This is a genomic window from Agrobacterium sp. H141 (assembly GCF_057158725.1).
In genome coordinates this window covers 730001-960686 of sequence record NZ_CM169893.1, presented here as the reverse complement: position 1 = coordinate 960686, position 230686 = coordinate 730001, and the positions used below count along the sequence as shown (strand labels likewise).

At 57.2% G+C, this 230686-nt stretch carries 204 protein-coding genes, 3 tRNA genes, 2 rRNA genes and 1 pseudogene (1 of these 210 only partly in view); 95 read left to right on the top strand and 115 right to left on the bottom strand.

The window, feature by feature from the left end; all coding sequences use genetic code 11:
- On the top strand, positions 1–891 hold the 3' portion of the coding sequence (locus tag ACWPM9_RS04295; RefSeq protein ID WP_484756873.1) for a mannitol dehydrogenase family protein. It extends 540 nt beyond the left edge of the window; the window shows 891 of its 1431 coding nt (coding positions 541–1431); the start codon falls outside the window, past its left edge; its stop codon occupies positions 889–891.
- On the top strand, positions 884–2077 hold the full coding sequence (gene uxuA, locus ACWPM9_RS04290) for a mannonate dehydratase (protein WP_484756872.1): 1194 nt from the start codon (positions 884–886) through the stop codon (positions 2075–2077). The genes ACWPM9_RS04295 and uxuA overlap by 8 nt, the downstream gene beginning before the upstream one ends.
- A gap of 90 nt (positions 2078–2167) precedes the next feature.
- Here the strand turns inward: uxuA and pntB are convergent, their stop codons facing one another.
- The 8 genes from pntB to ACWPM9_RS04250 form a co-directional block, all read right to left on the bottom strand.
- Positions 2168–3541 (bottom strand): Re/Si-specific NAD(P)(+) transhydrogenase subunit beta, encoded by a 1374-nt coding sequence (gene pntB, locus ACWPM9_RS04285; protein WP_428187708.1) that lies wholly within the window; start codon positions 3539–3541, stop codon positions 2168–2170.
- A gap of 12 nt (positions 3542–3553) precedes the next feature.
- Positions 3554–5128, bottom strand: a complete 1575-nt coding sequence (locus ACWPM9_RS04280; protein ID WP_428187707.1) for a Re/Si-specific NAD(P)(+) transhydrogenase subunit alpha — start codon at positions 5126–5128, stop codon at positions 3554–3556.
- Positions 5129–5351: 223 nt separating this feature from the next.
- Positions 5352–5966 carry an ABC transporter ATP-binding protein gene (locus tag ACWPM9_RS04275; protein ID WP_428187706.1) on the bottom strand — a complete coding sequence of 205 codons (615 nt, stop codon included), beginning with the start codon at positions 5964–5966 and terminating at the stop codon, positions 5352–5354.
- Complete coding sequence (locus ACWPM9_RS04270; RefSeq protein ID WP_484756871.1) at positions 5963–6724, bottom strand: ABC transporter permease; 762 nt, start codon at positions 6722–6724, stop codon at positions 5963–5965. The genes ACWPM9_RS04275 and ACWPM9_RS04270 overlap by 4 nt, the downstream gene beginning before the upstream one ends.
- A complete protein-coding gene (locus ACWPM9_RS04265; RefSeq protein WP_484756870.1) occupies positions 6717–7691 on the bottom strand; it encodes an ABC transporter substrate-binding protein in 975 nt (324 codons plus the stop codon). The genes ACWPM9_RS04270 and ACWPM9_RS04265 overlap by 8 nt, the downstream gene beginning before the upstream one ends.
- A gap of 120 nt (positions 7692–7811) precedes the next feature.
- On the bottom strand, positions 7812–8216 hold the full coding sequence (locus tag ACWPM9_RS04260; RefSeq protein ID WP_428187704.1) for a DUF2177 family protein: 405 nt from the start codon (positions 8214–8216) through the stop codon (positions 7812–7814).
- Between the two features lie 102 nt (positions 8217–8318).
- Complete coding sequence (locus tag ACWPM9_RS04255) at positions 8319–8999, bottom strand: ChrR family anti-sigma-E factor (protein ID WP_484756869.1); 681 nt, start codon at positions 8997–8999, stop codon at positions 8319–8321.
- Positions 8996–9565, bottom strand: a complete 570-nt coding sequence (locus tag ACWPM9_RS04250; protein WP_484756868.1) for a sigma-70 family RNA polymerase sigma factor — start codon at positions 9563–9565, stop codon at positions 8996–8998. The genes ACWPM9_RS04255 and ACWPM9_RS04250 overlap by 4 nt, the downstream gene beginning before the upstream one ends.
- Before the next feature lie 228 nt (positions 9566–9793).
- On the opposite strand from ACWPM9_RS04250, the gene ACWPM9_RS04245 reads away from it, so the two are divergent.
- The 3 genes from ACWPM9_RS04245 to ACWPM9_RS04235 are packed head-to-tail and all read left to right on the top strand — an operon-like array spanning position 9794 to position 13160.
- Positions 9794–11146, top strand: a complete 1353-nt coding sequence (locus tag ACWPM9_RS04245) for an NAD(P)/FAD-dependent oxidoreductase (RefSeq protein WP_484756867.1) — start codon at positions 9794–9796, stop codon at positions 11144–11146.
- Positions 11143–11946 carry a DUF1365 domain-containing protein gene (locus tag ACWPM9_RS04240; RefSeq protein WP_484756866.1) on the top strand — a complete coding sequence of 268 codons (804 nt, stop codon included), beginning with the start codon at positions 11143–11145 and terminating at the stop codon, positions 11944–11946. The genes ACWPM9_RS04245 and ACWPM9_RS04240 overlap by 4 nt, the downstream gene beginning before the upstream one ends.
- Positions 11943–13160 (top strand): class I SAM-dependent methyltransferase, encoded by a 1218-nt coding sequence (locus ACWPM9_RS04235; RefSeq protein ID WP_484756865.1) that lies wholly within the window; start codon positions 11943–11945, stop codon positions 13158–13160. The genes ACWPM9_RS04240 and ACWPM9_RS04235 overlap by 4 nt, the downstream gene beginning before the upstream one ends.
- 11 nt (positions 13161–13171) lie before the next feature.
- On the opposite strand, the gene ACWPM9_RS04230 is transcribed toward ACWPM9_RS04235, so the two are convergent.
- From ACWPM9_RS04230 to ACWPM9_RS04145, 18 genes are all read right to left on the bottom strand, one after another.
- Positions 13172–13945: an SDR family NAD(P)-dependent oxidoreductase gene (locus tag ACWPM9_RS04230; RefSeq protein ID WP_484756864.1), complete on the bottom strand. Its 774-nt coding sequence runs from the start codon at positions 13943–13945 to the stop codon at positions 13172–13174.
- Positions 13946–14020: 75 nt separating this feature from the next.
- Positions 14021–14380 carry a YbaN family protein gene (locus ACWPM9_RS04225; protein WP_484756863.1) on the bottom strand — a complete coding sequence of 120 codons (360 nt, stop codon included), beginning with the start codon at positions 14378–14380 and terminating at the stop codon, positions 14021–14023.
- Between the two features lie 102 nt (positions 14381–14482).
- On the bottom strand, positions 14483–15976 hold the full coding sequence (gene glpK, locus ACWPM9_RS04220) for a glycerol kinase GlpK (RefSeq protein WP_484756862.1): 1494 nt from the start codon (positions 15974–15976) through the stop codon (positions 14483–14485).
- Positions 15977–16193: 217 nt separating this feature from the next.
- Entirely contained in the window at positions 16194–17084 is an 891-nt protein-coding gene (gene mmsB, locus ACWPM9_RS04215; protein WP_484756861.1) for a 3-hydroxyisobutyrate dehydrogenase, read from the bottom strand.
- Between the two features lie 43 nt (positions 17085–17127).
- Complete coding sequence (locus tag ACWPM9_RS04210; RefSeq protein ID WP_484756860.1) at positions 17128–18729, bottom strand: GMC family oxidoreductase; 1602 nt, start codon at positions 18727–18729, stop codon at positions 17128–17130.
- Positions 18730–18754: 25 nt separating this feature from the next.
- On the bottom strand, positions 18755–19825 hold the full coding sequence (locus ACWPM9_RS04205) for an enoyl-CoA hydratase/isomerase family protein (protein ID WP_484756859.1): 1071 nt from the start codon (positions 19823–19825) through the stop codon (positions 18755–18757).
- A gap of 1 nt (position 19826) precedes the next feature.
- Entirely contained in the window at positions 19827–20978 is a 1152-nt protein-coding gene (locus ACWPM9_RS04200) for an acyl-CoA dehydrogenase family protein (RefSeq protein WP_484756858.1), read from the bottom strand.
- Positions 20979–21188: 210 nt separating this feature from the next.
- Positions 21189–21264 (bottom strand) — tRNA-Phe (locus ACWPM9_RS04195).
- A gap of 237 nt (positions 21265–21501) precedes the next feature.
- Positions 21502–23292, bottom strand: a complete 1791-nt coding sequence (locus ACWPM9_RS04190) for a sugar phosphorylase (protein WP_484756857.1) — start codon at positions 23290–23292, stop codon at positions 21502–21504.
- A gap of 40 nt (positions 23293–23332) precedes the next feature.
- Complete coding sequence (gene yacG, locus ACWPM9_RS04185) at positions 23333–23539, bottom strand: DNA gyrase inhibitor YacG (RefSeq protein ID WP_428187690.1); 207 nt, start codon at positions 23537–23539, stop codon at positions 23333–23335.
- A gap of 2 nt (positions 23540–23541) precedes the next feature.
- Positions 23542–24162 (bottom strand): Maf-like protein, encoded by a 621-nt coding sequence (locus ACWPM9_RS04180; RefSeq protein WP_428187689.1) that lies wholly within the window; start codon positions 24160–24162, stop codon positions 23542–23544.
- 36 nt (positions 24163–24198) lie between these two features.
- Positions 24199–24417, bottom strand: a complete 219-nt coding sequence (gene infA, locus ACWPM9_RS04175) for a translation initiation factor IF-1 (RefSeq protein ID WP_018067566.1) — start codon at positions 24415–24417, stop codon at positions 24199–24201.
- Positions 24418–24521: 104 nt separating this feature from the next.
- Entirely contained in the window at positions 24522–25013 is a 492-nt protein-coding gene (locus tag ACWPM9_RS04170) for an arsenate-mycothiol transferase ArsC (RefSeq protein WP_428187688.1), read from the bottom strand.
- 4 nt (positions 25014–25017) lie between these two features.
- A complete protein-coding gene (locus ACWPM9_RS04165) occupies positions 25018–25491 on the bottom strand; it encodes a UPF0262 family protein (RefSeq protein ID WP_428187687.1) in 474 nt (157 codons plus the stop codon).
- Between the two features lie 2 nt (positions 25492–25493).
- Entirely contained in the window at positions 25494–26792 is a 1299-nt protein-coding gene (gene hisD / locus ACWPM9_RS04160; protein WP_484756856.1) for a histidinol dehydrogenase, read from the bottom strand.
- Between the two features lie 70 nt (positions 26793–26862).
- Positions 26863–27300: a DUF2948 family protein gene (locus tag ACWPM9_RS04155; RefSeq protein WP_428187685.1), complete on the bottom strand. Its 438-nt coding sequence runs from the start codon at positions 27298–27300 to the stop codon at positions 26863–26865.
- A gap of 148 nt (positions 27301–27448) precedes the next feature.
- Positions 27449–28741 (bottom strand): UDP-N-acetylglucosamine 1-carboxyvinyltransferase, encoded by a 1293-nt coding sequence (gene murA / locus ACWPM9_RS04150; protein ID WP_484756855.1) that lies wholly within the window; start codon positions 28739–28741, stop codon positions 27449–27451.
- A 116-nt stretch (positions 28742–28857) separates the two neighbouring features.
- The gene (locus ACWPM9_RS04145; protein ID WP_428187683.1) at positions 28858–29067 is read right to left on the bottom strand and encodes a hypothetical protein; all 210 of its coding nucleotides are present in this window, start codon (positions 29065–29067) and stop codon (positions 28858–28860) included.
- A gap of 157 nt (positions 29068–29224) precedes the next feature.
- Between ACWPM9_RS04145 and ACWPM9_RS04140 the strand changes: the two genes are divergently transcribed.
- Positions 29225–29299 (top strand) — tRNA-Thr (locus ACWPM9_RS04140).
- 460 nt (positions 29300–29759) lie between these two features.
- Entirely contained in the window at positions 29760–31682 is a 1923-nt protein-coding gene (locus ACWPM9_RS04135) for a methyl-accepting chemotaxis protein (RefSeq protein WP_484756854.1), read from the top strand.
- Between the two features lie 135 nt (positions 31683–31817).
- Here the strand turns inward: ACWPM9_RS04135 and ACWPM9_RS04130 are convergent, their stop codons facing one another.
- A complete protein-coding gene (locus tag ACWPM9_RS04130) occupies positions 31818–32654 on the bottom strand; it encodes a PRC-barrel domain-containing protein (RefSeq protein WP_484756853.1) in 837 nt (278 codons plus the stop codon).
- Positions 32655–32926: 272 nt separating this feature from the next.
- Positions 32927–33118, bottom strand: coding sequence for a CsbD family protein (locus ACWPM9_RS04125; RefSeq protein WP_484756852.1), 192 nt, complete (start codon positions 33116–33118; stop codon positions 32927–32929).
- A gap of 156 nt (positions 33119–33274) precedes the next feature.
- On the opposite strand from ACWPM9_RS04125, the gene ACWPM9_RS04120 reads away from it, so the two are divergent.
- Positions 33275–33769: a DUF421 domain-containing protein gene (locus ACWPM9_RS04120; protein WP_484756851.1), complete on the top strand. Its 495-nt coding sequence runs from the start codon at positions 33275–33277 to the stop codon at positions 33767–33769.
- 7 nt (positions 33770–33776) lie between these two features.
- Here the strand turns inward: ACWPM9_RS04120 and nagA are convergent, their stop codons facing one another.
- Genes nagA through ACWPM9_RS04105 form a run of 3 tightly spaced genes read right to left on the bottom strand, consistent with a single transcriptional unit; the run spans position 33777 to position 36720 of the window.
- A complete protein-coding gene (gene nagA / locus ACWPM9_RS04115; RefSeq protein ID WP_484756850.1) occupies positions 33777–34907 on the bottom strand; it encodes an N-acetylglucosamine-6-phosphate deacetylase in 1131 nt (376 codons plus the stop codon).
- Positions 34907–35920 carry an SIS domain-containing protein gene (locus ACWPM9_RS04110; protein WP_484757592.1) on the bottom strand — a complete coding sequence of 338 codons (1014 nt, stop codon included), beginning with the start codon at positions 35918–35920 and terminating at the stop codon, positions 34907–34909. The genes nagA and ACWPM9_RS04110 overlap by 1 nt, the downstream gene beginning before the upstream one ends.
- A gap of 17 nt (positions 35921–35937) precedes the next feature.
- Positions 35938–36720: a GntR family transcriptional regulator gene (locus ACWPM9_RS04105; RefSeq protein ID WP_428187677.1), complete on the bottom strand. Its 783-nt coding sequence runs from the start codon at positions 36718–36720 to the stop codon at positions 35938–35940.
- A 121-nt stretch (positions 36721–36841) separates the two neighbouring features.
- Between ACWPM9_RS04105 and ACWPM9_RS04100 the strand changes: the two genes are divergently transcribed.
- The 6 genes from ACWPM9_RS04100 (at position 36842) to ACWPM9_RS04075 (ending at position 43202) form a co-directional block, all read left to right on the top strand.
- Positions 36842–37990, top strand: coding sequence for an N-acetylmuramic acid 6-phosphate etherase (locus ACWPM9_RS04100; protein WP_484756849.1), 1149 nt, complete (start codon positions 36842–36844; stop codon positions 37988–37990).
- Positions 37987–39246 carry an ABC transporter substrate-binding protein gene (locus ACWPM9_RS04095; RefSeq protein WP_484756848.1) on the top strand — a complete coding sequence of 420 codons (1260 nt, stop codon included), beginning with the start codon at positions 37987–37989 and terminating at the stop codon, positions 39244–39246. The genes ACWPM9_RS04100 and ACWPM9_RS04095 overlap by 4 nt, the downstream gene beginning before the upstream one ends.
- A 95-nt stretch (positions 39247–39341) precedes the next feature.
- Positions 39342–40271 carry a carbohydrate ABC transporter permease gene (locus tag ACWPM9_RS04090; protein WP_428187674.1) on the top strand — a complete coding sequence of 310 codons (930 nt, stop codon included), beginning with the start codon at positions 39342–39344 and terminating at the stop codon, positions 40269–40271.
- 10 nt (positions 40272–40281) lie between these two features.
- Entirely contained in the window at positions 40282–41121 is an 840-nt protein-coding gene (locus ACWPM9_RS04085; RefSeq protein WP_428187673.1) for a carbohydrate ABC transporter permease, read from the top strand.
- A complete protein-coding gene (locus ACWPM9_RS04080; RefSeq protein ID WP_484756847.1) occupies positions 41118–42185 on the top strand; it encodes a Gfo/Idh/MocA family oxidoreductase in 1068 nt (355 codons plus the stop codon). The genes ACWPM9_RS04085 and ACWPM9_RS04080 overlap by 4 nt, the downstream gene beginning before the upstream one ends.
- 12 nt (positions 42186–42197) lie before the next feature.
- Positions 42198–43202: an ABC transporter ATP-binding protein gene (locus tag ACWPM9_RS04075; RefSeq protein ID WP_484756846.1), complete on the top strand. Its 1005-nt coding sequence runs from the start codon at positions 42198–42200 to the stop codon at positions 43200–43202.
- Positions 43203–43245: 43 nt separating this feature from the next.
- Here ACWPM9_RS04075 and ACWPM9_RS04070 read toward each other — a convergent pair whose 3' ends face one another.
- The 3 genes from ACWPM9_RS04070 to exbB are packed head-to-tail and all read right to left on the bottom strand — an operon-like array spanning position 43246 to position 45695.
- Entirely contained in the window at positions 43246–44196 is a 951-nt protein-coding gene (locus ACWPM9_RS04070) for an energy transducer TonB family protein (protein ID WP_484756845.1), read from the bottom strand.
- A complete protein-coding gene (gene exbD, locus ACWPM9_RS04065) occupies positions 44193–44663 on the bottom strand; it encodes a TonB system transport protein ExbD (RefSeq protein WP_484756844.1) in 471 nt (156 codons plus the stop codon). Before exbD ends, ACWPM9_RS04070 begins: the two co-directional genes overlap by 4 nt.
- Before the next feature lie 12 nt (positions 44664–44675).
- Positions 44676–45695: a tonB-system energizer ExbB gene (gene exbB / locus ACWPM9_RS04060; protein ID WP_484756843.1), complete on the bottom strand. Its 1020-nt coding sequence runs from the start codon at positions 45693–45695 to the stop codon at positions 44676–44678.
- Between the two features lie 309 nt (positions 45696–46004).
- Here exbB and ACWPM9_RS04055 point away from each other — a divergent pair, with 309 nt between their 5' ends.
- Positions 46005–46277, top strand: a complete 273-nt coding sequence (locus ACWPM9_RS04055) for a hypothetical protein (protein ID WP_484756842.1) — start codon at positions 46005–46007, stop codon at positions 46275–46277.
- A gap of 95 nt (positions 46278–46372) precedes the next feature.
- On the opposite strand, the gene ACWPM9_RS04050 is transcribed toward ACWPM9_RS04055, so the two are convergent.
- A complete protein-coding gene (locus tag ACWPM9_RS04050) occupies positions 46373–46705 on the bottom strand; it encodes a hypothetical protein (protein WP_484756841.1) in 333 nt (110 codons plus the stop codon).
- 184 nt (positions 46706–46889) lie between these two features.
- On the opposite strand from ACWPM9_RS04050, the gene ACWPM9_RS04045 reads away from it, so the two are divergent.
- Positions 46890–47477 carry an exopolysaccharide biosynthesis protein gene (locus tag ACWPM9_RS04045; protein ID WP_484756840.1) on the top strand — a complete coding sequence of 196 codons (588 nt, stop codon included), beginning with the start codon at positions 46890–46892 and terminating at the stop codon, positions 47475–47477.
- 105 nt (positions 47478–47582) lie between these two features.
- Positions 47583–47756 carry a DUF1328 domain-containing protein gene (locus tag ACWPM9_RS04040; protein ID WP_428187664.1) on the top strand — a complete coding sequence of 58 codons (174 nt, stop codon included), beginning with the start codon at positions 47583–47585 and terminating at the stop codon, positions 47754–47756.
- 267 nt (positions 47757–48023) lie between these two features.
- On the opposite strand, the gene ACWPM9_RS04035 is transcribed toward ACWPM9_RS04040, so the two are convergent.
- Positions 48024–49541, bottom strand: a complete 1518-nt coding sequence (locus ACWPM9_RS04035) for an aldehyde dehydrogenase (NADP(+)) (RefSeq protein WP_428187663.1) — start codon at positions 49539–49541, stop codon at positions 48024–48026.
- 288 nt (positions 49542–49829) lie between these two features.
- Here ACWPM9_RS04035 and ACWPM9_RS04030 point away from each other — a divergent pair, with 288 nt between their 5' ends.
- The 8 genes from ACWPM9_RS04030 to ACWPM9_RS03995 all read left to right on the top strand — a co-directional run bounded on the left by ACWPM9_RS04030 (position 49830) and on the right by ACWPM9_RS03995 (position 58938).
- A complete protein-coding gene (locus ACWPM9_RS04030) occupies positions 49830–50744 on the top strand; it encodes an ABC transporter substrate-binding protein (protein WP_428187662.1) in 915 nt (304 codons plus the stop codon).
- A 112-nt stretch (positions 50745–50856) separates the two neighbouring features.
- Positions 50857–52383, top strand: a complete 1527-nt coding sequence (locus tag ACWPM9_RS04025; protein WP_484756839.1) for a sugar ABC transporter ATP-binding protein — start codon at positions 50857–50859, stop codon at positions 52381–52383.
- Complete coding sequence (locus ACWPM9_RS04020) at positions 52376–53401, top strand: ABC transporter permease (protein ID WP_428187660.1); 1026 nt, start codon at positions 52376–52378, stop codon at positions 53399–53401. The genes ACWPM9_RS04025 and ACWPM9_RS04020 overlap by 8 nt, the downstream gene beginning before the upstream one ends.
- Entirely contained in the window at positions 53398–54360 is a 963-nt protein-coding gene (gene yjfF, locus ACWPM9_RS04015; protein WP_484756838.1) for a galactofuranose ABC transporter, permease protein YjfF, read from the top strand. Before ACWPM9_RS04020 ends, yjfF begins: the two co-directional genes overlap by 4 nt.
- A 52-nt stretch (positions 54361–54412) precedes the next feature.
- Positions 54413–55159, top strand: a complete 747-nt coding sequence (locus ACWPM9_RS04010; RefSeq protein ID WP_484756837.1) for a FadR/GntR family transcriptional regulator — start codon at positions 54413–54415, stop codon at positions 55157–55159.
- An 87-nt stretch (positions 55160–55246) separates the two neighbouring features.
- The gene (gene araD, locus ACWPM9_RS04005; protein ID WP_484756836.1) at positions 55247–56989 is read left to right on the top strand and encodes an L-arabinonate dehydratase; all 1743 of its coding nucleotides are present in this window, start codon (positions 55247–55249) and stop codon (positions 56987–56989) included.
- On the top strand, positions 56989–57927 hold the full coding sequence (locus tag ACWPM9_RS04000) for a Gfo/Idh/MocA family protein (RefSeq protein WP_484756835.1): 939 nt from the start codon (positions 56989–56991) through the stop codon (positions 57925–57927). Before araD ends, ACWPM9_RS04000 begins: the two co-directional genes overlap by 1 nt.
- A 93-nt stretch (positions 57928–58020) precedes the next feature.
- Positions 58021–58938, top strand: coding sequence for a dihydrodipicolinate synthase family protein (locus ACWPM9_RS03995; protein WP_428187655.1), 918 nt, complete (start codon positions 58021–58023; stop codon positions 58936–58938).
- Positions 58939–58952: 14 nt separating this feature from the next.
- Here ACWPM9_RS03995 and ACWPM9_RS03990 read toward each other — a convergent pair whose 3' ends face one another.
- The gene (locus ACWPM9_RS03990; RefSeq protein WP_484756834.1) at positions 58953–59900 is read right to left on the bottom strand and encodes a LysR family transcriptional regulator; all 948 of its coding nucleotides are present in this window, start codon (positions 59898–59900) and stop codon (positions 58953–58955) included.
- Positions 59901–60072: 172 nt separating this feature from the next.
- Between ACWPM9_RS03990 and chvE the strand changes: the two genes are divergently transcribed.
- The 4 genes from chvE (at position 60073) to ACWPM9_RS03970 (ending at position 65089) form a co-directional block, all read left to right on the top strand.
- Complete coding sequence (gene chvE, locus ACWPM9_RS03985; RefSeq protein WP_428187653.1) at positions 60073–61140, top strand: multiple monosaccharide ABC transporter substrate-binding protein; 1068 nt, start codon at positions 60073–60075, stop codon at positions 61138–61140.
- A gap of 110 nt (positions 61141–61250) precedes the next feature.
- Positions 61251–62768 (top strand): multiple monosaccharide ABC transporter ATP-binding protein, encoded by a 1518-nt coding sequence (mmsA, locus tag ACWPM9_RS03980; RefSeq protein ID WP_484756833.1) that lies wholly within the window; start codon positions 61251–61253, stop codon positions 62766–62768.
- A 12-nt stretch (positions 62769–62780) separates the two neighbouring features.
- Positions 62781–64022: a multiple monosaccharide ABC transporter permease gene (gene mmsB, locus ACWPM9_RS03975; RefSeq protein WP_428187651.1), complete on the top strand. Its 1242-nt coding sequence runs from the start codon at positions 62781–62783 to the stop codon at positions 64020–64022.
- A 158-nt stretch (positions 64023–64180) separates the two neighbouring features.
- Positions 64181–65089: an SMP-30/gluconolactonase/LRE family protein gene (locus ACWPM9_RS03970; RefSeq protein WP_484756832.1), complete on the top strand. Its 909-nt coding sequence runs from the start codon at positions 64181–64183 to the stop codon at positions 65087–65089.
- 37 nt (positions 65090–65126) lie between these two features.
- On the opposite strand, the gene ACWPM9_RS03965 is transcribed toward ACWPM9_RS03970, so the two are convergent.
- Together ACWPM9_RS03965 and ACWPM9_RS03960 are read right to left on the bottom strand one after the other, a co-directional pair.
- Positions 65127–65984 (bottom strand): amidohydrolase family protein, encoded by an 858-nt coding sequence (locus ACWPM9_RS03965; RefSeq protein ID WP_484756831.1) that lies wholly within the window; start codon positions 65982–65984, stop codon positions 65127–65129.
- Positions 65985–66057: 73 nt separating this feature from the next.
- Positions 66058–66846, bottom strand: coding sequence for an IclR family transcriptional regulator (locus tag ACWPM9_RS03960; protein WP_484756830.1), 789 nt, complete (start codon positions 66844–66846; stop codon positions 66058–66060).
- Between the two features lie 323 nt (positions 66847–67169).
- Between ACWPM9_RS03960 and ACWPM9_RS03955 the strand changes: the two genes are divergently transcribed.
- From ACWPM9_RS03955 to ACWPM9_RS03890, 14 genes are all read left to right on the top strand, one after another.
- Positions 67170–68279: a mandelate racemase/muconate lactonizing enzyme family protein gene (locus tag ACWPM9_RS03955; RefSeq protein ID WP_484756829.1), complete on the top strand. Its 1110-nt coding sequence runs from the start codon at positions 67170–67172 to the stop codon at positions 68277–68279.
- A gap of 11 nt (positions 68280–68290) precedes the next feature.
- Positions 68291–68620 (top strand): L-rhamnose mutarotase, encoded by a 330-nt coding sequence (locus ACWPM9_RS03950; RefSeq protein ID WP_428187646.1) that lies wholly within the window; start codon positions 68291–68293, stop codon positions 68618–68620.
- Positions 68621–68677: 57 nt separating this feature from the next.
- The gene (locus ACWPM9_RS03945; RefSeq protein ID WP_484756828.1) at positions 68678–69748 is read left to right on the top strand and encodes a Gfo/Idh/MocA family protein; all 1071 of its coding nucleotides are present in this window, start codon (positions 68678–68680) and stop codon (positions 69746–69748) included.
- A 143-nt stretch (positions 69749–69891) separates the two neighbouring features.
- Positions 69892–70632: an SDR family oxidoreductase gene (locus ACWPM9_RS03940; protein WP_484756827.1), complete on the top strand. Its 741-nt coding sequence runs from the start codon at positions 69892–69894 to the stop codon at positions 70630–70632.
- A 21-nt stretch (positions 70633–70653) separates the two neighbouring features.
- Positions 70654–71496 carry a fumarylacetoacetate hydrolase family protein gene (locus ACWPM9_RS03935; RefSeq protein ID WP_428187643.1) on the top strand — a complete coding sequence of 281 codons (843 nt, stop codon included), beginning with the start codon at positions 70654–70656 and terminating at the stop codon, positions 71494–71496.
- Between the two features lie 22 nt (positions 71497–71518).
- Positions 71519–72802, top strand: coding sequence for an L-fuconate dehydratase (locus ACWPM9_RS03930; RefSeq protein WP_484756826.1), 1284 nt, complete (start codon positions 71519–71521; stop codon positions 72800–72802).
- 182 nt (positions 72803–72984) lie between these two features.
- On the top strand, positions 72985–74277 hold the full coding sequence (locus ACWPM9_RS03925) for a CynX/NimT family MFS transporter (RefSeq protein ID WP_484756825.1): 1293 nt from the start codon (positions 72985–72987) through the stop codon (positions 74275–74277).
- 129 nt (positions 74278–74406) lie between these two features.
- Positions 74407–75309: a LysR family transcriptional regulator gene (locus tag ACWPM9_RS03920; protein WP_428187640.1), complete on the top strand. Its 903-nt coding sequence runs from the start codon at positions 74407–74409 to the stop codon at positions 75307–75309.
- A 178-nt stretch (positions 75310–75487) separates the two neighbouring features.
- The gene (locus ACWPM9_RS03915; RefSeq protein WP_484757591.1) at positions 75488–76966 is read left to right on the top strand and encodes an ABC transporter substrate-binding protein; all 1479 of its coding nucleotides are present in this window, start codon (positions 75488–75490) and stop codon (positions 76964–76966) included.
- Between the two features lie 100 nt (positions 76967–77066).
- Positions 77067–78017 carry an ABC transporter permease gene (locus ACWPM9_RS03910; RefSeq protein WP_484756824.1) on the top strand — a complete coding sequence of 317 codons (951 nt, stop codon included), beginning with the start codon at positions 77067–77069 and terminating at the stop codon, positions 78015–78017.
- On the top strand, positions 78014–78865 hold the full coding sequence (locus tag ACWPM9_RS03905; protein WP_428187638.1) for an ABC transporter permease: 852 nt from the start codon (positions 78014–78016) through the stop codon (positions 78863–78865). The genes ACWPM9_RS03910 and ACWPM9_RS03905 overlap by 4 nt, the downstream gene beginning before the upstream one ends.
- Positions 78862–79848: an ABC transporter ATP-binding protein gene (locus tag ACWPM9_RS03900; protein ID WP_484756823.1), complete on the top strand. Its 987-nt coding sequence runs from the start codon at positions 78862–78864 to the stop codon at positions 79846–79848. The genes ACWPM9_RS03905 and ACWPM9_RS03900 overlap by 4 nt, the downstream gene beginning before the upstream one ends.
- Positions 79845–80828, top strand: coding sequence for an ABC transporter ATP-binding protein (locus ACWPM9_RS03895; protein WP_484756822.1), 984 nt, complete (start codon positions 79845–79847; stop codon positions 80826–80828). The genes ACWPM9_RS03900 and ACWPM9_RS03895 overlap by 4 nt, the downstream gene beginning before the upstream one ends.
- Positions 80829–80885: 57 nt before the next feature.
- The gene (locus tag ACWPM9_RS03890; protein WP_484756821.1) at positions 80886–82280 is read left to right on the top strand and encodes an amidase; all 1395 of its coding nucleotides are present in this window, start codon (positions 80886–80888) and stop codon (positions 82278–82280) included.
- Here the strand turns inward: ACWPM9_RS03890 and ACWPM9_RS03885 are convergent.
- The 6 genes from ACWPM9_RS03885 to ACWPM9_RS03860 all read right to left on the bottom strand — a co-directional run bounded on the left by ACWPM9_RS03885 (position 82277) and on the right by ACWPM9_RS03860 (position 87383).
- Positions 82277–83107: a heme ABC transporter ATP-binding protein gene (locus ACWPM9_RS03885; protein ID WP_484756820.1), complete on the bottom strand. Its 831-nt coding sequence runs from the start codon at positions 83105–83107 to the stop codon at positions 82277–82279. The genes ACWPM9_RS03890 and ACWPM9_RS03885 overlap by 4 nt on opposite strands.
- A gap of 4 nt (positions 83108–83111) precedes the next feature.
- Positions 83112–84212 (bottom strand): FecCD family ABC transporter permease, encoded by a 1101-nt coding sequence (locus ACWPM9_RS03880; RefSeq protein WP_484756819.1) that lies wholly within the window; start codon positions 84210–84212, stop codon positions 83112–83114.
- Positions 84213–84214: 2 nt separating this feature from the next.
- Complete coding sequence (locus ACWPM9_RS03875; RefSeq protein ID WP_484756818.1) at positions 84215–85102, bottom strand: heme/hemin ABC transporter substrate-binding protein; 888 nt, start codon at positions 85100–85102, stop codon at positions 84215–84217.
- Between the two features lie 11 nt (positions 85103–85113).
- On the bottom strand, positions 85114–86163 hold the full coding sequence (locus tag ACWPM9_RS03870) for a hemin-degrading factor (RefSeq protein WP_484756817.1): 1050 nt from the start codon (positions 86161–86163) through the stop codon (positions 85114–85116).
- 12 nt (positions 86164–86175) lie between these two features.
- Positions 86176–86385, bottom strand: coding sequence for a hemin uptake protein HemP (hemP, locus tag ACWPM9_RS03865; protein ID WP_428187630.1), 210 nt, complete (start codon positions 86383–86385; stop codon positions 86176–86178).
- Between the two features lie 173 nt (positions 86386–86558).
- The gene (locus ACWPM9_RS03860) at positions 86559–87383 is read right to left on the bottom strand and encodes an alpha/beta hydrolase (protein ID WP_428187629.1); all 825 of its coding nucleotides are present in this window, start codon (positions 87381–87383) and stop codon (positions 86559–86561) included.
- A gap of 285 nt (positions 87384–87668) precedes the next feature.
- On the opposite strand from ACWPM9_RS03860, the gene ACWPM9_RS03855 reads away from it, so the two are divergent.
- Genes ACWPM9_RS03855 through ACWPM9_RS03835 form a run of 5 tightly spaced genes read left to right on the top strand, consistent with a single transcriptional unit; the run spans position 87669 to position 92151 of the window.
- Entirely contained in the window at positions 87669–88805 is a 1137-nt protein-coding gene (locus tag ACWPM9_RS03855; protein ID WP_484756816.1) for an ABC transporter substrate-binding protein, read from the top strand.
- A gap of 13 nt (positions 88806–88818) precedes the next feature.
- Positions 88819–89733, top strand: coding sequence for a branched-chain amino acid ABC transporter permease (locus ACWPM9_RS03850; protein WP_484756815.1), 915 nt, complete (start codon positions 88819–88821; stop codon positions 89731–89733).
- An 18-nt stretch (positions 89734–89751) separates the two neighbouring features.
- A complete protein-coding gene (locus tag ACWPM9_RS03845; protein ID WP_484757590.1) occupies positions 89752–90726 on the top strand; it encodes a branched-chain amino acid ABC transporter permease in 975 nt (324 codons plus the stop codon).
- Positions 90719–91468 (top strand): ABC transporter ATP-binding protein, encoded by a 750-nt coding sequence (locus ACWPM9_RS03840; protein WP_484756814.1) that lies wholly within the window; start codon positions 90719–90721, stop codon positions 91466–91468. Before ACWPM9_RS03845 ends, ACWPM9_RS03840 begins: the two co-directional genes overlap by 8 nt.
- The gene (locus ACWPM9_RS03835) at positions 91468–92151 is read left to right on the top strand and encodes an ABC transporter ATP-binding protein (protein WP_484756813.1); all 684 of its coding nucleotides are present in this window, start codon (positions 91468–91470) and stop codon (positions 92149–92151) included. The genes ACWPM9_RS03840 and ACWPM9_RS03835 overlap by 1 nt, the downstream gene beginning before the upstream one ends.
- Positions 92152–92154: 3 nt before the next feature.
- Here ACWPM9_RS03835 and ACWPM9_RS03830 read toward each other — a convergent pair whose 3' ends face one another.
- The gene (locus tag ACWPM9_RS03830) at positions 92155–92643 is read right to left on the bottom strand and encodes a MarR family winged helix-turn-helix transcriptional regulator (protein ID WP_484757589.1); all 489 of its coding nucleotides are present in this window, start codon (positions 92641–92643) and stop codon (positions 92155–92157) included.
- A 221-nt stretch (positions 92644–92864) separates the two neighbouring features.
- Here ACWPM9_RS03830 and ACWPM9_RS03825 point away from each other — a divergent pair, with 221 nt between their 5' ends.
- On the top strand, positions 92865–93908 hold the full coding sequence (locus ACWPM9_RS03825; RefSeq protein WP_484756812.1) for a PAS domain-containing sensor histidine kinase: 1044 nt from the start codon (positions 92865–92867) through the stop codon (positions 93906–93908).
- A 44-nt stretch (positions 93909–93952) separates the two neighbouring features.
- Here ACWPM9_RS03825 and ACWPM9_RS03820 read toward each other — a convergent pair whose 3' ends face one another.
- The 5 genes from ACWPM9_RS03820 to ACWPM9_RS03800 all read right to left on the bottom strand — a co-directional run bounded on the left by ACWPM9_RS03820 (position 93953) and on the right by ACWPM9_RS03800 (position 107818).
- Positions 93953–94432, bottom strand: coding sequence for a response regulator (locus ACWPM9_RS03820; RefSeq protein WP_484756811.1), 480 nt, complete (start codon positions 94430–94432; stop codon positions 93953–93955).
- A 38-nt stretch (positions 94433–94470) separates the two neighbouring features.
- Positions 94471–95319 (bottom strand): LuxR C-terminal-related transcriptional regulator, encoded by an 849-nt coding sequence (locus ACWPM9_RS03815; RefSeq protein ID WP_428187622.1) that lies wholly within the window; start codon positions 95317–95319, stop codon positions 94471–94473.
- A gap of 753 nt (positions 95320–96072) precedes the next feature.
- Positions 96073–104442 (bottom strand): beta strand repeat-containing protein, encoded by an 8370-nt coding sequence (locus ACWPM9_RS03810; protein ID WP_484756810.1) that lies wholly within the window; start codon positions 104440–104442, stop codon positions 96073–96075.
- A 167-nt stretch (positions 104443–104609) separates the two neighbouring features.
- Positions 104610–105767, bottom strand: a complete 1158-nt coding sequence (locus tag ACWPM9_RS03805) for a UDP-galactopyranose/dTDP-fucopyranose mutase family protein (protein WP_484756809.1) — start codon at positions 105765–105767, stop codon at positions 104610–104612.
- Positions 105764–107818: an O-linked N-acetylglucosamine transferase, SPINDLY family protein gene (locus ACWPM9_RS03800; protein ID WP_484756808.1), complete on the bottom strand. Its 2055-nt coding sequence runs from the start codon at positions 107816–107818 to the stop codon at positions 105764–105766. Before ACWPM9_RS03800 ends, ACWPM9_RS03805 begins: the two co-directional genes overlap by 4 nt.
- A 327-nt stretch (positions 107819–108145) precedes the next feature.
- On the opposite strand from ACWPM9_RS03800, the gene ACWPM9_RS03795 reads away from it, so the two are divergent.
- The 7 genes from ACWPM9_RS03795 (at position 108146) to yghU (ending at position 117029) form a co-directional block, all read left to right on the top strand.
- Complete coding sequence (locus ACWPM9_RS03795) at positions 108146–111868, top strand: chemotaxis protein CheB (protein WP_484756807.1); 3723 nt, start codon at positions 108146–108148, stop codon at positions 111866–111868.
- A complete protein-coding gene (locus ACWPM9_RS03790) occupies positions 111843–112295 on the top strand; it encodes a response regulator (protein WP_428187617.1) in 453 nt (150 codons plus the stop codon). Before ACWPM9_RS03795 ends, ACWPM9_RS03790 begins: the two co-directional genes overlap by 26 nt.
- 24 nt (positions 112296–112319) lie before the next feature.
- Positions 112320–112736, top strand: a complete 417-nt coding sequence (locus ACWPM9_RS03785) for a response regulator (RefSeq protein ID WP_428187616.1) — start codon at positions 112320–112322, stop codon at positions 112734–112736.
- A gap of 76 nt (positions 112737–112812) precedes the next feature.
- On the top strand, positions 112813–114432 hold the full coding sequence (locus tag ACWPM9_RS03780) for a sensor histidine kinase (protein ID WP_484756806.1): 1620 nt from the start codon (positions 112813–112815) through the stop codon (positions 114430–114432).
- Positions 114416–114847 carry a response regulator gene (locus ACWPM9_RS03775; RefSeq protein WP_428187614.1) on the top strand — a complete coding sequence of 144 codons (432 nt, stop codon included), beginning with the start codon at positions 114416–114418 and terminating at the stop codon, positions 114845–114847. Before ACWPM9_RS03780 ends, ACWPM9_RS03775 begins: the two co-directional genes overlap by 17 nt.
- Entirely contained in the window at positions 114844–115932 is a 1089-nt protein-coding gene (locus ACWPM9_RS03770; RefSeq protein ID WP_428187613.1) for a sensor histidine kinase, read from the top strand. Before ACWPM9_RS03775 ends, ACWPM9_RS03770 begins: the two co-directional genes overlap by 4 nt.
- 224 nt (positions 115933–116156) lie before the next feature.
- Entirely contained in the window at positions 116157–117029 is an 873-nt protein-coding gene (gene yghU / locus ACWPM9_RS03765; protein WP_484756805.1) for a glutathione-dependent disulfide-bond oxidoreductase, read from the top strand.
- Between the two features lie 78 nt (positions 117030–117107).
- Here the strand turns inward: yghU and ACWPM9_RS03760 are convergent, their stop codons facing one another.
- The 5 genes from ACWPM9_RS03760 to ACWPM9_RS03740 all read right to left on the bottom strand — a co-directional run bounded on the left by ACWPM9_RS03760 (position 117108) and on the right by ACWPM9_RS03740 (position 119933).
- The gene (locus tag ACWPM9_RS03760; protein WP_484756804.1) at positions 117108–117752 is read right to left on the bottom strand and encodes an NrsF family protein; all 645 of its coding nucleotides are present in this window, start codon (positions 117750–117752) and stop codon (positions 117108–117110) included.
- A 50-nt stretch (positions 117753–117802) separates the two neighbouring features.
- Positions 117803–118438 carry an NrsF family protein gene (locus ACWPM9_RS03755; protein ID WP_484756803.1) on the bottom strand — a complete coding sequence of 212 codons (636 nt, stop codon included), beginning with the start codon at positions 118436–118438 and terminating at the stop codon, positions 117803–117805.
- Position 118439: 1 nt separating this feature from the next.
- Positions 118440–118991 carry a sigma-70 family RNA polymerase sigma factor gene (locus ACWPM9_RS03750; protein ID WP_428187979.1) on the bottom strand — a complete coding sequence of 184 codons (552 nt, stop codon included), beginning with the start codon at positions 118989–118991 and terminating at the stop codon, positions 118440–118442.
- A gap of 99 nt (positions 118992–119090) precedes the next feature.
- On the bottom strand, positions 119091–119507 hold the full coding sequence (locus ACWPM9_RS03745) for a CopD family protein (protein WP_484756802.1): 417 nt from the start codon (positions 119505–119507) through the stop codon (positions 119091–119093).
- A gap of 9 nt (positions 119508–119516) precedes the next feature.
- The gene (locus ACWPM9_RS03740) at positions 119517–119933 is read right to left on the bottom strand and encodes a hypothetical protein (protein ID WP_484756801.1); all 417 of its coding nucleotides are present in this window, start codon (positions 119931–119933) and stop codon (positions 119517–119519) included.
- Positions 119934–120179: 246 nt separating this feature from the next.
- Between ACWPM9_RS03740 and ACWPM9_RS03735 the strand changes: the two genes are divergently transcribed.
- From ACWPM9_RS03735 to ACWPM9_RS03710, 6 genes are read left to right on the top strand one after another with little or no spacing between them, the layout of a single operon-like run.
- Positions 120180–121508: a tetratricopeptide repeat protein gene (locus tag ACWPM9_RS03735; RefSeq protein WP_484756800.1), complete on the top strand. Its 1329-nt coding sequence runs from the start codon at positions 120180–120182 to the stop codon at positions 121506–121508.
- Between the two features lie 28 nt (positions 121509–121536).
- Positions 121537–122019: a hypothetical protein gene (locus ACWPM9_RS03730; RefSeq protein WP_428187606.1), complete on the top strand. Its 483-nt coding sequence runs from the start codon at positions 121537–121539 to the stop codon at positions 122017–122019.
- Positions 122020–122068: 49 nt separating this feature from the next.
- A complete protein-coding gene (locus ACWPM9_RS03725) occupies positions 122069–122872 on the top strand; it encodes a CE1 family esterase (RefSeq protein WP_484756799.1) in 804 nt (267 codons plus the stop codon).
- Positions 122873–122894: 22 nt separating this feature from the next.
- Complete coding sequence (locus ACWPM9_RS03720) at positions 122895–124523, top strand: thiamine pyrophosphate-binding protein (protein WP_484756798.1); 1629 nt, start codon at positions 122895–122897, stop codon at positions 124521–124523.
- A complete protein-coding gene (locus ACWPM9_RS03715; RefSeq protein WP_484756797.1) occupies positions 124507–125658 on the top strand; it encodes an OpgC family protein in 1152 nt (383 codons plus the stop codon). Before ACWPM9_RS03720 ends, ACWPM9_RS03715 begins: the two co-directional genes overlap by 17 nt.
- 2 nt (positions 125659–125660) lie before the next feature.
- Positions 125661–126878, top strand: a complete 1218-nt coding sequence (locus ACWPM9_RS03710; RefSeq protein WP_484756796.1) for a CaiB/BaiF CoA transferase family protein — start codon at positions 125661–125663, stop codon at positions 126876–126878.
- A gap of 60 nt (positions 126879–126938) precedes the next feature.
- Here the strand turns inward: ACWPM9_RS03710 and ACWPM9_RS03705 are convergent, their stop codons facing one another.
- Complete coding sequence (locus ACWPM9_RS03705) at positions 126939–127163, bottom strand: DUF1127 domain-containing protein (protein WP_484756795.1); 225 nt, start codon at positions 127161–127163, stop codon at positions 126939–126941.
- 605 nt (positions 127164–127768) lie between these two features.
- Here ACWPM9_RS03705 and ACWPM9_RS03700 point away from each other — a divergent pair.
- The 3 genes from ACWPM9_RS03700 to ACWPM9_RS03690 all read left to right on the top strand — a co-directional run bounded on the left by ACWPM9_RS03700 (position 127769) and on the right by ACWPM9_RS03690 (position 130928).
- Entirely contained in the window at positions 127769–129340 is a 1572-nt protein-coding gene (locus ACWPM9_RS03700; protein ID WP_484756794.1) for a bifunctional AfsR/SARP family transcriptional regulator/alpha/beta hydrolase, read from the top strand.
- Positions 129341–129537: 197 nt separating this feature from the next.
- Positions 129538–130113: a cytochrome b gene (locus ACWPM9_RS03695; protein WP_484756793.1), complete on the top strand. Its 576-nt coding sequence runs from the start codon at positions 129538–129540 to the stop codon at positions 130111–130113.
- 8 nt (positions 130114–130121) lie between these two features.
- Positions 130122–130928: a RibD family protein gene (locus ACWPM9_RS03690; protein ID WP_484756792.1), complete on the top strand. Its 807-nt coding sequence runs from the start codon at positions 130122–130124 to the stop codon at positions 130926–130928.
- Here the strand turns inward: ACWPM9_RS03690 and ACWPM9_RS03685 are convergent.
- Genes ACWPM9_RS03685 through ACWPM9_RS03670 form a run of 4 tightly spaced genes read right to left on the bottom strand, consistent with a single transcriptional unit; the run spans position 130884 to position 134129 of the window.
- Positions 130884–131678, bottom strand: coding sequence for a class I SAM-dependent methyltransferase (locus ACWPM9_RS03685; RefSeq protein WP_484756791.1), 795 nt, complete (start codon positions 131676–131678; stop codon positions 130884–130886). The genes ACWPM9_RS03690 and ACWPM9_RS03685 overlap by 45 nt on opposite strands.
- A complete protein-coding gene (locus ACWPM9_RS03680; RefSeq protein ID WP_484756790.1) occupies positions 131675–132718 on the bottom strand; it encodes a glycosyltransferase family 4 protein in 1044 nt (347 codons plus the stop codon). The genes ACWPM9_RS03685 and ACWPM9_RS03680 overlap by 4 nt, the downstream gene beginning before the upstream one ends.
- Positions 132715–133113 (bottom strand): 6-pyruvoyl trahydropterin synthase family protein, encoded by a 399-nt coding sequence (locus ACWPM9_RS03675; RefSeq protein ID WP_484756789.1) that lies wholly within the window; start codon positions 133111–133113, stop codon positions 132715–132717. The genes ACWPM9_RS03680 and ACWPM9_RS03675 overlap by 4 nt, the downstream gene beginning before the upstream one ends.
- 14 nt (positions 133114–133127) lie before the next feature.
- Entirely contained in the window at positions 133128–134129 is a 1002-nt protein-coding gene (locus tag ACWPM9_RS03670) for a zinc-dependent alcohol dehydrogenase (RefSeq protein ID WP_484756788.1), read from the bottom strand.
- A gap of 489 nt (positions 134130–134618) precedes the next feature.
- Here ACWPM9_RS03670 and ribA point away from each other — a divergent pair, with 489 nt between their 5' ends.
- Genes ribA through ACWPM9_RS03655 form a run of 3 tightly spaced genes read left to right on the top strand, consistent with a single transcriptional unit; the run spans position 134619 to position 137275 of the window.
- Positions 134619–135725, top strand: a complete 1107-nt coding sequence (ribA, locus tag ACWPM9_RS03665; protein WP_484756787.1) for a GTP cyclohydrolase II RibA — start codon at positions 134619–134621, stop codon at positions 135723–135725.
- A 6-nt stretch (positions 135726–135731) separates the two neighbouring features.
- Positions 135732–136517 (top strand): CDP-alcohol phosphatidyltransferase family protein, encoded by a 786-nt coding sequence (locus tag ACWPM9_RS03660; protein WP_484756786.1) that lies wholly within the window; start codon positions 135732–135734, stop codon positions 136515–136517.
- Entirely contained in the window at positions 136514–137275 is a 762-nt protein-coding gene (locus ACWPM9_RS03655) for an FkbM family methyltransferase (RefSeq protein ID WP_484756785.1), read from the top strand. Before ACWPM9_RS03660 ends, ACWPM9_RS03655 begins: the two co-directional genes overlap by 4 nt.
- Positions 137276–137283: 8 nt before the next feature.
- Here ACWPM9_RS03655 and ACWPM9_RS03650 read toward each other — a convergent pair whose 3' ends face one another.
- Complete coding sequence (locus tag ACWPM9_RS03650) at positions 137284–138213, bottom strand: lysylphosphatidylglycerol synthase transmembrane domain-containing protein (protein ID WP_484756784.1); 930 nt, start codon at positions 138211–138213, stop codon at positions 137284–137286.
- A gap of 67 nt (positions 138214–138280) precedes the next feature.
- Here ACWPM9_RS03650 and ACWPM9_RS03645 point away from each other — a divergent pair, with 67 nt between their 5' ends.
- Positions 138281–139930 (top strand): sulfatase-like hydrolase/transferase, encoded by a 1650-nt coding sequence (locus tag ACWPM9_RS03645; RefSeq protein WP_484756783.1) that lies wholly within the window; start codon positions 138281–138283, stop codon positions 139928–139930.
- A gap of 33 nt (positions 139931–139963) precedes the next feature.
- Here the strand turns inward: ACWPM9_RS03645 and ACWPM9_RS03640 are convergent, their stop codons facing one another.
- Positions 139964–141304, bottom strand: a complete 1341-nt coding sequence (locus ACWPM9_RS03640; protein WP_484756782.1) for a lipase/acyltransferase domain-containing protein — start codon at positions 141302–141304, stop codon at positions 139964–139966.
- Between the two features lie 810 nt (positions 141305–142114).
- Here ACWPM9_RS03640 and ACWPM9_RS03635 point away from each other — a divergent pair.
- The 4 genes from ACWPM9_RS03635 to ACWPM9_RS03620 all read left to right on the top strand — a co-directional run bounded on the left by ACWPM9_RS03635 (position 142115) and on the right by ACWPM9_RS03620 (position 146188).
- Positions 142115–143158 (top strand): helix-turn-helix domain-containing protein, encoded by a 1044-nt coding sequence (locus ACWPM9_RS03635; RefSeq protein WP_484756781.1) that lies wholly within the window; start codon positions 142115–142117, stop codon positions 143156–143158.
- A gap of 149 nt (positions 143159–143307) precedes the next feature.
- The gene (locus tag ACWPM9_RS03630; protein WP_484756780.1) at positions 143308–144009 is read left to right on the top strand and encodes a FadR/GntR family transcriptional regulator; all 702 of its coding nucleotides are present in this window, start codon (positions 143308–143310) and stop codon (positions 144007–144009) included.
- 19 nt (positions 144010–144028) lie between these two features.
- The gene (locus tag ACWPM9_RS03625) at positions 144029–145231 is read left to right on the top strand and encodes a mandelate racemase/muconate lactonizing enzyme family protein (protein ID WP_428187585.1); all 1203 of its coding nucleotides are present in this window, start codon (positions 144029–144031) and stop codon (positions 145229–145231) included.
- A 33-nt stretch (positions 145232–145264) separates the two neighbouring features.
- Entirely contained in the window at positions 145265–146188 is a 924-nt protein-coding gene (locus tag ACWPM9_RS03620; RefSeq protein ID WP_484756779.1) for a DMT family transporter, read from the top strand.
- 105 nt (positions 146189–146293) lie between these two features.
- Here ACWPM9_RS03620 and ACWPM9_RS03615 read toward each other — a convergent pair whose 3' ends face one another.
- The 6 genes from ACWPM9_RS03615 to ACWPM9_RS03590 all read right to left on the bottom strand — a co-directional run bounded on the left by ACWPM9_RS03615 (position 146294) and on the right by ACWPM9_RS03590 (position 152728).
- On the bottom strand, positions 146294–147298 hold the full coding sequence (locus ACWPM9_RS03615; protein ID WP_428187583.1) for a TRAP transporter substrate-binding protein: 1005 nt from the start codon (positions 147296–147298) through the stop codon (positions 146294–146296).
- A 50-nt stretch (positions 147299–147348) separates the two neighbouring features.
- Complete coding sequence (locus tag ACWPM9_RS03610) at positions 147349–148626, bottom strand: TRAP transporter large permease (protein ID WP_428187582.1); 1278 nt, start codon at positions 148624–148626, stop codon at positions 147349–147351.
- A gap of 1 nt (position 148627) precedes the next feature.
- Positions 148628–149161 carry a TRAP transporter small permease gene (locus tag ACWPM9_RS03605; RefSeq protein ID WP_428187581.1) on the bottom strand — a complete coding sequence of 178 codons (534 nt, stop codon included), beginning with the start codon at positions 149159–149161 and terminating at the stop codon, positions 148628–148630.
- Positions 149162–149181: 20 nt separating this feature from the next.
- Positions 149182–150342, bottom strand: a complete 1161-nt coding sequence (locus tag ACWPM9_RS03600; protein ID WP_428187580.1) for a fumarylacetoacetate hydrolase family protein — start codon at positions 150340–150342, stop codon at positions 149182–149184.
- Positions 150343–150531: 189 nt separating this feature from the next.
- A complete protein-coding gene (locus ACWPM9_RS03595) occupies positions 150532–151242 on the bottom strand; it encodes a FadR/GntR family transcriptional regulator (protein WP_428187579.1) in 711 nt (236 codons plus the stop codon).
- A gap of 40 nt (positions 151243–151282) precedes the next feature.
- Positions 151283–152728, bottom strand: coding sequence for an FAD-binding oxidoreductase (locus ACWPM9_RS03590; protein WP_484757588.1), 1446 nt, complete (start codon positions 152726–152728; stop codon positions 151283–151285).
- A 188-nt stretch (positions 152729–152916) separates the two neighbouring features.
- Between ACWPM9_RS03590 and denD the strand changes: the two genes are divergently transcribed.
- The 4 genes from denD to msrA all read left to right on the top strand — a co-directional run bounded on the left by denD (position 152917) and on the right by msrA (position 157208).
- Positions 152917–153900, top strand: a complete 984-nt coding sequence (gene denD, locus ACWPM9_RS03585) for a D-erythronate dehydrogenase (RefSeq protein ID WP_484756778.1) — start codon at positions 152917–152919, stop codon at positions 153898–153900.
- Positions 153900–154793 carry an NAD(P)-dependent oxidoreductase gene (locus ACWPM9_RS03580; RefSeq protein ID WP_484756777.1) on the top strand — a complete coding sequence of 298 codons (894 nt, stop codon included), beginning with the start codon at positions 153900–153902 and terminating at the stop codon, positions 154791–154793. The genes denD and ACWPM9_RS03580 overlap by 1 nt, the downstream gene beginning before the upstream one ends.
- On the top strand, positions 154793–156577 hold the full coding sequence (locus tag ACWPM9_RS03575; RefSeq protein ID WP_428187575.1) for an IlvD/Edd family dehydratase: 1785 nt from the start codon (positions 154793–154795) through the stop codon (positions 156575–156577). The genes ACWPM9_RS03580 and ACWPM9_RS03575 overlap by 1 nt, the downstream gene beginning before the upstream one ends.
- Positions 156578–156698: 121 nt before the next feature.
- Entirely contained in the window at positions 156699–157208 is a 510-nt protein-coding gene (gene msrA / locus ACWPM9_RS03570) for a peptide-methionine (S)-S-oxide reductase MsrA (protein ID WP_428187574.1), read from the top strand.
- Between the two features lie 58 nt (positions 157209–157266).
- On the opposite strand, the gene ACWPM9_RS03565 is transcribed toward msrA, so the two are convergent.
- The 10 genes from ACWPM9_RS03565 to ACWPM9_RS03520 form a co-directional block, all read right to left on the bottom strand.
- Positions 157267–158034, bottom strand: coding sequence for an SDR family oxidoreductase (locus ACWPM9_RS03565; protein WP_484756776.1), 768 nt, complete (start codon positions 158032–158034; stop codon positions 157267–157269).
- Between the two features lie 161 nt (positions 158035–158195).
- Complete coding sequence (locus tag ACWPM9_RS03560; protein ID WP_484756775.1) at positions 158196–160592, bottom strand: Wzz/FepE/Etk N-terminal domain-containing protein; 2397 nt, start codon at positions 160590–160592, stop codon at positions 158196–158198.
- A 68-nt stretch (positions 160593–160660) separates the two neighbouring features.
- Positions 160661–161566: a UTP--glucose-1-phosphate uridylyltransferase gene (locus tag ACWPM9_RS03555; protein ID WP_428187571.1), complete on the bottom strand. Its 906-nt coding sequence runs from the start codon at positions 161564–161566 to the stop codon at positions 160661–160663.
- A complete protein-coding gene (locus tag ACWPM9_RS03550; RefSeq protein ID WP_484756774.1) occupies positions 161563–162561 on the bottom strand; it encodes a glycosyltransferase family 2 protein in 999 nt (332 codons plus the stop codon). Before ACWPM9_RS03550 ends, ACWPM9_RS03555 begins: the two co-directional genes overlap by 4 nt.
- Positions 162558–163490 (bottom strand): glycosyltransferase family 2 protein, encoded by a 933-nt coding sequence (locus tag ACWPM9_RS03545; RefSeq protein WP_484756773.1) that lies wholly within the window; start codon positions 163488–163490, stop codon positions 162558–162560. The genes ACWPM9_RS03550 and ACWPM9_RS03545 overlap by 4 nt, the downstream gene beginning before the upstream one ends.
- Positions 163487–164470: a glycosyltransferase family 2 protein gene (locus ACWPM9_RS03540; RefSeq protein ID WP_484756772.1), complete on the bottom strand. Its 984-nt coding sequence runs from the start codon at positions 164468–164470 to the stop codon at positions 163487–163489. Before ACWPM9_RS03540 ends, ACWPM9_RS03545 begins: the two co-directional genes overlap by 4 nt.
- 23 nt (positions 164471–164493) lie before the next feature.
- The gene (locus ACWPM9_RS03535; RefSeq protein ID WP_484756771.1) at positions 164494–165690 is read right to left on the bottom strand and encodes a glycosyltransferase; all 1197 of its coding nucleotides are present in this window, start codon (positions 165688–165690) and stop codon (positions 164494–164496) included.
- A 50-nt stretch (positions 165691–165740) separates the two neighbouring features.
- Positions 165741–166538, bottom strand: a complete 798-nt coding sequence (gene exoK / locus ACWPM9_RS03530) for an endo-1,3-1,4-beta-glycanase ExoK (RefSeq protein ID WP_484756770.1) — start codon at positions 166536–166538, stop codon at positions 165741–165743.
- A 27-nt stretch (positions 166539–166565) separates the two neighbouring features.
- Entirely contained in the window at positions 166566–167696 is a 1131-nt protein-coding gene (locus tag ACWPM9_RS03525; protein WP_484756769.1) for an acyltransferase family protein, read from the bottom strand.
- A gap of 350 nt (positions 167697–168046) precedes the next feature.
- Positions 168047–169516: a lipopolysaccharide biosynthesis protein gene (locus ACWPM9_RS03520; protein ID WP_484756768.1), complete on the bottom strand. Its 1470-nt coding sequence runs from the start codon at positions 169514–169516 to the stop codon at positions 168047–168049.
- Between the two features lie 114 nt (positions 169517–169630).
- Here ACWPM9_RS03520 and ACWPM9_RS03515 point away from each other — a divergent pair, with 114 nt between their 5' ends.
- Positions 169631–170596, top strand: coding sequence for a glycosyltransferase family 2 protein (locus ACWPM9_RS03515; RefSeq protein ID WP_484756767.1), 966 nt, complete (start codon positions 169631–169633; stop codon positions 170594–170596).
- Between the two features lie 39 nt (positions 170597–170635).
- Positions 170636–171580: a polysaccharide pyruvyl transferase family protein gene (locus tag ACWPM9_RS03510; RefSeq protein WP_484756766.1), complete on the top strand. Its 945-nt coding sequence runs from the start codon at positions 170636–170638 to the stop codon at positions 171578–171580.
- Here the strand turns inward: ACWPM9_RS03510 and ACWPM9_RS03505 are convergent.
- Entirely contained in the window at positions 171571–172569 is a 999-nt protein-coding gene (locus ACWPM9_RS03505) for a glycosyltransferase family 2 protein (protein WP_484756765.1), read from the bottom strand. The two genes, ACWPM9_RS03510 and ACWPM9_RS03505, sit on opposite strands and share 10 nt — an antisense overlap.
- Positions 172570–172656: 87 nt before the next feature.
- Positions 172657–172908 (bottom strand): exopolysaccharide production repressor protein, encoded by a 252-nt coding sequence (locus ACWPM9_RS03500; RefSeq protein ID WP_484756764.1) that lies wholly within the window; start codon positions 172906–172908, stop codon positions 172657–172659.
- Positions 172909–173605: 697 nt separating this feature from the next.
- Between ACWPM9_RS03500 and ACWPM9_RS03495 the strand changes: the two genes are divergently transcribed.
- The 3 genes from ACWPM9_RS03495 to ACWPM9_RS03485 all read left to right on the top strand — a co-directional run bounded on the left by ACWPM9_RS03495 (position 173606) and on the right by ACWPM9_RS03485 (position 176911).
- Positions 173606–174286 (top strand): sugar transferase, encoded by a 681-nt coding sequence (locus ACWPM9_RS03495; RefSeq protein WP_428187559.1) that lies wholly within the window; start codon positions 173606–173608, stop codon positions 174284–174286.
- An 89-nt stretch (positions 174287–174375) separates the two neighbouring features.
- The gene (locus tag ACWPM9_RS03490; protein WP_484756763.1) at positions 174376–175629 is read left to right on the top strand and encodes a polysaccharide biosynthesis/export family protein; all 1254 of its coding nucleotides are present in this window, start codon (positions 174376–174378) and stop codon (positions 175627–175629) included.
- 7 nt (positions 175630–175636) lie between these two features.
- Positions 175637–176911, top strand: a complete 1275-nt coding sequence (locus ACWPM9_RS03485; RefSeq protein WP_484756762.1) for an O-antigen ligase family protein — start codon at positions 175637–175639, stop codon at positions 176909–176911.
- A gap of 114 nt (positions 176912–177025) precedes the next feature.
- Here ACWPM9_RS03485 and ACWPM9_RS03480 read toward each other — a convergent pair.
- The 3 genes and pseudogenes from ACWPM9_RS03480 to ACWPM9_RS03470 form a co-directional block, all read right to left on the bottom strand.
- Positions 177026–177151 (bottom strand): annotated as a pseudogene (locus ACWPM9_RS03480) (BA14K family protein); the annotation flags it as partial.
- 297 nt (positions 177152–177448) lie between these two features.
- On the bottom strand, positions 177449–178150 hold the full coding sequence (locus ACWPM9_RS03475; protein ID WP_428187556.1) for a Crp/Fnr family transcriptional regulator: 702 nt from the start codon (positions 178148–178150) through the stop codon (positions 177449–177451).
- A 194-nt stretch (positions 178151–178344) separates the two neighbouring features.
- Positions 178345–178617: a hypothetical protein gene (locus ACWPM9_RS03470; RefSeq protein ID WP_484757698.1), complete on the bottom strand. Its 273-nt coding sequence runs from the start codon at positions 178615–178617 to the stop codon at positions 178345–178347.
- On the opposite strand from ACWPM9_RS03470, the gene ACWPM9_RS03465 reads away from it, so the two are divergent.
- On the top strand, positions 178498–178797 hold the full coding sequence (locus tag ACWPM9_RS03465) for a FecR domain-containing protein (protein WP_484757587.1): 300 nt from the start codon (positions 178498–178500) through the stop codon (positions 178795–178797). The genes ACWPM9_RS03470 and ACWPM9_RS03465 overlap by 120 nt on opposite strands.
- The gene (locus ACWPM9_RS03460; RefSeq protein ID WP_484756761.1) at positions 178794–180644 is read left to right on the top strand and encodes a CHASE2 domain-containing protein; all 1851 of its coding nucleotides are present in this window, start codon (positions 178794–178796) and stop codon (positions 180642–180644) included. Before ACWPM9_RS03465 ends, ACWPM9_RS03460 begins: the two co-directional genes overlap by 4 nt.
- A gap of 95 nt (positions 180645–180739) precedes the next feature.
- Here the strand turns inward: ACWPM9_RS03460 and ACWPM9_RS03455 are convergent, their stop codons facing one another.
- From ACWPM9_RS03455 to ACWPM9_RS03430, 6 genes are all read right to left on the bottom strand, one after another.
- A complete protein-coding gene (locus tag ACWPM9_RS03455; RefSeq protein WP_484756760.1) occupies positions 180740–181036 on the bottom strand; it encodes a hypothetical protein in 297 nt (98 codons plus the stop codon).
- Between the two features lie 180 nt (positions 181037–181216).
- Complete coding sequence (locus tag ACWPM9_RS03450) at positions 181217–181711, bottom strand: GNAT family N-acetyltransferase (protein ID WP_484756759.1); 495 nt, start codon at positions 181709–181711, stop codon at positions 181217–181219.
- Positions 181712–181935: 224 nt separating this feature from the next.
- The gene (locus ACWPM9_RS03445) at positions 181936–183135 is read right to left on the bottom strand and encodes an ABC transporter permease (RefSeq protein ID WP_484756758.1); all 1200 of its coding nucleotides are present in this window, start codon (positions 183133–183135) and stop codon (positions 181936–181938) included.
- On the bottom strand, positions 183132–184064 hold the full coding sequence (locus ACWPM9_RS03440; RefSeq protein WP_484756757.1) for an ABC transporter permease: 933 nt from the start codon (positions 184062–184064) through the stop codon (positions 183132–183134). Before ACWPM9_RS03440 ends, ACWPM9_RS03445 begins: the two co-directional genes overlap by 4 nt.
- A 10-nt stretch (positions 184065–184074) precedes the next feature.
- Positions 184075–185166: an ABC transporter ATP-binding protein gene (locus ACWPM9_RS03435; protein WP_484756756.1), complete on the bottom strand. Its 1092-nt coding sequence runs from the start codon at positions 185164–185166 to the stop codon at positions 184075–184077.
- Positions 185167–185280: 114 nt separating this feature from the next.
- Complete coding sequence (locus tag ACWPM9_RS03430) at positions 185281–186423, bottom strand: extracellular solute-binding protein (protein WP_484756755.1); 1143 nt, start codon at positions 186421–186423, stop codon at positions 185281–185283.
- Positions 186424–186719: 296 nt separating this feature from the next.
- On the opposite strand from ACWPM9_RS03430, the gene ACWPM9_RS03425 reads away from it, so the two are divergent.
- Complete coding sequence (locus ACWPM9_RS03425) at positions 186720–187460, top strand: sulfite exporter TauE/SafE family protein (RefSeq protein ID WP_484756754.1); 741 nt, start codon at positions 186720–186722, stop codon at positions 187458–187460.
- A 19-nt stretch (positions 187461–187479) separates the two neighbouring features.
- Positions 187480–188232, top strand: a complete 753-nt coding sequence (locus ACWPM9_RS03420; RefSeq protein WP_484756753.1) for an SDR family NAD(P)-dependent oxidoreductase — start codon at positions 187480–187482, stop codon at positions 188230–188232.
- A 36-nt stretch (positions 188233–188268) separates the two neighbouring features.
- Here the strand turns inward: ACWPM9_RS03420 and ACWPM9_RS03415 are convergent, their stop codons facing one another.
- Positions 188269–189651, bottom strand: a complete 1383-nt coding sequence (locus ACWPM9_RS03415) for an aminotransferase family protein (protein ID WP_484756752.1) — start codon at positions 189649–189651, stop codon at positions 188269–188271.
- 121 nt (positions 189652–189772) lie between these two features.
- On the bottom strand, positions 189773–191269 hold the full coding sequence (gene pdxR / locus ACWPM9_RS03410) for a MocR-like pyridoxine biosynthesis transcription factor PdxR (protein ID WP_484756751.1): 1497 nt from the start codon (positions 191267–191269) through the stop codon (positions 189773–189775).
- 165 nt (positions 191270–191434) lie between these two features.
- On the opposite strand from pdxR, the gene ACWPM9_RS03405 reads away from it, so the two are divergent.
- The gene (locus ACWPM9_RS03405) at positions 191435–192715 is read left to right on the top strand and encodes a glycerate kinase type-2 family protein (protein ID WP_484756750.1); all 1281 of its coding nucleotides are present in this window, start codon (positions 191435–191437) and stop codon (positions 192713–192715) included.
- An 83-nt stretch (positions 192716–192798) separates the two neighbouring features.
- Here ACWPM9_RS03405 and ACWPM9_RS03400 read toward each other — a convergent pair whose 3' ends face one another.
- The 17 genes from ACWPM9_RS03400 to ACWPM9_RS03320 form a co-directional block, all read right to left on the bottom strand.
- Positions 192799–194226, bottom strand: coding sequence for an aldehyde dehydrogenase family protein (locus ACWPM9_RS03400; RefSeq protein WP_484756749.1), 1428 nt, complete (start codon positions 194224–194226; stop codon positions 192799–192801).
- A gap of 173 nt (positions 194227–194399) precedes the next feature.
- Positions 194400–195614, bottom strand: a complete 1215-nt coding sequence (locus ACWPM9_RS03395) for a hypothetical protein (protein WP_484757586.1) — start codon at positions 195612–195614, stop codon at positions 194400–194402.
- Positions 195615–195710: 96 nt separating this feature from the next.
- On the bottom strand, positions 195711–196721 hold the full coding sequence (locus ACWPM9_RS03390) for a zinc-dependent alcohol dehydrogenase (RefSeq protein ID WP_484757585.1): 1011 nt from the start codon (positions 196719–196721) through the stop codon (positions 195711–195713).
- Positions 196722–196725: 4 nt separating this feature from the next.
- Positions 196726–198054 (bottom strand): histidinol dehydrogenase, encoded by a 1329-nt coding sequence (hisD, locus tag ACWPM9_RS03385; RefSeq protein WP_484756748.1) that lies wholly within the window; start codon positions 198052–198054, stop codon positions 196726–196728.
- A gap of 83 nt (positions 198055–198137) precedes the next feature.
- Entirely contained in the window at positions 198138–198905 is a 768-nt protein-coding gene (locus ACWPM9_RS03380; RefSeq protein ID WP_484756747.1) for an SDR family NAD(P)-dependent oxidoreductase, read from the bottom strand.
- A gap of 108 nt (positions 198906–199013) precedes the next feature.
- On the bottom strand, positions 199014–200636 hold the full coding sequence (locus tag ACWPM9_RS03375; RefSeq protein WP_484757584.1) for a GMC family oxidoreductase: 1623 nt from the start codon (positions 200634–200636) through the stop codon (positions 199014–199016).
- 131 nt (positions 200637–200767) lie between these two features.
- On the bottom strand, positions 200768–201577 hold the full coding sequence (locus tag ACWPM9_RS03370) for an ABC transporter ATP-binding protein (RefSeq protein ID WP_484757583.1): 810 nt from the start codon (positions 201575–201577) through the stop codon (positions 200768–200770).
- A 68-nt stretch (positions 201578–201645) separates the two neighbouring features.
- Positions 201646–202452 (bottom strand): ABC transporter permease, encoded by an 807-nt coding sequence (locus ACWPM9_RS03365; RefSeq protein ID WP_484756746.1) that lies wholly within the window; start codon positions 202450–202452, stop codon positions 201646–201648.
- 109 nt (positions 202453–202561) lie between these two features.
- The gene (locus ACWPM9_RS03360; protein ID WP_428187536.1) at positions 202562–203542 is read right to left on the bottom strand and encodes an ABC transporter substrate-binding protein; all 981 of its coding nucleotides are present in this window, start codon (positions 203540–203542) and stop codon (positions 202562–202564) included.
- A gap of 283 nt (positions 203543–203825) precedes the next feature.
- Complete coding sequence (locus ACWPM9_RS03355) at positions 203826–204770, bottom strand: LysR substrate-binding domain-containing protein (RefSeq protein ID WP_428187535.1); 945 nt, start codon at positions 204768–204770, stop codon at positions 203826–203828.
- A 25-nt stretch (positions 204771–204795) separates the two neighbouring features.
- Entirely contained in the window at positions 204796–204900 is a 105-nt protein-coding gene (locus ACWPM9_RS03350; RefSeq protein WP_484757582.1) for a hypothetical protein, read from the bottom strand.
- A 141-nt stretch (positions 204901–205041) separates the two neighbouring features.
- Positions 205042–205716: a DUF1028 domain-containing protein gene (locus ACWPM9_RS03345; RefSeq protein ID WP_484756745.1), complete on the bottom strand. Its 675-nt coding sequence runs from the start codon at positions 205714–205716 to the stop codon at positions 205042–205044.
- 21 nt (positions 205717–205737) lie between these two features.
- Positions 205738–206151, bottom strand: a complete 414-nt coding sequence (locus tag ACWPM9_RS03340; RefSeq protein WP_484756744.1) for a RidA family protein — start codon at positions 206149–206151, stop codon at positions 205738–205740.
- 61 nt (positions 206152–206212) lie between these two features.
- Positions 206213–207484 carry a flavin-containing monooxygenase gene (locus ACWPM9_RS03335; protein ID WP_484756743.1) on the bottom strand — a complete coding sequence of 424 codons (1272 nt, stop codon included), beginning with the start codon at positions 207482–207484 and terminating at the stop codon, positions 206213–206215.
- 247 nt (positions 207485–207731) lie between these two features.
- On the bottom strand, positions 207732–208883 hold the full coding sequence (gene argE / locus ACWPM9_RS03330) for an acetylornithine deacetylase (protein ID WP_484756742.1): 1152 nt from the start codon (positions 208881–208883) through the stop codon (positions 207732–207734).
- Between the two features lie 54 nt (positions 208884–208937).
- A complete protein-coding gene (locus tag ACWPM9_RS03325) occupies positions 208938–211049 on the bottom strand; it encodes an oxidoreductase (protein WP_484756741.1) in 2112 nt (703 codons plus the stop codon).
- 152 nt (positions 211050–211201) lie between these two features.
- Positions 211202–212437: an ROK family transcriptional regulator gene (locus ACWPM9_RS03320; protein ID WP_484756740.1), complete on the bottom strand. Its 1236-nt coding sequence runs from the start codon at positions 212435–212437 to the stop codon at positions 211202–211204.
- Positions 212438–212677: 240 nt separating this feature from the next.
- Here ACWPM9_RS03320 and ACWPM9_RS03315 point away from each other — a divergent pair, with 240 nt between their 5' ends.
- The 6 genes from ACWPM9_RS03315 (at position 212678) to ACWPM9_RS03290 (ending at position 218789) form a co-directional block, all read left to right on the top strand.
- Complete coding sequence (locus tag ACWPM9_RS03315) at positions 212678–213916, top strand: extracellular solute-binding protein (RefSeq protein ID WP_484756739.1); 1239 nt, start codon at positions 212678–212680, stop codon at positions 213914–213916.
- 111 nt (positions 213917–214027) lie between these two features.
- Positions 214028–214909: a carbohydrate ABC transporter permease gene (locus ACWPM9_RS03310; protein ID WP_428187526.1), complete on the top strand. Its 882-nt coding sequence runs from the start codon at positions 214028–214030 to the stop codon at positions 214907–214909.
- 1 nt (position 214910) lies between these two features.
- Complete coding sequence (locus ACWPM9_RS03305) at positions 214911–215756, top strand: carbohydrate ABC transporter permease (protein WP_484756738.1); 846 nt, start codon at positions 214911–214913, stop codon at positions 215754–215756.
- Entirely contained in the window at positions 215753–216775 is a 1023-nt protein-coding gene (locus tag ACWPM9_RS03300; RefSeq protein WP_484756737.1) for an SIS domain-containing protein, read from the top strand. Before ACWPM9_RS03305 ends, ACWPM9_RS03300 begins: the two co-directional genes overlap by 4 nt.
- 5 nt (positions 216776–216780) lie before the next feature.
- Complete coding sequence (locus tag ACWPM9_RS03295; protein WP_484756736.1) at positions 216781–217713, top strand: PfkB family carbohydrate kinase; 933 nt, start codon at positions 216781–216783, stop codon at positions 217711–217713.
- Positions 217713–218789, top strand: coding sequence for an ABC transporter ATP-binding protein (locus tag ACWPM9_RS03290; RefSeq protein WP_484756735.1), 1077 nt, complete (start codon positions 217713–217715; stop codon positions 218787–218789). Before ACWPM9_RS03295 ends, ACWPM9_RS03290 begins: the two co-directional genes overlap by 1 nt.
- A gap of 104 nt (positions 218790–218893) precedes the next feature.
- Here the strand turns inward: ACWPM9_RS03290 and ACWPM9_RS03285 are convergent, their stop codons facing one another.
- From ACWPM9_RS03285 to ACWPM9_RS03275, 3 genes are read right to left on the bottom strand one after another with little or no spacing between them, the layout of a single operon-like run.
- Positions 218894–221968: an efflux RND transporter permease subunit gene (locus tag ACWPM9_RS03285; RefSeq protein WP_484756734.1), complete on the bottom strand. Its 3075-nt coding sequence runs from the start codon at positions 221966–221968 to the stop codon at positions 218894–218896.
- Positions 221965–223098 carry an efflux RND transporter periplasmic adaptor subunit gene (locus tag ACWPM9_RS03280; RefSeq protein WP_484756733.1) on the bottom strand — a complete coding sequence of 378 codons (1134 nt, stop codon included), beginning with the start codon at positions 223096–223098 and terminating at the stop codon, positions 221965–221967. The genes ACWPM9_RS03285 and ACWPM9_RS03280 overlap by 4 nt, the downstream gene beginning before the upstream one ends.
- A gap of 16 nt (positions 223099–223114) precedes the next feature.
- Complete coding sequence (locus ACWPM9_RS03275; protein ID WP_484756732.1) at positions 223115–224518, bottom strand: efflux transporter outer membrane subunit; 1404 nt, start codon at positions 224516–224518, stop codon at positions 223115–223117.
- A 145-nt stretch (positions 224519–224663) separates the two neighbouring features.
- Between ACWPM9_RS03275 and ACWPM9_RS03270 the strand changes: the two genes are divergently transcribed.
- Positions 224664–225350: a response regulator gene (locus ACWPM9_RS03270; protein ID WP_484756731.1), complete on the top strand. Its 687-nt coding sequence runs from the start codon at positions 224664–224666 to the stop codon at positions 225348–225350.
- Between the two features lies 1 nt (position 225351).
- Positions 225352–226635 (top strand): HAMP domain-containing sensor histidine kinase, encoded by a 1284-nt coding sequence (locus ACWPM9_RS03265; RefSeq protein WP_484756730.1) that lies wholly within the window; start codon positions 225352–225354, stop codon positions 226633–226635.
- A gap of 134 nt (positions 226636–226769) precedes the next feature.
- Here the strand turns inward: ACWPM9_RS03265 and ACWPM9_RS03260 are convergent.
- The 3 genes from ACWPM9_RS03260 to ACWPM9_RS03250 form a co-directional block, all read right to left on the bottom strand.
- A tRNA-Met gene (locus ACWPM9_RS03260) sits at positions 226770–226846 on the bottom strand.
- A gap of 106 nt (positions 226847–226952) precedes the next feature.
- Positions 226953–227067: ribosomal RNA gene (gene rrf / locus ACWPM9_RS03255) — 5S ribosomal RNA — on the bottom strand.
- Positions 227068–227407: 340 nt separating this feature from the next.
- Positions 227408–230212 (bottom strand): 23S ribosomal RNA (locus ACWPM9_RS03250).
- Positions 230213–230686 lie beyond the last annotated feature (474 nt).

The following is a 230686-nucleotide window of genomic DNA, read 5'->3' as shown; positions in this document are numbered from 1 at the left end:
CGCGGTCTCGTGCTGGAACTGTCCGGCCTGATCGACAACGAACTGAAAAGCTGGATCGGAACACACGCAACATTTCCCTCGACCATGGTCGACCGCATTGTGCCCGCCACCAAACCAGAAGATATCGACAGGCTGGCGGAGCAAACTGGCGTCATGGATCTGTCGCCTGTCATGCACGAACCTTTCAGCCAATGGGTGATCGAGGATGATTTCGTCGATGGTGAGCGCCCGGATTTCGCAGCCGTCGGTGTGGAACTCGTCGAAGACGTGACACCCTTCGAACATATGAAGTTGCGTTGCCTCAATGGCACTCACTCATCGCTCGCTTATCTCGGTTATCTCTCAGGCCATGAAACCATCTCGGAGACGGTGGCAGATCCGGTTCTGGCGGCCTTTTGCAAGTCTCTCTGGGCAAAGGAAATCCTACCGATACTGAAGGCACCGCCGGGTGTCGATCTCCAGGCCTATACCGGGGAACTGTTCGAGCGTTACGCCAACCCGGCGATCCGGCATCGAACCTGGCAGATTGCCATGGACGGATCGCAGAAACTGCCGCAACGCATTCTGGGAACAATCGCGGAAAATCTCGACGCCGGCCGCACGCCCAAAGGCCTTTGCCTCGCGGTGGCTGCCTGGATGCGCTATGTCGGCGGCACCGACGAAAATGGCGACGCAATTGACGTGCGCGACCCGCTGTCGGCAGACCTGAAGACGCTCAGCGATGGCGCGTCGTCCGCTGAGGGCAAGGTCGAGGCAATCCTCGCGGTGCGCAAGATCTTCCCTGAGACGCTCGCATCGAACCCGATCTTTCGCGACGCACTTGTTCAGTCTTACAAGGGCCTTGTCGAAAAGGGTGCCCGTGTGATGGCGAAAGAACGCACCGATGATTGAAAGCTGGCGCTGGTACGGCCCCTTCGACAAGATCCGGCTTAGCGAGATTGCCCAGACCGGTGCAAGCGGCATTGTCACTGCCCTGCACGAAATCCCCTATGGCGAGATCTGGCCGCTTGAGACCATCCGCAACAGACAGGCGGAAATCGACAATGCTGGCCTCGGCCTGCACTGGAATGTGGTCGAAAGCCTGCCCATCCACGAAAACATCAAGCGCGGCACAGGCGATCTGGAACGGCTGTTTTCCAACTACCGCCAGTCGATGGCGAACCTTGCCGAAGCTGGCATCCATACCATCTGCTATAACTTCATGCCGCTGATTGACTGGACCCGCACACGGCTGGACGCTCCCGTCAAACGCGGTGGATCCTCCCTGCGTTTCGACGCCCCGCAGATGGCAGCCTTCGAGCTCTTCATGCTCAGACGGCAGGAGGCCGAAGCGGATTATCCCGAAGAAGTGCGAAGGGCGGCCGCGAACTGGTTTCAGTCGTCTGACGAAACAGCGCGCACAACGCTCCTCAAAAGCATCATGTCCGGCCTTCCGGGTGCCTTTGACCGTTATGACATCGACGGTCTGCGCTCTGCCTTGAAGAACTATGAGGGCATCGACCAGGACGAGTTGCGTGGCAATTATGCCCGCTTCCTGTCCGAAATCATTCCAGCGGCCGATGATCTCGGCATGCGCTTTTGCGTCCATCCGGACGATCCGCCACGGGACATTCTCGGGCTTCCCCGCATCGTTTCCGATGCAGATGATATCGGCTGGATCATGGACCAGCAGAAGAGCCTCGCCAACGGGCTGACGCTCTGCTCCGGCTCGCTCGGTGCCAATCCGGCAAATGATGTGCCGGCGATTGCACGCCGTTTTGCCGACCGCATTCATTTTGCCCATCTTCGCAATGTCGCCAAGGAGCCGGACGGTTCTTTCGAGGAGGCGCCCCATCTCGAGGGCGATACAGACATGGTGTCGCTGGCCGCCGCCCTTGTTGCCGAAGAGAGGCGACGCGAAGCCGAAGGCCGGGCCGACTGGCGGATCCCCTGGCGCCCCGACCATGGCCATGAATTGCTGAACGATGCCGAGCGCGCCAATCATCCCGGCTATCCGTTGATCGGGCGCATGCGCGGCCTGGCCGAACTGCGCGGCGTGATGGCTGCACTCGGCCATGAGAAGGTCAGCTACGTCTGAATTTCCATATCCAATAACGGCGGACCAAACGAAAACCGGCGGGAGATTGCTCTCCCGCCGGTTTTCACATTTTCGAAATTTCAGTTCAGTTTACCGGATCAAAGGCAGCAGGTTGTCGATCGACTTCTTGGCGTCGCCATAGAACATGCGCGTATTGTCCTTGTAGAACAGCGGGTTCTCGATACCCGAGTAACCTGTACCCTGCCCGCGCTTGGACACGAACACCTGCTTGGCCTTCCACACTTCCAGGACCGGCATGCCGGCGATCGGTGAGTTCGGATCTTCCTGTGCTGCCGGATTGACGATGTCGTTGGAACCGATGACGATCACGACATCCGTATTGGGGAAGTCGTCATTGATCTCATCCATTTCCATGACGATGTCGTAAGGCACCTTGGCTTCTGCCAAAAGCACATTCATATGGCCTGGCAGACGTCCGGCCACCGGATGGATGGCAAAACGGACTTCCTTGCCACTCGCACGCAGCTTGCGGGTAAGCTCCGATACCGACTGCTGCGCCTGCGCAACCGCCATGCCGTAGCCTGGAACGATGATGACCGAGTCCGCCTCGTTCAGCGCAGCCGCAACACCATCCGCGTCGATGGCAATCTGCTCACCCTCGACCTCCATCTGCGGACCCGAGGCATTCCCGAAGCCGCCCAGGATAACCGACAGGAAGTGACGGTTCATGGCCTTGCACATGATGTAGGACAAGATTGCACCCGACGAGCCGACCAACGCACCGGTAACGATCAGCAGGTCATTGCCGAGCAGGAAGCCGGTGGCAGCCGCCGCCCAACCCGAATAGGAGTTGAGCATGGAGACCACGACGGGCATGTCCGCACCGCCAATCGCCATCACCAGATGCGCACCCAGCACACAGGCAATCAGCGTCATCAGGTAAAGCGTCCACGATCCTGCACCGCCGATATAGAGGATCAACAGCAGCAGCGACACGATGGCACCCGCTGCATTCCACATATGCCGACCAGGCAGAATGAGCGCCTTGCCGCCGATTTTTCCAGCAAGCTTGCCATAGGCGATAATCGAACCGGTAAAGGTTACCGCACCGATGAAGACGCCGAGGAACACCTCGACCTCATGGATAACCTGCTCCGCATGGGTCAAGAACTCATGCACGGTCAGATCGGAGTTGATGCCGATGAACACGGCCGCAAGACCGACGAAGCTGTGAAGCGCCGCCACCAGTTGTGGCATTCCGGTCATTTCGACCCGCTTGGCCAGGAACACGCCGACAACAGCGCCGACGATCAGTGCCAGGATCAAAATGAACGAGATCTGCACCTGAGGGCCGAGAATGGTGGCAATGACTGCGATCGCCATGCCCGAAATTCCGTACCACACGGCACGCTTGGCGCTTTCCTGACCGGAAAGCCCACCGAGTGAAAGGATGAAAAGAACCGAAGCCGCGATATAGGCGGCGGTCTGGATACCGAAAGACATGAAACCGCCCCCTTAAGACTTCTGGAACATCATCAGCATGCGACGGGTGACCATGAAGCCCCCGACGATGTTGATCATGGCAATGAGCACCGAGATGGCCGCAAGAACGGTGACAATCCATCCACCTGCTGCGACCTGCAGCAAGGCACCGATGATGATGATCCCCGAAATGGCGTTGGTCACGGCCATCAGCGGCGTGTGCAGCGAATGCGAAACGCCCCAGATCACCTGGAAGCCGACAAAGCATGCCAGCGCAAACACGATGAAATGCTGCATGAAGCTTGCCGGTGCAAAGGCTCCGATGATTGCCATCAGCAGACCACCGATGACCAGCAGACCAACCTGCTGCTTGGTCGCTTTCTGGAAGGCGGCCACTTCCTGCGCGCGCTTTTCCTCGGGCGTCAGTTCCTTGGCTTTTTCCTTCGGCTTCTGCGCCGCGATCGCCTTGATTTTCGGCGGCGGCGGCGGGAAGGTGATGTCGCCCTGATAGGCAACCGTCGCCCCACGGATGACATCGTCTTCCATGTTGTGAACGACCTTGCCATCCTTGCCGGGCGTCAGGTCCGTCATCATGTGACGGATGTTTGTCGAGTAAAGCGTGGACGCCTGCGAAGCCATGCGGCTTGGGAAGTCGGTATAGCCAACGACCGTGACGCCATTGGAGGACACGACCTTTTCGTCGGCAACCGTGAGATCGCAGTTACCGCCCCGTTCGGCCGCAAGGTCGATAACGACCGACCCGGGCTTCATGGCTTCCACCATATCCTTCAGCCACAACTTGGGCGCATCGCGACCGGGAATCAGCGCAGTGGTGATCACGATGTCGATTTCAGGTGCCAGTTCCCGGAACTTGGCGAGCTGTTTCTCGCGGAATTCCGGCGACGACGGAGCGGCGTAACCGCCGGTCGCGGCCCCATCCTGCAGCTGATCGGCGAAATCGAGATATACGAATTGAGCACCCATGGACTCGATCTGCTCGGCCACTTCAGGACGCACGTCGAAAGCATAGGTAACAGCACCCAGCGACGTTGCGGTCCCAATGGCGGCCAGACCAGCAACGCCTGCACCGATGACCAGCACCTTGGCCGGTGGAACCTTGCCGGCGGCGGTCACCTGACCGGTAAAGAAGCGACCGAAATTGTTGCCCGCCTCGATCACCGCACGGTAGCCGGCGATATTGGCCATCGACGACAGGGCATCCATTTTCTGGGCGCGACTGATGCGTGGCACCATGTCCATGGCAATGACGTTTGCGCCCTTGGATTTGCACAATTCAAGCATTTCAGGGCTTTGAGCCGGGTAAAAGAAGGAAATAAGCGTCTTGTCCTTGGTCAGACGCTTGGCCTCGGCATCAACAGGCGGACGCACCTTGGCGATGATATCGGCGGCCTTGAAAAGCGCGGCTGCCGTTTTTACCACTTCGACGCCTGCCGCTTTATAGGCTTCATCCGAGAACCCGGCAGCTTTACCAGCGCCAGTCTCAATGATGCAGTCATAACCAAGTTTCTGCAATTGTGCAGCGCTCTCGGGGGTCATGGCGACCCGCGCCTCCCCCTCGAACACCTCTTTTGGTGATCCGATCTTCAAACCCGTCTCCCATCAAGTTAGTTGTAAACAAACCGTAAATTGGCTCCAGATCCCTAACAAGACCTCAGCCGCGCACAAGGCCCGTTTTTATCATATGAGTACGCTTGGAACATGCAATCGGTCCGTCACTGTGCTTTTTACAGCTATCCCCCGTTTGCACAGTCATCGACCGACGTCAGGGTCAATTGTATTTTGCCCCCTGGCTCAGAACCGTTGGCCGACCCTATAGAGTGTTGGCCACATCCACCAGAGTGAGGGATGCAGGCAATCCCTCAAGCACCAAACAGCGGTTCGAAAGCCGCTCGGCATCAACCTTGGAATGCGTGACCAGCATCACCGCCGGACGGATATCGCTCATCAGAGCCTCCGTTAGTTCGAGCATATCATTGGCGGTCACCGGATCCAGTGAAACATAGGGCTCGTCCATGATCAACAGTTCCGGCTTGCCAACGAAGGCACGCGCCAAAGCCAGTCGCCTCTGCTGACCAAGCGACAACTGCCCGGGATAATCCCTGGCCTTTGCCACGATGCCAACGCGTTCCAGCATCGCAAACGCTGGCGCCTCATCCAGACCTCCATGAACCAGCAAGAGATTGTCGAGCACTGAGCGCCAGGGCAGAAGTACGGGTTCCTGAAACACCATGGCAACGTTCTGCGGCCGTGTAATCGCTCCATCGAAATCAGTGTCGATACCGGCCACAATGCGCAACAGCGTCGATTTGCCGATCCCGGACGCCCCGAGGATGGCGACAGTTTCGCCGTGCCCCATCGTGAAGTGGATCTCCTTGAGGATCTCGCGAGCTCCGAAAGCCTTCCTTTGGATATCGACGCTGATCATGCGGTTCTCCAGCGGCGCACGCGCCGCTCTAAAGGTTGCAGCAAGGCAGCCTCCACCACCAGCATGACAGCGATGAAACTCAGCGAATAGACAAGCACCATCGCCACATCGAAAAGCTGGAAGTAGAAATGGATCTGAAAGCCAATGCCGCTGGAACGGCCCAGAAATTCAACCACCAGCACAACCTTCCAGATGACGGAAAGCCCGGACCGGGATGCTGCCGTGATATAGGGGGCAAGCTGCGGCACGATCACATGACGCAGACGTGCCACGCTTCCCATGCGGTAGACCTTCGCCATCGCATCAAGGCTCGGATCGAGCGCTCGGGCACCTTCGCGAATGATCGTGGTGACACCGGGGATCTTGTTGAGCACCACTGCGGCAATGGCTGCCGTCTCGTTGAGGCCTATCCAAAGATAGCAAAGAACGATCAGGACCAGCGCCGGCAGGTTGAGAAAGACCACGAGCCACGGATCGAGCCATTTATCCACCGTTGGCATCCGGCCCATCAAGTAACCCAGCACCAGACCGATCACGAGGGCTGGAATAAAGGCAAGCACCACACGCATCAGCGTCATGGCCAAATGATAGGGCAAGGTACCCGAAGCAACGGCTTTTGCGAAGGGCTCAATCAGAGAAAGAGGTCCCGGCAGTACCTGTCGGTCCGCCGTCAGCCAAGCCGCGACACCCCAGAGCGCCAAGAGCAACAGCAATGACAGCACGCGCACCAGCGCCCTGTTGTGGAAAGCCCTATTCAAGATGAAGGAACACTCCTTGCGGCAGCGTCGTGGCCTTGCCCACCAGATCCTCGCCGCCGAGATCGGCCATCATCCGCAAGAAGCGATCCGCCGCCGCTTCGTCAATGGGCTTGCCGCTCGGAATACCCGCACGATATCCGGCAATCAGGGCACTGAACTCTGCGTCATCGGCAGCATTCATAGTCTCGCGAATGGCATCCCAAGCCTCATTATCCACGCGCAACAAATCCTTGGCCTCGCGCGACGCCATGTACAGACCTCGGGCGATATCCGGATGGTTCGCCACATAATCACCTTTCAGCACATAGCCCAGCAGTGGTGTATCCGGATCGAGCTTCAGGGCCTTTGCGGCGTCGGCAACAGACACAAGCTCGCGCATGCCCTTGGCCTTCATCTTGGCCATGAAGTGCCAGAAATTGATCGTTCCCGCGGTCTCACCTGAAAGTGCTGCCTTAAATATCAAGGGCGGCGCACCGAAGACCTGCTCCGTCTCGGCTGCGAGATCCATATCGAAAACCTGTTTCGCGTAGGCTCTGAGGATCAGCCAGCTCTTGTCGACTGGCCCACCGGCGATGCCAATCTTCAGACCCTTGAGATCCGGGAGCGTTTCAATGCCACTATCGGCCTTCACCATCAAACCGCCGACGGCCAGAGAATAGGGCAGAAAAACATAGTCCTTGCCGGCTGCGCGTTGGCGCGCCACCCAGATCCAGTCTGCCACCATGACGTCCGCTTCGCCGCCCTCGAAAGCAACGCGCGTCGCGCCATTGTCGGCGTAGGCCAGAACCGAAAGCTGAAACCCGTTTCGACCGTCGAGCTCGTGATGCTGGATGGTACTGATTTCCCAGTTGACGGTGCCGGTCGCCAGCATGGCCGCGCGCAATTTCGGCAGATCTTGATCTGCCAGAGCCGGCATCGTCATCAGCGCAAGGGCGCAAACCGTCACGAAGTGACGAAGAAAATTCATGGTGATACTCCGCAATGCCACCAGCCTTATCGCTGGCGCAGCCGCGAACTCATAACGCAGCGGACCGCACGACAGAAGGTGCCTAAGTCCGCTATTTCACTTTATCGACGGAGATCTTGATCAGGCAGCAAAGCGTGATGCCACCAGATAGGCAACAGTCGCCGTCACACCGGTCAACACTGTCCCCCAGGCCATATCGATCAGGCTCACCGAAAGAGACCACCCCTTGAGAGTAGACAGATTGGTCATATCATAGGTGCCATAGGCGATGAAGCCCAGAAGAGCGCCGGCAACGGCAGCCGTGACCCAGGTACCGCTATTGAGTGCAGGCACGACTGCGAAATAGACGATACCGACGATATAGGCGAGATAGAACGCGCCGGCAGCAGCAAAATTGGGCTGTGCCATCAAGAGATCGCCAACGCGCGATCGATAGAACCCGATGGCAATCTTTGAAAGCCACAGATAGTCGGCGCCCAGAAAAACGATCACAGCACTCACATAGGCAATGATATAGGTCGTCATCTTCATCGCATCCTTCTCAACGGCGCTGGGCGTATAAAATCTGAAACAAACTCAATTTTTTCAGGTGGAATTGACGGTTCACATAGACAGCAGGCACCGCCATCAGATCTTCAAAGCAGGCTGTAGAAGTTGGAAAAACCAATTCTTGAACCGGATTGGCGCATCGGTCACAACCACGCAGATACAATCTTCACCATCGTCCGCAATCGGCTGGTGCATCACCTCTTCGTCGGCTTCCTCAAGGTCACCACGCCCGAAGCGTTGATCGCCGTCCATGTAGCTGCCGGCAAGCACGAGGGTCAGCTCGCGCCCACCATGCGAGTGTTCCGGAACGGGCTTTCCGCCCGGGATACGCAACAGGCGGACACGTGTGGAGGGATCGCCGGTCGTCACCATAACGTGGCTGGCGCTACGGCCAAGCGCCTTCCATTTCAACGCATCCACATCGCCCCCGACATAGGAGCGCAATGGTTCAGGCAACACGGATTTGCCACGGGCTTGCTCAGTTGCAGAAGGCACCTCGGTCGCCGGTGTTTCAGTCCGTGCACCGCCCTCATCCGCGAGCCGGGCTCTCATGCTGTCCCATGCCTGGTCTGTTCCGGCATCGGCACATTCAATCTGCTTGATCATGATACCCCCCGCCTGTTCAAGCACGGCGAGCCTGCGACGGCAGGACGGACACAAGGCCATATGGCTGGCGACCGCCAGGCTCCAGCCCTCGCTCAATGCGCCAGAGGCGTATTCCAACAGGATCTCATCGCCCAAATGGTGCTGGATGGTCATTCGCGGTCCTCCAGTGCAACACGCAATTTTGCAAAAGCCATCCGGATGCGGGACTTGATCGTCCCCAGCGGCAGATCGAGCTTCTGGGCGAGCGCACGGTGGGAAATTTCGTCGAAGAAGGAATAGCGGAGCAAGTCCGCCTGTTCGGGAGGCAAAGCTTTCATGGCCTCACGCAGTCTGTCTGCCTCAGTGGCCTGTTCATACGCAATATCCGGTGCCACTTCACCATCCGGCACAAATGCCGGATCAGAAGGGTCGAATGCGGGGTGACTGGTCTTGCGAAAGGCGGAAATTCTCAGATTACGCGCGATCGTGAAAATCCAAGCTTCTGCATTTCCGCGTGCGGGATCGAAAAGCGATGCTTTTCGCCATACGGTCATCAAGGTCTCTTGCATCAATTCTTCGGCCAGTTGAACGTCGCGGCACTGCCGCGCCATATAAGCCCGCACGCGCGGAGCATATAGACGGAAAAGTGCTTCGAAGGCATCGACATCCCTCGCATTCGCGACAGCGGCCAGCAAAGCGGCCACATTGGTCTCATTGTTTTTATCGGACGCCCCACTCATGCAGACACGCACTCTCCCACCCTTGCCAGCGCGGCGGACCAGGGGCCTCATCGCGATGCGAGATACATAGTGGCACGTCAATGCCGTTGTGGGAAACAGGACCGTCATGCTGACCTATACGTCCGCCACAGAAAACTGGATCACCAAGAAATTTTTACCCCTCATAAATCCGCAGTGCCTCGCACCGCGTATTAGATTGCAATACGATAAAAAGCAGGGGTCAAACCGTTGGACACATTGAAGTTCTCAGGCGCGCGCAGACGCAAGGTAGCAGTCATCGGTAGCGGCATTTCCGGTCTGTCGGCGGCATGGCTTCTGTCCAAAACCACGGATGTTGTGCTTTACGAAAGCGAGAACCGACCGGGCGGCCATGCCAACACGGTCGACGCCGGCTCCACGCGTGACACGATTGCAGTCGACACCGGCTTCATTGTCTATAACGACCGCAACTACCCAAACCTCGTTGCTCTCTTCGACCACCTCAATGTTCCGACAGAAGCATCCAACATGTCGTTCGCGGCCTCCCTGGATGGAGGCGGGTTCGAATATTCCGGATCCGGCATAGGTGGGCTGCTGGGGCAACGCTCAAACATCGTCAATCCGCGCTTCTGGAAGATGCTCTCCGGCATCCGCAGGTTCTATGCTGAAGCGCCTGAGCTTGCCACGCGTGGCGACCTCGGCGGTATGACACTTGGCGAATATTGCGATCAGGCGGAATATGGCCGCTCATTCATCGAGGATCATCTTCTGCCGATGGGCGCTGCCATCTGGTCGACAACCATGACCGACATGCGCGACTATCCGATGGAAGCCTTCATCCGCTTTTTCGTCAACCACGGCCTCGTGGTGGTTAAAGGGCGCCCGCAATGGCGCACGGTAAAGGGCGGCAGCCGCGAATATGTGAGCCGCCTTCTGGCCGATTTCGCCGGCGAAGTGCGCCTCGGCTGCTCCGTGATCGAAGTCAGGCGCGAAGCCGATCATGTCATGGTCACCGATACAAAGGCCGGCGTCGATATCTTCGACGATGTCGTGATCGCAACCCACGCCGATCAAGCCTTGGCCATGCTGGCCGATGCGGATTTGACAGAAAGCAAGATTCTGGGTGCGTTCCGCTATACGGCCAACACGGCAGTCCTGCATGCCGACGCGACCTTGATGCCGCAACGCAAGCAGGTCTGGGCCAGCTGGAATTTCATCGGCGATTCCGGGATGAACAGCGAACAGCCCTTGTGCGTTACCTACTGGATGAACAAGCTGCAAAACCTGGAAAATGCTCCACCGATGTTCCTGACGCTCAATCCCAACAGGGAGATCGCGAGCGAAAAGATATTGGCGCGCTTTGAGTACACCCACCCGCTGTTCGATCAACCGGCCATTCGTGCACAGAAGGATCTGTGGCAATTGCAAAAACGCCGCAACACCTGGTTCTGCGGCGCGCATTTCGGCTGCGGTTTTCACGAGGATGGCCTTCAGTCCGGTCTTGCCGTCGCGGAGCAACTCGGCGGAATGAAGCGGCCCTGGAACGTGGAAAATGAGTCTGGTCGTATCGTCGTGCCGGATCATTTAGTGGCCGCCGAATGACGGGGACATCAGCACTTTATGTCGGCGACGTGGTTCATGTACGGCACCGCCCGCGCCAGCATCGCTTGCGCTATGGCGTCTTTACCCTTCTGCTGGACCTCGATGAACTGCCAGTGCTCGATCGCACACTTTCGCTCTTCAGCTACAACCGCTTCGGCGCATTTTCCTTCAACGATGCCGATCATGGTTCGGGCACACCCGGCACATTGAAAGCCTGGATCGGAGAGCGTCTGGATGACGCCGGGATTCAGGCGGAGAAATTGTCTGTCGCAGTGCTCTGCTATCCCCGCGTTCTGGGCTATGGCTTCAACCCGCTGACGGTCTATTTCTGCAGAGACGATGATGGCACCTTGCTCGCGATGCTCTACGAGGTCTGCAACACCTTTCGCGAGCGTCACACCTATGTGATTCCGGTCGCAAACCCTGAGCACCGCACCATCCGCCATGAATGCGACAAGGCCATGTATGTCTCGCCCTTCATGCCAATGGAATGCCGCTACCGTTTCCGCATCGCACCGCCGCAGGATGATGTGCTGATTGCCATAGATGAGCACGACGCGAAAGGTTCGCTTCTTTTCGCAAGTTTCAACGGCAAGAGGAAACCTCTCACCTCGGCAGCGCTCTGGAAAATGCTCGCGCTTTATCCGCTGATGACTTTGAAAATCATGGGCGGAATTCATCTGGAAGCATTTCGCCTCTGGAAAAAGGGCCTTCCGGTTTACCGCCACAAGAAGGCAGCAGACCCCATCGCCATATCCCTGGTTCCCACTGACAGTATCATCAAGAGCGAAACGCCATGACCCATGTCGACCAACAGACCGCACCCATCATGCCGCCTGTGACACTGCCGTGGCAGCGGATGCTCTTTCGCTGGGCTGGAAAGCTGCGGCACGGCCACCTTACCCTGACTTTTCCAGACGGAAGAGAGCAGATTTTCGTTGGCATGGAGCCAGGCCCCTCGGCGTCGTTGAGACTGAATAATGGTCGCGCAGTCTGGCGCATCCTGACGGGCGGCAGCCTGGGCTTTGCCCGTTCCTTCATGGATCGCGACTGGGACACGAGCAATATTGCCGATCTGCTTGAACTGGCAATTGCCAATGAGGAAAGCCTCGGGAGCATTGTTCATCCCGGCATTCTGACAAGACTTCTGGCTCGCCTGCGCCATCGCCTGAACCGCAACTCGAAATCCGGTTCCAAGCGCAATATCGCGTTCCACTATGATCTCGGAAACGAGTTTTACGCGACCTGGCTCGACCAAACGATGACCTATTCCTCGGCGCTTTTCGAGCATCCGGATCAGGATCTGGCTGACGCGCAGAACGCCAAATATGAACGCATCCTTCAGAAATTGGAGATAGGCCCCACCGATCATGTTCTGGAGATTGGCTGTGGATGGGGCGGCTTTGCAGAATACGCAATAAGACGCACCGGCTGCCATGTGACCGGTTTGACGCTGTCGAAAGAACAGGCTGCCTTTGCCCGCGAAAGGCTCGACGAAGCGGGCATGAGCGACAGGTCTGATATCCGAATTCAGGACTATCGCGATTGCCGCGAACGCTTCACAAAGATCGTATCCATCGAGATGTTCGAGGCTGTGGGCGAGGAGAACTGGCACCTCTACTTCAACCGGGTTCGGGATCTGTTGGTGAAGGGTGGTCATGCGCTGGTACAGGTCATCACCATCGACGAAAGCAGGTTCGAGGATTACAGGCGCAGCGCCGACTTCATTCAGACCTACATCTTCCCGGGCGGCATGCTGCCGTCCGTTACGGTGTTCGAGAACACGGCAAGGCAGTCGGGATTGGACGTTCTGGACACGTTCAGATTTGGGCGCGACTACGAGAAGACGCTGCTGATGTGGGACGAAACCTTCGAGGCCAACTGGCACCGGATCAAGCCGCTCGGCTTCGACGAACGTTTCAGGCGCATGTGGCAGTATTATCTCCACTATTGCGCCGTGGGTTTCCGCATCGGTCGGCTCGATGTGGTGCAATTCGAGTTGAAGGCGCCCTGACCCGGAAAGGATCAGGTTTCCTTGCGCAACATCTTTTTCGTAAGCGCGAACTGGATGGGATACGGCAGGAAGCGCAACAGTTTCAGGCCGTATTTCATTTGCCAGGGAAAGGCGATCTCAAAGCGCTTTGACTTCAAGCCGCGCAAAATGATGCCTGCCGCCTTTTCAGCTGACACGATGAACGGCATGGGGAAGTCATTCTTCGATGTCAAAGACGTTTCGACAAAACCCGGGCAGATCAGCTTGATATCGATGCCCTTTGATTTGAGCTGCGGATACATCGCCTCACACATGATCGCCAGACCAGCCTTGGTCGCGCCATAGAATGCGGCGCCCGGCAGGCCTGCGTAACCGGAAACGGAAGACACGACTGCGACCTGACCTTTCCCCTTGGCGATCATGGGCGGCAGAACACGCTCGAGGCAGTTTGCCGTTCCCATCAGGTTCAGATCGACCATGCGCTGCAAGGCGGCACTGTCAAAATGGCTCGGATTGTCGCGCTCATAGTTTCCAGCGCAAAGAACAACGAGCGAAAGCGGCCCCATGACCTCGTTAACCGAACAGGTCACCGTGTCCAGAGCTTTTTTATCCGTGATATCGACAGGAAACGGCTCGATACAAGTGCGCGCTTCTTCGAAAAGGCTTTCCAGCCCTTCCGCACCTCGTGCGCTGACCGCAACTCTCCAACCGTCCTTGACCAAGGCGAGACTGAGAGCCCGCCCGATACCCGAACTTGCACCGATGACCCAGGCCGAAGGAGGTGTCGGTTTATCGCCAATCTGCATCAATAATCGCCCTCAAGTTTTACCTTAAAGACGTATACGGAAAGCCAGCCGAACTGGATCAATTCACGGCAAAATTCAACTCGGTTCGGGTCTGGTGACAATGAAGATGGCACTGCTGAGCAGGATGACGGCAGTCACTATCCGCACCCACGGCATCGTCGAGCCGGTGAACCAGATGATGCCGTAGCTGACACTCATCAGGCTTAAAGATGCAATCTTGGCCGGACGCGAAATAGCACCCTGTTTTCGCCAGTCGGTCAGGGGTTTTCCAAACTTTGGATGATCGAGCAGCCACTTCTCAAAACGCGGTGAAGAGCGGGCGAAAAGCGCGGCTGCAAGGATCATGAAGGGCGTGGTCGGCAGGATCGGCAGGAAGGCGCCGATCACGCCCAGCGCCACAGCAAGCCAACCGAGACAAAGAAGAACAATTCTCATGAAAATCCGCTTTTCCGCACGCGGGACAAAATCACCGCTCAAGGCTATTATGCCACCGGCCATGTGATCTTGCCACGCGGAATCTGGCGAATTTCAGTCAACTTATTTGGTGAGGCACCGAGAAACAGCATCTCTCCAGCCAGCTATACCAGCCACACGCCGGGTCTCATCCATTGAAGGCTCGAACCGGCGCTCACGTTTCCAGTTGGCAGCAAAGTCCGCCTGATCCGGCCATATCCCGGCTTTGGAGCCGGCAAGCCAGGCAGCACCAAAGGCCGTCGTTTCCATGTTCACAGGACGGTCCACAGGGGCGGCCAGAATGTCGGCCAGCTTCTGCATGGTCCAGTCCGAGGCAACCATACCGCCATCGACCCGCAGCACAGTCTGCGATCTCGCGTCTCCGGCCCAATCCTTTTGCATGGCGTCGAGAAGATCGAGCGTCTGATAGGCCACACTTTCCAATACCGCCCTTGCGAATTCGGCAGGACCCGTATTCCGCGTCATCCCAAACATCGCGCCGCGTGCATCTGAATCCCAGTAGGGAGCACCAAGCCCGGTGAAGGCTGGCACCAGGTAGACATTTTGATTTGGATCCGCTTTCGCAGCCAGTTCATTCACTTCCGATGCAGCAGATATCATGCCCAAACCATCACGCAGCCACTGAACCGCAGCGCCTGCGATAAAGATAGATCCTTCAAGCGCATAGGTTGTCTTGCCGTTCAGGCGATAGGCAATGGTCGTCAGCAACCGATTGGATGACGGCACCCTGTCGGCACCGGTGTTCAGCAGAGCGAAGCAACCGGTGCCGTAGGTGGACTTCAACATGCCGGGCTCGAAACAGGCATTACCGATGGTGGCCGCATGCTGATCGCCTGCGACTCCCAGGATGGGTATCGCTGCACCCAATATCCCGGCATCCGTCATGCCGAAATCATCGGCGCAGTCTTTCACCTCAGGCAAAATGCCGACCGGAATCTTGAGGATCTCCAGCAAGTCCTCATCCCAGCCATTGTCGGCGATATTGTAGATCAATGTTCGCGACGCATTGGTGGCGTCGGTGGCATGCACTTTTCCGCTCGTCAGTTTGTAGATAAGGAAACTGTCGACCGTGCCAAAGCAGATTTCACCCCGTTCGGCGCGCCCGCGTAGACCCTCGACATTGTCGAGCAGCCACGAAATCTTGGTGCCCGAAAAATAGGGATCGAGCAGCAGTCCGGTCTTTTCGGTAAAGAGCGGTTCCAGATCCCGGTCCTTCAGCCGCTCGCAGAACCGCGCGGTCCGTCGATCCTGCCAAACGATTGCCCGGTGCACGGGCTCGCCTGTTTTTCGGTCCCAAAGCACGACCGTCTCGCGCTGGTTGGTAATACCGATCGCCGCGATATCAAAGGCCTGAAGACCAGCGTTCTTGATCGCGGCCCTGGATGTCGCGACGACACTTTGCCAGATTTCATCGGCGTCATGTTCCACCCAACCGGAATCGGGAAAATGCTGGGAAAATTCCTGCTGGCCAACACCGACAGGCTGCATCTGCGCGTCATAGACGATTGCACGGCTCGACGTGGTTCCCTGGTCTATCGCCAGAATGTAACCGCTCATAAACTTATCTCCTCCCGCGACCGCCCAACGGCAAGCCGGTATGTCTGATCAAGCGAGGCCAATGTCATGGAAGATGCCTTGGTGCGAGCATCGCCGCACAGCTTCCAGCTCGGTCGCTCCCAATGCAGGCTGCAACATCCCGGACAACGAAACCTCCCGCTTTCACTTGCCTTTCATTTTACGCAGATGTGAAAATGGAGCAAGAGGAAACGAAGGTTCATTCCACGGCAGTTTTGCCTCTCAACATCTCGATAATGGCGGAAAAGTCCCGGCCACCCTGCCCTTGGCGATCGAGCATCCCATAGAGTTGTGCTGCAGCGGCTCCAAGTGGTGTAGCCGCACCGCTCGCCATGGCCGCCTCCTGCGAAAGCTTCAGATCCTTCAGCATCAAGGCGGCGGCAAAACCCGGCTGGTAATCCTTGTTGGCAGGCGAAGCGGGAACGGGACCCGGCACCGGGCAATAGCTGGTGAGCGACCAGCACTGGCCCGACGATGTCGACGCAACGTCAAACAGGGCCTGATGCGAGAGCCCCAGTGATTCGGCCAATACGAACGCTTCGCAGACACCGATCATGGAAATGCCGAGTATCATGTTATTGCAGATCTTCGCTGCCTGACCCGCGCCATCATCGCCGCAATGGACAATCTTTCTGCCCATGGCTTCCAGGACAGGTCGCGAGCGCTCAAACGCTTCGACACTGCCACCGGCCATGAATGTGAGCGTGCCGGCCTCCGCGCCACTGGTGCCGCCCGAAACGGGCGCATCGAGAGAGAGGCATTGCGCAGCGGCGGCCATCTGGTGCGCCTTGCGGGCACTGTCCACATCGATGGTGGAGCAATCGATCAGAAGTTGTCCGGGCCTCGAAAGTGTCACAAGTGTTGCCCACACACGCAGCACGTGCTGGCCTTTGGGCAGCATGGTGATCACCACCTCGGCATCCACAACCGCCTGCTCAAGTGTCGGCGCGGAACTGACACCGCGTTCCGCAGCCGCCTTCAGCATGTCCGCAGAGAGGTCAAAACCTGTGACCGCGTGACCCGCAGCCACCAGATTGGCAGCCATTGGCCCGCCCATATTGCCCAGACCGATAAATGTGATCCTCGTCATTCGCTCTCCTCCCAGAGTATGCAATGTCCGGTGCGCAACCGGCTTAGTGATGGTCCGCCAGGATCATCTCCGCAGCCTTTTCGGCAATCATGACCGTTGGCGAATTGGTGTTGCCCGATGTGATCGTCGGCATGATCGAGGCATCGGCAATGCGTAGCCCCTTCAATGCCCTGAAACGCAGGCGCGGATCGACAACGCTCTCCACATCCGAACCCATGCGACAGGTACCGACCGGATGAAAAATGGTCGTGCCGATATCGCCAGCCGCACGCCTTAGATCCTCATCCGTCTCAAAGGCCGAACCCGGTTTGAACTCCTCCGGCTTGAACCGCGCAAAGGACGGCTGGGCAGCAATACGGCGTGTCAGTCGAATGGAGCGCGCCGCCACCTCCAGATCGCCTTCGGTCGCCAGATAGTTGGGCCGGATCGACGGGTGATGCCGAAAGTCCGGTGATGCCGCATGGACAGAGCCCCGGCTTTCGGGCCTCAGATTGCACACGCTTGCCGTGATGGCCGGAAATCTGTGAACAGGCCCACCGAACTTGTCCAGAGACACGGGCTGCACGTGATATTCCAGATCAGGTGTATCTTTTTCCGGTCCAGACCGGGTGAAGATGCCAAGCTGGCTTGGTGCCATGGACATCGGCCCTGACCGACGCACGAGATATTCAAGCCCAATGCCCGCTTTGCCAAACAGGCTCGATGCCTTTTCGTTCAGCGTCGGTGCGCCCGTCACCTTGAACACCATGCGAAGTTGCAGGTGATCCTGCAGGTTTTCACCAATCCCGGGAACCTCCGCTACCACAGGAATGCCCGCGTGTTGCAGGACAGTTCCCTTGCCGATGCCGGACAATTCCAGGAGATGCGGCGAACCGATAGCACCAGCCGAAAGCACGGTTTCCTTTCGGGAATGATATTGCTTCACCATGCCATCGTGATGGACCTCAACCCCAGCCACCGCCCCGTCGGCGACCAGCAGACGTTGTGCATGCGCGTTGGTAAGCACGGTCAGATTTGCCCGCTTCATGGCGGGTCGCAGGAAAGCCTTGGAGGTATTCCAGCGAATGCCACTTCGCTGGTTCACGTCGAAATAGCTCGACCCATCATTATCGCCGCGATTGAAATCATCGGTTTGCGGAATTCCGGCTTCGCTGGCAGCGGCTCTGAAAGCATCGAGAATGGCCCAGTGGACGCGCATCTTCTCGACACGCCATTCACCGCCCGCTCCATGCATCTCATCTTCACCGCCGTGGTGGTCTTCCGATTTGCGGAAAAAGGGCAACACATCGTCCCAACCCCAGCCGTCGCAGCCAAGTTGCCGCCATTGATCGTAATCCCGCGCCTGGCCACGCATATAGATCATGCCATTGATCGAGGAACAGCCGCCCAGAACCTTGCCACGCGGATAGCCGAGCACACGGCCGTTCAGGCCTGCCTCCGCTTCGGTCTTGAAACACCAGTCGGTGCGTGGATTGTTGATGCAATAGAGATAGCCGACCGGGATATGAACCCAGTGATAATTGTCGCGACCCCCGGCTTCGAGCAACAGCACCCGGTTTGCCGGATCAGCAGAAAGCCGATTGGCCAAAACACATCCGGCGCTGCCGGCACCGACGATGATATAGTCGAATGTCTCTGCCCCCACAGCCAGTACTCCTCCCGCTGCAATTCTAGAACAAGGGCCGCACATGCGGCGTCAGATAGGCCTCAACGATGTCCTCTCCCACATCGTCGAGCCTCCGCGGCTGCCATTTCGGATTGCGATCCTTGTCGATCACCGCCGCCCGCACGCCCTCATGAAAATCATGGCTTATGACGGTCGATGCCGTTCCGCCAAATTCCCGCTCCAGACAGGTTTCGAGATCGCGACTTTGACGACCGGCCCGCAACATGGCAAGCGTCACCTTGAGACTGGTCGGTGAACGGGTTTCGAGCGTGGCAAGCGTCTCTGCGGCAAACGCACTCTCGTCCGCTTTCAATCCAGCGATGATTGCCTCCATCGAACTCTCGCCAAAGAACCGGTCAATCAGTGGCTTATGGCCGGAAAGATCACCTTCCGGAGCGATATCTTCAAAGCTTTCGATCACATCGCCAACCTGCTCGAAACTCGCGTCAGCGGGCAGTGCCTCAAGGGCCGCCAATAAATCTTCAAGTCTCGTGGTCGCAACATAGTGATCGGCCAGTCCGGCGAGCATGGTATCGGCAGCGCCGATCATCTGCCCGGTCAGACCGAGATAGGTTCCAACTTCTCCCGGCGCATGAGACAGCAGCCAGGACGCCCCCACATCGGGAAAGAAGCCAATCCCTGTTTCCGGCATGGCAAGCCGGGTTTTCTCCGTGACGACGCGATGGCTTGCATGAGCAGAAAGCCCGACACCACCGCCCATGGTCACACCATCCATGATCGCCACATAAGGCTTTGAATATCCGTTGATGACGGCGTTCAAACGATATTCCTCACGCCAAAAGGTCTCCGCCCAACCGTCGTCCTTGCTGGCCGATGCCTGGATTGCCTTGATATCGCCGCCGGCGCAAAGCCCACGCTCGCCCTCCCCCGTCAGCAAGACGGCAGCAATGCCCGGATCCCCGGCAAATTCATCCAGCGCACTGGCGATCGATCTCACCATCTCAAGCGTCAAACTGTTGATAGCCTTTGGCCGGTTAAGCGCGATGTGACCAAGAGTGCCACGGCGACGGATGATGACCTCCTCGCCTGCGACAATATCCAGCGCTGCATTCATTCTATCGGCCTCCCGCACGACCGGTGATCGATCGCCCGATGATCAGCCGCATGATTTCATTCGTACCCTCGAGAATCTGGTGCACACGCAAATCGCGCACAATCTTCTCGATCCCGTATTCGGCAAGATAACCATAGCCGCCATGCAATTGAAGCGCCTGGTTGGCAACCTCGAAGCAGCGATCCGTCACATGCAGCTTTGCCATGGCGCAAAGCCTTGCCGCATCGGCATCGCCGTGATCGAGCGCCGATGCCGCGCGCCATAAAAAGCTGCGTGCGACTTCCAGATCGGTCGCCATCTCTGCCAGTCGGAACTGCAGAGCCTGGAATGCGTGCAGCGGTTTCCCAAAAGCCTTGCGCTCATCCATATAATCGACCGTGCTGTCGAAAGCAGATTGCGCCCCGCCAAGCGAGGCCGCAGCGATATTGATGCGACCACCGTCGAGCCCCGCCATGGCAATCCGGAACCCCTCGCCTTCTGCCGCCAGCAGGTTCTCCACCGGAACGCGTGCGCCATCCAGAATGACCGCCCGTGTCGGCTGTGCATGCCAGCCCATTTTGCGCTCAATGGCCCCGAAGCTCAGACCGGGCGTATCCTTGGACAGCAGAAAGGCAGAGATGCCCTTTGCCCCCTCACCTCCCGTGCGCGCCATGACGAGATAGACGGCGCTTGCACCGGCACCGGATATGAATTGCTTCTGTCCGCTCAAGACATAATGATCGCCATCCCGGATGGCCTTGGTCGTGAGGGCCGCCGCATCGGAGCCGGCGCCGGGCTCTGTCAGGCAGTAGCTGCCGAGAGCCTCCATGCTGGCAAGCCCGGGCAAGAAGCGTTCGCGCTGATCATCCGATCCGAACCGGTCGATCATCGAGGCAACCATGTTGTGAATGGAAATATAGGCAGCAATCGTCGGGCAACCGGTGGCCAATGCCTCGATCACCAGAGCAGCCTCAAGCCGCCCCAACCCCGACCCGCCAGACTGTTCGCGCACATACATGGCCCCCATGCCGAGAGCACCGGCATCACGCAAGGTATCGAGCGGAAAATGCTTGTCCTCGTCCCATTTGAGCGCAAATGGCCGCAAGGCCTCATCTGCGAACTGGCGCGCCATATCGACAATGGCCCGCTGCTCGTCATCGAGCGCAAACTCCATAAATTCCTCCTCCTCCCGAACCGCAGCAAATTGCATAGCTGCGATCGCCAGACGCGCGCTCTTGAGTGAGGAGCGCGATCAGCCAGCAAGGACTAGCATGCGACGAACGCGCAATCACCCCGGGCTAAAGTGGAATATGTCGTGAGGAGAAAGCAAGCGCGGCGGCAAGGACGACGACCAAACACAAACACCGATTTTCGTTTAGAAAAATGGTGCCCGGAGGCGGATTTGAACCACCGACACGCGGATTTTCAATCCGCTGCTCTACCAACTGAGCTATCCGGGCAACCGACGCCGTTTTGCGGGCGAAAGACCGGTTTCCCGGTTCTTTGGGGGATAGTTTCCCCCGGAAGCGAGCGCGTTATAACATCTTGTTCGGCCATGTCCAGCGGCAAATGGCACTTTTTTGACGGAGATCTATAAGAAGTCGAAAAAAGCATAAAAATCATGTGCTTCGACTGTACGCGCTACCGCTGAACAGCGGCATTTTTCCGCTGCCGCAGGAGCGCTGTTGAGACAGCGATCAAGCCTTGTTCGAGATCCAGCGGCACTGATAGGGCGCAAACGCGATATCGCCGCCTCGGGCACTGATGACCTCGTCGGATAGAAGGTCTTTCCAGTTCATGCCGCCAATGAGATTGAGCGACATCGCCGAAATGCTGATGGTTTCGTCACAGACATTGTGGATGGCAAATATGCTCTGTGTGCGGTCATCGCTCTGGCGCCAGAAGCCAAACAGCTTCTCCCCCAGTTGCAGCGTGAACTGCGTGGCATTGGGATGAAAGGCCGGCTGGCGGATACGGATGCCGATCAGCCGCTTCATTTCCGAAAACACCCGAGCTTGTATCGTCGACGGGTCTGCGAGCTTTTCCTGAAGCTCGGGATAGTGCCAGCGATGCCGGTTGATGGCGCGGTTATAGCCCGCCTTTTCAACCCCTTCGAGATCATTGGGCGTCCCCAGCAGAGAATGGATGTAGAAGGCCGGAATTCCTTCCAGCGACATGGCTATGGCCTGACTGCACAGGAAGCGCTCGACATTCCAGTCGTCAACGCCGTTCACAGTGCCCTTCATGGCGTCGAACAAGGCGACATTGAGCTCGTAAGGGCGGAAACCCCCATCGGGAAGACGCCGCATGCTCACAAGCCCGCCAAAGCCCTGCACGGTCTCGATCATGTCGGCGATCTCGGTGTCTTCAAGAAGGCTCTCGGCCGGTCGAAGGCCGATCCCGTCATGGGAGGCGGTGAAATTGAGATAGGCGCAACCGAGCTGTGCCGGCGGCATTGCCATCTGCCAGGAATTGAGATGCTTGGACGTGCCGTTCAAAAGCGCATGCAGGATCAGAGGCGGCAGCGAGAAATTGTAGATCGCATGCGCCTCGTTGCGATTGCCGAAATAAGAGAGGTTTTCGACATTGGGCACATTGGTCTCGGTGATCAACACCACCGGCTCTTCTGCATAATCGGCAAGCACCCTGAAGAGGCGCACGATCTCATGGGTTTGCGGCAGGTGAATGCAATTGGTGCCGACTTCCTTCCAGACAAAGGCAACAGCATCGAGCCGGACCGTGCGCACCCCGCGATCGATATGAAAGCGCAGGATACGGATAAATTCCAGCAAGACTTCCGGATTGGAAAAATCGAAATCGATCTGGTCGTGGCTGAAGGTCGCCCAGACATGGCGCGTACCATTGGCCGTTTCCACTTCACGCAACAAGGGATGGGCGCGCGGCCGAACCACATTGGTCAGATCGTCGCTCGGCGATGCCTCGAAATAAAAGCGGTCATAGGGCGAATGGCCCTGCAGATATTCGGCAAACCACGTGCTTTGGCTGGAGCCGTGATTGAGCACAAGGTCAGACATCAGCCGGAAGTCTGATGCGATACGCTCCACGTCATGCCAATCGCCAAGCACGCTGTTGACGGCCCGGTAATCGGTGACGGCGAAACCATCATCGGAGGTATAAGGGAAATAGGGAAGGATATGGACGCCGCTGACCGTCCCCTTGAGATGCGCGCTCAGGAAGTCCTTCAACAGATCGAGCGGCTTGTGCTCGCCATCGATCAGGCTGTTGCCATAGGCAATCACATAGGTGTCGCGCTCCGTCCAGATCGGGTGCATGGGCGTGCGTCCACGGCGGCGAGGCACATGGCCCTCAGTCCAGAATGCAGCAGCAATCTTTCGGGCCAGATCACTCTCGTCGAGATCCGGATAGATATTGGCCAGATGCAGCTCCAGACTCTCGCGCAATCGCCGCGGTATCTGGTCACTATCGTCCGAGGTTGAAACTTTGGGCGGATCGATTTTCTGCTGCATCGCGAAAGACTAGCATGCGCGACGGTGTTTTCAAGCCGTATCAGTCGTCATCGCCGTCAGCCCTGCTTTCATCATCTGCAACCGGAATGGCATAGGCGCCATTCAGCCAGCGCGAAAGGTCGAGCGATCGGCAGCGATCCGAGCAAAACGGATAGTTTTCACGGGTGGACGGACGACGGCATTCCGGACACGGCATTGCCTTGCGAAGGGGTTCGACTTTCGCCCCGATGGATGGTTTCTCCGACATGTTTATCCCTCTGCCCAGGATGCGAGAGTATCAAAGCCCTCGCCAGCCAGCAGTTGCGTGGTTTCAAACAGCGGCAGTCCGACCACATTGGTATAGGAGCCGACAAGCTTCTGCACGAAGCTGCCGGCCAGTCCCTGCACACCATAAGCCCCGGCCTTGCCGCGCCATTCGCCCGAAGCAAGATAGGCTTCGATTTCCGCACGCGACAGCCGTTTGAAGCGGACCTTGGTTTCCACTACCTTCTGGCGCACCGTACGGTCGGGCGTAATCAGGCACACACCGGTAAACACCCAGTGACTGCGCCCGGACAAGAGATGGAGCGCAGACGAGGCTTCTTCAAGATACTCCGCCTTCGGCTGGATACGGCGACCGACAGCCACCACGGTATCGGCAGCGAGGATATAGCTGTCCTTCCAGCCGAGATCGCTTTTCACCGCAGCTTGAGCCGCACGCGCTTTTTCGATCGAAAGCCGCCTTGCCAGCGAACGGGGATGTTCGGATTTCTTCGGTGCCTCATCGATATCCATCGGCATCAGCCGATCTGGCTCGATGCCGACCTGTTTCAACAGATCGACGCGGCGCGGCGAGCCGGAGGCCAATATCAGCTTTTGTCTCAGTTCCATGGACCCCGGGTTTCTCGTTCGGCGTTTTGCGTGATCTTACTTGAAACGATAGGTAATGCGGCCCTTGGTCAGGTCGTATGGAGTCATCTCCACCAGCACCTTGTCGCCGGCGAGAACACGAATACGGTTCTTGCGCATGCGGCCAGCAGTGTGGGCGATGATCTCGTGCTCGTTCTCCAGTTTAACCCGGAACGTCGCATTGGGGAGCAGTTCGACGACCACACCCGGAAATTCGAGAACTTCTTCTTTTGCCATTGAGCATTTTTCTTTCTGTTTTATCCAGCGGAAATGACTCCGCGAAAATGTGGGCGGAAACTACACAATCATCGCGGTTTTGTGAACCTTGTTACGCAAGCTTTTCAACCGGGCGGAAAACCCGTGTCGGAAGCCGCCGTTCGACCGCTCAAAAGGCGGCCTTCTATCATCGTTTTCAGCCGATCGCGCACATCGCGATAGGCATCCAGTATCTGTTGGCGCGTCCCGGTCGCAACCGTCGGATCGGGCGTCGGCCAGTAGAGCACCTCGACCGCCATCGACCGGGTCAGTTCCAATGCCGCGTGATGCGCCTCCGGTGCAAGCGTGACCACCAGGTCGAAATAGTCGTCCTCCAGATCGTCCAGCCGTTGCGGCTGACGCCGCCCCAGTTCCAGACCGATCTCGTCCAGAACGGCATCCACGAACGGATCCCGCTCCCCTGCCCGCACACCGGCAGAGGCGATATAGGTTCCTGACGGCAGCAAGTGCCGCGCCAGAACCTCCGCCATGGGCGAGCGTATCGCATTCATTCCGCATACAAACAGAATAGCGCCCGGCAGCTTGTCCGCGGCGCCCGCATGCGCGTCGCTCTCCATCGGCCTATCCACGCCAGTAGAGAACACAGACCAGCGTGAACAGGCGCCGTGCCGTGTCGAAATCAATGCCGATCTTGCCGGACAGCCGATCCATCAGGATCTGCGAGCCGTCGTTATGAATGCCCCGCCTCCCCATGTCTATGGCTTCGATCTGGCTTGGTGTCGAGGACCGGATCGCTTCGTAATAGCTTTCGCAGATCATGAAGTAGTCCTTGATGATCCGCCGAAAGGGTGTGAGCGACAGGATATGGGTCGCCACACCCTCTTCTGCCTCGGTCTTGATCGAAAAGACCAGCTTGCTGTCCACCAGCGAGAGATAGAGCTTGTAGGGCCCATGCTCGTGACCGGCAGGCTCAAACCGGTTTTCCTCGATCAGATCGAAAATGGCGACCGCCCGCTCATGCTCGACATCGGGCGTCGAACGCCCGATCGTTTCATCGAGAATAACATCGCAGAGACGGAAGTCGCCCGAAGCCATCGCTACTCCTCAAGATTGAGGCGTATGGCAACGGAACGTGCGTGCGCATCGAGCCCCTCGCTCTTTGCAAGGATAATCGCAGCCGGAGCAAGCTCGCGCAACTGTTCCGGGCCAAGCCTCAAGATCGAAGTACGCTTGACGAAATCCAGAACGGACAGACCGGACGAGAAACGTGCCGAGCGCGCCGTCGGCAACACATGGTTCGACCCACCGACATAATCGCCGATCACTTCCGGTGTGTGACGGCCGACAAAGATCGCACCGGCATTGCGGATCTTGGGCAGCAATGTGTCAGGATCATCCATGGCCAGTTCCAGATGCTCGGCAGCAATGCGGTCAGCCAAGGGCACAGCCGCGTCCAGATCCGGAACGATAATCACCGCCCCGAAATCGCGCCAGCTCGCCGCGGCGGTGGCCGCGCGACCAAGGGTCTCCAATTGCCGCTCCACCGATTCGATCACCGCATGGCCGAGATCGGAATTATCGGTGACCAGGATCGACTGCGCGCCCGTATCGTGTTCGGCCTGTGCCAGCAGATCGGCAGCCAGCCAGTCGGGATTATTGTTCTTGTCGGCAATGATCAGCACTTCGGACGGGCCGGCTATCATGTCGATCCCGACAGTCCCGAAGACGTGCTTCTTGGCGGCTGCCACATAGGCATTGCCCGGTCCGACGATCTTGACCACCGGCGCGATGGTTTCCGTGCCATAGGCAAGCGCTGCCACCGCCTGCGCGCCGCCGACCCGATAGATCTCATCGACACCGGCAATATGGGCTGCCGCCAGCACAGTCGGATTGATCAGCCCGGAAGACGCCGGCACAACCATCACCACTCGCGGCACACCGGCAACCTTGGCTGGCACCGCGTTCATCAATACAGAGCTTGGATAGCTGGCTGTCCCGCCCGGCACATAAAGACCGACGGACTCGATCGCTGTCCAGCGCGATCCAAGGCCAACGCCCAGCGCATCCTCATAGATATCGTCCTTCGGCATCTGCCGGGCGTGATGCTTTTCAATCCGTTCGGCAGCCAGCTTCAAGGCACCCAGAACCTCCGGCTCGACGAGCGATACAGCTGCCTCGATCTCCTCCAGACCGACACGCATCGGCGTTTGAGCAAAGTCCAGACCGTCGAAGCGCTTGGAGTATTCGGCAAGCGCTGCATCGCCGCGGGCCCGTACATCCGAAATGATAGCGGTCACCACGGCATTCACGTCGTCGGAGACTTCGCGCTTCGTCATCAGAAATTCCGCAAAGCGCTGCTCAAAATCACTCGACGTCTGTTCAAGCCAGATTGCCACTCTAAAAGACCCTTTTTCCTTGGCAGATGACACTGCCATATATTCTATGATCCGGACTGCGTTACAGCGCTCAGTTGCCCGGATGGCTCGGCATGAAGCCGGTTTCCCATGCTCCGCCGGTATCGGCAAGCTGGACTTCGATCACCTCGACATCCATCGAGATCGTCCCGCCACCTGACAGCAAGACTTCGATGCGCCCTTCAGGCCCGTCACCGTCCTGAACGAAGCGGATGGCAAGCAATGACAGCACCTCTTCGCGTTTGGAACGATCGAATCCGATGGAGCGAACGGCATTGACGCGCTTGAAGGTGATGGCTGCACGTCGACGCTCGAAACTCTTCTGCTTGCGCTGCGCCTTTTCCCAGACAAAACGATTGAGAACGATACTCAACTGACCGGCCCGGGCCGAAAAGGAAATATCGCCAACCTTGAACACCCCATCCTGCACATGGGCAGAGATGATCGCGAGGTCGTCCTGATCAAGAGCCAGAAGTTTCAATGCATCCATGATATCTTAATCCCGCCGGCTCTCGCCTGTTTCCGAAGTATTCAACTTGCCTTGGAAATAAGTCGCGATGCCAAGGGACGCAACGCCGTTGCGCCCCAAAGCTGGATAAAAATGAAACGGAATGACGATTTTCGCCCGAAATGGGAGGTTAGTCGCTGATCCGCTCAACAATAGCGCCGCAACGCGTGAGCTTTTCTTCCAGCCGTTCAAACCCGCGATCGAGATGGTAGACGCGGTTGACCAGAGTTTCACCTTCAGCGGCAAGGCCGGCAATGACCAGCGACACCGAGGCGCGAAGATCGGTCGCCATGACCGGAGCCCCCCGCAGGCCCTTCACGCCCTCGATCCGTGCCGTCTGGCCCGACAGCGTGATATGCGCACCCAGACGCGCCAGTTCCTGCACATGCATGAAGCGGTTTTCGAAGATCGTCTCGGTCACATGCGAGACCCCGTTGGCACGCGTCATGAGCCCCATGAACTGCGCCTGAAGGTCCGTTGGAAAACCGGGAAACGGCTCGGTCACGATGTCCACGGGACGAATGTCATCACCATGGCCAACAACACGAATACCGCCTTCGACCGGCGTGATTTCCGCACCGGCACGGCGAAGGGCCTCGAGCGCCGTATCGAGCAGTGAGGGATCCGTGCCCTGAAGAACAACATCGCCACCGGCCATGGCCACCGCCATCGCATAGGTACCGGTCTCGATGCGGTCCGGCAGAACCCGATGGCGCGCGCCCGACAGGCTGGTAACCCCTTCAATGGTGATTGTCGAAGTGCCGGCACCGGTGATCTTCGCGCCCATGGCATTGAGGCAATTGGCGAGATCGACAACTTCCGGCTCGCGGGCAGCATTGCCGATGACAGTGGTACCATTGGCAAGCGATGCCGCCATCATCATCACATGGGTCGCACCGACAGAAACCTTGGGGAACGTGTAGCGCGCGCCCACAAGGCCGCCTTTCGGCGCTGTCGCTTCGATGTAGCCGCTATCGATTTCCATCGTCGCGCCCAGCGCAACAAGACTATCGATGAACAGATCGACCGGTCGCGTACCGATGGCGCAACCGCCCGGCAGCGAAACGCGGGCACGGCCCTCGCGCGCCAGCAGCGGACCGATCACCCAGAAGCTGGCACGCATCTTCGACACCAGCTCGTAAGGCGCTGTGGTGTCGGCAATCGTGCGGCAGGTGAAATGAACCGTGCGCGAATAAGAACCGTCCTGGTGCTCGCGACGACCGTTCACGGCAATATCGACCCCGTGATTGCCGAGAATGCGCAGAAGCAGTTCGACATCGGCCAGATGCGGCACATTTTCCAGTGTCAGGGTATCGCTGGTCAGAAGCGACGCGATCATCAGGGGAAGCGCGGCATTCTTTGCGCCGGAGATGGGAATGATGCCGTTGAGCTGATTTCCGCCGACAATCCGAATACGATCCATACTGTGCTTACGGGCCGGGCCCGCCTTTCTTGTTATTTCGTCAGGGTACTTGCCGCCGAGGAAAGGCGTCTTAGAGGAAAAGAGAAGCGCATTCAATTCGCCCCGTGCAGAAGGGCTTAATCATCGGCTTGCGACGATTTTGCGGCAGGCAGGCCTTCTGCCTCATCGGCATCGCCAGCCCGACGCGCCCGCATCTGCTGCTTGCGCCGCAAAAGGTTTTCCTTGAGCTTGCTGGCGACGCGCGCGCGCTTGGCATCCTGCTCGATCTTGAGCGAAGCGCGCCGCCTTTCAGCGGTTGTGGAATTTTCATCATTCGACTGGGACATGCGCTTTCCTTAACCGAAAACCTGCCGCGCCAAAAGCACCAAGCGCGGAACGCACCATTTCTTTCCCCGAAGTTTGAATTGCGGCTTGCGCTCACCGCCAAGCTATGGCAATAGGCCACTCGCTCCGGGCGGACACCAACCGCTTCGCCCGTCGGATGCTGCTATAGCTCAGGGGTAGAGCACTCCCTTGGTAAGGGAGAGGCCGAGAGTTCAAATCTCTCTAGCAGCACCATTTTTCTTCCAAAATTCATGGAATTGCGCGTTTGCCTCTTTCGCTAACGCGGGTCATCAGGCGCCGCTGTTTGAGCGCCTGTCGACAAGTGAGTTTTAGATAAAACGTCCAGACCGAATGAATGAGAGATCGCATTGCCCGCGATGTGAGTCTCCGGCTTGATGTCCAGGGACAGGACAGGTGCATCGGTCTGCGCCACCGCTTCAGTAAAAGCGCACTGAGTTATACGCGACGTCCACTTCCGCACAGTACACTAATTAACTGAACATAAATATATGAAATTTATATTTTAGAATATCACGATTCCATTGCGAACCATTTTCTAAAATATTTGCCCGCAATCAACCGTCGTCGTGCCCCGGACCTCATGATGAGCTCCGTTACCTACGCCTGCCCGCCAAAGTTTCAAACGACTTATTGCAGCCGGCTCAGACCCGCGCTTCACCTACCGGAGACCATAATGCTGTCCAACCTGACTATAGGGCTGAAACTGACGATTGCCTTTGCGGTCGTGATCGTGATCTCGATTGCCGCTTCGATTTCCTCCTTGCTCGCCACCGCGTCGGTCAAGGAGGCAAACCAATGGAATGACCACACCTATGTCGTGTTGAGCGTAGCTCAGAAGGTGGGGGCCGCCATGGTGGACCAGGAAACGGGAATGCGCGGTTTCCTCGTGTCCGGTGACGAAGGGTTTCTTGACCCTTACAAGTCGGGACAAGTCGAATTCAATACGCAACTGGCAAAACTGAAAGAGCTCACGAGTGACAATGCCGAACAGCAGGTCCGTATCGATCAGATTGCGGCATTTGCACGGGAATGGCATGAAACCGTTGCCAATGTCGAGCTGAAGCTCGGCTCCGATCCAGCAACGCTGGACGAGGCAAGGCAGTTGGAGGCATCAGGTGCCGGCAAGACGACAATGGACGCCATCCGCAACAAGCTTTCGGACCTTAGTGCAGCCGAAGAGGTACTGCTCGAAAGGCGTTCAGGGCAGTTACAAAACGACCTTTCGCGGTCCACACTCTCACTGATCATAGGGGCAATTGGAGCTGTTTTCAGCGCTGTCTTCATGTGCTGGCTCCTCATCCGCGCGATCAGCAAGCCGGTGGTCTCTATCACGAACACCATGCGCGACCTGTCGGGTGGCAACCTCGATATCCAAATCCAGGGTCTCGGCCGACGTGACGAAATCGGAGCCATGGCAAGCGCTGTTGAGGTCTTCCACAAGACGGCCCTGTCGAAGATCGAGGCTGATCAGCTCATTGAAGCCAACAGGTCTCAATCCGAGAAAGACCGTATTGCGCAGGCAAAGGCAGACAAGGAACGGGCAGATGCTATGTCCAAGGCAACCACCGACTTGGGTTCTGGATTGAAGCGCCTCTCGGCCGGTGATCTCTCCATCCAGTTGACTGACGCCTTTGCCCCTGATTTTGAAGGCTTGCGCCAGGACTTCAACACCTCCGTCACACAGCTTGCCAGCACACTGTCTTCTGTCGCCAGTAGCATTTCCAGCATCACCAGCGGATCGCAAGAAATCTCCTCTGGTTCCGACGATCTGTCCAAACGCACAGAACAGCAGGCCGCTGCTTTGGAGGAAACAGCTGCAGCGCTCGATCAGATCACCGTCAACGTGACGTCTGCCTCGAAACGGGCCGAAGAAGCACGGCAGGTGGCAGCACAGGCCAATTCATCGGCCACGCATTCTGGCGAGATCGTCGCTCAGGCCGTGAACGCCATGAGCCAGATCGAGAACTCTTCGAGCCAGATTTCCAATATCATCGGCGTAATCGATGAAATTGCCTTCCAAACCAACTTGCTTGCCCTCAATGCCGGCGTCGAAGCGGCAAGAGCTGGCGAAGCCGGCAAGGGGTTCGCAGTCGTCGCGCAGGAAGTGCGCGAACTGGCCCAGCGTTCAGCCAACGCTGCCAAGGAGATCAAGGGCCTTATCCAGACATCGACGCAGGAAGTGGCTACAGGCGTAAAGCTTGTGTCGGATACAGGTGAAGCGCTGAAATCGATCGGCAGCTTCATTGTCAGTATCAACGGGCACATGGACGCAATTGCAACATCCAGTCGTGAACAGTCGACCGGCCTCGTCGAAGTCAATACGGCCGTCAACCAGATGGACCAGACCACCCAGCAAAATGCGGCAATGGTCGAAGAATCCTCAGCAGCGGCTGCAACACTGGCCAAAGAGGCTAACAACCTGCGCCAGCTCATTGACCAATTTAATTTGGGCAATTCCGGTGGCCAGGTGAAAGCACTTCAACAGACAGCACAACGCATGGCATCTGGAGAGGCAACTTACACGAGTTCAAACAAGGCACCGCGTCGTGCAGCGCTGGGCAATGCAGCCGCGGCGCAGGAATGGACCGAGTTCTGAGATGGGACGGCGTCGAGACAAGTTTGATTTGCTCTAAAGCCAATTCCAAAAGGCGCCTCTCAGACACAAGCCTCCCCACCGGCAATACCGATGGGGAGGCAATCACTTTATAGCGCTCGATCAATACGCTCTTGATCAGCCGCCGGTATATTCCGGCTGTGCCTTCAAAGCTTCTTCGGTCGAGTCGACATAGACGCGAACATCGTCGCCATCGGCGTTGCGCATGATATTGACCTCATCGAGGTTCACAGCGATGCGGTGTTCACCCATGCCCAGGAAGCCGCCGATATCCAGAACCAGCTGCTTGACGGTTCCGTCGTCATTGAGCAGGACTTCAGCAACATCACCGACATCCTCATCCTTGGCACCATACACCGACGCGCCCTTGAGAGCGTCAGCTGTCAGGTCGGTCTTTTCAGACGTATAACCTTCCTTCGTCACATCCGGGCGAACCAGCGCCGTGCGGCCGTCCGTGGCAGTGGCGTCCGTCTTCATGTCGGTTGCTGTCGCGTCCGTCTTCATGGAGGCAGACGCATCGGCGTGTTCGTCAGCCATATAGGCTGGCGCGTCAGTCAGGACCTGCTTGTTGGCGTTCACGACCAGGAAGTAATCGTCATGCTCGTCGCCGTTCTTGACGAAAGTGACGTCCTTCATCGGGATAGCAACATCCTTTTCGCCGATTCCGAGGAAACCGCCGACGCCGAGAACAACGGCTTCAACTTCGCCCTGACGGCTCAAGATGACCTCGTTGATTTCGCCGATATCGTCCCAATTCGCTTCATCACCAGCCTTAACCGCGGTTTCAGCTGAAACATTGTCTTCCGTGGCGTAAATGCGCGAACCGATGAACTCGGAGGCACGGATGTCTGTTGGCTGCGACTGATACATCATTGTCGGATCGAGAGTGGCAGCACCTGCTGCCGAACTCATCAGAATTGCGCTCAGTGCGGTGGTCGCGAGAAACTGTTTCATAAGGTATCTCCCCTTGAATTTTCGGTTTATGCGTTCGATCGCCCCGCGTGCAACGGAGATTTTGTGCACAGCGACATTCGTTGCCATCAGGCAATTCGAACTTGATTAACTCCGTATAATAACAACACCTTAGACGATAAAAGGTTCCAACTTTCAGTTGATATTTTTTGGATGGGACGGATCCCGTCTTTGCCGTCGCGATGCAAATAGAGGCGAAAAAAAATCCGCGGCCGGAAGGCTGCGGATCTCTTCTGAATTGCCTTGAAAAGAATTCAGGCCTTGTCGACGACGTTCTTGACAGCTTCCTTGGCTTCGCCCTTGGCCTGCTGGGCCTTGCCCTTGGCTTCCTGAACTTCGCCCTTGGCTTCCATCTCCTTGTTGTCGACGGCATCGCCTACACCCTGACGAACCTTGCCAGCAATCTCGTTGGACTTTCCGGCGACCTTATCGGCTGTGCTACCCATGATAATCTCCTCGGAGACGACATTGTCTCAGGCCCCACAACGGACAGTCTCGTCTTTTCGTTCCCTGCGCTGTTAGAAACTTATCGTCTCTGGTCGGCAGATGGTGCCATTCTCCCACCCCAAGCGTTGCCTCTTTTTGAGAGGAGAACTTGATCGATGTTATTTGAATCCTGGCTTGGCATCGCCCGCGTCATTCTGGTGGGCGTCATTGCCTATATCGCCCTCATTGCAATGCTGCGCATCTCAGGGCCGCGGACGCTTGCAAAGCTGAACGCCTTCGATCTGGTGGTCACCGTCGCGCTCGGCTCTGTGCTGGCGACGGTCATGCTGAGCAAATCCGTGCCTCTGGCAGACGGGTTAGTTGCCCTTGCATTGCTGATCCTTCTTCAGTTCACCATTACGTGGATGTCGGTTCGGTTCGAAAAAGTGAGCGACCTGATCAAAAGCGAGCCTGCATTGGTCTTCAGCAATGGTGAGTTCCTCGCAGCGGCGCTCAAGGCAAAACGGCTGACGAAAGACGAAGTTCTTTCGGCTATCCGGGCCTCCGGAGAGGCAGACCCTACGGAGGTCGCGGCCGTCATCCTGGAGACGGACGGCTCCCTCAGTGTCGTGAAAGGCACGGCCGGGCCGGCATTGTCTGCAGTCCCATGAACATCACTCAAGCGACCGGCAAAACACGAACGCCAAACTGTTGATCGATGGCAACAATATCGGCACGACTTCCCTGTGTGAGGCGGCCGACATCATCCACGCCAAGGGCAAGTGCCGGAATGGAGGTCGCCATCGCAAGTGCATCCTCGAGCGGCAACCCAACCAGTTCATGCAGGTTCTTCACGCAGGCCGCCATATCGATGTCGGCACCGGCAAGCGTGCCGTCTGCAAGCGTCAACCGACCGTTCTCGCGCAGGATCTTGCGCCCGTTGAGGTCGAAACTCGTCATGTCGGTGCCAATGGTCGCCATGGCATCGGTAACGGCAAACATGCGCGGCCCGCCCATGGCTCTCAGCGCAATCCGCATCATGTCTGGATGAACATGAATGCCGTCCGGTATGATACCTGTCATCAGGCGCGCGTCGAGAAGGGCCGCAGCTGCAAGCCCCGGCGTGCGGTGATCGAGCGGGCTCATGGCATTGAACAAATGGGTGACCATACAGGCACCGGCCTCGGTGTATCGTTTGGCCGTTTCCGCATCGCAGGCACTGTGGCCCAGACTGATGCGGACACCTGCGCCACTCAGTGCCCTGACCTGCGCCTCCGTCACCGACTCAGGCGCCAGCGTCATCATCAGATGGTTCAGTTTGCTTTTCGCCTCAATCAGAAAATCCAGATCGGCGACCATCATCGGGCGAACGAGATCGGCACTATGGGCGCCCTTTTTCGCAAGCGACAGATGCGGACCTTCCAGATGCAGCCCGAGAAAGCCCGGCACATTTGCCGCCTGCGCTGCAATGGCAGCCTCCACCGCACGCCTGGAGCAATCTGCCGTATCGGTAATCAGGGTCACCATCACCGATGTCGTTCCATATCGGGCATGGCCAGCGCAGATCGTTGCAATCCCATCAACGTTCACCTGATCATTGAATTGCGCTCCACCGCCGCCATTGACCTGGAGATCGACAAACCCGGGAGATAGACACCAGGCGGCCACTGCCTCTACCGAAACCCCTGCAGGAACGGCATCCTGTTGCACGACACCGAGGCAGACCCCGTCTTCGACAAGAATGGCCGCGTTACCATGCATGGCATGACCATCGAAAATTTGGTCGCAGGTAAAGGCAGTCTTTGCCATCAGATAGTCTCCGTGACTTTCTTCAACTGTTTGGGCTCATCGGGATTGCGTCCCAAGCGGCGGGCATGGGCCTCTGCAAACACGTAGAAGCTGACAATCTGGACCAGCGCATCCGTCAGCGCATGTCCGGTTGACGCAACGGAAAGCTCCGAAAGCCCGGCACCGACAGAACCGCCCGCCATGAACACAGAAGCGCCACGTCCCGCAATCTCGCGCGCAACGCCGGCAGTTGCCTGCCCGCTGCGATCGCCGGGATTGAACACCAGCACCGGAAAGCCATCATCCAGGATTTCGACAGGGCCGTGCAGCACCTCGGCAGACGAATAGGCCTCACCATGCACCGCGCATGTTTCCTTCATCTTCAACGCCGCCTCATGGGCAATCGCAAGGGCTGGACCACGCCCAAGCACGAACATGGATTTGCGTTGGATCAGATGATCAGACAGCGCCTGCCAGTTCTGGTTCAAGGCAGCATCCAGCGACTTGGGCAGCGTCTTCAATGCCGAAGAAAGTCCGGCGTCCTTGCTGATTGCGGCCAGCAACATCAGGCCGGCGACGATGGAATTGACGAAGGACTTGGTCGCAGCGACCGATTTTTCCGGTCCGGCACCGATGTCCAGCACATGGCTGCATGCATCAGACAAGGGCGACGGCACACTGTTGACGAGCGCAATCGACAAGGAGCCGGACTGGGTGACCGACTGCGCAAGCGAAACGATATCAGGACTTTTGCCCGACTGGGAAATCGCAATGGCAGCGGTATTTTTCAGATGCATCGATGCGCCGTAGAGCGATGCGAGCGATGGACCGAGCGACGCCACGGGAATACCCAATGTAATCTCGAATGCATATTTGAGAAAATAAGCAGCGTGATCGGACGATCCGCGTCCGATGGTGGCAATCATCGAAGGTTGGGCTTTCAGAAACTCCGTCGCGAAATTCTCCGCCTGAGCAGCACCGAGTTCGAGCAACCGCGCTACGGCTTCGGGAATTTCCAGCACTTCGCGCTGCATATGGGTCTGTGACACGTCTAAACTTCCACCAGTTGATTGTTATTGTCTGAGACTCTGAGTTCGGCGACAAAATCATAGGTGTCGCCGCGATAGACCGATCGGGTGAATTCGATCACCCGCCCGGTTGAAAGATATGTAACCCGCTCCATCTGCAGCACCGCCGAGCCCACCTCGATACCGAGCAGTTCGGCCTCGCGCTCGTCGCTATTGCGCGCCGAAATGCGCTGTGTCGCGCGAACGGGATTGTGCCCGCGCGACTTCAGCGCCTGATAAAGCGACGTGGTGACCAGATCCGGGTCCGGCAGGAACTCCGTTGAAATTGCCGCAAGCTCGATCGCAAGCGGCATACCGCCACCGGTGCGCAAGCGTTCCAGCCTGACGACATCGATATCGTGTGACAGACCAAGCACCATGGTTTCATTGGGCGAGGGAGAAAAAACGCCCTTGTTCAACCAGACCGATTTGGTCTCAAGGCCACGCCGCGCCATGTCTTCACTGAACGATGTGAGTTTAGACAGCGGCTGTTCGACCTTCGCCGCAAGATGTGCAACGAAGGTCCCAGACCCCTGCCGGCGCACCAGATGACCGCGCTGAACCAGTTCATCAACCGCCTTGCGCACCGTCACCCGGCTGAGACCGGACATTTCAGCGAGATCGCGCTCGGTCGGCAAAGCCGTACCCGGTTCGATCCGTCGCTCGGATATCAGTTCGTCCAAAATCTTCTGAAGATTGACATAGAGCGGACCCGGCCCTCGTGCCACGATCTGGTCCTTGGACAGGATGGCCTGAAAATCCGTCACACCGGTATCCTCAACCGACGCGGAAAATGCCTTATCGTATCTTGCCCCGCACCGTCCGGATCGCTCACCGCAATGGTTGAGCCCACTGCGTTGCAACTCTTACCGCTGCCGTCAAAACTGAATGCGAGATCCATGGACGTCTCCTCAAAAAGAAGGATACCAAAAACATACCATTCGACAAGTCCAATTCTCTCCTGCCTCTCCCAACTCAGAAAATGCGACACATATCGCCCAAAATTCCGCGTTTCCCGGCCTGTGGAAAAATGACTCTGGACAAATGGTATTGATTTGGCATGATACCTTTCGGAGGGACCGGATGGCCTTGAACGCGATACCCAAGACCGAGCAAGCAAATATCGACCTTGGCGCCATCGATCAGATGGACGAGGCCGATGCGGTTGCCGCCATGGTCAACTCTCACCTTGCTGCAGCAGAGATCGTCTCTTCCAAAGCGGCGTTGATTTCAGCAGCGGCAAACAAGGTCACGAACACGATCAATTGTGGCGGACGGGTCTTTTATTGCGGCGCCGGAAGCTCCGGACTGATGGCGCTTGCCGATGCGCTGGAAATTCCCGGCACCTTTGGCATCGACAAATCGCAGATCCGCATTCTTCTGGCGGAAGGCCTGAACACGATTGAAAGCTTTGAGGCATCGGCGGAAGATTCTGCGGAAGAAGCAGACGCTGTTTTTGCCAAACAGGCCATTCGTTCCGATGATTGCTTTTTGCTGCTCTCGGCCAGCGGCTCCACACCGTTCGTGATGGAAATGGCCCATGCGGCCAAAACGGCCGGCGCCGAGACCATTGCCATCACCAACAATTCCGAAAGCGAACTCGGGCGCATCTGTGCAATCGCAATCGACCTGGATACGCCGCCCGAAGTGGTGGCTGGCTCTACGCGCCTTGGCGCTGCGACCGCGCAGAAGATCGTCCTGAATTCGATCTCGACCTTGGTCGGAGCCCGCCTGGGTCACGTCTATAAAGGCCATATGGTCAATCTGAATGCCGCCAACAGCAAGTTGCGCAAGCGTGCAATCCGGATCGTCAGCGCAATTGCCGAGACCTCCGACGAACATGCTGGCGAATTACTGGACAAAACCGGCGGCGACGTAAAAACAGCGATACTCATCGGCTTTGGAGCCGACGACAAGCAACAGGCCGAACGGCTGCTGTTTGATGCCCAAGGACGCCTCGATAGGGCGCTGGAAGGCATCAAGGGGAACGAGACTTCAACCGCCTCAGGGCAAAGAAAACTGGGAGTAAAAAAATGACCATGACCGCCATCAAGTCCATGCTCATCGGGGCGACAGTGCTCGCTTCGGCAGGGAGCGCCTTCGCAGAAGATGCAACCCTCACCATTGAAAGCTGGCGCAATGACGACCTGCCAATCTGGCAGGAAAAGCTCATTCCGGCGTTCGAAGCCTCGCATCCGGGCATCAAGCTGAATTTCCAGCCCATGGCCCCAACCGAATACAACGCAGCACTCAACTCCAAGCTGGAAGCAGGCTCTGCAGGCGACCTCATCACCTGCCGTCCGTTTGATGCCTCCCTTGCCCTCTACGACAAAGGCTATCTCGCATCGCTTTCCGATCTGGAAGGCATGAAGAACTTCTCCGACGTCGCAAAATCCGCCTGGATCACCGACGATGGCTCCACACCATTCTGCGTACCGATGGCCTCTGTTATCCACGGCTTCATTTATAACAAGGACGCCTTCGAGACACTCGGCATCTCCGTGCCGAAGACCGAAGCGGAGTTCTTCGCCGCCCTCGACAAGATCAAGGAAGACGGCACTTATATCCCGATGGCCATGGGCACCAACGACCAGTGGGAAGCTGCGACCATGGGCTACCAGAACATTGGCCCAACCTACTGGAAGGGCGAAGAAGGCCGTAACAAACTGATCAAGGGCGAAGAAAAGCTGACCGACGAGCCTTGGGTCGAACCTTATCGCGTTCTGGCCAAGTGGAAGGATTATCTCGGCGACGGTTTCGAAGCCCAGACCTACCCCGACAGCCAGAACCTGTTCACCCTTGGCCGCGCCGCCATCTATCCGGCCGGTTCCTGGGAAATTGCAGGCTTTGAAGCCAATGCAGACTTCAAGATGGGCGCCTTCCCGCCACCTGTCAAAAACGAAGGCGACACCTGCTACATTTCCGACCACACCGATATCGGCATCGGCATGAACGCCAAGACCGAACATCCGGAAGCCGCCAAGGCCTTCCTCAACTGGGTTGCCTCGCCGGAATTCGCAACGCTCTACGCCAATGCCCTGCCCGGCTTCTTCCCGCTCTCCAAGGAAGCCGTGAAGCTGGACGATCCGCTTGCTCAGGAATTCGTGTCCTGGCGTGAGAAGTGCCAGTCGACTATCCGCTCGACCTACCAGATCCTGTCGCGTGGAACACCCAACCTCGAAAACGAGACCTGGGCCGTTTCAGCAAACGTGATCAAGGGCACACAGACGCCGGAAGAAGCCGCAAAGCAGCTTCAGGACGGCCTGGCCAGCTGGTACGATCCGCAGAAGTAAGTCGTCAATCTCATTGCGGGCCATCCTTGTGATGGCCCGCAAGCCCGTTTAACGGCACATGTGTCCATTACTCTTGATGACGACGGCAGGGATCGATGACCAACGCCCGCAATAATCGTGGCCATTCGAGGCTCCACATCGCCGTGTTTCTGGCGCCGGCAGTGCTCGTCTATACCGCGATCATGATCCTGCCGCTGTTTGCGACGATGCAGCTTTCGCTCTACCGGTCAGTCGACAACCAGATGGTCTTTGCTGGCCTTGCAAACTTCCGCACCCTGTTCTTCGAGCCGCATTTCTCGGAACGCTTCTGGAATGCGCTGGGCAACAACACTTGGTTCTTCGTCATCCATATGCTGGTGCAGAACCCGATTGGCATCCTTTTGGCAGCCTTGCTGTCCAATCCCAGGCTGCGGTTCCGCGGCTTTTACCGCACAGCAATCTTCGTGCCCACCATCCTCTCCTTCGTGATCGTCGGCTTCGTCTGGAAACTCATTCTCTCGCCGCTCTGGGGCGTCGCACCGGATCTCATGGCCCTGGTAGGGTTGAAATCGCTCTTCCTGCCTTGGCTCGGCAAAGAGGCTTACGCCCTGACAACACTCGGACTCATCTCGGTCTGGCAGTTCATCGGCATTCCTATGATGCTGATCTACGCCGCACTCCTGTCGATCCCGGACGAAATCCTGGAAGCTGCGGAATGCGACGGCATTACCGGCATGGGGCAATTCTGGAAGATAAAGCTGCCGCTCATCCTGCCATCGATCGGCATCATCTCGGTCCTCACCTTCGTCGGCAACTTCAACGCCTTCGACCTGATCTATGTGGCGCAAGGGGCGCTCGCCGGTCCAAATTTCGGCACCGATATTCTCGGCACTTTCCTGTATCGGGTGTTCTTCGGATTCCAGCTCCAGATCGGCGACCCCAATATGGGCGCCACTATCGCCTCCATCATGTTCCTGATCATCCTTGCGGGCGTCTGCGCCTATCTTTTCCTGATCCAGACGCGCATGCGTCGATACCAGTTCTGAGGAGAGTAAGATGAGCCAGGCCAGACAATCCTTTTCCCGTTCCCTCGCCTCCCATGCGATCCTCGCGACTTATACGGTGATAGCGCTGTTTCCGGTCGTCCTGATCGTCATGAACTCGCTGAAGACAAGGAAGGCCATTTTCCGCTCGCCGCTCAGCCTGCCTGATGCCGAGAGCTTTTCGACTGTCGGTTACCAGACGGTGATGAAGCAGGGCGACTTTGTGCTCTATTTTCAAAACAGCCTGACCGTCACAGTCGCCTCGCTGTTCTTCGTGCTCCTGTTCGGGGCGATGGCGGCATTCGCGCTGTCGGAATACCGTTTTCGAGGCAATCGCCTGATGGGGCTCTATCTGGCGCTCGGCATCATGATCCCCATCCGCCTGGGCACGGTTGCGATCCTGCAATTGATGGTGGCCTCCGGCCTCGTCAACACGCTGACCGCCCTTGTTCTCGTCTACACCGCTCAAGGTCTGCCGCTTGCGATTTTCATCCTCTCTGAATTCATGCAGCAGGTCTCCAAGGACCTGAAAGATGCCGGGCGAGTCGATGGATTGTCGGAATACCGGATTTTCTTCCAGCTCGTACTGCCATTGGTGCGCCCGGCCATGGCAACAGTTGCCGTCTTCACCATGATCCCGATCTGGAACGATCTCTGGTTTCCGCTGATCCTGGCACCATCCGAAGAGACCAAGACCGTCACGCTCGGTGCCCAGGTCTTCATCGGGCAGTTCGTCACCGACTGGAACGCGGTCCTGTCGTCTCTGTCACTGGCGATCATTCCAGTGTTGATCCTTTATGCAATCTTCTCCCGTCAGCTCATTCGCGGGATCACTGCGGGAGCTGTCAAATGACCGACACATCCACCACACCTATTCGCGTTATCGTGGCCGGCCTCGGAAATATGGGCCTAAGCCATGCCCAGGCACTGGAAGCTCTGCCGGGCTGCGAGATCGTCGCACTCGTCAACCGCTCGAAGGTCAAGCTTCCCGATAGTCTCTCCCACCACACCATCCTGCCCGATTTCAAGGCCGCAATCGCCGAGCTGAAACCCGACCTCTGCGTGATCGCCACCTATTCCGACAGCCATGCCGACTTCGCCATTCATGCGATGGAAAACGGTGCCCATGTTTTCGTTGAAAAGCCACTGGCAACGACTGCCGAGGACGCACGCCGCGTGGTCGAATGCGCAACCCGACTGAACCGCAAGCTGGTCGTCGGCTATATCCTGCGCCACCACCCTTCCTGGATCAAACTGATCGAGGAAGCCCGCAACCTGGGCGGCCCCTTCGTCTTCCGCATGAACCTCAATCAGCAATCCAGCGGCCAAACCTGGTCCACACACAAGCAGCTGATGAACACGACACCACCGATTGTCGATTGCGGCGTGCACTATGTCGATGTGATGTGCCAGATTACCGATGCCAGGGCCGTGGAGGTACGCGGCATGGGACTGCGCATGTCCAACGAGATTGCCGAGGACATGTATAACTACGGCCATTTCCAGGTGTTGTTCGACGACGGATCGGTTGGCTGGTACGAGGCCGGCTGGGGGCCGATGATGTCGGAGACCGCCTTCTTCGTGAAGGACGTGATTTCGCCTGCCGGCTGTGTCTCGATCGTCGTACCGGAAGGTATCAAGTCCGACGATATCGACACCCACACCAAGACCTCCCTGATCCGCATCCACAAATCGACGATGGACGCCAATGGTGCCTTTACGAAGGAGGATCAGAACCTCTCGATGGAAGATGAGCCCGGCCACGACGAGCTTTGCTACCGTGAGCAGCAATTCGTGCTGAATGCGATTACCCAGGACGTCGATCTCGAACGCCACATGCGCGACGCCGTCGCATCGCTTGAAATCTGCCTCGCTGCCGATCACAGCGTGCGCAGCGGCCAACCAGTCAAACTTTAAGGGACGACATCAATGGGTTCTCTGAAAATCAAGGGTGTCACCAAGTCCTATGGCCATGTCGAGGTATTGAAGGGCATCGATCTCGACATCCCCGACGGCGAGTTTGTGGTATTTGTCGGACCTTCTGGTTGCGGCAAGTCGACTCTCCTACGCACCATCGCCGGTCTTGAGGACACGACGACCGGCACCATCGAAATCAGCGGCAAGGATGTGACGACAGCGCCACCCGCCAAACGGGGCATTGCCATGGTGTTCCAATCCTATGCGCTCTATCCGCATCTGAACGTGAAGAACAACATGGCGCTCGGCCTCAAACAGGCTGGCGAAGACAAGGCCGTGATCGAGCAGCGCGTCGACAAGGCCAGCACCATGCTGTCGCTCGATCAACTGCTGGAGCGTCGCCCTGCAGAACTGTCCGGTGGCCAGCGGCAGCGCGTGGCCATCGGTCGCGCCATTGTGCGCGAGCCGGAGCTTTTCCTGTTCGATGAACCGCTCTCCAACCTCGATGCGGCGCTGCGGGTCCAGACGCGCCTGGAGATTGCCAACCTGCACCACACACTCGGTGCCACCATGGTCTATGTCACTCATGATCAGGTCGAGGCCATGACTCTCGCCGACAGGATCGTGGTGCTGCATAACGGCATCGTCCAGCAGGTCGGCAAGCCGATGGAGCTATACAACGATCCCGCCAACCTCTTCGTCGCCGGTTTCATCGGCTCACCGAAGATGAATCTGATGCCGGGCAAGGCAATTGGCGACACCGATGCAAAAACCGTGGGCATTCGCCCGGAACACCTGACCTTCGTCGAAGGCGCTGGCGATATTTCCGGCAAGGTCTCCCATGTCGAGCACCTTGGCTCGGAGACCAATGTCTACGTGAATTGCGGTGAGGCCGGCCTGATTGTCGTGCGGCTGTTCGGCGAATATTCGGTCGACATCAACACCGAGCGGACGCTGAAGCTCGATCGAACCCGCATCTATCGATTCGGCGACGATGGTTTGCGTATCCGCAGCTAACGCCCAACGCGTACGCTCTGGAGAAACTATCCAGAGCATACTCTCAGCGGATATCGAAGCGGACCGGAACGACCAAAGTGAGATTCACGCCGGCTGGCGGTGCCGGAACTGGCGACGCGCGGCGAACCATGTCGATAGCAGCCTGATCGAGCGCGCTGAAACCGGACGACCGTGAGACCGAGACGGACTGGACGCGACCACTCTGATCGATACGAAACCGCACCGTGACCGTGCCCTGCTCGCGATCGCTTTTCGAAGCACTCGGATAGCGTTTGTAGCGTTTCAGATGCGACAGCAGCTTGGACTGCCAGCGGGCCGGAGAGACGGACGAACTGGCACCGCCTGTGCTGTTCTTGGAGGCGGCATTACGATCGGACTGGGTCGTGTCCGCCTTTGCCTTGCTCCTGGCCTTCGAAGCCGGCGGCGGAGGCGCCTTCTTCTTGACGACTTTCTTTTCCGGAGGTGCCGGAGGCTTCGGCCGAGCCATAGGCAAAGGCACGGCAATCTCATCCGGAAGCACCGGCAACACCTCCTGGATCTCGTCAGGCTCCTCCAAGACGGGTTCCTCGATCGGAACTTCTTCGGGCTCTATTTCCTCCTCGGGCGGCTCGACCGGAGGTGGTTCCTCGACGGGCGGAGGCTCGACCACAGGTTCTTGGACCGGTTCCGGGGGAGTAAGATCCGGCGGGGGTTCGGCCAGTGCCTCGAGATCCGGCATAGGCGGTGGTGTTACGGTTGGCGAGTCCATGGCCATCGAATCTTCAGTGTCGGTCGACACCTCCGTTTGGTCGGTCTCCACAGCCTCCGGCTCGGGCGCAAGGTCGATCATGATCGCTGCCTGCCCCGGATCCGCAGCAGGTGGCTCAGGTGTGTTGCTCAGGATTACGGCCATCGCCGCTCCGTGCGCGCCTAACACGATGATCGCCGCAGAGCACCACAGAAGGAAATCCCCACCACTGAACCGATAGGCCTTGGCTCTTGCCTCGGGCGTCATTGGGTTTTCTCGTCGTCGGGAGCCGCATCGCTCGGTTGAGCGGCAGGCGTTGCTTCCAGACCGACAAGCGCGATCTTCAGATATCCGGCATCTCGCAGCAGATTCATCACATCCATGAATGCGCCATAGTCGACAGCCTTGTCGGCACGCAAAAAGATCCGCGTCTCGTGATCCCCACCTGTCTGCTGGTCCAGCGCCGCAACGAACTGATCTCGTGGCAAGGTACTGTCGCCCAGGCTTAAGCCGAGATCCTCGGTCAGCGTGACATAGACAGGCTCGTCCGGACGGTCCGCCGGCGTCGCGGTGGATGCCGGAAGGTCAACGGCCACGTCAACAGTCGCCAAAGGCGCAGCCACCATGAAGATGATGAGCAATACCAGCATCACGTCGATAAACGGCGTCACGTTGATTTCGTGGTTTTCCGAAAGCTCGTCGCCATTGCCACTGTCGCGGATTCCGCCAGCCATAATACGAACTCCTTATCGGGACTTGACCAGGGACGCAGCCGGTGAGGCCGGCACCCGGCGAAAATCGAGATCGCGGCTGACAAGGCGCTCGATGCTGGCACCGGCATCCGCCAGTAGTTGGCGATATCCGGTCACCGAGCGGGCAAAGACGTTGTAGATGATCACAGCCGGAATCGCCGCGATCAGGCCTACCGCTGTCGCCAGCAGCGCCTCGGCAATGCCCGGTGCCACGACCGCAAGATTGGTCGTCTGGGATTCCGAAATGCCAATAAAGGCGTTCATAATGCCCCAGACCGTACCGAACAGTCCCACGAAGGGCGCAGTCGAGCCGATCGTTGCAAGAACGCCTGTCCCCTTGGACATATGGCGCCCGGCGCGCGCCTCGATTCTGGACAACACAAGTGCCACCCGCTCTTTCACCCCATGATCCCCGGCGTGATCGATTGCTCCATCTGAAAAACGAAGCTCTTCTCCAGCCGTTGCCAACATCGCTGCCACCACGCCCCGGCGTTTTCCCATCGCATCGGCGGCAGCAGAAAGGGTGCGCGCATCGCTCAATACCCGCAAGCCACGATTGGCCCGAGCACGCGCGCCCATGATCTGCAGCGACTTGGCCAACCAGATGGTCCAGGTCGCAAGGGAGGCAACTGCCAGCATCGTCATCACGGCCTTCACCACGATATCCGCGGCCAGGAACATGCCGACAACGGACAGTTCATGAGGGAGCGTCGAATTCGGCACCGAAGCTGGTGTCGACACTGCCTCGACCTCAGCCGCCTCATCCGCAACGATTCCGTTCTGCGGATCTGCGCTCGTGTCATCCACCGCGGACACGCCGGAGGGGGTGATCTCGGCGGTCGGCTCAAGACTTACAGCCGGAACCTCGGTTGCTGGTGTCGACGGCTGCTCGGTCTGTTCAGCCGCTGGCAGTTGCTGCTGTGCGAATGAGGATGGTGCGGCAAGCGGAAGGACCGAGAAAGCAGCGGCAATACCGACAGCACAAAGAGATCTTGAAATCGAATAAAGCATCATAACGCACCTGGAAAATAGCGGACGATGGCAACTCTTGGGAAAACTCCCCTTTGCGCCAAAACCTGGAAGCCGTTTCGACGCTTGATATAAAACATGATTATAGTTTTCAAGTATTCTCTATGCCGATCGCCAACTTTCGTGTCTGCGCGCACAAAGACCGTCCGTCTTGCGTGCGAAATCGGGCTCGTGCGCTAGCAGGAAGGCAAAGGGGCAGTGGATCAACGTTGAAAATCTAAAAATCCATGGAACTTTCACGGCATGCGCCGGTTGGCTAATTGTGTAAGCACACAACCGTAGAGGAGAATGACGATGACGATGGCCCGACAAACAACCGATCACGTCGAAATCCGCAACTGGATCGAAGCCCGCAATGGCTTGCCAGCCAAGGTCAACGGCTCAAGAGACGAAGGGGTCCTTGGTGTCGAATTCGACAAGCTCGATGATGACGATAGAGAACTCAAAAAGATCGAATGGACAGAGTTTTTTCAGATCTTCGAGGGAGCAAATCTCGCCTTTCTCTGTCAGGACCATGCGGGCAGCGGAAATCGGAGTCACTTCAACAAATTCGTGGAACGGGAATAGTCCCAAGCCACCGACAACTCCAGGCCAGTGGGCAATTAAAGATGAGCGGCGGGAACGCCGCTTCGAACCATCTCACAAATCTGATGGATGCTGCCCTACTCGCTTTGAGGCTGAGCAGGGACTTCTTTCGGTTTCAACACCGGCGTCTGCCCAACCTCCGGCGCTGGCTGCACCATTTGCGGATCACCAACCACAGGCGGCTTTAGAACACCGTTGCAGTCTGTAATCGAGTTGGGTTCAGTCGGATCCACAACCGTCTTGTCGTCTGGCACCGCGCTTGGGGCATTCTCTTCCGGCACGACACGGCAATCATCTGTCGCCTCTTGCGCTATAGCCACCGGCGTAACGAGCAATGCGCCACCTAACGCTACAATGCTTACCAAGAACGACGCCGAACTGAATGTTGCCCTGGTCAAAGAATAAGCCATTTTCTCCTCCATTTGTTTCGTAGGCATGGAAAAGAAATGCGCAACTTCGGCAATTGTTCGGTTAGGGATGAGAAGGTTCCAGGGGAACTAATTTGCCGCTGATGCATTGCGAATGCGTATTCTGGCGCATAATGGGCGCCACACCGATTTTTATCAATGAGAACTGAGGAGGGGAAAGACCACGATGTCGGATACCGGCCACTCCTCCGTCAACCTGCTCCTCGACCAGATCGACGACCTTAAGGGCGCGCATGGCAGGGTTACGCTTGCGACTATTCAAGAAGTGGCCGGTCGGCGCATGAGCGGCCCCATGCTGTTACTGCCCGGCCTGATCCTGGTCTCTCCACTCAGCGGAATACCGACACTGCCAACCATTCTGGCAATCATCATCTTTCTTGTCAGCATTCAGCTGATGTTCGGTCGTCAGTCCATCTGGATTCCCGAACGCTTGCGCAGAGCCGGACTGTCGTCGGATCGATCGGACAAGGCAATCGGCTATATGCGGCCCGTTGCAGGGTTTATCGACAGATTTAGCAGGCAGAGACTGCCCTGGCTGACCGGAGCGGTCCCTGTCCGCGTGGCGAGCCTCTTATGTGTTCTGATCGCGTTGGTAATGCCCCTGATGGAATTCATACCGTTTTCCAGCTCCATCGCCGGGCTGGTGATCACGGTCTTCGGACTGGCGCTGATGACCGGTGATGGTCTGTTGATTGGCGCTGTATTTCTGCTGGTGTTGATCGGCGGCTCACTGGCAAGCCAGCTGTTCATCTAGAGAAAAACAACCGCTTGCGGCAGCCAAATATGGCAATTTCGTGCATTTTTGGGGAACTTTCTAGCCTGGTGAGGAGTTTCCAGACAAACAAACCAGGAGTTTATCATGCTGAAATGGGCGCTCATCTTTTTCGTAATTTCCGTCATCGCGGGTATCTTCGGTTTCACCGGAATTTCCGCAGCAACCGCATCTATCGCTAAAGTGCTGTTCTTCATTGCGCTGATCATCTTCGTGATCTTCCTGGCGCTTGCACTCTTTGCTGGTGCAGCGGTCGTCTAAAGAAAACGACAATCTTTAATCGAACACCGGCGTGATTCATGATCGCGCCGGTGTTTTGCGTTTGAGGCATGGTCGAAAGTCGACGCCCGCCTGAGCGAAAAAAAAGTCCCGCCGAAGCGGGACTTGAATGAAGACTGGAGGGAATAACACTGTGGGAGTAACCCAACAAACCGAGGCAAGCGCCGCCGGTTTGATTATATAACGCGCCATCCCCGCTCAGGTTCCCTGAGGCTCGGGGCAAACTTTATCGCCCCGAGACTTCAGTTGTTATGAACGCAGTTCAGACGGCAGCAGACTTTCCGACAGGTTCTGATAGCTGACCGGACGCAGGAAGCGACGGATGGCCATGGTGCCGACAGAGGTTGCACCGAAATTGGTCGAAGCCGGGTAAGGTCCACCATGAACCATGGCTTCGCTCACTTCCACGCCAGTCGGGAAACCGTTGGCGAGAATACGGCCAGCCTTGCGTTCCAGGATCGGCATCAGCTTCGATGCCTTTTCAGTGTCGGCTTCATCCATATGCAATGTCGTTGTCAGCTGGCCATGCAGCGAATGGGCAACGGCAACCATCTCGTCGAAATCGGCGACCTTGACGATCAGACCAAGCGGGCCGAATACTTCTTCGCCCAGCTGCTCATTGGCGAGCCATTCCTTGCCAGTCGTCGCAAACACATAGGGTGTTGCATTACGCAGGTCGCAGCTGGACGTCAGCACTTCCTGAACGCCAGCGGTTGCGGCAACGCGGTCACGCCCTGAACGGAAAGCCGAAGCAATCCCATCGGTCAGCATCGTTTGCGGAGAAACTTCGGCCAAAGCCTTGGTCGCAGCTTCAATGAATGCGTCCGTGTCGGGTCCATCGATGGCGACCACGACACCCGGATTGGTGCAGAACTGGCCAGCGCCCATGGTGAGCGATCCGGCCCAGCCCTGACCGAGTTGCGCGCTGCGCTTCGACATGGCTTCCGGCATCATGAACATCGGATTGACCGAACCCAGTTCGCCGAAGAACGGAATAGGCTCAGGACGACGTGCGCAAAGATCAAACAGCGCCCGACCACCACCGAGAGACCCTGTGAAACCGACCGCCTTGATCAACGGATGCTGGACAATTGCCTCGCCAGCTTCGCGCGAATTGGACTGGATCAGAGAGAAGACGCCGGGATGAACACCGCATGTCTTGATCGCGGCATGGATAGCTTCGGCAATGATCTCGCCCGTGCCGGGATGCGCCGGGTGTCCCTTGACCACAACCGGGCAACCGGCAGCCAGAGCAGAGGCTGTGTCGCCGCCGGCCGTCGAGAAGGCAAGCGGGAAGTTGGAAGCACCGAATACGCCAACCGGGCCGATCGGACGCTGAACCAGACGAATGTCCGGGCGGGGCAGTGGCTTACGATCAGGCAGGGCTTCATCATGGCGGCGATCAAGATAGTCACCCTTGAGAATGTGGCTTGCAAACAGGCGAAGCTGCCCGGTCGTGCGACCGCGTTCGCCCTGAAGACGGGCTTCGGGCAGACCGGTTTCGCTGGTGCCGATTGCTGTGATCGCGTCGGCGCGAGCTTCAATTTCGTCGGCAATCGCATTCAGAAATGCTGCGCGCTCTTCACGGCTGGAATAGCCGTAGGTCCAGAATGCGTCTTCAGCAGCTTTCACTGCCTTGTCGACATCAGCTGCGGATCCCAGAGAAAATTCATAGGCTTCGCCCGTTGCCGGAGCCGATGTGAATTTCTGGTCGCTGCTGGTCCATTCGCCTGCGATGAGATGTTTGCCATGCGGAGTGAAGGTCATATTTTCCTCGCCTATTGTCTCGAGTGTTTGTTTGTCGCTGCTGCGGAGCGATGGTGAATTGCCTTAAGATATCTTGCGCGGTTTCCCCCGCAAGCGAATCTGAAATCCGCACCATACATAAGGACGTTGTCTGACAAGTCAAAGGCGTGTCCGCAGTCACAACCCAGAGCGTGTGGACGCTAACAAATATCGCTTGCCAGCTCAAATAATAATACTATAGGATTTTATTGCTCTGCTGGACTACCGATTGGAGGAGGTCGCCAGCATTCTTTTGAGGGAGGATAAAAGATGAGCTTCAAGACACTTTTGACTGGTACCGCCATCGCTGCATCGTTCGCGTTTGCCGGCATGGCAAACGCCACCACGATCGGCTTCTCGCAGGTCGGATCCGAGGGAGACTGGCGCCCGGCATTTTCTGCCAACATGCAGGAAAGCGCCAAGGAATACGATATTGACCTGAAGTTCGCCGATGCACAGGGCAAGCAGGAAGAGCAGCTTCGCGCCGTTCGCGCCTTCATCGCCCAGGGCGTCGACGCCATCATCGTCGCACCGGTTGTTGTCACCGGCTGGGACCAGGTATTGCAGGAAGCCAAGGACGCTGAAATCCCTGTCTTCCTCGTAGACCGCGATGTCGACGTTCAGGACAAGTCGCTTTACGTCACCCGCATTTCCGCCGACTTCAATCTCGAAGGCAAGCTTGCCGGCGCATGGTTGGCTGCGGAAAGCAAGGGCACCTGCAAGATCGTCGAACTTCAGGGAACGACCGGCTCTGCGCCGGCGATCGAACGCAAAAAGGGCTTTGAAGCAGTCATCGACCAGTTTCCAGCAATGGAAATTGTGAACACCCAGTCGGGTGACTTCACCACCGATGGCGGCAAGAAGGTTATGGAAGCCTTCATCAAGTCCACCAACAATCTGGATGGCATCTGCGCGTCGTTTGCGCATAACGACAACATGCAGCTCGGCGCGATCCAGGCCATGAAAGAAGCCGGCCTGAAGCCCGGTAAGGATGTTCTGATGATCTCGGTCGACTACGTCCCCGCGATCAAGGATGCACTGGCAAACGGTGAAGCCAATGCCTCTGTCGAGCTGCGCTCGGCCGTCGGCAAGTACATCTACCCGGTCATTCTCGACTATCTCAAGAACCCGAGTGAACTGGACAAATGGATCGTGATTCCATCCGATCTTCACACTGCCAAGTAACGACGCTCATCGAGCATCGCAGTGACATGCAAGGCGCCCCGGGAACGGGGCGTCGGGCATCGCTGTATGGCAGTAAAAATTGTGACCTTTGTCCCACACGATGGTTCCGGCAATGTTGAATTCTGTAGAAGGCGCCTCACGCGTCGAAATGCGCTCGATTGTGAAGTCGTTTCCCGGCGTGCGCGCACTGGATGGCGTCGATCTGACGCTCTATCCCGGTGAAGTCCATGCTCTGCTCGGCGAAAACGGCGCCGGCAAATCCACACTAATCAAGATCCTGACAGGCGCCTCGACCCGCGACGCAGGAGAGATAACCCTTGATGGCCAGCCGGTCGATTTCAAAACCACCGGCGAAGCTCAGGCAAGCGGTATCTCGACGGTCTATCAGGAGGTCAACCTGATTCCGTCCATGTCGGTGACAAAAAACCTGGCGCTGGAACGCACATCCGGCAGATTCGGCTACATCTCCTGGAAGAAGGCCCGCGAGCAGGCCCGCGAACAATTGAAGCGCCTGCATCTGGATATTGACGTCGAGCAACCAGTCGGCAGCTATTCTGTCGCCGTCCAGCAACTGGTGGCAATTGCACGGGCACTGGAGGACGACACGCGGGTTCTGGTTCTCGACGAGCCAACCGCAAGTCTCGATGCCCAGGAAACCAAGACACTGTTCGGCATCATCCGGGAGCTTAAGGCGCAAGATATCGCCGTCGTCTTCATTTCGCACTTCCTCGACCAGGTCTATGAAATATCCGACCGCGTGACAGTGCTGAGAAACGGCACCCATGTCGGCACCGACCTGACGGCCAACATTTCCCGCGAACAACTGATAGCGATGATGATCGGTCGCGAACTCGGCGATGTGGAAGCAGCCTTTGCGCGCAAATCGGCGGTTGCAGCTGGAGCCGAAAAGGTGGTGGCCCGAGGTCTGGGCAAGAAAAGAACACTGGAGCCCTTCGACCTGACATTGCGTGCCGGCGAAGTCGTCGGCCTTGCCGGCCTTCTCGGATCAGGGCGAACCGAAACCGCCAAACTGATTTTCGGCGCCATGCGCTCGGACACTGGTACGCTGGAAATTAACGGACAGGCAGTGAACGGCAACTCGCCGCGCTCGTCCCTTGCGGCCGGCATCGCCTTTTGCCCCGAAGACCGCAAAGCCGAAGGTCTGGTCGGCGAGCTCAGCATTCGTGAAAATATCATGCTGTCGATGCAGGCCAAGAATGGCTGGTTGAACCGCATTTCGAGACAGGAACAGGAACGGGTCGCCGCCGAAATGATCAAGGCGCTGGCGATCGCCACCCCCGATGCTGAAAAGCCGGTCAAGCAACTGTCCGGCGGCAATCAACAAAAGGTGGTCCTTGCCCGCGCCCTTGCCTCAAAGCCCAGCGTCATGCTGCTGGATGAACCGACCCGCGGCATCGACGTGGGAGCGCATGCAGAAATCGTGCTGCTGATCCGCAAACTTTGCGAACAAGGAATGGCCCTTCTGGTCGCGTCTTCGGAACTCGATGAAGTTGTCGCCGCATCCGACCGTGTCGCCGTGTTGCGAGACCGTTGCAAGATCGGAGAGATCGAAGGCGACGACATCACCAGAGACAACATTGTGCGTATGATTGCAGGGAGCGATGAGCAGCATGACTGATTCCGTTCTTGTTCAGCGCGTCATGGCACTGAGATCTCACCGGGCGATCTGGCCGCTTCTGGCGCTGGCATTAATCCTCATCGTTGACTGGATCATATCGCCCAACTTCTTCGAAATCCGCGTTGTGGAAGGCCGCCTCTTCGGCAATGTGGTCGACATTCTCTATCGCGCAGTACCGACGGCGCTCGTCGCCATAGGCATGGCCATTGTCATCGGCACCAGGGGTATCGACCTCTCTGTCGGATCGACCATCGCCATTTGCGGCGCGGTGATCGCCTGGCGCATCCAGATGGGCGACCCCCATATTGTCATTCTGTTCATGGCCCTTGGTGCCGGCATTATCTGTGGCATGTGGAATGGCCTGCTGGTGGCTGTGCTGGGCATTCAGCCGATCATTGCGACACTGATCCTGATGGTCTCCGGTCGCGGCATCGGAATGTTGATCAATCTTCTCTATGGTGGCACCGATCCGAGCTTCACCAGCCCACTTTTGCAGGGCATGAGCACAGGAAGCTTCGGTTTCATTCCCATGCGCCTGTTTGTCGCCGCAGCCGTCTTTCTCGGCCTCTGGCTCTTGATCCGGCGCACTGCACTCGGCCTGTTTGTGGAGTCCGTGGGCGGCAATGCAGCAGCAGCCGATCTGGCCGGTGTGAGAGCAAAGCTGATCATCTTCGTCGCCTATGTGATCTGCGGCTTCACCGCCGCCTGGGCCGGCATCATCCTGACAGCAGACACTCACACGTCTGATCCCGTATCCGTGGGGCTCTATATCGAACTCGATGCGATCCTGGCCGTGGTCATTGGCGGCGCCTCTCTTTCAGGAGGACGCATCTATCTTGGGATGACGGTCATCGGCGCTCTCGTCATCCAGGCGCTGACGACCTCCATCCTGATCTCCGGCCTACCGCCGGAATACAACCTGATCATCAAGGCGCTCGTGGTTCTGCTGGTCCTGTTTCTGCAATCGGACAATGCACGCCAGACAATTCAACGGATGGTTTCGCGGGGGGCGAAATGAACAAGAAATATCTGCCGCTCGCGGCAACAATCCTGGTCTTTGTCGCGCTGTTTGTCGTTGGCGGCACCATGTACCGCAATTTTCTTTCCACAGCGGTGCTCGGCAATATTCTGGCTGACAACGCCTTCATCATCATCGCCGCACTCGGTGCGACCTTCGTGATCCTGTCTGGTGGCATTGATCTGTCGATCGGTTCCATGATCGGCTTCGTCGGCGTCAGCATGGCCGTGCTCGACACCATGGGCTGGCATCCGCTGGCAACAGCCGCGCTGATGATATGCTTCGGCATAGCCTTCGGTGCCATGCAGGGCTATATCATCGACTTCTGCCAAATCCAGCCATTCATCGTCACGCTGGCCGGCCTCTTCCTGCTGAGAGGCGCCTGCTTCATGGTGACGCTCGAGTCCGTGCCGATTCGCAATGACTTCGTGGATTTCTACGCTTCCTTGCGCATCCCGCTTCCGGGTCGCGGTGTGCTTCGAAGTTCGGCCATCGTCATGCTCATCAGTCTAGCGGTTGCTATGTTCATCGCACACTTCACCCGCTTCGGCACCAATGTCTATGCCATCGGCGGCGACAAGGAATCGGCTCGACTTATGGGTGTGAACATCCGTAAGACAACGGTTATGGTCTACGCGCTCGGCGGTTTCTATAGCGCCCTTGCTGGCGTCGTTTACGCGCTCTACACGTCCTCGGGCTACCCACTCGCCGGCAACACGCTCGAACTGTCAGCCATTGCCGCTGTCGTTCTCGGTGGTACACTTTTGACCGGCGGCGTCGGAATGGTGGCAGGCACACTCTTCGGAGGCATGATACTGGGCTTGATCTCGACACTAATCATATTTAACGGCTCTTTGAACAGCGCGTGGATTATGATCAGCAGCGGTATCTTGCTATTCCTCTTCATCGTACTTCATCGTTTCCTCGTGAGCACTTTCGGCCTGAGAGGCACATCGTGACAATGTTGGACCACGGATGACAGACCCAGTTGCGAACCCCGACCGATCCGATGTGACGGTTCTCGGTGCCGCCGAGCGCGCCTCGCTGATTGCCGACGGCGGGAGTTCGTACAATATTGTCCACCAGATCGGGCGGGAGATCGTCAGCGGCGGCTTCCAGCCCGATATGCGTTTGCCCGACGAGCCTTCTATGCTGAAGCGCTATTCGGTATCTCGAACGGCCTTGCGTGAAGCCTATAGCAAGCTCGCCGCCAAGGGCATGATCCAGGCCCGCCCGAAAGTCGGCACCACGGTGCGACCGTCCGCTTTCTGGAATATGCTCGACCCTGAGGTTCTGGCCTGGCATCTTCAGACCAAACCATCGCTGGAGATCGCGCGGGATCTGTTTGCGTTACGCCGCATGGTCGAGCCGGCAGTTGCTGCAACGGCTGCCGAAAAGCGAAGCGAAGCGGAGCTGCGCCGGATTGCCGAAGCTTATAAAGACATGCAAGCGACCGCTCTGGTGGAAACTGAACTGGTAGAGGCCGACCTCCGCTTTCACCTCGAAATTCTCTTCGCAACGCAAAACCATTTTATTGGCGCCTTCAGCGCGCTTATTCATGCAGCCATGCTCAGCACGTTCAAACTGAGCTGGCGCGGCGCGGAAAACGCCGTCATCAAGGACGAGCGCCTCAAGCAACATGGAGAAGTTCTAGCGGCGATCAGGAAGCAGGATGCGACCTTGGCTCGCCAGCAGATGGAGAAACTTCTCGACGATTCGATCAAGGACGTCGACGAAGCTCTCTCAAAACAAGGATGAGAGGTCGCCCGCCCAAGGGGTTACCTCTCGCAACATATGGCATATTGGCTGTCCGGAGCGGTTGGCCAGATCAAGTGAGGAACGACAATGAGTTTCAAGCCCGCCGAGTGGCCGCGGAAATTGAGATCGCAGGAATGGTATGGCGGCACGTCGCGTGACACCATCTACCACCGTGGCTGGTTGAAGAACCAGGGTTACCCGAACGATCTCTTCGACGGTCGCCCCGTCATTGGCATCATGAACACCTGGTCCGACCTGACCCCGTGTAACGGCCATTTGCGCGAACTGGCCGAAAAGGTAAAGGCCGGCATCTGGGAAGCCGGTGGTTTTCCGGTTGAAGTACCTGTGTTCTCCGCGTCGGAAAACACCTTCCGCCCGACCGCGATGATGTATCGCAACCTGGCGGCCATGGCTGTTGAAGAAGCCATGCGCGGGCAGCCGATCGACGGCGCCGTTCTGCTGGTCGGTTGCGACAAGACCACCCCTTCCCTTCTCATGGGAGCAGCGTCGACAGATATTCCCTCCATCGTCGTCACCGGCGGTCCTATGCTGAACGGATATTTCCGTGGCGAACGTGTTGGTTCCGGCACCCATTTGTGGAAATTCTCCGAAGCCGTAAAGGCAGGCGAGATGTCTCAGGAAGAATTCCTCGAGGCAGAGCAGTCGATGTCGCGTAGTTCCGGCACTTGCAACACGATGGGCACAGCCTCCACCATGGCCTCCATGGCTGAAGCGCTCGGCATGGCATTGTCCGGCAACGCCGCTATTCCCGCCGTCGACAGCCGTCGTCGCGTGATCGCACAACTGTCCGGTCGCCGCATCGTGCAGATGGTCAAGGATGACCTCAAGCCGTCCGATATCATGACGAAACAGGCTTTCGAAAACGCCATCCGCACCAACGGTGCCATCGGCGGCTCGACCAACGCTGTTGTTCATCTCCTGGCAATCGCAGGCCGTCTCAAGATCGACCTCAGCCTTGACGACTGGGACCGTTGCGGTCGCGACGTTGCCACCATCGTCAACCTGATGCCATCGGGCAAATATCTGATGGAAGAATTCTTCTACGCAGGCGGTCTGCCAGTCGTCCTCAAGCGCCTTGGCGAAGCAGGTCAGCTACACAAAGACAGCATTACGGTTTCGGGCGACAGCATCTGGGAAGAAGTAAAGAACGTCACCAACCACAACGAAGACGTCATTCTGCCGCTTGAAAAGGCGTTGACGCAGCAGGGCGGCATTGCCGTGGTCAAGGGTAACCTTGCCCCCAACGGCGCGGTGCTGAAGCCATCGGCGGCCAGCCCTCATCTGTTGCAGCATCGTGGCCGCGCCGTCGTCTTCGAAGACATCGACGACTACAAGGCCAAGATCAACGACGACAATCTCGACATCGACGAGACCTGCATCATGGTCTTGAAGAACTGTGGTCCCAAGGGGTATCCGGGCATGGCCGAAGTCGGCAATATGGGCCTTCCGCCCAAGGTGCTGAAAAAGGGCATAACCGATATGGTGAGGATTTCCGATGCCCGCATGTCCGGCACGGCCTACGGCACCGTCGTTCTGCACACCTCGCCGGAAGCCGCTGTTGGCGGACCGCTGGCGGTAGTGCGCAATGGCGACATGATCGAGCTCGATGTCGCTGGACGCCGTTTGCATCTCGACATCTCCGAAGAAGAGCTGGCAGCTCGTCTTGCCGCCTGGAAGCCCAACCACGATCAGGCTCCCTCCGGTTATGAATGGCTGCATCAGCAATTCGTTGGCGGTGCCGATACCGGTGCCGACCTCGACTTCCTCAAGGGAGGCCGCGGTAGCGCCGTAGGTAAGGATTCGCACTGATGACGGAACGCAAGATCGCGCTGGTCGGCATTGGCAAGATTGCCGTCGACCAGCACATTCCTTCGATTGCCGCGTCCTCTGATTGGCAATTGGCTGCAACAGTATCGCGCAATGGCGATGTCGATGGGGTGGAAGCCTTCACCGACATCGACACCATGCTGGCCGCCCGTCCCGAGGTCGATTGCGTCTCTTTATGCCTGCCGCCGGTGCCGCGTTACGAATATGCCGTCAAGGCATTGAAAGCCGGGCGCCATGTCATGCTGGAAAAGCCACCGGGCGCGACAATTGCGGAATGCAATGCACTGACAGACATCGCCCGTGCAGCCGGTCTTTCGCTGTTTGCCACCTGGCATTCGCGCGAAGCTGACCGGGTAGCGGCCGCAAAGGCGTGGCTCGCCAAACGGAAGATCAGCCGTGTTACGACCATCTGGAAAGAGGATGTGCGCAGATGGCACCCGGGACAGGAATGGATATTCGAGCCCGGCGGGCTTGGTGTCTTCGATCCCGGCATCAATGCGCTGTCGATCCTGACCGAGATCCTTCCCGGTCCGATGCATGTGTCAGAGGCTGTTCTGGAAGTTCCGGAAAACCGCCAGACGCCGATCGCAGCATCGCTTCGCTTCTTCTATGAAGGGGCTGAGAGCGTGACTGCGGAATTCGATTGGCGTCAGGAAGGCGAGCAAACCTGGACCATTGAGGTCGAGACCGCCGATAGCACGCTGAAGCTGCTGGACGGCGGCGCCCGTATGACAATTGATGGCAAGGAACAGGGCACCACAGAGGATGCGCCGTTAAGCGGCGAATATCCACGTCTCTACAAGCAGTTCGCCGATCTGGTGAATGCTGGTGGCATAGACATGGATCTGCGCCCGCTCTTCCATGTCTCAGACGCCTTTTCTCGCGGCGAACGCAGGCTGGTCGCTGCTTTCGACTGGTGATTCCAGACACTGTCCTGGTCGTCTAAACGACCAGGAACCTCATTCGCCGGATAATACCGGCATAGCATCACGATGATTACAGGAGATATCCTTATGAAAACGCCGCTGACAGGCATCCTTCCCGTTGCCCCGACGCCATTTCTTGATGACGGTCGCGTCGACGAAGACGGCATGCGCCGCGTCCTCGATTGCATGATCGACCAGGGCGTGGATGCCATCTGCATCCTCGCCAACTATTCCGAACAGTTCGTGTTGTCCGACGAAGAGCGCGCAACGATGATGCGCGTCAGCTTGGAGCATGTCGCAGGCCGAGTTCCGGTCATTGTCACCATCAGTCACTTCGCCACGAACATTGTCGTTGAGCGCGCAAAGGCTGCCCAAAGCCTCGGCGCCTCCATGGTCATGATGATGCCACCCTATCATGGCGTTGGCATTGCACCGGCAGAAGCAGGCGTCTTCGAACATTTTCAGATGGTCAGCAATGCCATCTCCATCCCGATCATGGTACAGGATGCGCCTCTCTCCGGCGTTCAGCTCCCGGTACCACTCCTTACCCGCATGGCCAAGGAAATCGAGAACGTCAGCTACTTCAAGCTGGAAATGCCATTCGCCGCCGACAAGCTGGCGGCTCTCATCGAAGCCGGCGGCCCCGATATCATCGGCCCGTTCGACGGCGAGGAAGCGGTGACCCTTCTTGCCGATCTCGATGCCGGCGCGACCGGCACCATGACCTCCGGCCTGCAATGCGAAAAGATCCGCCCAATCGTCACGAAATACCGCTCAGGCGATGTGGCTGGTGCTCTCGAACAGTGGAAGCTCTGCCTGCCGCTGATCAACCACGAAAACCGTCAGTGCGGCCTACGGGCCTGCAAGACGGTGTTCAAGGAAGGTGGCGTCATCAAGAGCGATTATGTTCGCCATCCGCTGAAGCCAATGTCCGAGCGTACCAAGACACGCCTGCTGGACCTGTCGCGCGAACTCGATCTCATCGCGTTGAAGTGGGGCAAGTAAGACCCGACGCGACGTTATAGCCCGGGTTCACTCACCTCCCCGGCCAGACGCTGAAACACCAGGTCGCGAAGCTGAACAGCGAGCGGCCCCAGCGCCTGGTTCCGGCGGGTGATCAAGTGATACGGATTGACGATGATCTGATCATCGACATCCAGAGAAACAAGACCGCAATCGATCTTGCCAGAGCGCAAAAGGTCGGCCACTTCACGAGTGATCGGCGCGATCGCATCCGTCGATGTCAGATAAGATATCATCACCAGGAGCGAGGTCGTGTTGACGATCTCCTGGGGCAACGGGATCTGCCGCGCCATAAAGGCTTCGTCGACGGCCTGGCGCATTGGCGACTGACGAGGTTGGATAAGCCACTCATGCACCGTCAGCGCAGCGAGCGGCACCTTCTGCTGGCTGGCGAGCGGATGGTCTTTGCGAACCAGAAACTCCAAAATCTCAACCCGGCCCCTCCGAACCGTGAAAAGGCGTGCGTCAATACCTGAGGGTATGCGTGACAACACGAAGTCATATTGGCCGCGCAGCAAACCGTCGATCAACACGTCACTCGGCGCCACATCGATATGAATATCGGACAGGGCTGCGGTCTTTTTGAGTTGCTGGATTGCCGGCACCACGAATGCGACCGCACCGCCGGTAACCGCGCCGACGCGGGCAGTGCCCGCGCGTCCAAGTTCCACCGCATGCGCCTCACGCAGAGATTCTTCTAGTGTATTCAGAAGGTTATCCGCTCCGCGGGAGAGTACCTCACCCATCGCGGTGGCGATCATGCCTTTCGGATGGCGCACAAAAAGTGGGGAACCCACCGTGCGTTCAATCGAAGCCAAAAGCCGCGATGCGGCCGGTTGGGTCATGGCCAACTGTTCCGCCGCCATTGCCAACTGCCCACTGTCATGGATCGCCTGGATGAGGCGTAAATCACGAATTTGTAGTCTACTAGATAGATTTTGCATATAAGAGCTTACCAATTTTGGTATGCATATTGTCAATCAAAACAATTGAAATGCAAGTCCAACCCTATTTAACGTTGCGGCAGGATCATTAACGGATCCACAGTTGTTAGCACCTGGGTTGTCCGGAGGGAGACCGGCAGGTGCAATTTGCTAACTCGGGAGGAGTTACTCAATGAGGAATTTGATTTCCGTACTGGCCTCGCTTGCGCTCGGCGCGGGGCTTCTGTCTGCGCCGGCCTACGCGCAGGACAAGGGATCCGTCGGCATTGCAATGCCGACCAAATCATCGGCTCGCTGGATTTCAGACGGCAATTCGATGGTCGAACAGTTCAAGGCTGCCGGCTATACGACCGACCTTCAGTATGCCGAAGACGATATCCCTAACCAGCTCGCCCAGATCGAAAACATGATCACCAAGGGTGCAGACGTGCTGGTTATCGCCGCAATCGACGGCACGACACTGTCCAACGCTCTGGAAAACGCTGCCGCCGCCGGCATCAAGGTCATTGCCTATGACCGCCTGATCCGCGACAGCGGCAACGTTGACTACTACGCCACATTCGACAACTTCAAGGTTGGCGTACAGCAGGCATCCTCGCTGGTCTCTGGTCTGAAAGAACGTTTCCCCGACCAGAAGCCATGGAATGTTGAACTCTTCGGCGGTTCGCCGGACGACAACAATGCCTTCTTCTTCTACAACGGCGCCATGAGCGTTCTCCAGCCGATGATCGACTCCGGCGACATCGTCATCCAGTCCGGTCAGGTTGGCATGGACAAGGTCGGTACGCTTCGCTGGGACGGCGCAGTCGCCCAGGCCCGCATGGATAACCTGCTTTCGGCCAACTATACCAACAAGCAGGTCCACGGAGTGCTGTCCCCTTATGACGGCCTGTCCATCGGCATCCTGTCTTCGCTCAAGGGCGTAGGTTATGGTTCCGGCGACATGAAAATGCCGATCGTCACCGGTCAGGACGCAGAAGTACCTTCGGTCAAGTCGATCCTGGCTGGCGAACAGTATTCCACGGTCTTCAAGGACACGCGCGAACTTGCTCGCGTCACCGTCGGCATGGTCAATGCTCTGCTGGAAGGCACCGAGCCTGAGATCAACGACACCAAGACCTACGACAACGGCGTCAAGGTTGTCCCATCCTACCTGCTCGAGCCGGTTTCGGTCGACAAGAGCAACTGGGAAAAGATCCTGATCGACAGCGGTTACTACACCAAGGATCAGGTCCAATAAGTCTGGACATCTGACACAAGCCTCTCGCCGGCACGCCCGGCGAGAGCGCCATGCCCGGTCACGACCCGGCCACGCCATTTTCACAAAACAGAATATGTCAGAGCAACAAGATGGCCACTCTTCTCGAAATGCGGCAGATCACCAAGGAATTTCCGGGTGTCAAAGCCCTGAATCAGGTGAACCTCAAAGTCGAAGAAGGCGAAATCCATGCGATTTGCGGCGAAAACGGCGCAGGCAAATCGACATTGATGAAGGTCCTGTCCGGCGTTTATCCCGCCGGAAGTTATGACGGCGAGATCTTCTACGACGGTGCACTAGCGCAGTTCCGCAACATTCGCGACAGCGAAGATCGCGGCATCATCATCATTCACCAGGAACTGGCCCTTGTGCCGCAGCTTTCCATCGCCGAGAACATATTTCTCGGCAATGAACGGGCCGGCAAGGGTGTAATTGACTGGCACGAGACCAACCAGCGCGCGGAAGACCTGCTGGCCAAGGTTGGTCTGAGAGAGCCACCGACCACCGTCGTCGAAAAGATCGGCGTCGGCAAACAGCAGCTCGTCGAAATTGCCAAGGCGCTTTCCAAAGACGTGAAGCTTCTCATCCTGGATGAGCCGACAGCCTCGCTGCAGGAAAACGACAGCCGCAAGCTGCTGGACCTGATGCTCGAGCTGAAGGCGCAGGGCGTTACCTCCATCATCATTTCCCACAAGCTCAATGAAGTGCGCTACGTCGCCGATACCGTGACCATCATTCGTGACGGTTCGAGTGTCTCCACACTGGATGCGAAGGCAGGGCTCAGCGAAGACAAGATTGTCCACGACATGGTCGGTCGCGACATGACCAACCGTTTTCCCGAGCACAACCGAGTGCCGGCCGAAGTGCTTCTCGAAGTCAACAACTGGAATGCCTGGCATCCGGAGCACAGCGACCGGCAAGTCATCAAGAATGCCTCCTTCAATGTCCGCGCCGGCGAAGTCGTGGGCATCGCAGGCTTGATGGGTTCCGGCCGCACCGAGCTGGCCATGTCGATTTTCGGCAAGTCCTACGGCCGCAACATCTCCGGCGACGTGAAGCTCAAGGGACAACCGATCGATGTCTCCACTGTCGACCGCGCCATCAAGGCCGGCATTTCCTACGTCACGGAGGATCGCAAGTCTCTGGGCCTCGTGCTGGACGAAGACATTCGCTTCAACACCACGCTCGCCAATCTGGAAGACGTATCGTCCAACGGCGTGCTGAACCGCAACGAGGAAACCCGGATCGCCGAACAGTATCGCGAGGCACTGGCCACCCGCACGCCGTCGGTCTTCCAGAAGGTCGTCAATCTGTCTGGCGGCAATCAGCAGAAGGTTGTGCTGGCAAAGTGGCTTTTCACATCGCCGGAGGTACTGATCCTTGACGAACCGACGCGCGGCATCGATGTCGGCGCGAAATATGAAATCTACACCATCATCAATGATCTGGCCGCGCAGGGCAAAGGCGTGGTCGTGATCTCATCGGAGATGCCCGAACTGCTGGGCATGTGCGATCGAATTTACGTCATGAGCGAGGGTGCGCTAGTTGGAGAACTGACAGCCAAAGAGGCCAGTCAGGAGCGCATCATGTCTCTCATCGTCAACGAATAAGGAATAGCGGCGATGGAACTCGGTACGAGTAAGAACTCAGCAGCAGAAACACCGCGCGAAGGGATTGGCGCCTATCTCGCCTCTCACTTGCGTGAATACGGGCTTCTGCTGGCACTGATTGTCATTATGGTGTTCTTCCAGATAGTCACAGATGGCACGCTGTTGCGTGCCGTCAACGTGACCAATCTGCTGCTGCAGAACAGCTACATCATCATCATGGCGCTCGGCATGTTGATTGTCATCGTGTCGGGCAATATCGACCTTTCGGTCGGTTCTGTGATGGGTTTTGTCGGCGCGCTCGCAGCGGTCATGATCGTCAATTACCACTTGCCGGTTCTGCTCACCATCGTGGTCTGCCTTGTTGTCGGCGGTGTTATTGGCGCCGCGCAGGGCTATTGGGTGGCCTATTGGCGCATCCCCTCTTTCATCGTCACGCTTGCCGGCATGCTTGTCTTCCGCGGTTTGTCGCTATGGCTGCTGGCGGGCCAGTCCGTCGGCCCCTTCCCGAGCGAATTCCAGCTTCTGGCGAACGGCTTCGTTCCCGACATCTTTCCTGCTGGCATTGGCGCGGCACTGGCCGAGGTGTTCGACGCCCGCAAAGTCAATGTGCTGGCGCTCGCAGCCGGTGTCGTCACCGCCGCCACCATTTTGTGGATGGGCATGCGCCAGCGTTCCCGCAACAAGGCATATGGCATCGAGGATGAACCCGGCGTTTTCTTCGTCGCCCGCAACCTGATCGTCGCAGCGGCCCTGATCTTCATCACCTATAAGCTGTCGACATTCCGCGGTTTGCCGAACGTTCTGATCACCATGGGCGTGCTGACGGTCATTTATGCCTTCATCACCTCCAGCACCGTGATCGGTCGCCGCGTCTACGCGCTTGGCGGCAACGAAAAGGCAGCCAAGCTGTCCGGCATCAAGACCGAACGGCTGACATTCCTTGCCTTCGCCAATATGGGCGTGCTGGCCGCAGCGGCAGGCCTGGTCTTCGCAGCGCGCTTGAACACGGCAACACCGAAAGCGGGCTTTGCGCTCGAACTCGACGTAATCGCGGCCGTCTTCATCGGCGGCGCTTCGATGTCCGGTGGCGTCGGCACAATCATCGGCGCCGTCGTCGGTGCATTCCTCATGGGCGTGCTGAACAACGGCATGTCGATCATGGGCATCGGTATCGACTACCAGCAGATGATCAAGGGCCTGGTTCTGCTCGCAGCCGTCATTTTCGACGTCTACAACAAGAACAAGCAAAGATAACGCGCCTATCCCATACGAAGGAGCGAACAAAAGACGGCTCCCGTTGACGCGCAGCATACATACTAATAAGCAGGCTGCGCTAAGACGGGAATGCCGGAGACGAAGCACGAAGTGTTTGCAGTCTGGGCGCCAACTCAGCCTGCGGGAGGAGAGACATCGTGACCATCATCACCGCCAATACACACAAGCTGCCGGCCCCGTCCTGCCACCTTGGCGAAGGGCCGTCCTATGACGTCTCGACAGACACGGCTTTCTGGTTCGACATTACCGGCAAGACGCTGTGGGAGCACCGTTTCGAAACCGGAGAGATAATTTCCCACGATCTGCCGGTCATGGCGTCTGTCCTTGCGCGCGTCGATGACGACCGTCAGTTGATGGCTGCGGAAGACGGCATCTATCTTCGTATGCGTTCAACCGGCGCCTTGTCCTTGCTGACGCCCATGGAAGCAGACAATCCCGGCAATCGCTCCAATGACGGGCGCGTCCACCCGTCCGGCAAGTTGTGGATCGGGACCATGGGAAAGAATGCCGAATGGCAGGCTGGCACCATCTATATCTTCGATGGGCAGGATCTGAAGCCGATCGTGCGCAAGGTCACCATTCCCAATTCCATCTGCTTCTCCCCCGATGGCCGAACAGGCTATTATTCAGACACCGCGATCAACACCGTCTGGCGCATTCCGCTCGATCCGCAGACCGGCATGCCGATCGGAGAGCCGGAGATATTCCTGCAGGAACCCAGCCTGCCGCTCGGTGGGCATTACGATGGCTCGGTCGTCGACGCAAATGGAGTGCTGTGGAATGCTGCCTGGGGTGGTGGCTCGGTATCCGGATTTGCACCGGACGGAACTCTTGTCGGCACTTACGAATTGCAGGCAGCCCAGACAAGCTGCCCCTGCTTCGTCGGCAAGAAACTGGACAAGATGCTGGTGACGAGCGCATGGCAGGGCTACAGCGATGCGCAACGCGCAGCAGATCCAGGTGCCGGCTTCACTTATATGATCGACGGCGGCTTCAAGGGACTTGCCGATTCCAGCTTCAAGCTTTTGCAGGAAGCCCGAGCCTAATTGCGAAGGCACATTCTGAAAACGCCAAAGGCCGCGATCAAGACGCGGCCTTGATCTCTTTTGGCAATTTCCAGATGCGCATGGCGTTGCCGGAGAGCACGCAAGCCTTGTCCTCAAGACTGACACCAGAGAGAAGCGCGTGGGTGGCGCCGATCCATGTGGAAAGCCCGCCGCCGAGTGTGCACACCGGCCAGTCGCTGCCCCAGACCATACGGTCAAAGCCGAAGCTTTCTGTGACGTGGGAGAAGTAAGGTTTGAGATCCTCCAGCGTCCAGTCATCCGCGCCATAGGCTGCAATGCCCGAGAGCTTTACCGTCACGTTCTTACGCTGTGCAATTTCCGCGAGGGGTTTCTTCCAGACGTAGAAAGCGCCACTCTTTATATCCGGTACGCCGCAATGATCGAGGATGAAGGACACATCCGGCGCCAGATCGACAAGAGCAATTGCCTTGTCCAGCTGATGTGGTTTGACGCAAAGGTCGAAGGTTAATCCGGTACCGGCGAGACGTTTGATGTTCTCACGAAAAAGCGCGCCTTCCGACAGGTCGTCGGGCATCACATGCAGAACGCGGCGGAACCCTTTGATGAAAGGGTTGGCCTGCTGTCGAAGCAGGTAGTCGGCAAATCCATCCTCTTCAGGACGACACGCAGCAATGGTACCGCGCAACAGGCATCCATCTTCACCGGCAATCCCGCCGATCACCACAGTCTCGGCCTCGATCTGTTCGGGTGCGACATCCACCTCCATGTGCAGCGCTGCGGCGACACCCAGCCGCCGCGCCTCCCGATGATAGATGTCATAGGTGAAATCGGCATCAAGTGGCGGCACATCCGCGAGCCAGGGGTAGGACAGACGGTCGCGGTAGATGAGGTGAAGATGGGTATCGATAATCATGCGGCTTCCTCCAGGCGCGGCGAAACTGCCACAGAAAAATCAGCTATTCAAATACGAACTGACATCGTCTTCGTCATGCATTCGTGCCGAAATTCGATCCGGTCATTTCCGAGAGCTTGCGTGTGGTCTGGGAAACCAGCTGGATCGCTGTGGTGATGTCCGGTGCGCCAGGTGAATTGATCAGGGTGATATAGGGCACGGTCACAGCGGCAACCGCCTTGCCATCGGCTCCCAGAACAGGCGCAGACAGATTGATCACACCCGCCGTCTGCGCACTCGGCATCATCTCGTATCCGCGTTCGCGGATCTGATCGAGGCGGGCAATAAATTCGGGCGTGATATGGTGCTGATCGCCGCTGTCTCCCAGGTTTTCGGCAATCATCATCTCCCGCTCTTCCCTGGAACGGAATGCAAGCAGAACATGTCCTGACCCGGTATCGAAAAGGCTGATGCGTGAACCGACACGGATGGAAATGCCCCAGTATCCGGGCGCCTCCTGCTGGGCAATGACAACCGGATAACCGCGATCAAAGACACAAAGCTGATTGGCCTGGCGAGAGGCTTCAGCCAGATCCCGCATCAACGGCACAGCAAAGGACACCAGTCTGCGCACCGGCGCATGGAGTTGTGCAAGGCCGAAGAGCTTTAGCGTCAAAGTAAAACGGTCCCCATCGATACGGGTGACATAGCCGCGGCGAACAAGCCGGTCGAGCATGCGGTAAAATTCGTTCGGACTGCGATCAAGCCGCTTGGCGATCTCCGCCTGCGTCAGCCCGCCGTCGACAGCCGCCAGAAGCTCCAGAATATCCAGCCCCTTGTCCAGTGCTGGGGCGCGGTAGCGGTCGTTGTCATCATCCGTCAAGGGAGATGTCCTTCAGTGAATAATCTGCTTCATATACGCAGAACTCGGGTCTCTCATCAACCTGAGCTTGACGACCAATGAATAAAGAGTTTGTATATGAATATACGCCTCCTTCATGAGGCCAGTGCATAGTGATTTGGGAGGAAATCATGAACCGCTTGATGACCGGCGTCACAGCCGGCCTATTGTCGTGAGCTCGCTCAGCCAGCACCCCCGCTGCAATGTCAGTGGATTTCATACCGACCCCATCGCGCTAATGCGCGAAGGCCCACGGCATCTCGTTGTCTGTGAGAATGCAGACGTGACGTCATTCGGGAGGTGAGATGGCCAAGATCGAGCGCATTGAAATCCGCATGGTAGACCTGAAACCGAAGGTCGTCCGCACCGACGCGATCCAGAGTTTCGTCAGCCAGGAAACGCCGCTTGTGACGATTACCGACAGCGACGGCGCAACCGGCACCGGCTACAGCTATACCATCGGCACCGGTGGTTCATCGGTGATGCGGCTTCTCGCCGATCACCTCGTGCCGCGCCTGATCGGCAAGGATGCAGACCAGATCGAGGCCATCTGGCACGAGCTTGAATTTGCCACCCATGCAACCACCATTGGCGCCATCACCTCCATTGCGCTGGCGGCCATCGATACCGCACTGTGGGACCTGCGCGCCCGCAAGCAAGATATCCCGCTGTGGAAACTGGCCGGTGGTGCCAGGGATCGCTGCGCGCTCTACACCACCGAGGGCGGCTGGCTTCATATCCCCACCGAAGCACTGGTCGAGGATGCCCTGGAAGCAAAGGCCAAGGGCTTCAAAGGCTCCAAGGTCAAGATCGGCAAACCGCATGGCGCTGATGACGTTGCCCGTCTTTCGGCCGTGCGCAAGGCTGTCGGAGACGGCTACGAGATCATGACCGATGCCAATCAGGGCTTTACGATAGACGAGGCCATCCGACGTGCAGACCGCCTGCGCGACCTTGATCTGGCTTGGCTGGAGGAGCCGATTGCCGCCGATGATATCGACGGACACGTGCGTCTGAACCGTTCGACCTCGACACCGGTCGCCGTCGGCGAATCACTCTATTCCATCCGCCACTTCCGCGAATACATGCAGAAGGGTGCCTGTTCGATCGTGCAGGTGGATGCAGGTCGCATCGGCGGCATTACACCCTGGTTGAAGGTCGCGCATACAGCAGAGGCCTTCGATATGCCGATCTGCCCGCACTTCCTCATGGAGCTGCATGTCAGCCTTACCTGCGCCGTACCGAACGGCAAATATGTCGAATATATTCCGCAACTCGACGACATCACGACATCCAGGCTGGTGATCGAAAACGGAATGGCACTCGCCCCTTCCACACCCGGCCTCGGCATCGAGTGGGACTGGGATGCGATTGCAAAACGCTCGATCCCGGAATTCAACCGGGACATTCATTAAGGGAGAAAGTGATGCAGCGCATCGGGATGGTGATCGGCGTAAGGCCGGAAAAAATCGAAGAGTATAAGAGACTGCATGCGGATGTGTGGCCCGAGGTACTGGCGATGATCTCGGCCTGCAACATCAAGAACTATTCGATCTTCCTGAAAGAGCCGGAAAACCTGCTCTTCTCGTTCTTCGAATATCACGGCACCGACTACGACGCCGATATGGCAAAGATGGCTGCCGACCCGAAAACCCAGGAATGGTGGTCAGTCTGTATCCCCTGTCAGGAAGCACTATCGACGCGCCAGAATGGCGAGTGGTGGGCTCGGATGCCGGAGGTATTTTTCCATGAGTGACTCCATCCGACGTCTGGAAAGCCAGACGGTCCCATGCTCCCATGATCGAGATGCCAAATGACCTTTGACCCGACCACCCTCACCCAAGCCTGGTCGCTGCCCACGAGCCCGCGCCCAATCGTCACCTTCGGCGCTGGCTCGATCGTCAGCGATGCCCATTTTCCGGCGTACCGAAAAGGCGGATTTCCAATTGCTGGACTCTATGATCCGGATTTCGATAAGGCCAAAGCACTGGCAGACACGTGGGATGTGACTGCCTACAAAACAGTGGAAGAAGCCGTATCCGTCAAAGACGCTGTTTTTGACCTCGCAATTCCCCCCGCGGCTCATGCCAGAGTGTTATCTGCCCTACCCGACGGCGCACCTGTTCTGGTCCAGAAGCCAATGGGAGCGGATATTGCTGCTGCCACCGAAATCCTGACGACCTGCCGCAACAAGAAGCTCAAGGCAGCCGTCAATTTCCAGCTACGCTTCGCCCCGATGATGCTGGCGCTGAAGGACGCGATTGCCAAGGGCATGCTCGGAGAAGTCGTCGATTTCGACGTTTATCTGGCCCTCGACACACCCTGGTCGCTCTGGGCATTTCTCGAAGGCTTGCCGCGTATCGAAATCGCCATGCATTCGATCCATTATCTCGACGTGATCCGCCAGGTGCTGGGAGATCCGGCGGGTGTGCATGCGAAATCGATTGGTCATCCCAACCACGAGATGGCGCAGACGCGCACGACAGCGATCCTGGATTATGGTGAGCGCGTACGCTGCGCAGTGTCGATCAATCACGATCACAAGTTTGGCCGGCGCCATCAAGCCTGCGAATTCCGCGTGTCCGGCACGCAAGGTGCAGCCTATGTGCAACTCGGCGTCAACCTGGACTATCCCCGCGGCGAGCCGGACATTCTCGAGATTTACCCCAAAGACGGATCCGAGTGGGTCACTGTGCCACTTAATGGCACTTGGTTCCCGGATGCCTTTGTCGGTCGCATGGCAAACCTGCAGCGCTTTGCCAACGGAGAAGACAGCGAGCTTGTCTCTTCTGTCGAGGACGCCTGGATGACCATGGCGCTGGTCGAGGCGCTTTACGAATCGAGCGCTGCACCGGCCACCCCCCTTGCGGCACGGCCGTCATGAAGACGGTCGCAGAGAGTATTATTCGCGGAAAACAGGTCACAAATTGGCGGAAATGCGCTTGTGCGGATGGCCGATCACATTCAAATTATCGTCCGTCACCCCTAGTGGTCTGACAACATGACAACCCAGGAGGAAATACCATTATGGCTTCTCTCGTGAAGAAGAAAGTCGTGGTGACTGCCGCCGGTCAGGGCATTGGCAAGGCGAGCGCCTTGGCATTTGCCGCAGCCGGCGCAACTGTGTTGGCAACCGATATCAACGAGGCAGCGCTGGAAAGTCTTGCCGAGGACGCCGGTTCAGCATCGATCCAAACCGCAAAGCTCAATGTGCTGGACGGCGACGAAGTCCAGAGCGTCATACAGGCCTTCGGCGACGTCGACGTGCTGTTCAATTGCGCGGGCGTCGTCCACGGCGGCACCGTGCTCGATATGGACGACAAGGATCTCGACTTCGCCTTTGAGCTCAATGTTCGCGCCATGATGCGCACCATTCGCGCGGTGCTGCCCGGCATGATCGCCCGTGGTGACGGATCGATCATCAACATGGCATCCGTGGCATCCAGCACCAAGGGCGTACCGAACCGTTGCGCCTATACCGTCACCAAGGCTGCCGTCATCGGCCTCACCAAATCCGTTGCCGCCGACTATGTGACACAGGGCATCCGATGCAACGCAATCTGCCCCGGCACGGTAGAAAGCCCGTCGCTGCAGGAACGCATGCGCGCCCAGGGTGACTATGACACCGCCCGCGCAGCCTTCATTGCACGCCAGCCCATGGGCCGTCTTGGCACACCGGAAGAGATCGCAGATCTCGCGGTCTATCTCGCCGGCGCCACCTATACGTCCGGCCAAGCCTATGCCATCGACGGCGGCTGGACCATCTGACACTTCGAAAGGAATACTCTTATGAAACTCATGCGCGTAGGCCCGCTCGGCCAGGAAAAGCCTGCACTCCTCGATGCCGACGGCAAGATCCGCGATCTTTCCGCTCACGTTGACGATATTGGCGGCACCGCGATTTCGCCGGAAGGTCTGGCAAAGATTGCAGCACTCGATCCCAAGTCGCTGCCAGAACTGACCGAAGACCGCATCGGCGCCTGCGTCGCCGGCACCGGTAAGTTCATTTGCATCGGCCTCAACTATTCCGACCACGCTGCCGAAACGGGCGCGACCGTTCCGCCAGAACCGGTGATCTTCATGAAGGCCACCTCCGCCATTTGCGGACCGAATGATGACGTGCTGATCCCGCGCGGCTCGGAAAAGACCGACTGGGAAGTCGAGCTTGGCGTCGTGATCGGCAAGACAGCCAAATATGTATCTGAAGCTGACGCTCTGGATTATGTCGCCGGTTACTGCGTCTCGCATGACGTCTCGGAGCGCGGCTTCCAGACCGAGCGCGCCGGACAGTGGACCAAGGGCAAGTCCTGCGACACGTTCGGCCCCATCGGCCCATGGCTGGTGACCAAGGACGAGATTGCCGATCCGCTGAACCTGGGCATGTGGCTGACGGTCAATGGCGAAAAGATGCAGGACGGATCGTCGAAGACCATGGTCTATGGCATTGCCCACGTCGTCTCCTATCTATCGCAGTTCATGTCCCTGCAGCCGGGCGACGTCATCTCCACCGGCACACCTCCGGGCGTCGGCATGGGCATGAAACCACAGCGCTACCTCAAGGCCGGCGACGTCGTCGAACTCGGTATCGAAGGCTTGGGCACCCAGAAGCAGACCTTCCGGGCCGACAGCTAACCCACGCGCCAGAGCGAGCAACATGACGAAGATCACAAGTCTGCAGGCACTAGACCTGCGCTTTCCGACCTCCCAGAGCCTTGATGGCTCCGATGCGATGAACCCGGATCCGGACTATTCGGCTGCCTATGTTATTCTGGGCTCGGACAAGGACGGTATCGAAGGCCACGGCCTGACATTCACCATCGGACGCGGCAACGAAATCTGCTGCGCGGCCATCCGGGCTTTGGAGCATCTCGTCGTGGGGCTCGATCTGGCATGGGTCAAGGAAAATCCAGGCCGCTTCTGGCGCCACATCACCGGTGACAGCCAGTTGCGCTGGATCGGTCCGGACAAGGGTGCCATGCATCTGGCAATAGGTGCCGTCGTCAACGCCGTCTGGGACATGCTGGCCAAGGAAGCCGGTAAACCGGTCTGGCGTCTCGTCGCCGACATGACCCCGGAAGAAATCGTCTCCATTGTCGACTTCCGCTACCTGACCGATGCCCTGACCCCGGACGAGGCGCTAGCGATCCTGAAGAAAGCCGAGCCCGGAAAGGCGGAGCGCATAGCCATCCTCGAAAGGGAAGGCTATGCCTGCTACACGACCTCGGCTGGCTGGCTTGGCTATGACGACGAAAAGCTGCGCCGTCTTTGCCAGGAAGCGGTCGACCAGGGTTTTACCCACATCAAGATGAAAGTAGGCCGCGACCTCGAAGACGACAAACGCCGTCTGCGCATCGCCCGCGAAGTGATTGGCGACGACCGCTATATGATGATCGATGCCAATCAGGTCTGGGATGTCGGTGTGGCCATCGACTGGATCAGGGAGCTTTCGGCCTACAAACCCTTCTTCATCGAAGAGCCGACCAGCCCCGATGACATTGCCGGCCACAAGGCAATTCGCGACGCGGTCGCGCCGGTCAAGGTGGCAACCGGCGAGATGTGCCAGAACCGCATCGTCTTCAAGCAGATGATCGCAGGCGGCGCCATCGACATCGTGCAGATAGACAGCTGCCGCATGGGCGGGCTGAACGAGGTACTGGCCGTTCTGCTGATGGCCGCCAAATACGGCCTTCCCGTCTGGCCCCATGCCGGCGGCGTCGGCCTATGCGAATATGTGCAGCATCTGTCGATGATCGACTATGTCGCGGTATCGGGCACCAAGGACGGTCGCGTGATCGAATTCGTCGACCACCTGCATGAACACTTCATCGATCCCTGTGTAATCCGGAATGCGGCCTATATGCCGCCGTCGCTTCCGGGCTTCTCGATCCAGATGAAGGAGGAGTCCATCAAGACATACGAGTTCAAAGGCCAAGCCTGACCACTAGCCATCAACCTTCCAACCGCTTTCCCCGCAGACTGGGCCCGCTTGATTGCGGGCTCTTTTTTGGGTGCTTGGTTTACCAGCGACTCCGGCTTGGCTATTCATTTATGCATCCGATGCGTTGGCGAATGCGAAATGGACGCTCCGAGCCCGACAAATATCAACGACCTGAAATCGTCATGAAAGAGCAGGAGAGTCCGACAAGTGGCATTTTTGAAGAAGCTTCCAGACAGTGGATCGACGATGAAGCCAAGTCGCCGACCGGAATAGTGGTGAGACAGAGTCCAATCGCCCGTTTCATCCTTGGCCTCAGCCTCGTCCTGATCGCCTTCAATCTGCGCCCGCTGTTTTCCAGCGCTTCGGCGCTGCTTCCCGAGATTATAACCGCTTTCGATCTGACGCCGTTCAGCGCAGGTATCCTGACCACACTGCCGGTCCTTTGCCTCGGCCTGTTCTCGCCGCTGGCACCCCGGTTCGCCCAGCGCTTTGGCACCGAGAGAACATTGCTCGGCGTCATGCTCTTGATTTGTCTTGGCACTGCCTTTCGCGGAATGAACTCGCTTTCGCTTCTTTATGTGGGAACGGCACTGGCAGGCGCCTGTATTGCCGTTGGCAATGTCTTGCTGCCTGGTCTGGTCAAACGCGACTTCCCCCATCATGCCGCGCTGATGACGGGTTTCTACACGATGGCGCTGTGTGCGGGTGCTGCGGCTGCAGCCGGCATTACGCTTCCGCTCGAACACGCCCTCGACGGGTCGCTGTCTGGAGCGCTGGCAATCTGGGGTCTTCCGGCGCTGATCGTCGCCGCCATCTGGCTGCCGCAGGTTTTGCGCGTGGGCGATCAGGCGCGTCGTAACAATGTCCGGGTCGAAGGGCTTTGGCGCGATCGTACCGCCTGGCATGTGACCCTGTTCATGGGTCTGCAATCGGCTTTGGCCTATTGCGTATTTGGTTGGCTGGTCCCGATCTTGCGCGCACGCGGCATCGATGGCGTGACTGCCGGTGCTGTGGTGTCAATCTCGGTTATGGTGCAGGCAGGCGCCTGTCTTATTGCTCCGCACCTTGCTGTCCGCGGCAAGGATCAGCGCCTCATCAACACCACGCTTTGCATCATTTCCGTGACGGCGCTCATCGGCATGCTGTTTGCGCCGCTATGGTCGATATGGCTCTGGGCCATCATGCAGGGCATAGGCCAGGGCGGCCTGATTGCGGTTGCCATGACCATGATCGTCTTGCGCTCGCGTGATTCCCATGTGGCAGCGCATCTGTCCGGCATGGTCCAATGCATTGGCTATATACTCGCAGCCATCGGGCCCTTGATTGTCGGACTGATCCGCGACTGGACCGGCGGGTTTGAATGGTGCGCCTTACTCTTCCTGTTTCTCGGCTCGGGCGTGGCATTCAACGGCTGGTTTGCAGGCAAATCGGTCTTCGTCAATGCCAGGTCAATAGAGGCCGAAAGAAAGCCTTAGCCACGAGATCCATTGAAAGCCGATCTTCCCGTTTGCAGTTCGAAGCAACTGCAACTACCGTCCCCACCCGGGAGGTGGGCCAACGGCACCCATACTGAATTCGCCTTAACAGACGGATACCGACGCGACATGCATATTCGAGCACTTCTCTATTTCGACGAACTGGTCCGCACTCGCTCGATCCGCGCTGCCGCCGAACGGTTGAACATACAGCCAACAGCATTGTCGCGCCGCATAGATCAACTGGAACATCACTTCGGCACCCCATTGTTGGAGCGGTCCAGTCGCGGCGTACGCCTGACCGCCGCCGGAGAACTGCTGGCGGATCGAGCGGGCAAGACGTTGCGCGAACTCGATCACGTGCGCCAGCTGATCGACGATCTCGAAGGCATGAAGCGCGGCAATGTGAGCATCTATGCCAGCGGAGCAACCGTCGCCAATCTGCTGGCACCGGCCCTCGCCGAATTCAGCCTTAAATTCCCGGCCATCCGTTTTACAGTGACGATTGCAAGCGCCCGCGAAACCGTCGACGCCTTGGCAAGCGCATCCGCCGATATCGCAGTCACTCTCTTTTCCAAACAGTCTTCCGACACCAAGGTGAGGCTGCGCGCAGAAGTGGTTTATGACGTCATCGCGGCAACCCACCATCCGGCGGCGCGTTTCAAGGAACTGACTGTCGCCGAACTGTCGTCCTTCCCCCTTGCCGTACCCGATCAGTCCTTCGGCGCACGACAAGCCTTCGATACTCTGTTCCGTTCCGCCGGACAAACTCTCGACCCGGTCTTCGTCACGTCCTCCCTGGAAATGCAAAAGGAACTGGTCCTGCGCGGCGCAGCCGTCACACTTTTGCCGGCGCTGACTGTATTGCGCGAGTGCCGCTCCGGCCAATTGGCTGCTATCCCTCTGGCAGACGGCAAGTCGGTACGCTCGTATGTCGACCTGTGCGTGGCCGCGGATCGACAGCTATCTTTCGCGGCAGCAAAGCTGCTGGATGCAATTGACCGCTTCATGCGCGAGGAGCTGGGTCGATGAGTGCATGTATTTTCGCATCACAGAGAACACAAAATTCGCAATTGTGTGGTCAGCAGAAAACTGCCAGTCTTTTCGCAAATGCGTTATCCGGTGTTACACCGTCACAATGAAAACGCTGAACAAGGGGAATATCGAGATGACCTTTCTGCCTCCCATGGGCAAATTCCGTTTCAAGGGAATGGCCTTCGCGCTGACTGCAAGCGTTGCCACCCTGATTGGCATGCCGGCTTTCGCCGCCAATACCACGTTGACAGTCGGCATGAGTGTCGAGCCAACCGGTCTCGATCCCACAATTGCGGCCCCTGTCGCGATCGGCCAGGTGACTTGGCAGAACATCTTTGAAGGTCTGGTCACGATCAGCGAAGATGGCGCAATTCTTCCCCAGCTCGCAGAAAGTTGGGATATTTCCGAAGATGGCTTGACCTATACATTTCTGCTGCAGGATGGCGTGACCTTCCACGATGGCGAAGTCTTCGATGCCAATGTGGCCAAGGCATCCATCGACCGCGCGCGCGGCGAGAATTCCGTCAATCCGCAGAAGCGTTTCTTTTCGACCATAGAAAGTGTCGAAGCCGTCGATCCATCGACACTGGTGATCAAGCTTACCAAGCCCACCGGCAGCCTTCTCTACTGGCTCGGTTGGCCGTCATCGATCATCGTCGGCACCAAGAGCGCCGAAAATGACAAGACCAACCCGATTGGAACCGGCCCGTTCAAATTCGTCAACTGGGCCCAGGGCGACAAGGTCGAGCTGGAAGCCAACCCCGACTATTGGGACAAGGACAATCTTCCCAAGCTCGAGAAAGTAACGTTCCGCTTTATCAACGATGCCCAGGCACAAGCCGCAGCGCTGAAGTCCGGCGATGTAGACGCCTTTCCGGAGTTTGCCGCTCCCGAGCTGATGGACAGCTTCGAAGGCGATGAAAACCTCACGACAGTGATCGGCAATACCGAGTTGAAAGTCGTTGCCGGTATGAACAATACCCGCAAGCCGTTCGAAGACAAGCGCGTTCGCCAGGCACTGATGATGGCCGTGGATCGTGCAACGGTCGTGGAGGGCGCATGGTCCGGCTATGGCACGCCGATCGGCAGCCATTACACGCCAAACGATCCGGGTTATGTCGATACCACCGGCGTTTTGCCCTACGACGCGGAAAAGGCCAAGGAACTGCTGGCGGAAGCCGGCTATCCCGACGGCTTCACATTCACCATCAAGACCCCGCAAATGGCCTATGCGCCACGCTCGGCACAGGTGATGCAGGCCATGTTCGCCGAAATCGGCGTCACCATGAATATCGAGCCGACCGAGTTTCCAGCCAAATGGGTGGCCGACGTTTTCAAGGGCACGGACTACGACATGACAATCGTTGCCCATGCCGAGCCCATGGATCTCGATATCTATGCGCGTGACCCATACTACTTCAATTACAAGAACCCCGAGTTCAACGATATCCTCGACAAGATCCAGGCGACCACCGATACCGAGGAGCAGAACAAGCTCTACGGCAAGGCACAGCAGATCCTCGCCGAAGATGTGCCGGCCCTCTATCTGTTCGTGATGCCCAAACTCGGTGTCTGGAACAAGAAGATCCAGGGGCTTTGGGAAAATGAACCGATCCCGTCCAACGTTTTGAAGAACGTCTACTGGGAAGATTGATGATGCCGGTCGGCTGCCTGCATTGCGCCCGGCGGCCGACCAGCATTCGATAAGGTGAGTTCCATGTCTTCTCGACGGAAGGCATCGTAGGAAGCCAGCAATGCCCGCTCTCATTCTCCGTCGTTGCGGCAGTCTTCTGCTGACATTAGCGGCGGTCTCGGCCCTTATATTTCTGGTGATGAACGTGCTGCCGGGCGATCCCGCAGCCATCATGCTGGGTACATCCGCAAGCCCGGAAACACTGGACGCCCTTCGTCGCGAACTGGGGCTCGATCAACCCGTCGTGCTACGCTATCTGCAATGGTTGCTCGGTGTTGCGAGCGGTGACCTGGGAAAGTCCTACACCTATGGCGTTCCGGTCGCTGGCCTCATCGCCGACCGGCTGGTGGTCACGCTACCGCTTGCCGTCATGGCCGTGCTTCTGTCCATCGTCATCGCCATCCCGCTGGGCGTCATCTCCGCCAGCCGTCGCAACGGCGCCTTCGACTTCACGGCAGGTGTGTTCTCGCAACTCTTTATAGCCCTTCCCGGTTTCTGGGTTGCTCTCATCCTGATCCTGGTCTTCTCCATCTCGCTGGACTGGTTTCCCGCCGGTGGCTTCCCCGGTTGGGATCGAGGCATTTTAAATGGGCTGCGGGCGCTTTTACTTCCGGCAATTGCCCTCGCCCTTCCCCAAGCCGGCGTGCTGACGCGCGTAACGCGATCGTCTGTGCTAGAGGTCATCAACGAGGACTTCGTGCGCACCGCACGCGCCAAGGGCGTGAGCCGACGCGTGGCGCTCTGGCGACATGCCGTGCGCAACGCGCTCGTCCCGATTGTCACCATTCTCGGCCTGCAGTTTACCTTCCTGATCGCTGGCGCGATCCTGATTGAGAACGTCTTCAACCTTCCGGGTCTGGGTCGCCTTGCCTATCAGGCGCTGAACCAGCGCGACATCATCGTCATGCAGGACGTGGTGCTGTTTTTCGCAGGTCTCGTGATCATTATGAATTTCCTCGTCGACATGACCTACCTGTTGCTTGACCCGAGAATGCGGGGCCGTGGCCAATGACCGGATCAGTTCTTGCCCGCCTGCCACGCGCATTTTTGCGCAATCCGAACCTCGCCATCGGCACAACACTGATCACGCTTTTAGTGGGAGCAGCCCTGCTGTCGCTGGTGTGGACGCCTCTGTCGCCGTCGAAGATGCAGATCGTCCAGAAACTGAAGCCACCATTGGCCTTTGGCCTTCTTGGCACCGATCAGTTCGGCCGCGATCTCCTGTCCCGACTGATGGTCGGCGCATGGAATTCGCTCTCCACCTCGGCCGCGGCTGTCTTCCTGGGTGGCACAGTCGGATCCATTCTCGGCATGGCGGCTGCCGCACGACGCGGCTGGTTGGAAGCCGTCATCATGCGCATCAACGATGTTGTCTTCGCAATCCCGCCTATCCTGTCGGCCATGATGCTCGGCGCGTTGATGGGTGGTGGGCGCCTGACGGCGATCATCGCAATTGCGGTGTTCATGATCCCCGTATTTGCCCGCGTTACGGCCAGTGCGTCATCACAGATCTGGTCACGGGACTACATTCTCGCAGCGCGCGGCGCGGGCAAGGGCAAGGTGCTGATCACGGTTGAGCATGTGCTGCCGAATATCTCCAACCAGATCATCGTGCAGGCCACGATCCAGCTCGGCCTTGCCATACTCACCGAAGCAGGTCTCAGCTTCCTGGGCCTCGGCATGGCACCCCCGGCCCCCACCTGGGGGCGCATGCTGGCCGAAGCCCAAACTTATCTTGGTCCGGCCCCCTGGCTTGCCATATTGCCGGGGCTTGCCATCGCGCTGACCGTCTTCGGTTTCAACATGTTGGGCGACGGCTTGCGCGATCTGCTCGACCCCAAGGGAAAGGGCCGCGCATGACGACCCACCCCCTGCTCAGCGTCGAAGACCTCTCGGTCGGTATTCGTCTTCCGCAAGGTGGCGAACGGCGCATCCTCAACGAGGTGAGCTTCGACCTGAGATCCGGCGAAACGCTGGGCATTGTCGGCGAGAGCGGATCTGGAAAATCACTGCTGTCTCTCTCGCTCATGGGACTTCTACCGCCCGTCGGACGGACGAGCGGACGCATCATCTTTGAGGGCGAAAACCTCGCCGATGCCGATGAAGACCGTCTCTGTGAAATTCGCGGCAACCGCATCGCCATGATCTTCCAGGAACCGCTGACAGCCCTCAACCCGGCGATGACCATTGGCGACCAGATCGCCGAGGGGCTGGTTTGTCACCGCGGCGTAAGCTGGCGGGATGCCCGAATGGAGGCGATAGACCTCCTGGAGCAGGTGCGCATTCCAGACGCCAAGCAGCGTATCGAAACTTATCCGCACGAAATGTCGGGTGGCCAAAGGCAGCGTGTCGGCATCGCAATTGCTCTCGCGCTGAAGCCGTCCGTCATGATCGCTGATGAGCCGACGACTGCGCTGGACGTGACCGTTCAGGCCGAAATACTCGATATTCTTGACGATCTGGTGCGCGAATATGGCATGTCTCTCATTCTGGTGAGCCACGATCTCGGCGTCATAGCCCGTATGTGCAGCCGGACCATCGTGATGTATGCCGGCCGCATCATGGAGGAAGGTCAGACCGCAGATGTCCTGACCCGACCGCTTAATCCCTATACACGCGGCCTGATAAGCTCCGTGCCGCACCGCGCAGCCGAAGGCTGCAGGTTGCCGACCATTGCAGGCACGGTGCCAGGTTTTGCCAATCTGCCGCAAGGCTGCGTTTTTTCAGACAGATGTCCCGATGTCATCGACGCCTGCCATACGACTGAACCGGCCTGGACGCGGTTTGACGATGGCAGAGGCGTACGCTGCATACGGGCGGCAGAGGAGGCAGCAAAAACGTGACCAAGCCTCTTCTCGATATGCGCCGCCTCACCCGCGACTATACCAGTTCCACCCTGTTCGGAACGCCGCATGTCACCCGTGCGCTGGACGACTTCACGCTGACCATCAACAAGGGCGAGATCTTCGGTATCGTCGGCGAGAGCGGCTGCGGAAAATCGACACTGGCCCGTATCGTCATGGCGCTGGATCGACCAACCGCTGGCAATGTGATCTTTGACGATCAGGACCTGTTTTCGCTTCCGGAAAAAGACCTGACCGCCAAGCGTGAAGATTTTCAGATGGTATTCCAGGACCCGTTCGGCTCACTCGATCCACGCTTCCGTGTTGGTCGTACCATCGCCGAACCCATGCATGTCCTTGCTCGCCGCCCGGAAAAATCGGAAATCCGGGAACGGGTTGCCGACATGCTCGAAAGCGTCGGACTAGAAGCGGCCCATGCCGATCGCCATCCCCACGAATTTTCCGGAGGTCAGCGACAGCGCATCGCCATTGCCCGTGCTCTGATCACCGAGCCCAAGCTTGTTGTCGCGGACGAAGCCGTCTCCGCACTCGATCTGTCGGTGCAGGCACAGGTTCTCAACCTTTTGATGGATCTGCGCGAAAAGCGCGGCGTCACCTTCCTGTTCATCACGCATAACCTGGCGGTCGTCGACTGCATCGCCGATAGAGTTGGCGTGATGTATCGCGGGCGATTGGTCGAGACGGGACCGGCACAAGAGGTCTTCGAGCAGCCCCATCATCCCTATACAAAGGTACTTGCAGATGCCGAGCCAAGCATCACCCGTTTCGGTCGCCCACCGGCGAAAGCTCCGGCGACCGGAATTGCACTCAATGGACAAGGCGGCTGCGTTTTCCGGGACCGCTGTCCGCTGGCAATCGAGCGCTGCGTCGCGGAACGACCAGAGCTTCGAACCATGGACAAGGGCCGGCAGGTCGCCTGTCACAGGGCTGAAGAGATGGCACAGCGCCTATCGCCTTGATGATATTCGTTCAAACGACCTAACCCGGTTTGATCCCGCAAGACCAAGGATGCCGCAATGAGTGAATTGCTCGATTTGACGATCCCGCAGATTGTCGACCACTACCGCGCAAGGACGCTGTCTCCACTCGAATACTGGGCAGCCGTGGAAGCGCGCATCGACGCTTTCGAGCCCAAGATTGCGGCGCTGTATGCCTATGATCCGGACAGTGCCCGCGCCCAGGCTCGCGCATCGACGGAACGCTGGATAAAGGGCGAGACAAAGGGTGCGCTTGACGGTATTCCGGTCACGCTCAAGGAGCTGATTGCCACGAAAGGTCAGCCCGTACCGCTGGGCACCGCTGCAGTCGAACTGGTGCCGGCAGCCGCCGATGCGCCGATTGCCGCCAGAATGAAGGAAGATGGCGCCGTCATTTTCGCCAAGACCACGTGCCCGGATTACGGCATGTTGTCGTCCGGCCTTTCCAGCTTTCACAAGCTGAGCCGCAATCCTTGGGATACGACCCAGAATCCTGGCGGCTCCAGCGCCGGTGCTGGTGCCGCAGGCGCTGGCGGATATGGACCTTTGCATATCGGCACAGACATAGGCGGGTCCGTGCGGCTGCCCGCCGGCTGGACCGGCCTTTTCGGCTTCAAACCCAGCCACGGTCGCATTCCCGTCGATCCTTATTATGTCGGTCGTTGCGCCGGCCCCATGACCCGCACGGTAGATGACGCTGCATATGCGATGGCAACCCTGTCACGACCCGACTGGCGCGATGGAACCAGTCTTCCCGCAAATGATTTCGACTGGATGGATCACGCAATCGATATGCGTGGCAAGAAGATCGGCGTCATGCTGGATGCTGGTTGCGGACTGGCAGTCGATCCCGAAATCAGAGACGCGGTCCTCAAAGCGGCCAAGCGCTTCGAGGATGCCGGGGCGCTCGTTTTTGAAGTCGCGCCGGTCCTGACACGAGAAATGCTCGATGGTCTCGATAATTTCTGGCGTGCCAAATTCTGGGGCGACATCGCCCCCTTGAGCGAGAAACGTCGCGCCAGGATCCTGCCCTACATCTACGAATGGGCAAAGGGCGGCGCTTCGGTGTCCGGTGTCGATGCAGTCAAGGGTTTCGGCCAGACGATAGAAATGCGCAAAACCTGCGCCGAGCTCTTCGCCACGGTCGATGCGGTCTTGTCCCCCACCAATCCGATCATTTCCTATCCCGCGGACTGGGCATCACCCACGAATGATCCTCACCTGCCATTCGAACACATAGCATTCACTGTACCGTGGAACATGTCGGAACAGCCGGCGTCGTCGATCAATTGCGGCTTCTCCAAAAGCGGCATGCCGATCGGACTTCAGATCATCGGCCCGCGCTTTGGCGACATGGTTGTCCTGCAACTGTCGAAGCAGTTCGAAACCTGGACGGGCGGCATCAAGAACTGGCCGAGGCCGGCCGCTGTTTAAACGGGCATGGCAGGCATGCGACGCGCCGCCACCGCGCAAGGCAGAATAACCAGCCCGCCTGCGTTTTCGTGGCCCTGAGTGACCGCGAGCGGGCATCCGAACGCGCGTGGTGCGGCATCATCGAGAAACACATCGCGCGGATGGCCAAATGCTGCAAGCGCGCCGTGCGACATCAGGGCCACGCGGTCGCCAAAGGCTGCGGCAAGATTGAGATCATGCATCACGGCAACCACTCCCCCGCCGCGATTGGCATAGTCACGCGCGAGTTCCATCACGGCGACCTGATGGCGAATATCGAGACTGGAAATGGGCTCATCCAGATAGAGCCAGCTTGGACCAGTGGCGTTGACCGGCTCCCAGACCTGGCAAAGCACGCGGGCAAGCTGCACGCGTTGGCGCTCGCCACCTGAAAGCTCCTGATAAAAGCGCCCCCCGAAGCCGGCAAGATCGACTGCCGATAAGGCCTCGTAGATACGCTGTTCCCGTCCGCCAATGCTGGTCGGAGGATCACCGCTTGCCTGGAGACCGATGTGCACGATCTCGGAGACCGTGAAGGGGAAAGAGAGCTGCGTTTCCTGTGCCAAAACCCCGCGCCGCACTGCCATCTCGCGCGGCTTGAGTGCAGAGATATCATCTCCATTAATCCGGATGGATCCATCAAATGGCAAGTCGCCGGATAGCGCCTTCATCAAGGTCGACTTGCCCGAGCCGTTGGGACCGATAATCATCGTCACCTCGCCGGCCCGCGCCTCGAAATTCAGGCCTTTCAGGATTTCGCGCGATCCATAGCGCACAGTCAGATTGCTGGCTGTCAGTGTCACAGGCATTACCTCACATATCCAGAAGGCCGCGCCGGCGCAGCAATATCCAGAGGAAAAACGGTGCACCGATCGCGGCGGTCACGATCCCGATCGGCAGTTCTGCTGGGGTAACGATGGTGCGACTGATATTGTCGGCAAGGAGCAGAAAGCTTGCGCCGAGAAGACCGGAAGCGGGAATGAGATAGCGGTGATCCGGTCCGATCCAGAGCCTCAGCAGATGCGGAACGACGATACCGACAAAGCCGATACCGCCCGAGACAGCCACGGAAGCGCCAGTGGCAGCAGCAACGACAACGATGGCGATGTTCTTTACCATCTGAACGGAAATGCCCATATGCCGGGCTGCCGCCTCGCCGAATGCCAGAGCATTGAGACCACGAGCGAGACACAGGCTGGCGGCGAGCGCCGGGACGATGATCAATGCGGCCGCCCGCAGCTTGCCCCAGGTGGCGCCCGCAAGCGAACCGAGCCCCCAGAAAGAAAGCTCCCGCAGTTGAGTATCGTTGGCGATGTAAATCAGCACGCCGGTGATGGCCATTGCGAACGCCCCAAGCGCGATGCCGGCCAGCAGCATGGTCGCGACCGAGGTGAGCCGGTTACGGGTAGCGATGCGGTAAAGCAGAAAAGTCGACACAAGCCCGCCGCAAAACGCAGCAAGCGAGACCGCATACATGCCGGCAAAGGCGAGATATGGTGCAAGGGCGGTATTGCCGAGCACGATCACGGTAACGGCGCCCAGGCTGGCGCCGGACGATACCCCGACAATACCGGGATCCGCGAGCGGATTGCGAAACAGCCCCTGCATTACGGCACCGGATATGGCAAGCGAAGCGCCGATCATCACCCCCATGATCACCCGCGGAAAACGGATACTTTCGAGCACGAGAAAATCGGCGGCGCGGATCCCCTGGCCATCATCAAGCCCGGCATAGAAAAGCACAATGCGCCATACCGGCGCATCGAAAGCGCCGAAGAACAGAGAGAAAAACGCCGCGCTGAGGAGCCCGAGTACGAGGCAGCCGAGCACGACACGCGCTCGGCCGGCACGATCGCCCTCGCCAGCGGTTACGACGTCGCCCTTCAGCCTGGAGGCGGACACGATCTGCAACATGGTCAGTTGCCCTGGTTGTCGTCGCCGCCATAAAGCATGGCCGCGAGATCGGCCGCGGCATCTGCGGTGCGCGGACCGAAGCCCAGGAGATAGAGACCATCCATGCCTCGGATCGCGCCAGCCTTTCCGGCAGGGGTCAGCGCGATCGCCGGGTGATGGAGCACCTCTTCATCCTTGGAGTGATCGCCGCCGCCGCGCATACGCAGAATGAGATCCGGCGCCGCATCGATGACCGCCTCGTTGGAAAGCGGTTTGTAACCCTCGAAATCGCTGATGGCATTGACGCCACCGGCCAGCGTAATGATACCGTCCGCATGGGTTCCGCGCCCGGCTGCCATGATACGCCCACCGGCAGCAGACAGCACGAACAGCACCTTCTTCTTGTCTTTGACAGAGGCTGCCGCAGCCTCCGTCGCTTCCAGCTTGGCCTCAACAGTCTGCGCCAGACGCTCGCCGGCCTCCACCCGACCGAGAGCCTTTGCCGTGGCGCGGATTTTCTCGACGATTGCCGGTCGATCGATCCCGTCCGGAATTTCGACAAGCGGAATACCCGACTGCTGGATGACCGAAACCGCTTCCGGCGGGCCGTATCCCTCAAGTGCGATGATCATATCCGGATTGACCGACAGCACCCCCTCAGGCGAAAGCTGGCGAATATATCCGATATCGGGCAGTTCAGCTGCCTCGGCCGGATAGAGACTGGTACTATCACGCGCAACCAACCGATCCTGCGCGCCGAGCGCATAGGCAATTTCCGTCACCGACCCGCCAATGACAACAATACGCTGTGCCTCGTCCGATTGAGCGGAGGCCGCATGCACACTCGAAAGAGCCGACACAAGCAGCGCGGCGACAAGGGCTACCGGACGCAAAGCAGGCAAAGAAAACATCGCCATCTCCCTCAAGCAGCCTTGCGATCGCTCGCACGCGGCAGGTTCTCCATGACCTGACGCCAGCCCTGAAGCTCATCCTGGCCTTCCTTGCGCTTGCCGAAGAACTGCACGATCAACTCGCCATTGGCGTCATAGGCCTCAAGCGACGTCACGTGTCCGGTATCGGTCGGCTTGCGCACGGCCCAGACCTCACGAACCTGATCCTGACGCAGATGCAGATTGAAGCCGGGATCAAGCACGTTGAGCCAGGGCCCCATTTCGCTGATGGTCGTCACCGTTCCGGAATGGATCTGGATGCAGCCCGGATTGTTAACGAAGCACATGATGGCGAGCTGTTGTTCCGCCGATGCTGTCAACATCTCGTGGATTGAGGCCGTATCGATCTGCCAGGAAAAATCCTCGCCGACGTCTCTGAGGGCCTGCAAGCGATCGAGACGAAGCGAACGCAAGATGCCGAAGAACTGATGAGTATCCGTCATCTTGCTCCAGCGCTCGCGCAGTTCATCGACGGGAGTTTCTGAAACAAGATCCTTGACCTCCGGCTGGCGAACCTCAAGTTCGATATGCTCGGATTGATCCTCATGGGCGAAGGAGGCAACGAGCGCGCTCCACGCCCCAAGGTCCGTCGCAGGCCGGGCATGGATCTTGTGGATCGCTTCGCCGTGGCGGTCAAAGAACTGCAGGCTGCGGCGCACTGTCTCGCCGTCACGCGTCTCAACCGCAAAACCATGGACCCAGTGTCCGGGAAACATGCGCATGTCGATGGCTTCGCCCAGCATCATGGCGGCCATCTTGCCCGGCACAAAATTGTCGTAGACACCGACTTTCTCGTGAACCGCGCTCTCATTGCGCGTCAGAGCCATGACTTCACCAAGGCTCGCAAAGGCAGAGAACAGGCCGTCGAATTCCATCCGAAGACGCACGGTTCCAATGCCACACCAGGCCGCCACATATTGTGCCTCGGAGATTCCAAGCTGACTGGCGAGATCGCGCGAACGCATGCGCGGATTATCGGCCTGCGCCTGGCGAATATCAGATGGATGAATTGTCTTGTTCATGGTCCCAGCTCTTCACTTGTTCAAAATAAGCTTGCCCTGACGGGTAATTTTCAAACGGTAGAGGGCACCTTCATGAATGATGCCGACCTCCTGCTTGCCATTAAACAAGTCACGGCTATCGACGACGGGCACACTCGCAACCGACCGCGCGGTCACCGGCGAATGTCGCTCCCTCGAATGCTCGGTCGAACCCGCAATTTCAGGATTTGGTCTTCCAGTCATGTATTCGGCTATCCCTCGTCTCGCTGGGCTGGCTCTGGGCTGGCTGGGCGAGGGTCAATGTCACATCTAAATTCTTGATATGAATTATCATGTTTTAAAACGAGCGCAATACTAGACTGAAAATATCACCTTTATTTTATGAGTCCACAACCGGCGGGGCGGCAGACAAACCGTCAGGACATCAATGCAAGCGTCAGGGGATGGTCGGCATCAGTCAGGCCATCGGGAACGTTGAAGTGGTGTCGGTCAGGCTCTTCCACACAGTCCGTCATCGCTCCAAGCCCTTTCCAGATATTGGCCAGCAAAGCATTCTGCCGCAGAAATTCCGAGCGCTCTGCGCCGCCGACCCAGCAGATGATGCGCGTATTTGGCGCAGGCTCCAGGAGTGCCGGGCTTTCGCGCAACGCCTCTTGGCTGTCCAACCTGATACCCTCATTCAGATTGGTCGACAGCAATGACCGTAAATCATGGAGACCAGACAATGAGACCACCATCGAGATGCGGCTTGCAACTTCGCGAGACAGCGGCGAAGTGGAAGACACCATGCGACTGACCAGATGACCGCCTGCGGAATGCCCGATCAGACGGATCGGTCCCTCAACCATACCAGCCACCATCTCGATCGCCTTGCCAACTTCAAGCGTAATACCGCTTACGCTATTTTCAGGGCAAAGCGTGTAGGAGGGGATGGCCACAGCATATCCATGCGCCAGAGGACCCGCAGCCAGATGCGACCAGAAACTCCGGTCGAGCCGGACCCAGAAGCCGCCATGGACGAACACAACAAGTCCTTTTGGCTTTCCCGCAGGCATGAAAAGGTCCAGCCTGTTTCGCTCTCTATCCCCATAGACAATATCCAGTTTTGCCCGCCCAGCCGCATTCATTTCCTCGCGAAAGGCCTTGGCTGGCTCAACCCAAAGTCCCGGCCACCTGTCTCCGCCCGGAATATTCGGTCCATTGGCATAAGCATCCGACCAGTCGTCAATACGGTGAAGCATGGTTCCTCCAGACTGAGATATTACCGAGTGGCGACGACACGAAAGCCGGCCATTGTTGGAGCCAAATTCGTGCTGCAGTTCATCCCTGTCAACGTCTCTGCGTGCCCGGCAACCCTCTAGCGCCTACATTTGAAGAAAATCCGGCAAATCAAAGGAACCTGTTTACCCTCCTCGGCTTGACGCGGATCGTTTTGGCGTTGGAGATTGGATTGAACGTATTGGTAAGAACCGTCGCTGCCGCTAGTGTGCGCGGCAACCGGACCAGAAAAAAGAGAAGAGGGAACCATGAAAACATTCGTTTCTGCCGCCGCCCTGGCCTTGAGCCTCGGCATTGCCGGCACAGCCGCGGCTGAGCCCGTCAAGATCGGCATGATCACCACGCTGTCGGGCGGAGGCGCCGGTCTTGGCGTCGACACCCGCGACGGCTTCATGCTGGCCATCAAGAATGCCGGCAACAAGGACGTTTCGGTCGTCATCGAGGATGACGGTCAAAAGCCGGAAATGGCCGTTCAACTCGCCGACAAGATGATCCAACAGGACAATGTCGATATCCTCACGGGCATCGTCTGGTCAAACCTGTTGATGGCCGTCCAGCCGGGCGTCGTCGCGCAGGGCAAATTCTATATCTCCACAAACGCGGCACCCGCTCCGCTCGCGGGTGCCGGTTGCAGCCCGCTCTATTTCAACGCGGCCTACCAGAATGACAATCTTCACGAGGCCATGGGGCAATATGCCAACCAGGACCACAAGAAGATGTTCATCCTGGCGCCGAACTATCCGGCCGGCAAGGATTCGCTGACTGGCTTCAAACGCTACTTCAAGGGTGAAATCGCCTCTGAAATCTACACGAAGCTGGGCCAGACCGATTATGCCGCCGAGATTGCGCAGATCCGTGCGTCGGGTGCCGATGGTGTGTTCATGTTCCTGCCGGGCGGCATGGGCATCGCCTTCATGAAGCAGTATTCCCAGTCGGGCATCGACATCCCGGTCATGGGCCCGGGCTTCTCGTTCAGCCAGGACGTTCTGGGCGCCATGGGCGACGCAGCGCTCGGCACGAAAAATTCCGGCCAGTGGTCTCATGACCTCGACAACGAAGCCAACAAGAAATTCGTCGAAGGCTTCCAGGCCGAATATGATCGCCTGCCGTCGATCTATGCCTTGCAGGGTTACGACGCAGCGCAGTTGATCCTGTCGGCAGCGGCCAAGGCCGATGTTAAAGACACAGATGCCTTCCGCGCCGAACTGTTGAAGGCAGACTTTGCCTCTCCGCGTGGCAAGTTCAAGTTCAACACCAACCAGCACCCGATCCAGGACATCTATGTCCGCGAGGTGGTCAAGGAAGGTGACGTCATCACCAACAAGATCATTGGCACCGCCTTTACCGACCATGGCGATGCCTATGCTCAAGACTGCAAGATGTAAGTAAGGACTGCTTGTGACCGCTGCACTTGCGATCGAGCAACTGCTCAACGGCCTTCAGCTGGGTGTCATGCTCTTCCTGATGGCCGCTGGCCTGACCCTTATCTTCGGCGTCATGGGCCTGATCAATCTGGCCCATGGCTCCCTCTATATGGTGGGCGCTTTCGCCTGTGCTGCGGTCGCAGCCGCCACCGGCTCCTTCTGGCTGGGGCTAGCGGCAAGCCTGATCGCAGCCGCTGCAGCCGGCGCGATCGTCGAAGTGCTGGTGATCCGGCGCCTCTATGACCGCGACCATCTCGATCAGGTGTTGGCCACCTTCGCCCTGATCCTGATCTTTTCGGAAGGTACCCGCTGGATCTTCGGCTCTTTCCCGCTCTACCTGAACATACCCGCAGCACTTCAAGGGGCGGTTTCTCTTCCAGGCGACGTGCATTATCCGCTCTATCGGCTGGCCGTCATCGTCGTCGGCGCTCTCGTGGCACTTGGTCTTGCGCTGCTGATTGGGCGAACCCGACTCGGCATCCGCATACGCGCCGGAGAAAATGACCGTGAAATGATTGGTGCTCTGGGGGTCGACATACAGACGCTCTATACGGTCGTGTTTGCGCTGGGGGCCGCCCTTGCTGGCCTTGCCGGCGCCATGGTCGGAGCCTTGCAGTCGGTGCAGGTCGGCATGGGCGAACCGGTGCTGATCCTCGCCTTCGTCGTCGTCGTCATCGGTGGCATCGGATCGATCAAGGGTGCCTTTTTCGCAGCGCTGCTGGTGGGCGTGGTCGATACCATGGGGCGTGTGCTGCTGCCGCAGATGTTATCTCTGTTTCTCGTGCCATCCGCTGCCGGCACCGTCGGTGGCTCCATCTCCTCCATGCTCATCTACATCATGATGGCATTCATTCTCGCATTCAGGCCCCGTGGCCTGTTCACTGCATAGGCCGCCATCAACATGACCATGCTGACCCGCGAGAACATCGTCAACGCAGCCATTGCCCTTGGGCTTCTGGCTGCCGCCTTTGCCGCACAGGCTGCCGGGCAGATTTTCTACATCACGCTTGCAACCCGGATCGTGATCCTGGCATTGGCTGCCGTCGGCCTCAATCTGGCGCTCGGCCTCGGTGGACTGGTCTCCTTCGGCCACGCCCTGTTCTTCGGAATTGGCGGATATGCCGCTGGCATTCTGGCAGCGCACGGCTTTTCCGCCGAGCCGCTGCTGCTTGGAATTCCAGGCACCACGCAGATGCCGATCATCTGGATGACTGCGGCAATCGCCTGCGGGGTAATTGGTGTGGCAGTCGGTGCCATCAGCCTGCGCACCAGCGGCGTCTACTTCATCATGATCACGCTGGCCTTCGCACAGATGGTCTACTATTTCGCCGTCTCCTGGCCGGCCTATGGCGGCGAGGACGGATTGTCCATCGTGCTGCGCAACAAGTTCCCCGGCACCAACACCATGGTACCGATGAACTTCTTCCTCATTGCCTATTGCACCATGCTTGTGGGTATCCTGATCGTCGCAGTTATTCGCCGCTCCCGCTTTGGCACCGCACTCGAGGTTACGCGGCAGAACGAAACACGCGCGGCAGCCGTCGGCATTGCGCCCTTCCCGATCAAGCTGGTCGCCTTCGCCATCTCCGGCATGATCACCGGCATTGCCGGCGCGCTTTATGCCGATCTCAACCGCTTTGTCAGTCCCTCCATGATGTCATGGCACATGTCGGGTGAACTGATCGTGCTGATCATTCTGGGCGGCACCGGTCGCCTGTTCGGTCCGGTAGCAGGTGCCGCACTTTACGTTCTGATCGAGCACAATCTCGGTGAAGTGACCGAACGTTGGCAATTCTTCCTTGGGCTTATCCTGCTCGGCACCGTTCTCTTTGCCCGTGGCGGCGTGATGGGCCTTCTGGCCGGAAAGGCGCGTCATGGCTGATCCCGTGCTCGAAATCTCAGGCCTGGTGAAGAACTTTGGCGCGCTGCGCGCCACCGACCATGTCAGCATAGACCTGAAACCCGGCGAGATCCACGCGCTGATTGGCCCAAATGGCGCCGGCAAATCGACGCTCATTCATCAGATCTGCGGCACAATTCACCCAGACCAGGGTTCAATCCGGCTTGAGGGATACGATATCACGTCCCTTGGTGTTGCCGCGCGTGCGCGCAGGGGCCTCGGTCGCACATTCCAGATCTCCTCGATTGCACCTGAATTTTCCGCACTACGCAATGTCATGCTGGCCGTACAGTCACGTCAGGGTTCAAGTTTCCGCTTCATAAAACCGGTCATCAGCGACAAATCGCTGACTGAACCGGCCATGGCAATTCTGGAACGAGTGGGCTTGGCGTCGCGCGCAACCCTTCCCTCGTCCGAACTTTCGCATGGAGAAAGACGAAAGCTTGAGATGGCTATTGCACTCGCATTGGGCTCCAAAGTCTTCCTGCTGGATGAGCCGATGGCGGGCATGGGACCGGAAGGCTCCAGGGCATTGACCGTCTTCCTTGATGAACTGCGCCACGAGACTCCGATTCTTCTGGTCGAGCATGACATGGATGCGGTCTTTGCACTCGCCGACCGCATATCCGTGCTTGTCTACGGCAAAATTATTGCAACCGGCACTGTTGATGAGATACGCAGCGACCCAGCAGTGCGTGCCGCCTACCTGGGAGAACATGCCTGATGCTCTTGCAGGTGGAAGACATCAAGACTTTCTATGGTAGCAGCCAGGCGCTTTTCGGCGTTGATCTTTCCATTGCCGAAGGTGACGTCGTGGCGCTGATGGGCCGCAATGGCATGGGCAAGACCACCACCATCAGATCGATTTGCAATCTGACACCACCCAAAAGCGGCTCCATTATGTTTGGCGGACAGCCCACAGCGCGCCAGCCCGCCTTCAAGGTCGCGCAACGTGGCCTTGGACTTGTACCGGAAGGCAGGCGGTGTTTCGGATCTTTGACCGTTTACGAAAACCTGACAGCCGCTGCTCGTCCCGGACACTGGACGATTGAGAGGGTCAACGACCTCTTTCCAAGGCTCGCCGAGCGTCGAAATCAGCAAGCACGGACCCTGTCGGGCGGCGAGCAGCAGATGCTGGCAGTCGGTCGCGCACTGATGACCAATCCGAGACTTCTGATCCTGGATGAAGCAACGGAAGGCTTGGCTCCGGTGATCCGCGACGATATATGGCGGGCGATCCGTGCATTGAAGACGGACGGACTCTCGATCCTGCTCGTCGACAAGACGTTATCGGAATTGCTACCGGTCGCCGATCGCTGTGTGATCCTGGAAAACGGTCGTTCCGTCTGGGCCGGCAAGCCAGTCGAAATCGACACCGACATCAAGGATCGCTATCTGGGTGTGTGATGTCTAGCCTTCTTCCGGACCGGAGAGATGCGTACGGGCAGACTGCTTCAGCGTGTCGGCATCTTCCAGCAGCGTGCGGATCGTGGAGGGATCGACGTCACCCATCAGATCCCGGATCCAGCCTTCATGGGCATCCGCCATGCGGCCAAAAAACGCGCGACCCTCATCTGTCAGGCGCACGACTGTGACACGTCGATCCGTACCCGATGTCACTCGCCTGATCAGTCCGTCTGTTTCAAGACGTTCCACAAGGCCGGTGACATTGCCGTTGGTAACCATCGTTCGCTTCGACAATTCACCGAGTCTCAAACCATCAGGTTCTCGATAGAGCTGTGCCAGTAGATCGAACTGGGGCAGCGTTGCGCCGAATTCCGAGCGAAGACGGCGGCGGAGCTCCTGCGAAATCAGCTTGGTCGTAGCCAGAAGCTTCAGCCAGAGCCTGAGCTCCTGTTTGCCTTCCTGCACCTCGCCCCCAATGAATTCCAAATCCATGGTCATGATTCACATTACCTGCACATTGGCGACGCTAGCTATGAACAAATTATTTCAAACATAAACCAATGACCAAGCCACTGGCATTCAGGGCTCGGATCTATCTAGACAACCATTAGAGACTTGAAATGTGACCTGCCGCCTGATCATCTGCGAGAGACAGTAGCCCAAAGCAGTACGCGTAAAGGGCAAGCTTTACAGGGGGACTGGGGGGTAATGCGATGAAACAGTCATTCGGTGAATTCGGTCAATGGCATGCCGACCTCAGCGCCGGGCATTTTGTTTTCATGTCGGTGTATGGTCGCCACGCGGATGCGGAACAGCGCACCCAGGACGCCCTGATGGAGAGTATGCCCCCGGAAGACAGGCTGGCATTTTCGGAATTTTGCCAGCAACTGACTGCGGCTCCTGAAAAACGTCAGGCCATCGAATTTCGCGTTCGCGATGACAACGGCCAGTGGCGCTGGTTTGAGATGCAGGGCACCAGCGCGGCAGACGCGAGTGGCACACCCATGGCCGGAGGCATCTTTTCCGACTGTTCTGAACGAAAGCAGGTGGTCGAACGGCAGGCCGATGCAGTCCGCCGCATGCAACAATTCATGTCCGCGACATCCCATGACATACAGGGGCCGCTCCGTCTGATGTCAATGTTTGCGTCCATTCTGGCATCAGATCTCGGTGCCACCGCAACCCCGCAGCAAAAGGAAATGCTGGACGCGATAGAGAAGAAAGGAGCAGAGCTGAAAACGCGCGTGCAGACAGTGATGGGGTTTTCGGCGAAGACCAAAACACCCAAACGCGATACCGTAAGCCTCGACGCCGTGGTCGAGCGCGCAATACGTGAAATGTCGGCAGATATCGAAATAGCTCAAGGCGCCGTAGAAGCACATTCGCTACCGAAGGCAATAGGTGACGAGGAATTACTCATCTTCGTTTTTGTCAACCTGATCGAAAACGCTCTGCTGCATCGAGGTGATGCACCGCCCAAGATCATTGTGAAAGGTGAACGGAGCCAGGGCGGCATCAAGGTACATGTCAAGGATGATGGACCGGGCATTGCGCCGGACGACACGCAACGTGTCTTCGATCCCTACTGGAGCCGCCCGTCAGGTGGGCGGCCACGCCGCCCTGGACTGGGTCTCACCCTTTGCAAGACAATCCTGCTGGCACTTGATGGAGATATCGAGGTCGCCAAGACCGATGATGCCGGAACCGTCATGACAGTGTCCCTGCCCGGCACGAACATGGTTTCGCCCGGCGAGTGATCACCGCCCGCCTTGCAGCCGCTAAAAACGGCCAAGCCGAGCGTTCAGGACGAAAGACCATTTTCCGTCACCGACACACCGCTTTCCTGGTACCAATCATCCGGAAGTTTCTTGTTCACATACTCACCTATGATATGGCGAATGGCGTGGTAATCGAGCTCATCCTTGCCGATGCGAAAATCGACACCGTATTGCGGAAACTGCTGAAAATACGCGTCCGAGATGTCTGCAGAGATCACGCCGATCGGACCGGTATAGCCCGCGCGCCGCAATTGCGGCACCGTTTCGCGAAAATCATTGTTGGGAAAGAGACGGTTGTCGACCAGAATCATCTGATAATCGCCAGCCCTGACCTTGAGGACTGCTTCAGCGATAGTGGCCGCATAATCGACGCCGAGCTTGAATTCGGGCGTCGATGCCAGCTTCAATTCCAGTACCTTGAATTCCAGCAGCTCGTCATCGACAAGAAGAATGGTGATTGGCGACGCGGATGAGACTGCCTTGCTCGATAATTCCAACTTCAACTCTATTCTCCCTTTTCCATTGAAGCGTCCTGTCCTCTTTAAGAAACGATACCCTTCTTGATCGCGATGGCGATCATGTGGGTGCGATTGACGGCATTCAATTTTCTGGCTGATGCCGTTATATGCGAGATGACCGTATGCTCGGAAAGCCCGAGGATGATGGCGATTTCCGCCGACGTCTTGCCTTCGCTCGTCCACCGAACGACTTCGGTTTCACGCGCGGTGAGGGTCGGCGATGTCTCTGAAGTGATGATCTTGTCGTAGTACTTGTTGAAAACGCGGAGGCTGTCGAGCAGGATTTCTGCAGTCTCACGCTTCAACGGCAATGCGCGCTCTCCACCGAGCAGCAGGCAATACCTCTTTCCATCCGGTGCATAGAGCGGAACAAACATGAAGTCCCGGCTCTCTTTTCCCCAACCCGCCGGCCCACGTCGATCGAAGAAATTGGCTTGCAGCTTATGGAAAAATGGAGTGCTCAATCGATGAATGAGTTGCAGCAAATCTCCTGGAGCGCTCGTCATCGCCAGCGCAGCGGCAGCATGTTGGCTTTCGGGCAAGTTTGTGAGCAGGAAGTCGCTATGTGCCCTCAGACCCTGATGATGTTGTGTGTGCCTGAATACCAGGAAGAGATCGAATCCATAAGCGCGGGTCACTGACTTGAACAAGCGGAAGAAGTCGGTGCGATTGATCGCACGCTCCATCTCCGGTCCTTCATGCAGACTAACGTCAAGCAGTTGTTGCATACCATTCTGTCCTGTTTCGTCTTTCAACGCACCACCGTCAAGAATTTCTAACTCTATTCGAATAGCACCGCGGTTCGATGCTATGTCCGTATCCCTAGAACTTGGGATTTCGATCATGTGCACAGTCAGGTAGAACTGGATCATCGAATTCAAGAAGCGCATGCAAGAACAGACAAATTCAGAACATTACGGTTAGAATCTGAGTTTCGAAGTCCGGCACGAGAAACGAGCGCAATCACGAAAACGACGAACAAAGGCTTGCTCACCTGCGGGTGATCAAAAGCTGATTACGTTAACAAAATTGGGAATGAGAGAGCTGGAAAAGCGCATAACGAGGATTAGCGCAAACAGGTTGGCGGACCTTGAAACCAGCTCTCTCACCCAAGCCCTTGCGGGCTACTGAAGAATTCCGGCGACTTTCCCTCCCGAGTTTTGCCGGCAAGGGTCTGGAAACTCCCCAGTGTCCAGGCATATCGAGGGCCGGCTGGCGACGTGACCTTCAGGTTTCACGTGCGTCCAGAACGCCTTAACCGGCTCATTCTTACGATATGCCCCATACACCAGCGCCTCCTTACCGTAGCCATGTGGACCGAAGTTGCATGATTGCTCCTTCACCACACTACACGTTTTGAGCGCATTGATGATTTCTGTCAATTTTTATATTCGAACAATCTAAATGACAGCGCAAACATTTTCTGGGGCGCACCTAAGTGACTGTTAATAATGATAATAATCGAAATATATAAAAGTTTGGAAAGACTGAAAAAACACTGCGCGACCTGAAGCGCAGGTTTTTTCAGTCTGCAATTCGAACAAACGAATCACATTCCACTAGCTTTCGAGCCCGCTATTCAACCGGCGCGAAAGCGGCTGCTAGCCTCGTCGGACCTCATCGGATCAAACATACGCTGCGATAACCGCCGCGATCTGTTCCGGTGTTAGCTTGCCCATCTGCGTATCCATGATCGCGCCGAGTTGCTCGCTTGAAAGCTGAGAGATGTCTTCTGTGGACAGCCCAGCGAGACCAGCACTACTGAACGCCGCAATGTCTTCGGTCGAGAAGGTGAGCAACTCATCCATGGACATGGCATCGACCTGAGCAGACGTCAGAGCCGCAACCTGCGCCGGCGTCAACGCTTCAGCTTGCGCTGTCGTCATAGACGCGATCGTCGCCGTGCTTAGTCCTGAAATTGCATTGGTCCCGAGCGCCATGATTTCATCAGTCGAGAATGTGGCCATATCGTCCACCCCGATCGCCGCCGCCTGGATGGCGGTCAATGCGCCAAGCTGGTCGGTCGACAAGGCAGCAACCTGCCCCGTGCTCATGGCCAGGACCTGATTATAGCTCATCTTCGAAACCTGGCCGGTTGTAAGAGCTGCAATCTCATCGGTGGAGAGCGACGCGATGACGGAAGTGGAAATGCCCTTGAAAGCGGCCGCGTCGATAAGCTGGAGTTCCTCGATCGAGAACATATCCATATCTTCGACGGCCAGACCTGCAAGGCCAGCTGTGCTCAACGCAGCGATCTGGTCCGTCGACAGGGCATCGATCTGCCCCGCGCTCATCGCGCTCACCTGCGCACTTGTCAGTCCCGAAACACCGCTGGTGCTCAGTGCTTCAATCTGCGCGGCTGAAAGTGCCGCGATAAAGGCGGCAGGCAATCCTGGAATACCATCGTGGCTGATCGCTGCGAGTTCTGCAGTCGACAGCGATCCCAACTTGTCGGAACTCAGCCCAGAGATCGCGTCGGAACTCAAAGCAGCAATTTGACCGGTCGAAAGCGCATCAATTTGCTCTGCGCTCATGGCAGAGATCTGTGTTCCGGTTAGCCCCTTGGCGGCCGTTGCGCTGAAGGCCGCGACCTGATCGGCCGAGAGTGCCGCAATATCGTCAGTTCCGAGTGAACCAACTTGACGAGAGCTGAGAGCGGCGATCTGCGCCGTCGTCAGCGCTTCCAGTTGTTCAATGCCCAATGCAGCGATCTGCGCCGTGGAAAGGCCCGATATGCCAGCCGTGCCGATGACTGATATCTGATCGGGCGTAAGGGCCGCCAGGGTCGCGGTCGACAATCCGAGAATACCTTCTGCACTAATCGCAGCGATATCGGCAGTGGAGAACACTTCGAGATCGTCGGCGCCGAGCGCAGCAATCTGACTCGATGTCAGGGCCGCAACCTGCGTGGAAGTCAGTGCCTCAACCTGATCCGTGCTCATGGCGTTGATCTGGCTCGTCGTCAGGCCGGGCAAGCCCGAAGCGCTCAAGGCAGCGATCTGCGCAGTGGAAAGTCCGGCTATTGTGGCGGTCGAAAGTCCTTTGATCGCACTGGAACTGATCGCGCCCATATCGGCCGTCGAAAACATTTCGAGGTCTTCGAGGCTAAGGGCGGCGATCTGCTCGGAGGTCAGTACACCCACCTGCGATGCCGTCAGCGCGTCCACCTGGTTTGGATCGAGTGCCGCGATATCTGCGGTGGTCAATCCTCTGATCGCGGACGTACTGATCGCGGCGACCTGCGCGGTGGTCAGCGAGGCAATGTCATCGGATCCGAGGGCCGCTATCTGCTTGGAACTGAGTGCTGCGACCTGTGCAGTGGTCAAGGCTTCGATCTGCTCGCCAGTCAAAGCGGCGATCTGGTCGGTCGAAAGACCGGAGATGCCAGCCGTGCTCAACGCCTCGATCTGGTCCGGCCACAGAGCCGCTATCACGGCCGGCGAAAGACCGGCGACGGCGCTTGAGCCAATTGCCGCAAGCTCGGAGGTCGAGAACATTTCCAGATCCGAAATGTCGAGGACAGCGATCTGCGCGGATGTCAAAGCGCCAATCTGGTCAGCGGTCAGCGCTTCCATCTGACTGTCGGTCAGACTGGAAATGTCGGTTGGCGCAAGTCCCTTGATGCCGGCTGTACTCAGCGCCGCGATCTGCCCGGTTGTCATCGCCGCGATATCGTCGATGTCGAGTGCCGCGACCTGTCGTGAGGTCATGGCGTTGATCTGCTGTGTCGACATCGCAGCAATCTGCGCCGTGCTTAAAGCAATGACCTGTTCGGTGGACAGACCAGCGACTCCCGCCGTACTCAAAGCCTGCATTTGCTCGGAGGAAAGCGAGGCCATGACGCTTGTCGACAGACCCGAAATGATATCGCCACTGATCGCTGCAATATCGGCGGTCGAGAAGACTGCGATATCGTCGCTTGTGAGAACAGAGACCTGCCGTGAGCTCAACGCCGCGACCTGCGTGGAAGACAAGGCTTCCAGCTGTGCCGTGCTCAGCGCATTCATCTGATCTGTCGTTAGGCCAGGAATACCCGCAGTTCCCAGAGCCGCGATTTGGGCCGTCGTCAGTGAAGCGACATCATCCGTCCCGAGTGAAGCAACTTGCCGTGAGCCCAGCACATGGACCTGCTCTGTCGTCAAAGCCTGGATCTGACTTGCGCTAAGCGCGGCGACCTGTTTCGTCGTCAGGCCTGCGACACTTTCTGTGGGCAGGGTTTCGATCTGGGCCGTAGAGAGACCCGCAATCACCGCAGTTGATAGGCCGGCAATGGCTTCGCCCTGGATCGCTGCGACCTGATCGATCGACAAAGCGGCTATGTCGTCGCTACCGAGTGCTGCGACCTGGCGCGAGTTCAGTGCCGTTATCTGCTCCGTGGTCAGCGCTGCGACCTGTGCGGTGCCAAGCGCTGCGACCTGTGTCGTGGAGAGACCAGAGATTCCAAGCGTGCTCAAGGCAGATATCTGTGAGGCCGACAGTCCAGCAATAATTGTCGGAGAAAGCCCGGCAATAGCATTGGAGCCAATGGCGGCAAGATCGGCATTGGAGAAGGTGTTCAAGTCCGCCAGATCAAGCGCTGCAATCTGACTTGAACTCAACGAGCCCACCTGTGTCGCCGTCAGCGCTTCCACCTGCTCCGAAGAAAGGCTGGCAATATCCGACGTGGTGAACCCATCCAGTCCGGCGGTGCTTAGAGACGCAATCTGCGCTGTTGTCAGCGCCGCAATATCGTCCGTGCCAAAGGCGCCAACCTGCCGCGAGCTCAGCATGCTGACCTGGAGCGTGGACAGATTGGAAATCTGCGTTGTGCTGAACGCATTCACCTGCTCTGTCGAAAGGCCGGAAATGCCGGAATTGCTCAGCGCCGCGATCTGCGTCGGGGTCAGTGCAGCAATGACGGCTGTGGATAGGCTGGAAATGACGCCAGAGCCGATCGCCGCAATGTCCGCCGTTGAAAAGACAGCGATATCGTCAGTGCCAAGTGTGGCAAGCTGCCTGGAACTCAGGGCGGCAACCTGAGTGGCGGAAAGTGCCTCAACCTGCGCGGTGTTCAGGGCGTTGACCTGGCTTGTCGACAAGCCGGCAATGCCAGCCGTTCCCAAAGCCGCAATCTGGCTGGTGGAGAGGCCGACAATGTCGTCTGTTCCAAAGGCCCCAATCTGCTGGGAGCTGAGAGTGGTGATCTGGCGTGTCGTCAATGCTGCGATCTGATCGGTGCTCAACGCAGCGATCTGCCGTGTCGTCAGGCCCGAGATGCCCGCTGTGGACAGAGCGGCGATCTGAAGCGTGGTGAGCGCTGCAACGGCCTCTGTGGTGAGACCCTTGATCGTGTCAGAACCGAGCGCTGCAACATCCTTCGTCGAGAACGTGACAATATCCTCGGGCTCAAGAACGCTGACCTGCTCCGAATCGAGCGCACCCACCTGCTTTTCTGTCAGCGCCTCGATCTGGGCGGTACTCAGCGCATTGATCTGCAGCGTGCTCAACTGCGTTATATCGGTAATGCTCAAGGCCACGATTTGGTCGGTGGTCAGCGCGGAGATGAGGCCGGTGGTCAACCCCGCCATCGCGCTTGAACTGATGGCGGCAATATCCTTGGTTGAGAAGGTAGCAATGTCGTCGGTGCCGAGCGCGGCAATCTGGGCTGACGAAAGTGCGGCAACCTGGGCAGGATTCAATGCTTCGAGCTGTGCCGTGGTCAGGCTGGCGATATCCGATGTGCTGAACCCTGCAATACCCTCAGCGCTCAAGGCGGCAATCTGTTTGGTCGTCAAGGCTGCGAGATCACTGCTTTCCAATGCGCTGACCTGCTGCGAGGTCAAGGCCGCCATCTGTTTCGTCGACAAGGCAGAAACCTGATCGGTGCTGAGCGCAATGATCTGCTCGCTGGTCAGGCCGGAAACTGCGGCGGTACCAAGCGCTTCCAGCTGCGCAGTGGAAAGCGATGCGATGACCTCAGTCGACAGACCGGTCACGGCAGCGCCGGTAAGAGCAGCGATATCCTTCGTTGAAAAGGTTGCGATGTCATCCGTGCCAAATGCCGCCACCTGCTGGGAATTCAGCGCTGCGACCTGGCTCGACGTCAGAGCTTCCGCCTGCGCCGTGCTGAGGATTTCGATCTGCTCCTGTGTCAGCCCTTTGATCGCGCCACCATTGATGGCGGAAATCTGGTCTGCAGACATGGCAGCAATATTGTCTTCGCTCAGGGCGGCTATCTGGTTTGATCGAAGGGCAGCCACCTGTTTGGTGGAAAGCGCGGCGACTTGGGCGGTCGTGAGAGCCTCTATAGCGACATCGGTCAATCCGCCGATGCTGGCTGCGCTGAGCGCTGCAATCTGGGCTGAAGACAGTCCAGCAACGTCATCCCCGCTCAACGCTGCTGCCTGGGCCGCGCTGAGCGCAGAAAGCTGCCAAGTTGAAAATGCCTTGATCTGGTCCGCGTTCAGCGTCTCGATCTGCGCTGCCGTCAGCCGCCCGACAGAAGCGCTGCTGAGCGCAGAAAGCTGTGTTGACGTCAACGCCAGCAAAACGTCATCAGACAGTCCCGAAACGGAAGCCGCCGTCAAAGCGGCCATATCGGCAGTGGAGAATGTCGCGATATCCTCGACGTCAAGCGCCGACAATTGCGTCGATGTCATCACCGAAATTTGCTTGGTGGTGAAGGCATCGACCTGAGCCGTACTTAGCGCTTCAATCTGGGTGGCGGTTAATCTGTTGACCGAACTCGTCGTCAGCGCAGCGATCTGTGCGGAACTCAGCGCCTCGATCGCCTCCTCGGACAAACCGGGAATAGACAACCAGCTAAGTGCCGCAATATCCGCGGTGGAGAATGTTGCAATGTCATCGGCGCCGAGCGCTGCAAGTTGCGTTGTTATCAGCGCACCGATCTGAGCCGATGTCAAAGCATCAATCTGTCCCGTGCTGAAAGCTTCGATCTGGTCTGCAGTCAGTCGTGACAACGCGTATGTTCCCAGACTTGAAACCTGTGCTGTCGACAATGCCTCCAGAAACTCGACAGGCAGACCGGAGACGATCTTGCCATTGATCGCAGCGATATCGCCGGACGAAAAAGTCGCGATATCATCTGCACCGAACGCGGCCAACTGCGAAGAGGCCAGTGCGCTCACCTGCAATGTGGTCAGCGCCTCTGCCTGGGTCGTGCTTAAGGTTTCGATTTGCTCGGACGTCAGCCCGGTGATTCCGGATGCACTGATGGCTGCCATCTGTGCAGGCGACAGAGCAGCAACGGCGTCGGTGCTGAGGGAGGCAATCTGCTGCCACTTCAAGGAGGCAATTTGAGCGGTCGTAAACGACGTGACTTGTGATGTGGAGAGCGCCCCGAGTTGGTCGCTGGACAAGCGATTGACTGAGGTCGTTGCAAGAGCTGCTAGCTGGACAGTAGACAGCGCCGCCATCAGATCGGTGGTCAGCCCGCTAACACCTGACCCGCTGATCGCCGCAATGTCGGAGGTGGAGAAAGTGGCGATGTCATCCACACCGAATGCCGAAACCTGCAGCGAACTGAAAACCGCAACCTGTTTTGATGTCAACGCCTCGGCTTGAGCTGTGCTGAAAGCGACGATCTGGTCGCTCGAAAGACGGGAAACGGCGCTCGTGCTCAACGCAGCCACCTGGCCCGTTGTCAGGGCTGCGATTTGATCCGTCGTAAGAACGGCCGCCTGGGTTCCACCGATCGCGGCGATTTGCGCAGTCGTCAATGCGGCCGTCTGCTCGGGGCTTAAAGTGGCGAGCAACCCGCCACTCAAGCGGGCGATAGCTGCAGGGCTCAAGGCGGAAACCTGTTCCGTCGACAGAGCCGCGATATGCTCGGTGGACAGGCCTGTTGCTGCGGCCGATGTCAAAGCGGCCATATCCGCTGCCGAGAAAGTGGCCAAATCGTCCGCTCCCAGGTACCAGACCTGGGTCTTCACGATATTTCCGATCTGGACAGACGTCAGCGCTTCGACCTGACTGGTGCTCAAGGCAATGATCTGATCTGACGTGAGGCTGCGAATGGCAGTGGAATTCAGCGCTGCGACTTGAGCGGTCGTGAGAGCCGCAATCGCGTCTGTCGTCAAACCGGACAGACCGCTCTGCCCGATCGCAGATATATCGGCCAGCGAAAGCGATGCAATATCATCCGCGCCGAAGGCAGACATTTGGGTCGCATTCAGCACCTTGATCTGGGCTGTGCTGAGAGCTGCGATCTGCCCGGTGCTCAAAGCCGTAATCTGCTCCGTGCTCAGATAGCGCAGCGATGTGGCACTGAGCGCGGTGATCTGGTCTGAAGAAAGCACAGACACGGCTGCGGTGCTAAGACCGCCAACCTGGGACGGTGTAAGTGCGGCCATCTGACTGCCAGAGAGCGCAGCAAGCTGCGCACTTCCAAGCGAATTGAGCTGCTCAACACTCAGGCGCGCGACTGCCTCACGGCTGATTGCGGCAATTTGCTCGGTAGACAATGACGACAGAACATCAGTCGACAGCCCGCCGACAGAGCGCGCCGATATTGCCGAAATGTCCTCAACAGAAAAGACCGAAAGATCATCGGAACCAAGAGCAGCCAGCTGGGATGTCGAAAGCGCTGAAACCTGACGCGACGTAAGCGCCTCGGTTTGCGCCGTATTCAAGGCTTCGATCTGATCGACAGTCAGCCGACTGATGGACGTTGTCGCCACCGCCGCGATCTGATCGGTGGACATGACAGCGATATTGACCGCGCCCAGCGCTTCAATCTGCGTGGCATTGAGAGCGGAAATCTGCTGCGTCGACAGCGCTGCCACCTGATCCGTGCTCAAAACTGCTATCTGAGCTGCTGTCAGACGTGCAGTTGCCGCCGAATTCAACGATGTCAACTGGCTGGTGCGCAACGCAGCAACGCTTTCGGTCGTAAGCCCGATAATGGCGCTGGAATTGATGGAGCCAAATTCGGCATCGGTAAAGGTCGCTATGTCATCCGAACCGAAGGCCGACAACTGGGCCGCACTGAGGACTGCAATCTGCGCCGCCGTCAGCGCTTCCACCTGCGCGGTGCTCAACGCAATGAGCTGCTCGCTCGACAATCCCTTGACGACGTTGACGCTCAGCGCAGCGATCTGATCGGTCGTCATATCGGCGATATTGTCAGCCGAAATGCCGGCGATGGACGACTGGTTGATTGCAGCGACATCCGCAGTCGAGAAGGTAAGGAGATCATCAGCGCCGAAAGCACTCAGTTGCTGAGATGTCAGCGTGGCGATCTGGCTGGATGTCAACGCCTCAACCTGACCCGTACTCAGCGCCGTGATCTGCGCTGTGGACAAATAGCGGATTGTGGTTGGGCTGATGGCCGAAACCTGTGAAGCGGACAAAGCCGCGATATCATCCGTGCCCAGAACCGAAATCTGCGACGCCGTCAAGGCAGCAATCTGCGAGGTATTCAGGCCAGCGATCTGAGCCGAGGTCAAGGCAGAGACCTGCGCCGTCGACAATCGTGCGACAGCACCGGTGCTCAAGGCGGAAACCTGCGCTGTAGAGAGTGCAGCCATGACCTCAGTGGATAAGCCCGCGACGGCATAGGCGTTGATCGCGGCCATATCAGCGGTTGAGAAGGTCATCAAATCATCAGGACCCAACGCAGCCAGTTGAGCGCTGTTGAGACTTGAAACCTGAGATGACGTCAGGGCTTCAGCCTGAACCGTCGTGAAATTGCCGATCTGCGTCGTCGAGAACGAGGCGATCTGCGAGGAGCTGAAACTTTCGATATCCTGGCGATCAAGAACAGCCAATTGAGACAGCGTCAAACCGACAACGGCGCTCGGAGAAACCGCCCCCAGCTGCTTGGACGTCAGCACATCGACATCTTCAGTATCCAGCGCCGAAATCTGCGCGGACGACAAGACATTGATCTGCTGCGTTGAAAGCGAACTCACATCCTCTGTTGACCACGCTGCCACCGCCGCCGTTGACAGTGATCTGATCTGACTCGTGGTCATGGAAGAAATGGTCGAAGTCATGGAGAAAAGCCTTCAATGCTACCATTAAAAATCACAATATCCGTGAGCGACAACGGCTTATGCGCGAACAAATGGGCATGAAAACGCACCCAGCCGCACAGGCCATCGCCCAGCGAACTGATTTTTATGAGAACTGGCTTGCCTGAAGCTGTAGGAGCGCGATCGAACTATATCGGAGCGTGCACAAAAACCGGCATGGGCGCCACTGAAGAAAGATACACACGCGCAGTATCCAGGGCCTCGCGGATCGTCACATCCATGTCGAGATAGCGATAGGTACCAAGTCGACCGACAAAGGTCACACCGGTTTGCTTTTCAGCCAGATCAACATATCGGCGAAGCTGTTCTTTTTCCTTCACCAGCCGGATCGGATAATAGGGCGTATCGTCAGGGCCACAAGCGCGCGAGAACTCTCTGTAGCAAACAGAGGCCTCATGCTGCTCCCAGGTGGAGAAATGCTTGTGCTCTGTCACGCGCGTGTAAGGCACCGATAGGTCGCCATAGTTCATGACCGCGCAGCCCTGATAATCGCCTTGATAGACAAAGCGCTCGAAATCGAGAGTACGATACCCGAGACGCCCCTCTTCATAATCGAAATAGCCATCGAGCGGCCCGGAATAGAAGACATGCGCGTAGTCCTGGGCAAGGTTTCGCTCGAACCGCGTCTCAAGATGGACTGTGATATTGGCATGATCCAGAATGCGTTCGACCATGTCTGTATAGCCATGTTCGGGCATGCCCTGATATTTATGGAAAAAGTAGTTGTCATCATAATTGAAGCGCACGGGCAATCGCTTGAGGATTGATGCCGGCAACTCGCTGGGCGCACAGCCCCATTGTTTCTGGGTGTAACCCTCGAAAAACGCCCCATACAGCTCGCGCCCGACGAAACGAAGAGCCTGCTGCTCCAAAGTCTCAGGCACTTCGATGGTTTTATCCGCAAGCGTTTCGATGAAGTCACGCGCTTCGTCGGGTCGCAACGTCTTCCCAAAGAACTGGTTGATTGTATGCAGGTTGACCGGCAGCGAGTAGACTTGGCCCTTGGCTGTTGTCTTCACGCGGCTCTTGAAGGCCATGAACTTCTGGTAGCGATTGACATAGTCCCAGACGTCGCTGTCATCTGTATGAAAGATGTGTGGGCCAAAGACATGAACCAACACGCCGGTTTCGGCATCGCGCTCCGTGTGACAATTTCCAGCGACATGCGTGCGGCTTTCAAAGATCTCCACCCTATGACCAGCCTCTGCAAGCTCTCGCCCGATGACCGCGCCCGAAAGCCCGGCCCCAACGATTGCAACAGGTTGATTGTCGCGTTCAATGATCACAGCGATAAAGCCTCCGCTTCCGTCCAGAAGCGGTTGTCAGGCACGATCGGCGCATAGTCGTTCCAGGCCTTCAGCTTTTCACGATAACGGGCGCGGTAACGGTCCTCATCCACAAACGCAGCATTTCCGTCCGCCAGTTCTGCACCGATTTCATAATAGAGCTCGAGATTACGCAGATCCGGAACCGGCGTCTCACCGCGTTCGCATTCGCCCTGCATCTGCCAGTAGAGTTCCTCCAGACGACGCGCCAGACCCGGAATATCGCGAAGGGCGCTTGTCGCGCGACGAGCCTTCAGCGCTTCTCTGACGGCTTCAAGTGACTGACGGTCCTTCGCAAAACCGATCGCACGTTCGACATAGTGTTCAGGCCCCGTACAAATCAGTTCCGGAACACCGGCTGCAGCAACGATGCTGTGGCAGAAACGGGATGCAAAGCTCTTGCCCGGGAAAGTGAGGACGGGAAGTCCGACGGTAAGCGCGTCTCCGGCTGTGGAATGAGCGCCGTAGGGAAATGTATCCAGAAAAAGATCAGCAACAGCAATACGTGCGAGATGTTTGGCATTCGGTGCCTTAGCGGCGAAGATCAGGCGACCTTCCGCAACGCCTGCCTGGGCGGCAATCTCCCGCAAGCGCTTGTCCACGGTCTCTCCGCCGGTCAGTATCCACAACACACTGCCAGGCGTGGCATTCAAAATGGTCATCCATTGCGAGAAGGTGCTTTCGGTTATCTTCTGCATGCCGTTGAAACAGGCGAACACAAATGCATCTTCCGGCAGCCCTGCCTCCTTCCGCGAAGGCGCATCCGCAATCTCACGCTTACGATCAATGGGCTGATTGCATGCGATCCGCAACACCTTCTCCGAATAGTAGATCTCGTGCTCCGCAGGAATGATGTGCTCGTCTGCAATCATATACTGATGAAACGGACTGCCCATGGAACCGGGATAGCCGCAGAAATTGACGATCACCGGCGCCGGACGATAAGCGAATATCTTGGTGCGGGCATGCTTGGTATAACCGTTCACGTCCACAAGAACGTCGATATCATCCTCCGCAATCTGGTGGGCTGCGGCCTCGTCAGAGAGCGAACCAATGTCACGCCAGCAGTCCACGACCGCCTTCATCCGCGTTTGCGTCACGTCGTTGGCAACGGGATCGCCGCAATAATAGGCGTAAACCTCCACGCTCTCCTTGTCGTGCAATTCAAGCACTTCACGAAGCGCAAAACCGACTGCGTGATCGCGCAAATCCGATGACAGGTAGCCCACGCGCAGACGCTCACCTGTGCCGGTTTTGAGTTTGGGCGTTTTCTTGACAAACGCACTCGTATCAGGGCGACCGACAAAGGACTGGTTGTATTTATAGGCACGCGCCAACTGGAACATCGGATCATCGGAATAGCAGGCCAATGCAAGAGGCGACATGGCATCGAGCAATTGCCGCGTCGTCACATGGGTCGAAGATACCAGGATTGGCCACTTGCATTGCCGTTGCCGCAGTGCACTCCAGTGCTGCCCCGCTTCCGTCTTGTCCGGACGCAGTTCAATCGCCTGCCAGAGCGCGTTCTCCGCGTCTTCCATCAGCCCGGCATTTTCCATCACACGGCCGATATGCTGCAAGGTCATCAGCCGGTGCAGCACACGATCTGCAGTGCTGTCCTTCGTCAACTCCACATAGCTCTGCCATTGCTGGATCGCCTGCATCAATAATCCGCTGTCTTCCAAGGCGCGCCCGAGATTGATGTGCGCCTGGCCGAACTGAGGATCCAGTTTCAGGCATGCGCGGAGCGCGTGAATGGCACCAGGGATATCGCCCGACTGCCGCAGAGCAACCGAGTAGTTGAAGCAAACCAGATGCAGGAATGGATGCGTATCGTTGTAGGCAATCCACGCCTTGTAGATCTCAATCGCTTCACCGCCTTGACCGGCAAGTCCGCGTGTCTCCGCATACTGAAACAGATCCGTGACAGACAGTCGCTGCGAACGGGCAAGGTCCAGCATCGTAACGAATGCTGCGGCTGCAGGAGCTGTGGGAACGGTATTGGAAGCCATTTCAATCTCGAAAACAAGCGGCAGACCGGCCGGGGTTACATTCAAATGCAAACGGAATTGGGAACTTAGGCCGACCGATGCAAACCCGACATGCTGCAATCAGCGGAAGGCCTATTCGTCCACAGAGAATTTCAGGAATTTCGCGCCTGCTCCAAGGTAAGTTGCGCCAGGAGAACGCAAAATGAGGATCGATCACAATAATTTGCTACATAAGCCAGCGCTTGTATTGCAACTTGTGGTAAAAATAGTAATCCTTAATGAAATCGGACCTTTTCACGATCTTCAGCACTCCGAAGCTTTGCAAACAGTAACGAGGCGATCAGACCAGTGGCGAAGAAAGCGACAGAGAAGACGACGACAAGAAAGCCATCGTCCGGCGCCAGGAACAGGGCGGATACCTTCAAGGATGACGCCGACCGGAAGCAGAAGGATGGTCAGACAACACACGTCAAAGACGGTCTGTACTGGGTCGGCATTGGTGCGTCGGCAGGTGGACTGGAAGCTCTGCGTGAAGTGTTAAAGACGCTTCCCCGGTCTGCACCCAACATCACATACATCATCGCCCAGCATCTCTCGCCAAAGCACCAGAGCATGCTTGTGCAATTGTTGGGCCGAGAGACGTCGATGCCGGTTGAAGAGGTCCGAGATGGCCTGACGCCTGAACCGGGGGTCATCTATATCACGCCGCCCAATAGTGACGTCTATGTTCACGAAGGCGAATTGCATCTCAGCCGCCCGCCCTACGAGCTCTCGCCAAAGCCATCCATCGATTATTTCTTCGCAACGCTCGCCCGGGAAATCGGCGATCATGCCATCGGAGTCATCTTGTCCGGCACCGGATCGGACGGCTCCCACGGGGTGCGCGCAATCAAGGCTGAAGCCGGCCTGACGATTGCCCAGGACCCGGAAGAAGCCAAATATGACGGGATGCCGGCCAATTCGATCGCTGCCGGCTCCATCGATCTCGTGCTTCCGGCCGCGCGCATCGGTCAGCAGATTCTGTCGATCATCCGTACGCCCAGCAATCTCAAACTGCTGCAGGAAGAAGAAGTCAGCCGATCCACCATGCACGAACTGCTCCATCTGCTGAAGGAGAGTTCAGGCGTGGACTTTCGCGACTACAAGTCCGGAACCCTTTACCGCCGGATCAACAGGCGAATGACCGCCTGTTCGTCGGAAGATCTGGACGACTACCTCGCTTACGTGAAGTCCTTCCCCAAAGAGCTCGACCTGTTGTTCAAGGACATCATGATCAGCGTCACCTATTTCTTCCGGGACAAGGAGGCCTTTAAAAGTCTTACCAATGTCATCAAGAAACTGCTGAGCGAAAAGGAGGCCGGAAGCGATCTGCGCGTATGGATCCCGGGCTGCGCGACGGGTGAAGAAGCCTATTCGATTGTCATCATGTTTGCCGAGGCTGTCGGCGGGATAAGACAATTACAGCAGCAATATAACTTCCAGCTTTTTGCAACCGACATCGACACAGATGCCCTGTCACTCGGCAGAAAGGGCGTATATTCCGCCACCACTCTGGAAGGCATGAGCACAGATCTCCGCGACCGCTATTTTCGCCACAAGGACGAGAATTACGAAGTTCTGAAGTCTGTGCGGGACATGGTGATGTTCTCTCGTCACAACGTCTTCAGCGACCCACCGTTCCTGCGCCTCGACTTCATCAGTTGCCGCAATCTGCTGATCTATTTCAACAGCAAGCTTCAGTCGACCGTGATGAACCTCTTTCATTACGCACTAAACCCAAATGGTATCCTCTACCTCGGCAAGTCGGAGGCGTTAGGCACTGGCGCCAACTTGTTTCAGCCCCTCGACAATCGCGCCAAGATCTACCAGCGCAAACTGGTGTCATCCTACGATGCCATCCGCTCGGCAAAAGCATCCTATTCGAATGTATCGAAGAGTGTCACGGCGACCCCTCCACCGGCTCAGAGGAAAACCAATCACGACTTTCCCGATGCGGTCGTCTCGGCTCTCTCTCCGGACAGCCTGCTGATCGATGAGAACATGAACATCCTGCGTATTTACGGAGATGTTCAGCCCTATATCCAGCTGTCACCTGGCGAAGCCAGCACCAATCTGGTGTCAATTGCCCGACGCGAATTCCGTCAGGAATTGCGAGCGCTGGTCTACAAGGTCCAGCGAGAGAACTTGCAAAAATCAGTTCTGCCCAAAAAGCTGATGATCAACAATGTCCCCCATCGGGTCGACATTCACATCCGCCCACTTCCCCTGAAGCAGTCCAGCGAAAAACTTCTGCTGGTCTCCTTCGACCGCCGCGAGCAATTGCTCGCGACTCCGGAAGATGGCGATTCTCGCGGAAGGGCCACAGATCCCATGCTCGCGGAACTGGAGCAGGAACTGGCAGCGACTAAGGAGCATCTGCAGACGGTCGTAGAGGAACTGGAAACGTCCAACGAGGAACTTCAGTCCACCAACGAGGAAATGCAGTCGACCAACGAAGAGCTGCAGTCCGCCAATGAAGAGCTAGAGACTGCCAATGAAGAACTCCAGTCGACCAACGAGGAATTGCTGACCGTCAACGAGGAACTTCAGATCAAGACCGCGGAATTTGCGATCTCCAATGAGAACCTGGAAAACATCAAGGAAAGCATCAACATCCCGATTGTGGTCGTCGACAAGTCGTTGCGATTGACGCGCTATAACAATAGTGCGCGTGAGATCTTCCTTATCACCCACAACTCAATCGGCGAACCGATCACCGGCATCGCGACGAAAATCGACATACCGCAACTACGCAGTAACATTGTGGAGGTCGTTGACACAGGAAAGCTTCGCGCGCGGCAGCTCAAATGTGACGGAACCTACTATATGGAACGAATTCAGCCATATCTTGATAGCGACGGTAAGGTGAACGGGGCCGTTCTCACTTACGTCAACAACACCCAGGAGCAGCAGGCCCTGGATGAATTGCGCAACAGTCAGGAACGTTATCAGCTTGCGACCGAAGGGTCGCAGGCAGGTATGTGGGACTGGGATATCAAAAGCGGCCGGATGCATTGGTCTGATCTTTTGCTATCCATGCTTCGTATAAGGGACCCGAATTTTTCGCCCTCGATGGACGAATTGAAGCGGAGGATCCACGAAGACGAGCGCCGCGACATTATGGATATCTTGCAGGCACATCTCGATCGAGGATTCGAGTTTGACGTGGAGTTCCGTCTTCGTCGTGAAGATGGAACCTATTTCTGGGCCAACGCCAGTGGGCAGGCCATGTGGAGCGAGCGCAAAGAGCCGCAGCGCATGACCGGCTTCATCTATGATGTGACGGAGCGTCGACTTGCACTTGAACATCTAAGCCGGACCAACGAGTCACTTGAGCGTTTTGCTTATGTCTGCTCGCACGACCTGAAGGAGCCAGCGCGGTCAATCGAGAACTTTGCCTCGCTGCTGCTTCAGGATCACGCAACTGGGCTGGATGACAGCGGACGGCAATACCTGAAATACATTCACGAATGCTCCACCCAGATGCAAAAGATGATCAAGGGAATCTTGAATTATTCTCAGCTCGAAAACCAGAATCTGGCTCTGGAGGATATAGACCTGAATGAGGAGATCGAAAAAGTTCTCGACAACCTCAAACACAGCCTGGACAATTCCGAGGCGACAGTGACCCACGATATCCTGCCCTGGATCCGCGCGGACCGCATGCAGATATTCCAGCTTTTCCAGAATCTCATCGGCAACGCCCTGAAGTTCTGCCGAGGTCGAAGGCCACGGGTTCATGTATCCGTACAGCGCCTGGAGCATGGATATCAGTTTGCCATCAAGGACAATGGCATCGGTTTGAAGCAGGAGCATTCTCAAAAAATATTCAACGTTTTCCAGCGCTTGAACAAAACAGAGGAATTTCCCGGAACTGGACTTGGACTGAGCATCTGCCAGAAAGTCGTTGAACGACATGAAGGCAAGATCTGGGTTGAGTCCGAATTCGGTGAAGGATCGACATTCTTTTTCGAACTCCCGAGTCAACCAGGGAAGGGCATTACCCATGTCAAACAAACCGTCACTAGCTAGCGTGCTGCTGGTCGACGATTCGCATTACGACGTGGTTCTGACCAAGGTGTTGTTGGAACGCGACAAGGTCATGATGAACCTGATTTCGGTCGGCGATGGGCGCGAAGCGATGTCATATATCGAACAGGAACCGCCTTTCGAAGATGCCCCCCTGCCCGATCTCATGCTGCTGGACTTGAACATGCCGGATATCAATGGCTTCGAAGTGCTCAAACTGATGGCATACAAGGACCTGCTGAAGCAGATACCGGTGATCATCTGCAGCGGCTCAGATAGCGATCAGGACATGAACACATCGCTATCGTTCGGGGCAGCCGACTACCTGGTTAAACCGCTCGATTACGAAAAACTTGCCCCGGTAATCGCGCGACTGCCCGGACTGTCCCTAAGCGACGCCGAAGGGCAACATTTCATTTACAAGGCATGAGGTCGTGATCAAGGAGGACCACTGGTGACAAACATATTGATGATCGATGACAGTGAGTCCGATCTGGCACTCTTCTCGGAACTTATTGAACAAGCCGATCCCAACTACAGCGTCTATACCGCCAGAAATGCAAAGGAAGGCCTGGATCTGTTTCAGGAACACCACATCGATTGTGCGCTGATCGATTTCTATATGCCGGAAGTCAATGGACTGCGCGTTCTGGATAGGTTGCAGGAAATGGCCTTGGGACGCGTGCTTCCACTGATCATCTTCACCGGTTCCGGCGGCCAGAAGATTCAGGCAGAAGCCGCCCGCCGCGGGGCCATGGACTATATCGTCAAGGATCCCGGATCGAACACGTCCGAGCAACTGGATGCGGCCATCCGAAAGGTCATAGCTTGGGCAGAAGCGCTAAACAACAACAAGGTAAGGGTGAACTGAGGCAGGACATTGATCGGTGCTCTTCGCAGTTCAGGACAGATGGCACACCGGTCTCCTCCACAAAGCGCACGCAAGTATGTCTTGGACACTCGAATTCGGCGAACAGGAACGCCGGAAGAATGCTCAGATGACCTCTAGATGCCGAGAGGCTCGCGAAAGGCGACCCCCTATGGAAGAGCAAGCGCCGATATTCGACAAGAGTGCGATGTTTACGGCACTGGTCGAAAGCAATGACACCGCTGTGTTGTGCAAATCTTTGGACGGCCGGATCGTCGCTTGGAACCGAGGTGCTGAGAAGCTGTTCGGCTATGCGTCAGAAGACGCGGTCGGCAAGAATATAAGAATGATCGTGCCGTCTGACCTTTATCCACAGGAGGACGATATTCTTGCCCGTGTCGCCAATGGTGAGAGCGTCGAGATTTCCAAGACAACACGCCTGCGCAGCGACGGGCGATCGGTGGACGTGGCCCTGTCGATATCGCCCATCCGCGATGCACAAGGCAAGATCATCGGTGCCACCAAGATCGCACGGGACCTGGCTGTTCTTAGGCGAGCGGAAAGACGGTTCGAGCAGATCGTCGACAGCGCACCTTACGCTATCGTCATGACAGGTCGTGACGGTAAAATTGCCCTCACCAACCGGCAGACAGAGCTTGTTTTCGGTTACAGCGGCGGCGAACTTCTCGGGTCACAGGTTGAAATGCTTATACCTGAAGAGCTTCGAGATCGTCACGCTGAGTTGCGATCCGCATTTTTCACCGTACCTTCGGAACGCGCAATGGGCTTCGGACGCGACCTCAATGCACGACGTAAGAATGGAACGCTCTTCCCCGTCGAAGTTGGTTTGACACCGGTGGAAACCGAAGACGGTTTAATGACCGTAGTGACGATCGTGGACATTTCGATCCGCAAGGAGGCCGAACGACAGACAAAGCGCTTTAGTGAGATGCTGGAGGAACAGGTTCGCATTCGCACGGAAGAGCTCAATACTGCCAATTATGAGCTGGAACAATTCGCCTATGTTGCCTCTCACGATCTAAGGGCCCCCCTGCGGGTAATCGATAACTCCTCGCGTTGGCTGGAAGAGGATCTCGCAGAACATCTGACGGATGACATGCGCGACAGCATGCGATTGATGCGCAGCCGCATTGATCGGATGGACAAATTCCTCGACGATCTGCTGGAATACTCCCGTATCGTCTCCCGAAAAAACATCACCAACGAAGTCGTGACAGGAAAAGAACTGATCGATGATGTACTGTCGATGGCAGCACCACCGGCCGGCTTCACCGTAAAGGCGACTGCAACGCTGGAAAAGATTGAGCTGAACAGGATGCCACTGCAGCAGATCTTTCTCAATCTTGTCGGCAATGCTCTCAAGCATCACGATCGCAATTCCGGGAAAATTACAATCGACGTGGAGGAAAGCGACGGCAGACTTCTCTTCACAGTGGAAGACGATGGCCCCGGAATACCGGAGAAGTTCGCCTCGCAAATATTCGACATGTTCTACACACTGCGTCCGCGCGATCAGATAGAGGGCAGCGGCATGGGATTGGCCATTGTTCGCAAACACATAAAGCAGGCAGGAGGGGACATATGGCTGGAGCAACAGACGGGAAGAGGTGCCCGCTTCAAATTCACCTGGCCGCTCAACCAATCGGCAAGGGAGCACGAAGATGGCATTGAACACTAAGCCGCTGAGTTTATTCCTTGTCGAAGACGACGACGGAGACGCAAAGGCAGTCACGCGTGCCTTTTCAAAGGCAAAGATTGCCAATCCAATCATCAGAGCCTTTGACGGCGTGGACGCACTTGAAATTCTCAGAGGTGAAAACGGCAAGACGAAACTGACCCAACCACATCTGTTGCTTGTCGATATCAACATGCCTCGCATGAACGGCATCGAACTGATTGAGGCAATGAGGGCCGATGCGGCGCTTCACCGGTCAACAATTTTTGTACTGACCACCTCCAAAAGAGATGAGGACCGAATGGCTGCCTACGATCTCAACGTCGCCGGATATATTCTCAAGCAGCGCGCAGGCGAGGACTTCCTGCAACTGGTGAATATGATGGAGCACTACTGGCGCATAGTGGAATTGCCATGATGATGGATAGCCGCAACCAGCGAGATCCCTATCGCATCCTGCTCGTCGACGATGACGATGGAGATCGCAAGAACATTCAGCGCGTACTGACGCGATCCGGGTTGAATGCCACCTTTCTGGAAACGTCGACCTTGAACGATGCATTCGCAGCATGTCAGGAACTGCGCTTCGACTGCACCATCATCGATTATCAGATGCCGGCTGGCGACGGACTTGCGGGCATCCCGACGCTTAGAGAAAAATGGCCGCACATGGCCATTATTATGCTGACTGGCCAAGGCGATGAGAATGTTGCCGCCACGGCGATCAAACAAGGTGCAACGGATTATCTGGTCAAAGGGAACGAGCAGTCTCTGCGCCAAATCGTGGAGAGCGCCATCACCAGAATGGAATTGCTGCTCAAGATCGATCATCAAAAAGAGGACCTCGAGCTTTTTTCTCACGTGGTCGCCCACGATCTCATGGCCCCGACGAGAGCCATTCAAGGCTTCGGCAACTTCCTGCAAAGAGGACTGCTGGACGGCGACAGAGACAAGATTGCCATCAATTGCGACCGGATGATCAAGGCTGCGCGGAGGCTGGATACACTGATCACGACCCTGCATGCCTATACCGGTGCCAAAGATGCACCGGAGTTTGCCACTGTGTCGATGGAAAACGTGGTGCAAGATGCAATCGAAAATCTCAATAGTGAAATCACGGACGCAAACGCGATCGTAAAACATGACCCCATGCCGGAGGTAAAGGGCAGTCAGGTGCAGCTAGTACAACTGATACAGAACTTGATCGAAAACAGCTTGAAATACGCCACCCGAGATATCCCGCGGATCAACATTCTGGCGACGGATGGAGACGACGTCTGGCGGTTTTCCGTGATCGACAACGGTTCCGGAATGGCAGATGCCGACGCTGAGATGATTTTCGAGCCATTCGTTAGGGCAGATACCTCGACCGACGTTTTCGGCAAGGGACTCGGCCTTGCCATCTGTCGCAAGATCGTCGAACGCCATGGAGGCTGGATTTCCGCCAGCCAACACCCGGAAGGCGGCACGACCTTTTCCTTCACCATTGCCAAAACACTCTGAAGCAGCCCGACCAAATTGCATATTGGCTGGGATGTCTGCGTAAAACTGCGGCCTGATCAGCATATAAATTTGCATCTTGACGGCATTGACCGTTGGGAGATTGCCACGGGCGCACTATGTCTGTTCGGGAACGTCCTGCCGCATTTCATCACACAGTCATTTTCACGAGAGATGACCCGACAATAGAAAACGCGGGTTCATACATCTGACAAAAGAGGGAAAACATGACAGACAATAACGAATACGTGCCACCGAAGGTATGGACCTGGAACAAGGCCAGCGGCGGCCAGTTTGCCAATATCAACAGGCCGATCGCCGGCCCCACCCATGATAAGGAATTGCCGGTCGGCAAGCATCCTTTGCAGCTTTATTCTCTAGCCACCCCGAACGGCCAGAAGGTCACGATCATGCTGGAAGAGCTTCTGGCTCTCGGCCATACAGGCGCCGAATACGACGCCTGGTTGATCAAGATCGGTGACGGCGACCAGTTCGGCAGTGGCTTCGTTGACGTTAATCCGAACTCGAAAATCCCGGCACTGATGGATCGTTCAGGCGACAAGCCGGTTCGCGTTTTCGAATCCGGTGCCATCTTGATGTATCTCGCAGAAAAATTCGGGGCCTTCCTGCCAACCGATCCGGCCAAACGGGCCGAATGCCTGTCCTGGCTTTTCTGGCAGATGGGCAGCGCGCCTTATCTCGGCGGCGGCTTTGGCCATTTCTACGCCTATGCACCCTTCAAGATCGAATATGCCATTGATCGCTTTGCGATGGAAACCAAGCGACAGCTCGATGTGCTCGATCGGCGTCTGGGCGAAAGCGCCTATCTCGGTGGCGACGACTACACAATCGCCGACATCGCGGTCTTCCCTTGGTATGGCGGACTGGTGAAGGGCTGGCAGTATGGCGCGGCGGAATTCCTGTCGGTGAACGACTACAAGAATATCCACCGCTGGGCCGATACCATCCTTGAACGCCCAGCCGTCGTGCGTGGTCGCATGGTCAACCGTGTCAATGGCGATCCCGCAAGCCAACTACACGAACGGCACGACGCCAGCGACTTCGACACCAAGACGCAGGACAAGGTCGGCGGCAACTGAGCTTCCAAACGATCAAGACAATAGGAAAGGGAGCCGGCAATCGGCTCCCTTTCCAAGTTCTAGAAAGAGTGCTTTTGCTTACCAGCGCAGCAGACGACGCCCGGACAGATAACCGATGATCGTGACCAGACCGATCGCCAGGACATACCATGTGGCGACAAAAAGCGGGCTATCATCCGGGCAATGCCAGGCATAAATGGCAGCACCGATCGCACCGGCTGCAAGGCCGGCAGCAGCACCGGCAAGCCCCGGTTTTTCCGGTGCTCCCTGTTTCAACGCCCAGCAGAAGGCGATCAACGGAGCGACGGAAAGCAAGGGGACGAAAACAAGGCAGAATGCCGGGAAGCGGCCCGTGAGGCTTGTCGACCATTGCGGCTCTGGCACGACGACGAGTTCAACGACAATACCAGCAAACAATACCGCAACGGGAAGCAACAGGGCGGCAACGCGGCCTTTAAGTTCTACGCCCGGCTGCCCGATCTGAAAAACAAGACGGCAAGAGAGGACGGCCAGAAGCACGGTTACTCCGATCTTCAGCATAACCCGAAGAGTCATCAGCGCGTCCATCATCCCCGGGCGAACCCCGATGGTAAGCAGCATGATCGAAGCAGAAGCGGCAACGCCGATCACGCATGCCAATGCCAGAATTTGACTGAGACGCGGTCCCGCCGGTGCATCCTGCGCCAACAGATCAATCAGGTTGTCGGTTTTCAAACCCTGCACTCCAGTTCTTCGTACCAGCTTGATACTAATGCGTATTCGCTAGCCAATCCCTACCAGCGAAGGACAGCCCTTCCGGCGAAATAGCCCATGGACCCGACAATCGCCGTGGCCAGCGGATACCATGTCAGGACAAACAGCGGACTGTCATCATCACAGTTGGCCGCATAGAACGTCGCGGCCATGCCCGCTGCCAGAAGACCGGCAACAAAACCAGCCTTGCCTGCATTCTCAGCAGCGCCCTGCCGCAGTCCGTATAAGAGGCAGGCCAGCGGTCCGATAGACAACAGCGGAATAATGAACAGGCAATCACCCGCATTCGTGCCGACCGCACTGCTCATCCAGGCATCCGACGGCAAATTCGAGACTTCGGCAATGGCTCCAACACCAAGTAGCGCCAGTGGCAACAGCAGTACCCAGTAGACCTGCGTCAGCGGCACACCGGGCCTGCCAACTCGCTTGAAAAGCAGCCAGGCCGAAACCACCAAAGCCAACGTCACGACAAACTTGAACAGGAAGCGTCCGGTTTGCAGGGCACTGCCGATATCCGCACGAAAACCGATAAAGGCGAAAAACGCCAATGCCGCGATTGAAACACCAATCAAGGCCGTTTGACGAAGCATGGTCCCAAAGGGCAGCCTTGGATGAAGATCCTGGGCGATGAGCTCGATCAGATCGTTCGTCTTCATCTCAAATGCTCCGGTAAAGGGCTGAAAGCGCCTTTAGCGCCCGGTGCAATGAAACTCTGACAGCCACCTCGCTCATATTCAGCCGCTCAGCCGTGTCCCGCACGCTGGCACCTTCCACAGAAATGGAATGGACAATGGTTCGCTGCGGCTCACGCAGATTGCCGAGAACTTTCTCCACGTCCATCCGGTCAGTCGTGGCAGAACCTTCATCGACACAGAGTGTTGCTTCCACATCCTCGATCGGAATGCTGACATGCCGCCCGCGACGCCTGAGAAAATCAATCAGCTTGTTGCGCGTGATCGCGGCGAGCCACGGACCGAGCTTTCGGTCGGCATCCCAGCTCGTTCGCTTGAGGTGGATCGTTAAAAGCACTTCCTGGACCACATCTTCCGCCTCGCTTGCCGCAACCCCGTACTGCGCACAGCGCCTCAGCGCCATTGAACGCAGATGCGGTGTGATCGCGATCAACAGGTTGCGATAGGCCTGCGCGTCGCCTTCCAGCGAGGCACGCATCATATCCGCCCAGTGTCGTTCGCGGTCCGACTGCATCATTCCATGTGTGGTCATTCGGGTAAAAGGCCGGAATTGTTACAAGGTCTCGAAGTTTTTTTGCCGACGGTGGTCCGGCAGCACAGGGCAATCATGACCATCTTATATCGGTTTGGCTACAGCCAGGACGGCAATGATCGAAAATGCCAAAAGCGTCCAGACTGCCGTGTGGCGAAAGAAAAACGAGACCTCGCCCTCTGTTGCAATGGTCCGCTTGAGTGCAGCACCCGATGCCGAATGTAACCCTGACAGAAAGATCACCAATGGCAGCTTGGCGAGAAACCAGGCGGATGTCTCCCAACCGCCCCCGAACACCATGGCAATACCGACAATCCAAACGACAGCCAAGGCCGGCGCGGTGATGTAACCATCCCATTTGAGAACGGTAGCCCCAAAGCTTCTGGTGCCGTCTGCATGTCGTTCTAGTCCGACAACCCTCAACGTAAGCCCAAGCAGAATAAGACCACCGATAAATGTGGCGAGCGCAATAACATGGGCGGCTTTCAGGTAGAGATACATGTCGCCTCGTTAAAGTGGATAGAGATGCCAGAGCGAAAGGTGGAGAAAAACGCCATCAAGCGGATTCGCACGGATCTGCCCCCAGAGTTGCACCTCAAACTCCTTTCCCCGCTGAACCATCATGACGGCACCTGAAACCGGTCGCAAGGTTGTTTCGAGGGCCGCGACATTGGCGGGCTGCAGGAGCAGGGACTTGCCTTGGTCTATCCGCCTGACGACAAATTCCATCACGCAGGATGGCGTCGCATTCGAAAGATGTCCGCGACCGCGGACCTTGACCAGACTTCCGACAGGAAGGTGAATGGAAAGCTGTTCTGCCGCAATCGGCTGCGCATCAGGAACGGCCGACGGCGCGGGAGCAAACGCACGCTCTGTGGCGTGCTGGTCAACGGACTGCGATGAAGTGCCGATGCGTGTCAAAGCCATACTCTGTTTCCCGACAAATCCCGCAGCCGCACTGCGTCCCTCGGCTCCTATTCGCGCGCGCGCTCTGAAATGTTACAGTCATGCGCCTGCATTTCGGCATTCCTGCTAATTTATGAATCCCCGTCCTGAAAAAACGGCAGCCGCTGTAACGAATGATCGGCATGCCCCGTACTGCTGCATATCGGCACTCGACCGATGTCATGGCTCCGGCGGCAATTGCCCGGGTCAGCTGAAGGGGAGAATATCATGCAGCGCGACGCCTATGAGTTGACGACCAGCACAGACAAAGCCGAATCTGTGCGGGCATTCGAAGATGCCGTGTATGGCCTCGCGACACACCGACCGAACACCGGTGCGGCATTGCAGGCTACGCTGCGCGCCGATCCCGATCATGTTGCGGCTCATGCTTTGAAGGGTTTTGCCAATCTCGTTCTTGCGCGCTCCGAATTGTCCCCGAACGCCACTGCAGCACTCGCCGATGCCCGCAAAGCATTGGCCAAGCGCAATGGCGGCACCGAAGACGAACGTATTCTCGTACATGCGCTGGAAGCGGCAGAAGCCGGCTCCTTCGTCCAGGCAATCGACCGTCTTGATGCCGGATTTGCTGACAAGCCAGCAACCTTCCTCCCGTTCAAGCTATCCCATTCCTTGCGATTTATGCTGGGAGACAGCGACGGCATGCTGGCTGCGGGCACGCGTGCAGTTAAACACCTCTCCCCCTCCAATCCCGGCGCCGGTTTCATTTTCGGCTGCCTTGCCTTCTCGCTTGAGGAGAAAGGCCGTTATGACGAAGCGCTATCCGCCGGCTACCGGGCAGTGGATCTGCAGCCGGATGATTCCTGGGGTCTTCATGCCGTCTCCCATGTCTTCGAGATGCGCGGACAAACACAAGATGGCATCGACTGGCTGGAAAGCAGCCGCACGGAATGGACCCGTTGCAACAACTTTTCCTTCCATATGGCCTGGCACCTCGCCCTTCTCCATCTCGAACGCGGCGACCATGATCGAGTACTGCAGATCTACGATGACGAGGTACGCCCGCAACAGACGGACGATTTCCGCGATATGGCCAATGCGGTCTCGCTGCTCTGGCGGCTCAATCAGGTCGGCGTCCATGTTGGCTCGCGCTGGAAGGATCTGGCAGAGATCGCCCGCACGCGCAGCCGTGACACGACATTGATCTTTGCAGCTCTCCACAATCTCACCGCCCTGATCGCCGTTGGCGATCGAGATGGCGCATCCGACTTGGTGGACGCTATTGAAAACAAGGCAAGCGGCACCGGCGATCAATCGCGTGTGGCGGCCGAAATCGGTGTGCCGATGGCACGTATGCTGGCGGGTCTTGGAACACCGGCAGATCGTCAGGTTCTGGATCGCATGATGATCAACCTGCCCAAAGTTGGCGGCAGCAATGCCCAGCGCGACTTCTTCGTACTTGCACTTGCCCAGGCCGTCGGCAGCAATGGCGACAGTGCAGGCGTCTCGCATATCGGCCAGCTACGCCGCCACCTGAAGGTGGAAGATAGACTGTTCAGATCCATTCAACAAACCGCCGTCATGAGCCTGTCGGCCTGACGCCAACCATTGAGAGAGGGGTAAGCAGATGAATATGATGACGATGGAAAAGTCGCCGGCATTTCCGGCAATCGAGCCCGGCCTGTTCAAGGCCATTTTGGCAGCGGGTCTTTCCGCCGATATTGCATGGGAAATATGGGCAAGGCTCATCACGCCGCTCTGGGTCGGTGGGCCTCTTGAACCCGCAGGGCTCGTGCAATCCGTTTTCGGCTTCAACAATCTTCTTTTGGCAGAACTCATTCACGCCATGGTCGGCATTATCTTCTACCCGATCGGCTACCTCTTCATTGCCCGACCATTGCAGCGCCTGATCGTGCCCGGATTGCCATTGCTGTTGACCGGCATTGGTTTCGGCATTGGCCTGTGGGTATTCGCGCTCTATGTCATGGCGCATTTGCTCGCCGGCTTCCCGGCATTTCTGGGCTTTATTCCCCTCACCTGGGCGTCGTTGGTCGGCCATGTCATTTTCGGGGTCGTGGTGGCATTTGTCATTCGCGCCTTTGGCAAGTGATCAACAAGCGGCTACGGTGTCTGCAAATTTTGCAAACACAGGAGGTTCCATGCTTTTGCGCTTGTGTTTGCTTCTCGTGACACTGGCAACCGCATCATCAGCACTCGCCGCCGCGCTCTGCGGCGGCGATGTGCCGTGCCAGGTGAATGGTGGCGACTATCGAATAGAATTGCCAAAGGATGGCGACACGAGAGGCGTCTACGTCTTCTTTCACGGCTACAAGTCATCGGCGAAAGCGCAGATGAAGCATCGCCAGTTGATCGACATGGCACATGCCCATCACCTCGCATTTGTTGCGATCGATGGTGTGAACGGCAACTGGGCCTTTCCAAATTCGCCCGGTAACGGTCGCAACGAAACCCGCTTCATCGCAGCCGTCCTTTACGATCTCGATCAAAAATTTGGCTTTACGGCAAACAACACCGTCATTGGCGGCTTCTCGATTGGCGCATCCATGGCCTGGTATACGGCCTGTCAGCAGGGGGAGAGGGTAGCGGGCATGGTGACCTTTTCAGGCGTCTTTTGGGACCCATTGCCAAGTCCGGAAGATTGCGTGGCGAAACTCCCGCCGATGGTTCATTTCCACGGCACAGCCGACCGCACATTTCCTTTGAAAGGGCGCGCAATCGGTCCAAACAGTCGCCAGGGCAATACCTATGAGAGCGTCGCAATCTATCGCGAACGGGCTGAGTGCGACATGACCGAGGCTCACAAGACGATGCTAGACGGCATCGAATGTGACGTGGCGCCGTGTCTGCGTGGAAACAGCGCCCTATGCATTCATGGCGGCGGCCATACTGTTCGGGACGACCTTCTGGGCGCAGGGCTGACGACGATCGGTTTTCCCGAGTGAAGGCAAGAATTGAATGAACACAATGGATCTTACGACGAAGTTGGACCGGGTAGCCGATGTAGTCGCCCGCACATTGCGCAATCACGGCGTCACGGAAGCCTTTGGCATGCCCGGTGGCGAAGTGGTCACCTTGATCGATGGACTGGTCACTGCTGGCATCCACTTTCATCTCGCCCGCCACGAAACGGCAGCGGCCATCATGGCAGCCGGCGCAAGCGTGATCTCCGGTCGCCCTCAACTGCTGGTCACGACCGTCGGCCCGGGCCTAGCAAATGCAGTCAACGGGATTGCCGATGCAGCGCAGGAGCATGTTCCGCTGATCGTCATTTCCGGCATTGTCGACCGACCGACGCGCGCCCGCTATACCCATCAGGTGATTGACCACGCACAGATGCTCAGACCGCTGGTGAAGGCATCTTTCGAAATCGAGCCGGAAAGTGCAGCTTCCACAATCGCCCGCGCACTCGCCATCGCCTGCACCCATCCCATGGGCCCGGTCCACCTCGACCTCTCTCCAGCATCGGCCGCCATGGCTTCCGGCAAGCAGAAGGCAATCGCGCCGCCAACTGTCCTTCACCCCCGAATTTCCGCGAGCGACCCTGCAATCGATGCATTGCGGAACCGTATTCACAGAGCCGAGCGACCGATCATCATCGCGGGCTTTGAAGCAGCTCGCAGTGGAGTCGAAACGGAACTGTCGGCGCTGGCCGAAAAGATCGGTGCGCCCGTCATCACCACCTACAAGGCCAAGGGGCTGATATCGGAAGATCATCCCCTCGCCCTTGGCGGCGCCGGTCTCTCGCCGAGGGCCGATGCGATGCTGCTGCCGGTGATCAATGATGCCGATCTCGTGCTTGCCATCGGCTATGATCCGATCGAGATGCGGTTGGGCTGGCTCGATTTTGTCAATGATACCGAAAAGCTGGTGGAGATAACCTCCACCCCTGCCGATCACGCCATGCACCACCCCGCAACACGCATCATCGCCGATATCCGCTCCTATCTCGGCGCCCTGAACGAGACACTTTCCACTCGCAATACATGGGCAAATGCAGAGCCGCAAAGACTGAGGGCAGAACTTGCTTCCGCCTTCGCGACATCCGACGCCTGGGGTCCGCATGCCATTGTCGATGTGCTGCAGGCTCAAGCAGGCGCGAACGCGATCGTCACAGTCGACAGTGGCGCGCACCGCATTCTGCTATCTCAGAAATGGATAGCAAAGCGGCCGCTGACACTCCTTCAATCCGCAGGCTTTTGCACCATGGCAGCCGCCCTGCCCCTGGCAATAGGTGTGGCCGCCGTCGCCCCCGGGAAGCGTGTTTTTGCGGTGATGGGCGATGGCGGACTGGAAATGGGCATCGGCGAACTGGCGACCCTGCGCGATCTCGGCCTGCCGATCACAATTGTTCTGTTCCAGGACGAGAGCCTCGCGCTGATCGCATTGAAACAGGCATCCGCTCAGCTTGCGTCAGAAGGTGTGAAGCTCGGAAAAACAGATTTTGCAGCGGTTGCTCAAGGCTTTGGCGGCAACGGTATCAATGTGGAGACAAAGCATGAACTTCGTGACGCGCTTGCAGCGACCACAGCCCGAGACGGCTTCTCCCTTATCTGCTGCAGATTCGACGCAAGGGCCTATGACGGCGCATTCTGAAGCAACACTCAGCCAGAACAAGCCGACACGCCGTCCACGCGATCCCCGGCTCGACTTCTTCCGCGGCATCGGCATGCTCATCATTTTGCTGGCGCATGTTCCGAATGATCCCTGGGCTCTCTGGATACCTGCCCGCTTCGGCTTCTCCGATGCCACTGAAATGTTCGTCTTTCAGTCCGGCATGGCCTCCGCGCTTGCCTTTGGCACGCTCTTCGACCGGCAAGGTTTGCTGGCCCTGACAGGCCGCATCCTGCACCGCATCTGGCAGATCTACTGGGCGCATATCTGCGTCTTCGTCACGGTTGTGGCGCTGATGTCGTTTGCCGGAACACGGCCTGACGGTGCCAACTATCTTGGAACGCTGAACCTGATCCCCTTCGTCGAAAACCCTGCGGCCCTGCTGGCCTCTCTGCTGACCCTCACTTATGTGCCGAACTATTTCGACATCCTGCCGATGTATATGGTCATTCTGGCGTTGCTACCCATGATGCTGATGGCAGAGCGGGTGCATGCCGCTTTGCCCATCGGCCTGATGATCGGGATTTGGCTCGCCACCCAATTCGGTTATCCGCATTTCCCGGCCGAGCCATGGTCGAACAGGGAATGGTTTTTCGATCCGTTCGGCTGGCAACTTCTGTTTTTCAGCGGCTTTTTCCTGATGCGAAAGACCATTCCTGCGCCCGGTTTCAACCCATGGCTCATGGTGCTGGCCCTTGTCCTGGTTTTTGCAACCATCCCCTTTGCCTGGTATCGCACGCTCGACTGGTATCCTGAGCTGCGCGAGATTGCCAACGCGCTTGGCCCCCTGACGAACAAGAGCCATTTCGGCATATTGCGCTTCGTCCACTTCCTGGCCCTTTGCTACATCGCAGTTAATGTCGTCGGCAAAAACGGCAAATATCTGCGCGGTCCACTCGTCAGAGTGATCTCTGTCATTGGACAGCAATCTCTCGCCGTTTTTGTCACAAGCATGGTACTCGCCCAGATTATCGGCATCGCGCTCGACTACACATCGCGCTCCCCGCTGCCGGTTGCACTGGCCAACCTTGCAGGGTTCGGCGTCGTTATCATCACCGCCTATGCGGTGCGCTGGTTCAAGCTCGCACCTTGGGCGGACGTCACCAAAAGGAAATGACAATGGTCGAGAAACCCCGGACGCCGGCAAGCCTCGAAGGCCTGCGCATTCTCGACCTCTCCCGAATTCTGGCAGGTCCGACGGCAGCGCAGCTTCTGGCTGACCTGGGTGCCGACGTCATCAAGGTCGAACGACCGGGCGTGGGCGATGACACAAGAAGCTGGGGGCCGCCCTTTGTCCCAAATCCTGATGGCAGCGACAGTGACCTGAGCGCATATTTCCTGTCGGCCAACAGAAACAAGCGCTCCATCGCCATCGATCTCGCAACAGATGAGGGCGTCGATCTGGTGAAACGCCTGGTCGCCATTTCTGACGTGGTCATCGAGAACTACAAACCCGGCGACCTTGCCAGACGCGGTCTTGGCTATGAAGACATCCGGGCGGTCAAACCCGACATTGTCTGGTGCGCGATCTCCGGATTTGGCCAGACAGGCCCCTATGCGGACCGGACCGGCTATGACTTCCTGATTCAAGCCATGGGCGGCATCATGAGCATCACAGGCGAGCCTGATAGTGCCGGTGGCCGCCCGCTCAAGGTTGGGCTCGGCATCGCCGACGTGATGTGTGGAATGTATGCGACGACGGGCATTCTGGCTGCACTTCGCCATCGCGATCGAACCGGAGAGGGTCAATATATCGATCTGGCACTCTACGACAGCCAGGTGGCCTGGCTGATTAACGCTGCAACCAACCATCTGGTGTCTGGCAAGGTACCGGGTCGCATCGGCAATCGACACCCGAACATCGCCCCCTACCAGACCTTCAGGACGGCCGACGGCGACATCGCGGTCGCCGTTGGCAATGACACCCAGTTCAAGCGTTTCTGCGCAGCAATCGATGCGCCTGATATGGCAGAAGACCTACGCTTTCGAAGAAACCGCGACCGGGTGATCAATATCGACGCGCTGGACCAGCGCATCACCCGCCTACTGGCGACGGATACAGCCGAAAACTGGGAAACCCGCTTGCTCACGGCCGAAGTCCCAGCAGGTCGCGTTGCGACCATCGATCAGGTTTTGTCCAACCCGCACACCCGTGCGCGTGAGATGGTGGTTGAGCTTGAGCAGGCAGATGGTGAAACCGTCAGATTGCTCGGAAATCCGCTGAAAATGTCGGCCACCCCGGTTCGTTTCCACCGGCCGCCACCTCATATTGACCAGCACCACGCCGAAATTGTTTCACTTCTGGAGCAACAGGAGCAAGGACGAGAAAGACGATGACGGCGAGGCCAGCTTTCAAGCCGACCCTGACTTGTCTGTTTGTCAAAGGCCGCCAGTTTGTCAGAATACTGTCTGGCGACGCAACGCAGAGAGTACATCGGAGCGCGTGATCCCGACATCTTGCAGCAGATAGTCAGGCATGCCCGCCAACTGCTGATAATCGCGACGGGCGCGAAAATGGGCAGAGACCTTGCCCGCCATCTCGCGTAATTTTCCACTCAACGAAGGCGCAGCAGGCTCCTCGTAAAAGCTGTCAAAATACCGGACTAAATCGACTGATGCCATTTCAAAATTCCTTATGGATGCGTTGTGACGTGCCTTTCGAGAAAGGACTTGCAATCAAGTGCCGGTCCCGAACGGATGAAGAAGAGTGTTGTTGTCTGCAGCTGTTCTAGCCCCATATTGTCCCCTCGACCTGTGCTGGAGGTCACAGGTCGAGGGGACAATCATCGGCTTCTGGAAAGAGTTGTCGGAAGGCCTGGAGGAACCTTCCGACAAATGGCGGGTATCTTGGCCGCTGCTCGGCACCCCCCGCGAAATTGGGCAACACAAAAAGACGCTTCTCATGCCGCGAAGGACAGACGAAGCTCTGAGCATCTGCGCTCAGAAATCGTTCGACGCACTTAATCTGAACGACATTGGAGCGACTTCGCTGTGATGGAAATCACAGGCGCCTCACCGTCGATGTCGTATTTTCAACTCTGCTGCTGAACAGGCTTGGACAGCAAGATGCGGCTCACACACACAGAATTGACGTGGTTACCAATTGCGATGCCGCTGTTTTGAATAGGCTCATCAGAACCCATGTGGCACTGCACCGTTGTTGTCACCGTTGTAAGGGCCGTGATAAAATCAATAGAAACCCGTCGTGGTACGGATTTGAGGCGTGAATGCGAAACCAGATTCAGATCTCGCTGCTCGGCGAACTGCGAGTGACAGCTGCTGGACGAGAGATCAGCCTGCCGGCGTCCCGCAAGGCCCGCGCTTTGCTTTCTTTCCTCGTTGCGACCGGACGCCCCCATCGGCGCGAGCGCCTATGCGAACTGCTGTGGGACTTGCCAGATGACCCCAAGGCAAGTCTCCGATGGGCCCTCAGCAAATTGCGAAAGGTCGTGGACGCGCCGGACTCCTTGAGAATTCTGGCTGACAGGGAAAGGGTGAACTTTCAACTGGACGGCGTTGACGTCGACATCAGGAATATTCATTCGCGGTTGCGTCCGGATGCTGGCCCGATCTCGGTGGAGGATCTTGAGGACATGGCACGCAACCTCGAACGCATTTTGCTGGACGGTCTCGATGGCGCAGGAGACGACAGCTTTGACGCGTGGCTGATGGCCGAACGCGAGGATGCCCGTGCCGCTCGTTTTGAGGTGTTGCGGCGTTTGGTGTCTCACCCCGAAGCCAGTGCGATCACAGTTCAGAAATGGCTGCGCCGCTGGCGCGAGGAAGATCCTGAAGGCGTTGATGCGTTTGAAAAATCCAACGCCAGTCAGAGCCAATCAAGGCTGACGGACAAAGCCCTAAATCAACAGCTGTTGTCGTCGCATATCTCTGCTGCGACGGCGTCGCGCGAGAAGAAACAACGCCCACGCATTTCCGCGAGAGGCAGCGCGCTGAGAAACCAGCGTATCGGTTTTTGCGATGTGCGAGACGGCACCAAGATTGCCTATGCGACTGTGGGCTCTGGTCCACCGCTGCTCAAGGCTGCAAACTGGCTCAACCACCTGGAATTTGACTGGTCGAGCCCCATCTGGGGGCGTAGTTTTGCAGCCATCGCCAGAGATCGCACATTCATTCGCTATGACGAGCGTGGCTGCGGCTTGTCCGACTGGGATGTGAACGACCTCAGCTTCGATGCCTTTGTCGAGGATCTGGAGGCGGTTGCCGACAAGCTTGGCCTGGAGCGCTTTCCCCTTCTCGGCATTTCACAAGGCTGCGCCGTCTCCATCGAATATGCCGTGCGTCATCCCGAAAGGGTCAGCGGTCTGATTTTGATCAGCGGCTATGAGGCTGGCTGGCGCCATACTGCCACACCGGAAGAACAGGCGAGACGCGAGGCCGTTTTGACACTCACCGAGCTCGGTTGGGGTACCGACAACCCCGCCTATCGGCATATATTTTCGCAGACATTCATGCCCGAGGCGAGCGCCGCCGATCTGCAGTGGTTTGACGAGTTTCAGCGGCTGACGACCTCACCGAAGAATGCGGCCCGTTTTCAGGACGCCTTTGGTTATATCGACGTGCGGGAACGGTTAGCTGACGTCAAAGCCCCGACAATCGTGCTGCATTCCAAATACGACCAGAGAATTCCGATCGAGCTTGGACGTGCGGTCGCGGATAAAATACCGGACGCCCATTTTGTGCCGCTCGAAAGCCGCAACCATATTCTCGTCGATCACGAGCCTGCCTGGAAGACCGCTCTGGAAACCGTCGGTCGTTTCCTTATCGAGAAAGGAATTTGAAGCAGCTTGACTGAGCATGCTGCGTAAATGACTGGAGTTGCACGCAAACACAGGATCGTGCACGCAGCGACATTTACCAGAAGCTGTATCACAGATAACGTCAACCGCCCGAACACTGCGCTTCAGCGCGGCATGCCCCGTTAACGGTTGTGCAGCCATGGCAGCGAGGCGATCATCAAAGAACTATGGAGAGCCAATTGTCAGAGAACGTGAATGTCGCCACATCGGCAACGGATAAGACCGATCCCCATCCTCTGCCCCCTGGCGAGCGCTATCACGGTGCCTCCAGAATTCTGCACTGGATCGTGGCATTACTGGTTCTTGCCACCTGGCCGCTGGGCCTATTCATCGGTTTCACCAAGAACGAGGTCAAGCTGGACTTTTATCTCGTCCATGAAAGCCTTGGCTTTCTTGTCCTCTGGGTCATGCTTTTGCGCATTGGCACCAAGCTGACAGTCGGTGCGCCACCTTCAGAAGGCCCGATGCTTGAACGTATGGCCGCCGGCAGCGTTCACGGACTTCTTTATGTCTTCCTTATCCTGATGCCAGTGAGTGGCTTCCTTGCCACCAATGCGCACGGCTTTCCGCTGCAGTGGTTCGGTTTCATCCCCGTCTGGAGCCCGATCGGCAAGACGCCGGATATTGCAGGGGCACTTTCCGTCATTCATGCAACGAGCGCATGGATCCTTTTCGGACTGTTTGCGTTGCATATTGGTGCCGTTCTGCTTCATCATGTCATCAAGCGGGACAAAACGCTCTACCGGATAATTTAGGAGCGGCTATGCGCAAGGTCGATTTGACGGACGATTGCTGGGATTTGTTGCTGCGTCTGAAAGATGGGGCCGAGATCTCCCTTTGTCCGTCAGATTCGGCTCATGCGCTTTACGGCCCGATCGCATCGGCAAGAAACAAATTTGTGCTCGCACAGGTCGGTCAGTCTCTTGACGGTCGGGTCGCCACACCATCGGGAGATGCCCGCGACATATCTGGCCCCGATGGCCTGGCCCATCTTCATCGTTGCCGCGCCCTGGTGGATGCCGTGATCGTGGGTGTTGGCACCGTCAAAGCGGATGACCCACGCCTCTCGGTTCGAATGGCAAAGGGCAAGGATCCGGTGCGTGTGATCATCGACTGTCGCGCCGAGTTGAAAGGCGATGAAGGCATCTTCACCGATGGGGGGGCTACGGTCCTGATTTTCCAGAGCAGCGAAGCTCCTATGAAGACCTATCCAAATGCTGATGTGATCCGGTTGATGCCGGATGAAAACGGACTGTCACCGCAGGATATTCTTTCAGCACTCGCCGACCGAAACTTGAGCCGAATTCTTGTCGAGGGTGGTGCACGGACGATTGCCCGCTTTATCGACGCGAATCTCGTCAACCGGCTGCACGTCGCAATCGCCCCCATCATCATAGGGTCGGGGCCAAGCGGAATCACCCTTCCCCCCATCGACAAATTGTCGTCTGCCCACCGGCCTGCCACCGAGACTTATACGCTCGGCAGCGACATCGTTTTCGATTGTCTGCTGAAATCGGACATCCCCTTAGCCCGGCAGAGCGAGAAGATCTGCATGGCCGACCTCGCATAGGCTTCCATTTGCCTCAATGACGGAAAGGCGGAACGCCAGCCAGTCATCGATTTGTGCATTCGTCAGATGTTCAATCTCACGCAGAGGCTGAGCCACCCCGTTGAGAAATACTTCCTGAAGTGAGGCCTCAGCCGGACCCATTTTCCATGGACTATCGCCGATTGTGACCCGGTACCCTCTCTGCTCGAACTGCTTGGCAAGGCATGACGTCGCATCCGGACCGAGCGCCACGCCGAAACCCTTGTCGGTGCGCTGATGGCTGTTGAAGCCTTCCACCACCTCCTGATCCAGAGAATGCGCAATGCTCCATCGCATGACACCATCATAGTTGAGCGCCGCATAGAGCCCGCATGAGCGTGCGGCCATGAGATCAGCAAATGCCGAAGAGAAATCCTCGGAACACAGGTCGAACAGGGCCGATGCGGTCACCACCGAAATGCCATCGACTGGCAATGAGGAGAGATCCGTCAGATCCTGTTGACGAAATTGCACCTCGGAACGCGAACCAATGCGCCGCTCCGCTTCATCAAGCAAGTTTTGATCGTAATCGAGCAAAAGCCAGCTCTTTACCTGAGGTAAATCTCTTGAAAGCGTTCGCCATGTCGAACCTGTGCCACAGCCGATATCCATCAACCGGGCCTGATCGACGGCGTCCAGATAACTCGAAAGCTGCGCGACAAGCTCCGGGTCTCTCGCCGCTTTGTCTACCGGTTCGCGAAGCGCAAGCCAGTCCTTGTCAAATCCGCTCACGCTTTTATCTCCAGTGTGCTTGAAATAATGCTTGCCGTCTCGTCCCAGCCAGGAAGCTTTGCGCCGGCAAGCTGTGACGCCTTAGCCCGCCTTTGACGCTCATCGGGGTCCGACAGCAGCCGACGCAAACCAGCCGCAAATGCAGACACGTCATCGACCGGAACAAGGATGCCAGCATCTTCCGGCACAACATCCGGAATAGCCCCGGCGCTGCAGGCCACGATCGGCAAGCCGTGGGAAAGAGCCTCGGCGAAGACCATTCCGAAACCCTCATACCGGCTGGCGAGCGCAAATATGTCTGCATTGGCCAGCAACTCACGTGGGTCATTACATTCGCCGGGCAAAGTGACACGCTCCCCCAGCCCGAGCTCCTCAAGCTGACGATCAAGTTCCACCGTCGTCTGCGCGTTGAGTGCCCGGCTGCCGACAATGGTCGCCGTCCAGTCCAGATCCTCAACCTGCTTCAACGCAGCCAGCAAGATGTCGTGTCCCTTGCGAGGCGTAAGTGTACCAATCGAAATGATATGTGGAATGGACCTGTCGCCAATCGAAGCGGAGGCAGGGTCAGTGCCGGGAATAGCCACCGTAATGCGATCCTGCTGCACGCCATAATGAGACGATAGCTCGCGGGCCGTCATGGGAGAGGTGACTATCACGTGTCGGGCATGCGAAAGGGCCTTCACTTCACTCGCGTGAAACATCTCTCGCTGCGCTTCATCGAGTCCCGTCTCAAGCGCCAAAGGATGATGCACCAGCGCAACAAGTCGAAGTCTCTCGGCCTCACGCTCGGCCCAGTCGCCGAGCACGCCGAACGCAAGACCGTCCAGCATCACCAGGTCACCGTCCGCTAGCGCCGACAAAGCCTCTTCCGCGGAGTGCCGGGTGTCATCCGTTGGAAACGGAAACCCGTCGCCCAAACTCAGCGGACGGACATCCCATCCAAGTTTATCGAGGCCACGGATCACCCGGCGATCATAGGCGAAACCGCCGGTATTCAGATCGAGCTTGCCCGGATAGGCAAAAAACAGGGTACCGCTCAAAGATCGGCCTCGTAGGAACCGCGGGCCGTGTGAGACTCATGCAATGTGATCTTCAGCTTGCAGATTCGGTGGCTGCCGGGACCGAGTTTCTTGTTGGCAACGGCATTGGCGAGCTGGTCGAAGATATGTTTGGCAATCACTTCCGTTGTCGTAACCTTACCCTTGAAGACATCGACTTCATCGAGATTTGAGTAGTTGAGCGGCTTGAGCACCGCACTTAGAACTTCCATGGCTGCGCCGATATCAACCGCCAGCCCGTCTTCATCGAGATCGCGTGTATAGAACGCAGCATCGACCACGAAGGTTGCTCCATGCATGGCTTGGGCTGGCCCAAAAACCGGGCGGGGAAGGCTATGGGCGATCATGATGTGGTCGCGAACTTCAACTGCAAACATGGGTTTCACTTTCTTCAGTAACGTATGCGGTGACAAAGAGTTTGAGGACTTGCCAGAATACCGGGATAGGCGTCGGCAAGGTTGGCGAAATCCGTTTCGCCGGAGATGAGAATATCGAGACGATCATCGCAAAGCAGGTCCAGAGCCTTGCCGAGCCGTCGGCCAAAATTCCAACGCACCCGCCTGGCCGCCGGCACAGAACCAACCTGAGAACTGATGATGGACAGTCGCTTGGAATGGAACGCGCCGCCGAGCGGTAAGCTCGCCGATTTCTCGCCATACCAGCTGGCCTCGACAAGTCTGGCCTCCTGACCCGCATGCTCGAGCGCTTGCGCCAAGGCTTCAGGCGCGCCGGATGCGTTGATCAATATGTCGAATTCACCTTCCAGACGAGCGCTGGAAGCAAACGGAACACCTAAACGCCTGGCAAGATCGGCTCGGTTGCTATCACGATCTATCAGAAGGATATCTGCTCCCGGGATCGATGAGCAAATGTAAGCGACAAGCGCACCCACCACACCCGCGCCAAAGACGGCGACGCGATCACCGGGGAGTACGCCTGCATCCCACACGATGTTAAGCGCTGTCTCCATATTGGCAGCAAGCACGGCACGGCTGGGCGGAAGAGCATCCGGCAAGACTGTAACCATCGCTTCTGGCACCACAAAAAGATCCTGATGCGGGTGAAGACAGAATACGGGCTTTCGATGCAACGCACCTGGCCCGTCGATCACTTGGCCAACCGCCGCATAACCATATTTTACAGGAAAGGAAAATTCGCCAGCCATATTGGGCCCGCGCATGCGTTCAACCTCCGAAGCGGGAACCTTGCCATTAAAGACAAGCGACTCCGTACCACGGCTGACGCCGCTGAAAAGGGTCTTGACCAACACTTCGCCATCGCCAGGTGAAGAGATCGTCTCCTCGCGCATCGCGCATTGCTGGGCGGCGGGAATCCAAAATGCACGCACCGCGTGCTTCTGCGCCCTATCGATATCGGGGACCTCGTTGGTCAAACACTCTCACCTTTCGTTGATGCGCATTGCATGGCGACCTGCGGACTATCAAATAACATGAGACCAGCCTGTGTCGCACGTCACAGCGCCTGCCGCGGCAAACATGATGTAGTGCACATCAACACAACGTCCAGCGTCGGCAATGGCGCAAACTCGAAGAAGGTGAGAGGCCCATGCCCAGAGCTCCACGCAAAATGCGCTTCCACCGCGCGGCATGCACCCGTGACTTGACAAACCACGGTCCTCTCACGTCCAGAGCAACCGCTGCAATCGGAGCGTTATCACTTGATGCGCCATAACGTACACGCATCAACTTGGACTGATGTGCAAAAACTTGGATTTTCCGTGCAGGTCGCAAGATTGACCTCGCGAAAAGTTGAAAGATCGGTCTACACCCCGCTCTGTTCGTACGAGCGAGCTGCGTTATTTAACACCGAATTCGCAACTTGTAGCAGCTCATGCGCTCAATCGATTTTAGGAGATATGTCAATGTCAAAGGCTGACAACTTCGGTTTTCAGTTTGCAACGCCGGCCATGAAGGTGGAACGCGCAGTGTCCGAACTGCGCTTTGGCCGGCCGGTGGCTTTGCAAAGCGGCGACACTACACTTGCAGTACTGGCCCTCGACTGCGTATCTCCTTCCATCTACGCGCAGTTTGCAAATGCGACTGACAACAAGCACTCGCTTTTATTAACCGCGCCACGGGCGAAGCGTCTCGGTATCGATGCACTGGGCGACATCTCTGTTCCGCTGTCAGACATCTCCTTCGAGCAGGCATCCCGCCTGTCCTACGCAAGAGGCGTACAAGCGCCATCACAATGGCATGCAGCAAATCCGCTGGTCAGTGCATCCGCAGAACTCGCACGGCTTGCACTGTTGCTCCCCGCAATGGTTTGCGCAGACATCACCGACACCGCGTCCCGCTTCGAAGGTTGCTGCAGGCTTGATCATGGCGATCTGCAGGGTGCCGATACGGCGCGGCAGAGCTTCGACAAGGTCGTACGCACAAGAGTGCCGCTGAAGGATCTCGGAAACGCGGACTTCGTGATCTTCCGCGGCGGTCTCGCCCAGAAGGATCAGGTCGCGATTATCGTCGGCAAGCCGGATCTCACCAAAGCAGTGCCCGTCCGCATCCATTCGTCCTGTTTGACCGGCGACCTGTGTGGTTCGTTAAAGTGCGATTGCGGCGATCAGTTGAGAAACGGCCTGGCTTTGCTGAAGCAAGCTGGCGGCGGCGTGTTGCTCTATCTCGATCAGGAAGGCCGAGGCACCGGGATTGGCGCCAAGATGCGCGCCTATGGCTATCAGCATGAAGGCCTGGATACGATCGATGCCGACGCCGAACTGGGCCTCGGTCCGGATCACCGACGTTATGAAGCTGCGGTCGCAATGCTGCAGCTACTCGATATTCGAAAAGTCATCCTCTACACCAACAATCCGACCAAGATTGCCGGATTGCGAATGGGGGGTATAGACGTCGATGCACGTGCGCCCGTCACCGGACGTGTAACGGCAGAAAACGAGAATTACCTTCGTACAAAAGCCATACGGGCTGGCCACCTTCTCGATATTCAGTCAATCGTCGCAGCGGAGTAAACAGCGATGGCACAGTTTGATCAAACGATATCGGTATTGCCCAAGCGCGCCACTGGCCGCTGGCCGGTACAGCCGAATCTGCTGACCAATACTTTGTCGGTTCTGGGCGCGGTCTTCTTCAGCGCCTCCGCGGCCTATGTCCTGCTCGCATCGCACCTGTCGCTCGGCCCCAAGGTGTTCGCGTCCGCAGCAGCTCTTCTTCTGCTGATCTTTACAATTGTGATCTATGCCCTCCCGCACCATCCCTATGTGCGTTTTGGCTACGCCAATCTGGTCACTGCAGTGCGCGCCGCAATCACCAGCATTGTCGCAGCACTCGTCGTCTTTTCTCTGGATATCTATTGGCAGGCTACACTGCCATGGGTCTTGGTCGGCCTGGTTGTCGCAGCGTTGGTGCTGGACGGCGTTGACGGTTATCTCGCACGTCGCCTCAGACAAGAATCGACCCTTGGCGCACGCTTCGACATGGAAATCGACGCCCTTTTGATCATGGTCCTGTCTGTGGCAGCGATGGCCCTCGGCAAGGCCGGTTGGTGGGTCTTGCTTATCGGCCTCATGCGCTATGGCTTCTTGGTTGCTCAATGGGCAATCCCGACGTTGCGCGGAGAGTTACCGTCGTCGCTGCGCCGCAAGATAGTCTGCGTCGTGCAGGGCCTTGCCCTCTGCTTTGTCCTGACACCGTTCGTCACAGTTCTGCAGTCAACAGCAATCGCCGCCATAGCCCTTGGACTGCTGGTCTATTCCTTCACCGTCGATACGGTCTATCTCTTCACGCACAGGGCAAGCGCATGACGGCAATATTGCGCCACCTGAACACGGCCGTCGGCATGACACGCTCCCTGGTGGTATACTATGGCCAGCCCTGGCGCAGGTCGGCGCTGAAAACCTTCTACCGCGATCTGGTCTCCCCCGGAGATCTGGTGTTCGACATCGGCGCGCATGTGGGTAGCCGCAGCAAGACCATGCTCTCGCTTGGCGCAAAGGTCGTCGCTGTGGAGCCTCAACCGGCATTTGCAGACCTGATCGCAAAACATTTTGCATCGCAGCTGAAGGGTTTCGAACGCGTGGCAGTTGGTGCCTCTGAAGGCGAAATCACCCTCAATATTTCAAGCCGTCATCCGACTGTCACCAGCATTTCGAGCCAGTTTATCGAGCGCGCAAAAACAGTGGGCAGTTTTAGCAACGTTGTCTGGGATCGCCAGATAAAGGTCCCCATGACCACGCTCGACGCGCTGATTGCACGCTATGGCAAACCGGCCTTTTGCAAGATCGACGTTGAAGGCGCTGAAGCGGAGATATTGAAGGGACTGAGCGAGCCCTTGGCCCTGATCGCCTTCGAATACATTCCAGCGATGCCATCGATTGCAAAAGAATCCATCGACCGGCTGGCCTTACTCGGTGATTACCGGTTCAACAGAGTGGTCGGAGAACGGCATCAGTTCCTCTATACGCACTGGAAGAACGCTGACGAACTGCTGTCCGATTTGTCGGAACTGACAGCGGATAGCCCATCCGGAGACATCTACGCCCGGCTCCGGCTGGTCGAGTAATGTCGCGCCTAGGCCTGGCCGATACGTCCGCGCAGCAGGGATTGAACGATAAAGAACAGTCCTGGAAGGGCAGCTCCCGCAATGGACAAAAGTCCGTAGAGCAGGCTTGCAGACAGGCCTTGAGCGCTGGTGAAGCCGAACAGCGGCCACAGAGCGGCAGCAGCAGCCTCGCGTGTGCCCCAGCCACCCACGCCAGCAGGGATCAGCATCGTCAACAGGCAAAGCGGGATTGCCGTCATGGCAGCGACCACCGGCAGCGTCGCGCCAACCGCATCAGATGCGATCAGGAACGTCGCGACATAACCGGCCACAATCAAAACGCTCAAGCCCACCTGGACGCGCAGCGCACCACCCTGCCAGAACACGGCAGCCAGATCCGGCTTCAACCGCCTGAACCGCTCAAACAGATTGCTCCGCCAGAATACGGTTCCAAGCGTGGCACACCCGACAAGCAGCAACACAAATATCCAGACCAGCACCGCAAACCCATCGGGAAGATGATCCGACAGAAGCAAGGGCCATGCAAAGAGGCCAAGGCCGATCAGAAAGAAGAAGGCAACTTGTCCCGACAGCCTCTCCAGCAGCACCGCAGTTGCAGGCCGCTTCCAGCCGCCGCTTTCGTCGGTTCGGTTGCGATAGGCGCGAAACGCATCACCCGCCATACCTCCCGGCAGGAGCTGGTTCAAAAGGCTGCTCACATAATATTCGCGTATAGCCAGCGACAGCGAGATCTGGTGATCAAGTCTCTTCGCCGTGAAGCGCCAACGAACCGCCGAGAGAACGATCTGGACCTGTACCACAATCAGCGCCGCAACCACGGACGTGATCGGAACCTCGCGAAAAGCCGCCAGAACACTCTCCGGTTCCACAAAAACGATCAGAGCCGCCAGAATAGCGGCGCAGATCAATATCGCCGGAATTGCGAATTTGAGGTTCATCGTATTTTTTTCCTGAATGCGGCTATGCCCGCAACTTCTAATAAGTCAGAATTTGGAGACTGCCGTCATGCCGCGAAACGCAATGGCCGACAACACCGTGCAACACAAGTTGCACAAAATTATCATTCCCGTTGTCGTGACCGTTGTCATTGCGTTTGTGGGCCTCACCCTGCCCGATCATCCAGGCGCATTCCGCCCACATGTTTTCCTGCGCTTTCCGCTGGAGATACCTCTTTTGCCTCTTGCCTTGCTGCTGTTGCCCCGCAGGCTAGGAACACCATTTGCCGTCCTGACAACGCTCGTCGTTTTCACCTCGCTGTTTTTGCGGATCGCCGATATCGGCGTTCAGTCGGCTTTCCAGAGGCGCTTTAATCCCTACCTCGATATCAAAATGCTGTTCGACGGCTGGAATCTGCTGTCGGGAACCATTGGCGCGTGGCAGACAGCCTTGCTGATCGCCCTGGTTCTGACCGGCTTCATCGGACTGGCGATCACATTTTTCCTCGCGCAACGCCGCATAGCGATTGCCCATCCCCGGCAGAAGAGAACTCTGGCGATCCCGTTTGTTGCTATTCTCGCGCTCGGGACTGCCGTGTGGATGTCCGGCACGAGCCTTGGGCTTGGCGGCATCGCGGACGCGCGAGCCGCCTCTTACCTTGAGGCGAGACTATCGCTGGTGGCCAAATCCGTTGCTGATATGCACGTTTTCGAGCAGCAGCTCGCCGCCGAAGAGGCGGAGGGTAACGCGGTTGAAAAAAGCCTCTTTCAAGGCATTCGCGGACGTGATGTTGTGCTGGTCTTTGTCGAGTCCTATGGTCGAAGCGCGATTGAAGATCCGCGCTACAGCAGCCTGATCAGACCGCGACTTCAAAGCGTGGAGCAACAGCTCGACGCTGCGGGCTTTGCCTCGGCAACGACATGGAGCCGCTCGCCAACTGTTGGCGGCTTGAGCTGGCTCGCCCATGGCACATTCCTGTCAGGTCTCTGGGTCGACAGCCAGGCACGTTATGACCGGTTGATGATCAGCAAACGGCCAAGCCTCAACCGGCTGTTTCATTGGGCGGGCTGGAAAACGACAGCAGTCATGCCGGCCATTTCCATGGATTGGCCGGAAGCGGATTATTTTGGCTACGATCAGGTCCTTGCAGCCAAGGACCTTGAATATAAGGGCAAGCCGTTCAACTGGGTCACCATGCCGGACCAATATACCCTGTCTGCTTTCGACAAACTGGCGCGTCGACCGGCAAACCGTCAGGGCCAACCGGTGATGGCGGAAATCGCACTGATTTCCAGCCACGCCCCCTGGACGCCGGTGCCGACGCTGATCGATTGGAATGACGTGGGCGACGGTACCGCTTTCAATGATCAGGCCACCAGCGGCGACACGCCCTCTGTCGTCTGGTCAGATCACGACCGGGTTCGCAAGCAATATATCGAGACGATCGACTATTCGCTTCAAACACTCGGCGATTATGTCGCACGCTTCGGAGACGACGCGGTCTTCATCATTCTCGGCGATCACCAGCCGGCAGCCATTATCACGGGTCCCGACGCATCACGCGCGGTCCCGCTGCACATCATCAGCCGCGACAAAAAGCTGATCGCAAAATTTGCCCATGATGGCTTCGGCCCCGGCATGACCCCGGCCGCCGACCTGCCGGAGCAGCCGATGGATAAGATGCGCGATCTGCTAGTGAAAAACTTCAGCGATCCGTAAGCCAAGCGTGGCGCACTGACGGTTCGGCGGCGTTCACCGGGCGAGCACGGGGACCGACAGTGTTGCTTGCCGCGTTTCCATACCTTCAGCCGACAGTGTTGCGGTGAACGTGAGTGGACCGGCAACCATTCCCGTATCGATCGTGGCCGAAAAAGATTGCTCCAGCGGACTTGTAGGATCGGATGCTTGCGGATCGGAGATGGGTGCGACGCTGATCTCTGTTCCGTCCGGTCGCACTGCAGATATGTCGATAATACGCGCATCAACCACATTGCCGGCATCCAGCCGAACATGGACCGAAACCTTGACGGTCGACCCTGCGCGGTATGCCGGCTGATCGGCAGTGACTGACACGCCAATGAGTTCGACGAGTTCGCCAACGGATGTGAGGACAGATGTGCGTTCCCGCACCGGCACGTCACGAAGGGCCTGATCGGCACCCCTGGCCAATGTTGCCACGACAAACTCCTGCACGGAGGTTTCATTCAGAATGGATTCGTGTGTTGCGAAGCTGGTCGGAAAGGTTACACGCTTTCGTAAAACGGCGCTATCGCGCGCCACTGTGCCGTCGCCCTCCCAGCCTGTGTGAATGACAAATTGCGCCTCAGACCCGCTGGCATTGAGCGAATATTGCACCGGAGTGCGCTGATCATCTCCCACGACTAGAACGTCTTCAACGGAGGCGGGCAGTGCTCTTGCGATGAGATCGTTTAGTCTGGCCTGACGATCGGACAGATCAGACAGATCCGGTAGATTATCTCGATCAACGGCGCTCCAGTTCAAACGGTTCCAAGCTGCTGCGTCACGCGCGTCAAATCCATCGGCCGAGGAGACGCTGTCACCACAGCACCCGCGATAGCGCGGCATGAGTTCGAACATGGACTGAAATGTGAGAATGGTACTGCGAAACCCGTCCAGTCCGCCCATTAAGATATTGGTTGCCCCCCAGCCATTCTGCAGGAGATCGAACACCTCAACCGATCCGCGCCAAGGCGTGGCGGCGCTGATCAGGTGATCTATGCGATCTGCACCGCCTTCATCCAGCGCGTAGGCCCGTGCCACCAGACCGCCGAAGCTGTGGGCGACCAGGTCGAAACGCTGGCCATCAGGCAGCCTGCGATCGACAAAATCAGCGAGCTCTTTTGCATTATCGAACGCACTCAGGCGCCAATCATAATCGAACAGAAAAAGCGTTTCCCCTTCGCGATACCCCTCCTTCTTCAGGCGTTCGATAAAAGGAGCATAAACATCCTGCGTATAGACACCCAGGTAGGATATCTCCCGGATGAGACCGCAAGGTTTGATAGCATCCGGCTTGCCACTGACAGCCAGTTCCGGGAAGCGGACGATGGCGTCAACGGTCCCCCAGACCACCGTCTCGTTGCCGGAAGCGTCATTGCTGCAGAGTCTCGAGCCCTGAAGCCCGGGGACGAACACCAAGGGACGTTCTGGCCGAACCACAGCGGACTGCGCGAATGCTGGAATACTTTGCGGCGTTAGACCAAGCAGGGTTGCAAGCCCGATGCACAAAGTGCCCAACAATGCGGGGAAGCTAGAATGTTTACGATTACGCATATGATGCCACCAACTCGGTTAGGTCTGTATTCTATCGATAAACGGTTGCAGCCCTGATGACGCCTGACCTTGTCGCAAGGGCATAAATCGTTCTTTGAAATGCAGTCGAATGAAAATGTCACGAAGGACGCGATCAAAAGCGGTCGCCTTTCAGCCTGCTTTCAGGAGGCAAATACAACAAGCATCTGTGGTGTAGGGCGTGACGAGCGTCACTCCCCGAATTGTATCTCCGGCACCGACTTGACCTGTTACGCGCCTGGAATAACAAAGCGGTTCCCCATCTTTGACACAGCGCCCGTCCGCACATAATGCAGCCCCAATATCCATGACCGCAGCCTCACTCCAGTGAGGCCCAGTCAGTGTGCACCGTAACACAATAAATGGTTTCAGATTGACAACGATTAGGCCAAAAAGCCTATGGAACAAATAGGGGGCGATCGAATAGAATACGTACCACGCTGCTATTTGCAGGCTCGCGATTTCGAAGAAACCGCCGACATTACGTAAGCTTTTTCCTATATTACAACGGTGATTACCACGCCTTGCGTGCTAGCCGCACAATCTGAAGAATTCCTCCCGCTCTGTTGCGGGCCAGAATGTGGTGTCGCCGTGAGAGCACTGATTAAAGACATTGAGGAGCCGGAAACGGTCCTGCCAGAACAACGCTTTACCACGCTTGCAAAGCGTAAGACCGAACAATGGGACTATTGGCGCGAAATCAGTGCGCCAATTGCGGAAGCCCGCCCCGCGACCAACGATAATGACGGATTTTCAGCAACGCTCATTGGTCATGATTTCCGAAAGCTGCACATCGCCACCATGGACTACGACGCGATGCAATATCGCCGAACCTCTCAGCATGTCCAGCGGATGGAGCTGGATCACTGGCAGCTGGTATTGCGCAAGACCGGTAGCGAGATCAGTTGCTCCGGCAACCGTGTACTGCAAAGCCATGCGGGCAGCCTGGACCTTCGATCCTATGTCCGACCGATCTCTGCAAACGCTAGCGCCGGAAGTGTGATCTGCATCTGGCTCGCTCGAGATAACTTCCCGGAGCTTTCCACTTCACTCGATGCAGCAAGCCACCGCGCAATTAGCGGCACCATGAAACCTGTCCTGCAGGAATTCATCCTGTCTCTCGAGCGACATAGGGCAACGCTGACCCTCGAGGATATTCCATCCGTAGCAAGCTCTTTCTCTGCGCTTCTTGCCGCATCACTCAGGCAGACCCAAGACACTCTTGAAGACGCATCCTTGCCGATATCGGCTGGCCTGCTCGAACTGGCGCGCAAGCATATCGACGAAAACCTTGCATCTCCCGAGCTGGGATCAGATAGCCTATGCAAAGCCTTGAAGATCTCGCGGCGCAAGCTCTATTATCTCTTCCAGAACAGCGGCGGCGTTTGCAAATTTATCCGCAATCGCCGTTTGGCTGCCTGCCACAATGCGCTTGAAAAAATTACTGATCGAAGAATGATCAGCACCATCGCCTATGACTACGGCTTCACGGACACAGCGCATTTCAGCCGCATGTTTCGCACGCGCTATGGCTACAGCCCAAGGGACGCACGCGAGATTGGCAATTCCGGCAAGATGCCAAACCGCTCAAAGCCAACGACCTTCATGCAATGGCTGCTTCAAGTCGACGGTTAAGGGTTGTCATCTCGAAGTGAAGCTGACGTCAAAGGGACCCCGCCGGGTCCCTTTTTTGTTGCCCGAAATACCAGATTGATCTTGGCGAAAATAAAAACCTGTACTACAGGTTTTTCAATTCTGTAGGATTAATTGGGTCTGGAGATAACATGATTGAGCCTGTTTCCGGTGACCGCGTTGCCATTGCGGTGGGGCAGATATCGAGCCTCATACGTGATAACCAGCTTAAAGCCGGCGACAAACTGCCATCGGAAGCGACGCTCACCGACAGCCTCAACGTTTCGCGAACGGTGATACGGGAAGCCTTGCGCTCGCTGGCGGCAATGCGGCTAGTCGACCTCGGCGTCGGCAAGCGCCCGACAGTCGCCGAACTCGATGACAGTTCGATCGCCATGACGTTCCGCCACGGCGTGACGACTGACCAGATCGATATCCGCCAGATTTACGACGCGCGACGGACCATTGAGGCGAGGACAGCAAGCCTTGCTGCCCTCAGGCGCAGCGATGATGAGGCAATTCAAATTATTGCCCACGCACGCGCCATGCAAAACAGTCTCGATCGCCCGGAAGTGGTCATGGAGCACGACCTGGCACTGCATACGGCAATCGCCAAAGCCTCGCGCAATCCGGTTTTCGCACTCATCATCGGCGCCTTCCGTGGTGTCATCGTCGAAAGCTGGCCAATTGGCTGGAAAGCACGATCAAGCGATGTCGAACGAGACGCCATGAACCAGTTGCACCTCGATCTTGCCGAAGCAATCTCGGCCGGTAATCCCTTGGTCGCTGCCTCAATGATGGAGCGACATTTCGACCTCAGCCTCAAGGCACTCGCGGTCGCCGGTCTCACCTGAATAATAAAATGGAGTTCCTATGAAAATCACCGGCATTGAAACGGTGCGCATTGCCGAGCGCGCCAACCTGCTCTGGGTTCAGGTTCATACAGACGAAGGCATCACAGGTCTGGGCGAAACCTTCTTTGGTGCAGAGACCGTTGAAGCCTATGTACATGAATATATCGCACCACGCGTCATCGGCCGCGATCCTCTGGAAATTGACCGGCTTTCGGCAGATCTTGTTGGCTATGTCGGCTTCCGCTCGTCCGGGGCAGAAGTGCGCGGTAACTCCGCCTTTGATATCGCGCTCTGGGATATATTCGGCAAAGCAACCGGCCAGCCGATTGCGCAATTGCTCGGTGGTTTTACCCGAAAGGAAATCCGCACCTACAACACTTGCGCCGGGACTGAATACATCAAGAAGGCGACCGGCCAGACCACAGCCAATTTCGGTCTGTCCAAGGGCAGCGACTACGACGACCTGAATGGCTTTCTGAACCACGCAGACGAACTCGCCCAATCCCTGCTGGAAGAGGGCATCACGGCCATGAAGATCTGGCCCTTCGATCCGGCAGCCGAAAAGACGCGCGGCACATATATTTCGTTGACCGACCTGAAACAGGCACTGGTACCATTCGAAAAAATCCGTGCAGCTGTGGGCGACAAGATGGATATCATGGTGGAGTTCCACTCCATGTGGCAACTTCTTCCCGCCATGCAGATTGCAAAGGCGCTGACACCGTTCCAGACCTTCTGGCATGAAGATCCGATCAAGATGGACAGTCTTTCAAGCCTCAAGCGCTACGCCGAAGTATCGCCGGCGCCAATTTCTGCCTCCGAGACACTCGGTTCGCGCTGGGGCTTCCGGGACTATCTGGAGACCGGTGTCGCAGGCGTAGTCATGCTCGATATAAGCTGGTGCGGCGGCCTGTCGGAGGCACGCAAGATTGCCTCGATGGCGGAAACCTGGCATCTGCCGGTTGCACCTCATGATTGCACGGGGCCAGTGGTGCTCTGTGCCTCGACCCACCTTTCGCTGAATGCACCGAATGCGGTCTTCCAGGAAAGTGTGCGTGCCTTTTACCGCACATGGTACCGCGACCTTGTGACGGCTCTTCCAGAGGTGCGCAATGGCATGATAACGGTGCCTCCGGGAGCAGGCCTTGGGATGGAACTGAACCCCGATCTGGAGCGCGCCTTTACCGTCAGTCGCAGACGGTCCGACGCGACCACGCTCTGAACAATTTCGGCTTAGCCATCTGGGAGGATATGAATGGCCAGCACCACCGAGACCGACAATTTCGCGGCGCGTTTGGCGCCTGTTGCCGGGCCAGCGATCATGCTTCTGGGCATGTTCATGTTTGCCCTCAATGATGCCATGGGCAAATGGCTGGTGGCCAGCTATGGGCTGGGCCAGGTGGTGCTGATCCGCAGCGTTGCCGCTCTGTTGATCCTGTCGCCATTTCTATGGCACGCGGGCCTGAAACCGATCATCAGCGCCGAGAGACCTCTCATGCAATTCGCAAGGGTTGCCTTCTCCACAGGCGAGGTCTTCTGCTTCTATTACGCCGTAATGTACCTGCCTCTGGCGGACGTGATGACATACTGGCTGGCCGCGCCTATTTATGTCGCCGCCGCCTCCCCGCTCCTGCTCAAGGAGCAGGTGGGCTGGCGCCGTTGGACAGCAATCTCGTTTGGCTTCATCGGCGTGTTGATCACGCTTGAACCGTCCAGCGCAATGTTCACCATGCCGGCCATCATCTCGATCGTGGGTTCGGTCGCCTTTGCATTTATGCTTTTGACTGGTCGAACATTGCGGGGCACTCCGGACAAGACACTCGTCTTCTTCCAGCTTTTGGGAGCAGCCATTGCAGGCCTGATCTTCGCACCCTTCAACTGGGCTCCGCTGAACTCCTCAAGCGAGATACTGCTGCTATGCCTGCTCGGCGTTGTCGCCATGCTGGCCCACATGCTGGTCAATCGTGCCTTGAAGATCTCGGATGCCGCCACCGTGGCACCGCTTCAATACACGCTTCTCATTTGGGCAATCATCTTCGGCTGGATGTTCTTCGGTGATCTGCCGCGCACCACCATGCTGGTCGGTTCAGCGCTGATTATCGGTTCCGGCCTCTTTATCTTCTTCCGGGAGCGCCAGTTGAAGGCTCGGGACACCGTTCTGCCGGCAGTACCTGAATAGATGTTCCAAAGCGCCCGCCAAGTCTCGGGCAGAGACAAAAAAGCCCGCAGCGGTTTCCCGCTGCGGGCTCTTCTATGACTGCAACCGCAGCCGTCATTTGGTCTGTTAGTTGCGGATCTTCTTCAATTCAGCAAGAACGGAGTCAACGACGTCAGCGCCGATTTCAGCCTTGTGCTTGTCGTAAACAACCATCGACTTTTCGCGAATGCGGACCTGCTCTTCGGGAGAAAGCTGATTGAACTTGATGCCTTCAGCTTCGATCTTTTCCAGCGACTTCTTGTTCAGATCGCCGATGACCGAACGCTCAACGTCGCGGCCGACCTTTGCGCATTCGCTAAGAGCAGCCTGCTCGTCAGGCGTATAGGTATCAAAAATAGCCTTAGAGAACAGGAACAGGAACGGCGTGTAAGCGTGGTTGGTCTCGGTCACATACTTCTGAACTTCGTAGAACTTCGAAGTATCGATCGTCACATAAGGGTTTTCCTGTGCATCGATCGTGTTGGTTTCGAGAGCCGAGAACACTTCGCCGAATGCCATTGGCGTCGCGTTGGCGCCGAGGTTCTGGAACGTGTCGAGGAAGACGTTGTTCTGCATGACGCGAACCTTCATGCCTTCCATGTCTTCCCACTTGGTGACCGGACGAACCGAGTTCGACAGGTTACGGAAGCCGTTTTCCCAGTAAGCGAGGTTTACGAGACCAACAGCTTCGAGCTTCTCGTTCATCATGTCACCGAACTCGCCGTCGAGAACCGTGTAGGCTTCCTGTGCATTGGCAAACAGGAACGGAAGGTCGAACACGCCGAGAGCAGGCACGATGCCGACGAGCGGCGAAGACGACGTGACGACTGCTTCCTGTACGCCCGAACGCAGAGCCTGCGTGGCCTGCAAGTCGCCGCCAAGAGCGCCGCCCCAGAATGCGGTCAGCTTCAGCTTGCCACCGGACTTGTCGTCAAGGCATTTTTGCATTGCTTCGATACCGTTGCCGACCGGGTGGTCGGCATTGATGCCGTTCGAAACGCGGATGTTGCGATCATTGAATTCAGCAAAGGCCGGAGCGGATGCCGAAGCAGCAAATGCAAGTGCCGTAGTCGCGAGTAGAATCTTTCTCATATTATCCTCCCAAAGGATGGTTGAAGTTAAACGATAGGCGTTGAAACCCCTCAATGCAGCCACCGTGCAGGCACCATGATGATTTCGGGGAATAGAACGAACAGCATGAGCACGCAGACTTCGACGAGAAGGAACGGCAGAATGCCGACCACGACCTTGCCGAGGGGAATGCGCCCCACACCACTCACCACGTTCAGCACGACGCCAACAGGCGGCGTGATGAGACCGATGCAGCAGTTCATGATGAACATCACACCGAAATAGACTGGATCGATACCCGCCATCTTGATGATCGGCATCAAGACAGGGGTCAGGATCAGGATGGTCGGCGTCAGGTCGAGCGCCGTACCGACGACCAGGATCAGCAACATGATGACTAGCATCAGCAGCTTTGGCCGGTCGATCAGCGGCTCGATATAGCCAGCGACCTCCGCCGGAATATTCGCAGCCGTAATCAGCCAGGCCGAAACCAGCGCGGCACAGACGAGGAACATAACGATGGACGTCGTCTTGGCGGCCCGCAGGATAACCGATGGCAGGTCCTTTGGCTTCAGCTCGCGGTAAATCACCATACCGACAAAAAGAGCATAGGCAGCTGCAATCACTGCAGCTTCGGTTGGCGTCACGACGCCAGCCTTGATGCCGCCGAGAATAATGACCGGCATGCCCAGCGCCCAAAGCGCACGGCCAGTTGCTCCAAGACGCTCAGCACCGGACGCCTTTGGCAAGGCTTCGATCTTGTCCTTGCGGACAACGACGAGCCACATGGCAATCAGGGCGAAGCCCATGAAAATGCCAGGCACGATACCAGCCATGAAAAGCTGTGTGATCGAAACGTTTGCCGACACACCGAAGACGATGAAAGCCATCGACGGCGGGATGACGGGAGCAATGATACCACCAGCCGCAATCAAACCGCCGGAACGCGGCACGTTGTAACCGGCATTGGCCATCATCGGGATCAGGATCGCGGCAAGTGCCGCCGTATCGGCAGCAGCCGAGCCGGAGATACTGGCCATGATGATCGCAGCCATGATCGCAACGATACCCAGACCGCCGCGAATATGGCCCACACAGGCAATCGCGAATTCAATGATGCGGCGAGACAAGCCGCCTGCATTCATCAACTCGCCGGCAAGAATGAAGAACGGAATAGCAAGCAGCGTGAATGTATCAGCGCCGATGATCATGTTCTGCGCGATAATCTGGCTGTTGAACATGCCCATGTAGCTCATGAGCACGACACCGCAGAACATCAGCGCGAATGCGACCGGCACACCAATCGCCATGGCGCCGAGAAGCGATACTATAAATACCAGAAGGGTCATATCAGCCGCGCTCCGACAGATGTTCTATGGACATGTCTTCGCCGGCAAAAGCGGCAAGTTCACGCTCGGTTATGCGACCGGTGGCGATACGAAACAGGCGTTCCAAGGCAATCAAAATACAGCCTGTGCCGGTGAAGAAGCCAATACCATAGACCCAGCCCATGGAAAGCCCGGTCACCGGAGCACTCATGCTCATATTGATCGGCAGCTGTTTCCAGGTACCCCAGAAGAAGATCGCGGAGACCGCTATGATCACGAGATTGGTGATAGCCATCAATACGATGCGGCCCTTGCGCCCGAACATCGCCACAACGGTCTCGACACCCATATGACCATATTCACGAAACCCGACCACAGCGCCGATGAAGGTGAGCCAGACGAAGAAATATCGCGACAGTTCATCGGAAACATTGAGGCCCGAATTGAAGCCATAGCGCAGCACAACATTTCCGAAGACCATGATCGCCATGCCTGCAAGAAGCAGCACCATCAGGGTTTCGAGAAATCGGTAGAAAAGATCGACGACTTTTTGCATCCGTTCCTCCCTGGTTCTGTTTACAAAAGGCCGCGGCCTGCGAGGTTTTTCATCAGCGCACCCAGACCGAAGGTCCATTCCGGGCAGGCATTGCTGCGCTGAACCCAGTTGACCAACCGTCCAAGCTTTGGCGTGGAAATTTCAACCCGGTCACCCATTTCATGGGTGAAGCCTTGCCCCTCGCCACGGCGGTCCTTGACCGGTGCAAACATGGTTCCCAGAAACAGAACAGCACCATCAGGATACTGGTGATTGCGATTGAGCAACTGGCGTGCGAGATCGGACGGAGTGCGACTGATCGCTTCCATCGGACTTTCGCCGGCCATGACGAAACCATCTTCGCCTTCGACATGCAGCGAAACCTTCACTCGCGACAAATCTTCAAGCGAGAATCCCGCGTCAAACAGGCGGATGAACGGCCCTATCGAGCACGACGCGTTGTTATCCTTGGCCTTCGACAGCAAAAGCGCCGAACGACCTTCAACATCGCGCAGGTTGACGTCATTTCCAAGCGTCGCACCGACGATTTGACCATCGGAGCGAAGGACCAGAACCACTTCAGGTTCCGGATTATTCCATTCCGACATCGGGTGAATACCCACAAGCGCGCCGCATCCAACCGATGACATGGGCTGTGACTTAGTGAAGATTTCCGCATCCGGACCGATGCCAACCTCGAGATACTGCGACCAGAGATTCATGTCCTGCAGAAGCGCCTTGACCTTGCTGGCCTGTTCCGAGCCGGCGACCAGTCCGCGAAGGCTGTCGCCAAGGACTGGCGCCAATTGCTCGCGTATAGCCTGGGCCCGCGATGCATCGCCTTTGGCCTGCTCTTCGATCACACGCTCAAGCATGCTGTCGGCAAACGTCACGCCTGCAGCTTTGACTGCCTGCAGGTCGATGGGTGCCAGCAATTCGCCGGCCTCGCCGGAGAGGAAGTCATCCAAGGCACCGAGATCGGCAAGGCCTTCGGCAGACTTCAACTGCTCAACAATGTTCTCGGCTTCCAGAAGCGACGACACTGTGGCGGATAAGGATGACAGATCGAACACACGATCGTCTCGAACGAGCACGACGCAGGGGCCATCAACGGCTTTCGACCAGACGCGACCAATCAGCAACGCCTGCGAAGCGTCGTCGGGCAAAATTTTCGCAGCGTTAAGTGAACGCGTGAGTTTCAAAATAATCCTCCCCCATGTCTCCCGGACAGGGTTTTATGTAAACACCTTGCCACATTGTCCGGATGTCTGACAACGCGGCCAGCGACGTTGTAGTTTTAGTTTTGCAACCTGTCTAGCAGTCAAACTGACTATAGTTACGCGAATTCCTCATTTAGGCTGCGAAATTTAGCACAGCTCAATTTGTGAAACTCAATAGGAAGCGATTGTCAGCCCAATGCGCTTGGCAGCGCCGGACAAATGCGACTTCATCGCCTCCCGCGCCTTTTTCGGATCTCGGGTGGCGATTGCATCGCGGATGTCCACATGCTCGGCAATTGTCACCTCCACAATCTCTTCCAGCACAGCCACTGCCCGCGCTTCGTTGATGGCCAGACTGATCCGCTCGGCGATGAATCCGATGAAGATCGAGAAATATTCATTGCCGGTCGACGTCGCCACAGCACGATGAAAGGCGAGATCGGCGACGATCCCCTGTTCCGTCCACTTATCCGCGCCCATCATGGCCGCCAGTGTCTCATCGAGTTTGGCCAGATCAGCGTCTGTATGATGGACCGCGGCAAGGCCTGCGGCCTCTATTTCGAGAGGGACGCGCAATTGAAAAAGGTCCCGGAAAGTCGATTTGTTGTCGAGGTCGTGTTGCTCGATCCTGATCGCCTGGCGAGACTGCTGCTCGGTTGCGAACGCGCCCACGCCCTGCCTCGTCTCGACGAGGCCCTCATTGCGCAACTGCGCAATGGCCTCGCGCACCACAGACCGGCTGACGCCAAAACTGCTGGCAAGAAAATGCTCTGTCGGAAGCCTCTCGCCCGGCGCGATGCGTCCCTCGACGATTTCTCGACCGATCTGAGCCGCAATGCGCGCTGGCAAATGCTCTCCGCGCCTAATCTGACCGAAATCCACTCGTGTCTCCCCCGCTGATGCAGTCCTCCACAAATGTTTTCTACGAGTTCTTGTCGAAATTCAATTGGCAGCCCGGATTCATCAGAGAAGCTGGATCGATCGCAGTCTTCACGGCAGTCAGCAATTTGCGCTTCACCTTTGGCATCCGCGCTTCGTGGTCAGCCAGCTTCAATCGACCGATACCATGTTCAGCACTGATCGACCCTTGATAGGCATCCAGAACGCCGTTGATGGCAACCTTCGCCTTGTAGATCCGCTGAGCGACCTCGTCTGGAGAAAGGCCGGACGGAGGCAGAACGTTCAGGTGAACATTGCCGTCGCCCACATGGCCATACGAAACGCTGACGCAATCCGGCAGCGCCTCGGTAACGGCGGCCTCGGCGTCACGGACAAAATCCGCAAGGTTAGAAAGCGGCACGGAAATATCCGTACGCAAATGCGGACCGCGCTTGGCCTGACCTTCATTCATGCCCTCGCGGAAAAGCCATAGATTGCGCGCCTGCGTCGACGAGGACGCAATCACACCATCGGCCACAAGACCTTCTTCCATAACACCTTCAAGAAAGCGCTCCATCAGATCGGAGATATCGACCAGACCGGATCCTGAAATCTCCATCAGCACATAGGCCTCGTATTCGCCGGAGATAGGCATCGCCAGATCAGGGATTGCTTCCTGGGCCAGCACAAAGGCAAGCGGCGGCATGAACTCGAAGGCCGACATCAGGTCACAGCAATCCCGCCGCGCGCGGCGGAAAAGCTTGATGGCGTCATCCAGGGCATTGAGCCCCAGCAAAGCTGTCGCCACCTGGTCCGGTTCCGGCGTGAGCTTGACGGATATGGCAGTGATAATGCCAAGCGTCCCTTCTGCGCCGATGAACAACTGCTTGAGATCAATGCCACGATTATCCTTCCGCAGGGTCGACAGACAATCGAATACGGTGCCATCCGGCAGCACAACTTCAAGCCCCAGAACCAACTCGCGCGTCATACCGTAGCGCAGCACATTGATGCCGCCGGCATTGGTGGACACGTTTCCGCCCATACGGCAGGACCCCTGGGCGCCAAGTGCTAGCGGAAAGAACATGCCTTTTTCGGCCACGGCATCCTTGAACTCGGACAGGATGCAGCCTGCCTCAACCACAGCGGAAAAATCATCGCTATCGATACGGCGGATGGCCGTCATACGCTCAAGACTGATCACCACCTGACCCGAAGGCTGATCGGGCGTCGCACCCAGGACAAGTCCGGTATTGCCGCCTTGAGGAACGATGCCCAACCCAAGCGCTGCACATGCCTTGACCGCGGCTGCAACCTCTTCAGTCGACCGCGGGCGCAATACCGCCACCGCCCCGGTCGTGACATCGCCATGCCAATCCCGACAATAGCGAACCACATCTTCACCGCTGAGCACGACATCGGCTCCGAGTACAGCAATCAAATTCTCGGTGTGAAGGCTATTCTCTGGCGCCTCGGCTAAGCTTTGCATTGGCTCGTTCATAAAATCCCTCCCGCTTCGTAAAGCGGTGCCTTGCGCACCGACAGCACTAGCGTCTTGACGCGGTCACAACTATTTTGTTTTCAACGCCATCATATAAGGTTATCAGACAACCTTACAATATATTTATTCGGTCTGCCCCTCATGGCAGAAGCCGAGACACACCGAGGGAGGATTTCATGCATATCTGTATCATTGGCGCAGCAGGAATGGTCGGGCGCAAGCTGGCAGAACGTGTGGCAAAGAACGGCAACATCGACGGCCGTGCGGTCGAGACGATGACATTGGTCGACGTCGTAGCGCCAGAGGCACCAGCCGGCTTCACCGGCAAGGTCAACATCGAAACTGTTGACCTATCAACGCCCGGCGAAGCTGAGCGCCTTGTCGCGGCTCGCCCCGATGTCTTTTTCCATCTGGCGGCCATTGTGTCCGGTGAAGCCGAGCACGATTTCGACAAGGGCTACCGAATCAATCTGGATGGAACCCGCTATCTGTTTGACGCAATCCGCATTGCCAATGGCGAAGATGGCTACAAACCGCGCGTCGTCTTCACATCCTCGATCGCCGTCTTTGGCGCGCCGCTGCCCTACCCGATCCCGGATGAATTCCACACGACACCACTGACGAGCTACGGCACGCAAAAGGCGATCTGCGAACTGCTACTCTCCGATTATTCCCGCCGTGGATTTTTCGAAGGCATTGGCATCCGTCTCCCCACAATCTGCATTCGCCCCGGCAAACCGAACAAGGCTGCATCAGGTTTCTTCTCCGGCATCCTGCGCGAGCCGCTTGTCGGCAAGGAAGCCGTGCTTCCCGTTTCCGATGATGTTCGTCACTGGCATGCATCGCCGCGCTCTGCCGTCGGCTTCCTTCTGCATGGCGCGACAATCGACCTTGACGAAGTCGGCCCCCGCCGCAATCTGTCCATGCCAGGTCTGAGCGCCACTGTTGGCGAACAGATTGAAGCACTGCGACGCGTCGCCGGAGACAAGGCGGTCGCCTTGATCCGCCGCGAACCAGATGAAATGGTCATGCAGATGTGCGCTGGATGGGCACCGGGCTTTGAAGCAAAGAGAGCGCGTGCACTTGGCTTCACTGCGGAGAACTCCTTCGACGAGATCATCCAGGCGCATATCGAGGATGAACTGGGAGGAAAGTTATAATGGCAGCTGACACAAAAATAGCATTTCTCGGCACCGGACTGATGGGCGCGCCGATGGCAAGGCGTCTGCTGAAAGCAGGTTTTGCCGTGAGCGTCTGGAACCGGGCGGGCGACAAGGCTGAAGCCTTGGTCGCCGACGGGGCAAGCCATGCATCGAGCCCAACGGAAGCAGTGCATGGCGCAGACGTCGTTTTCACCATGCTTTCCGATGGCAATGCCGTTGGCGACGTCCTGTTCGACAAGGGCGTGGCATCCGCGATGAAGAAAGGCGCTGTGCTGATCGACACCAGTTCGATCGCCCCGCCTATCGCTCGCGACCATTCCGACAAGCTCAAGGAAATCGGCATAGCCCATATCGACGCTCCGGTTTCCGGCGGCGTGGTTGGCGCGGAAGCCGGCACTCTGGCCATTATGGCTGGCGGCGATCCTGAAACTGTCGAAGGATTGTCAGAAATCTTCACGCCTCTTGGACGCGTGACCTATGTTGGTCCGTCAGGAGCTGGCCAGATTTGCAAGCTTGCCAATCAACAGATTGTCGCCGTGACCATCGGCGCTGTGGCAGAAGCCATGATGCTGGTGGAAGCCGGCGGCGCGGATCGCGGAAAATTCCGCGATGCCATTCGTGGTGGCTTTGCCGAAAGCCGTATTCTCGAACTGCACGGAGAGCGCATGGTCAATCGCAGCTTCGCCCCCGGTGGCCCCTCGCGCCTTCAGCTCAAGGACCTGGATGCCGTTGCGGCCATGGCCGAGCATTACCACCTCGACCTCCCTTTGACAGAAAAAGTCCGTGGCGAATTCCGTGACTTCGTGTCAGATGGCGGCGCCGAAACCGATCACAGCGGACTGCTGCTGCATCTCGAAAAGATCAACAAGCGCACGCCCAAGGACAATTGATGAGCGATAGCAACAAAACTGGCCGCCGCCTGCGCTCGCAGGACTGGTTCGACAATCCCGATCACCTTGACCTGACAGCTCTCTATCTCGAGCGCTTCATGAATTACGGCACGACGCCGGAGGAATTGCGCTCGGGCAAGCCGATCATCGGCATTGCCCAATCCGGCTCTGATCTCAATCCGTGTAACCGACACCATATCGAACTTGCCAAGCGCCTGCGCGACGGCATCCGCGATGCAGGCGGAATTCCGATAGAGTTCCCGACGCATCCGCTGTTTGAAAACTGCAAGCGGCCGACGGCAGCACTCGACCGAAACCTGGCCTATCTCGGCCTCGTCGAGATCCTCTACGGCTATCCGCTGGACGGAGTGGTGCTGACGACCGGCTGCGACAAGACAACCCCATCGGCACTGATGGCAGCGTCAACCGTTGACATTCCGGCCATCGTTTTTTCCGGCGGTCCGATGCTCGACGGCTGGCACGACGGCGATCTGGTTGGCTCCGGCACCGTCATCTGGCGCTCGCGCCGGAAATATGCAGCTGGCGAATATTCCAAGGAAGACTTCCTTGAGGCAGCGCTGGATTCCGCACCGTCAATCGGCCACTGCAACACCATGGGCACCGCCTCCACCATGAACGCCATGGCAGAGGCGCTCGGCATGTCGCTGACGGGCTGCGCCGCGATCCCCGCCGCCTACCGCGCCCGTGGTCAGATGGCCTACCGGACCGGCCGCCGCGCCGTCGAACTGGTCATGGAGGACATCAAGCCTTCTGACATTCTGACACGCGAAGCCTTCCTTAACGCCATCAAGGTCAATTCCGCGATCGGCGGATCGACCAATGCCCAGCCGCATCTGGCCGCCATGGCGAAACATGCCGGCGTTGAGCTTTTCCCGGAAGACTGGCAGGTCCATGGCTTCGACATCCCGCTTCTCGCCAATGTTCAGCCCGCGGGTGAATATCTGAGCGAGCGCTTCCACCGCGCAGGCGGCGTACCCGCGATCATGTGGGAACTGATGCAGGCAGGGAAGCTGGATGGCTCCTGTCCGACCGTCACCGGCAAGACCATGGCCGAAAACCTGGAAGGCCGCGAAGCCGTCGACCGCGAGGTCATCAAACAGTTCAACGAGCCGATGCGCGAACGTGCAGGCTTCCTGGTGATGAAGGGCAACCTTTTCGATTTCGCCATCATGAAAATGAGCGTCGTCTCGGAAGAGTTCCGCCGGCGTTATCTGTCGGAAGTCGGCAATGAAGGTGTCTTCGAAGGCAAGGCCGTCGTCTTTGACGGTTCGGAAGACTACCACAAGCGCATCGAGGATCCCGCACTTGGCATCGACGAGCGAACTATCCTGGTGATCCGTGGTGCCGGCCCGCTCGGCTGGCCGGGCTCTGCCGAGGTGGTCAATATGCAGCCCCCGGCACATCTTCTGAAGAAGGGCATCACCAGCCTGCCAACCATCGGCGACGGACGTCAGTCCGGCACTGCCGACAGCCCGTCGATCCTCAATGCGTCTCCGGAAAGTGCAGCCGGCGGTGGCCTTGCCTGGATCAGGACCGGCGACATCATTCGTATCGACTTCAACGAAGGTCGTTGCGACATGCTGGTCGACGATGCCGAGATTGAAAAGCGCAAGGCAGATGGCATTCCAGCCGTACCGCAAAGTGCCACACCCTGGCAGAAGATCTACCGGGAAACAGTGACCCAACTCGCAGACGGTGCCACCATCAAGGGCGCATCTGACTTCCGTCAACTGGCAAAGACGCCACCGCGCCACAACCACTGACGGCGCAGATCCTGCGTCCCAATTGGCGCATGATCACATCATCGTTTGTTCAACGCCGGCAAATTGAAATTGCCGGCGTTGCGCACCATCTAAGGGTAGAACCCACCCAAAGGAGGATGGCATGACAAACAAGACCGAACGTGCCGTGCTGGCAGGCGGTTGCTTCTGGGGCATGCAGCAGTTGATCCGCCGGATGCCCGGCATCGTCTCCACACGCGTCGGCTATACCGGCGGCGACGTTGCAAATGCGACCTACCGCAACCACGGCACCCACGCTGAAGGGATTGAGATCGAATTCGATCCCACCCAGACCAGCTATCGCGATATCCTGGAGTTTTTCTTCCAGATCCACGATCCATCGACGCTGAACCGTCAGGGCAACGATGTCGGCATGAGTTATCGCTCGGCAATCTATTATACCGACGATGAACAGAAACGCGTAGCCGAAGACACCATTGCCGACGTCGATGCCTCAGGCATCTGGCCCGGAAAGGTGGTGACGGAAGTCGAACCGGTCGGCGATTTCTGGGAAGCGGAGCCGGAGCATCAGGATTATCTGGAGCGTTACCCCAATGGCTATACCTGCCATTTCCCGCGCCCGAACTGGAGACTGCCGCGCCGCGCGGCCTGATCCATAAAGTCTTGTGTGAGAAAGCCGCCGGTACACCACTGGCCGCTTTCTCCGTTGATCAGAGAACTGCGCTCATACCGCCATCGACATAGATGATCTGACCATTGATATAGTCGGATGCCGACGATGACAGAAATACCGCAGCGCCAGCAAGTTCCTCAGGGCGTCCCCAACGCCGCGACGGTGTCCGGCCCTTTACCCAGGAATCGAATTGCGGATTGCTCGTCAGGGCCTCGTTCATATCCGTCAGCATATAGCCCGGCGCGATAGCGTTGGCCTGAAGGCCATGCTCGGCCCATTCCGCTGCCATCGATTGGGTGAGAGCCTTGATGCCGGCCTTTGCCGCCGTATAGGGGGCAACCGTTGGGCGGGCGAAGCCGCTCATCAAAGACCCGATATTGACAATCTTTCCATAGCCGCGCGGGATCATGCGCTTGGCAGCTTCCCGTCCGACGAAAAAGGCACTCGTGAGATTGGTATCAATGACACGACGCCATTCGTCGGCCTGCAATTCAACCAGTGGCTTGCGAAGCTGAATACCGGCATTGTTGACGATAATATGCACATTCACGCCAGCGGCATCCAGCCGCTCAAAGCAGGCAATAACGTCATCCTCGTCGGTGACGTCAAACGCCTGGCTGAGAACATCGTGCCCTTCAGCCTTCAAGCTTTCCGCGACCGCTTCGAGACGCTCTGCATTGACCCCGTTGAGCACCACGCGTGCACCGGCCTGAGACAAACCGATTGCGATTGCATGCCCAAGCCCCCGCGATGAGCCAGTAACAAGTGCTGTCTTGCCGTTGAGGCTAAATAGCGGATTTTGCAATATTTCACTCCCAAATTTCGAAGAAACCCCAGACGCCTGTAAACGCGACTGACGGGCGGGTGGAGTATAGCCGCACCGCCCGGCGATACCAGAGCATGTCCTCTTTTTAGCGGAGACGTCCACCGCTTCGCGGAAGCATGGGCGACCACGGTGGAGCCGGGTTACGAGGTTTCTATTTCGGACTCCTCGGCGGGCGCCTTGCGGTCCGGTTTTGCCAGCAAGGGCTTCTGCTGCCCGTAGCCGCCACCGTCATAATAGGATGTGAATTGCTCGCGGAAACGTTCGGCCGCACCCGGATCGGCATAGCGATGGAGCCGCTCCATATCCGTCTTGTTGAGCATCATGCCAATGGTCTTTGCCGCGATCTGGGGTTCGGCGGCGAGCAGGTTTTCGACAACCTTCACGGGCGTCTTCCCCCACTGCGTCACGAAGATGAAGCCGTCGAGCTGCGGCTCCAGGGCCTTTGCGTCGATAACGGGCACCAGCGGCGGCAGATCGATGACGATCACATCGAACATGTCCCGCAGATTTCCAAGAAGCTGTCCCATCCCGGCAGATGTGAAGACTTCACTGGAATGCGCAAACGAACTTCCAAGCGATGCGATCGGCATGATGGCAAGCTTCGAGCGGCGGTCCACACGAACGACCTTGGTCCACTCGATACCCTCATAGAGCGTTTCGAGAAGCCCCGCCTCCGGCTCCTTCGCCAGCATCTTGCTCAAGGATGGCTCACGCAGATTGCCGTCGATCACGAGCGTGCGTTGGCCGCTCATCGCCATCAAGCCGGCAAAATTGGCAGCAACCGTGGTGCTACCTTCGCCCGGCAGGCAGGAGACGATGCCGATCACACGGCACTTTCTGCCCTTGAGCGCCAGCTCGGTGGCAATACGCGCATGCCTTAGCACTTCGGTATAGGGAGATCGCGGTGCATCGACGGCCAGTCGCATCATCTGTCGGAAGTGGTCAGGTACAGCATGGTGCTCAGCATCCACGCCAGGATCATGTGAAGGATCGGCACTCTTTCTCGAATGTTGGGCCATATCGATCCACGGAAGATAGCCGAGAAAGCGTACGCCCAGTCTATCCCGCACATCCTGCCCGGTTCGAAACGTTCTGTCCTTGAGTTCCAGAAAGCCAGCAAGTCCGCACCCCACAAGCCCACCGAGAACGACGGACAGGGCCATCGTCAAGGTTTTTTTCGGGCTGGACGGCGCAGACGGCACACCTGCCTCGGAAATCACACGCGCTTTCGCAATCGGAAATGACTGCTGCTGAGCCGTCTGTTCGAAGCGCGTGAGGTAGCTCTGATAGAGCGTTTTCAGCGCTGATGCCTTCTGCTCCAGTTCGGCCAATTGCACCATGGAGACATTGGCATCAGAGTTCCTACCCGTCACCTGCGCGATATTGTCTCGCAACGAAGCCTCGCGGGATTTGGCCACTTCGAACTCATTTCGAAAGCTCTCGGTGAGCTGCTGAAGCTCATTGAAGATCTGCCGCGAAATATCTTGCCTGTCGGCCTTCAACGCCAGCGCCTGGGGATGGTCAGCACCGAACTGCTTCGTGACCTCCTGCTCACGGTCGTTAACGGCGATGTAGCGTTTGCGCAGATCCTGCAGGATCGAATTGTCGGTCTGGAGTGACGAGATGACCGCATTGGTCACAGCCGCTGCCTGCCCCTGCTCCAGAATGGCCTCATACTGGCGATAACGCGCCTCAGCTGTCGCCGTATCCGCCTGCGCCGCGATAAGCTGGCTATTCAGATCGGAAAGTTGCTGGGTCGTCATCAACTCGCCGCGCGGCGAAACCAGACCGTGCTCGTTCTTGTACTGCTCGACCGCCATCGACGCCTGCTGCGAACGGGTATTGAGATCGGTCAGCCGTTCCTGCAACCAGCTGGAGGCCCGTTCGGTTGCTTCGAAATTGGCGCTGAGCTGCTCCTCGAGATAGGCTTTGGCATAGGCTTTGGCGATACGCGCCGATAACACAGGCTCAGGCGAACGCACCGAAAGCGCGATAACCGAACTGCGCCCAACACGCTCCACCGAAAGTGACTGACGTAAAATAGCGGCTGCCTTCTCCCGAAGGCCCGCCTCCATGGCACCTTCAGAAGCCGGCGGCTTGCTGGGCAAAAGCGCAGAGATCATGCTGCGAACGGTGCCTTTCAGAGCGTCAACAGGCGACTTCGGTGGGTTCATGAGAATGTCGTTTTCGGCGAATTTGCCGTCATCGACCACCCGCATGGCCAATGCCTTGGACTTGAGGATCTCGACCGAACTGGACATGCTGTTATCAAGCTGCTGACCGCTCTGGCGGCCAGGTTCGTCTTCGGCGAAACGGGACATATCCTCGTCGACCAGGATTTGTGTCATGGCCGTATAGGACGGCTGAACCATCAAGAGATAGACACCGGCCAGCACCATTGCTCCTGCAACGCACATGGCAATCAATGCAAATCGCCGAACGACCATGCTCCACAATTTGTCGAGATCGATAAAGCTGTCGCTGTCTCTGCGGTCCATCTGGAATACCTGTCTCGACCGCAATGTGGTGTGGTCCATGTTCAATCCACCTCAGGAACATTGATGTACAGGCGCGGTATCGCGCCTGTATTCGTTTGCGTTTCGATTCAAGCGGCGTGTGCGCTTTGGCGGCGCTCGGAAACCAGTTGCTGGATTGATTGGGCAAGCTCCTCGCCCAGGTCTGCGCGCAGCATGGCAAAGGCCACATTGGCTTCGATGAACCCACGCTTGCTGCCGCAGTCGAAGGTACGTCCGGTATACGGATGCGCGTGAAACGGCTGGCTTGCGGCAAGACGCTGCATGCTGTCTGTCAGCTGAATCTCATTGCCAGCCCCGCGCTCTTGCGATTCCAGCAAGTCGAAGATTTGCGGTTGCAGAATATAGCGACCATTGAGGTAATAGTTGGACGGCGCAACCGCAGGATCGGGTTTCTCGACCATGTCGGTGACCTGAACGCCGTGCTCCACACGATTACCTACGCCGATAATACCATAGCTGGATGTATCCTGCGGAGCGCATTCCTCGACCGCAAAAACGTTACCGCCAACCTCTTGATAGAGATCCATCAAGCCCGCCATGCAACCGCGTGGCCCAAAGGACACCATGTCAGGAAGAAGGAGCGCAAAGGGCTCATTGCCGACCAGTTCTCGTGCGCACCATACAGCGTGACCAAGACCTAGCGGCGCTTGCTGGCGGGTGTAGGTAATGGTCCCCGCAAGCGGCAGCATCTTTTCAAGCTGCGCAACCTGTGCTGTCTTGCCGGCCTTCGTCAGCGAAGCCGTCAGCTCTGGAGAGGTATCGAAATAGTCCTCGATCGCCGCCTTGTTGCGGCTGGTGACGAAGATGATCTGCTCGATACCGGCCTGCAGGGCCTCATCCACCGCATATTGAACAACGGGACGGTCAACAATCGTCAGCATCTCCTTGGGCGTGGCCTTCGTTGCGGGCAGGAAACGGGTGCCGTTGCCGGCGACCGGGATGACGGCCTTTCGTACGGGCTGCAAATTCGTCATGAATTCTGTCCTTTCTGGAGGCGTTTGCCCCATGCAGTTGGGAGGGAACCGGCGCCACTCAGGATCCGGTTTATGCGAACGGCAAGCGGCATTTTCAGGTGCCTCAAGGCACGAGGATGACCAATCGCCGTTTTGAGAACCCCACCGATAGATCTGTTCTTGATCTCACCGATCAGGGTAATGAAGGAACGCGCTTCAATAAGACTGCGGGTGCGCAAACGCTGCGCTTTTGCAGCGGCACCATGGAGTGCGAAGCGGTCGAGAAACAGTCGGTCGGACGCAAGCATCGCGTCCAGATGATGCGCTTCCAGGACGCGGGAAATGGAGTCTTGCCTCAGATGATAGATATAGCCTGCAAGCGGCTCCACCGCGCATCTGCCGCCGCAGGCAAGCGCAGAAGCCAACAGCATGTAATCCTCGCCGATCTTCAGGCTTTCATCGAAGCAAAGCTGATGCCGCAAAAGGAAGCGACGGGCAAAGATGGGCTTCATATAACCGTAGTTGTAAGTCGCGCGAAAAATGATGTTGGACTGGATGAAATTTGCCAGTGACAACAAGTGAATGCCCTGCAGATGGCGCTCTGCGAACATCGTCTTTGCCGGTCCGCCATCCATGGGCACCACATCGAGATTGTCGACGACGATATCGGCATTTTCCACGGCAGCACGGTCGATCATTCGCCGCAGCCGGCCCGGACGCACCTCGTCATCAGCATCCAGCACAGCGATCCAGCGGCCGCGGGCTGCTGATATTCCGGCATTGCGTGCCGCCGCCGGGCCTTGATTGCGCGCCTGCTGCAAAAGCGTCATGCGCGGATCCGAATACCCTTCCGCCAAAGCAACCGTGCCATCAGCGGAGCAATCGTCGACGACGATCACTTCGACGGAAACACCCGTCTGGGCAAGAGCGCTGTCGATTGCTCGAGCAAGTGTATCCTGCGCATTATAGGCCGCGATGACAAAACTGATATCCGGGCGCTCGCCGCTATCAATCATGATGCCTCCACGAAGCCATATTGGCGAATTTCCCGTTTACCGAAGAGTCCGGTGACAACGCCGGCATGAAGAGCGGCACGCAGCGCATATCTGTAGCGGGCTATGGGGAAGGGTACGGAGAGTGCCATCAGCAATGCACAGCAACCAAGCTTGCAGGACGCGATAAACGCCTGGATCAGCCGAGCGGTCCCGTGATGCTGTGTCGCCAAAATACGCCCATGCGTCTGGCCGGAGCGAAAGCGCCTTTTGCTCAGCCAATCGAAGCTTTCGCGCTTGGCCGGAACCGGCTCCTCAAGCAGTGCATTGGCAGCAAACGCAATTCGTCCGCCATCTCGGGTCGTCGCACTGAAGAACTGCGTGTCTTCACCACCGCTTTGCCCAAGCGCCAGATCGAAACGGCGGTTCGACAGATGCGGCGAGCGCATGTCGAGCAACACATTACAGGTGTAGCCGGTACGGATATGACCGTTGACCCAGACGGGACGTGTCGAATGAAAGTCTCCCTTGCGCATCCAGCCAGGAGCACTGGCACTGTAGATCGCGCGCACGGGACCGAGAACCGCATCGGCACCCGACTTTATATGCGCCTTATAGAGTTCGCTCAGCCAGGACGGTGCCGCGACTTCATCGTCGTCAATGAAAGCCAGGAATTCTCCATCGCTTTCCGTAAGACATGCGTTACGCGCGATGGAAATATTGGACTTCGGGCAATGTACGTAGCTGATCGGAAACGGAGAATGCTCCCTCAAGCTATCAACCAAATCACGGGCGCTTGGACGCTCATCATTGTCGGCCACGATCAGACGGACTGCCACCCGATCGGGAACATCAAGAGCAAAAAGCGAGATAAGAGTTTCGCGCAGCTCCGGACGTCGGAAAGTGCAGACGGCAATATCAATGAAGACGTTGATCTGGGGTTCAGCTGTCAAGCGACCGCCCTCCTCTGCCTGAAGCTCAGCAGTTCGGACCAGAAACCTGTAGACCAGGCGACATGCATGATCATCGCAGCGACAGCTGCGAGCACGCCATTGGGGTAGCGCTCCCAGACAGCCAGCCAAAAGCCGTAAGCCAGGCAAAGCGCGGCCCAAAGGAGGAATGGCAAGGCCGCAATCCAATAGAACACCGCCAACAGCAACCCCACGCAGACCGGCGCGACGGCCAGAGGGATCATCTGCCTGGGCTTCGGCAGCGTGCGATGCTTGAGAAGGTTGCGCGCACGGCCACGCCCATAGCCCATATATTGCCGAAAAAGCGCAGCCGCCGTCTTGCGTGGATAATAGATCATATAGGTTGCGCCTGTGAGCCATATGCGGAAACCGGCGCGTCGCAAACGGTGGTCCAGCTCGGCGTCTTCATTATGACTGAACGTCTCGTCATATCCGCCAACTGTGCGGAAAGCGTCTATCCGCATCAGGGCGTGATGGGCATGGTCAACCCATTGTCCGCCGGCACCATCTCGGTGTTTCGATCCGCCATTGCCAAGCTTGGAGTTTTGCGCGACCGCTGCTGCGCTCTGAAAGCCTCCATCGCCCACTGTCTTCATACCGACGGCAACAGAATCTGCCTGCGTGTCGATCGCTTCGCGTAGAAGCATCTGGCAATAATCCTCGGGATAACCGCCATGCGCATCGATCCGGATCAGATAGTCGCGATCTGCACCGTATCGGTCTACAGCAAGGTTCACCGCCGCCGACTGAAGGCGCTTGGGATTCTCAAGCAGAACAAGATCATCGATCTCTTGAGTGAGACGCGTCACGATCTCAGCCGTGCCGTCGGTACTACCGCCATCGGCGACCACGATCAGCGCGTCCAAATTGGCCCGCCCCCTGCCCAGCTGCCGCAACAGTCCCTCGATATGTGCCGCCTCGTTAAGGCAGGGAATGACAATCAAAATTTTGATGTGCGTCATTTCATTGTTCCCCCATCCATTGCCTATCCACCCGCCGAAACAGCCGCCGCAGGAAACGGCTCTGATGCGCCGCCGGGGCGATCGTCCAGCTTTGAGAGCTTCGTCACCAGGGCTCGACAATCCGTTGGCCCTGCAACCCAGGTCGAACGTTCAGTGTCTGCCATTCGCCCAAAGAGTTCTTTGTAACGCGCGGGCGTCATGGCCTCGAATTCGCAGAGCAAGTCTTCAGGATTCACCCGGTCGAGTGTCAGCCCAAGGTTACGTTGATCGAGAAACTTGCCCGTCTCCGTCGATTTCAAGGCAATCGGGATCGCTCCATGAACCGAACCTTCATAAAGCCGGTTCGGCAAAAGCCAGTCGGAGTTGAGCCCCTCCTCGAAGAAATCGATCGCCCAGACGAAATGGACATCCGCATAGATGGAGCCCAGATCCTCCGGGTTGCGGTAGGCTCCGTGAAATTCGACGAAGGGTGCTGCCTGAACAATGCGCTCGAAGTTCTCGAACTCGCTATCGGCTGGTCGACCGCGCATCACGATCTCGACACGGCCATTCATGTGGGCAGCAAAATCGGACAGGATCGCAAGAGACTTGCGGCAGCGAATGGCGCCAAACCAGCCGATCCGCCAAGGTTCGCCGGTGCGAGGCGCAGGCGGCGGAGCAGCAGTGTGAGGTTCATCAGAAAGTTCCAGGACCTTGTTTTCGAGAAGTAAGGTTGGAAGATCGAGCGTCGAGCGCGGTTTGAAATAGTGCTCTACGAAAGCAGGTGAACTGGTAACCAGCAGCTTGGCCTTGCGTCCGAAATATCCTTCAAGAGCTCTCAGAAGTGTTCCCTTGAGACCGCGGTCGAGCAGCAGTCGATGAATGTCGAGGCACTCGTAGACGACAGGAATGCCTCCGCCGAAGACGCTGGAGGCGCGCGCCGCCAAAGCCAGCATCTCGACATTGCGGGCGACGATCACATCCGGTCGCGGCACACCGGAAAGTCTGGATTTGAGGGACATTGCCGCCGACACGACGGCACCGATCCGTTGGACAAAACGAGCATCTTCGGTTCGGCCAAGCGCAATGGTCTGAATGTCAGCCTGGCCGTCCAGCAAGTTCTCGGCACGTTGAAAACCGGCAACTGTCACGCTTGCACCGCCGCTGATCAGCATCAAGACGCGCCGCCGGATTGCAGCGTCTGCCAGATCATGGGCGAGATAGAGAATATGCGTCTTCACCGTTTTGAACTCCTCTGCACTTCCAGCCGGCTTGAAACCGACAAAGGGAATCAGTCGAGCGTGCAAAGCACGGATTCAGGAAATTGGCAGTCGTCACCGCCCGCGGTGAAAGCGACGCGCTCGATGGTCATCGAGGCGGGTCCCTGATAGGCAAATGGACCCATCCAGTCCGCAAAGGTGTCCGATCCCCAAAGGCTCAGGAATATCTTCTGGGCGTTGCTCGGGATCTTCGACTTGTCCGTAACCTCATGCACCATCTTGCCGTTGATAAAGTAGCGGATACGGTCAGGTTCCCAGATAAAGGCGTAATCATTGAAGGACTTATCTGCACCACCGGCAACCGGTATGAGCTTTTCGTTGCCACCCTTGGCGGAGACATACTGGTTGACCTGAACCTCGGATGTATTCTTGCCAAGAACTTCGAAGTCGATCTCGTCATGGGGCTTTTTGTCGGTTGGCCCGATATAGCTGAAGAAGGCCGAATTCAGTCCGGAGCCGGTCGCTGCTCTCATCCGCACTTCATAGGTGCCGTAGCCATAGCGTTGACGTGTCTGAACCTCTCCACAGGCATAATCCCGCCCCCCGGTGGCCGCTTTGGCAAAGCCCAGCGTCAGATTTCCGGATTGCGCCTTCACTTGCCCTTTGGACCAGGTGCAATTTTGATGGTCACCGTTGCTCCAGCCGTCGGAAATGTACCAGAACGACGTATCCAGCGTGTCGAAGCTTTCAACAAAGGACGGACCAGACGCGAGCTGCTGGGCCGCGGCCTCTTGGGTTGCCACAGCGGGCAGGAAAACGCCAGCGAGCAGATAGATACTCAAGCGACGCATGGGTTGGTTCTTGTGCATGTTGCACCTCTGCTTTTGGGCTCATCGTCAAACGAATGGGCGCCCTACGCCCTCAGGCGTGGGGCTGCGGCGGGGAACATCGGAAGACAATCGAAACTTGCGCCCACGGCTTCCGGTTAGAACCTGATAGAAGGACGGCAGGTACCGCGCGGTGAGCCTGTTGGAGATAGACAGAACGGCAAAGGTCGTAACGAGCGCCCCGCAATAGAAGACGGCATAGAACGCGTCGCCAAACATCCTGTTCCAGATCATCCACAAGACAACCAGCAGCGGGTAATGGGCGCAGAAAATCCAGAAACTCAGGCTGCCGGTATTGGCCAGACGCTGACCGAACGACGTCTTGATCAGCAATGCCGACAGCAGCCAGAACCCAAGCGCACCAATGATCGACAAGGCGTTACGTGCCAGATCGAGCCAGAAAGGAAAGTCAGGACCTGCCTGATAGAGACCCGTCGCAAGCAGGGCAGCTGCACCAACCGTAACGAGCAATCCCAGCCACGCATGCCGATCGAGGCTTTTCACATCGATCCGATAGAGAGCCAGGCAGATGCCAAATGTGAAGCTGAAAAGGATCGACTTCTTCAAGACGAGACCAATCGTCAGCGTTGGCAGGATGGCGAGACCAAAGAGTATCGCGCAGGTCAAAAGCGGTTGGCGACGCACCAGGTAGGCAAGAACCGGCGACAGCAGGATGCAAATGAACAGATCACGCAGAAAATAGAGCGGGATGTTGACGGGAAAGTCTTCCGTTGCGAATGCAAGATTCAGCATGTCGCGCGCAGAAGACTGCCAGGCATCGGGGAAATAGCCGACACCGATGTCGCGCGACTGCACCAACAGTACCAAGGCCAGAAGGCTCAGGTTCCAGATCAGAAACGGTGTCAGCACCGTCCTGAACTTGGATCGAAGTGTCGCGGCGTAATCGAACCCGTCCATACCACGACGGAACAACAGGTAGCCCGAAATCGCACTGAGGCATGGCACACCAATGCGAAAGAAACTGTCGCCCAGAAAAACGCGAAGCCAGTGAAAGGCATTGGCATCGGAAAGGAATGGGCTGGTCTGCAGATCATGAGGCACATGCACGAACACAATGCCGCAGATCAGGAATATGCGCATCAGATTGATACGGGAGGATATGTTCTGATCGACTGTCAACCGAGTCACCTCTTCTGGGTGATGCCTCCCAACATCACCGTGTAAATCAGAGCAGACTTGAGCCCGCGACATTCAGGATCAGGGTTACATCCGGAAAAAATGTGGCGATGCAGCAAAAAAGAATGGGGCGGCCAGTTTAGACGTCAGAGCAAACGCTCGAGCGTTCTCTAATAAGCGCTGCAACACAAATGGATTGCGCTACTGAGGCAACTGCAATTTCTGCGGCATAAAAATTTTCACAGGCACTCGCAAAACGCCAATGACTGATGCGCATAGGACCTATTGCGTCACAAAACGGTACAAAGATCGCGAATTGAGGCCAAAACACGGCAGAAAGCGGCCCGCTTCGTTCAAGCCGCTGCGCCACTTCGTCGCGCAGCGACCAAGCCTTGCAGCTTTCGCAGCAAGGATCGTTCCGTAAGAAGCAGAAGCAGCGCGTAAAGCACGCCTCCAACGAGCGCCCCGATCGCAAGCTCCAGCACAGCATTTTCAATACGTGCGTCCAGCGCCTGCAAAAGCAAACGAACGCAGACGGCCATAACAAGTGCGGATATCATCGACTTGCTGCTCGTCATCAATCCCCGAAAAAACGGAATCTTGTCCACCCGGAAGACGACATAGGAATACCCGATGAGGGTCACGGCATTGACGACGCAAAGCGCAGTCATGGCCTCAACCAGTCCGCCATGGGCCGCCGCCAGACCGACTGCACCAGTTGTCAGAATTGCGCGGATTACGGCAGACCAGAAAAGCACGCGCCCATGCCCGGTCCCCTTTAGATAGGGTATGAAGGTGCTGCAGGGCGTGACCAACGCTTTGGAAAAGGCAAGCAGCCCAAGCACTGGCCAGGCATGGGCCCACTCCCGCCCGAAGATCACAAGCATTGCCGGTTCAGCCACAGCCCAAAGCCCGAACATGGCAGGTGCCAGCAAAACGGTCGTGACTTGGGTACTCAGCATCAGCGCATCGCTGCGCCGCTTTCGATCCCCTCCCATGACACTGAAGGCCGGAAAGAGCACACCCATAACGGCCGACAATACCACCTGGTTGGGAATACTGGCAAAGCGGTTGGAAACGGAATATGCGCCGGCATCACCAACACCAAGCACTCGACTGATGACGATCATCGGAGACTGAAAGGTCACGAAATTTGCGATTTCCGATCCCATCACGCCCGAACTGAACGACAGGAGCGGAACCAGTTTGCGCGGATGCATGACGGCGCGCGGCATGTAACCCGAAGCGAAATAGAGCCCGACCAACCGTATGATTGCCGAGGAAAAGAGCTGAACCACCAGAGCCCACACTCCGTAACCGAAATAGGCCATCGCAACGGCGACAACGGCCGCGAATGATTCGGAAATCGTGCTCCACATCGCATCGCGACTGAAATTCATCCGCTTGGCCAGGATGCAATAGGCGATATCCCCTGAAAGCTGAATCGGGATCAGGAACGCCATGATGCGCAACAGACCGGCAGCCTCTGTCGCGCCCATCGCAGTGGCAAGCGGCACCGCGGCGAGGTAAATAATCAGCGACATTGCCATCGCCATGGCGAGATTTGCCCAGAAAACGCTGTGCACGGTGTCGATGTCATCGTCCTTCGCGACGATCAGCGCAGACGTCAATCCGGCCCCACCTATCATCGCCAGGAACTGCACGACTGTCAGCGCCACAGCCACCGCGCCGAACTGCTCAGGTGAAAGAAGCCGCGCAAGAATCGGCACCGTGACAAATTTCAGCCCGAATGTGGCTGTCTTTGAAAGAACGCTCCAGCCGACATTGGTCGTCACTGCCTTCAAGCCGTGAATTGGGGCCATGGTTCTAGGTCCTGTTTCTGGAGGAAGCCGAGACGACGACGGCAGGTCTGCCACATTTCCGATGCCGACCCATGTCGGCGGCTTTCAATAGTTTGAGATAGCAAGGGCAAAAAAATGGCGACATTCACAGTTGTAATTCCATTCTACCAAAAAGAGACCGGAATTTTGGGTCGCGCACTGCAATCCGTCTTCAGTCAAAGCTATCAGGATTTTGATATTTTGATCGTTGATGACGAATCACCGCTACCGGCGCAGACCGAGATCGACGCCCTTGATGAGACATCAAGATCACGCATCACGGTAATCAATCAACCCAATGCAGGCCCGGGCGGTGCACGCAATACCGGCCTCGACCACGTGTCACCTTCAACCAGTTATGTCGCCTTCCTCGATTCCGACGACATATGGACGCAGAATCATTTGAAGAATGCCGAGGCAAGCCTGAACCGATTTGGCGGAGACTGCTATTGGGCCTCCATGCAGGCCAGCGACGAATTTTATTATCATTTTGGCGTGGCGAAACTGTTGGAGACCGAAACGGTCATCACCCACAGCCAGACGCCTCTGGTCATACAAGTTGCCGATCTTGCCAGTGCCATGCTGAAGAACTGGAGCTTTCTTCACCTCTCCTGCATGGTCATCGGCCGCAATATTTTCGAGACAGTGCGGTTTGACCCTTCCCTGCGTCTGGCCGCCGAAGATGTCCTCTTTTTCTGCGACTGCATCCTGGCATCGAAACGCGCTTTGCTGTGCGACGAAGCAGGTGCCATGCGCGGCACCGGGCTCAACATCTTCCACAGCATCGACAACCAGTCCCCCCAGTTTCTGCGCCAACAATTCAATACCTGGGTAGCCCTGGATACTCTCGAAGGACGATTTGCGCGGCGACCAACCGACATAGCCTCGATTACCTCTTACAAGAACACCGCGCGACGACAGGCACTCTGGAGCCAAGCGGGGCGTGTGCGCGCAAGGAAGGCCCCAGATCTTGGCCTGTTGATGCGCTGGGCCTGGAGAGATCCGGCAATACTGCGCACCATGGTCGAACTTGGTACCGGAAAGCTCGCACGTGCAAGCTGATTGCAAACATCTGAACAGACACATCCCGAGGAGCGCGACATGAAGCCATATCACTGGGAATCGCATCACGGCAATTTCGGCGACGACCTTAATCTCTGGCTGTGGGATATCCTGTTGCCGGGCTTTCGCGAGGTCCATGATGAGACCCTGCTGGTCGGCGTCGGCACGGTCCTTAATCCTGTTCTTCTACCGCCCGGCATCCATAAACTGGTCATCGGCAGCGGCTACGGCTACGGCACACCACCCGATATAGGCAACATCCGTGAATGGGATGTCCGCTGTGTGCGTGGCCCCAGGACTGCTGCCCGTCTGGGCCTGTCCCAGGACCGAGGCATTGTCGACCCGGCCGTCATGATAGCTGACATGCCTGAATTCCGGGACTTGCCCAAGCGCTACAAGAAGACCTTCATACCCCACTGGGAATCAGCGGAATTCGGCATGTGGCATTCTGTGTGCGAACCAGCAGGTCTCACCTATCTGGACCCGCGTGGCGAGGCAAAGGAAGTCATATCGCACATCGCGCAATCGGAAATGATCGTGGCGGAATCGATGCATGGCGCAATCCTTGCCGATGCCTTCCGGGTGCCGTGGATTGCCGTTACAACATCGCGGTCGATCAACGATTTCAAATGGACCGACTGGGCCGAAAGCGTAGACGTAACCTATCGGCCGCATCAAATCCCGGTATCAACGCGCGCCGAGGCAATCGCCAAGGGATCGCGTTTCTGGGGGATGAACTTCGACAGCACCAAGGTCGAGGGAACGCCAGATGGGATGGCAACGGACCAAACGGTCATCACCAGGTCGCAGCCATCGCAAACCGGCATTCGCGGCCTTGCCAAACAAATGCTGGCCACACCATCGATTTTGGCGCTGTGGCAGGCGAGCCGAGCAGAACCGCAATTGAGCCCTGAGGGTATTCTGGAAAATCAGAAATACCGGCTCCGCGAAGTCCTGGAAGGAATCCGGAAAGACTATTTCTGAACTGCTGGAACACCATCCAGCAGATAACGCAATCCAACCGGGGGGGCCGCCTCCCCGTCGTCGGTTCGACGAAGCCCTGCCGTCTTGTCCCTGACAATTCCGCCAACGACTGCGGTCCAGGCACCCGGCCGCGTCAGCAATTGACTGAATGCGATCGCCAGGCCGCGTTCCCGCTTCGCATCGAGAAAAGCTCTCAATTCATAGCGATCGCGGATATGCCGCTCATGGCTAAGCAATGCATGCTGTACGTCCATCGGCAAATCTGTCTGAGAGAGAATGGCATTGTCCGCTTCAAAGAGTCGTCGAAGGTCATCCGTGCGGTGTTGGCCGCTCAGCGAATTCGCACGCACAACAGCGCCATAGCCGCAGTGTTCAATGACGGTATAGCGTGCCCCCTTGATCAGGGCCCTGAGATACAGGTCATAATCCTCACCAAGCCGCAGTGCCTCGTTGTAGCGCAAACCATTCCTGTCGAGAAAACTCCGGCGCATGACGGGTTTCAGGAAACCGATCTCACCGCGCTGCACACCGGGCCTGGATATATTGCCCTCAATGAAATCGAGCGTGGATATCGCCCTTGCCCTCGACTGGAACATGGAGGGTTTTGCCGTACCGCCCGATTCCATGGTGAAGGCGATATTGTCGGCGATGAAATCCCAGTTGCTCTCCAACAACATCGGAGCGAAACGACCGGGAAAGAAATAGTCATCCGCGTCGAGGATTGCCAGCAAAGGCGCCTCGGACACCTTGATCGCATGATTGCGCGCAGCAGCAGGGCCGACATTTTCCGGCAAGGAAATCACGCGCAAACGACCGGATCCATCGTCGGATTGTTGAGCGACACGCGCTGTCTCGTCCGTTGATGCATCGCTGATGACGACGACTTCTCCAACCTCTTTTTCCTGAAGGGCCGAGCGAATAGCAACATCAATTGTGCCAGCAGCATTTTTGGCGGCAATGATCACGCAAACGGAAGCTTCGGCAGTCATGTCGCTGATCCTTTCGTGGATGCAATCAGACACATACTGCGCAAGAAAATGACCGAGATATGGAATTATCGATTTTTTGACCGTGTACTAACGGTCTGTAACCTTGAGTTTGGCCGGTGCATCACCGTGAAGTTCACCGCCAGAATCCTCACCCTTGCGGAGCTTTTTTTCCCGGCGCACGAGATAGAGAACACCGATGAAATACCCCACCTGCAGGATAATGGCACTGAGCACTGTCTGAAGCACTGCCGTGGCCAAAGATCCGGTCAACACGAAGGTTGCGCCTGCAAATACGACCAGGACAACGATCATGCTTAGAAATACGCGAGGTGCATACATGGCCTGTCCTCCCGGAACAAAAGCTCAGTTTTCTTTGGTCTCTCGGCTCCTCTTCAAGCTGCTAAAGCATATTGGGCCGGATACGTTGGTTCAAGGTCTTCTAGGCCGTCTATCGCACGAAGATCATGAAACTTTGGTAAGCTTCGGTGCTAAAATCCGGGAGGAATGGCGACTGTGCCCAAATCGGGCCGCATTTAAGCCACGATTCGAGCTCAACTGCCCGCGCCAAGCAGTGCGATAGAGCCTTCACACAGAATTTTAATCAAATTTTGTTACCAAAAATGGTCAGCACTGAATTTTCAGGTTGCATTGCGACAAGGTATCGCAGTGCACAATTTTGCGTCATGTCACGGTAGAGTGAAGAATGCAATGCAGTCATTTCTGCAACCGATCAAACAGCTCGGGATTGCCGTAACAAGGTTTCGCTACACCTACGACTTGTACGTTACTCTATAGAGCAACCTCCTTGCGCGGCAATAATTGAATAATTTCACGCTATATTCCTGAGCACGCTTATTATGCTTGTCTCCCCACTTCACGTCACTGGATGCGCTGGCAGAGAATTAACCGAGGAAAGATTGCGGCCTATAAAAAGGCTTGCGAGCACCCAATTCCGGTCACAGACTTAGGGTCACATTACTCCGCATGACGCGCCATACAGGCACCGACCCATCGCAACATAAGTGGAGTTAACTCTATGAAGTCAGCGACACGTTCGGCCGGATCGCCGTTCCTCAGATCCGAGCAGGCTTCCATCCCCAACCCGACCGGAGGCTTCGCCAAGCGCACCTTTGACATCACCGCCGCTCTTTCGGCGTTGATCATTTTCAGCCCCATCTTTCTGCTCATCATGGCACTGGTGAAGTTTTCAGATGGCGGATCCATGTTTTACGGCCACCGCCGAGTCGGCCACAATGGACGCTCCTTCAAATGCCTCAAGTTCCGCACGATGGTGCCGAATGGAGATGAGGTTTTACGCCAACATATACAGTCCGATCCCAAGGCTGCAGAAGAATGGCGTGCCACAAGAAAGCTCAAGGACGATCCGCGCGTGACCACCGTTGGAAGCGTTCTGCGCAAGTTGAGCCTCGACGAACTTCCCCAACTGATCAATATCATTCGGGGAGATATGAGTGTTGTCGGTCCGCGTCCCGTCGTGGACGACGAATTGGGACTCTACGAAACAGCCGCGATTTTCTATCTCCAGACCCGACCGGGATTGACTGGCTTGTGGCAAATCAGCGGTCGCAATGACGTTTCCTATGAAACCCGCATCGCCTTCGATACGCATTATGTCGAGAACTGGTCCTTCGTCCGGGACATCGTTATCATCGCCAAGACAATTCCTGCCGTGTGCCAGTCACGCGGCAGCTACTGATCGCAGAAATCCTCACAATCGACAGATGGATTGAAGGCCGCAGGCTGTCGCCTCTGGCCGGGCGGATCACGCGAAAAGCGAGACATAAAATGAAGAACTTGAAGTCGACCCTGCGCCGGCGTTTTACTGTATTGTGCATGGCAGGAGCCGCATTTGTCGTGGCAGGCTCCGCTTTTGCCCAAGATGGAGAATACCACCTCGGTGTCATGGATCAGTTGAAGATCCGTGTCGCCCAATGGCAGCCAGCCGAAGGAATGATCCGCGACTGGGAAGGCGTGGGCGGCGATTACAGGATTGGCCCCACGGGGTTCATATCATTACCCTTCGTCGGTGAAGTCAAAGCGGCCGGGCGTACAGCCACCGAAGTCTCCAGCGAGATAGGCGAGCGCCTTCAGAATGAGCTGGCTCTCAGAACGATGCCCTCGGCCTCGGTCGAAATTGTGGAATTTGGTCCAATCTTTCTGGCCGGCGACGTACAGACTCCGGGCGAATATAAATATGCGCCGAACCTCACTGTTCTAAAGGCCGTGAGCCTTGCAGGTGGACTACGTCGTGCTGATAAAGGCCAGCGTTTCGCACGTGATTTCATCAGCGCCAGTGGTGACGCCGCCGTTCAGGATTCCGAGCGCGACAGGCTTCTGGCCCGCCAGGCCCGACTGATGGCAGAGATCAACGGATCCGACGAAATCAAGATGCCGGCGGAACTGGAAAAAGTGGACGGTGCCCAGCGCCTGATCGACAGCGAGACCGCGCTGATGAAGTCACGGCGCCAGCGCTATGAATTGCAACTGACGGCACTGGCTGATCTCCAATCCCTCCTTCAAAACGAAATTGAATCGCTTTCCCAAAAGGGAATAACTCAAAAAGAACAGCTTGACCTGATCAACAAGGACCGCGAGCGGATCGGCCGATTGAAAGAACAGGGCCTCACGACCAGCAACCGCCAGCTGTCAATTGTGGGTCGCGCAGCCGACGTGGAAGGGACCCTGCTCGATATCGATAGCGCAACATTGCGAGCCAAGCAGGATATCAGCAAGGCCAAGCAGGACGAGATCAACCTTCGCAATGACTGGGAAGCACAGCGTGCAAAGGAGCTACAGGACACGGAAGCCGAACTGGAAAAACTCGCCCTGAAGCTTTCGACGAACCGGCAACTGATGTCTGAGGCGCTCGAACAATCTGCCGAGTCGATGAAATACGATGCCATGGGCAAGGCAAGCCAGGTCAAATATACAATTGTCAGGGACGAAGGCGAAGGCCCCAAAGAGATCGCGGTCGACGAAACCGTTCAGCTGCAACCCGGCGACGTGGTCAAGGTGGCGTCGGAAGTCTTGATGCAGTGAGGCTTTGATGAGGATCGCCAAAAGTCATCTCGTGGACCCCGAAAGAAACCAGTTCTACGGCATTGCCGCCGTCGCATTCTCGTTTTTCATCTTCGCCTATTCCACGCGGTTTGGCCAGATTTCCATTCTCGCCTATTATGCAGTCTGGTTTCCGCTCGTACTGGTGGATTACCGCCGGGCACTCGGAAATTACCTTCGCTACGGATGGTTGTTCGCCTTTGCCATTTTTTGCTTCCTGTCGTCCTTCTGGTCGATGGCGCCATCGGTCTCGTTGCGCGCATCCATACAGTATTTGACCCATGTCATCTGTGCACTGATTGCCATGCGCGTACTGGTGCCGCGAACGCTGGCGCTGGGCGGTGTTGTGGGATGCGCAGCGGTGCTTCTCTACTCCCTGCTGTTTGGCCGTTATCTCTATGACGTGCTGGACGGCAGCTATTCTTTCGTGGGCGCGTTTTCATCGAAAAATCAGCTCGGTTTCTTCGCCTCTCTCGGAATCCTGTTCTCCTATGGTGCAGTGATGATTTTCCGCGAGCGGGGCCTCTGGTTCATCGGCACATTAATGGCCGGCCTGCTCTCCTGTTATGCCCTCATGGCATCGAAGTCAGCGACATCAGTCTTGACCACACTTGCGGTGATCGGCTTGAGCCTTGTCATGCAGATGAGCCTTTATCTGGCTCCCCGCCAGCGGCGCGTGCTGTTTGCTGTGGCAATTGTTTTTGGCGGCGCGCTGGTGACGGCATCGCTGCAATTTGGTGTCATGGACGCCGTTTTGGGCGCTTTCGGAAAGGATTCGACCCTCACGGGCCGAACCTATCTATGGCAGCAGGGTATTTTGGCCGCAAGCGACACACCATGGTTCGGCGTCGGCTATCAGGGCTATTGGGTGCAGGGCTTTGCAGAGGCTGAACGTCTCTGGAACGATTTCTACATCGCGTCCCGCAGCGGCTTTCATTTCCATAATACCTGGATCGAAACCATGGTTGAGACCGGCGCGCTTGGCACGTTTATGCTCGCACTCGTATTGCTGACCTCGCTGCTCGGCCATCTGCGCCGTTTCCTGATGTTGGAACGCAGCGAAAGCGCATTGCTGTTCTTCGCCATCTCGGCACTTCTGCTGGTCCGTTCCTTCGTGGAGATCGACATCATTTTCTCCTATCAGATAGGCTCTTTCCTGCTCTACCTCGCAGCAGGAAAGCTGACGATCGCTGAACGGCAGAACCTCAAGCTCTTTCCCTTACGTCGGCCAATGCCTGCATATGCGGTGACGCAGCTCGGCTAACCGCAAGGGCTCCACCTGCCACCCATTGAAAGCCCGCACCATTGCAACTGAAAAAGCCCCGGCGAGTTGCCGGGGCCTGTTGCGCCCTATTTTCAAAGCTGTAAAATCGACAGCTCAGCCCCGGAAGAAGGGCGAAATGCAGAGCTTGCGTGGGCCGTTGAACGGCTGGAATGTGTTGTCGTAGTCCCGATAGCTGCGGTAATTGCTGTAACACCAGGCGACGTGCTGAGAACCGTATTTCGAGCGGACGATAATCCTGTTGTTGTAATGATTATGGTGGTGGTGATGGTGACCACGAATATGGAAGCCAAAGCCGCCAGCCGACGCCGTGGTCGCGGTAACTGCGGAAGCGGCAGTTGCGATTGCAGCGACAGTCATGATGGAAAGAATGGTTTTCTTGAACATTGCAGATCTCCTTTGGTTTTCCTGTGGCGTCGTTTCCGTCCGCCGATGACCAAAACCTAAGGGAAACCGTCCGGCCCCGCCTGTGATGTTCGACACAGCAGAACGGGGCCTGCAGCAAAACCTTTCGCGTCCTCACTCTCCTTCTGCAAGATCTCCCAGTTTCTCCCGATCGCGCAATATCAACCAGCCATCCTTGAGCTCCACAAGACCCGCACTCTGCCACTTCTTCAGGCAGCGGTTCACATTCTCGCGTGTGTTGCCAATCATCTTGGCAATTTCGGACTGGGAAAGCGACAGTCGGCTCAAGGGCTTGTCTGCACTGGCGGGTGCGGCGACCGTCAAACGCAACAACAGTCGCGCAAGACGAGAGGGAAGATCTAGAAACGCAATCTCGATCATTCGCTCGTCCGAACGCCTCACACGCTCGCACAACAGTTCAATCAGCTTGATCGAGAGCTTGGGATTGCGCTGAAGGATATCCAGCAGGCTGCGGCGCTCCACCACCACCAGTGCACAATTGGTCAACGCACGGACATTGGCCGACCGCTCGCCGCCATCCAGCAAGGCGATTTCGCCAAAAACCTCGCCGGCGCGAAGTTCCGACAGGGTCATGTCCCGTCCACCGGGCGTGACGATATCGACACGCACGCTGCCTTCGGCAATGGCCATCATGCTTTGACCGGCAGCGCCCATTGTGAAAATTACCTCACCTGCCCGATAGCGTTTCACATGAGCAAAGGACGCGAGTTCACGCTTGCTCTGCTCGTCCAATGCCCTGAAGATAAAGCTGCGGCCGAGAAGTTCTTCCTTGTTCAAACTCTGATCGTCGCTCATTAAACAGGTCCGCGTTTTTGTGTGTGTTGCCCGTCACCGTATCGATGGCGGACATGGAAATAACTGCAATAATGTTGTCGCAACTTTTAAGGCAGCAAGCCTTCTTTGTTAAACCAAGAGAGAGAGTCATGCGAACAGGAACTGTCAGAAAATTCCTGGCCCCGATTTGTTTCCTCATTTTGTTGCCATCAGTGTCATTCGCGCAAGGGAACGGTGCCTGCACGCAAACCCAACTCGGCGATCCACCGCGTATTGTTTATCGGTGTGAAAGCGGTCTGGTTGTCGAGGCGGAGGCTGCTGCTGCCCTGCAGATCGAAGGGCAGCAGGACCAGAACAGACCCGGTGAAATGCGGCTGGACAGCGACGCTGCATTGATTGAGGTCAAGCCAGGCAATGGTCCGTTCCAGATATTGACGCCGCATGCGATCGCGGCCGTGCGCGGGACGATTTACGCTGTCGACGTCCATGACGACATGACGTCGGTTTTCGTCGTAAGAGGTGGGGTGTCTGTCTCAAGACCGGATGGCTCTGACACCGTTTTACTCGGCCCCGGACAAGGCGTTAACGTTTCCGATGGCCAACCCCTGGTTGTTACAACATGGCCCCAGGCCAGAGTAGCAAGCCTGATGGCCCGCTTTGGCCGATGAGATCACGTCTTCCGGTCTGGCTTCTGATCGCCCTGTTGTTGGCGGGCGGGCTCTGGGCGACATGGCTCGGAACACGTCACCTCGACGGCACGGCGAGCATTCTCGATCGAGCCGAAACCGTCCTGCTGGATCTCAGAATTCAGATCAAGGGCGGACGGGAACCTCCGGACGACGTCGTGATTGTCGCAATTGACGATGAGACGCTCGCGCATTCCAACAGCTACCCGATAGACCGGGCCGATCTCGCCCGCCTGCTGGACAAGGTGCGAGAAGCCGGGGCCAAAGCTATGGGCATAGATGTGCTTCTTCTCGGCGCGTCCGATCAGAAGTCCGATACGGCTCTGGCAAAAGCGCTGGCCTCGCTACCAACCGTGATCGCAGGTGCAGCGCAGTTCAAGACCGACAACTGGTACAGTGGCTACGTGCCTGCGCCGGATAGCGTGTTGCGGCCCCTGCCCGCCTTGGCGAAGTCAGCCGCCATTGGCCTCGTCAACGTCGCGACGGATTCCGGCGGTACGCCAAGACAGATACCGATGATCTTCAAGACGGCTGTTGGCCCTGAGCCCTCACTCGCCTTGCGTGCCGTCGATCTCTACCTGGACACAGCACCCACACTGGCATCGGAGGGGTTACGTTTTGCGACCCATGAACAGCCACTGGATCTGGGCTGGCACCTGCCGCTCAACTATTACGGCCCGGCAGGAACAATCCACACGGTCAGTGCGCAGTCACTGTTTGACGGATCGGGTCTTATTCCAGAAATCGCGGGAAAGCTTGTTCTTGTGGGCGTGACAGCAACAGGCGTTGGCGACCGCTTTGGAACGCCATTCGATCAGATCCTCCCCGGGGTCGAGGTGCTGGCAACCGGCGCCTCCAACCTGCTGGATGGATCGGCACTCATCCGTGACACCTCCATTCGCACAGTCGATATGATCGCGGCGATTGCGATCACCCTCATCGGCATGCTGACAGTCTCTCTGCTACCGCTCGCCACCGCCTCAATTCTTTTTATCCTGATCATTTCAGGTTGGCTTGTTGCGACCTCCATTGCATTTGCCAGCAATTATTGGCTGAGTGGTGCTTTGCCTCTTGCCGCCAGCATACCGCCGGTCATTGCTCTGGCCATCATTCGCCAGATCTTCGTGCGCTATGCGATGCTGCAACTCGAGCGAGCCAAGGCAGCACTGAGCCGCTTCCAATCACCGGCCATTGCCAGGCGCATTGCCGAAGATCCGTCTTTTCTGCGAACACCGACCGAGCAGCAAGCAGCCATCCTGTTCATTGACCTGGCCGGCTATACGGGCCTCAGCGAACGCCTTGGACCGGTGAAGACCCGTGACATGCTGAAGGCGTTCCACACCATCGTCGTCAATGAAACGAGCAAGCATTCCGGTCTCGTGATGGACTTCATGGGCGACGGCGCGATGATCGCCTTCGGAATTCCGGACGCAACAAACAAAGATGCTGGAAATGCCGTCAATGCGGCCTTCGACCTTGCCAACGCCGTGTCCGACTGGATCGCCCAATCGGGCCTGTCGCAAGATGTCAGCAATGTCAGGGTTGGCGGCCATTTCGGCACTGTTGTCTTGTCGAGGCTAGGTCATGAAAACCAGCAACAGATTGCCGCCACTGGCGATTGCGTCAATGTGGCCAGTCGTCTGCAGGACGTCGGCAAGTCGCATCAGGCTTCAATTGTCCTGTCGGACGACCTTTTCGCTGCTGCACAGCAAACGCGCATGGTCTCCAGAACGCCCCCGCGCACTGAGACCGTGGCGATACGCGGTCGACAGAAAGACCTCGACGTGGCCCTTTGGACTGCAGCCCAGGCTGCAAATCGCGGCGGATGAAATCTCTCCCCATTGATAAAGCAAACCCGCAAGAACAAAGCCGCCCTCCAGCGAAACTGGAAGGCGGCCTATAGGCATCTCATTGCGCGAGTGCGTTAGAGACGAATGATCGGGCAACCGTGTTCATTGGCGAAGACCACTCTGACAACATGGTTATGACGGAAGCCCTTGACGACAACCTTGTGGTCATTGAAACGAACCACATGCGCATTGCGGACTCCAAAGAAGCGCGCAGTCCTGACAGCCTTGAACGGTGTGCAGGCGCTACCGTGAAAGCCGACATTGCTGTGAAACTTGAAATGTCCCGCAGAGGCCGCAGGCGCAGTAGCGACCAGCGCGGACGTCACGATGATGGCAGCGGTGGCAACAGAGGCAATGGATTTATTGAACATGGTCGGTTCCCTATGGCTTGCGCAGAGGCGATGTGGCGTCTGCCGATAACCACACCATAGTCAGCTCCGATCACCTCACCTGTGTCGGGCAGCACACCCGCGCGAAGGGAGTGCCGCAAGCCGGGCGGCCACGACACGTCACCGAAGCCAAGGCGAGTGATTTTGCGATTGCGGACATGCTCAGTTTTGCTCGGCTTCAGCGAATGCCTCGAATTCCTCTCCCTTGACCATATGGATCTGCTCATCGCGGGAATGCGAAATACCGAGCCGTTCGTAGAAGCTCTGAGCCTTGGTGTTTTCGACGTCGACAGACAGGCGCAGGTAGCGCGCGCCCTTACGCCGTCCTCGGCGTGCTGCCTCGCACAACAATCGCTCTCCGACGCGTCGGCCCCGAAACGCCTCTTCCACAAATAGGTCCTGTACATAGACACCCCGTTCGCCGCGCCATGTGGAAAAACTGGCAAAACTCAGACAGAGCCCGGCAAAGACCCTGTCGACCTCGGCAATCAGCGTCTCGAATGCCGGATCCTTGCCAAAACCGTGGCTCAGCACATCCGGAACACTGGCCACCATTTTTTCTTCAGTGCCTCTGGAACGCGCCAGCGAAACGAGTGCCTTGTGGATCAACTCTGCGTCGCCCGGCCCCGCTACCCTGATCGTAACCTCGTCAGCCATCATCGCTCCTGAACAAATTTCTGTCATCACCAACCGGGCGCAGCATATGGCATGCTTCAACCGCAACCGCCACCTCCTGTCGGTGCGGATTAATGAGAGAATTGCAGAGCTCAACATGAATAACGTCTAGGACGGCGAGACTAAGGACAAGGCAAAATTAACGTTCCGTCGCGCGCATCGCTGCACTCAAGCGGCCATACGAAAGGTTGAGATAGAAAGCAGTCCTAATTGTTGCCCGTCAGATTGCCCGGCGCGAAAACGCCGCCGAACGGGGAAGCCGGCTTTTCCTCCACGGTCGGAGCATTGTCGGCGGGCGCCAGATTACCGGGAGAGAATATACCGCCATTTGGTTTTGCAGCACCCGGCGCAGCAGGTTCACTGCCTGGCTGCGCGTCGCCTGGCACGCTGCGTTGCCGCTGCTCTTGCTCTTCTTGATAGGCGCGTTTGATCTTGTCGATATTGGCCTGGCAAGCACTGGAATCATATGACGTGACCCAACTGACCGCACCGGCACAAAGGGCCAGAACGATTGCAATGACACTCAATGGATGAGTGGCAAGGCGAACAACCGGACGTTCCAGCGGTGAAACCGGCATCTTCACGTCCTTCATCGACTGATAGCGCTTGGCATTTTCAAAGATGATCGCGCCAACAAGCGTGAAGCCGACAATGATAACAGCCACCGCCGAAATAGAGGGGTCCAGGCCGTAGCGCACCTTCTGCGCCAGCACCGTGGTGAAGGTACTATCCGCGACGATGGTAAAGACGGTGGTGTTGTAATTTTCCATCGATGCAAGGAATGCCAGCACGGACGCAGACAAAATCGCCGGCATCATGAAGGGCAGCAACACCTTGACGAAAGCCTGCGTCTGGCTTGCCCCCATATCCAGTGCTGCTTCGGTAAGTGTCGCGTCAAACCGCTGGAGACGCGACAGGAACACCAGCATCGAATAGGCCGAAATGAAGGTGACCTGTCCAACGACAGTCAGGAACATGCCGTCATAGAACAGCGTGTCATAGGCAGCACCGAAGGCCGTGCCCAGACGATCCCAAAAGATCAGCGTGGACAGACCTATCACCACACCAGGCATCAGGATCGGCGCGATAAAGACGGCATACATGGCCGAACGTAGATTGGGGCCGACCTGGCTCAGCACCATGGCAGCCGCAAGCCCGATCGGAACGGCAATCAGCACCACGCCGACACCGATGATGACGGAATTGCCGAGTCCGACCAAAAGTTTTTCGTCAACAATCAGCTTGTGAAACCAGTCAGCGGTCAGACAGTCCCAAGGGGAAATCCGCGGAAAGCCGGACGAGTTGAAGGCGGTGATCACCATCACCAACAATGGCCCGAACAGATAGAGAAAGAACAGGATCAGGTAGAGAGCGCCGGATGTACCGAATGAGCGAGTTGCATTCATCGTCCGATCTCCCCGATGGAGACCTTGAACACACGCATGACCATCAGTACGAACAGGATGCAGATGAACAGCAAGATCACCGCATAGGCCGATCCACGTGGCCAGTTACCGCCGCTGTTGAACCATTGGTAGACAATCTGGGTGAACCAAAGACTGGAGGGACCACCGAGGATCTGTGGCGCGGCAAGTGCTCCGGCCGTCAGCATGAATACCATGGTCGAGCCCGAGGCGATGCCGGGCTTTGCATAGGGAATGACCACACGGCGATGAACCTGAAGCCAGCTGGCCCCCATATCCCGCGCCGCCTCGATCTGATTGCGATCAAGGCTCTCCATCGCATTGTAAAGCGGAAAGATCATCAGCAGGATGTAGGCATAGGACAGACCAGCATAGAGCGCGATATTGTCGCCTATGAAGTCGATCGGGGTGTCCCAGAAGCCCAGCGACATGCCGAACCCGTTAACGACACCGGTTGCGCCAAACAGAATACGGAAAGCAAACGCCCTGAGGATCTCGTTGATCCAGAAGGGAACGATCAAAGCCAGAACCAGCAGCCGCTTGGAGCCGCCCTGGACACTCTGCGCCAGCAGGAAAGCCACGGGATAGCAGATCGCCAGGTCGATAAGCGTCACGAACACCGCAGCGCCAAGCGTCTTGAACAGAACAGCAATATCCAGCGAATTGAAACTGCTACCGCTCATCTCGTTGCCAAGCATGAAATAGCGATATTGCTCAAGTGTGTAGACGTCTTCCGGCCCGCCGATCTTCGGCGGCGGCAGATTGTGGCGGAACGAGTAGTCGAACATTGTCAGTTGCGGCAGCAACACCAGCACGAAGATCCAGATCGACACTGCGACCATGAGGTAGATTGCCACCGGCAAACCATTGCGTTGCGCAAAACCTGAGAAGAAGTCCTTGATCCCTGCCATGCCGAGACCCTTACGCGCTGGCCAGATGGCCGACCGGCAATGCGGTCGCCATCTCGGGCGCAAATGACATCGTGACAGGAGCACCCGGAGCGGTTCCCGGCTGATGGGACCCGACCTGCGTGACGCGCATTTCGCGATCGGCACTCTTCACGATCAGATGTCGCACCTGCCCTTCGAACTCTTCGCGCAGCACGGATGCATCGTAAACATTCATGGTTGCAGCACCATTGAGCGCAATGCTCTCAGGCCGCACAAAGACATGACATGCCTCACCCACCTTCAATTTGTGCCCGCGTCCGGTGGCATTGACAGTTGCTGGCGCCCCGAGCCCGACATCGACAGTCAGGCGGTCGCCATCATGGGCGAGAACGGTACCGGAAAGGCCATTATTCTCTCCGACAAAACTGGCGACAAAGCTGGTGGCTGGCTGGTCATAGACTGTACGCGAATCCGCAACTTGCTCGATCCGTCCCTTGCTCATGACCGCAACGCGGTCCGACATCGTCAGCGCTTCTCCCTGATCGTGGGTGATATAGATGAAGGTGAGACCAACCTGCTGCTGGATTGCACGCAACTCACGCCGCATATGCTGGCGAAGTTTCAGATCCAGTGCGGAGAGCGGTTCATCAAGCAGCAGAATATCCGGCTCAACGGCAAGCGCACGGGCGATGGCCACACGTTGCCTCTGCCCACCCGAAAGAGCACTCACTTTCTTGTCGCCCTGCCCCGGCAAGGCAATCAATTCCAGCAGTTCATCCGCTCGCTTACGCCGCGTCTTCTTGTCGACGCCACGAACCTCGAGCGGGAAGGCGATATTGTCTGCCACCGTCATCAATGGGAATAGTGCCAGGTTCTGGAAGATCAGCGCCGTCGGCCGCTTGTTGGGACCGATGCCCCGCATATTCTGGCCACCGATGCGGATTTCGCCCCAACTGGTATCTTGAAAGCCCGATATGCAGCGCAGCAAGGTAGTTTTTCCGCAGCCTGACGGCCCTAGAAAGGAAAAGAACTCTCCGCCATTGATTGTCAGATGCGCGTCATCGACGGCGGTGTAGTCCCCGAACGTCACCGAGACATGATCGAGCGTGATGTCTTTGGTCATCCAATACTCCAGAGAAACCGGAAGAGGCACGACGCCAGTGCTGCGCGAAAAGACCCCACAGCGGTGCCATCGAAAAATCCCCGGCCGCAGGTGCAGCCGAGGATATGGGCTTCATCAGGCGCTGAGGAACTTGTTGGTAAACTCGGTGCGCGCATCGGCATACCACTGAGGTTCAGCGGGCCATGGATTGAGATTGGCCAGAGCCTCGCCCGGATAAGCGTCGGCAAAGTTCTTTGCATAGGCCTCGCCGGCAAATTTATCGGCGCCGAGCACAGGCGAGTTGTAGCCATGATGATCGATGGCTTCGCCAGCATATTCAGGGTTATAGGCGTATTTCAGGAACTCATAGACCTGATCGACGTTCTCCGCGCCAGCTGGCAGCGCCATACCGTCGACCCAGGCCATAGCCCCTTCGACAGGAGCGGCATACATGACCGGCTCGCCAGAGGTCTTCAGCGCCAGCGGAGGACCGTCCCAACTCTGGCCGACGATCACGCCTTCATTGAGTAGGCCGTTCTTCTGCGTATCGGCGTCGTTCCAGATCAGCTTGATGTTCTTCTTGCGCGCAGTCGCCCAGTCGACGATCTTGGTCCAGATCGGCTGCATGGCTTCCGGCGATTCATAGGCCTTCCAGACAGAACCGGGCTCAAGTTCACCGATGGTCTCCATGTAAAGACCGGCACCCAGCAGCATGGAGTGCCCGCGCCCCATGGTCTTGCCGGCATTTTCATCCTTCCACACGTCGCCATAGCTTGGCAGCGGACCGTCAGGCTTGAACTTGTCGGTGCGCCAGGCAATGCCTTCGGTGCCCCAGATATGTGGAACCCAGTAAGCCTCGCCTTCGGTGAAGGCCCAATCGGTTGTGCCGATCTTCGCCATGGCCGGATTGACCTTGTCGATGGCCACCTTAGACATGTCGAACGGCTGCAGGATTTCCAGCGGCTTCCACTGCAAGGAGCGGTTGTTGGTCGGCGACACGATGTCGAAGCCGCGGCCCTTGGTAGCCTTCAGCTTGTTGATGATCTCTTCGTTCGAACCAATGCCGGTATAGTTCACCGTAATGCCGGTACCATCCTGAAACGTTTTCAGAAATGTCTCCGGCAAATAGTCGGACCACATCAGAATGTTGATTTCACCGGAGGATGCGAGAGCCTTGGAGCTGATCACCGCAGGTGCTGCGAGTGCTGTCGCAGCCAGAGCGCCGCCCTTGAGCATCTTGCGACGACTAATCGATCCTTTGAGAAGGTTATTGGTCATTTGCGTTCCCCTTTACGGCTCTTTTGAGCCTTGTAGATTTGGCAGCAGGTGACGCGACACGCGGCGACCGCCGCATATCCGCCTGTCCCACACGGCTTGAGTAAAGGGCATGCTGCACTGCAATGATAGAGCCAAGCGAGCCTTTCTATGGTGCCAGTCTGGCGTGTGGCCCCACCGCTTGCCCGTTCTGGATCTGTCACAGTTGATCTTCAATCCTTAAGACTGGTCACCAACCAGCATACGGATGAAGTCGTGTTCGCGCTGGCGGGCATTCAGTCACCAGCAAGGCAGCGCGTATGGATTTGATCTTCAATGGAGCAGTAACAGTCGGGGCGGCGGCATTTCGTGGTCTCACCGGCTTTGGCTATGCGCTGATCGCGGCAATCGGACTGACAGGTGGCCTGGCCCCACAGGTTATGGTGCCCCTGATCCTGATCAACGATCTGGTTCTGACCGTCATCATTCTAATTGACCGCAAGCAAGGGGCAGTGGACTGGCCGGTTGCCCGCACGCTTCTGGTCGCCGGTTGCGCGGGCGCATTTTGTGGAGGCTATCTTGTCGGTTACATTGATGAAAGCACCACCAAGCTGATGATTTCAGGCATCGTCTTCATCGCAGCCCTGGTCGCCATGATCCACGAACCTCCGCGATGGCTTTCTCATCATTGGCTGGGTATCGGCTGCGGTTTCATCGTCGGTGGCCTTCTCGCAGCCTTTGCGGTCGGCGGCCCACTTGTCGCTGCATGGTTGCTTGCTGGAGGAACCAGACGCGAGACAACACGCGGAACCCTTGCCGTTTTTTTCGGTGCCGTCGACCTCTTCAGCATCATCAGTCGTGCTTTGCTGGGCCAGATCGGAGAAGGACTGCCTCACCTCGTCATGATCTACTTGCCCATCACACTGGCCGGCTATGCCATCGGCCACCGGATTGGACCGAAACTCGGACCGACAGCTTGGCGCCGCGTTTCCGCCGGCGGCCTGTTGTTGATTGCCATCGCCGGCGCAATCCAGACATTTCGCACACTCGTTCAGTTTTAATACCCGAAAGGATGAAAACATGCCCAAGACAGCACTGATCACCGGTGCCACAGCCGGATTCGGCAAGGCCATTGCCCGACGCTTCGTCAAGGAAGGCTGGAACGTCATTATAACCGGCCGTCGCAAGGAGAGACTTGAGGAACTGGTTGTTGAACTGGGCGGACCAGACCGCGCCCACGCGCTGGCCTTCGACATTCGCGACGAAGCGGCCACCGAAGCCGCGATGGTCACGCTGCCAGCAGCCTTCAGTCAGATCGATGTCCTCGTCAACAATGCCGGCCTGGCGCTCGGCACCGGCCCGATCCAGAATTGCGACATCAATGACTGGAAAACGATGATCGACACCAATATCACCGGCCTGGTCACGATCACCCGGTTGCTGATCGACAGGTTGATCGAACGCAAGGCACTGATCGTCAATCTCGCCTCGATCGCCGCCAACTGGCCCTACCCCGGCGGCAATGTCTATGGAGGCACCAAAGCTTTCGTCCAGCAGTTTTCGCTGGGCCTGCGCTCCGATCTTGCAGGCACTGGCGTTCGCGTGACCTCAATCGAGCCCGGTCTGTCAGAAAGTGAATTTACGCTCGTTCGCACCGGCGGCGACAAGGCCGCCTATGACAAACTCTACGGTGGAGCAGACCCGCTTCAGCCGGAAGATATCGCCGAAAGCATATACTGGGTCGCTTCGCTTCCGGCTCATATCAATATCAACGCCATCGAGATCATGCCGGTCAGCCAGTCCTGGGCCCCATTCCAGATCTCCCGCAAGTGATCGCCGGCGCGGGGCCGGCGATCTGCATGGCTCCGCTCAGCCGAACACCTTTGTCAGCGCATTGTCGATAGCACCCGTCAGCGTATCGATATCGCTTGCGGTGGCAATCAGCGCTGGAGACAGGCAAAGCGTGTTGTTGAAACCGGCGATGGATCGGTTTGTGGCACCAATGATGACGTTCTGCGCCATGCAATCGGCGACCACGGCCTGAACCATTTTCTCTTCTGCCGGCTCTTTGGTCTTCCGATCAGAGACGAGTTCAGCGCCACAGAAAAGGCCGAGGCCACGCACGTCGCCGATCACCTTGTGCTTTTCCTGAAGACCGCGAAGATTGTCCATCAAGCGCTCGCCCATGGCTGTCGTATTGTCGAGCAGCCGCTCATCCTCGATAATGCGCATGTTTTCGAGCGCAGCGGCCGGACCGGCCATACAGCCGCCAAAGGTGGAAATGTCGCGGAAATAAGACATCGGATCCGTCGGATCGTCCTTGAACATCTCGAACACTCGTTCAGACGTTGCCGTGCACGAGATCGCCGCATAACCGGATGCAACACCCTTTGCCATCGTCACAAAATCGGGTTCGATGCCGAAATGCTGATAGCCGAACCACTTGCCGGTACGACCGACGCCACAGACGACCTCATCGATATGCAGAAGGATGTCGTAGCGCCGGCAAATCTCCTGGACGCGTTCCCAGTAGCCTGCCGGAGGCGTGATCACACCACCGCCAGCCGTCACCGGCTCAAGGCACAGAAGGCCGATCGTATCCGGCCCTTCGCGCAGAATGACCTCTTCGATCGCATCGGCTGAGCGTTCGCCATAATTGTCGATTTCGCCATACTGGCTACGATATTCAAGGCAATGCGGCACCTCGATGAAGCCCTCGGGCAACGGCCCGTATTGATCCTTGCGCTGCCCCTGCCCTCCAGCCGCGAGACAGCCGAGCGTCGTGCCATGGTAGTCCCGATCGCGATAAAGGATCTTGTTCTTGCGGCCACCATGATGACGATACGACATCTGCCGCACCATCTTGAATACCTTCTCATTCGCCTCTGAACCGGAATTTGAATAATAGATGCGCGTGAGACCGGGCATTTTCTCGATCAGTTGCTTGGCAAACAGCGCACCCGGAATAGAGCCTGCGGAATTGGCAAAATAATTGAGTTTGACCAGTTGCTCGCGCACGGCATCGGCAATGCTCTCCCGGCCATAGCCTACGTTGACCGTCCAGACACCGCCGGAAACACCATCGAGAAATTCTCGACCAGTGGAATCCCACACCCGCATCCCCTTACCCTCGACGAAGATACGCGGATCGATTGTCTCGAACGTCTTGTGCTGGGTCAGGTGATGCCAGACATGTTCTTTATCGGCTTCGACCACATGCCCGATGTCGTTGATGTTCGCGGCGATGCCCATGATAATGCTCTCCTTGGCGCGCAATTATCTTCTGGACATAGCACATGGTATTGCGAATGGTGCAATTTTGCTGCGACTGGCTCCACTGAAAAGAGAAACTGGTCCAGATGGCAAGTTGCCTTTACCCCTCGATCAATTCCCCTAGAATCTTGAGGCCAGCCGCAATCTTGTTCTCGGAAATAGAGGTGAAGCCAAGCCGGAAAAAACGTCGCCCGGCGTCTGGATCAGCGAAGAAGATATCACCTGCCTCGATCAGAACGCCTCTTTCGCGGGCAGCGCGCACAAGTTCTCGGCTGTCGAATGCCTCCGGCCCCTCAACCCAGAAGCTCTTGGCCCCCGCGTCACGCCGCCAGCTGCATTGCGGCAAGAGCTTCGGCAAACAATTATTGAGAATTGCGGCACGCTGCGCCAGCACGGTTCCGGTTTTGCGCAAATGCTGATGATAATGGCCCAGCGCAATGAAGGTCGCCAAGATGCGCTGGTTGTTGGTCGGCGGATGTCGAAGCAGCATTCGTCTGAGCACACGCAACTCGTCGATCACCGGCTTTGGTGCGACGATATAGCCGATGCGCAAGCCGGGCGCGAGCGCCTTGGAGAAGCTGCCGACATAGATCACCTGCCCATGATGATCGAGACTCTTCAGGCAGGGCAACTCCGCTTCTCCATCGAGCGCGAGATCGGCCTCGTAATCGTCCTCGACAATGATCACATGGTTTCGATAGGCCGCCTCAAGCAAGGCCTTGCGCCGTGCGATTGGCATCACGGCTGTGGTCGGGCACTGATGTCCGACAGTCAGAAAAGCGACGTCACAGCCTGACAGGACATCGTCGGCAAGCACGCCCTGGGCATCGGCGCTCAAGTGGCGCACATCCTCCGTGACCAGACCGACCATATTTCGAACATCGGGATAGCCGGGATCCTCTATTCCCACGGCGGTCTTAGCCCCCACGAAAAGCTGTACCAGCATGGAAAGCGCCTGCTGGGAGCCTATGGTGACGATAATCTCGCCGGGACCGGCGAAAATACCGCGTTTTGGCAGAACCTGTACTCGCAACTGCTCCAGCAAATCAGGATCGTCATCGTCGATCTGATCGCCGGCCCAACCGTAGATCTCCTTGACGCTGGAGGTGGCACGCACGGCTTCCCGCCAATTGTTGGTCGGAAAAATTGCCGGATCGAACTGGCCGAACAGGAAGGGATATGGATGTTCAAGCCAGTCCCGCGGCTTGTTGATTTGTCGCTGGGCGGATGGCCGAACGGCAAACCGGCCCGACCACTCCGCCACGTCATCATCGCAAGTGTTAAGACTTGTTGGAACATAACGCTGTTGCGCCGCCACGAATATACCGCTGCGCTCACGTGAGACCAGAAACCCCTCGTCGATCAGCAACTGATAGGCAGCAGTGACCGTATTGCGGGCGACCGCGAGCAGCCCTGCCAGATGTCGGCTTGACGGCAGGCGCGTCCCGCCGGTCAGAACGCCAGCCTGAATGGCATAGACGATCGTCCGCCGGATCTGGACATTCAGACCCTGACCATCTCGATCGAGCTCGCTGAACATGCGCGTCCACACGATATCGGGATGGGCCTTTGGAGCTATGCTCTTTTGAATATTCATGCCGAACACCATGCAAGAACTGAGCCAGACGCGCCCAATACCTACTGGGCTCCCTGGTCGGATTGACGGAGAATGCAAGCCGGTTGCGACAGGAGGATTGCCTATCAAGCGGCCCGGCGTCTATGCTCGAACACTGTTCCAGCAATCATACTCCCCAAAGGCGCCATGAATGATTTCGAAAGACTAAAGGCTGACGCGCTCAACATTTTCAAAGCCGGGGTAGCAGCGGCCGATCCGCATGATGCAGTTATTCATGCTTTAAGGAAGCATGAGTCGGGCTATGCCAATGCACGGCGCGTGCACATCATTGCAGCGGGCAAGGCAGCTGTACCCATGATGCGCGCAGCACTTGAAAGTCTGGCAGGCGACAAGATCGGCCAGACGCTGGCTGTCACCAATTACGAAAATCTCGTTGAGGTTGCCGGCACCAAGGTCATCGGTGCGTCACACCCCCTGCCAGACGAAAATGGTGCAAACGCTGCCCGCGCGGTTGAACAGATCGCAAGCGATGCCGAGCACGGCGACCTTGTCCTTTGTCTGATTTCCGGAGGGGCCTCGGCTCTTCTGCCAGCCCCTGTCGCAGGCGTATCTCTGGACGAAAAGATAAAGACCAATGATCTTCTGTTGAAGTCAGGCGCCGATATCGTAGCCATGAACACTGTGCGCAAAGCGCTTTCGCGCCTGAAGGGAGGCGGCCTTGCCCGCGCTATTGCTCCAGCAAACGGCCTTGCTCTGATCCTGTCCGATGTGCCCGGCGACGATCTTGCAACGATTGCATCCGGCCCGACGGTCCCCGATCCAGCACCGCTGGATCAGGCATTGGCCATAGTTACCGCACTGGGGATCTCCGAGCGGCTTCCAGCAAGCGTCATGTCCCACCTGAAGGCACGCGCAGCAGAACAGCCACCACCCTTCGAGCCGACGACCCAAAACCAGCTGATCGGCTCCAACCGTATCAGCTTGCAGGCCACCGAAGTTGCAGCCCGTGAACTCGGCTACGAAGTCATTATTCTGGCCGAATGGCTGGAAGGCGACGTGGAGGTTGCCGCGAAGGCCTTTCATGAGAGGGCATCGAACGTGAATTGGGCTGTAAAAATTGCCATTTTGGCAGGCGGAGAAACCAGCGTTCACGTGACCGGATCCGGAAAGGGTGGCCGAAATCAGGAAATGGCACTGAGATTTGCTGCTCTTTGTAGGGAACGACCGCTTGCCACGGCATGGGCATTCCTCTCAGGCGGCACGGACGGGCGGGATGGCCCAACAGACGCAGCAGGTGGCCTGACCACGCCCGAGACCATACAGACGCTGATGGCCAAAAGCCTATCAGTTGGAGACTATCTGGCGAATAACGATGCCTACCACGCCCTCCAACTGGCTGACGCTCTGGTAATGACCGGCGCCACGGGCACCAATGTCGCCGACCTGCAAGTTTTGCTACTGGGGTAAACCATGGCAATCGTGTAGCCAGCATTGCGAGTGATTACTCCGCCCGCATCCCGCGATGCCGGCGGAGCACAGCGTTCAGGCAATCACTCGCCCCATCCGACGATGCCCTTGATCTCGAGGAAATCATGGATGGCCCAATCCGCATATTCGCGACCATTGCCGGACTGCTTGTAGCCGCCGAAAGGTGCCATTGTGTCCCACTCAGGATAATTGAGATAGACGGAGCCCGCACGCAGGCGGGCCGCGACCTTGCGTGCGTGACCGATATCGCCGGACTGCACATAGGCAGCAAGGCCGTAGACCGTATCATTGGCAATCTCGACCGCCTCCTGCTCATCCTTGTAGGGCATAATTGACAGAACCGGACCAAAGATCTCCTCGCGTGCAATCGTCATGTCATTGGTCACATGACCGAAGATCGTCGGGCGAACATAATAACCGCGATTGAGCCCTTCCGGCCGACCAAGGCCACCTGTCACCAGTGTTGCGCCTTCCTTGATGCCGGCTTCGATCAAACCCTGGATCTTGTCGAACTGGATCTGGCTTACCACGGGTCCAAGCCCGGTCTCTTCCGATCGCGGATCGCCGGTCACAAATGTCTCGGCCTCTGATTTGGCAAAGGCAAGCGCGTCATCGTGTCGATCCGCCGGAACCAGCATACGGGTAGGCGCATCGCAGGATTGACCTGTATTGCCGAAACACCCCTGCACACCCTGGCGAACAGCATTCTCCAGATCCGCATCGGCCAAAATGATATTGGGGGATTTACCGCCGAGTTCCTGGGCAACGCGTTTGACAGTGTCGGCTGCCGTCTTGGCGACGATGATGCCGGCGCGGGTCGAACCGGTGAAAGACACCATATCAACATCGCTATGCCCCGCCATAATCTGCCCGACATCGGGACCGGTGCCGTTGATCATATTGTAGACGCCTTTGGGCACACCTGCGGCTTCCATCACTTCCGAGAAAATGATCCCGGAAATTGGAGCGACTTCGGATGGCTTGAGCACCACGGTGCAACCGGCCGCAATGGCTGGAGCGACCTTGCAGACGATCTGGTTCAGTGGCCAGTTCCATGGCGTGATCAGTGCACAGACACCGATCGGCTCCTTGACAATCATCGCCGTACCGCGCTTTTCAGAAAATTCATAAGCCTCGAATGCAGCAATCGTTGCTTCCAGATGGCCGCGACCGGCCCAGGCCTGACTGTCTCGGGCAAAAGCGATTGGCGCGCCCATTTCCTGGCTTACCGCCTGGGCAATATCTTCAAAACGCTCCAGATAGACGGCATGGATTCGCTTGAGCAATTCCAGCCGCTCTTCCTTGCTGGTCAGGGAGAAGCTTGCAAATGCCCGTTTTGCTGCCGCGACAGCCTTGTCGACATCCGCGGCCGAGCCAACCGAAATCTGCGTATAAGCCTCTTCCGTTGACGGGTCGAGCACGTCCAGAACAGCCGGCACATCGGGGTCCACCCAAACGCCGTCGATGAAGAACTTCTTGTGATGGGACATTGGAACTACCTTCGCAGTGTTTGTGATCGGCCATACAGAATTCAGTTTGGCAATCGGATCTCGACTCTATCTTCGAAAACAATAGAAGCAATCCGCACAAGCGACACGACCAATTCTGGTCGGGCCGATGACACGTGCGATGCCGAAGAAGACCAAGCTGCCAGCTCAGGCCATTAAGCCGGCTCAATCTTGTCCAGAAACTCCGTGATCATATCCGTACCGTTCTCCGGAGGGCTCCCAGCCATCACCGCAACAGCCAATCCTATGGCCGAAGATACCGGATTATGTGTCATGGCTCCGGCCCGCAGATTCATGACCAGCGTCGGGCAGAGGAAAAGCCCAAGCCTTATGGTGGTGCGCCAGTCTGAAGGCAACAGGCCCTTTGATTTCAACGCTTGAAGCAGCGGCCTCCAGAGTTCGCGCGCTTTGACATCAAGCAATTGAACTCTGACGGGAGTCATCGACCAGTCTGTCGTAATGTCCAATATGCCATCGTCATAGGAAGCAGACGCTGAAAAAAGCTCGCAGGCAAGGTCAGGATCATAGAGCCAGAAAGGATGCGCCAGATTGTTGTGAAACGTCGTCTTTATCTCGGCCAGCAGAGAGGGGACATAGTCGCCGGCGAAGGCCGGATCGAAATAGGAAAGATGCGGTCTCGCTGCCTGCTGTTCGAACCAGACATTGGCATTGTGGGCATCGCCATGCGCAGTCACACCGCCAGCATTGGCCAGCGCTGAAGGATTTAGCTTTTCATACGCGTCATCGAAAAGCTCGCCAATCGTTCGGGCATAAAGCAGGCCATTGATGCGGAACTTCGCACGTGACAACGCGTCCCAGCTCAGATCTACGCCCGGAAACGAAAAACGCTGACCGACATAATAACTGGCATAGCGCCCGCCCGGGTAACTGCGCGTTACCGGATCGATCAGCCGCTCCCAAAACAGCCGATGCACAGGCTCTGCAACAGATTGCGCCGGTTCGATACTGGTCAACGTTTTCAGGTAGACATCGAGCACAGTGCGCGAGAGCTGCGCTTCCGCTTCGGCAGCTTCAGCCGCCTTGATCTCATCATGTTTCAGATCGAGTGCACGCAGCACATCGGAAAAACGAGGATCGCTGCGACGTTTGTAGACCAGGATCTGCTCCCCGGGCAGAACCGACATTAACGCAGGCTGATCGACGGGAAGTCCGGCACGCGCGAGAATATCGGCACGATAATATTCCCCGCTCATCGCCTCCTCGCCCTCCTCCTGATGAAACTTGAAGAAGAAGGCACCGTCCGCGGTATCGTAGAAGCCGTTGAGAGAATTGAGACTGTACTGATCGCGATTGATTGTCACGTTCTGCACATCAAGCTGGAACAGGTCCGACAAGAGGTTCGCCAACATGTGTTCGGCGCTGCCGTCATTGGCCTTGGCCAGTCTGCGGATCTCTGCAGTCCTGCTGGAAACAACTTCAATCATGTTTCAATTCCCTTGCTGCGGTCAGTCCGCGATCGCGACGATCGTCTTGAGCTGCTGACTGCCGCTATCGATCAGCCGCTCATAGGCGGCCGGCACATCTTCCAGCGTGATGACCTCGGAGACTTGGCAGAGAAGTGGCTGCAGATCGTCCAGAAGAGCGACGGCTTCAGGCAATTCATCAATGAAGGCATGGCAACCGACAAGCGCGATCTCACGTTCGACCAATGTATTTGGATCGAGATCGATGCTCCCGTGGCCGATGCCAACCAGCCCCAGCGCGCCTCCACCGTCCAGCAGATCCAATAACGTGGAGATGGCCTTCACGCTGCCGGTCGCGTCAAGTGCATAGCGAAGCGGCCGGCCGCTCGTTGCTGCTGAGATTGATGCCTTGTCCATATCGATCACAACGCCATCTATGAGCCCGGCGACAAACTCTGCCTTTTCACGGTTGATATCGGCAAGAATCACAATTCCGTCATGGAGGCGCGACAGCAGGATCGCAGCCAGTCCGCCAATCGTGCCGCAGCCGAGAATGAGAACTGGCTCGCAACTTGGAACCCGCAGCTTACGCAGTGCGTGGAGAGCCACAGCCAGCGGCTCAGCCATGGCCGCCACCTTGGATGGCACCGTTGGAGAATGGCGATGGACGAGACGGGCCGGCAACTGAACCAGATCGGCAAAGCCACCGTCGCAGATTTCGCCGACAAAGCCGAGCGCCTCACACGCATTGGTGTACCCGTCCCGGCACTGCCGGCATTCGCCGCACCAGAAGCGCGAGTCGGCGATGACTGTATCGCCAACCAACAGACTGGATACACCCGCACCGGCAGCGTCTATAACACCGCAGAACTCATGCCCTGCGACCGATGGACTACGAGAAATCCACTGGCCAGTGCGATAATTATGCAGGTCTGAACCGCAGATACCGGCTGCCCTCACCTTGAGATTGACGTAACCCTCCGATGGATCAGAGGGTGCGGGGATCTCCTCGAGGCGCAGATCCCCTGCAGCATAAAGCCGGACCGCTCTCATCTGATCAGTCATCTTTCTTCAGGAAGAGTTCCCGCCGTGGCGAGACTGCCAAGGCATGAGAGGAGAAGCCCTCATAAAGGGCAAGCTTGTGCGCCTGATCTGCGAATTCCGGATAGGCCGACGCGGTGACATAGCCGATCGAACTGCGCTTGACGAAATCCGTCACGGACAATGGTCCGAAGGTGCGCGCCCAGCGGCTTGTGGGAAGCACAGCATTTGGGCCGAGACCGAAATTGGCAATGCTCACGGGGGTGTGCTTTCCCAGCAGAACTTCTGCTGCTTCGGTAATGTGGCCCAGATGGGAGAACGGATCTTCCGACATGATTTCCAGATGCTCCGGCGCATAGCCATTGACGAAGGCATAGCTTTCCTCGACGGATGAGGTGAGCACAATGCCGCCGGTGCGGCCTGTCAGCACCGCTTTGGAAAACTCGACACGCTGCGGTGTCATCTCGGCCCAATGACCAGGCAGGGCTGCCAGCGCTTCTTCGGCCACGCGACGGCTATGCGTCACGAGATAGGCAGAGGAATCCGGACCGTGTTCCGCCTCAATCAGCAAATCAAGCGCGGCCAGTCCGCCATTGATCGTATCGTCAGCAAAGATCACCACCTCGGATGGACCAGCGGGAAGGCCGGTGTCGATAACACCTGAAAGCAGGCGCTTTGCCGCAACCACCCAGGGGCTACCGGGACCGACAATCTTGAGCGAGGGCTGGATGGTCTCGGTACCATAGGCGACAGCCGCCACAGCTTGAGCACCGCCAACCTTATAGACAGTCTCAACACCCGCAAGCCGTGCAGCAACCAAAGTCGCGGCATCGACCGTGCCATCCGGTGCAGGCGGCGTGACAATGGAAAGATTGGGAACACCCGCAACCACCGCCGGAACTGCCGTCATCATGGTGACTGACGGGAACGAACCCTTGCCGCGCGGGACATAGAGCGCCACCGACTGGATCGGCGTGAAACGGTCGCCAGCGAAAGCCCCCGGGCGTATCTCCTTCAGCCACATGGCTTCAGGCTTTTGTTCTTCGTGAAAGGTGCGAATATTGCCAATACCGAACTTGATGGCTTCGATCGTTTCCTCATCCACAAGCTTGAAGGCTGCGTCGAATTCTTCAGGCGTTGCCATCAGGGTTTTCTCGGACACATCCGCCTTGTCAAAATCACGCCCGAAGCGGGCAACGGCCGCATCGCCTTCAGTGCGAACAGCTTCAAGGATCGGCTTCACTTTCTCGATAAAACTGGAAATATCTCCCTCGGACCGCTTGAACAAATCATCCTTTTCTTCGGATGTCATTTTGGCCAGTTCATGAAACGAGACATTGCTCATGGTCAGTTCCCTAATCTTCAATCATTCCGTCCAGATGGATTTTTTGCTCGCGAATAGACCAACTGGGATTTCAAAGTCTTGGCTCAGATCGATGCGAGATAGCCGCCATCGATCGGAATACAATGGCCCGTGATATAGGCGGCAGCATCGCTGCAAAGGAAGATGGCTGCCCCACCGACATCGCTGTCCAGGCCGAAACGGCGCTGCGGGATCTTGTCCAGCATCTTGTCCTGCCAGCTCTCATCCTCATAGAAAACTTCGGTCAGCGCCGTTCTAAAATAGCCGGGTGCCAAAGCATTGACCCTGATTCCATGTGGCGCCCATTCGGTGGCCAATGCCTTTGTCATCCCCAGCAGGCCAGACTTGGAAGAGCCATAAGGAACGGCGGTCGGCACGCCGACATAGGAGGTAAGCGAGCACATGTTGAGGATACTGCCGCCCGCCCCCTGCTCGGCCATCACCTTGCCCACAGCGCGCGACCAGAAGAAGGCGCCTTTCAAATTGGTCGAAACGATCTGGTCCCACAACGCCTCGTCCACATCGAACGAGGGGGAAACTTTCTCCATACCGGCATTGTTGACCAGAATATCGATCTTGCCATGGATGCTTCTGAAGCGCTCAAGAACCGGATCGATCGTGGAGAGGTCGACAACATCCTGTGCAGCCACAGAGCAGTGTCTACCGAGTTCCTCGATCTTTGCGGCTGTCTCCTCTAGTCCCACCTCGCTGCGACCTGTTACGCATAGGCTGGCCCCGGCCTCTGCCAATGCGATGGCGATCGCTTGGCCCAGTCCACGACCGGCGCCGGTCACGACAGCGACACGACCTTCAAGGCTGAATGACGGGACCATGGTTGACCTCCATTGACTTTCGGGCGCTATAGAACCACCGGCAAATTATAATGTCTATACATTTTATTGGGCGTGCAGCAGCCTGCTACAACCGGATCGAAAACGCCTTCAGGCAGCCTTGTCCGCGCGCGTTTCTGCCAGGATCATCCGCGCGCATTTCTCGCCGATCATCATCGTGGGAGCATTGGTATTGCCGCCCAGCAATGTCGGCATGATCGAAGCATCCGCCACGCGAAGATTATCGAAACCGCGAACCTTCAAGCTGAACGGATCGACCACCGCCATATCATCCGTCCCCATCTTTGCCGTGCCCACAGGGTGATAGACAGTCAGCGCCTCGGCACGAAGATAAGCCAGAATTTCATCATCGCTGTTGACACCAGGACCCGGAAGAATTTCCGGTCCGCGGATGTCGGTAAAAGCCGGTGACGCGAGGATGGAACGGGCAATCTTGATCCCTTCGATCAAGGTGAGCGCATCCCGTTCATCGCTGAAGAAGCGGTGATCAATCTCCAGCTTCTTCTCATGGCCACTGCCCGACAGGCGCAATTCACCCACGCTCTTCGGTCTAAGCACGCAAGTATGAACGGCGTAGCCATGTCCGTATTCAACCAATCGACCGCGATGACTGCGATAGCCGGGTACGAAGTGAAACTGTATATCAGGAAGATCGTCGGCATATTTCGTCCGCGCGAACCCGCCTGCTTCGACATAATTGGTCGTCAGCATACCCTTGCGCCGAGCGAAATACTGAAAGGGGGCTGCCAGCATGGCCGGCAGGTTGGCAAGCGACAGCCCCAATGTCGAATTGCTGTCGGAGCGAACCGTGATCATGCCATCGATATGGTCGCGCAGGTTCTTGCCTACGCCGGCCACATCGGCAATGGGCTCGATACCGATGGCCTTGAGTTCATCGGCCGGACCGATGCCTGATAATAACAGGAGCTTCGGTGTTCCGATGGCGCCGGTACTCAGTACAAGTTCACCACGGCAGGAAATCATCTTCGCAGCACCATCCGCGACGAGCTGAACACCGGTCACGCGACCATCGACAACAACGATCTGCTGCACCTCTGCGCCGCTGATCACGGAGAGATTTTGCCGGTTCAACACAGGACGCACAAACGCGCTATAGGCGGAGAAGCGCTCACCCTTGTTCTGGGTAACGTTGTAGATGCCAAGTCCGAACTGACTTTCTGCATTGAAATCAGTGTTCTCAGGCAAACCGATGGTTTCGCCAGCCTGGACCCACGTCTTGGAGACCAGGTTCGGATCCTGCGGCTGATCGACCAGCAATTCACCCTTGAAACCATGATAGGCCGGGTCTTGGGACAGGAGGTTCTTTTCGAGATCCTTGAAAACCGGAAGCACGTCGTTGTAGGACCAGCCGTTGCAGCCGAGTTCGGCCCAGTCGTCATAGTCCTGCGACGCGCCGCGAATGTAGATCATCGAGTTGATCGCGCTAGACCCGCCAAGCGCCTTGCCGCGATTGACCGGCAAACGCCGATTGTTGAGCGCGGGTTGTGGAACGCCAACATACCCATAGTCGTAGGTTGGATTGCCGTAGAGCGAGAGAATGCCTGCCGGAACGCGCACACGCATGCTGTTGTCGCTACCACCCGCCTCGATCAGACAGACACGCATCTTCGGGTCGGCACTCAAACGGTTGGCAAGAACGCAGCCGGCCGACCCTGCGCCTATAATGATATAGTCAAATTCCAGTTTTTCCATCTGCTCGGTCCACTCGAATCTAGCCAACAGAAGGCGACCCCCGCCGCAAGGCGGCGAGGTGTCACGCGTCATGTGTTTGTCAAACAAGACGGTGGTGCCCCCCTGCGGGGCAGTCGCCCAAATCGCGTTACTCAGTGATCCTCATCGTCGTCGTTCTTCAACAACTCGAGAATTTCACGTTTCAGCATGATGAAGTCGTGTTCCATCACGAGATCCATATTGCGTGGCCGAGGAATATCGACCTTGATCTCTTTCTTAATCTGGCCCGGCCGGCCGGACATCACCAGCACACGATCGGCCAGAAGGATGGCTTCATCGATATCGTGGGTAACGAACAGAACCGTTTTCTTGGTATGATCCCAAACCCGCAGCAGCAGTTTCTGCATGCTGTGACGTGTCTGTGAGTCGAGCGCGCCAAAGGGCTCGTCCATCAACAGAACTTCTGGGTCATTCGCCAGAGCACGGGCAATCGCCACGCGCTGCTTCATACCGCCCGAAAGCTGCGACGGGTAGTGATCGGCGAATTTGGAAAGCCCGACCTCGTTCAGATAGTGCTCGACGATTTCCTTGCGCTCAGCAGCAGGAAAACCTTTGCGCTTGGGGCCGTATTCCACATTCTTTGCCACGGTCAGCCACGGGAAAAGCGTATAGGCCTGAAAGACCATTCCGCGATCGGGGCCCGGTTCAGACACCGTCTTGCCGTTGACCTTGATCGATCCGCTGGTGCGCGCTTCCAGGCCTGCTATCAGATACAGCAGGCTGGACTTGCCGCAGCCGGACGGGCCAACGATGACGCAGAATTCGTTGCGCTTGACGTCGAACGAGATGCCGTCCAGTGCCAGAACCGCCGACGATCCCTTGCCGTAGCGAAGCGCCACGTCTTCGATGACGATATCGGCGCTCGTCGCATGTGCCGGTTTGGTATTTGCCATAGCATCCATCTTTCCGAATTCCTCGACACGCGGAGACGCGGGAACCGCTTCGCGCTGCATTTTCGTCGCCCCGCCCATCATACGGCTGACCACGGTGTGGCAAAGCGCCGAAGGACCCGGAACAACTGATCCGTCAGGAGACCGAGGATACCGATGGTGGCGATTGCCATGAAGATCACATCCACCTGGAAACCGCGCATCGCCTTCAGCGAGATATAGCCAAGGCCGGAGCGGGCAGCGACAAGCTCAGCGACGACCAGATATGTCCAGGCCCAACCCATGGTAACGCGCAGGACATCGAATATTTGCGGCATGGTGGCCGGCAGAACAATATGGAAAACCGTGTGGGAGCGGCTGGTTCCAAGTGTGTAGGCGGCATTGACCAGATCACGCGGCACCGAGCGGGCAGCGTCAGCAAACATCACCAACTGCTGGAAGAAGATACCGAAGATGATCACGGTCACGCGTTGCTCGATGCCGATACCGATCCACAGGATGAAAAGTGGAACGAATGACGTCACCGGAAGGTAGCGCATGAAATTGACGAAGGGATCGAAGAAGGATTGCACAATCTTGTAGGTGCCCATGAAGAGACCTAACGGAATAGCGAATAACGCCGAAATTACAAAACCGATCAGCACCACCTGCACACTGGCCGAAGTATGCTCCCAAAGGCGTCCGTCCAGTGCATAAGTCACTGCAGTCTGAAGCACCTCTTCGGGCTTGGGGAGGAACATCTCACCGACGATGCCGGCGTGAGAGAAGACCAGCCAGACCCCAATCACGACGACCCAGACGAGAATACTCAGGGAGACCGCAAGCCAACGGGGGACCTGACGAAATGGCGTGGTTATTTCTTTGAAAAAGGACGAAGCGGATGACACGTGAATAACTCCGTTTCCCGTCGACCGGTCGCACGGGACGCAGGACAAGTAAAACCTAGGCAATCGCGGATGCAGACCCAACCGCGATTGCCTGAAACGTCAGACCGACTTATTCGAGGCCGAGGAACTTGTCCTCGACGACATCGTCATAGGTCGCTTTTTCAATCTTGACCTTGCCGGCACCGCCCCAGATTTCCAGACCAAGCTTGATCAGCTCGCCGGCTTCACCATCATCCCCACCCTTGAAGAACTTGGCGTTGAGGTCCTTGCCGTAAAAATTCACGCCCGCTGCAGATGCTGCGAAGTCCTTCGGATCTTCGAGCCAGCCACCAACGCCCTTGGCCATGATTGCATAGGCCTCGTCCTGGTTGGTCTTGATGTACTCATTGGCTTTATAGAGCCCATCCACCAAGGCCTGAACATCTTCCGGATGCGCCTCGATATAGTCGCAGCGCAAGGAGAGAACGTCCACGATCAGGCCGGGTGTTTCAGAAGAATCGACCAGAACCTTACCCTTGTTCGCATTTTTAGCGAAAGTCAGATTCGGCTCCCAGGTGACGGCCACGGGAATACGGTCCGCCATGAAGGCGGCAGCGGCGTCATCAGCCGTCATATTGACGACCTTTACGTCAGCTTCGGTCATGCCGGCGCGCTTGAGCAGGATATCGAACCAGAACTGCGAGACGGAACCTTCGTTCATGCCGACTTCCATACCCTTGAGGTCAGCAATCGAATTGACATCGGCAGGTGCGAGGATGCCGTCACCGCCGTGGGAATCATCAAGCGCATATACGGTCTTGAAGCAGAAATCCGGGCTGCGGTACTGAAGGGTTTCGTCGATCGTGCCCGCGTCACCATCAAGTTCGCCGGCAGCTTCGGCAGCCATGGCAAGCGCATGGTCTTCGACGATCTGCAGATCGACTTCGAGACCCTTTTCCTTGAAATAGCCAAGGTCGCGCGCGAGGAAGAGCGGGCCATAGCCCACCCAGGTTGTCATGCCGAGTTTCATGGTTCCGGCAAATGCATTGCCAGTGGCAGCGAGCATTGCCACACCGGCGATCGTAGCTTTCAACACATTCTTGGTTTTCATGCGAACTGTTCCCTTGTTCGTTGCCGTGTAAGCTCTTTGAGGCTTTCGTTTTTTGTTTGCGCCCGGTTTCCGCATCGCAGCAACCGAGTTGTCATCCGGTTTTACCTGCCCGGGGCAAGCTCTCAAGTTGATGAGCTAAGCACGCCCCTTGCGTCGGAAAAACAATCTTTTTTAGCGAATTCGCTTCAGGAAAACCTAAGCAAGCCGCCATCTTGTATATACATAAAGACATACCGCACTGCAATAACAAAGCAGATTGTTCAGGCTTTAGAAAGACTGGAGACTACCGTTTGCGATGTGCCATGTTCGGGGCAATCATTCCAGGAATGTAAGCATCGGATATGAAAGACTTGGCGTGGCTTTCAAAAGCCTCCAGCAGACGTGACTTGCGCAATGCGCGAAGCGTGGCAAAGCCTATCGTCATCGGCCGATTATCACCTGCCAGACGAATACGCACCACTTTGCGTCCATCTAGCGCCGTATCCGAGCGTGGCGTGACATTAGCAAGCGTATAGCCATAACCATTGGCAACCATCGTGCGAATGATATCCGGATGCGGAAGGCGATAGACGATATTCGGTTGTAGGCCTTCTTTCATGAAGAGAGCGAGAAAGTAGTCGTTGGAATACGGTAGATCGAGAAAGACCATGGGCAATTCGGCCAGCTCCTCAAGCGTGACCGACGAATGCTGCGCCAAAGGATGCGTTTCGCCCACCAGAGCATGGACAGGCAGATCGACAAGCGGGGTAAAGTCGACATCATCAGGGATCTGCAGATCGTAGGTGACAGCGACATCGATCGTCGCACGCCTAAGACCGTTCAGCAATAATTCCTGATGATCGGATTGGGGCCTGATACTGGCTTTGGGGAAAGCTGTTTTGAACGAAAGCGCCAGTTCAGGAAGGATCATTGGCGCTAAAGTCGTCAAGCACCCCACACTCAACTGACCGCGCACCTCGTCCCGCGCTTCCGACGCCACCCCGTAGAGCGACTCGGCCTGCTCGATCAGCCGCTTGGCCTCCAAAAGCATGGAACGGCCGGCAGATGTCAGCGAAAGCCCTTGCGCGTGGTGGCGAATGAAAAGTTGAACATCAAGCTCTTGTTCCAACTGCGAAATTGCAGCCGAGATCGACGGCTGCGAGATATTCACCCGCTCAGATGCCTGGGTAATGCTGCCGGTTTCCCCCGCAGCAATGAAATATTCGAGCTGTCTCAGCGTGAAGCGCATGCACTGGATCCTGTTGACGGCCCCGTCAATATTTAACCCAGGTGGTCGTGAGTCCACTGAATTTATCAAAGGCGTGCAAGGAAAGATCGAGACCGATCCCGGATTGCTTGAAACCGCCAAACGGCGTCATCGGCGCAAGTGCATCAACCGTGTTCACAAAAACCGTACCCGCCCGCGACAGATTGGACGACCAGACGAACGCGCATCGCTCGGCGTCTTAGACACAGTCACATCTCGCCAGTTCCGTAATATCACTCTTCCTCGAACGTCTTCAAAGGTCGCCCGGCACGCCGTAGCTTGGCGCTGCGGTCGGATCGATTGCCCGCGTTACGTAGTCTGCGAGCTGCGGCTTGTAGAGTGCCCAAAGTGCGGCCAGTTCGCCGATGGGATCATGTTCAGCCCAGTCGACGCGAAGGTCGGCGATCGGCCAGGAAACATCGCGCACCATGTAAAGACCCGCCGAATGCACCGGCCCGGCCTCTCCGCCGGCGGCCATTCCAGCACGCATGGCAGCGATGAGGCGGTCGCCGAGATGGCCTTTCGACGCTTCAAAGGCCGCAACGAGGCTGGCCGGAACATCGGCATTGGCCAGCAGATTTCCCGCAGCGGCACAATCCTTGCCCCTGGCAGTCGCATGGGTGCCAAGCGTGTGTTCGCCGGAATGAACGGCGCTCATTCCCTGCATGTCGAGCAACACGACCTGCCGCCACGGAGCGGTCGGATAGTTGGCCAAAAGCTTGCCAAGCGCCTTATCGGCACTCAGACCACCGGCCATCAAATCGAGGCCTTTCGGGCCGAGCGATGGATCTGTGATGTTCTGGGTGGCCACGACACCGGCACCGGCACGCGCATGGGAACAACGCGCAGCAACAGCCGGAGAAGACGAGGATATGGCAATCCCCATCATCCCGGTTTCAGGGCAGCGCGCGGATATCGAGAAGGTCAAGTTAAGGCTCCTGTCGCAGACTTAGTCCGGAATAACGGCTGTCACGTCGATCTCGACCAGCCACTCTGGACGGGCGAGCGCGGAGACCACGATACCGGTCGACACAGGAAACACGCCCTTCAGCCATTTGCCAACAACACGGTAAACCTGTTCGCGATACCGCGGGTCGACAATGTAGATCACGATCTTTGTAATATGCGCGAGCTCGGAGCCCGCCTCTTCGAGCAGCATCTTGATATTCGCCATTGCCTGCTCGGCCTGAGCCGTCACATCGCCAATACCGACATTTTCCGCAGTATCGAGATTCTGACCGATCTGGCCGCGCACGAAGACCATCGTGCCCCGCGCGACCACGACCTGGCACAGATCATTGTCCAGTTGCTGCTCCGGATAGGTATCCTTGGTATTGAACTGGCGGATGCGCTTGTGCGCCATAGGGCTCTCCGTGCGTTTGATCTTGTTTGCCGAGTGAATGAAAAACATCAGTCGATGTCGTTCAGGCGTCTTCGGTGGTTCGTTGCGGGCTGGGTTCATAGGCCAGATAGCTGCGTTGTTTGGAGATATGATCCGCCAGATATTTGGCATCATACCAGACACCCCAGATAAAGGAGGAGCCGCGCCGGGTCTGCCACGGCAAACCGAGGAAATAGACACCCGGCTCTACGGACACGCCACGGTTATGCTTGGGTCGCCCGCTCTCATCGAAAGCATCGATCTGCAGCCAGCTGAAATCAAGAGCAAACCCGGTGGCCCAAATGATCGTGGTGATGCCGGCCTTGGCCATGTCAAGTTCGAGAACCGGATCGCTGACGCAGGCCGGAACGGGCTCGACTTTACGCGCCTCAGGTTCCTCCGGCAGATCAAGTCCGTTGCGCTCTACATAGGCATCGGCTTCGTCGAGTAGCGACAGGTAATTGGCATCACCGCGCTCAAGATTGCAGGCGAGATCGGTCGCGAAGGTCAGTATTCCATCCTTGTAAGCTTCGGTTCGCCCCAGAAGCGTAATGCCGCCAGCCGCCAACCGACGAAAATCGATGGTCTCGCCGCCATTCGCACCACTGACTGCAATTGTCGTGTGCTCTGAACCAGGCATTGCCTCCGCATCCCACTTGTTGAGAACACCGAGCCACCAGACAAAATCCCGTCCCCGATAACTCCTCGGTGGGCGATCGTGCGGACCGACAGAGAGATAGACCTGCCGCCCGGACGCGCGCAATTCATCAGCGATCTGTACACCTGACGATCCGGCTCCGACGACCAGAACCGCACCATCCGCCAATTGCTTCGGATTGCGATAGGAAGAGGAATGTATCTGCTTAAGCCCAGCCTCATCCGGAATGATCGACGGCATGAGGGGGCGCTGAAAGGGGCCGGTTGCCGCAACGACGTAATTCGCTTCGATCGTCCCGGTGGCGGTTTCCACTCTGAAACCGGGACCGTCGGCTTTGCGCTGAACCCGTTTAACCTCTACGCCGCAGCGCACGGGAGCACGGATCTTATCGGCATAGGCCACGAAATAGTTGGCGATATCTTCCTTGGGCACAAAGCTGTCGGGGCCGAAGCCTTCAAACTCCAGATCCGGAAAACGGTCATGCCATGCGGGACCGTTGGCGACCAGAGAATCCCACCGTTCCGACCGCCAGCGCTCGGCGATGCGTTGCCGCTCCAGCACGAGGTGAGGAATACCGAATTTTCCAAGATGAGCACTCATTGCCAGCCCGGCCTGACCCGCGCCAACAATGACAACCTCGACTTTCTCAACCGACATTTCGGGTTCCTCTTCTGACGTTTCGACATTGGGGAAATGCCGTAAGACCGAGCTGAGCCGGCATGGATGATGGGGCGGCAACACCGCCAACAGCACCTTGACTGCATCGCCAACGACGTCCGATCCCGTGGCCGGAAACGAAAGTCTTCTTTGGCGATCTGCTCTTGACCGATTGTTGGCAGCATCAGCGGCTTTAGGAAATTATTTCTTTCAGAAATTTTGCCTCAGCTTTTCCGATTCAAAACAGCTATGACGAGAGGCTGTCGCCGACATGCCCCAGCATGGAGCGGCAGGCTTCAATCTGACTTGTCTCGACAAATTCATCTGCCTTATGTCCCTGCTCCATGCTCCCCGGACCGCAGACAAATGCGGGAACGGACAGGGCAGACGAAAACAGCCCACCCTCTGTGCCGAAGGCGACCTTGATGCAGTGATTGCTACCGGCGAGATTGAGCACGCGAGACATTGTTTTGTCCGTCGAAGAGGTGGCCAGACCGGGATATTCATTGAGCACGTGAATGGATATCCCGGCAGTCGCAAAGCGCGTCCGCGCGGTATTGGAAAGTCGGTCGGCCTTTTCAAACAGCCGATCCAGAAACAGCTTTGGATCATCCGATGCGATGTTGCGAATTTCGAAGTCGAGATCGCAGCGTTCCGGCACGATATTGAGCGCAGTACCACCCTGTATTACTCCGGCATGAACGGTGGTGTAGGGAATATCGTAATCATTGTCTCGTGCGCCCTGCCCCGAAAGCTCCGCCTGCAGGCCTCGAAGTTCCCCGAGAAAATCAGCCGCCAGGTGAATGGCATTGAACCCCGTGGGTGCGAGTGCCGAATGGGCGGCAACCCCGCAACAGGATGCACGCGCAGCAAGCTTGCCCTTGTGGCCTGAGGCCACCTGCATCGAGGTCGGCTCGCCAATCAACACCCAGTCGGGCTCCAATCCAACCTTGGCCAGATCGGCAAGCATGGGACGCACACCGATGCAACCAATCTCCTCATCATAGGACAGCGCGAGATGGAGCGGTCTCTGAAGTGGCTTGAACTTTACCTGAAGCATGGCTTCGATGGCGCAGGCAACAAAGCCCTTCATGTCGGTGGTGCCGCGTCCGTAGAGCCTGCCGTCTCGCTCGATCATGCAAAACGGATCGCTCGACCAGGCTTGACCATCCACCGGCACGACATCCGTATGCCCCGACAGCACGACACCGCCCGGCCCTTCCGGACCAATAGTTGCAAACAGCGATGCCCGATCGCCGGATGCCGCCGGATAGAGCCGGGCCTTGATGCCGGCGCTGTCCAGCAAACCTTGCACATATCGGATCAGCTCAATATTGCCGTCGCGGCTGACCGAAGGGAATGCGACAAGACGGTCGAGGATCGAATAGGCGTCTGTCATGGTTTCAAAAGTCTCTCTTCAATGCGGCAGGCCGCGCGATCATAGCCGCAGCCCTCAGTCGAGAGGCAAGAGCTCGGTGATCTCCCGTTTGAACGGCAAGGCCCCGTCTTCAAGCGGCACGCCATCCAGTTCTTCGGCGTATCGACGGCCGGCATACGTCGCATGGGCAATGGTCGCCGGAGCCAGGGCATCCCCGATCGCGACCACGCTCTCGATACCGCGATCGACCCACTCACTCTCCCTCGCCTTGAGATCGAGGAAAAGTTGCTCATTCGGCAGTCTGGCCGTCACCAGAATGACAGCATCAGCGCCCATCCGTTCCTGTCGTCCCGTGAATGTGCACGAAAGCACAACTTCGCCCGCATTGATCTCGTCAAGCGCTGTAAAGCTTCTGACAGTCACGCCCTTTTCCAGAAGACGTTTCTGAATGAAATGCTGCTCCATCGTGTTGCGGGTCCATGTGGATGCCTCCGACGCGGGCGTGATATAGGTCGTCTGGTAGCCTTTTTCGGCCATCAGTTCAGCCATCACGCCACCCATATAATAGTGGTCGTCATCCCATACGATCACCCGCTGACCTGTTGGCATACGGCCCGTCATCACGTCGCTCGGACAGAGCACATCAGCATCTGGCGAAATGCCAATCGGCAATGTGTGATGATGCCCGACACCATCCCGCCGCCAGGTCGCCCCGGTTGCAATGGCAATGCGGGGAATGCCGAAATCCAGCACATCATCTGCAGTCAGTCGACTGTCGAAATAGGTTTCGACATTGGGTAACTGATTGAGCTGCAGCTTGCGATAATCGGCGACACGAACCCAGGCTGAAAGACCCGGCAGTCTGGCTTCCTGAAGAACCCGGCCACCCAGTTCCTTGCTCGCCTCCGCGAGTGTGACCGCATAGCCGCGCTTGCCCAATGTCTGTGCCGCCTCCAGTCCCGCAGGACCGCCACCGATAATCAGCACCGGTTTTTGACTTTGAGCCTTGCGCACCTTTTCGGGATGCCAACCCTTGCGCCATTCCTCGGCCATGGTCGGATTTTGTGTGCAGCGGATGGGCGATTGGGTGAAGTCACCCGAAACGCAGATATTGCAGCCTATGCATTCGCGGATGTCGTCGAAGCGACCTTCTTCGATTTTCTTCGGCAAGAACGGATCCGCGATTGATGGCCGCGCCGCGCCGATCATGTCGAGAATGCCCTTGTTGACCAAGCTCACCATGCGATCGACGGAGGTATACCTGCCAACGCCAACAACCGGTTTGTTGGTCAGCCGCTTCACACCCATGATGAAGGGTTCCTGCGCGCCCTCCTCGGCAAAGCGGGAGGTGCGGCTATCGTTTTCCCACCCCGCCAAAGTCACATCCCAGAGATCCGGAAGGTCAGCCATGATGCCGATCATGTCCTCGACCTCTTCCTTGTAGAGGCCACCCTCTCCCAGCAATTCATCGGTCGAGATACGGATAGGAACGGCGCAGGTGTCGCCAACGGCAGCCTTGGTTTCCTCCGTAATCTCCCGCAACAGCCTAACGCGGTTTTCGATCGAGCCACCGTATTCGTCGGTACGGGTATTGTAGCGACGCGACAGGAAATGATGCAGAAAGCCGAGCGCGTGTGCGGCATAGACATAGATCAGGTCGAAGCCGCAACGCTTGGCTCGCTTCACCGCCTCCAAGTGCCATTTGCGCACATTGCGGATATCTTGCAGATCCATCCGCCGTGCCTGAACCGGATCATAGGAAAAGGTTGCGACAGGCAAATGCGCCGGCCCCATCGGCACTTCCCGGGAATAGAGGTTTGGCCCGTTCATGCCATTATAGGCAAGCTCGATCCCGGCCAGGGCGCCACCCTCGTGGATTTTATCGGCCATTCGCGTAAGGGCCGGAATATCCCGGTCGTCCCATAAGCGTAGCTCGATGAAGGGGGTAATCTCGGACGTGTGATGAAACTCGACCTGCTCGGTACAGACCACCGCCCAGCCACCTTCCGCCTTGACGCCGCGCATATGGGCAAGAGCCGTGGGATCGCGATAGCCCATGCCATTACAATGCGGCACCTGATAGAAGCGGTTGCGCGCCGTGACAGGACCGATTTTCACCGGCTCGAACAATACGTCGTAACGGCTAGGCCGTGGCCTGGGCTCGCCCCACGAGATCAAATCCGACATCAAGGCCTCCTCTATCGCACTCGCGATTAGTAAGAGAAACGCCTGCTTAGGATAAAGCAATCTTTTCCGCTCCCCTGCATCGCTATTATCAATGCAAGGGAACTTGCTTGGCCGACGAACCGAGTATTTGGAGGTCGATGAAAGCTGGACGGTTAAGCAGCAGGCATTCCTGCACCGGGCATTTTCAGTATCGCCGAGAACCGCGGATCGAACGCACGGCCGATCGGTTCCGCCGCAGCGCCAATTGCCACAGACCACGGGTCGCACATACCCAATTGCAGCCGAGGCAACGTCCTGGTTTTGCGCACCGCCAGCGATGGCAGGAGCGGCTGGATGGCCTCGATCAACCGGCGCATGAAAATCTCTGGCGCGCCACCACAAAAAATTACAGTCTGCGGGTCGAAAACAGACTCCAGAAGCTGCACATTCCAGCGCAATTCATCTGCGGCTCGACGCATCCATTTTTCCATGGCTGGTCCGAATTCGACCGTCGCACGCTCGATATGCGCATAAAGGTCCGGATCTCCGGGATCGAGGTCAAGCGCCCGACAAAGAGAGGCAAGCGACGCATGATGTTCGAGCGGCAAGCCTGCCTCGTTCTCATCACCCGATGGTCTTGTCAGCATCATCCCGATTTCACCGGCATTGCCGTTGGCACCACTATAGAGCTCGCCATGCAGAATAAGACCGGCCCCCAAACCATAACCAAGCAGGATGCAAATGGCGTGATCGATGTCATGAGCAGCACCGACCATTCTCTCCGCTGTTGCAGTCGCCGCCGCATCATTTTGCAAACCCACATCAAGGCCCGTTCCCGCAGCCAGCGTTTCCAGCAATGGAAATGCCTGCCATGCCGCCATCATCCAGGGATCATCCACATCTGATTCCAGACCGAAGGGGCCGGGCATGGCAACACCGAGGCCTACAAGTCTGCGGTGGGATTGTGGATGTATCGAGAGCAGATCCCCGCGCGCTTTCTCGATGAGGTCGAGAACGACAGCGACACCTTTTGCCGGGCCGTCTGGCGGCAGGTTGGCTTCCACACGCACCAGAACGGTGCCAACAAGATCGACCGCAATTGCGCGTACTACATGCCGGTCAATCTGCACGCCAATGGCAAACGCACCTTCTGGAACAAGGACATAAGGCGTCGAAGGTTGGCCGCGCCCCTTGCGGACGACTGCCTGGGAACTCACCAGACCGTCGTGCTCAAGCTCTTCGATAATGTTGGAAATGGTCTGCTTCGTCAGTTGCGTTGCACGCGCCAGTTCCGCACGAGACAAGGCGCCATTGCGCCGAAGCGCATCCATGATGACCCTTCGGTTATGGGCGCTTGCGCCTTCCTGGTTGGTGCCACTTTGGGCGCGAATCGGACGAACGTCATTCATTTCAAACTGCCCTATTGACATCCTTCGATTATCGAACAAACATTAAGTCAAATCAATTGACTTAATTAAAGGGCCACAAGAGTCCTGGGGAACAACACGGCGGAATCTTCAAAGAGCCACCGTGTGAATGCTCCGATCAACATGAGGCGCCCGCGGCTAGACGCTGCAGGCTTGGTGAAAATCGGCTCCGCTTTCGGGCGGCACCGTTGAACGGCGCAAAGCCAATTACTGGAGGCAAGAATGCTAAAGACAACGCGCAACATCCTTCTCGGCGCAACGATCATCGGATCGTCGCTCGCCACGCATGCCTACGCAGAAACCACGCTCAACGCTCTGTTTATGGCTCAGGCAGCCTATAGCGAAGCAGACGTTCGGGCGATGACGGACCAGTTCCAGAAGGAAAATCCGGATGTGAAGGTCAATCTGGAATTCGTTCCCTATGAAGGCCTGCACGACAAGACGGTTCTGGCCCAGGGATCCGGCGGGGGTTACGACGTCGTTCTGTTTGATGTGATCTGGCCGGCCGAATATGCCGCCAACAATGTTCTGCTCGATGTATCCGACCGCATTACCCCGGAAATGAACGACGGCGTTCTTCCAGGTGCATGGACGACGGTCGATTATGACGGCAAGAAATACGGCATGCCGTGGATCCTCGACACCAAATACCTGTTCTACAACAAGGAAATTCTCGAAAAGGCAGGCATTACCACGCCTCCCAAAACCTGGGCAGAACTTTCCGAACAGGCCAAGCTGATCAAGGACAAGGGCCTTGTCGACGCTCCGATCGTATGGAGCTGGGCGCAGGCCGAAGCTGCGATCTGCGATTACACCACGCTGGTGAGCGCCTACGGCGGCGACTTCCTGAAAGATGGCAAGCCCGACTTCCAGACAGGCGGCGGCCTTGATGCGTTGAAATACATGGTCGACAGCTATAATTCCGGCCTGACCAACACCAATTCCAAGGAATTCCTGGAAGAAGACGTCCGCCGCGTCTTCCAGAATGGCGAAGCAGCATTCGCGCTGAACTGGACCTACATGTACGGTCTCGCCAATGATCCGAAGGAAAGCAAAGTTGCCGGCAAAGTCGGTATCGTTCCCGCACCGGGCGTTGAAGGCAAAAGCACCGTGTCGGCCGTCAACGGCTCTATGGGTCTCGGCATCACCAGCACAAGCAAGCATCCCGACGAGGCCTGGAAATACATCGTTTCCATGACCTCGCAGGAAACACAGAACGCTTACGCCAAACTCAGCCTGCCAATCTGGGCCTCGTCCTATGACGACCCGGCAGTCACCGAAGGTCAGGAAGAGCTGATCTCGGCGGCAAAGGTTGGTCTCGCAGCCATGTATCCGCGCCCGACAACGCCGAAGTATCAGGAGCTCTCCGTTGCCCTCCAGCAGGCGATCCAGGAATCGCTGCTTGGACAGGAAACACCAGAAGATGCCCTGAGCACAGCGGCCGAAAACAGCGGCCTCTGATCCTCCCGAACAAGGCGGGCGGTTCCAGACCCGGGACCGCCCGCCTTGCCATGCCGCAGAGATTGCGGCCACTCTATCCATCCCGTTCTTATATCGATCAGGTACACCCACATGTCCGGCACATGGTTAAAAACACGAGCGTGGCTGCTGATGTTGCCGTTGCTGGCCGTGATGGTCGCCGTCATAGGTTGGCCCATGGCCGATACGATCCGGCTCTCCTTCACCGACACCAAGCTGGTCGGAACTCAAGGCAACTTCGTTGGTCTTGCCAACTATGCCAAACTGCTCGGAAGTTCGAGTTTTCAGAAAACTCTCACAACCACCACAATGTTTGCGGTCATATCGGTGGCCGCGGAAATGGTTCTCGGTGTATTGGCCGCTTTGTTGCTGAACCAGCAATTTCGTGGCCGCACGGTTTTGCGCGCCATGATGATCCTGCCCTGGGCCTTGCCGACCGTGGTCAACGCCTCGCTGTGGCGACTGATCTACAATCCTGAATATGGTGCGCTGAACGCCGCACTGACCCAGATTGGCCTGATGGATGCCTATCGTTCCTGGCTGGGCGAGCCGGCAACGGCTTTGACGGCGTTAATCATCGCCGATTGCTGGAAGAACTTCCCACTTGTTGCGCTGATCGCCTTGGCCGCCCTTCAGGCCGTGCCACGCGATATCACCTCGGCATCCATGGTGGATGGTGCCGGTGCATTTTCCCGCTTCCGCTTCGTCATTCTGCCTTATCTCGTCGGCCCCTTGATGGTCGCACTCGTGCTGCGAACCATTGAGGCCTTCAAGGTGTTCGACATCATCTGGGTCATGACCCGCGGCGGTCCCGCAAACAGCACACGGACGCTCTCGATCCTCGTCTATCAGGAAGCTTTCTCTTTCCAGCGCGCCGGCTCAGGAGCCTCTCTTGCCCTGATTGTCACGCTGCTGGTGACCGTACTGGCAGTCGTTTACGCGGTGTTGATCCGTAAAAGCTCGGAGATGACCTGAGATGGAACGCAGAAGCCCGTTTTTCACCGTCTTTATCTATGGCTGCGCCATTCTCCTGGCTGCGCTCATTCTGGCGCCGATACTCTGGCTCTTTATCATGAGCATCTCGCCGGCGGCCAACCTCACATCCAAGCCGCTCATCTGGTGGCCGGATACGATCGACCTGTCACGTTATCAATTGCTGTTGTCGAGAGTGGAAAACAGTGCGGGTGAAGCCTTCGTCGCATCGCTGTTCAACAGTATCAAGGTCGCATCGATGGCAACTCTGGCAGCGCTCGCCATGGCAATTCCCGCCGCATGGGCCGTCTCGCGCACCCCATCGATCACCTGGTCGCTCTATGCGGTGATAGCAACTTACATGTTACCGCCCGTGGCCCTTGCCGTTCCGCTCTATATGGGACTGGCAGCGCTTGGCATGCTCAACTCGATCTCCGGCCTGACACTGGTCTATCTGACCATTCTGGCCCCCTTCACCACCTGGCTGATGAAATCAGGCTTCGATTCCATTCCGCGTGAAATCGAGAATGCCGCCATGATGGAAGGCGCGCGGCTGGATCAGATACTCAGAATGATCACTCTGCCACTCGCAGCCCCGATCATGGCGACAGCGGCGCTTTTCGCCTTCCTGCTCGCTTGGGATGAATTTTTCTACGCATTGCTGTTCACCTCCGATCAGCGTGCCAAGACCCTGACAGTTGCCATTGCGGACCTCGCAGGCGGCAGGGTCTCCGATTATGGCTTGATCGCAGCCGCAGGTGTGCTGGCAGCACTCCCACCGGTGGTGATAGGTCTCGTGATGCAGCGTGCCCTGATATCCGGGCTGACAAATGGTGGCGTCAAAGGATGACAATGACTTCTACAACAACTCGTCCGTCCGGGCTGATTGCGATCGAAGCCGAGATGGCCCGCCAGCATGCGGACGCCCTCGCCTCATTTGACAGAGCAACGCCCCTCGCGCACGATATTGCCATCTCGCTCAAGCGCACAGGCAGGCTGCTTCTTCTGGGAATGGGTGGGTCTCACGCCGTCAGTCGCGCAGTTGAACCTCTTTATCGCAACCTCGGTATCGATGCGCTTGCCCTGCCGCTGTCCGAACAGCTTGGTCAGCCACTAACGGTGTCAGACCGTACGGTGTTGGTGACCTCTCAATCCGGCGAAAGTGCCGAAGTCTTGCGCTGGTTCGGTGAGGCAAGCGCTCAGACGGATGTTTTTGGTCTGACGCTGGAAGACGGCTCTTCGCTTGCGCGCCTCGCCCCCAGCCTGATCGGTGCCGGTGGCACTGAACATGCCTTTGCCGCAACCCGCAGCCTGACGGTTACATTTGCCTTGCATCTCGCGGTGCTGTCCGCTTTGGGAATGGATGCCGCGCCAGCACTGGCGGTCCTCAAGCAACCCCAGGACCCCAACATTGAAATTGCGCTACAGGCAATGGCAAAGGTCGCAACAATCGTCACATCTGGCCGCCGCCTTCAGGGCGTCGCTGAAGCAATTGCACTTGGTCTAACAGAACTCTCGCGCCTGCCTTGCTTCTCACTCGAAGGCGGTCAATTACGCCATGGTCCGATGGAGATGCTCGGCGAGAACGTCGGCGTGGTTCTCTTCCGCGCCAACGACGAAACATCCGCACTTGTCGCCGGGATGGCGACATCAGCACAGGAGGCAGGATCTCCAGTTGTCGTGTTCGATGCCTCGGGCGAAAAGCCAGTCCCGAATGTCGTGACCATCTCCTTGGCAGCAGCAAGCGGCATGGCGGCAATATTCGCAATTCTGCCGGTCGCCCAGCGATTCATGGTCAGCTTTGCCGCAGGCAGGGTCGCCGACGTGGGAACGCCGATCCGCTCCACCAAGATCACGCGGAGCGAATAACCGGAATGCGTCCTCTTGCAGTCATTGGCAACGTCAATATCGACCTCATTCTCGGCCCTGCCGCCCCTTGGCCTGCAGCCGGCACGGAGATCATCGTCGATCATGACGAATTGCGTGTAGGCGGCTCGGCTGGCAACACCGCACTGGCATGGACTGGTCTTGGCATCGATTACCAGATTGCCGCCAATGTCGGCGATGACCAGTTCGGTCTGTGGTTGCGCGATGCTTTTGCCGAGCGCAGCAGAGCCTGGCCAACGGAAAAGGTGGGAACCACTTTAAGTGTCGGGATCACCCATCCGAATGACGAGCGAACCTTCTTCACCACGCGCGGTCACCTGCCGTTGTTCAGTTTCTCCCAGGTCAAAGCGATGCTGGACATCGAAAGTCTGAAGGGCGGTTGTGCACTTCTATGCGGCTCATTCCTGACCGACCAACTGCGCAACGAATATGACGCCTTCTTCGACTGGGCGGATGCGCATGGCATTGACGTTGCACTCGATACCGGCTGGCCCCTTGACGGCTGGACCGAAAGCAATCGACGGGCAGCAACCAGTTGGCTTGAGCGATGCCATTGCGCCTTGCTGAATGAAGTGGAAGCCACCGAACTTGCCGATTGCCCGGATCCCATTGAAGCGGCTCAAAAGTTGAAAGCCCATATGTGCACCGATGGCATTCTGGTGGTTAAACGCGGCCCGGACGATGCGATCGCCATCACAGGAGACGGAAAGATCTATTCTGCTCCCACGCCCGAGGTCACAGTCGTCGATACCATCGGCGCCGGCGATGTCTTCAACGCTGCATTCCTTGCCGCACTTTGCGCCGGCCAACCGCTGGACGCGTGCCTCAGTGCTGGATCGCGCGTTGCTTCCCATGCAATATCGACCGCGCCGAGGCGCTATACCGGGCTTGAGGCCCTTTACGAACGTGAGGCCATCTGATGAGCGCTCTTGACATCCAATCCATTCGCAAGAGCTACGGAAGCGTAGACACCCTCAAGGCCATCGATATTTCGCTGGATGATGGCGAGTTTCTCGTCCTTCTGGGCGCGTCGGGATGCGGCAAATCCACTTTGCTCAACATCATAGCCGGATTGGCGGAACCGACCAGCGGCGACATCCTGATTGGTGGGCGATCGGTACTGGGCGTTCATCCGAAAAACCGGGACATCGCCATGGTGTTCCAGTCCTACGCGCTCTATCCCAACATGTCGGTCGCCAGAAACATCGGCTTCGGGCTCGAAATGCGCAAAGTGTCGAAAGAGACACGTGAGAAAGCGGTACTGGATGCAGCCCGTCTCCTGCAGATCGAGAATCTGCTGGATCGGAGGCCGTCGGAACTATCGGGTGGCCAGCGCCAGCGGGTCGCCATCGGTCGCGCGGTGGTACGCGACCCGCAAATCTTCTTGTTCGACGAACCGCTTTCCAACCTCGACGCCAAATTGCGCACAGAAATGCGTGTGGAACTGAAGCGCTTGCATCAGAAACTTCAGACAACCGTTGTCTACGTGACGCATGACCAGATCGAAGCGATGACCCTGGCGACCCGAATTGCCGTCATGCGCGACGGCAAGATTGAGCAACTGGGCACGCCGCAAGACATCTACAATCGCCCCGCAACGCTCTACGTCGCAGGTTTTGTCGGTTCGCCGCCAATGAATATTCTTGGTGCCAAAGTCGAAGGGGACAGGTTCACTTTTCCCGGTTGCGATGAAACGATTGCCATCCCCTCACGCCTGCAAGCAACCGTCAAAAAGGGACAGATCGTCAAGATCGGCATTCGGCCGGAAAGTTTCAGGTTGGCAGGTCAGCAAGAAGTTGTTGGGTCATTGAAGGTCCGCGTCGAGCTGGTCGAATTGACCGGCCCCGAGCTCGTAACCTCCGCGCTCGCAGGAAACCAGACCATCACCGCATGTCTGCCGCCGAACGCTGAGATTGAAACGGGATCTGAATACAGGCTGGCATTCGACGAAACGGCTGTCCACGTGTTCGACCCCGTAAGCGAGCTGGCGCTATAAGCCCTTCGACGCACCGCTTGCTGCTGAAGCGGTGCGTCGAAGCTGGCAACTGCATGGCGGAGCAGATCTTTGCTAACCAAGCCCTCGGTGCTGGGTCAATGCGTTCAAACCGCGCGATCCGTTGCTGCCATTCCCATGCGCGCTTTAATCCAGATCAGAAGATCGTCCAGAAATGTGAACACGACCGGGATCACCAGCAGGCTGAGGAAGGTTGAGGTGATCAAGCCACCGATAACCACGATGCCCATCGGCTGACGGAAGCTCGGGTCACCTTCGACGAGACTGAGGGCAGCCGGTGTCATGCCGCCGGCCATGGCGATGGTGGTCATGATGATCGGGCGCGCACGCTTGTGGCATGCATCGACCAGGGCATCATAGCGAGACATCCCATCCCTGCGTGCTTCGATCGCATATTCCACGAGCAGGATAGAGTTTTTGGAAACGATCCCCATCAACAGGAGGAGACCGATTACGGCAGGCATCGAGAAGCTTGTCCCCGTCAGGACGAGCGGCAATAACGCACCGCCGAGCGCGAGAGGCAAAGCCATCAGGATCGTGACAGGTTGAAGGAAATCATGGAACAGGATGACCAGAACCGCGTAAATACAGAAGATGCCAATCGCCATTGCTGTGGCGAAACTGCTGAACAGCTCGGATTGCCGCTTCAATTCGCCCTGCTCGACAAATTTCACGCCCTGCGGCAGGTTCTTGTAAGCCGGTAAGGCTTCTGCCTCCTTCGTGACTTCCGACAGGCTGCGACCATTCAGCTCGACAGTCAACGACACATTGCGTGATCGATCAAGCCGGTCGATTTGACTTGGGCTGGCCCCCATTGAAATGTCGGCGATTGAACCGAGCGACACATTGCCATCGGCCCCTTCAACCGGAATAAGCGAAATGGCATCAAGGGATTGCCGGCTGGAGGTGTCAAGCATGACCCGAATATCGACCTGGCGCTCAGGCAAATTGAGCTGCGACAGCGCTGCATCGTAGGCCCCTGCCGTGGCAACGCGCACCGCCTCGGCAATAGCCTTCGATGTCACGCCCAAGGACGCGGCCTCTGCCAAGTCCGGGATAATGACGATCTCTGGCGACTGGACCGCCGCCGACGATGTCACATTGCCAATGCCCTTCAACGTCCGCAAATCTGCCTCGAGACTGGCGGCTGCCTTTTCAAGAAGGCTGGAATCATCGCCGGACAAAGTGAGCGTGAGCTCCGTACCATTGCCGCCCGTGCCTGTTTCAACACGCGCTCCGGGCAAGACTTCAAGCGCCTTGCGTAAATCACCTTCGATCTCAGATTGTTTGACATCGCGTTCATCGATCGGTGTCAGATTGACAACAATTGTGGCGCTGTTGGTGCTCGACGTCGATGAGCCACCGTTAGGACCGGCGCCCGTTGTGGCCGAACCCGTCGCCTGAAAGACAGAGGTAACGTGATCCACTTTTGCAATGATCTCGGACGCTTTCTTGGCAACGATGTCGGTTGTTGCAATCGTTGATCCAGGCGGCGTGGTGAGGGACACTTGCGTTTGTCCGTCGTCAGATGCCGGGAAAAACCCTGTCGACATTTGGCTCAGAAGCACCAATGTAAAGCCGAGAAATGCAGCCGTACCCAGCACCGGTATCCAGCGACGCCGAAGCGCGCCCTTAACCAGCCAGAGATAGGTCCGCATGATACGGCCGTCCTCGTCTTTCTTCGCCTTGTTCGGTTTCAAAAGATAGGCAGCCATCATCGGCGTGACTAGCCGTGCGACCAGCAGCGAGGCCAGAACAGCCACGGACGCCGTGATGCCGAACTGCTTGAAGATGATGCCAACGACACCGCCCATGAAGGCTGTTGGCAGGAACACGGCAACCAGGGTGAATGTCGTGGCAATCACCGCTAAGCCGATTTCGTCTGCCGCTTCCATTGCCGCGTCGAATGGGGCTTTCCCCATTTCGAGATGGCGTTCGATATTTTCAATTTCCACAATCGCATCGTCGACCAGGATGCCGACCACCAAAGACAGCGCCAACAGAGTAACCGTGTTCAACGTGTAGCCAAAATAATACATGGCCAGGAATGTCGGTATGATTGACAGCGGAAGGGCAACGGCTGCCAGAAGCGTCGCGCGCCAATTGCGCAGAAACAGCCAGACCACCAGAATCGCGATGATTGCACCCTCGTAGATCATACTCATGGAGGATTCATAATTCTGCTCGGTCGGAACGATCGTGTTGTAGGCTTCCTCTATCTTCACACTGGGATTATCAGCAGCAAATGTCTTCATTGCCGCGCGGACGTCTTCCGTGACTGCGATATCGGAATACCCTTTGGAACGCTTGATTTGGGCGGCAATCACGGGCTTGCCATTGAGATAGGCAAGGGAGCTGAGGTCGCTATGAGTGTCTGTCACAGTGCCCAGTTCGTCCAGCCGAACCCAACTTCCCTTGGGTAAGGGGATCGGCATGCCGGCAAGCTGCTCGGCGCTGTCTGCGGCCGCCAGAGTGCGAACCGACTGGCTTTCGCCACCGATACGCCCTTTACCACCTGACAGGTCAGATTGCACGGCCTCCAACTGACTGTTGACATCGTTTGCTGTCAGTCCCAAACCATCGAGCAGGTTGGGATTGAGCTCAACCCTGATCTCACGGTCAACGCCACCCAGACGACCGACCTGCCCAACGCCTTCGACCGACATCAGTGCTTTTGACATATCGTTATCGATGAACCACGACAGTTCGGCGTCATCCAGCTTGTCCGAACTCACCACAAACGTAATCAATGGCGAGCCGTTCAAGGATTCCTTTTTGACAGTCGGCGCATCCATATCCTGTGGAAGATCACCTTCCGCTTCGTCGACAGCACTCTTCACTTCGTCCAGCGCGGTTTGCGTATCTTTGCCCACTTCGAACGCGACAGAGATGCTGACTGAGCCGTCGGTAATGGTCGTCGTGACGGAATCCAGCTGATCGAGGCCTGTCAGCTCATCTTCGATCTTACGGGCCACCTCCGTTTCCAGCTGCGACGCCGCCGCACCATCCAGCGATGCACTGATCGTGATGGTAGGCAGATCCATATCAGGGAAATTTTGAACATCGAGACGATTAAACGCCCACAGCCCACAGCCTGTCATCAAGGCAAAAAGCAGAATGGGCGGGACGGGATTCTTGATAGACCAGGAAGAGAAATTCATTTCGCCTCTTCCTTCTCCGCCGATGCGCCGAGTGCTTCCACACGGACGGTTGAACCATCCGCCAGAAATGCACCGCCTGACATCACGACCTGGTCGGTCTTCTCTACACCGGACATAATTTCCACACGGTCATCCTGCCGCCGACCAATCTCTACCCGCTTGCGCGTCACAGACGTCTGGTCGTTCGGGTTCAAAACAAAAACATAAGAAAAGCCATCCTTGAGGGTCACAGCCGCGGCGGGCACTGTCAGCGCATCCGTCTGGTCAAGTTCAAAATAGCCACTGACCAGCATACCGGTTTTCGGCTGAGGCATATCAGCTTCAGGATGCAGGCTCACATAGACTATCACGCGACCATTGTCAGTCGACGCCGTCGGCGCGACCAATCTCACCTCGCCGTGCACATCGCCAATAGGCGTCGGGATGAGTGCTCTGGTCCCCTCCTTGACATCAAACAGCCGCTTGATCGGCAGCTCGGCCTTCCATTCAATCCGGTTTTGGCGGATCAATTTGAAAAGCTCTTCACCGGCAGTAACAACGTCGCCAAGCGAGGCGGTACGCGAGGAAATAACCCCGTCGTCAACGGCGTAAACCTTGGTTTGGTTGAGGGTAAGTTGTGCCGCTTCAAGCGCCGCCTTCTCCGAAAACAGTGTCGCTTTGGCCTTGCGCTCAGTAATCAGATATTCGGTCGTTTGCTGTTTTGACAACGCACCCGAATCCGTTAGCCCACGGGCACGATCGGCATCCGCGGTCGCCTGATCGAGATCGGCTTCAGCCTTCTCGACGGCTGCCTGTTGCTGTTCCAATGCAGCCTGAGCGCTCTCAGCCGCAAACTTGACCAGCAGATCACCTTTTTTGACGGTACTGCCGACCTCTGCATTGACTTCAATGATTTTCATGCCGCTCACTTCAGCGGCAAGTGTTGCCTCATGCCAGGCGGCAAGACGACCGCTCGCCGGGATCCTTACCGGCCATACCAACACCTCAGGCTTTGCGACATTCACGGTCAAAGCCGCGGCTTTCGCCATCGTCTCCTGCGTCTCCTGGCTCCATGCAGGAATGCTTTGCGCAAAATAGGGCGACAAGGCGAGGGCCATTGCGACGGGAATGAGGACAAGTTTTCGCATCATTTTATTCCGTTAGAGGCTATTGAGGTCCGGCCGAGGCAGACCATCCACCTCCCAGAGACTTGTAAAGGGCGATCCAGTAACGAACCGCGTCGCGCCTGATTTCGATGAGTGTAATCGCGGCGGACTGAGCCGACCGACGTGCTTCCTCGCGATCAAGGATGCTCGCACCGCCGGACTTCCAGTTTTGATCAACAGAGTTAAAATAACTTTGATAATTTTCAGCTGCCGTTTTGGCATCTGAAATCCGCCGTAACGCCGTATTGACACGGACAAGAGCCATCTCGACTTCCGCAATGGCGGATAAGACGCCGGACTTGTAATTCGCGACAGCCACATCGTAGTCAGCCACAGCACTTCTGACAGCCGCCCTTTTGGCCCCACCATCAAACAGGGGAATCGAGAGAGCTGGGCCGAACGACCATGGCGCAGATCGTCCCGTCAAGGTCGCTTCACTGATCGAGATTGAGCCGCTCAGACTGAGGCTCGGATACAAATCGGCTTTTGCTGCGCCGACGTCAGCGATTGTGGCAGCCACTTCAGCCTCCAGCGCATTGACATCCGGTCTCTGGCGCAAGACCGCTGCAGGAACCGAAGTTATACGCAAAGCAGTCGGTTGGGGTATCCGGCTACGACCCTGCGCCAGCAGTTTTCTGACGACAGGTTCGTCTCCCCCTGTTAACTGAGCCAGCGATTTTACGATGATCTCGCAATCGCCCTGCTGGGAAGTAAGATTTGACGACGAGGTCGCTGCGCTCGCACGGGCAAGAGCCAGATCCGCCGTCGACGTGAGACCAGATTGTGTCGATTTTTCTGTGACACGGATCGTTTCTCTTTGCGAGGCAAGCGCGTCGCGATAGAGCCGTTCAAGCTGACGGCAGGCGCGATATTGAACATAATAATCAGCCACTTCACCGGCAATCGTAATCCGGGCGTCATGCCACGACCAGACCTTGCCCTCAGCTCGCGACGAAGCAGCCAGCGTCTGCATTTTGATCTTGCCGAACAGGTCGAGTTCCCATTCGGAATCGAGCGCGCCATTTTTGGTGGTCTGAGCCGCAGTCTCGTTTGCATCATCCCCATGATTGCCGGCGCGCCTAGCCGATGTCGAGCCGTCGAGCGAGGGGAAAAGCCCGGACCGGGTTGAATCCAACGTGGCGCGGGCCTGATCGATATTGGCGATAGCTTCCTGTACAGACGGATTTTGACGTTCTGCCAAGTCCAGCAATGCGCCCAGAGATGTATCTTGGAAGCTCGCCCACCATGCCAGAAGATCGGTCGAACGCCCAGCATGCGGCAAAGTTGCGTGCCAATGGGCGGCAATCGCGGAAGTCGACGGCTTCAACTGGCCAAGGCTCGTGCAACTGGCAAGAAAGGTCGCCGCGGCGATCAGCGGAAGGAGCCTGATAGAGATAGAGCGCATGATTTTCCGCTGCCTGGAACTGTTGGCCGCACTATAGAGATCCCCATGTTAATGTCGGTCAAGAACGTGTTAAGTTGTGTAAAAGCGCTGTATTCGTCGCCCGCAAGCCGTAAAGCTGCGCGCAACGACCCGACGGATGCATGATATGACCAAGGTGCTTTTAATCGATGACGACGTCGAACTCACCAATTTGCTGTCAGAATACCTGACGGAAGAAGGGTTTACCGTCGAAGCCACAACCGATGGCAGGGTGGGTGTTGCGGAAGCAATGTCCTCTTCCACCGACCTGATCGTCCTGGATATCATGATGCCACGGATGAATGGCATTGAAGTGCTGCGAAGGATCAGGCAGGTCGGGGATATACCCATACTCATGTTGACGGCCCGCGGAGACGATATCGATCGCATATCCGGCCTCAATCTGGGGGCGGACGACTATGTGTCCAAACCCTGCTCGCCAGGCGAGTTGGCGGCGCGCATCCGCGCGATACTACGCCGTTCTGGACGAACAGGACGGGACGGCACCGTAGAAGAGATCAAGACCGGCGCGCTATCCCTTTATCCTTCCAGGCGTGAGGCTGAGTGGCGAAGCACACCGCTCGAACTGACGGGAACCGAGTTCAGTCTTCTGGAGGTACTTGCCCGATCTGCCGGCCAGCTCGTCTCCAAGGAGGAGATTTCGCTTCGCGCATTCGGCAAGCCTTTGACCGCATTCGACCGGCGAATTGATGTTCATATCAGCAGTATTCGCCAAAAACTTGGCGCACGCGCAGACGGTCAGCCCTGGATACAGGCCGTCCGGGGGCGCGGATATCAGCTGCTGGAAGGCTAGTATGCATCGGTTGTTCTGGAAGTTCTTCATTGTCGTATGGCTGGCCATGGCTGGGTCGATAGCGCTGCTCTTTGCGATCAGCTTATTGTTTCAGTCGCCCTTCGAAGAAGAAGTCGCTCAACGGGAGCAGGCCCTGGCTCTGGACACGGCGGTGCAGCTCCTTCAAGCGAATGGCGCAAGTGCCGCAACGGAGATGATCGCCGCCATGCGACGAACCGGCCGCGACATTGCCATCCGCATCACCCGCATTGGCCCGGCGATCGATTGTGCACTGTCAGATGCCAATGAACGTGCCAGGAGCGCCGTGTCCGATGGAAATTGCTACCGCATGCAAATTGACGGCTCGGTCCGAAGCATGATTTCCAGGACCTGGCCGAGAACGGTTCCCTGGTTGGCAGCGCTCATCGCCGCCGCAGCGGCCGCTTACTGGCTTGCCCGGTATTACATCACACCCGTGGAGCAGCTTCGCTATGGCCTGAGGTCGCTGGCAAAGGGCCAACTCGATGTGCGCATTGCCCATACGATTGGCAGCAAGCGCGATGAGATAACCTCTCTTGCACATGACCTCGATATTACCGCGACACGGCTTCAGGAGCTTCATATCCGCCAGCAACAGCTATTCCACGACATTTCCCATGAACTTCGCTCACCATTGTCGAGGCTGCAGGCCGCGATTGGCATCCTGCAGCAAAACCCCGCGCGGGTCACAGCAATGATCGAGCGGATGGAGCGCGAAGTCGAACGTCTCGACAAATTGGTCGGCGAAATATTGACACTGGCGAGGCTGTCAGAACGGGGCACCCCACGCTTTGAGCGGCAGACGCTGGATGTCATCGATCTGGTGCGGGAGATCGTCGAAGATGCCGGCTTTGAGGGGCATGCGCGTCACACGAAGGTCGATTACCTGGGCGTCGATAGCTTTGTGGCCAGCGTCAACGGCGATCTCATTTATCGTGCACTCGAAAATGTCATCCGCAACGCCATCACACACACGGCAGAAGGGACAACTGTCCTGGTCACCTCAAAGGTCGAAGGGCATACACTTCTGCTAACGATTGAAGACGATGGAAACGGAGTGCCAGAGCCGGAACTCGAGGCGATCTTTCAACCCTTCTCTCAACGTTCAACCGCTTCCACCGGCGCGGGATACGGCCTCGGCTTGGCGATTACGCGCCGGGCGGCCGAATGGCATGGCGGAGTGGCAACAGCCAAGAACAGGACATCGGGCGGTCTGCGTGTCGAAATCACAATTCCCGCCCAGATCGGCAACACAAGTCTCTCCTGAAAACTGGAAAGCAACTGCGTCTTCTGCGTTTGCAGACAGATTGAACGCCCGGGCGTTTTGAGGTCCGGGATTTATTTTCATATCTTGTATTTGATATGCTAATTGAATTTGTGTTTTTGATTTTGGTTGGATTTTGGTTGCGGGGGCAGGATTTGAACCTGCGGCCTTCAGGTTATGAGCCTGACGAGCTACCGGGCTGCTCCACCCCGCGGAATAATGTTTGGACAGCAAGAGGGCCGCTTTTTGAGCGGCCTCATTTTGGGACGAGGCCCGATTGTTTTGTGATGAGAAGATTATGATTTCATTGCCTTTTGCAGACCTGGCAGCGACCTACTCTCCCGCGTCTTAAGACGAAGTACCATTGGCGCTGGGGCGTTTCACGGCCGTGTTCGGAATGGGAACGGGTGCGGCCGCCCCGCCATAACCACCAGGTCGGCAAAGGGCAATGTTGATGCTTGGCATCAACGTTGTTCCCATTTCTTTGGCAAACCTTAGGTCTTCGCTTTCGCTCAGAAGGGTGCCAAAGCGTTAATACGGAACCGTATTGATGCTTTGCATATTGAGAAGCTGGTTGAGGTTACCCTCATTTGTCTTAGGCGAACACGTTTTGGTTTGTTTCCCTTGCAGTGATCGGACGAAGTCCGCAAGCGCAAGGCGCGTCGCCGAAGGTTCGGCGCGTGGTTCTCAGCGACGGCAAAAAGGGCCGACAGCGTGAGAACAAAACAGATGGCATCATCGAAGCCTTTGGCTTTGATGAGCATGGTCAATGAGAACGATTAAGCCGATCGAGCTATTAGTAACGGTAAGCTTCACACATTGCTGCGCTTCCACACCCGTCCTATCAACGTGGTAGTCTTCCACGGCTCTGATAGGGAATACTCGTTTTTAGGTTGGTTTCCCGCTTAGATGCCTTCAGCGGTTATCCATTCCGTATATAGCTACCCTGCTATGCCGTTGGCACGACAACAGGTCCACCAGAGATACGTCCATCCCGGTCCTCTCGTACTAGGGACAGATCCTATCAATATTCCTACACCCACGGCAGATAGGGACCGAACTGTCTCACGACGTTCTGAACCCAGCTCACGTACCGCTTTAATTGGCGAACAGCCAAACCCTTGGGACCTGCTCCAGCCCCAGGATGCGATGAGCCGACATCGAGGTGCCAAACAACCCCGTCGATATGGACTCTTGGGGGTCATCAGCCTGTTATCCCCGGCGTACCTTTTATCCGTTGAGCGATGGCCCTTCCACGCGGGACCACCGGATCACTATGACCGACTTTCGTCTCTGCTCGACTTGTCAGTCTCGCAGTCAGGCGGGCTTATGCCATTGCACTCGACGACCGATTTCCGACCGGTCTGAGCCCACCATCGCGCGCCTCCGTTACTCTTTCGGAGGCGACCGCCCCAGTCAAACTACCCACCATACACTGTCCCGGATCCGGATAACGGACCGCGGTTAGACATCCATGACGATAAGGGTGGTATTTCAAGGATGGCTCCACAAGAACTGGCGTCCCTGCTTCAAAGCCTACCACCTATCCTACACATGCCGACACGAATGCCAGTGTAAAGCTATAGTAAAGGTGCACGGGGTCTTTCCGTCTGACCGCAGGAACCCCGCATCTTCACGGGGAATTCAATTTCACTGAGTCTGCGTTGGAGACAGCGGGGAAGTCGTTACGCCATTCGTGCAGGTCGGAACTTACCCGACAAGGAATTTCGCTACCTTAGGACCGTTATAGTTACGGCCGCCGTTTACTGGGGCTTCAGTTCAAAGCTTGCACCTCTCCCTTTAACCTTCCAGCACCGGGCAGGCGTCAGACCCTATACGTCGTCTTGCGACTTCGCAGAGCCCTGTGTTTTTGATAAACAGTCGCTACCCCCTGGTCTGTGCCACCCCAAAACACTTGCGTATCCTGGGGTCACGCTTCTTCCGAAGTTACGCGTGCAATTTGCCGAGTTCCTTCAACGCAGTTCTCTCAAGCGCCTTGGTATACTCTACCTGACCACCTGTGTCGGTTTCGGGTACGGTCTATACGGTGGAGCTATTTCCTGGAACCGCTCCACTGCAACACCAATCCAATAAGGTGTTACAATTTGTGCGATCCGTCACTACCACCAGGCCCACGAATATTAACGTGGTTCCCATCGACTACGCGTGTCCGCCTCGTCTTAGGGGCCGGCTAACCCTGCTCAGATTAACTTTAAGCAGGAACCCTTGGTCTTTCGGCGAGGGGGTCTCTCACCCCCTTTATCGTTACTCATGTCAACATTCGCACTTCCGATACCTCCAGGAGCCCTCACGGGTCTCCCTTCACAGGCTTACGGAACGCTCCGCTACCACTGCAGTGACAAGTCACTACAATCCTCAGCTTCGGTGCATGGCTTTAGCCCCGGTACATTTTCGGCGCAAAGACCCTTATTTAGACCAGTGAGCTGTTACGCTTTCTTTAAATGATGGCTGCTTCTAAGCCAACATCCTGGTTGTTTTGGGATCCTCACATCCTTTCCCACTTAGCCATGACTTGGGGACCTTAGCTGGAGGTCAGGGTTGTTGCCCTCTTCACGACGGACGTTAGCACCCGCCGTGTGTCTGCCGATTAGTACTCCTCGGTATTCGGAGTTTGGTTAGGATCAGTAAGACGGTGAGTCCCCATAGCCCATCCAGTGCTCTACCCCCGAGGGTATTCGATCGACGCACTACCTAAATAGTTTTCGCGGAGAACCAGCTATCTCCGAGTTTGATTGGCCTTTCACCCCTAGCCACAAGTCATCCCGATCTATTGCAACAGATATGGGTTCGGTCCTCCAGTTGGTGTTACCCAACCTTCAACCTGCTCATGGCTAGATCACTCGGTTTCGGGTCTAATGCATCTAACTCAATCGCCCTATTAAGACTCGCTTTCGCTGCGCCTACACCTACCGGCTTAAGCTTGCTAGATACACTAAGTCGTTGACCCATTATACAAAAGGTACGCCGTCAGGCTTGCGCCCTCCGACTGCTTGTAGGCATCCGGTTTCAGGTTCTATTTCACTCCCCTTGTCGGGGTGCTTTTCACCTTTCCCTCACGGTACTGGTTCACTATCGGTCATGCACGAGTACTTAGGCTTGGAGAGTGGTCTCCCCATGTTCAGACAGGATTTCACGTGTCCCGCCCTACTCAAGGACAATCAGTGTTCTACGCCTACGGGGCTGTCACCCACTTTAGCCAAGCTTTCCAACTTGTTCGGCTTTATTCCTGATTGCCACTGGCCTGGTCCGCGTTCGCTCGCCGCTACTAACGGAGTCTCGGTTGATGTCCTTTCCTGCAGGTACTTAGATGTTTCAGTTCCCTGCGTTCGCTTCTTACCCCTATGTATTCGAAAGTAAGATACCTTATATCAATGCTTGGAAACCCAAACCGAGCCTAAACTCAATTTGGATTCTCCAAGCATCTAAGGTGGGTTCCCCCATTCGGAAATCCATGGATCAAAGCTTATTCGCAGCTCCCCACAGCTTATCGCAGCGTATCACGTCCTTCATCGCCTGTGCATGCCAAGGCATCCACCAAATGCCCTTAAAACACTTAATCGTTCTCATTGCCAATGCTCATCCTTATTCGAACCTAAAGCCAGATCTCAAAGCCTAAACTTCAAAATCAAACCAAAGGTCTGGCCACCGGGGAAGTGTTAAAAACCCCGTACCAATCACCCCAACACACAAGGTAAAACCCAATGCATAACGAATGACCAAAAGACCGGTTACCTTTTACAACCAGCCCTGTCAGATGCCATCGACGTGTTCGATCCGGTCCCTTTCTTGGAGTTACGCCGAGCAACTCACACGGAACCAGATCTTTAAGACCAGCTTCTCGAGATCAAATCCGGTACCGCGCGGTCAGGCAACGGTAATCCGATGTGCCGTCAGACAAGGGCCTAAACCCTCAAACAACGACAGCATCCAGAGTGACAAGCTTCCCACCTACATCCAATCCCTCACCAAAATCCGGTCGGCTAGACCGTCATAAGGTTCACCGGGAAAGGGTTCGGACATTGCAAGCCTAAAC

Bases quoted from the DNA above. Each gene is read 5' to 3' on its own strand.
- uxuA (WP_484756872.1), top strand. From the start codon at position 884: ATGATTGAAAGCTGGCGCTGGTACGGCCCCTTCGACAAGATCCGGCTT.
- pntB (WP_428187708.1), bottom strand. From the start codon at position 3,541: ATGTCTTTCGGTATCCAGACCGCCGCCTATATCGCGGCTTCGGTTCTT.
- ACWPM9_RS04275 (WP_428187706.1), bottom strand. From the start codon at position 5,966: ATGATCAGCGTCGATATCCAAAGGAAGGCTTTCGGAGCTCGCGAGATC.
- ACWPM9_RS04265 (WP_484756870.1), bottom strand. From the start codon at position 7,691: ATGAATTTTCTTCGTCACTTCGTGACGGTTTGCGCCCTTGCGCTGATG.
- ACWPM9_RS04260 (WP_428187704.1), bottom strand. From the start codon at position 8,216: ATGACGACCTATATCATTGCCTATGTGAGTGCTGTGATCGTTTTTCTG.
- ACWPM9_RS04255 (WP_484756869.1), bottom strand. From the start codon at position 8,999: ATGACCATCCAGCACCATTTGGGCGATGAGATCCTGTTGGAATACGCC.
- ACWPM9_RS04250 (WP_484756868.1), bottom strand. From the start codon at position 9,565: ATGAGTGGGGCGTCCGATAAAAACAATGAGACCAATGTGGCCGCTTTG.
- ACWPM9_RS04240 (WP_484756866.1), top strand. From the start codon at position 11,143: ATGACGGGGACATCAGCACTTTATGTCGGCGACGTGGTTCATGTACGG.
- ACWPM9_RS04235 (WP_484756865.1), top strand. From the start codon at position 11,943: ATGACCCATGTCGACCAACAGACCGCACCCATCATGCCGCCTGTGACA.
- ACWPM9_RS04230 (WP_484756864.1), bottom strand. From the start codon at position 13,945: ATGCAGATTGGCGATAAACCGACACCTCCTTCGGCCTGGGTCATCGGT.
- ACWPM9_RS04225 (WP_484756863.1), bottom strand. From the start codon at position 14,380: ATGAGAATTGTTCTTCTTTGTCTCGGTTGGCTTGCTGTGGCGCTGGGC.
- glpK (WP_484756862.1), bottom strand. From the start codon at position 15,976: ATGAGCGGTTACATTCTGGCGATAGACCAGGGAACCACGTCGAGCCGT.
- mmsB (WP_484756861.1), bottom strand. From the start codon at position 17,084: ATGACGAGGATCACATTTATCGGTCTGGGCAATATGGGCGGGCCAATG.
- ACWPM9_RS04205 (WP_484756859.1), bottom strand. From the start codon at position 19,825: ATGAATGCAGCGCTGGATATTGTCGCAGGCGAGGAGGTCATCATCCGT.
- ACWPM9_RS04200 (WP_484756858.1), bottom strand. From the start codon at position 20,978: ATGGAGTTTGCGCTCGATGACGAGCAGCGGGCCATTGTCGATATGGCG.
- ACWPM9_RS04190 (WP_484756857.1), bottom strand. From the start codon at position 23,292: ATGCAGCAGAAAATCGATCCGCCCAAAGTTTCAACCTCGGACGATAGT.
- yacG (WP_428187690.1), bottom strand. From the start codon at position 23,539: ATGTCGGAGAAACCATCCATCGGGGCGAAAGTCGAACCCCTTCGCAAG.
- ACWPM9_RS04180 (WP_428187689.1), bottom strand. From the start codon at position 24,162: ATGGAACTGAGACAAAAGCTGATATTGGCCTCCGGCTCGCCGCGCCGC.
- infA (WP_018067566.1), bottom strand. From the start codon at position 24,417: ATGGCAAAAGAAGAAGTTCTCGAATTTCCGGGTGTGGTCGTCGAACTG.
- ACWPM9_RS04170 (WP_428187688.1), bottom strand. From the start codon at position 25,013: ATGGAGAGCGACGCGCATGCGGGCGCCGCGGACAAGCTGCCGGGCGCT.
- ACWPM9_RS04165 (WP_428187687.1), bottom strand. From the start codon at position 25,491: ATGGCTTCGGGCGACTTCCGTCTCTGCGATGTTATTCTCGATGAAACG.
- ACWPM9_RS04155 (WP_428187685.1), bottom strand. From the start codon at position 27,300: ATGGATGCATTGAAACTTCTGGCTCTTGATCAGGACGACCTCGCGATC.
- murA (WP_484756855.1), bottom strand. From the start codon at position 28,741: ATGGATCGTATTCGGATTGTCGGCGGAAATCAGCTCAACGGCATCATT.
- ACWPM9_RS04145 (WP_428187683.1), bottom strand. From the start codon at position 29,067: ATGTCCCAGTCGAATGATGAAAATTCCACAACCGCTGAAAGGCGGCGC.
- ACWPM9_RS04135 (WP_484756854.1), top strand. From the start codon at position 29,760: ATGCTGTCCAACCTGACTATAGGGCTGAAACTGACGATTGCCTTTGCG.
- ACWPM9_RS04130 (WP_484756853.1), bottom strand. From the start codon at position 32,654: ATGAAACAGTTTCTCGCGACCACCGCACTGAGCGCAATTCTGATGAGT.
- ACWPM9_RS04125 (WP_484756852.1), bottom strand. From the start codon at position 33,118: ATGGGTAGCACAGCCGATAAGGTCGCCGGAAAGTCCAACGAGATTGCT.
- ACWPM9_RS04120 (WP_484756851.1), top strand. From the start codon at position 33,275: ATGTTATTTGAATCCTGGCTTGGCATCGCCCGCGTCATTCTGGTGGGC.
- nagA (WP_484756850.1), bottom strand. From the start codon at position 34,907: ATGGCAAAGACTGCCTTTACCTGCGACCAAATTTTCGATGGTCATGCC.
- ACWPM9_RS04110 (WP_484757592.1), bottom strand. From the start codon at position 35,920: ATGCAGCGCGAAGTGCTGGAAATTCCCGAAGCCGTAGCGCGGTTGCTC.
- ACWPM9_RS04100 (WP_484756849.1), top strand. From the start codon at position 36,842: ATGCGAGATCCATGGACGTCTCCTCAAAAAGAAGGATACCAAAAACAT.
- ACWPM9_RS04095 (WP_484756848.1), top strand. From the start codon at position 37,987: ATGACCATGACCGCCATCAAGTCCATGCTCATCGGGGCGACAGTGCTC.
- ACWPM9_RS04090 (WP_428187674.1), top strand. From the start codon at position 39,342: ATGACCAACGCCCGCAATAATCGTGGCCATTCGAGGCTCCACATCGCC.
- ACWPM9_RS04085 (WP_428187673.1), top strand. From the start codon at position 40,282: ATGAGCCAGGCCAGACAATCCTTTTCCCGTTCCCTCGCCTCCCATGCG.
- ACWPM9_RS04080 (WP_484756847.1), top strand. From the start codon at position 41,118: ATGACCGACACATCCACCACACCTATTCGCGTTATCGTGGCCGGCCTC.
- ACWPM9_RS04075 (WP_484756846.1), top strand. From the start codon at position 42,198: ATGGGTTCTCTGAAAATCAAGGGTGTCACCAAGTCCTATGGCCATGTC.
- ACWPM9_RS04070 (WP_484756845.1), bottom strand. From the start codon at position 44,196: ATGACGCCCGAGGCAAGAGCCAAGGCCTATCGGTTCAGTGGTGGGGAT.
- exbD (WP_484756844.1), bottom strand. From the start codon at position 44,663: ATGGCTGGCGGAATCCGCGACAGTGGCAATGGCGACGAGCTTTCGGAA.
- exbB (WP_484756843.1), bottom strand. From the start codon at position 45,695: ATGATGCTTTATTCGATTTCAAGATCTCTTTGTGCTGTCGGTATTGCC.
- ACWPM9_RS04055 (WP_484756842.1), top strand. From the start codon at position 46,005: ATGACGATGGCCCGACAAACAACCGATCACGTCGAAATCCGCAACTGG.
- ACWPM9_RS04050 (WP_484756841.1), bottom strand. From the start codon at position 46,705: ATGGCTTATTCTTTGACCAGGGCAACATTCAGTTCGGCGTCGTTCTTG.
- ACWPM9_RS04045 (WP_484756840.1), top strand. From the start codon at position 46,890: ATGTCGGATACCGGCCACTCCTCCGTCAACCTGCTCCTCGACCAGATC.
- ACWPM9_RS04040 (WP_428187664.1), top strand. From the start codon at position 47,583: ATGCTGAAATGGGCGCTCATCTTTTTCGTAATTTCCGTCATCGCGGGT.
- ACWPM9_RS04035 (WP_428187663.1), bottom strand. From the start codon at position 49,541: ATGACCTTCACTCCGCATGGCAAACATCTCATCGCAGGCGAATGGACC.
- ACWPM9_RS04030 (WP_428187662.1), top strand. From the start codon at position 49,830: ATGAGCTTCAAGACACTTTTGACTGGTACCGCCATCGCTGCATCGTTC.
- ACWPM9_RS04025 (WP_484756839.1), top strand. From the start codon at position 50,857: ATGTTGAATTCTGTAGAAGGCGCCTCACGCGTCGAAATGCGCTCGATT.
- ACWPM9_RS04020 (WP_428187660.1), top strand. From the start codon at position 52,376: ATGACTGATTCCGTTCTTGTTCAGCGCGTCATGGCACTGAGATCTCAC.
- yjfF (WP_484756838.1), top strand. From the start codon at position 53,398: ATGAACAAGAAATATCTGCCGCTCGCGGCAACAATCCTGGTCTTTGTC.
- araD (WP_484756836.1), top strand. From the start codon at position 55,247: ATGAGTTTCAAGCCCGCCGAGTGGCCGCGGAAATTGAGATCGCAGGAA.
- ACWPM9_RS04000 (WP_484756835.1), top strand. From the start codon at position 56,989: ATGACGGAACGCAAGATCGCGCTGGTCGGCATTGGCAAGATTGCCGTC.
- ACWPM9_RS03995 (WP_428187655.1), top strand. From the start codon at position 58,021: ATGAAAACGCCGCTGACAGGCATCCTTCCCGTTGCCCCGACGCCATTT.
- ACWPM9_RS03990 (WP_484756834.1), bottom strand. From the start codon at position 59,900: ATGCAAAATCTATCTAGTAGACTACAAATTCGTGATTTACGCCTCATC.
- chvE (WP_428187653.1), top strand. From the start codon at position 60,073: ATGAGGAATTTGATTTCCGTACTGGCCTCGCTTGCGCTCGGCGCGGGG.
- mmsA (WP_484756833.1), top strand. From the start codon at position 61,251: ATGGCCACTCTTCTCGAAATGCGGCAGATCACCAAGGAATTTCCGGGT.
- mmsB (WP_428187651.1), top strand. From the start codon at position 62,781: ATGGAACTCGGTACGAGTAAGAACTCAGCAGCAGAAACACCGCGCGAA.
- ACWPM9_RS03965 (WP_484756831.1), bottom strand. From the start codon at position 65,984: ATGATTATCGATACCCATCTTCACCTCATCTACCGCGACCGTCTGTCC.
- ACWPM9_RS03955 (WP_484756829.1), top strand. From the start codon at position 67,170: ATGGCCAAGATCGAGCGCATTGAAATCCGCATGGTAGACCTGAAACCG.
- ACWPM9_RS03950 (WP_428187646.1), top strand. From the start codon at position 68,291: ATGCAGCGCATCGGGATGGTGATCGGCGTAAGGCCGGAAAAAATCGAA.
- ACWPM9_RS03945 (WP_484756828.1), top strand. From the start codon at position 68,678: ATGACCTTTGACCCGACCACCCTCACCCAAGCCTGGTCGCTGCCCACG.
- ACWPM9_RS03940 (WP_484756827.1), top strand. From the start codon at position 69,892: ATGGCTTCTCTCGTGAAGAAGAAAGTCGTGGTGACTGCCGCCGGTCAG.
- ACWPM9_RS03935 (WP_428187643.1), top strand. From the start codon at position 70,654: ATGAAACTCATGCGCGTAGGCCCGCTCGGCCAGGAAAAGCCTGCACTC.
- ACWPM9_RS03930 (WP_484756826.1), top strand. From the start codon at position 71,519: ATGACGAAGATCACAAGTCTGCAGGCACTAGACCTGCGCTTTCCGACC.
- ACWPM9_RS03925 (WP_484756825.1), top strand. From the start codon at position 72,985: ATGAAAGAGCAGGAGAGTCCGACAAGTGGCATTTTTGAAGAAGCTTCC.
- ACWPM9_RS03920 (WP_428187640.1), top strand. From the start codon at position 74,407: ATGCATATTCGAGCACTTCTCTATTTCGACGAACTGGTCCGCACTCGC.
- ACWPM9_RS03915 (WP_484757591.1), top strand. From the start codon at position 75,488: ATGGCCTTCGCGCTGACTGCAAGCGTTGCCACCCTGATTGGCATGCCG.
- ACWPM9_RS03910 (WP_484756824.1), top strand. From the start codon at position 77,067: ATGCCCGCTCTCATTCTCCGTCGTTGCGGCAGTCTTCTGCTGACATTA.
- ACWPM9_RS03905 (WP_428187638.1), top strand. From the start codon at position 78,014: ATGACCGGATCAGTTCTTGCCCGCCTGCCACGCGCATTTTTGCGCAAT.
- ACWPM9_RS03900 (WP_484756823.1), top strand. From the start codon at position 78,862: ATGACGACCCACCCCCTGCTCAGCGTCGAAGACCTCTCGGTCGGTATT.
- ACWPM9_RS03890 (WP_484756821.1), top strand. From the start codon at position 80,886: ATGAGTGAATTGCTCGATTTGACGATCCCGCAGATTGTCGACCACTAC.
- ACWPM9_RS03885 (WP_484756820.1), bottom strand. From the start codon at position 83,107: ATGCCTGTGACACTGACAGCCAGCAATCTGACTGTGCGCTATGGATCG.
- ACWPM9_RS03880 (WP_484756819.1), bottom strand. From the start codon at position 84,212: ATGTTGCAGATCGTGTCCGCCTCCAGGCTGAAGGGCGACGTCGTAACC.
- ACWPM9_RS03875 (WP_484756818.1), bottom strand. From the start codon at position 85,102: ATGTTTTCTTTGCCTGCTTTGCGTCCGGTAGCCCTTGTCGCCGCGCTG.
- ACWPM9_RS03870 (WP_484756817.1), bottom strand. From the start codon at position 86,163: ATGAACAAGACAATTCATCCATCTGATATTCGCCAGGCGCAGGCCGAT.
- hemP (WP_428187630.1), bottom strand. From the start codon at position 86,385: ATGACTGGAAGACCAAATCCTGAAATTGCGGGTTCGACCGAGCATTCG.
- ACWPM9_RS03860 (WP_428187629.1), bottom strand. From the start codon at position 87,383: ATGCTTCACCGTATTGACGACTGGTCGGATGCTTATGCCAATGGACCG.
- ACWPM9_RS03855 (WP_484756816.1), top strand. From the start codon at position 87,669: ATGAAAACATTCGTTTCTGCCGCCGCCCTGGCCTTGAGCCTCGGCATT.
- ACWPM9_RS03845 (WP_484757590.1), top strand. From the start codon at position 89,752: ATGCTGACCCGCGAGAACATCGTCAACGCAGCCATTGCCCTTGGGCTT.
- ACWPM9_RS03840 (WP_484756814.1), top strand. From the start codon at position 90,719: ATGGCTGATCCCGTGCTCGAAATCTCAGGCCTGGTGAAGAACTTTGGC.
- ACWPM9_RS03835 (WP_484756813.1), top strand. From the start codon at position 91,468: ATGCTCTTGCAGGTGGAAGACATCAAGACTTTCTATGGTAGCAGCCAG.
- ACWPM9_RS03830 (WP_484757589.1), bottom strand. From the start codon at position 92,643: ATGGATTTGGAATTCATTGGGGGCGAGGTGCAGGAAGGCAAACAGGAG.
- ACWPM9_RS03825 (WP_484756812.1), top strand. From the start codon at position 92,865: ATGAAACAGTCATTCGGTGAATTCGGTCAATGGCATGCCGACCTCAGC.
- ACWPM9_RS03815 (WP_428187622.1), bottom strand. From the start codon at position 95,319: ATGATCCAGTTCTACCTGACTGTGCACATGATCGAAATCCCAAGTTCT.
- ACWPM9_RS03810 (WP_484756810.1), bottom strand. From the start codon at position 104,442: ATGACTTCGACCATTTCTTCCATGACCACGAGTCAGATCAGATCACTG.
- ACWPM9_RS03800 (WP_484756808.1), bottom strand. From the start codon at position 107,818: ATGGCTTCCAATACCGTTCCCACAGCTCCTGCAGCCGCAGCATTCGTT.
- ACWPM9_RS03790 (WP_428187617.1), top strand. From the start codon at position 111,843: ATGTCAAACAAACCGTCACTAGCTAGCGTGCTGCTGGTCGACGATTCG.
- ACWPM9_RS03780 (WP_484756806.1), top strand. From the start codon at position 112,813: ATGTCTTGGACACTCGAATTCGGCGAACAGGAACGCCGGAAGAATGCT.
- ACWPM9_RS03775 (WP_428187614.1), top strand. From the start codon at position 114,416: ATGGCATTGAACACTAAGCCGCTGAGTTTATTCCTTGTCGAAGACGAC.
- ACWPM9_RS03770 (WP_428187613.1), top strand. From the start codon at position 114,844: ATGATGATGGATAGCCGCAACCAGCGAGATCCCTATCGCATCCTGCTC.
- yghU (WP_484756805.1), top strand. From the start codon at position 116,157: ATGACAGACAATAACGAATACGTGCCACCGAAGGTATGGACCTGGAAC.
- ACWPM9_RS03755 (WP_484756803.1), bottom strand. From the start codon at position 118,438: ATGAAGACGAACGATCTGATCGAGCTCATCGCCCAGGATCTTCATCCA.
- ACWPM9_RS03750 (WP_428187979.1), bottom strand. From the start codon at position 118,991: ATGATGCAGTCGGACCGCGAACGACACTGGGCGGATATGATGCGTGCC.
- ACWPM9_RS03745 (WP_484756802.1), bottom strand. From the start codon at position 119,507: ATGTATCTCTACCTGAAAGCCGCCCATGTTATTGCGCTCGCCACATTT.
- ACWPM9_RS03740 (WP_484756801.1), bottom strand. From the start codon at position 119,933: ATGGCTTTGACACGCATCGGCACTTCATCGCAGTCCGTTGACCAGCAC.
- ACWPM9_RS03735 (WP_484756800.1), top strand. From the start codon at position 120,180: ATGCAGCGCGACGCCTATGAGTTGACGACCAGCACAGACAAAGCCGAA.
- ACWPM9_RS03730 (WP_428187606.1), top strand. From the start codon at position 121,537: ATGAATATGATGACGATGGAAAAGTCGCCGGCATTTCCGGCAATCGAG.
- ACWPM9_RS03725 (WP_484756799.1), top strand. From the start codon at position 122,069: ATGCTTTTGCGCTTGTGTTTGCTTCTCGTGACACTGGCAACCGCATCA.
- ACWPM9_RS03720 (WP_484756798.1), top strand. From the start codon at position 122,895: ATGGATCTTACGACGAAGTTGGACCGGGTAGCCGATGTAGTCGCCCGC.
- ACWPM9_RS03715 (WP_484756797.1), top strand. From the start codon at position 124,507: ATGACGGCGCATTCTGAAGCAACACTCAGCCAGAACAAGCCGACACGC.
- ACWPM9_RS03710 (WP_484756796.1), top strand. From the start codon at position 125,661: ATGGTCGAGAAACCCCGGACGCCGGCAAGCCTCGAAGGCCTGCGCATT.
- ACWPM9_RS03705 (WP_484756795.1), bottom strand. From the start codon at position 127,163: ATGGCATCAGTCGATTTAGTCCGGTATTTTGACAGCTTTTACGAGGAG.
- ACWPM9_RS03700 (WP_484756794.1), top strand. From the start codon at position 127,769: ATGCGAAACCAGATTCAGATCTCGCTGCTCGGCGAACTGCGAGTGACA.
- ACWPM9_RS03690 (WP_484756792.1), top strand. From the start codon at position 130,122: ATGCGCAAGGTCGATTTGACGGACGATTGCTGGGATTTGTTGCTGCGT.
- ACWPM9_RS03675 (WP_484756789.1), bottom strand. From the start codon at position 133,113: ATGTTTGCAGTTGAAGTTCGCGACCACATCATGATCGCCCATAGCCTT.
- ribA (WP_484756787.1), top strand. From the start codon at position 134,619: ATGTCAAAGGCTGACAACTTCGGTTTTCAGTTTGCAACGCCGGCCATG.
- ACWPM9_RS03660 (WP_484756786.1), top strand. From the start codon at position 135,732: ATGGCACAGTTTGATCAAACGATATCGGTATTGCCCAAGCGCGCCACT.
- ACWPM9_RS03655 (WP_484756785.1), top strand. From the start codon at position 136,514: ATGACGGCAATATTGCGCCACCTGAACACGGCCGTCGGCATGACACGC.
- ACWPM9_RS03650 (WP_484756784.1), bottom strand. From the start codon at position 138,213: ATGAACCTCAAATTCGCAATTCCGGCGATATTGATCTGCGCCGCTATT.
- ACWPM9_RS03645 (WP_484756783.1), top strand. From the start codon at position 138,281: ATGCCGCGAAACGCAATGGCCGACAACACCGTGCAACACAAGTTGCAC.
- ACWPM9_RS03630 (WP_484756780.1), top strand. From the start codon at position 143,308: ATGATTGAGCCTGTTTCCGGTGACCGCGTTGCCATTGCGGTGGGGCAG.
- ACWPM9_RS03625 (WP_428187585.1), top strand. From the start codon at position 144,029: ATGAAAATCACCGGCATTGAAACGGTGCGCATTGCCGAGCGCGCCAAC.
- ACWPM9_RS03620 (WP_484756779.1), top strand. From the start codon at position 145,265: ATGGCCAGCACCACCGAGACCGACAATTTCGCGGCGCGTTTGGCGCCT.
- ACWPM9_RS03615 (WP_428187583.1), bottom strand. From the start codon at position 147,298: ATGAGAAAGATTCTACTCGCGACTACGGCACTTGCATTTGCTGCTTCG.
- ACWPM9_RS03610 (WP_428187582.1), bottom strand. From the start codon at position 148,626: ATGACCCTTCTGGTATTTATAGTATCGCTTCTCGGCGCCATGGCGATT.
- ACWPM9_RS03605 (WP_428187581.1), bottom strand. From the start codon at position 149,161: ATGCAAAAAGTCGTCGATCTTTTCTACCGATTTCTCGAAACCCTGATG.
- ACWPM9_RS03590 (WP_484757588.1), bottom strand. From the start codon at position 152,728: ATGCAAAGCTTAGCCGAGGCGCCAGAGAATAGCCTTCACACCGAGAAT.
- denD (WP_484756778.1), top strand. From the start codon at position 152,917: ATGCATATCTGTATCATTGGCGCAGCAGGAATGGTCGGGCGCAAGCTG.
- ACWPM9_RS03580 (WP_484756777.1), top strand. From the start codon at position 153,900: ATGGCAGCTGACACAAAAATAGCATTTCTCGGCACCGGACTGATGGGC.
- ACWPM9_RS03575 (WP_428187575.1), top strand. From the start codon at position 154,793: ATGAGCGATAGCAACAAAACTGGCCGCCGCCTGCGCTCGCAGGACTGG.
- msrA (WP_428187574.1), top strand. From the start codon at position 156,699: ATGACAAACAAGACCGAACGTGCCGTGCTGGCAGGCGGTTGCTTCTGG.
- ACWPM9_RS03560 (WP_484756775.1), bottom strand. From the start codon at position 160,592: ATGGACCACACCACATTGCGGTCGAGACAGGTATTCCAGATGGACCGC.
- ACWPM9_RS03555 (WP_428187571.1), bottom strand. From the start codon at position 161,566: ATGACGAATTTGCAGCCCGTACGAAAGGCCGTCATCCCGGTCGCCGGC.
- ACWPM9_RS03550 (WP_484756774.1), bottom strand. From the start codon at position 162,561: ATGATTGATAGCGGCGAGCGCCCGGATATCAGTTTTGTCATCGCGGCC.
- ACWPM9_RS03540 (WP_484756772.1), bottom strand. From the start codon at position 164,470: ATGACGCACATCAAAATTTTGATTGTCATTCCCTGCCTTAACGAGGCG.
- exoK (WP_484756770.1), bottom strand. From the start codon at position 166,538: ATGCACAAGAACCAACCCATGCGTCGCTTGAGTATCTATCTGCTCGCT.
- ACWPM9_RS03520 (WP_484756768.1), bottom strand. From the start codon at position 169,516: ATGGCCCCAATTCACGGCTTGAAGGCAGTGACGACCAATGTCGGCTGG.
- ACWPM9_RS03515 (WP_484756767.1), top strand. From the start codon at position 169,631: ATGGCGACATTCACAGTTGTAATTCCATTCTACCAAAAAGAGACCGGA.
- ACWPM9_RS03510 (WP_484756766.1), top strand. From the start codon at position 170,636: ATGAAGCCATATCACTGGGAATCGCATCACGGCAATTTCGGCGACGAC.
- ACWPM9_RS03505 (WP_484756765.1), bottom strand. From the start codon at position 172,569: ATGACTGCCGAAGCTTCCGTTTGCGTGATCATTGCCGCCAAAAATGCT.
- ACWPM9_RS03500 (WP_484756764.1), bottom strand. From the start codon at position 172,908: ATGTATGCACCTCGCGTATTTCTAAGCATGATCGTTGTCCTGGTCGTA.
- ACWPM9_RS03495 (WP_428187559.1), top strand. From the start codon at position 173,606: ATGAAGTCAGCGACACGTTCGGCCGGATCGCCGTTCCTCAGATCCGAG.
- ACWPM9_RS03490 (WP_484756763.1), top strand. From the start codon at position 174,376: ATGAAGAACTTGAAGTCGACCCTGCGCCGGCGTTTTACTGTATTGTGC.
- ACWPM9_RS03485 (WP_484756762.1), top strand. From the start codon at position 175,637: ATGAGGATCGCCAAAAGTCATCTCGTGGACCCCGAAAGAAACCAGTTC.
- ACWPM9_RS03475 (WP_428187556.1), bottom strand. From the start codon at position 178,150: ATGAGCGACGATCAGAGTTTGAACAAGGAAGAACTTCTCGGCCGCAGC.
- ACWPM9_RS03465 (WP_484757587.1), top strand. From the start codon at position 178,498: ATGCGGCTGGACAGCGACGCTGCATTGATTGAGGTCAAGCCAGGCAAT.
- ACWPM9_RS03470 (WP_484757698.1), bottom strand. From the start codon at position 178,617: ATGGACGTCGACAGCGTAAATCGTCCCGCGCACGGCCGCGATCGCATG.
- ACWPM9_RS03460 (WP_484756761.1), top strand. From the start codon at position 178,794: ATGAGATCACGTCTTCCGGTCTGGCTTCTGATCGCCCTGTTGTTGGCG.
- ACWPM9_RS03455 (WP_484756760.1), bottom strand. From the start codon at position 181,036: ATGTTCAATAAATCCATTGCCTCTGTTGCCACCGCTGCCATCATCGTG.
- ACWPM9_RS03450 (WP_484756759.1), bottom strand. From the start codon at position 181,711: ATGGCTGACGAGGTTACGATCAGGGTAGCGGGGCCGGGCGACGCAGAG.
- ACWPM9_RS03445 (WP_484756758.1), bottom strand. From the start codon at position 183,135: ATGAATGCAACTCGCTCATTCGGTACATCCGGCGCTCTCTACCTGATC.
- ACWPM9_RS03440 (WP_484756757.1), bottom strand. From the start codon at position 184,064: ATGGCAGGGATCAAGGACTTCTTCTCAGGTTTTGCGCAACGCAATGGT.
- ACWPM9_RS03435 (WP_484756756.1), bottom strand. From the start codon at position 185,166: ATGACCAAAGACATCACGCTCGATCATGTCTCGGTGACGTTCGGGGAC.
- ACWPM9_RS03430 (WP_484756755.1), bottom strand. From the start codon at position 186,423: ATGACCAATAACCTTCTCAAAGGATCGATTAGTCGTCGCAAGATGCTC.
- ACWPM9_RS03425 (WP_484756754.1), top strand. From the start codon at position 186,720: ATGGATTTGATCTTCAATGGAGCAGTAACAGTCGGGGCGGCGGCATTT.
- ACWPM9_RS03420 (WP_484756753.1), top strand. From the start codon at position 187,480: ATGCCCAAGACAGCACTGATCACCGGTGCCACAGCCGGATTCGGCAAG.
- ACWPM9_RS03415 (WP_484756752.1), bottom strand. From the start codon at position 189,651: ATGGGCATCGCCGCGAACATCAACGACATCGGGCATGTGGTCGAAGCC.
- pdxR (WP_484756751.1), bottom strand. From the start codon at position 191,269: ATGAATATTCAAAAGAGCATAGCTCCAAAGGCCCATCCCGATATCGTG.
- ACWPM9_RS03405 (WP_484756750.1), top strand. From the start codon at position 191,435: ATGAATGATTTCGAAAGACTAAAGGCTGACGCGCTCAACATTTTCAAA.
- ACWPM9_RS03400 (WP_484756749.1), bottom strand. From the start codon at position 194,226: ATGTCCCATCACAAGAAGTTCTTCATCGACGGCGTTTGGGTGGACCCC.
- ACWPM9_RS03395 (WP_484757586.1), bottom strand. From the start codon at position 195,614: ATGTTGGCGAACCTCTTGTCGGACCTGTTCCAGCTTGATGTGCAGAAC.
- ACWPM9_RS03390 (WP_484757585.1), bottom strand. From the start codon at position 196,721: ATGAGAGCGGTCCGGCTTTATGCTGCAGGGGATCTGCGCCTCGAGGAG.
- hisD (WP_484756748.1), bottom strand. From the start codon at position 198,054: ATGAGCAATGTCTCGTTTCATGAACTGGCCAAAATGACATCCGAAGAA.
- ACWPM9_RS03380 (WP_484756747.1), bottom strand. From the start codon at position 198,905: ATGGTCCCGTCATTCAGCCTTGAAGGTCGTGTCGCTGTCGTGACCGGC.
- ACWPM9_RS03375 (WP_484757584.1), bottom strand. From the start codon at position 200,636: ATGGAAAAACTGGAATTTGACTATATCATTATAGGCGCAGGGTCGGCC.
- ACWPM9_RS03370 (WP_484757583.1), bottom strand. From the start codon at position 201,577: ATGGATGCTATGGCAAATACCAAACCGGCACATGCGACGAGCGCCGAT.
- ACWPM9_RS03360 (WP_428187536.1), bottom strand. From the start codon at position 203,542: ATGAAAACCAAGAATGTGTTGAAAGCTACGATCGCCGGTGTGGCAATG.
- ACWPM9_RS03355 (WP_428187535.1), bottom strand. From the start codon at position 204,770: ATGCGCTTCACGCTGAGACAGCTCGAATATTTCATTGCTGCGGGGGAA.
- ACWPM9_RS03350 (WP_484757582.1), bottom strand. From the start codon at position 204,900: ATGACGCCGTTTGGCGGTTTCAAGCAATCCGGGATCGGTCTCGATCTT.
- ACWPM9_RS03340 (WP_484756744.1), bottom strand. From the start codon at position 206,151: ATGGCGCACAAGCGCATCCGCCAGTTCAATACCAAGGATACCTATCCG.
- ACWPM9_RS03335 (WP_484756743.1), bottom strand. From the start codon at position 207,484: ATGTCGGTTGAGAAAGTCGAGGTTGTCATTGTTGGCGCGGGTCAGGCC.
- argE (WP_484756742.1), bottom strand. From the start codon at position 208,883: ATGACAGACGCCTATTCGATCCTCGACCGTCTTGTCGCATTCCCTTCG.
- ACWPM9_RS03325 (WP_484756741.1), bottom strand. From the start codon at position 211,049: ATGTCGGATTTGATCTCGTGGGGCGAGCCCAGGCCACGGCCTAGCCGT.
- ACWPM9_RS03320 (WP_484756740.1), bottom strand. From the start codon at position 212,437: ATGAATGACGTTCGTCCGATTCGCGCCCAAAGTGGCACCAACCAGGAA.
- ACWPM9_RS03315 (WP_484756739.1), top strand. From the start codon at position 212,678: ATGCTAAAGACAACGCGCAACATCCTTCTCGGCGCAACGATCATCGGA.
- ACWPM9_RS03310 (WP_428187526.1), top strand. From the start codon at position 214,028: ATGTCCGGCACATGGTTAAAAACACGAGCGTGGCTGCTGATGTTGCCG.
- ACWPM9_RS03305 (WP_484756738.1), top strand. From the start codon at position 214,911: ATGGAACGCAGAAGCCCGTTTTTCACCGTCTTTATCTATGGCTGCGCC.
- ACWPM9_RS03300 (WP_484756737.1), top strand. From the start codon at position 215,753: ATGACAATGACTTCTACAACAACTCGTCCGTCCGGGCTGATTGCGATC.
- ACWPM9_RS03295 (WP_484756736.1), top strand. From the start codon at position 216,781: ATGCGTCCTCTTGCAGTCATTGGCAACGTCAATATCGACCTCATTCTC.
- ACWPM9_RS03290 (WP_484756735.1), top strand. From the start codon at position 217,713: ATGAGCGCTCTTGACATCCAATCCATTCGCAAGAGCTACGGAAGCGTA.
- ACWPM9_RS03285 (WP_484756734.1), bottom strand. From the start codon at position 221,968: ATGAATTTCTCTTCCTGGTCTATCAAGAATCCCGTCCCGCCCATTCTG.
- ACWPM9_RS03280 (WP_484756733.1), bottom strand. From the start codon at position 223,098: ATGATGCGAAAACTTGTCCTCATTCCCGTCGCAATGGCCCTCGCCTTG.
- ACWPM9_RS03275 (WP_484756732.1), bottom strand. From the start codon at position 224,518: ATGCGCTCTATCTCTATCAGGCTCCTTCCGCTGATCGCCGCGGCGACC.
- ACWPM9_RS03270 (WP_484756731.1), top strand. From the start codon at position 224,664: ATGACCAAGGTGCTTTTAATCGATGACGACGTCGAACTCACCAATTTG.
- ACWPM9_RS03265 (WP_484756730.1), top strand. From the start codon at position 225,352: ATGCATCGGTTGTTCTGGAAGTTCTTCATTGTCGTATGGCTGGCCATG.